Annotated in this window: 148 protein-coding genes and 1 tRNA gene (2 of these 149 running past the window's edge); 66 read left to right on the top strand and 83 right to left on the bottom strand. The window is 64.7% G+C overall.

Annotated elements, in window-relative coordinates:
* From fba to Pla123a_RS06115, 7 genes are all read right to left on the bottom strand, one after another.
* Positions 1 to 579 carry the 5' portion of a class II fructose-bisphosphate aldolase gene (gene fba, locus Pla123a_RS06145; protein WP_146584917.1) on the bottom strand. The gene continues 459 nt to the left of window position 1, outside the view, so the window shows 579 of its 1,038 coding nt (coding positions 1-579); its start codon is at positions 577 to 579; the stop codon falls past the left edge of the window.
* A gap of 219 nt (positions 580 to 798) precedes the next feature.
* Positions 799 to 1,758: a M28 family peptidase gene (locus tag Pla123a_RS06140; protein WP_146584915.1), complete on the bottom strand. Its 960-nt coding sequence runs from the start codon at positions 1,756 to 1,758 to the stop codon at positions 799 to 801.
* 62 nt (positions 1,759 to 1,820) lie between these two features.
* Positions 1,821 to 3,002, bottom strand: coding sequence for a TlpA family protein disulfide reductase (locus Pla123a_RS06135; RefSeq protein ID WP_146584913.1), 1,182 nt, complete (start codon positions 3,000 to 3,002; stop codon positions 1,821 to 1,823).
* A 279-nt stretch (positions 3,003 to 3,281) separates the two neighbouring features.
* A complete protein-coding gene (locus Pla123a_RS06130) occupies positions 3,282 to 4,229 on the bottom strand; it encodes a S66 peptidase family protein (RefSeq protein ID WP_146584911.1) in 948 nt (315 codons plus the stop codon).
* A gap of 12 nt (positions 4,230 to 4,241) precedes the next feature.
* The gene (locus Pla123a_RS06125; RefSeq protein WP_146584909.1) at positions 4,242 to 4,811 is read right to left on the bottom strand and encodes a spore maturation protein; all 570 of its coding nucleotides are present in this window, start codon (positions 4,809 to 4,811) and stop codon (positions 4,242 to 4,244) included.
* Positions 4,808 to 5,581, bottom strand: coding sequence for a nucleoside recognition domain-containing protein (locus Pla123a_RS06120; protein ID WP_146584908.1), 774 nt, complete (start codon positions 5,579 to 5,581; stop codon positions 4,808 to 4,810). The genes Pla123a_RS06125 and Pla123a_RS06120 overlap by 4 nt, the downstream gene beginning before the upstream one ends.
* A 52-nt stretch (positions 5,582 to 5,633) precedes the next feature.
* A complete protein-coding gene (locus Pla123a_RS06115) occupies positions 5,634 to 7,223 on the bottom strand; it encodes a M14 family zinc carboxypeptidase (protein ID WP_197527728.1) in 1,590 nt (529 codons plus the stop codon).
* A gap of 319 nt (positions 7,224 to 7,542) precedes the next feature.
* Here Pla123a_RS06115 and Pla123a_RS06110 point away from each other — a divergent pair, with 319 nt between their 5' ends.
* Positions 7,543 to 8,619 (top strand): anhydro-N-acetylmuramic acid kinase, encoded by a 1,077-nt coding sequence (locus Pla123a_RS06110; protein WP_197527727.1) that lies wholly within the window; start codon positions 7,543 to 7,545, stop codon positions 8,617 to 8,619.
* A gap of 247 nt (positions 8,620 to 8,866) precedes the next feature.
* On the opposite strand, the gene murQ is transcribed toward Pla123a_RS06110, so the two are convergent.
* Positions 8,867 to 9,841 carry an N-acetylmuramic acid 6-phosphate etherase gene (gene murQ, locus Pla123a_RS06105; protein ID WP_146584902.1) on the bottom strand — a complete coding sequence of 325 codons (975 nt, stop codon included), beginning with the start codon at positions 9,839 to 9,841 and terminating at the stop codon, positions 8,867 to 8,869.
* A 578-nt stretch (positions 9,842 to 10,419) separates the two neighbouring features.
* Here murQ and Pla123a_RS06100 point away from each other — a divergent pair.
* The 8 genes from Pla123a_RS06100 to Pla123a_RS06065 all read left to right on the top strand — a co-directional run bounded on the left by Pla123a_RS06100 (position 10,420) and on the right by Pla123a_RS06065 (position 24,045).
* The gene (locus tag Pla123a_RS06100) at positions 10,420 to 13,815 is read left to right on the top strand and encodes a golvesin C-terminal-like domain-containing protein (protein WP_146584900.1); all 3,396 of its coding nucleotides are present in this window, start codon (positions 10,420 to 10,422) and stop codon (positions 13,813 to 13,815) included.
* 465 nt (positions 13,816 to 14,280) lie between these two features.
* Positions 14,281 to 15,384: a DUF1559 family PulG-like putative transporter gene (locus tag Pla123a_RS06095; RefSeq protein ID WP_197527726.1), complete on the top strand. Its 1,104-nt coding sequence runs from the start codon at positions 14,281 to 14,283 to the stop codon at positions 15,382 to 15,384.
* Between the two features lie 202 nt (positions 15,385 to 15,586).
* Positions 15,587 to 16,744 carry a dockerin type I domain-containing protein gene (locus Pla123a_RS06090; protein ID WP_146584896.1) on the top strand — a complete coding sequence of 386 codons (1,158 nt, stop codon included), beginning with the start codon at positions 15,587 to 15,589 and terminating at the stop codon, positions 16,742 to 16,744.
* Entirely contained in the window at positions 16,741 to 18,360 is a 1,620-nt protein-coding gene (locus Pla123a_RS06085; protein WP_146584893.1) for a SpoIID/LytB domain-containing protein, read from the top strand. The genes Pla123a_RS06090 and Pla123a_RS06085 overlap by 4 nt, the downstream gene beginning before the upstream one ends.
* A 138-nt stretch (positions 18,361 to 18,498) precedes the next feature.
* Complete coding sequence (locus tag Pla123a_RS06080; protein ID WP_146584891.1) at positions 18,499 to 19,266, top strand: PEP-CTERM sorting domain-containing protein; 768 nt, start codon at positions 18,499 to 18,501, stop codon at positions 19,264 to 19,266.
* Between the two features lie 340 nt (positions 19,267 to 19,606).
* A complete protein-coding gene (locus tag Pla123a_RS06075; protein ID WP_197527725.1) occupies positions 19,607 to 21,058 on the top strand; it encodes a glycoside hydrolase family 10 protein in 1,452 nt (483 codons plus the stop codon).
* A gap of 38 nt (positions 21,059 to 21,096) precedes the next feature.
* A complete protein-coding gene (locus Pla123a_RS06070; RefSeq protein ID WP_197527724.1) occupies positions 21,097 to 22,431 on the top strand; it encodes a hypothetical protein in 1,335 nt (444 codons plus the stop codon).
* 63 nt (positions 22,432 to 22,494) lie between these two features.
* On the top strand, positions 22,495 to 24,045 hold the full coding sequence (locus tag Pla123a_RS06065) for a glycoside hydrolase family 3 N-terminal domain-containing protein (RefSeq protein WP_146584887.1): 1,551 nt from the start codon (positions 22,495 to 22,497) through the stop codon (positions 24,043 to 24,045).
* A gap of 22 nt (positions 24,046 to 24,067) precedes the next feature.
* Here the strand turns inward: Pla123a_RS06065 and Pla123a_RS06060 are convergent, their stop codons facing one another.
* From Pla123a_RS06060 to Pla123a_RS06040, 5 genes are all read right to left on the bottom strand, one after another.
* Entirely contained in the window at positions 24,068 to 26,071 is a 2,004-nt protein-coding gene (locus Pla123a_RS06060) for a serine hydrolase (RefSeq protein ID WP_146584885.1), read from the bottom strand.
* Between the two features lie 55 nt (positions 26,072 to 26,126).
* Positions 26,127 to 27,188, bottom strand: coding sequence for a dipeptide epimerase (locus Pla123a_RS06055; protein WP_146584883.1), 1,062 nt, complete (start codon positions 27,186 to 27,188; stop codon positions 26,127 to 26,129).
* Positions 27,185 to 28,234 (bottom strand): DUF1611 domain-containing protein, encoded by a 1,050-nt coding sequence (locus Pla123a_RS06050; RefSeq protein ID WP_231956340.1) that lies wholly within the window; start codon positions 28,232 to 28,234, stop codon positions 27,185 to 27,187. Before Pla123a_RS06050 ends, Pla123a_RS06055 begins: the two co-directional genes overlap by 4 nt.
* 171 nt (positions 28,235 to 28,405) lie before the next feature.
* Positions 28,406 to 29,653, bottom strand: coding sequence for an AraC family transcriptional regulator (locus tag Pla123a_RS06045; protein WP_146584879.1), 1,248 nt, complete (start codon positions 29,651 to 29,653; stop codon positions 28,406 to 28,408).
* 207 nt (positions 29,654 to 29,860) lie between these two features.
* A complete protein-coding gene (locus tag Pla123a_RS06040; protein WP_197527723.1) occupies positions 29,861 to 30,787 on the bottom strand; it encodes a BadF/BadG/BcrA/BcrD ATPase family protein in 927 nt (308 codons plus the stop codon).
* A 214-nt stretch (positions 30,788 to 31,001) separates the two neighbouring features.
* Between Pla123a_RS06040 and Pla123a_RS06035 the strand changes: the two genes are divergently transcribed.
* The 11 genes from Pla123a_RS06035 (at position 31,002) to Pla123a_RS05985 (ending at position 47,494) form a co-directional block, all read left to right on the top strand.
* Positions 31,002 to 32,474: a sodium:solute symporter family transporter gene (locus Pla123a_RS06035; RefSeq protein WP_197527722.1), complete on the top strand. Its 1,473-nt coding sequence runs from the start codon at positions 31,002 to 31,004 to the stop codon at positions 32,472 to 32,474.
* Between the two features lie 8 nt (positions 32,475 to 32,482).
* A complete protein-coding gene (gene ggt, locus Pla123a_RS06030; RefSeq protein WP_197527721.1) occupies positions 32,483 to 34,213 on the top strand; it encodes a gamma-glutamyltransferase in 1,731 nt (576 codons plus the stop codon).
* Positions 34,214 to 34,221: 8 nt separating this feature from the next.
* Positions 34,222 to 36,612 (top strand): golvesin C-terminal-like domain-containing protein, encoded by a 2,391-nt coding sequence (locus Pla123a_RS06025; RefSeq protein WP_146584872.1) that lies wholly within the window; start codon positions 34,222 to 34,224, stop codon positions 36,610 to 36,612.
* Between the two features lie 22 nt (positions 36,613 to 36,634).
* Positions 36,635 to 37,855, top strand: coding sequence for a dipeptidase (locus Pla123a_RS06020; protein WP_197527720.1), 1,221 nt, complete (start codon positions 36,635 to 36,637; stop codon positions 37,853 to 37,855).
* 28 nt (positions 37,856 to 37,883) lie between these two features.
* Positions 37,884 to 38,915, top strand: coding sequence for a S66 peptidase family protein (locus Pla123a_RS06015; RefSeq protein ID WP_146584870.1), 1,032 nt, complete (start codon positions 37,884 to 37,886; stop codon positions 38,913 to 38,915).
* A 36-nt stretch (positions 38,916 to 38,951) separates the two neighbouring features.
* Positions 38,952 to 39,788, top strand: a complete 837-nt coding sequence (gene dapF, locus Pla123a_RS06010; RefSeq protein WP_146584868.1) for a diaminopimelate epimerase — start codon at positions 38,952 to 38,954, stop codon at positions 39,786 to 39,788.
* 214 nt (positions 39,789 to 40,002) lie between these two features.
* Complete coding sequence (locus tag Pla123a_RS06005; protein WP_146584866.1) at positions 40,003 to 41,382, top strand: efflux RND transporter periplasmic adaptor subunit; 1,380 nt, start codon at positions 40,003 to 40,005, stop codon at positions 41,380 to 41,382.
* Positions 41,379 to 44,555, top strand: coding sequence for an efflux RND transporter permease subunit (locus Pla123a_RS06000; protein ID WP_146584864.1), 3,177 nt, complete (start codon positions 41,379 to 41,381; stop codon positions 44,553 to 44,555). The genes Pla123a_RS06005 and Pla123a_RS06000 overlap by 4 nt, the downstream gene beginning before the upstream one ends.
* Positions 44,556 to 44,592: 37 nt before the next feature.
* On the top strand, positions 44,593 to 45,951 hold the full coding sequence (locus tag Pla123a_RS05995; protein ID WP_146584862.1) for a DUF4832 domain-containing protein: 1,359 nt from the start codon (positions 44,593 to 44,595) through the stop codon (positions 45,949 to 45,951).
* Between the two features lie 67 nt (positions 45,952 to 46,018).
* Positions 46,019 to 46,092: transfer RNA gene (locus Pla123a_RS05990), tRNA-Ile, on the top strand.
* Between the two features lie 181 nt (positions 46,093 to 46,273).
* Entirely contained in the window at positions 46,274 to 47,494 is a 1,221-nt protein-coding gene (locus tag Pla123a_RS05985; protein ID WP_197527719.1) for a site-specific integrase, read from the top strand.
* Positions 47,495 to 47,528: 34 nt separating this feature from the next.
* Here Pla123a_RS05985 and Pla123a_RS05980 read toward each other — a convergent pair whose 3' ends face one another.
* The 23 genes from Pla123a_RS05980 to repC form a co-directional block, all read right to left on the bottom strand.
* Positions 47,529 to 48,749 (bottom strand): glycosyltransferase family 4 protein, encoded by a 1,221-nt coding sequence (locus tag Pla123a_RS05980; RefSeq protein ID WP_146584858.1) that lies wholly within the window; start codon positions 48,747 to 48,749, stop codon positions 47,529 to 47,531.
* 35 nt (positions 48,750 to 48,784) lie between these two features.
* Entirely contained in the window at positions 48,785 to 50,290 is a 1,506-nt protein-coding gene (locus tag Pla123a_RS05975) for a glycosyltransferase family 4 protein (protein WP_146584856.1), read from the bottom strand.
* 258 nt (positions 50,291 to 50,548) lie between these two features.
* A complete protein-coding gene (locus Pla123a_RS05970; RefSeq protein ID WP_231956339.1) occupies positions 50,549 to 51,097 on the bottom strand; it encodes a WcaF family extracellular polysaccharide biosynthesis acetyltransferase in 549 nt (182 codons plus the stop codon).
* A 178-nt stretch (positions 51,098 to 51,275) separates the two neighbouring features.
* Positions 51,276 to 52,328: a glycosyltransferase gene (locus Pla123a_RS05965; protein ID WP_146584854.1), complete on the bottom strand. Its 1,053-nt coding sequence runs from the start codon at positions 52,326 to 52,328 to the stop codon at positions 51,276 to 51,278.
* A gap of 139 nt (positions 52,329 to 52,467) precedes the next feature.
* Positions 52,468 to 54,378 (bottom strand): acyltransferase family protein, encoded by a 1,911-nt coding sequence (locus Pla123a_RS05960; protein ID WP_146584852.1) that lies wholly within the window; start codon positions 54,376 to 54,378, stop codon positions 52,468 to 52,470.
* 211 nt (positions 54,379 to 54,589) lie between these two features.
* Positions 54,590 to 55,207: a sulfotransferase family protein gene (locus Pla123a_RS05955; protein ID WP_197527718.1), complete on the bottom strand. Its 618-nt coding sequence runs from the start codon at positions 55,205 to 55,207 to the stop codon at positions 54,590 to 54,592.
* A gap of 226 nt (positions 55,208 to 55,433) precedes the next feature.
* Entirely contained in the window at positions 55,434 to 56,258 is an 825-nt protein-coding gene (locus tag Pla123a_RS05950) for a sulfotransferase family protein (RefSeq protein WP_146584850.1), read from the bottom strand.
* A gap of 202 nt (positions 56,259 to 56,460) precedes the next feature.
* On the bottom strand, positions 56,461 to 57,105 hold the full coding sequence (locus Pla123a_RS05945; RefSeq protein WP_146584848.1) for an acyltransferase: 645 nt from the start codon (positions 57,103 to 57,105) through the stop codon (positions 56,461 to 56,463).
* Positions 57,095 to 58,432: a lipopolysaccharide biosynthesis protein gene (locus tag Pla123a_RS05940; RefSeq protein ID WP_261342750.1), complete on the bottom strand. Its 1,338-nt coding sequence runs from the start codon at positions 58,430 to 58,432 to the stop codon at positions 57,095 to 57,097. Before Pla123a_RS05940 ends, Pla123a_RS05945 begins: the two co-directional genes overlap by 11 nt.
* 246 nt (positions 58,433 to 58,678) lie before the next feature.
* On the bottom strand, positions 58,679 to 59,809 hold the full coding sequence (locus tag Pla123a_RS05935; RefSeq protein WP_146584844.1) for a glycosyltransferase family 1 protein: 1,131 nt from the start codon (positions 59,807 to 59,809) through the stop codon (positions 58,679 to 58,681).
* A gap of 68 nt (positions 59,810 to 59,877) precedes the next feature.
* Positions 59,878 to 60,885 (bottom strand): acyltransferase family protein, encoded by a 1,008-nt coding sequence (locus Pla123a_RS05930; RefSeq protein ID WP_391541966.1) that lies wholly within the window; start codon positions 60,883 to 60,885, stop codon positions 59,878 to 59,880.
* Positions 60,882 to 62,297 (bottom strand): hypothetical protein, encoded by a 1,416-nt coding sequence (locus Pla123a_RS05925; protein WP_146584840.1) that lies wholly within the window; start codon positions 62,295 to 62,297, stop codon positions 60,882 to 60,884. The genes Pla123a_RS05930 and Pla123a_RS05925 overlap by 4 nt, the downstream gene beginning before the upstream one ends.
* A complete protein-coding gene (locus tag Pla123a_RS05920; RefSeq protein WP_197527717.1) occupies positions 62,294 to 63,289 on the bottom strand; it encodes a glycosyltransferase family 4 protein in 996 nt (331 codons plus the stop codon). Before Pla123a_RS05920 ends, Pla123a_RS05925 begins: the two co-directional genes overlap by 4 nt.
* A 22-nt stretch (positions 63,290 to 63,311) precedes the next feature.
* Positions 63,312 to 64,040: a CgeB family protein gene (locus tag Pla123a_RS05915; protein ID WP_197527716.1), complete on the bottom strand. Its 729-nt coding sequence runs from the start codon at positions 64,038 to 64,040 to the stop codon at positions 63,312 to 63,314.
* Positions 64,041 to 64,399: 359 nt separating this feature from the next.
* Entirely contained in the window at positions 64,400 to 65,200 is an 801-nt protein-coding gene (locus Pla123a_RS05910; RefSeq protein ID WP_197527715.1) for a glycosyltransferase family 4 protein, read from the bottom strand.
* Between the two features lie 353 nt (positions 65,201 to 65,553).
* Positions 65,554 to 66,459 carry a glycosyltransferase gene (locus Pla123a_RS05905; protein WP_197527714.1) on the bottom strand — a complete coding sequence of 302 codons (906 nt, stop codon included), beginning with the start codon at positions 66,457 to 66,459 and terminating at the stop codon, positions 65,554 to 65,556.
* A 358-nt stretch (positions 66,460 to 66,817) separates the two neighbouring features.
* Positions 66,818 to 67,636 (bottom strand): FkbM family methyltransferase, encoded by an 819-nt coding sequence (locus Pla123a_RS05900; RefSeq protein ID WP_146584830.1) that lies wholly within the window; start codon positions 67,634 to 67,636, stop codon positions 66,818 to 66,820.
* A complete protein-coding gene (locus Pla123a_RS05895; RefSeq protein WP_261342749.1) occupies positions 67,633 to 68,919 on the bottom strand; it encodes a glycosyltransferase family 4 protein in 1,287 nt (428 codons plus the stop codon). The genes Pla123a_RS05900 and Pla123a_RS05895 overlap by 4 nt, the downstream gene beginning before the upstream one ends.
* A gap of 193 nt (positions 68,920 to 69,112) precedes the next feature.
* Positions 69,113 to 70,135, bottom strand: a complete 1,023-nt coding sequence (gmd, locus tag Pla123a_RS05890) for a GDP-mannose 4,6-dehydratase (protein WP_146584826.1) — start codon at positions 70,133 to 70,135, stop codon at positions 69,113 to 69,115.
* A gap of 51 nt (positions 70,136 to 70,186) precedes the next feature.
* Entirely contained in the window at positions 70,187 to 71,137 is a 951-nt protein-coding gene (locus Pla123a_RS05885) for a GDP-L-fucose synthase family protein (RefSeq protein ID WP_261342748.1), read from the bottom strand.
* A 53-nt stretch (positions 71,138 to 71,190) separates the two neighbouring features.
* The gene (locus Pla123a_RS05880) at positions 71,191 to 71,760 is read right to left on the bottom strand and encodes a UpxY family transcription antiterminator (RefSeq protein WP_146584825.1); all 570 of its coding nucleotides are present in this window, start codon (positions 71,758 to 71,760) and stop codon (positions 71,191 to 71,193) included.
* Between the two features lie 252 nt (positions 71,761 to 72,012).
* Positions 72,013 to 72,264 carry a hypothetical protein gene (locus Pla123a_RS05875; RefSeq protein WP_146584822.1) on the bottom strand — a complete coding sequence of 84 codons (252 nt, stop codon included), beginning with the start codon at positions 72,262 to 72,264 and terminating at the stop codon, positions 72,013 to 72,015.
* Positions 72,265 to 72,508: 244 nt separating this feature from the next.
* The gene (gene repC, locus Pla123a_RS25245; RefSeq protein WP_391541961.1) at positions 72,509 to 72,799 is read right to left on the bottom strand and encodes a replication initiation protein RepC; all 291 of its coding nucleotides are present in this window, start codon (positions 72,797 to 72,799) and stop codon (positions 72,509 to 72,511) included.
* A gap of 343 nt (positions 72,800 to 73,142) precedes the next feature.
* On the opposite strand from repC, the gene Pla123a_RS24485 reads away from it, so the two are divergent.
* Complete coding sequence (locus Pla123a_RS24485) at positions 73,143 to 73,472, top strand: zincin-like metallopeptidase domain-containing protein (protein WP_197527757.1); 330 nt, start codon at positions 73,143 to 73,145, stop codon at positions 73,470 to 73,472.
* Between the two features lie 68 nt (positions 73,473 to 73,540).
* Positions 73,541 to 75,181: an exosortase U gene (xrtU, locus tag Pla123a_RS05860; RefSeq protein ID WP_146584818.1), complete on the top strand. Its 1,641-nt coding sequence runs from the start codon at positions 73,541 to 73,543 to the stop codon at positions 75,179 to 75,181.
* 399 nt (positions 75,182 to 75,580) lie between these two features.
* Here xrtU and Pla123a_RS05855 read toward each other — a convergent pair whose 3' ends face one another.
* The 8 genes from Pla123a_RS05855 to Pla123a_RS05820 form a co-directional block, all read right to left on the bottom strand.
* Positions 75,581 to 76,978, bottom strand: a complete 1,398-nt coding sequence (locus Pla123a_RS05855; protein ID WP_197527713.1) for a Gfo/Idh/MocA family protein — start codon at positions 76,976 to 76,978, stop codon at positions 75,581 to 75,583.
* Between the two features lie 179 nt (positions 76,979 to 77,157).
* Positions 77,158 to 78,825, bottom strand: a complete 1,668-nt coding sequence (locus tag Pla123a_RS05850; RefSeq protein ID WP_197527712.1) for an FAD-dependent oxidoreductase — start codon at positions 78,823 to 78,825, stop codon at positions 77,158 to 77,160.
* A gap of 53 nt (positions 78,826 to 78,878) precedes the next feature.
* Entirely contained in the window at positions 78,879 to 79,322 is a 444-nt protein-coding gene (locus Pla123a_RS05845; RefSeq protein WP_197527711.1) for a hypothetical protein, read from the bottom strand.
* A gap of 25 nt (positions 79,323 to 79,347) precedes the next feature.
* A complete protein-coding gene (locus tag Pla123a_RS05840; RefSeq protein ID WP_146584813.1) occupies positions 79,348 to 79,911 on the bottom strand; it encodes a hypothetical protein in 564 nt (187 codons plus the stop codon).
* Entirely contained in the window at positions 79,901 to 80,962 is a 1,062-nt protein-coding gene (locus Pla123a_RS05835) for a DUF1559 domain-containing protein (RefSeq protein ID WP_146585209.1), read from the bottom strand. The genes Pla123a_RS05840 and Pla123a_RS05835 overlap by 11 nt, the downstream gene beginning before the upstream one ends.
* A 17-nt stretch (positions 80,963 to 80,979) precedes the next feature.
* Positions 80,980 to 82,401, bottom strand: coding sequence for a hypothetical protein (locus Pla123a_RS05830; RefSeq protein ID WP_146584811.1), 1,422 nt, complete (start codon positions 82,399 to 82,401; stop codon positions 80,980 to 80,982).
* A gap of 68 nt (positions 82,402 to 82,469) precedes the next feature.
* Complete coding sequence (locus Pla123a_RS05825) at positions 82,470 to 83,576, bottom strand: hypothetical protein (RefSeq protein ID WP_146584809.1); 1,107 nt, start codon at positions 83,574 to 83,576, stop codon at positions 82,470 to 82,472.
* Positions 83,577 to 83,748: 172 nt separating this feature from the next.
* Positions 83,749 to 84,906 (bottom strand): substrate-binding domain-containing protein, encoded by a 1,158-nt coding sequence (locus Pla123a_RS05820; protein WP_146584807.1) that lies wholly within the window; start codon positions 84,904 to 84,906, stop codon positions 83,749 to 83,751.
* Between the two features lie 175 nt (positions 84,907 to 85,081).
* Between Pla123a_RS05820 and Pla123a_RS05815 the strand changes: the two genes are divergently transcribed.
* Positions 85,082 to 86,173 carry an anhydro-N-acetylmuramic acid kinase gene (locus Pla123a_RS05815; protein WP_146584805.1) on the top strand — a complete coding sequence of 364 codons (1,092 nt, stop codon included), beginning with the start codon at positions 85,082 to 85,084 and terminating at the stop codon, positions 86,171 to 86,173.
* Here the strand turns inward: Pla123a_RS05815 and Pla123a_RS05810 are convergent.
* The 5 genes from Pla123a_RS05810 to Pla123a_RS05790 all read right to left on the bottom strand — a co-directional run bounded on the left by Pla123a_RS05810 (position 86,170) and on the right by Pla123a_RS05790 (position 91,552).
* Positions 86,170 to 88,104, bottom strand: a complete 1,935-nt coding sequence (locus Pla123a_RS05810; protein ID WP_146584803.1) for a sodium:solute symporter family transporter — start codon at positions 88,102 to 88,104, stop codon at positions 86,170 to 86,172. The genes Pla123a_RS05815 and Pla123a_RS05810 overlap by 4 nt on opposite strands.
* 67 nt (positions 88,105 to 88,171) lie before the next feature.
* A complete protein-coding gene (locus Pla123a_RS05805; RefSeq protein WP_146584801.1) occupies positions 88,172 to 89,233 on the bottom strand; it encodes a Gfo/Idh/MocA family protein in 1,062 nt (353 codons plus the stop codon).
* A 204-nt stretch (positions 89,234 to 89,437) separates the two neighbouring features.
* Positions 89,438 to 90,277 carry a Gfo/Idh/MocA family protein gene (locus tag Pla123a_RS05800; protein ID WP_146584799.1) on the bottom strand — a complete coding sequence of 280 codons (840 nt, stop codon included), beginning with the start codon at positions 90,275 to 90,277 and terminating at the stop codon, positions 89,438 to 89,440.
* A 595-nt stretch (positions 90,278 to 90,872) separates the two neighbouring features.
* On the bottom strand, positions 90,873 to 91,310 hold the full coding sequence (locus tag Pla123a_RS05795; RefSeq protein WP_146584797.1) for a type II toxin-antitoxin system VapC family toxin: 438 nt from the start codon (positions 91,308 to 91,310) through the stop codon (positions 90,873 to 90,875).
* A complete protein-coding gene (locus tag Pla123a_RS05790; protein ID WP_146584795.1) occupies positions 91,307 to 91,552 on the bottom strand; it encodes a type II toxin-antitoxin system prevent-host-death family antitoxin in 246 nt (81 codons plus the stop codon). Before Pla123a_RS05790 ends, Pla123a_RS05795 begins: the two co-directional genes overlap by 4 nt.
* Before the next feature lie 516 nt (positions 91,553 to 92,068).
* On the opposite strand from Pla123a_RS05790, the gene Pla123a_RS05785 reads away from it, so the two are divergent.
* Both Pla123a_RS05785 and Pla123a_RS05780 read left to right on the top strand, forming a co-directional pair.
* The gene (locus tag Pla123a_RS05785; RefSeq protein WP_146584793.1) at positions 92,069 to 93,385 is read left to right on the top strand and encodes a PQQ-dependent sugar dehydrogenase; all 1,317 of its coding nucleotides are present in this window, start codon (positions 92,069 to 92,071) and stop codon (positions 93,383 to 93,385) included.
* Positions 93,386 to 94,103: 718 nt separating this feature from the next.
* Entirely contained in the window at positions 94,104 to 104,579 is a 10,476-nt protein-coding gene (locus Pla123a_RS05780; protein WP_146584791.1) for an FG-GAP-like repeat-containing protein, read from the top strand.
* A gap of 190 nt (positions 104,580 to 104,769) precedes the next feature.
* On the opposite strand, the gene Pla123a_RS24480 is transcribed toward Pla123a_RS05780, so the two are convergent.
* On the bottom strand, positions 104,770 to 104,919 hold the full coding sequence (locus tag Pla123a_RS24480; RefSeq protein ID WP_197527710.1) for a hypothetical protein: 150 nt from the start codon (positions 104,917 to 104,919) through the stop codon (positions 104,770 to 104,772).
* Positions 104,920 to 105,075: 156 nt separating this feature from the next.
* Positions 105,076 to 105,732 carry a sulfatase/phosphatase domain-containing protein gene (locus Pla123a_RS05775; protein ID WP_146584789.1) on the bottom strand — a complete coding sequence of 219 codons (657 nt, stop codon included), beginning with the start codon at positions 105,730 to 105,732 and terminating at the stop codon, positions 105,076 to 105,078.
* A gap of 437 nt (positions 105,733 to 106,169) precedes the next feature.
* Between Pla123a_RS05775 and Pla123a_RS05770 the strand changes: the two genes are divergently transcribed.
* Entirely contained in the window at positions 106,170 to 109,274 is a 3,105-nt protein-coding gene (locus tag Pla123a_RS05770; RefSeq protein WP_146584787.1) for a PA14 domain-containing protein, read from the top strand.
* Between the two features lie 137 nt (positions 109,275 to 109,411).
* On the opposite strand, the gene Pla123a_RS05765 is transcribed toward Pla123a_RS05770, so the two are convergent.
* From Pla123a_RS05765 to Pla123a_RS05720, 10 genes are all read right to left on the bottom strand, one after another.
* The gene (locus Pla123a_RS05765) at positions 109,412 to 110,416 is read right to left on the bottom strand and encodes an NAD(P)/FAD-dependent oxidoreductase (protein WP_146584785.1); all 1,005 of its coding nucleotides are present in this window, start codon (positions 110,414 to 110,416) and stop codon (positions 109,412 to 109,414) included.
* Positions 110,417 to 110,509: 93 nt separating this feature from the next.
* Complete coding sequence (locus Pla123a_RS05760) at positions 110,510 to 111,691, bottom strand: lipocalin-like domain-containing protein (RefSeq protein ID WP_146584783.1); 1,182 nt, start codon at positions 111,689 to 111,691, stop codon at positions 110,510 to 110,512.
* 4 nt (positions 111,692 to 111,695) lie between these two features.
* The gene (locus tag Pla123a_RS05755; RefSeq protein ID WP_146584781.1) at positions 111,696 to 114,338 is read right to left on the bottom strand and encodes an FtsX-like permease family protein; all 2,643 of its coding nucleotides are present in this window, start codon (positions 114,336 to 114,338) and stop codon (positions 111,696 to 111,698) included.
* Positions 114,316 to 115,014: an ABC transporter ATP-binding protein gene (locus Pla123a_RS05750; protein ID WP_146584779.1), complete on the bottom strand. Its 699-nt coding sequence runs from the start codon at positions 115,012 to 115,014 to the stop codon at positions 114,316 to 114,318. The genes Pla123a_RS05755 and Pla123a_RS05750 overlap by 23 nt, the downstream gene beginning before the upstream one ends.
* A 785-nt stretch (positions 115,015 to 115,799) precedes the next feature.
* A complete protein-coding gene (locus tag Pla123a_RS05745; RefSeq protein ID WP_197527709.1) occupies positions 115,800 to 116,831 on the bottom strand; it encodes a DUF1559 domain-containing protein in 1,032 nt (343 codons plus the stop codon).
* 148 nt (positions 116,832 to 116,979) lie between these two features.
* Positions 116,980 to 117,930 (bottom strand): hypothetical protein, encoded by a 951-nt coding sequence (locus Pla123a_RS05740; protein ID WP_146584776.1) that lies wholly within the window; start codon positions 117,928 to 117,930, stop codon positions 116,980 to 116,982.
* 764 nt (positions 117,931 to 118,694) lie between these two features.
* Positions 118,695 to 120,980 carry a GH92 family glycosyl hydrolase gene (locus Pla123a_RS05735; protein ID WP_146584774.1) on the bottom strand — a complete coding sequence of 762 codons (2,286 nt, stop codon included), beginning with the start codon at positions 120,978 to 120,980 and terminating at the stop codon, positions 118,695 to 118,697.
* A 176-nt stretch (positions 120,981 to 121,156) separates the two neighbouring features.
* Positions 121,157 to 123,784, bottom strand: a complete 2,628-nt coding sequence (locus tag Pla123a_RS24930) for a sulfatase-like hydrolase/transferase (RefSeq protein ID WP_231956338.1) — start codon at positions 123,782 to 123,784, stop codon at positions 121,157 to 121,159.
* A gap of 144 nt (positions 123,785 to 123,928) precedes the next feature.
* Complete coding sequence (locus tag Pla123a_RS05725; RefSeq protein ID WP_146584772.1) at positions 123,929 to 124,366, bottom strand: hypothetical protein; 438 nt, start codon at positions 124,364 to 124,366, stop codon at positions 123,929 to 123,931.
* 98 nt (positions 124,367 to 124,464) lie between these two features.
* Complete coding sequence (locus tag Pla123a_RS05720; RefSeq protein ID WP_197527708.1) at positions 124,465 to 125,430, bottom strand: DUF1559 family PulG-like putative transporter; 966 nt, start codon at positions 125,428 to 125,430, stop codon at positions 124,465 to 124,467.
* 845 nt (positions 125,431 to 126,275) lie between these two features.
* On the opposite strand from Pla123a_RS05720, the gene Pla123a_RS05715 reads away from it, so the two are divergent.
* Positions 126,276 to 127,382 (top strand): LacI family DNA-binding transcriptional regulator, encoded by a 1,107-nt coding sequence (locus Pla123a_RS05715; RefSeq protein WP_197527707.1) that lies wholly within the window; start codon positions 126,276 to 126,278, stop codon positions 127,380 to 127,382.
* A 7-nt stretch (positions 127,383 to 127,389) separates the two neighbouring features.
* Here the strand turns inward: Pla123a_RS05715 and Pla123a_RS05710 are convergent, their stop codons facing one another.
* On the bottom strand, positions 127,390 to 129,384 hold the full coding sequence (locus Pla123a_RS05710; RefSeq protein WP_146584766.1) for a sodium:solute symporter family transporter: 1,995 nt from the start codon (positions 129,382 to 129,384) through the stop codon (positions 127,390 to 127,392).
* 423 nt (positions 129,385 to 129,807) lie between these two features.
* On the opposite strand from Pla123a_RS05710, the gene Pla123a_RS05705 reads away from it, so the two are divergent.
* From Pla123a_RS05705 to Pla123a_RS05660, 10 genes are all read left to right on the top strand, one after another.
* The gene (locus tag Pla123a_RS05705; RefSeq protein ID WP_146584764.1) at positions 129,808 to 130,746 is read left to right on the top strand and encodes a hypothetical protein; all 939 of its coding nucleotides are present in this window, start codon (positions 129,808 to 129,810) and stop codon (positions 130,744 to 130,746) included.
* Positions 130,747 to 130,880: 134 nt separating this feature from the next.
* The gene (locus tag Pla123a_RS05700; protein ID WP_146584762.1) at positions 130,881 to 134,528 is read left to right on the top strand and encodes a hypothetical protein; all 3,648 of its coding nucleotides are present in this window, start codon (positions 130,881 to 130,883) and stop codon (positions 134,526 to 134,528) included.
* A gap of 260 nt (positions 134,529 to 134,788) precedes the next feature.
* Positions 134,789 to 135,163 carry a DUF2294 domain-containing protein gene (locus Pla123a_RS05695; protein WP_146584760.1) on the top strand — a complete coding sequence of 125 codons (375 nt, stop codon included), beginning with the start codon at positions 134,789 to 134,791 and terminating at the stop codon, positions 135,161 to 135,163.
* A 447-nt stretch (positions 135,164 to 135,610) separates the two neighbouring features.
* Complete coding sequence (locus tag Pla123a_RS05690) at positions 135,611 to 137,188, top strand: proton-conducting transporter transmembrane domain-containing protein (protein ID WP_197527706.1); 1,578 nt, start codon at positions 135,611 to 135,613, stop codon at positions 137,186 to 137,188.
* A 68-nt stretch (positions 137,189 to 137,256) separates the two neighbouring features.
* Entirely contained in the window at positions 137,257 to 139,821 is a 2,565-nt protein-coding gene (locus Pla123a_RS05685; RefSeq protein ID WP_197527705.1) for a YbcC family protein, read from the top strand.
* Between the two features lie 55 nt (positions 139,822 to 139,876).
* Positions 139,877 to 140,431: a carbonic anhydrase gene (locus Pla123a_RS05680; RefSeq protein WP_146584754.1), complete on the top strand. Its 555-nt coding sequence runs from the start codon at positions 139,877 to 139,879 to the stop codon at positions 140,429 to 140,431.
* A 94-nt stretch (positions 140,432 to 140,525) separates the two neighbouring features.
* Complete coding sequence (gene cysD / locus Pla123a_RS05675) at positions 140,526 to 141,485, top strand: sulfate adenylyltransferase subunit CysD (RefSeq protein WP_146584752.1); 960 nt, start codon at positions 140,526 to 140,528, stop codon at positions 141,483 to 141,485.
* Between the two features lie 51 nt (positions 141,486 to 141,536).
* Positions 141,537 to 143,489: a sulfate adenylyltransferase subunit CysN gene (gene cysN / locus Pla123a_RS05670; protein ID WP_146584750.1), complete on the top strand. Its 1,953-nt coding sequence runs from the start codon at positions 141,537 to 141,539 to the stop codon at positions 143,487 to 143,489.
* 102 nt (positions 143,490 to 143,591) lie between these two features.
* Positions 143,592 to 145,772, top strand: coding sequence for a serine/threonine protein kinase (locus Pla123a_RS05665; RefSeq protein WP_146584748.1), 2,181 nt, complete (start codon positions 143,592 to 143,594; stop codon positions 145,770 to 145,772).
* Between the two features lie 461 nt (positions 145,773 to 146,233).
* On the top strand, positions 146,234 to 146,950 hold the full coding sequence (locus Pla123a_RS05660) for a hypothetical protein (protein WP_146584746.1): 717 nt from the start codon (positions 146,234 to 146,236) through the stop codon (positions 146,948 to 146,950).
* 347 nt (positions 146,951 to 147,297) lie between these two features.
* On the opposite strand, the gene Pla123a_RS05655 is transcribed toward Pla123a_RS05660, so the two are convergent.
* From Pla123a_RS05655 to Pla123a_RS05625, 7 genes are all read right to left on the bottom strand, one after another.
* Positions 147,298 to 149,382: a glycoside hydrolase family 172 protein gene (locus Pla123a_RS05655; RefSeq protein ID WP_146584744.1), complete on the bottom strand. Its 2,085-nt coding sequence runs from the start codon at positions 149,380 to 149,382 to the stop codon at positions 147,298 to 147,300.
* Positions 149,379 to 150,362, bottom strand: coding sequence for a family 43 glycosylhydrolase (locus Pla123a_RS05650; protein ID WP_146584742.1), 984 nt, complete (start codon positions 150,360 to 150,362; stop codon positions 149,379 to 149,381). The genes Pla123a_RS05655 and Pla123a_RS05650 overlap by 4 nt, the downstream gene beginning before the upstream one ends.
* Before the next feature lie 42 nt (positions 150,363 to 150,404).
* Positions 150,405 to 151,658: an ADP-ribosylglycohydrolase family protein gene (locus Pla123a_RS05645; protein ID WP_197527704.1), complete on the bottom strand. Its 1,254-nt coding sequence runs from the start codon at positions 151,656 to 151,658 to the stop codon at positions 150,405 to 150,407.
* Between the two features lie 233 nt (positions 151,659 to 151,891).
* On the bottom strand, positions 151,892 to 153,091 hold the full coding sequence (locus tag Pla123a_RS05640; protein ID WP_146584738.1) for a hypothetical protein: 1,200 nt from the start codon (positions 153,089 to 153,091) through the stop codon (positions 151,892 to 151,894).
* A 43-nt stretch (positions 153,092 to 153,134) separates the two neighbouring features.
* Entirely contained in the window at positions 153,135 to 154,205 is a 1,071-nt protein-coding gene (locus Pla123a_RS05635; protein WP_197527703.1) for a DUF1559 domain-containing protein, read from the bottom strand.
* 121 nt (positions 154,206 to 154,326) lie between these two features.
* The gene (locus tag Pla123a_RS05630; RefSeq protein ID WP_231956349.1) at positions 154,327 to 155,223 is read right to left on the bottom strand and encodes a PEP-CTERM sorting domain-containing protein; all 897 of its coding nucleotides are present in this window, start codon (positions 155,221 to 155,223) and stop codon (positions 154,327 to 154,329) included.
* A 449-nt stretch (positions 155,224 to 155,672) separates the two neighbouring features.
* Positions 155,673 to 156,875, bottom strand: coding sequence for an AraC family transcriptional regulator (locus tag Pla123a_RS05625; protein WP_391541944.1), 1,203 nt, complete (start codon positions 156,873 to 156,875; stop codon positions 155,673 to 155,675).
* Between the two features lie 132 nt (positions 156,876 to 157,007).
* Between Pla123a_RS05625 and Pla123a_RS05620 the strand changes: the two genes are divergently transcribed.
* From Pla123a_RS05620 to Pla123a_RS05585, 8 genes are all read left to right on the top strand, one after another.
* On the top strand, positions 157,008 to 158,561 hold the full coding sequence (locus Pla123a_RS05620; RefSeq protein WP_146584731.1) for a sugar ABC transporter ATP-binding protein: 1,554 nt from the start codon (positions 157,008 to 157,010) through the stop codon (positions 158,559 to 158,561).
* Positions 158,554 to 159,567, top strand: a complete 1,014-nt coding sequence (locus Pla123a_RS05615) for an ABC transporter permease (RefSeq protein ID WP_146584729.1) — start codon at positions 158,554 to 158,556, stop codon at positions 159,565 to 159,567. The genes Pla123a_RS05620 and Pla123a_RS05615 overlap by 8 nt, the downstream gene beginning before the upstream one ends.
* Before the next feature lie 61 nt (positions 159,568 to 159,628).
* Positions 159,629 to 160,579, top strand: coding sequence for a substrate-binding domain-containing protein (locus Pla123a_RS05610; protein ID WP_146584727.1), 951 nt, complete (start codon positions 159,629 to 159,631; stop codon positions 160,577 to 160,579).
* Between the two features lie 250 nt (positions 160,580 to 160,829).
* Entirely contained in the window at positions 160,830 to 161,192 is a 363-nt protein-coding gene (locus Pla123a_RS05605) for a MarR family winged helix-turn-helix transcriptional regulator (RefSeq protein WP_146584725.1), read from the top strand.
* A gap of 215 nt (positions 161,193 to 161,407) precedes the next feature.
* A complete protein-coding gene (locus tag Pla123a_RS05600; protein WP_146584723.1) occupies positions 161,408 to 161,695 on the top strand; it encodes a hypothetical protein in 288 nt (95 codons plus the stop codon).
* A gap of 3 nt (positions 161,696 to 161,698) precedes the next feature.
* Complete coding sequence (locus Pla123a_RS05595) at positions 161,699 to 163,363, top strand: non-reducing end alpha-L-arabinofuranosidase family hydrolase (protein WP_146584721.1); 1,665 nt, start codon at positions 161,699 to 161,701, stop codon at positions 163,361 to 163,363.
* A 27-nt stretch (positions 163,364 to 163,390) separates the two neighbouring features.
* Positions 163,391 to 164,665, top strand: a complete 1,275-nt coding sequence (locus Pla123a_RS05590; protein WP_146584719.1) for an endo-1,4-beta-xylanase — start codon at positions 163,391 to 163,393, stop codon at positions 164,663 to 164,665.
* Positions 164,631 to 165,860 (top strand): alpha/beta hydrolase-fold protein, encoded by a 1,230-nt coding sequence (locus Pla123a_RS05585; protein ID WP_146584717.1) that lies wholly within the window; start codon positions 164,631 to 164,633, stop codon positions 165,858 to 165,860. Before Pla123a_RS05590 ends, Pla123a_RS05585 begins: the two co-directional genes overlap by 35 nt.
* A gap of 486 nt (positions 165,861 to 166,346) precedes the next feature.
* On the opposite strand, the gene Pla123a_RS05580 is transcribed toward Pla123a_RS05585, so the two are convergent.
* From Pla123a_RS05580 to Pla123a_RS05570, 3 genes are all read right to left on the bottom strand, one after another.
* Positions 166,347 to 167,420 carry a DUF1559 family PulG-like putative transporter gene (locus tag Pla123a_RS05580; protein WP_146585207.1) on the bottom strand — a complete coding sequence of 358 codons (1,074 nt, stop codon included), beginning with the start codon at positions 167,418 to 167,420 and terminating at the stop codon, positions 166,347 to 166,349.
* Positions 167,421 to 167,545: 125 nt separating this feature from the next.
* Positions 167,546 to 169,258, bottom strand: coding sequence for a LamG domain-containing protein (locus Pla123a_RS05575; protein WP_146584715.1), 1,713 nt, complete (start codon positions 169,256 to 169,258; stop codon positions 167,546 to 167,548).
* Positions 169,259 to 169,308: 50 nt separating this feature from the next.
* The gene (locus tag Pla123a_RS05570; RefSeq protein WP_146584714.1) at positions 169,309 to 169,866 is read right to left on the bottom strand and encodes a sigma-70 family RNA polymerase sigma factor; all 558 of its coding nucleotides are present in this window, start codon (positions 169,864 to 169,866) and stop codon (positions 169,309 to 169,311) included.
* A gap of 435 nt (positions 169,867 to 170,301) precedes the next feature.
* Here Pla123a_RS05570 and Pla123a_RS05565 point away from each other — a divergent pair, with 435 nt between their 5' ends.
* The 5 genes from Pla123a_RS05565 to Pla123a_RS05545 all read left to right on the top strand — a co-directional run bounded on the left by Pla123a_RS05565 (position 170,302) and on the right by Pla123a_RS05545 (position 179,394).
* Positions 170,302 to 171,405, top strand: a complete 1,104-nt coding sequence (locus Pla123a_RS05565; RefSeq protein ID WP_146584712.1) for a DUF1559 family PulG-like putative transporter — start codon at positions 170,302 to 170,304, stop codon at positions 171,403 to 171,405.
* 187 nt (positions 171,406 to 171,592) lie between these two features.
* Positions 171,593 to 173,479, top strand: a complete 1,887-nt coding sequence (locus Pla123a_RS05560) for a hypothetical protein (protein WP_197527701.1) — start codon at positions 171,593 to 171,595, stop codon at positions 173,477 to 173,479.
* A gap of 74 nt (positions 173,480 to 173,553) precedes the next feature.
* Entirely contained in the window at positions 173,554 to 174,216 is a 663-nt protein-coding gene (locus Pla123a_RS05555) for a hypothetical protein (RefSeq protein ID WP_146584708.1), read from the top strand.
* 109 nt (positions 174,217 to 174,325) lie between these two features.
* Positions 174,326 to 175,180, top strand: a complete 855-nt coding sequence (locus Pla123a_RS05550; protein WP_146584706.1) for a hypothetical protein — start codon at positions 174,326 to 174,328, stop codon at positions 175,178 to 175,180.
* Positions 175,181 to 175,314: 134 nt separating this feature from the next.
* Positions 175,315 to 179,394, top strand: coding sequence for an NPCBM/NEW2 domain-containing protein (locus tag Pla123a_RS05545; protein WP_146584704.1), 4,080 nt, complete (start codon positions 175,315 to 175,317; stop codon positions 179,392 to 179,394).
* Positions 179,395 to 179,682: 288 nt separating this feature from the next.
* On the opposite strand, the gene Pla123a_RS05540 is transcribed toward Pla123a_RS05545, so the two are convergent.
* Complete coding sequence (locus Pla123a_RS05540) at positions 179,683 to 181,737, bottom strand: sulfatase-like hydrolase/transferase (RefSeq protein ID WP_231956337.1); 2,055 nt, start codon at positions 181,735 to 181,737, stop codon at positions 179,683 to 179,685.
* A gap of 1,658 nt (positions 181,738 to 183,395) precedes the next feature.
* Between Pla123a_RS05540 and Pla123a_RS05535 the strand changes: the two genes are divergently transcribed.
* The 5 genes from Pla123a_RS05535 (at position 183,396) to Pla123a_RS05515 (ending at position 190,512) form a co-directional block, all read left to right on the top strand.
* Positions 183,396 to 184,970 (top strand): LamG domain-containing protein, encoded by a 1,575-nt coding sequence (locus tag Pla123a_RS05535; RefSeq protein WP_146584701.1) that lies wholly within the window; start codon positions 183,396 to 183,398, stop codon positions 184,968 to 184,970.
* 84 nt (positions 184,971 to 185,054) lie between these two features.
* Complete coding sequence (locus Pla123a_RS05530) at positions 185,055 to 186,839, top strand: LamG-like jellyroll fold domain-containing protein (protein ID WP_146584699.1); 1,785 nt, start codon at positions 185,055 to 185,057, stop codon at positions 186,837 to 186,839.
* Positions 186,840 to 186,914: 75 nt separating this feature from the next.
* Positions 186,915 to 188,726, top strand: coding sequence for a glycerophosphodiester phosphodiesterase family protein (locus tag Pla123a_RS05525; protein WP_146584697.1), 1,812 nt, complete (start codon positions 186,915 to 186,917; stop codon positions 188,724 to 188,726).
* A 68-nt stretch (positions 188,727 to 188,794) separates the two neighbouring features.
* Entirely contained in the window at positions 188,795 to 189,823 is a 1,029-nt protein-coding gene (locus tag Pla123a_RS05520; protein WP_197527756.1) for a DUF1559 family PulG-like putative transporter, read from the top strand.
* 71 nt (positions 189,824 to 189,894) lie between these two features.
* Complete coding sequence (locus Pla123a_RS05515) at positions 189,895 to 190,512, top strand: hypothetical protein (protein ID WP_146584693.1); 618 nt, start codon at positions 189,895 to 189,897, stop codon at positions 190,510 to 190,512.
* A 54-nt stretch (positions 190,513 to 190,566) separates the two neighbouring features.
* Here Pla123a_RS05515 and Pla123a_RS05510 read toward each other — a convergent pair whose 3' ends face one another.
* From Pla123a_RS05510 to Pla123a_RS05495, 4 genes are all read right to left on the bottom strand, one after another.
* Positions 190,567 to 191,145, bottom strand: coding sequence for a hypothetical protein (locus Pla123a_RS05510; RefSeq protein WP_146584691.1), 579 nt, complete (start codon positions 191,143 to 191,145; stop codon positions 190,567 to 190,569).
* Positions 191,132 to 195,172 carry a chemotaxis protein CheB gene (locus tag Pla123a_RS05505; protein WP_146584689.1) on the bottom strand — a complete coding sequence of 1,347 codons (4,041 nt, stop codon included), beginning with the start codon at positions 195,170 to 195,172 and terminating at the stop codon, positions 191,132 to 191,134. Before Pla123a_RS05505 ends, Pla123a_RS05510 begins: the two co-directional genes overlap by 14 nt.
* A gap of 346 nt (positions 195,173 to 195,518) precedes the next feature.
* Positions 195,519 to 198,701, bottom strand: coding sequence for an efflux RND transporter permease subunit (locus Pla123a_RS05500; protein WP_146584687.1), 3,183 nt, complete (start codon positions 198,699 to 198,701; stop codon positions 195,519 to 195,521).
* Between the two features lie 6 nt (positions 198,702 to 198,707).
* On the bottom strand, positions 198,708 to 199,895 hold the full coding sequence (locus Pla123a_RS05495; protein WP_197527699.1) for an efflux RND transporter periplasmic adaptor subunit: 1,188 nt from the start codon (positions 199,893 to 199,895) through the stop codon (positions 198,708 to 198,710).
* A gap of 476 nt (positions 199,896 to 200,371) precedes the next feature.
* Between Pla123a_RS05495 and Pla123a_RS05490 the strand changes: the two genes are divergently transcribed.
* The gene (locus tag Pla123a_RS05490) at positions 200,372 to 201,979 is read left to right on the top strand and encodes an efflux transporter outer membrane subunit (RefSeq protein ID WP_197527698.1); all 1,608 of its coding nucleotides are present in this window, start codon (positions 200,372 to 200,374) and stop codon (positions 201,977 to 201,979) included.
* Positions 201,980 to 201,984: 5 nt separating this feature from the next.
* Here Pla123a_RS05490 and Pla123a_RS05485 read toward each other — a convergent pair whose 3' ends face one another.
* From Pla123a_RS05485 to Pla123a_RS05470, 4 genes are all read right to left on the bottom strand, one after another.
* Positions 201,985 to 204,897: a hypothetical protein gene (locus tag Pla123a_RS05485; RefSeq protein ID WP_146584681.1), complete on the bottom strand. Its 2,913-nt coding sequence runs from the start codon at positions 204,895 to 204,897 to the stop codon at positions 201,985 to 201,987.
* Positions 204,882 to 206,435, bottom strand: a complete 1,554-nt coding sequence (locus Pla123a_RS05480; protein ID WP_146584679.1) for a M14-type cytosolic carboxypeptidase — start codon at positions 206,433 to 206,435, stop codon at positions 204,882 to 204,884. Before Pla123a_RS05480 ends, Pla123a_RS05485 begins: the two co-directional genes overlap by 16 nt.
* Positions 206,436 to 206,442: 7 nt before the next feature.
* Positions 206,443 to 208,155 carry a gamma-glutamyltransferase family protein gene (locus tag Pla123a_RS05475; protein ID WP_197527697.1) on the bottom strand — a complete coding sequence of 571 codons (1,713 nt, stop codon included), beginning with the start codon at positions 208,153 to 208,155 and terminating at the stop codon, positions 206,443 to 206,445.
* Positions 208,156 to 208,236: 81 nt separating this feature from the next.
* Positions 208,237 to 209,052, bottom strand: coding sequence for a hypothetical protein (locus Pla123a_RS05470; RefSeq protein WP_197527696.1), 816 nt, complete (start codon positions 209,050 to 209,052; stop codon positions 208,237 to 208,239).
* 338 nt (positions 209,053 to 209,390) lie between these two features.
* Between Pla123a_RS05470 and Pla123a_RS05465 the strand changes: the two genes are divergently transcribed.
* Together Pla123a_RS05465 and Pla123a_RS05460 are read left to right on the top strand one after the other, a co-directional pair.
* Positions 209,391 to 210,422: a DUF1559 domain-containing protein gene (locus Pla123a_RS05465; protein WP_146584673.1), complete on the top strand. Its 1,032-nt coding sequence runs from the start codon at positions 209,391 to 209,393 to the stop codon at positions 210,420 to 210,422.
* A 2-nt stretch (positions 210,423 to 210,424) separates the two neighbouring features.
* Positions 210,425 to 210,865 (top strand): hypothetical protein, encoded by a 441-nt coding sequence (locus tag Pla123a_RS05460; protein ID WP_146584671.1) that lies wholly within the window; start codon positions 210,425 to 210,427, stop codon positions 210,863 to 210,865.
* Here the strand turns inward: Pla123a_RS05460 and Pla123a_RS05455 are convergent.
* The gene (locus tag Pla123a_RS05455; protein ID WP_146584669.1) at positions 210,862 to 214,386 is read right to left on the bottom strand and encodes a lamin tail domain-containing protein; all 3,525 of its coding nucleotides are present in this window, start codon (positions 214,384 to 214,386) and stop codon (positions 210,862 to 210,864) included. The genes Pla123a_RS05460 and Pla123a_RS05455 overlap by 4 nt on opposite strands.
* Before the next feature lie 290 nt (positions 214,387 to 214,676).
* On the opposite strand from Pla123a_RS05455, the gene Pla123a_RS05450 reads away from it, so the two are divergent.
* From Pla123a_RS05450 to Pla123a_RS05440, 3 genes are all read left to right on the top strand, one after another.
* Positions 214,677 to 218,999, top strand: coding sequence for a CotH kinase family protein (locus Pla123a_RS05450; protein ID WP_146584667.1), 4,323 nt, complete (start codon positions 214,677 to 214,679; stop codon positions 218,997 to 218,999).
* 43 nt (positions 219,000 to 219,042) lie between these two features.
* Complete coding sequence (locus Pla123a_RS05445; RefSeq protein ID WP_146584665.1) at positions 219,043 to 219,996, top strand: DUF1559 family PulG-like putative transporter; 954 nt, start codon at positions 219,043 to 219,045, stop codon at positions 219,994 to 219,996.
* Positions 219,997 to 220,114: 118 nt separating this feature from the next.
* Positions 220,115 to 221,314 carry an SGNH/GDSL hydrolase family protein gene (locus Pla123a_RS05440; RefSeq protein ID WP_146584663.1) on the top strand — a complete coding sequence of 400 codons (1,200 nt, stop codon included), beginning with the start codon at positions 220,115 to 220,117 and terminating at the stop codon, positions 221,312 to 221,314.
* Positions 221,315 to 221,440: 126 nt separating this feature from the next.
* Here the strand turns inward: Pla123a_RS05440 and Pla123a_RS05435 are convergent, their stop codons facing one another.
* A complete protein-coding gene (locus tag Pla123a_RS05435; protein WP_146584661.1) occupies positions 221,441 to 224,305 on the bottom strand; it encodes a hypothetical protein in 2,865 nt (954 codons plus the stop codon).
* 226 nt (positions 224,306 to 224,531) lie between these two features.
* On the opposite strand from Pla123a_RS05435, the gene Pla123a_RS05430 reads away from it, so the two are divergent.
* From Pla123a_RS05430 to Pla123a_RS05410, 5 genes are all read left to right on the top strand, one after another.
* Positions 224,532 to 226,118, top strand: a complete 1,587-nt coding sequence (locus Pla123a_RS05430) for a sigma 54-interacting transcriptional regulator (RefSeq protein ID WP_146584659.1) — start codon at positions 224,532 to 224,534, stop codon at positions 226,116 to 226,118.
* A gap of 93 nt (positions 226,119 to 226,211) precedes the next feature.
* On the top strand, positions 226,212 to 228,035 hold the full coding sequence (locus Pla123a_RS05425) for a hypothetical protein (RefSeq protein ID WP_146584657.1): 1,824 nt from the start codon (positions 226,212 to 226,214) through the stop codon (positions 228,033 to 228,035).
* A gap of 30 nt (positions 228,036 to 228,065) precedes the next feature.
* Positions 228,066 to 229,736, top strand: coding sequence for a TIGR03790 family protein (locus Pla123a_RS05420; protein WP_146584655.1), 1,671 nt, complete (start codon positions 228,066 to 228,068; stop codon positions 229,734 to 229,736).
* Between the two features lie 137 nt (positions 229,737 to 229,873).
* Entirely contained in the window at positions 229,874 to 230,410 is a 537-nt protein-coding gene (locus Pla123a_RS05415) for a hypothetical protein (protein ID WP_146584653.1), read from the top strand.
* Between the two features lie 230 nt (positions 230,411 to 230,640).
* A protein-coding gene (locus Pla123a_RS05410) for a PSD1 and planctomycete cytochrome C domain-containing protein (protein ID WP_146584651.1) crosses the window boundary here: on the top strand, positions 230,641 to 230,686 show its beginning. 2,534 nt of this gene lie beyond the right edge of the window; only the first 46 of its 2,580 coding nucleotides appear in the window; the start codon lies at positions 230,641 to 230,643; its stop codon lies beyond the right edge, outside the window.

Raw genomic sequence — 230,686 nt, 5'->3', positions numbered from 1 at the left:
GGCGACCGCCAGCGCGTCGACGCCGGTGGCCTCGACGAACTGAGCGGCCTCGTCCGGGTCGGTCAGCAGCTGGTCGTGGGACAGCTCGCCGGTGGCGCCGTGGCCGTCTTCCTGCTCGCCGCCGCCCGACTCGAGCGAGCCGAGGCAGCCAAGCTCGCCCTCAACCGACACGCCCTGCTTGTGGGCGGCCTCGGTGACGGCCTTGGTGACCTTCACGTTGTACTCGAAGTCGGCCGGGGTGCAGCCGTCTTCCATCAGCGAGCCGTCCATCATCACGCTGGTGAAGCCGTTGTCGATGGCGCTCTGGCAGGTCTCGGGGCTGTTGCCGTGGTCCTGGTGCATGCAGACCGGGATGTGCGGGTAGAGCTCGGCGGCGGCCAGCATCAGGTGCCGCAGGTAGGCGTCCTGCGAGTACTTCCGGGCGCCGCGGGACGCCTGGATGATGACGGGCGAGTTGGTCTCGTCCGCCGCTTCCATGATGGCCTGGATCTGCTCCATGTTGTTCACGTTGAGAGCGGCCAGGCCGTACTCGTTCTCGGCGGCGTGGTCGAGCAGGAGACGCAGGGGCACCAGTGGCATTTGACTAACTCCAGATTCTAAAGGCGGCGGGAGCCGCAAGTGGTAGGGGGGTACTCGTGCAGGTTGTGAGGCCACAGTTTACCCCCGGACCGCCGACTAGGGAACGCCCCACGCGAGGGGGCCGGCCGCCCTCCGACGCCCGGTTCGCCGCTGAAATACGGGACCTGAGCGTCCTGTTTGCTCGCGCCAGGCGGGTCCAGTCGCCCGCGCTACGCCGCCTCAATCGCCCGCGGCGGCCTGGGCCTGCTCGGCCTTGATCCACTCCAGCACCACCCAGCCGACCTTGGCCAGCGACTCGCTGCTGCAGTTGCGCGGCACGTCCGACTCCGTGTGCCAATGGGGGTAGTCGAAGTCGATGATGTCGCAGGCCGGGATCTTGCCGATCTTGTGCAGCGGCACGTGGTCGTCGTTGGCTTGGTGCTTCGTGCGGGGATGAAACTCGTCAATGCCGAGCCGGTCGGCGGTCTTCCAGAGGCTCTGCACCAGCGGGCGGGTGTCTTTCCAACGCCAGCTGTTGATCTCGTAGTACAGGTCCAGATCCGCATCCGCGATCATGTCGACCAGCACGGCGTACTTGTACTTGCCGCCGGGGTGCTTGCCCTTCTTGTACTGCATCGCGAACCACGTGCTGCCGAGGAAGTAGGGGTCGCGGCGGTCGTTGTAGACCAGCTCCTCGCCGTCGAACAGCACAAGGTCGATCCCCAGCGGGCCGGCGAGCGCCTCCTGGTGGTGGGCCAGCTCCATCAACAGCGCCGTGCCGCTGGCGCCGTCGTTGGCGCCGATGAACCGACCCGCGCGGGCCGCAGTGGGGTTGGGGTCGCGGTCGGGCAGGGGTCGGGTGTCGTAGTGCGCGCAGACGATCAGCCGCTCTTCTGCTGCGGGGTTGAAGCGGGCGATGATGTTGGTGATCAGCACCTTGGGCCCGCCCAACGGGTTGGGCGCCGTGCACCGCTGGTCGACGACGTCGTCGGCGAGCGGGGCGAAGTGCTGGCGGAGCAGGTCTTGCTGCTGCCGCATGGCGCCGCTGCCGCTGGGGCGTGGGCCGAGCTCGCAGAGCTGCTCGAGGTAGCCGAACGCGCGGTCGGCGTCGATCGGGTTGGGCCCCTCGGCCCGGGAGTTCGGGGCGAGCAGCGTGGCGCAGGCAATCGCCAACAGGGCAGGGCGGCAGAGCGTGTTCATACCGTCATTCTACGCGCGCCGGCAGATTCGTGCCCAGGGCAACCGCGTCGGGCGCCGCCCCGTTACTGCTGGGCAACCGACTTGGTGACGTCGCCGCCGTCCTCGGCCACCGGGTCCGCTAGCAGCTTGTCGAGCAGGGTTTCGAGCTGGTCGCCCTTGGCGTTGAGGTGGACGACCTTGCCCTCCTGGTCGACAAGGATCGCCTGCGGCAGGCGGCGGATGCCGTAGCGGACCGCCATCGGGTGGTTCCAGCCCGAGTTCTCGGGCGAGTCGCCGCAGAGGGTCTTCCACGGGGTCTGCTGCTGCTTGATGAACTGGGCGACCGCCTCGGGCGACTCGTCGAGCGACACGCCCACCACGTCGAAGCCGAGCGGGTGGTACTTCTCGTAGCACCGCCGCAGGTTGGGCAGCTCGGCCATGCAGGGTCCGCACCAGGTGGCCCAGTAGTCGACCAGCACTACCTTGCCGCGGTAGGCGGCCCAGTCGAGCTCGCTGCCGTCGACAGTGTGGCCGGTCAGCTGCATCTTGTTGCCGGGCAGCTTGAGCCGCCGGCTGAGGCCCTCGACCTTCGGCGCGAGCTCCTTGATCGCCGCGTCCGACGCGTCGTCGAAGGTCGGGATCATGCAGTCGAGCAGCTCAATCGCCAGCGGCTCGTCGCCGCTGTTGCCCGCCACGTTCGCGACGTTCGACGCCAGGCGGACGTTCTCGAGCGAATCGGGCGCCTGCTCGAGCAGCGCCTGGGCCTCGCTGGCGACCGAGCGTTTCTCGCTGGCCGGCAGCTCACGCCAGTTGTTGAGCTTCTCGTACGCCGAGAGCCGGCGGGCGGTGTCGGCGATGACCTGGTTGTCGTGCCCGCACATCTGGCCCAACAGGCAGTCGGAATCCTCGCGGCACTTCCGCTCGCCGAGCTGGCCCAGCACGCCGAGGTAGTGCCGCTTCGCCTGCAGCGCCGTGGCGATGTGCGACTCGCTGCGGCCGACCTTCAGCAGCCGGGTGGCGGCGCGCACCTTCGCCCACGACGACCGCTTGTGGAACTGGAACTGCTGCTCGCGGGACGCGTTGCGGGCGGGGGGCGCGGGCTCGGCTTCAATGAACCGCATCAGCTCCGCGGGCGAGGCGTTCTCCGGCGCCTCGTCGGTGACCGCAGCAGCCTGGTCGGTGACCGCAGCCGCCTGGTCGGCCAGCGCCGCACTGAGACCAATCACGCTGAAACCAATACTCGCAAGCAACGACAAACGACTCATTCAAACGTCCTAGAGATCGGGAATCGTGATTCGAGGGCCCGGCGGGCGGGCGGCGGAAGATAATCGCTTCGCGACCGGAAGCGTCTCTTGCTCAGCAGAGCATCGCGGGCAGGGCCAGGCGGCGGGGGCAGGTACGCGTTGCAGAGACCGTAGGTGATGAATCCAGGACTACTGATTATGCCTACGGCGCGGGTAATTGCAATTCTCCGGGCCGCGCAGAACAGCAGACGACCGAAAGAAAACCCGCGGATACTGCAGGCGGAAACTAGCTGTTGGACGCTAGCAGTGTCCGCCCCGCAGCACCGTCAGCCGCTGGCTATCGGCGTCCAGCCGCACCCGCCCCGCGTGTGGGAGCGTCAGGTTGGGGACCGTGTGGCCGGTGGGGAATCCAGCCAGAACCGGCACGCCAAGGCCGCCAAAGTACTGCTCGAGCAGCTCGTCTGCCGACGGCGACGTCCCATCAGCGGGGCCGCCGCAGTTGGTGAACTGCCCCAGCAGCACCCCTGCCAGCGAGTCGAGCCCGCCAGTCAGCCGGAGCTGGGCCAGCATCCGATCGAGCCGGTACGGCTGCTCGTCGAGGTCCTCGAGCAGCAGGACTCGGCCCGACAGCTCGGGCTCGTAGGGCGTGCCGATCAGTCCGGCGAGCACGGCCAGGTTGCCGCCGACCAGCTCGCCCTCCGCGACGCCGCCGACAACGGTCCGCAGCTCTGCCCCGGCAGCGGCGGTCGGCAGCAGGTAGTCGCCCTCGCCGGCGACCGCCTGCCAGAACGCCTCGACCGACGGCGGGTCGAGCTTGCCGCCGCCGCACAGCCCGTCGATGGCGTTCGGCGCGTGGTAGCTCACCAGCCGGGCGTGCCGGTCGAGGGCGGCGTGCAGCGCGGTGAGGTCGCTGTACCCGACCAGCGGCTTGGGGTTCGCGCGGATCACGTCGAAGTCCAGCCGGTCGAGCAGCCGCGCCACGCCGTAGCCGCCCCGCGCGGCGAACACGGCCGAGACGTCGTTGTCGGTGAACGCCTGCATGACCTCCGCGGCGCGGACCTCGTCGGTCCCCGAGAGGTAGCCGACCGGCGCGCTGAGCGGGCGGTACACTTTCACGCGGTAGCCGCCCTGCTCGAGGTCCGCGACGCCGGCCGCCACCTGCTCGGCGGTGGGCGAGCTGGCGGGGGCAATCATTGCGATGCCAGCGCCGGGGGCGATCGGCGGGGGGACGATTCTCGACAGCGTCACGGTGCGGACTCCCTAAAACAACACAAAGCCGAGGATGACCGCGGCGGTCAGCCCCACGAAGTCGGCGATCAGGCAGGCCGGCAGCGTGTGCCGCGTGCGGCGCACCTGGACCGCGCCGAAGTAGACCGCGATGACGTAGAAGGTGGTCTCGGTGCTGCCCATCATCAGGCTGGCGGTCAGTCCGAGCCGGCTGTCGGGGCCGTGCTGCTCGTCGTCAAAGATCTCCACCAGCAGACCCCGCGACGCGCCGCCGCTGAGCGGCTTGGAGAACGCCAGCGGCAGCAGCTCGAGCGAGTCGACCACCTCGGTGCTCTCGACCCCCGCGAAGCGTAGCCCAGCGGCGAGGACGTACTTGGCGTCGTCGAACAGGCCGCTCGCCAGGAACACCTTGATCACGACCAGGATGGCCACCAGGTACGGCATGATCATCACGGCCACGCCAAACCCTTCCTTGGCGCCAACCAGGAACGACTCGTACATCGCCACGCCGCGGATCTTCGCCCACACGACGATCAGCAGCATCGCCAGCGGGATGGTCCACTGGCTGACGACCTCGGCAAACTCAATGATGTGTTCCATCATACCGAATCCTCCTCAACGCCCGACGCGCCGTCGGCCCCGGCGACGAGCGGCGGCGGGTTGTCGGAGAACGCCGGCAGCTTCGACAGCCAACGCACCGCGATCACCGCGGCGATCGTGCTGGCGATGGTCGCCAGCAGGATGCCCGCGACCGGCGCCGCGGGGTCGCCGCCGGCCGCCGACCGCAGCGCGATGACCGAGATCGGCACGAGGGTCACGCTGCTGGTGTTGATCGCCAGGAAGGTCGCCATGCTGTTGGTGGCGGTCTCCTTCTCGGAGTTGAGCTCCTGCAGCTCCTTCATCGCCTTGAGGCCGAACGGCGTTGCGGCGTTGTCCAGGCCGAGCATATTGGCCGAGATGTTCATCAGCATCGCGCCCTGCGCCGGGTGCCCGTCGGGCACGTCGGGGAACAGCCACCGCATCAGCGGCCGCAGCAGCCGGGCGAGCGCGTCAACCATGCCGGCGTCCTTGGCGACCTGCAGGATGCCGAGCCAGAGGATCATCACACCGATCAGGTTCAAGCAGATCGTTACCGACACCTCGGCCGCTTCGATGGCGGCGGTGGTGAGGTTCTGGCCCGCCTGCTTGAACGGGTTGGCCACGACGACCGGCTCGCCGGGCGAATCGGCATCGACCTTGGCATCGGCTTTGGCATCGGCGTCAGATTCGACGGCGGCGGGCACGGCGGGTGGGAAGTAGGACTCCACGACGCCCTTGCCGAAACCATAGACGATCCCGATGAAGAGCAGCCAGAACCAGATTCGGTTGAGCATGACGCTGTCGGTGAGGGTGGGTGGTAGTTGATGCGGTGCGGAAGGGGACCTGTTAGCCCCGGTTGAGCCCGCAGCGACGCTTGAGCCAGTGGCCCGCAGCCGGCTCGACAATGCGGCCCTCCTGCAGCACGGTCGTGCCGCCGATCAGGACGCGCGAGATCGAATCGAGGGGGCCGCCGTGCGCTGCCGGCGCCGCCAGGACCAGATCGGCCAGCGAACCGCGGGCGATCTCTAGCGCCGACGCGTCGACACACTGCCCGAGCAGGTTGGCGCCCTGCCGCCAGTCGCCGATGGTCGCGGCCGCTAGCACGCCCGAGGCAGCCGGCCCCGCCGCGACGCCGAGCACGCAATCGGGCGCGTCGTGCAGCGCGCCCGCCGCCTCGGGCCGAAGCAGGAACCCGACATTGATCAGCGGGCGCGGCCCATCGACAATTTTGCCGAGCAGGGCCAGCTGCTCGCTCGTGCCGTCGACGCCCACTAGCAGCGTCGTGACGCCTACGCGGGCGGCTTGCTCGAGCAGCTCTGGCGCAACGCCCTGCTCTGTGAGCGGCGTATCGACCAGGGCCACGCGTCCCGGCAGGCAGAGCTGCCCGGTGGCGTCGATCCACGCGTCGCGGGGGTGGACGCTCAGGTCGCCGATGTCGTCGATGCGGGCCTCGCCCAGACGGGTCGGCATGGCGGAGTTCGCCCGGTTGTTGATCCCCAGGTCGAGCAGCGAGCCGCTCCCCCCGGTGTGCTGGATCACCCGGGCCCGATGGATCAGCAGGTCGAACGACTCGTGCCCGCTGGCGCGTTGCAGGTGGTCGTACTCGTCGGGCGGCGTGCCGCGGTAGGCTTCGGTCGCGATCGCCTCGAGGCCGGTGAAGAAGGCCTCGAAGTTGGCGTTCTCAAGCGCGGCGAGGTCGCCGCCGGGCCAGCCGCCCGCCTCGAGGAGGACGGTCGCCACGCCCTGCGACTGGACCCACTCGCCGAACGCCCGGGGCATGTACGACGCCCCGTAGCGGGTGACCCGCCCGTCGCACAGCGGCTTGACGTGCTGGGTGATCGAGGCCGCCACCCGCCGGGCGGCGACCACCGAAGGTGTCTGCGAGTTGCTCTCGTCCGGCGGCGGCACGAGCAGCGAGACCGACACCGGCCCCTCGCCGGAGCGGAGCCAGCGGCGGTGGTCCTGGTTGTGGAGGTTGAAGCCGAAGTCGGGCCGCAGCTCCAGCACGGCCTGACGCAGCACGCGGCCCTCGGGGGTGTCGGGGGCGCGGGCGTCGCGGTTGATGTCGACGCCCTGCGCGTTGATGCGGGTTCGGCGGGCGGCCCCGTCGGGGTTGAGCAGCGGGATCAGCATCAGCGTCGCTCCGCTCAGCACCGCAGCCGCCCGGGGCGACTCGGGGTCGTCCATCAACACGCGGAGGGTGTTGAGCACGGCGGTGGTGTAGGTCTGCTCGTCGCCGTGCATCTGGGCCCAGGCGAGCACCCGACGCGGGCCCGCGCCGAGCTTGATCATCTCGATGGGGCGGCCCTCGTAGGACGAGCCAATCACACTGCGTTCTGCCGAGCCGGGATGCTCATCGAAGAGGCTGTCGATATAGTGAGTGACAGACTCGTGGGTCCAGCCATCAAGCGGGCAAGTGGCGGCTGCCTTAGGCATGCGATTCGGTCTCGTGGGTTCGCTAGGTGCGTGGGTAACGGAGTTCGATGCGGTCGGGGGCTTGGCACATGCTAACAGCGCCGTGCGTCCGTCGTGTCGAGCGAGGGCGGCGATTGCACAGTTGTTCAGCGGTGTCTTGACGACCAGTCGCGTCCTGCGCTTTGCCGCCGCGGCCGCCGGGTGGCGGTCGAAGCGAAACACGTCGCCTGCACTTACCCAGGTCGGGGGCGCTAGGATACAACATCGGTGACGGCGTCGCCGGTTCGCGCCGCGCGGCGTTGGCGCCCCGGGCAGCAACACGACTTCGGAGAATTTTACTGTGGCGACCGCACTCGTGGATTCGATTGGCCTGATGAGCGGCACCTCGGGAGACGGGGTCGACGCCGCCCTGATCCGCACCGACGGCGAGAGCCAGATCGACTTCTGCGGTGGCCTGACCATCAACTACGAGCCGGAGCTGCGGGCCCGGCTGCTCGACGCCTCGCAGCACGACGTCCCGCTGATCGAGGTGCTGAGGCTCGAGCGGGAGCTCACCCTGCTGCACGCCGAGGCGGTCAACCAATTGCTGGCCCAGAACAAGAAGAGCAAGAACAAGCCGACCATTGTCGGGTTCCACGGCCACACGGTGCGGCACGTCCCGCGAGAGCACCTGACCATGCAGATCGGCAACCCCTGGTTGCTGACCGAGATGATCGGCCTGCCGGTGGTGTCCGATTTCCGCCGCCACGACGTCGCGAAGCAGGGCGAGGGGGCGCCGCTGGTGTCGATGTTCCACCGTGCCCTGTTCCAGGGCTGCGAACGCCCGGTCGGCGTGCTCAACCTGGGTGGCGTTGCGAACCTGACCTGGCTCGGCCCCGAGGACCAGATCATCGCCGGCGACACCGGCCCCGGCTGCGGGCTGCTCGACGAGTGGGCCCAGGAGATGGCGGGGCTGTCGCACGACGCCGACGGCCAGCTCGCCCTCAAGGGGTCGGTCGACCAGGCGATCGTGGACGCGGCGCTGGCCGAGCCGTTCTTCAACAAGCAGCTCCCCAAGTCGGCCGACCGTTACGACTTCGACCACATCGACGTCTCGATGCTGACGGTCGAGGACGGCGCCGCCACGCTGTGCGCGGTCACGGTCCAGGCGATCAGCCAGGCCGCCAGCCGGCTGCCGTCGCGTCCCGGAACGCTGTGGGTGACCGGAGGCGGCGTCCACCACCCGGTGATCATCTCGATGCTCAAGGAGTGCTTCGACGAGGTCCGCTCGGTGCAGGAACGCGGCCTCAGCCCCGACACGCTCGAGGCCGAGTGCTTCGCGTGGCTGGCGGTGCGGCACCAGCGGGGACTGCCGCTCACCATCCCCGAGACTACCGGCTGCTCCGAGCCGACCACCGGCGGCTTCACGGCCTTCTAGCACGCCGCCGAGCGGGACGCCGACAACCGGTGCCAACACCCTTACTCTGCGGCGATTGGGGCCCTCTGAGCAGCGGTGATCGAAGCCGCCCTGAGGCGCAATGCGGTCTGGCGTCGGGCCCTCCGCAGGCATCGGGCCCTCTGCAGTCCTGGCGATGGCCCCGTCGAGCATGGTTGGGACGGGCTCTCGAGTGGCGTCACCGCCGCGAAACGAAGCGACGCCGCAGACAACTTCGGCGGGTCTGCCGTCAATGAGAAGCGGCTCCGTTGCCGGCGCCATTGTTCGCCGCGTCCGTCTTCGGCGCCGCCGGAGCGATCGGCGTGCCGCCGTCGATGCTCTCGATCGAGCGGGCGATGTGCCCGCCGTTAGCGGCCAGCAGCTTGCGGGCGTCGTCCGGCCCTACATTGGCGTGCCACGCTACGATGGCGGTCTTGACCTCCCACTCGCAGGCCTCGAGCTGCTTGAGGCAGGCGTCGCTCTCCAGGCCGGTGATCTCGCGCACGATCCGCGTGGCGCGGGCGGTCAGCTTGGTGTTGGTGGCCTGCAGGTCGACCATTAGGTTGCCGTAGGTCTTGCCGAGCATGATCATGGCGCCGGTGCTGAGCGTGTTGAGCACCAGCTTGGTGGCGGTGCCGGCCTTGAGCCGGGTCGAACCGCTCACGACCTCCGGTCCGACAACCGGCGTGATGGCGAGGTCGGCCTCGCTGGCGATCTCGGCCCCGGCGTTGCAGCTCAGCGCGACGGTATAAGCGCCGCACGACCGCGCGTAGCGGAGCCCGCCCATCACGTAGGGGGTGCGGCCGCTGGTGGCGATGCCAACACAGACGTCGAGCGGGCCGACGTCGATCCGACGCATGTCCTGCTCGGCGAGGTTCGGGTCGTCCTCGGCGCCCTCGACCGCCTTGAGCAGCGCGCCGTGTCCGCCGGCGATGATGCCGACCACCTGGCCGGGATCGGAGCGGAACGTGGGCGGGCACTCCGCGGCGTCGAGTACGCCCAGCCGACCCGAGGTGCCGGCGCCGAAGTAGATCAACCGACCTCCCTGGCCGAGTCGGGCGGCGGTGACCTCGATCGCGCGGGCCAGCGGCTCTTCTTCCCGCGCCACCGCTTCGGCGACCTTCGCGTCCTCGCTGTTCATCAGCCGCACGAGCTCAAGCGAAGACAGAGAGTCCAGCTTTTCCGAAGCCGGGTTGCGGGACTCGGTGATTAGTTTTTCGAGCATGCTTGATCAGCTGGCGGTTCTAAAAAGCGACGAGTGGGGGGGGTCGCGGCGGGCGGGAGCAGCGCTCTACGTCGGTACCAACGATCCTATATGGAGACTACGAGGGCTCCCAGATCAGATGCGCGAATGTGAGATAGAACTGCGCTGCCCTTTGTTGGCTGCGCATGCTGGCGGGGAATAACATCCGGATAAGCGGCAGGATTTCTCCTCCACACCCAAACCGCCCGATTAGGCTGAATTGCATCGCGCTGGGCGGTTTGAAAGTAGTTGTGTCAGGGAAGGTCGGGCTAGCTCAACTTGCCATCACGGCGGCAGGTTCAAGCGACCTGAAACCGCGATAGGCCGCCGCGGATCGGCCGCCCCAGTTCGGCCGTCACGGGGTGGCTGCTGCTGGGTGGCTGCTATTGGGTGGCTGCTATTGGGACGGCGAGAAGTCGACGGCCATCGGCGTGACAGCCCGCTTGACTCGAGCTTAGTCACCGCGGGCATCCGCACGCCACCCCCCGGGCGGGTAACCTAGAGCGCCCGGCGGCTGGCGGACGCGCCACTACGCTTGCTTGGAACAGAAAAACATACCCATGAAAATTCGAGATCACCGCGGCGGGCGTCCGACCCAACGGGGCGGGCGGGAGCTGCGGATCGAGCCGCTCGAGGCGCGGCTGCCCCTGTCGGCGGCCGGGCTCGTCGAGGTCGGGACGCAGCCGTCCGGCTCGCTCGACGGCAAAATCGTCTACCTCCACGGCGGCCACGGGTACACGGCCGACAACCTGGGCAACGGCTCCTGGACCTCGCAGCGTCCGCTGCTGCTCGGCATGGTCGAGGACTTTGGCAACCAGGACCAGATGTCGATGCTGGCGGACTACCTGTTCGACGCCGGCGCGACCGTGGCCGCGCTGCGGCCGATCGGCCACCAGTCGAACGAGGTCGTGCTCGACAACGACGACGTCAGCGTCACCTACACCGGCGCGTGGTCAGACAGCTCGGCCTCGGTCTACTTCGGCGACGCCGGCGACGTGCCGTACCGGTACGCGTCGACCTCCGCGACCGAAACCGCGACCGCGCGCTACCAGCCCAACATCCCCGAGCCGGGCTTCTACCCGGTGTACTCGTGGACCCGCTACGGTTCCGACCGCGCCGCGGACCAGCTGTACAAGGTCAAGCACAGCGGCGGCGTCACCGAGGTGACCGTCAACCACCGCCAGGTCGGCAACGGCACGGTCTACCTGGGGACCTACTACTTCGAGGCCGGGACCGACGGCTACGTCGAGATCAGCAACGAGTCGAGTGAGTTGGATCGCGTGGTGATCGCGGACATGATCCGCTTCGGCAACGGCGTGGGCGACATCGACCGCGGCGGCGGCGTGTCGGGATTCGACCGCGAGGACGAGGCCGCCCTGTACTGGATCCAGTGGCACGTCGACCACTCGCAGGGGGTCTCCGATTCGACCTACCGTAGTTCTTCAGAAGACCGCAGCGCGACGGTCAGCGCTTCGCCACGCTACGCGGCGTACATGAACCGCTCGCAGGACGGCGTGCTGTCGGACCGGCTGTTCGTCAGTTTCCACTCCAACGCCGGTGGCGGCCGCGGCGTGGTCGGGCTGCACAACACCAGCAGCGGCGGCGACACCCCGAACCAGCTCTTCCTCGCCCAGGCTCTGGCCACACAGGTCAACAACGACCTGGTGGCGCAGGACGCCGGCTTCGAGCACGCGTGGGCCAACCGCACCAGCCTGACCTACCAAGCTTCATTCAACTACGGCGAGATCAACAACACCTACATCAACGACGAGTTCGACGCCACCATCGTCGAGACCGCGTTCCACGACAACCAGCTCGACGCCGAGCTGATGCGGGACCCCAAGGTGCGTGACGCCATCGCCCGGGCGACCTACCAGGGGATCGTCGACTACTTCAACTCGGTCGATTCCGGCGCCACCCCCAACCAGGACGCCCCGTCCCAGCCAGAGCAGGTCTGGGTCGAGACCCAGGCCTCCGGCGAGGTCGTGGTCCACTGGTCGGCGGGCGCCGCCAACAGCTACGCCGGCGACGCCGCGGCGGGCTTCACGGTGTACGCCTCGGCCAACGGGTACGGTTTTGACGGGGGACGCTACGTCGCCGGCGCCGGCGCTACCTCGCTCGTCATCGCCGGGCTCGACCCCTCCCAGACGTACTACTTTAAGGTCGCGGCCAACAACGCGGCGGGGCAGTCGCCCGGCAGCGAGGTGGTCGCCGCAACCCCCGTGGCGAGCCAGCCGCGGGTGCTGATTGTCAACGGGTTCGACCGCCTGGACCGCTCGCAGAACCCGACCCAGCAGTACGTCTCGGGCGGCTCGCTCGAGCGGGTCCGTCCGAGGCAGAGCAACTCGTTCGACTACGCCGTGCAGATGGCCTCGGCCATCCAGGCCGCCGCGCCCGGCACGTCTGTCGACACCGCCGCCAACGAGCTGGTGGCCAACGGGACGGTCGACCTTGCCGACTACGACTCGGTCTTCTGGATCCTGGGCGAGGAATCGTCGGCCGACCACACGTTCGACGCCAGCGAGCAGAGCGCGGTCGCCGCCTACCTGTCGGGGGGCGGCAAGCTGTTTGTGTCGGGCTCGGAGATCGGCTGGGACCTCGACGCCCTCAACAACGGGCGGGACTTCTACAACCAGACGCTGATGGCCGACTACGTGTCGGACGACGCCGGGACGTACTCGGCGGCGGGAGCAAGCGGATCGATCTTCGACGGCCTGAGCCTGTCGTTCGACGACGGCGACCAGTTCTACGACGTCAACTCGCCCGACGTGCTTACCCCGACCGGCGGCGCGTCGGCCGCGCTCAACTACGCCAATGGCGCCGGCGCGGCGGGCCTGCAGTACTCCGACGGCGATCAGCGGCTCGTCATGCTCGCCTTCCCGTTCGAGACCATCACCCATGCGTCCGATCGCGCCGACGTGATGCAACGGGTCTTCGAGTTCTTCAACGGCGACTTCGTGCCAAACGTCGTGATCGAGCAGATCCTCGACAACGACGCCGCGGCGCCCTACTTCACCACCACCGGCACGTGGGTGGACAACGCTACCGGCGGCTACGCGGGCGGCGGGTACCAGACCAACACGGTTGGTGGGCAGGGCCAGGCAAACTGGAACACCACGCTGCCGATCGCCGGAACCGCCGAGGTCTACGTCCAGTTCCCGGCCGGGCCAGACCGCAGCGGCGCCGCCCGATTCCAAGTGACCGCAGGTGGACAGACCGTCAACAAGTTCGTCAACCAGGCGGGCAACGACCTAGAGTGGGTGCTGCTCACCACGCTCGAGGTCGCACCGGGCGACCTCACCGTCACGCTCAACGCGTCTACCAGCGCTGGGTCGACCGGTTCGCTACTCGTCGCCGACGCGGTCCGCGTCGTGCTGACCGGCAAGGGCATTGAGTCGGGCGACTTCAACCACGACGGGCTGGTCGACGCGGCCGACTACACGGTGTACCGCTCGCTGAAGGGGCAGAGCGTGCCACAGGGCTACGGCGCCGACGGCAACTTTGATGGCCAAGTTGACGCCGCCGACGGGCAGCTCTGGCGGGATCAGTACGGGACCATTTCCCTAGCCGCCGCGACGCCCATCACGGCGCCACTCTCGACGCCGCTTGCGGCCTCGGCTGCCGAGCCTGCCATTGAAACCGCGGTCGAGCCTGCCGCGATGACCGACCTGCTGGTAATGGCGGCGCCGAGCCCCGGCAGCGTGGTGAGTATTGAGCGCCCGCGCCACTCACCGACCGACAACAGCACGACCCCGGCAGACGTGGACCAGCGGACGCAGGCGCTCGCGCTGTACTTCGACCGCATCGGCCGGGGCGGCGATTCCTCACGGCAATCGATCGATCGGGTGGCCCACGGAGCGTCTGTCAGCACAACGGACGGGGCCTTCGCCCAGCCTGAATGGCAGTCGGAAGACGGGTCCGAGTGGCGTCCTGGCGTGTCCCAGCGACGCCGCTAGCGCGGTCGACCGCGCGGCCTGCCTGCGGCACTACGCACCACGGCGTACCGCAGCAGGGGCGACAAACTATTCGACGGATTCTGCTCGGCCTGCGACGCTAGAAGTTGGGCGTTGCAGCGTCCCCTGCGAGCAGCTCTCTCGGCCGCAGTTCAGCCGCTGCAGGCCTGCGCAAAGATGACATTTAACTCCGCAGTTTTGATGCCGCCCGTCGGTACTCTAGAGAGATGTGAACCGCCTCTCCCCCTGCACTGGTTCTCTGTGCAGGGAGTAGCTGCGCGGGCTCGCAGAGACGGCGTGGATTGGCCTGGCCGGGTTCCGCCGCCGTGGAGACGAGGCCTTGACCACAGGCGGTCAGAGTCATCGGAGATGGGATTGTTGTTCCTGGGGCGTGGCCCCGGACTGATTCGGAACAAAGATATTCACGCGGACCCAACCCGGCCGCGGACGAGAGCCAAAAGGATCGCTATGACGTTGTCTGCTCAACGCCCCCAACGCTACCCGAGTCGCGGCTTCACTCTTGTGGAACTGCTGGTAGTGATCGCCATTATCGGGGTGTTGATCGCCCTGCTGCTGCCGGCGGTTCAGGCGGCCCGCGAAGCGGCCCGCCGCGCCCAGTGCAAGAATCAACTCAAGCAGCTCGGCCTGGCGGCCCTGCTGCACGAAGACACCCACGGATACTTCCCCAGCGGCGGTTGGGGCCAGTGGTACGTCGGCGATGTGAACCGCGGATTCGGCAAGAAGCAGCCCGGCAGTTGGTGCTTCAGCCTTTTGTCGTACTTGGAGGAGAGCAACCTGCAGAACCTGCTGCAGGGCCTTGGCTCGGACACCGCGGCCTACGAGCAGGCGTCGAAGATTATGAACTCCACGCCGATCGACGTGTTTAGCTGCCCCTCGCGGCGGCCGGCGATCGGCTACCCGGTCGACTGGGGATCGATCAAGGAGCAGGTCTGGGTCAAGGACTTAGTCGCGGTGCCTAAGTCAGACTACGCCGCGAACAGTGGCGACTCACGGCACTTCGCCTCAACCAGCATTGGGGCGACGTTCTGGCAGCCAAACAACTACGCCCAGGCAGATTCCGGCTCGACGAGCTGGACGAAGACCAACGACCCAACCAAGGGCGACTACTTCCAGACCGGCGTTATCCACTACCGCAGCGAGATCAAGCCTGCCAAGATTGTCGATGGCCTCAGCAAGACCTACTTGTTCGGCGAGAAGTTCATGTCGCCGATCATCTACGACGGCGTCAAGAACGCCACGGATTCCTATCAGCGGTACAGCGACAACCAGTCGGCGTTCGTCGGCTTCGAGTGGGACAACCACCGTGTTGCCTGGGCGCCCGACGCCTACCGCCCGAGTAATCCCGAGGAGTACCAGCCTCGTCAGGACACGGACGTCGACGGGTGGGGCAACGTGTTCGCGTTTGGGAGCGCCCACTCGGGCGGCCTGAACATGACCTTCTGCGATGGCTCGGTGCACACCATCAACTACGACATCGAGAAGGAAGCCCACCGCGCCCAGGCGGTCCGCGCCGATGATTTAACCCGCATCGTTAAACGGGGCCGCGGCTAGACTGCCGGCTCCAACCCTTGCGACGCGTCGAACCGAGACGAGCCACGTGCCGAGTCACCGACGAGCGCGAAACACGTGCGCTAAAGCCAGTGGTAATTCCTTGCGTTTCCAATCAGCTTAGAGAGTGCGGTGTGGCGGCCCCTCGGTCCCCCTGTCGCACGCATCCCCGACACCGGTTGACACCTTCCCGACGGAGTTCACCATGACCGCCCGCTACCTAACCTCCTTAGCCCTGACCCTTTGCATCACGGGGACGCTGCTCGCGGACACCGTGATCGTCAACGAGAATTTCGAGTCTTACGCCACCGACGCCGACCTCTATGCGGTGTGGGCGTCCAGCAACACCTCGGACGACGGAATCCTCGACGACGGCACGATCAACCCGAATGCCTACCCGGGCGATGGTCTTGGCGGCACGAAGGGCGTCGACCACCTGGGCGGATCGGTGAACCAGTACACGATGCCGCTGGGCACCAGCGGCGCCGCCGGCAACGCCGTCGTCCCGACCGAGTCGCAGAGCTTAGTCTTGTCGGGCGACATCTTCGACACCGAAGCCGCGGGCAACAAGCGGATGTCGATCGGCCTGCGGTACAGCGATGTTATCGGCACCGAGAATATCATCGAGCTCGGCTTCTGGAACTCGTTCAGCCTGACCGACGGCACCGTCGTCGACAACCCGAGCTACGGCGCCCGCATGGTGCTGTTCCCGGGCGGCGCGACCGGCTACACCGGCGGCTGGGTGCCCATCGAGCTCGACCCGTCGCTCGACGTCATCCCCGACGAAGAACTCGAGGGCGACGGCATCGTTGGCCCCGGCGACATCGGCGAGGCCTGGCACCGCTACTCGGCCATCATCACGCCGTCCGACATCACCATCACGATGGACCTGTACCGCGACGGCATCAACAACGCCACCGAGTCGGCCGGCGTCGACTACTCGCAGACGTTCGACATCGTGACTACCGCCAACGGCTACAACAACCTGCGGATCGGCGGCCCGTCCGGCGTGACCTCCGCCGGCGGCGGCGTGGTGTTTGACAATATCAGCCTCACCCTGGTCGACGTGGAGACGGGCGGCGGACTCACCGGCGACTACAACGGGGATGGCCTTGTCGACGCCGCCGACTACACCGTCTGGCGTGACACGTTCAACCAGAACGTTACGCCCGGCGAGGGCGCCGACGGCAACGGCGACGGCACCATCAACACCGGTGATTACAATGTCTGGGTCAGCAACTACGGGTCGGACGGCTCTACCATTACGGCCGCGACGGCTGCCCCCGAGCCGACTGCACTCGGTTTGATCGCTGGCGTGCTCGCCACTGTCCTGACCGGCGCCCGCCGGAGCCGCGTGGCATGAGCTTGTCTGCGGCAGTTAGGCAACTAGCACGCGTCGCCGCCGTCATGGCGGCGACGCTTTTTTCTGCGGTCGCGGTCGCCCAGTTCACCGCGTTGCCCAACATCAACGTCATCGGCTCGGGCAGTGTGCCGACCGACACGGATTACGTCCCTAACTGCGTGCTCTGTGAGAACGGCGGCGCCAGTTACGAGGCGCTCAAGGCCCAGGCGGTGGCCGCCCGGACTTACGCCTACTACAAGATGGACCGCTCCGGATCCATCGCCGACGGCACGGTCGACCAGGTCTACAGCTGCTCGGGGTCGCCCCAGGCGATCCACTACGCCGCCGCCCGTGACACCGAGGGCGAGATCCTCTCCATCGAGAACTTCGGCGGCGGCGACGTCCTGATCGCGGCCTTCTACGTGGCGGGCGCTATTCCCACCGGTCCGTTCGATCCCGCCAACCCGAGCGCCGTACCGAACGCGGGCGACTCCGACCCGACCAATACCCAGAAGTGGGTCACCTACCCGTACGAGAACGGCCTGTCGGGCGGGACGAACACCGGCACCCCGCTCGGCTTTCAGGGAACGCGGACCAACCCCAACTGGCCCAACCGCGGCGCCAAGAGCCAGAACGGCGCCGACTTCTTGTCGGACAACAGTGTGTCGTATGTCGACATCCTGAAGTACTACTACGGCGCCGACATCCAGCTCCGCACGGCGAGCACAGCCGGCACGTCGGTGACCTACGGCCGGAAGGTGCTGACCAGCTTCGATAACTACGCCGACCGCTCGCGACGCACCTACCAGGGGCACGAGGGCTACTTCAACCGCGACCCGACCTACTCCGGCAGCACGACCGCCAATATCGCCGGCAGCACGGCCGAGCGGTCGGCCGACACGGCCCACGAGGGGACCCACTCGCAGTTGATCGACATCACCTACGACGAGTCTTCCGGCGAGGAGTTCCTGCTGCGGCACGTCTCCGCGGCCCGGTTCAGCGACTTCGGCGGCTCGCAGAACGTGGCCGCCGGCGTGGCCAACCTGAGGTTCGAGGCCGACGGCGCGGTCGGCTTCTGGCTCAAGACCGACGACCCGGGCCTGACGGTCTCGATCGCGTTGGACGATCCCGACACGGGCGAGCGGGGCGTGTTCAAGGAAGTGATTGCCGACAACCAGTGGCGTCAGTACCGTTGGTTCATCGATCGGGACGAAGACTGGGACGCCTGGTCCGGCGGCAACGGCGTCGTGGACGGCGATTTGGTCACGGTCGACTCGATCCAGATCAAGGGCTCGTCGGACGCCCAGGTCTACCTCGACACGGTGTTCTGGGATCCTTCTGCCGAGTTCGAGCCGCGGTTCTCGGGCGACTACAACCGCGACGGCGTGGTCGACGCCGCCGACTACACGACCTGGCGCAGCCTCAACGGCGCGGTCGGCGGCAGGATCGCCGCCGACGGCAACGATGACGGCGTGGTCGACGAACTCGACCTTGCGATTTGGCGCAACAACTACGACAGCGGCGCGGCTGTGTCGCCTCAGTCGGACTCAGCCCCAGAACCGAGCAGCTTGGCGGGCCTCCTTGGGGTTGCGTTGTGCCGCTGGATTGGGCGGCGAGCGAGATGCGTGAAGTCCTGACAGTTGTGCGCAAAGACGAGACGTGATTCGTGCCGTCTTGTTTACATTGGGAGTTAGCACCATAGGACCCGCACCGGAGCGGCGAGAGGCCACCTAGCAACGTTTACCTAGACGCAGATTCAACTGGAGATTGAGCTCATGAAGAAAATCCTCTGCATGGCAGCGATGTTGCTGCCGGCCTGCTACGCCAACGGCGCCGTCATCGTGGACGAGGACTTCGATTCCTACGCCGACACAACCGCCCTCGGCGGTGTCTGGTCGCTCGGGGACGGCACGCTCGACACCGTGCTGGGCAACCCCTCACAGTCGCTCTACCATCCGGGAACGGGCGCCTCGTTCAGCGGCGCCAACACCAACTCTCTCAGCTTCGCCGAGATCGCCCCAGGGCCCGGCGAGAAGCTCGTGTTCTCCGCCGACATCTACGACGACGGCGCCTCCGCTAACAAGCGGACCTCCGCCGGCCTGCGTGAAGCAGCGGGCGCCAACATCATCGAAATGGGCATGTACAACTCGCCCAACCATTACGCCTACCGCGCGATCCTCTTTGGCCCGGGCGACCCGAGCTGGGTGGCCTTCAGCGGCCTGGTTGACGACGGCGGCGCGGCGATCGAGAACGAGCCTGTCGAGGGCTGGCACCGCTTTACCGCCGAAGTGACTGCCACGAACATTGACTTCATGCTCGACCTCAACTCCGACGGCACGATCAACGCGACCGCGTCCGTGCCCATTGCCCCGAACGACCTCGGCTTCGACATCATCCGCCTCGGCGGCCCGTCCGATTTGGGCTCGGCCGGCGGCGGCGCAAACTTTGACAACATCTCGCTGGAGCTGGTCCCTGAGCCCGCTTCGCTCGCGATGGGTCTGTTGTCGGTCATCGGTCTGGTGGGCGTACGCCGCCGCCGTTAAGGAGCGAATTCTAGCCGTGGCAGAGGTGGCTAGTCTTACCACAGGTGGAACAGTGGGAAGAGCCGGGCCCACGAGCGACTCCGTCCGGGGACCGGGCGGATAGAAAGTTGGGCATCGACACAGCGTCTTGGCAGGAAGCCAAGACGCTTTTTTTGCGCCCCAACGCACTCCTCACATCGACCAGCAGCGGGCGCACGGTCGGCCAAGGCCGCTGCGCATCGGCGAGGCGAAATTACGCATTCCCCCCGCCCGCTCGAAGCCCGCAGCGGGTATTGTAGAGGCTATGGAACGCTACCAATCGTACGCAAGACCGCTTCGTTTCTTCGCCGCCTGCCTACTCATGTGCGGCGCAACTCGTGCGGGCGCCGACGGCCCGCCGGAACTGCAGAGCGAGTTCCGCGCCGCATGGATCGCCACGGTCGCCAACATCGACTGGCCCAGCAAGCCCGGCCTGTCGACCGAGGATCAGCAGCGGGAGCTGCTCGGCCTGCTCGACAAGGCGGTTGAGCTGAACCTGAACGCCATCGTGCTGCAGGTCCGCCCGGCGTGCGACGCGTTTTATTCGTCGGAACTGGAGCCGTGGTCGCCCTACCTGACGGGCGTCATGGGCCAGGCGACGAGCCCCGGCTACGACCCGCTCGAGTTCGCCGTCCGCGAGGCGCACCGCCGTGGGCTGCAGCTGCACGCCTGGTTCAACCCGTACCGGGCGTCGCACCCGAGCTACAAGGGAGAGCTCTCTGCAGACCACATCAGCCGCCGCCTGCCGGGCTCGGTCGTCGAGTACGGCGCCTACCAGTGGCTCGACCCGAGCGACGACGACGCGTCGCGGCATTCGCTCGACGTGATCATGGACGTCGTCCGCCGCTACGACATCGATGGCGTGCACTTCGACGACTACTTCTACCCCTACCCGATCACCGCCAAGGCCGACGATGGCCAAGACGCCGAGGTCCCGTTCCCCGACGACCGCAGCTGGGAAAAATACGTCGCCTCGACTCCCAGTGGCGACCGCCTGAGCCGTGACGACTGGCGGCGGCAGAGCATTAACCAGTTTGTCGAGCGGGTCTATCAAGCGATCAAGGCCGAGAAGCCCCACGTGTTGTTCGGCATCAGCCCGTTTGGTATCTGGCGGCCCGGCCACCCAGAGTCGGTGGTTGGGTTCGACGCGTACGAGAAGCTGTACGCCGACTCGAAGCTGTGGCTCGAGGAGGGCTGGGTCGACTACTTCACCCCGCAGCTCTACTGGCCGGTGCGTTCTAGCGGCCAGAGCTACCCAATCCTGCTCGAGTGGTGGACCCGGCAAAACCCCCACGGCCGCCCGATCTGGCCCGGCCTGTTCACCTCGAAGGTCCGTTCCAAACCGGAAGGCGACGGCTGGTCCGCCGCGGAGATCGTGCAGCAGGTGCGGCTGACCCAGGCGTTCGCGCACGCGGGCGGCAACGTGCATTTCAGCATGAAGGCGCTCGCCAAGAACTACGACGGCGTCGCGGACGCGTTGGCCGACGGCCCCTACGCCGAGCCGGCGCTGCCGCCGGTGTGCGGTTGGCTGACCGAGTCCGCCCCCCCAGCTAGGCCAATCGTCCGCCGCGAGGAGGGCCGGCTGGTGATCAACTCGACAAACGTCGATGATGTTTGGCTGTACGCGGTGCAAACCCACACCACGGAGGGCTGGACCACGCGACTGCTGCCGGGCGCGGCCGACAAAGCCGACGAGTCGGCCGGCGAGGCCTTCGTGACCGCGATCGACCGGTACGGACGCCGCAGCGAGCCGGCTCGCGTGGCGGCGCCCTGAACGAGCAGCCGAACCAGCAGCCGAATCACAGGAACCTGATGGCGGACCCGACGACAACCGACGCCGAGGAATTGGCTCCTCTGCCCCCTGCCGCGGACGAGACGCCGCGCGGGGCATCGCCGCCCGAGGGCGCCGGCCGCGCGTGGTGGTGGATCCCAACGCTCTACTTCGCCGAGGGCGTGCCGAACGAGGTCGTGATGACCCTGGCCGGATCGATGTACGTGCTGCTCGGGATCGGCAACAGCGAGATGGCGTTCTACACCAGCATGCTGTACCTGCCGTGGGTGCTCAAGCCGCTTTGGAGCCCGCTAGTCGACGTGCTCGGCACGCAGCGCCGCTGGATCATCGGGACCCAGGTCGCGCTGGCCGCCGGCTTCCTGGGGGTCGCCCTCGTTCTGCCGACCGCCGGGTTCTTCTTTGCCTCGCTCTGCTTCTTGTGGATTCTGGCGATTGGCTCCGCGACACACGACATCGCCGCCGACGGCTACTACATGTCGGCGCTGCCCGAGAAGAGCCAGGCGTGGTTCGTAGGCATCCGCAGCACGTTCTACCGCGGCGCCAAGTTCTTCGTCTCGGCGGTGCTGCTGGCGACCGCCGGCATCCTGAGCGACCGCCTGCCCGCGGCGCAGGCTTGGGCGTGGACCTTCGGCCTCGCCGCGGCAGTGTATGTAGTGCTGGCGGCGTACCACGCGTGGAGTCTCCCTCCACAGGTCAAGACCCGCGACGACGGCGCCGGCGTTGCGAATCTATTGGACGAACTCGTCAGCACGGTGGTCTCGTTCTTCGAGAAGCCGGGCATGGTGATTGCCATCGGCTTCCTGCTGCTCTACAGGTTCTCCGAGGCGCAGCTGGGACGGATCGCCCAGCCGTTTATGTTCGACGAGCGGGCCGCTGGCGGGCTGCATTTGAGTGAGGAGAGCGTCGCCGTGATCTACGGCACGTTCGGCCTCGCCTGCCTGACGCTGGGCGGGATCCTCGGCGGCTTTGCGATTGCCAAGCACGGACTCAAGCGTTGGTTCCTGCCGATGGCACTGGCGATCAACGCGCCGAACCTGCTGTACCTGGTGCTGGCGACCACGCAGCCGGAGAGCATGTGGCTGGTCGGCCTGGCGGTTTCGGTCGAGCAGTTCGGCTACGGCTTTGGCTTCGCCGCCTACCTGATGTACATGCTGAAGATTGCAAAAGGGCCTCACCAGACCGCCCACTACGCGCTCTGCACCGGCTTCATGGCGCTCGGCATCATGCTGCCCGGCATGATCTCCGGCCAGGTGCAGGAACAGAGCGGGTACGTCGGCTTCTTCTGGTGGATCCTCATCGCGACCGTGCCGAGCTTTGTGATGACCGAGCTCGCCCGCCGTACACTCGACGACTAGCCCCAACTCGGCGGCCCTCGCCTGGGCGCCGAACACCCCCACTCAGCCCACCGAGCAACCGCCGTGACTACCACCGTCGAGCAGCTATCGCTCGAAGAGAAAATCGCCCAGCTGGTCTTTGTCCGCATGGGCTCCAACCTGCCGCCCATCGTCACTGCTTCGGACGACGAAGAGCGCGTCGCCGCGCTGCTCGAAGATTGCCCGGTCGGCGGACTGCTGCTGTTCAACGGCGTCTGGCCCGAGGTCCGGGCGTCGCTCGGACGGCTGCAGGCAAAGGTGAAGACGCCGCTGTTGGTCTCGGCAGACCTCGAGCGTGGCGCCGGGCAGCAACTGGCGGGGCTGACCGTGTTCCCGCACGCCAGGGCGTTCGCGGAGCTCGGCGAGCAGACGCAGGCCGACCTGCGGCGGGCGATCGAGATCACCGCCGAGGAGGCGCTGCAGGCCGGCGTGCAGATCCTGTTCGCCCCGGTCGCCGACGCCAACACGAACCCAAAGAACCCAATCATCGCCACCCGCGCGTACGGCGAGGAACCCGCCGCGGTCGCCGAGTTGGTCGCAACCGTGGTCGACGCGATGAACTCGGCCGGCGCGCTCGCCGCCGCCAAGCACTTCCCCGGCCACGGCGACACCAGCCAGGACTCGCACGCCGAGCTCCCCTCGGTCGACCATCCGGCGGAGGTGCTCCACCGGCAGGAGCTCGTGCCGTTCCGTGCGGCGATTGCCGCGGGCGTGCCGCTGATCATGTCGGCCCACGTCTGCTACCCGGCGCTCGACCCCTCGGGCGAGCCGGCTACGTTCTCCAAGGCGATCCTGACGGACCTTCTCCGCGGCGAGCTCGGTTTCGAGGGCGCGGTCTGCTCCGACAGCCTACTGATGGCCGGCGCGACCGGTCGGTACGAGAGCGAGGCCGAGATGGCCGCCGCCGCCCTGACGGCCGGCGTCGACCTGCTGCTCGACCTGGCCCACCCGGTCGCGACCGTCCGCGAGATGTCCGCCATGGTCGAACGAGGCGACCTGCCGCTCGAACGCGTCGACGAGGCGCTCGGACGCGTGATGCGGCTTAAGGAACGGGTCGCCGGCGTGACGCCGTTCTCTCCCGAGATCGGCGCCGAGCAGCGTGACGCCAACCGCGTGTTTGCCGCCGCGGCCGCCGAGGGCGCCATCCGCATCTTCGGTGATGGCCCGCCGCCAACGCTCGACCCTAAGAAGTCGACGACCGTGGTGCTGACCAAGCCGTTCAACCTGCCGACCGACCCGGCCAAGCAGCCCTTGGCGGACGCCATCGGTCAGCTCTTGCCCGGCGCCCAATACTTCGAGTTCGGCCCGGAGATCGACCAGGTAGCGGCCGACGCCGCGGTGGCCGCTGCGGCCGACAGCGATCAGGTGCTGCTAGCAGTTATTGCCAAACCGGCCGCGTGGCACGCCTTCGGCATGACCGACGATCAACGTCGGCTCGCCGAGCGGCTGGCGGCGGACACCAAGACGATTGTCGCGTCGCTCGGCGTGCCGACAATCCTCGCCGACTTCCCGGCCGACCGCCCGAAGCTCTGCACCTTCAGCGACGTGCCGGCGTCGCAGCAGGCGCTGGCGAGGAAGTTGTGCGGCGGCGCCTAGCGCCGCGGGACCGCTTGTCGGGCTACTCAGCCAGCAGTTGGGCCCACGCCCAGCGGTACAGGTTGCGAGCATCGACGTACCGCGCGTCGCCCGATGTCGAGCCGAGCACCACGACGATCAGGTCCGAGTCGCCCCGCTTGCCCGCCGAAACCAGGCACGCGCCGGCCGGTCCGGTGGTGCCGGTCTTCACGCCGTAGAAGCCCTCGATGCCGAGCAGCTGGTCGGTGTTCTTCCACACCACGTTGCGTTGATAACCGTCGACCGAGTCGACCGTGATCGCGTACAGTGGGGTCTTCACCACTTCGCGGAACTTTGGCAGGGCGAGCGCCGCGCGGGCCAGCTTGACCATATCCGCGGCGGTGGTGTGGTGCCCGTCGGCGGTCAGCCCGTGGGGGTTCCGGTAGCCTGTCCCCGACATGCCAAGATCGGCGGCCGCCTGATTCATCGCCGCGATGAAGGCGTCGTACGGCGCCGTCCCCTCGTCTTCGGCCAGCCGCTTGCCGAAGTGCTCGGCCAGGGCGACCGACATGTCGTTGCCCGAAGGGAGCATCAGGCCGTACAGGGCGTCGCCGACCTTGACCCGCTCACCGGCGTTGAGGTCGGAGGTCGAGCCGGAAGTATTGTCGGCCCGTTCGGAGAAGGTCAGCACCTCTTCAAGCACAGCCGGGTCCTCTTCGGCCAGCTGGCAAACCAGGTAGGCGGTCATAATCTTGGTGACGCTGGCCGGGTCGCGCTGCAGCGAGTCGTTGTAGCCCCACAGCACCTCGCCGATCTTGGCGTCGGCGATCGCGTACGCCTTGCAGGTCACCACCGGGGGGCCGGTTAGCTTGTCTGCCGCACGCTTCTTGCGGACCTTCGACATCACCACCGCCGGGTCGGGGGTCGGCTGGTCCTCGGTCAGCAGCGGTCCGAGCGCCCGCCAAGTGTCGGGTCCGACCTCGCCGGTCGCCTCGACGCCTGCCTGTTTCTGGAACTTGATCACCGCGCGTTCGGTGTTGGGGCCGAAGTCGCCGTCGACCCCTAGATCGGGCGACGGCTTCAGGCGCGCGTTGAGCATCCGCTGCAGCGACTCGACCAGCTCGCCGTCGGCGCCGACCTTGAGCACCCGGGCGACCACCGCGGTCGCGGCGTCCTCGTCGAGGCCCCAGTGCGCGTAGATCGCCTTGCCGAATTCGGCGGCCAGCAGCTCGGCCTCGTTCTCGTCGCCCCAGCTGTGGTCCTCGTTGTCGCCGGTGAGGATACAGAAGGCGATGGGCCCCTTGGGCGACTCGATGATGCCGGCGTCGCACCGCACGGCCGAGACCGAGCCGGTTTTGTGCGCGACCCGGGTTTCCTCGGGCAGGTAGCGGGGGACCTTGCTCCGCGACTCGCATGCCAGCAGGTGCTCGTAGATCGACTTGCTCGCCTGTTTGCTGATCAGCTCACCACGTTCAATCTGCTCGAGCAGCTTGAGCATCTCGCTGGCCGAGGTGCTGCCGAGGCCGAACTCCCTACTCCGCTCAGGGGCGATCGACGTGTCGCGGCGGAACACCTTTGCGTGCAGCCGGGTGTTGTTCAGGCCGAGCTGGTCCATGTACTCGTTGGTGGCCGGCAGCCCGATTTGATCGATTACGAGGTTGGTCGCGGTGTTGTCCGAGAACGCGATCATCAGCCGGATCGCGTCGTGCAGCGGCATCTTGAGCCCGGCCGAGAAGTTGGCCGTCAGCACGCCCGAGCCGGGGACCTTGTCCTCCTCCTTGAGCGTGACCATCGCGTCGAGGTCGACCTTTCCCTCTGCCGCGGCGTGGTAGGCGGTCGCCAGGATCGGCAGCTTGATCAGGCTCGCGGTAGGCATCGGTCGGTCTGCCTGGAAGCTGAACTCCTCGCCCGAGGGGAGGTGCTTGGCCGCTGCGGAGACCGTGCCCCGGTGGCTCTCGAGGAGGTCCACCAGAGACGAATTAAAGTCGGCCGCGGCCGCTTGCCCGCGGCTGAGCAAGAGCATGGCCGCCGCCACGGGGAGGATTGCTGCGCGGAGGGATGCCTTCATCAATCGAACCTTCTTCAGGGGATGGGCTTCAGTGCATGGGCGCCCGCTCGGCGGGCTATTGCAGAGGGCCGTCGAGCAGCTCCGTGCCCAACCCGGGCAGGGAGGGAAGCTCACAACGCCCCTTCTCGAGCCGCGCGCCGGTCGCGATGTCCTTGGCGATCAGCACGGCGCCGTCCATGTCGACGTAGTCCAAGAGCGGCAGCAGTTGGGCGATCGCCGAGATGCCGACCGACGACTCGGTCATGCAGCCGACCATGGTCTTCATGCCGAGCCCGCGCGCCTCGGCCAGCATCCGCCGGGCCGGCGCCAGGCCGCCGCACTTCACGAGTTTCACGTTCACGCCGTGGAACAACCCGGCGCACCGCGCGACGTCCGCCTCGCAGACGCAGCTCTCGTCGGCGATGACCGGCAGGGCGGACTCGGCGTACACCTTCTTCATGCCCTCGCGGTTGTCGGCCGGCAGCGGTTGTTCGATGAACTCGACCCCCAGCTCCTTAAGCTCGCCCGACAGCTCGACCGTCTTCTCCGGCGTCCAGCCGCAGTTCGCGTCGACGCGGAAGCGGGCGTCGGTGTGGCGGCGGAGCTCGCGGATGATCTCGATGTCCTCGGGCGTGCCGAGCTTGATTTTGTAGACCGGCCAGCCGGGCTCCTCGGCGAGCTTCTCGACCATCACGGGGATGGTGTCGATGCCGATAGTGAAGTTCGAGTTGGGCCCCTGGGACTGGTCGAGCCCCCACAGTTCGCCGACCGGCTTGCCGGCGATCTTGCCCCACAGGTCGTGCAGGGCGCAGTCGAGCGCGCACAATGCGAACGACGAGCCGCGGACGCCGCCGTCGGCGCTGCCGTCGAAGCCGATCTCGGCGCCGACGCGGCGGAGCAGCTCGGCAGGGTCCTCGGGCGTCCAGTCGTCGAGCAGCGGCTGGGCCTTGGCGACCATCGCCGTGATGTTCTCGATAGTCGCTTCGTAGTAGTCGTTCTCGGTCGCCTCGCCGTAGCCGTAACGGCCTTCGTGTTCGGCCTGCACGATCATGGTCGGCTGCACCGAGACCGCGCTGCGCGAGATGCGGAAGACGTGCTTCAGCGGGAGGTCGAATCCGCGGGTGAGCAGTTTGGTCATCGCGACTTCACCTCGGCACGGAGTTTCTCGATCGCGTCGACCAGTTCGTCGACGCCGTGGCGGAGCGGGTCGGCGATTGGCAGGCCGAGTTCGCCCCGCATCCGCTCCCGCTCAACGGCCGCTTCCTCTTCACTTACGCGGCGGCTGTTCATCGCGATGCCGATTACCTTGGAGGGCATCCGCAGACCGGCGAGCATCTCGTGGGCCTCGATCAGTTTGGGCAGCGGCTGCAGCGGGACATGCTCGACGCCGTGCACGTTCTCGCGGCCGACTTCGTAGACCATGATCATCCCATGCGGGGTCGAGCCGTGGAGCAAACCCGCGGAGACGCACGAATACGCAGGGTGAGAGATCGTCGCCTGGCCTTCCACGATCAGCACCTCGTGGTGCTGGTTGGCGAGGATCTGCTTCTCGACCGCGCCGTTCACAAAGTCCGACACCACACAGTCAACCGGGCAGCCGTCGCCCTCGATCATGATGCCGGTCTGGCCAGTCGCGATGAACTTGGCGTCGACGTCGCGGGCGGTGAGGCCCTTGATAAGCTCGAGCGCCGTGAGCATCTTGCCGATCGAGCAGTCCTGCCCAACGGTCAGGATCCGCAGGCAGTCGTCACGGAGGTCCTTGGCCTTGGCGAGGTCGCGTTCGTTGTTGCGACGCACGTCGTAAATTACAGAGCCTGACTTCTCGGCGGCTGCGGCGATCTCTGGGTCGTTCGAAAGGAAGTCGTGCAAACCAGAGACCAGCTTCATGCCGCGACCGGCGGCCTCGATCAGGATCGCCCGCCAGTCCTCCGGAACACGGCCACCCGGGGGGGCGATACCGATCGTGAGGGTGGTGGCGTCTGGCACATCGCTCAGCGCGGCGACAATCGGCGTGTCGCCGCCGACGCCGAACGCCTGGTCGGTGGTTTGACCAGCCCGCGAGCGGTCGAGCACCGCGACCACATTCTCGCCGCGGTAGCGGAGGATGCTCGTCGCGGTCTTGGCGGCAAGGAGCGACGCCGCGCCGTCCGTCAGCAGGACGATGGATTCTTCTGAGGTGGCCAAGAGAATTTAGCAAGCCAAAGGGGGAGGGGAGGGCGCCGTGGCGCCGGAAAAGCCCCGCCGCGGCCTAATATGAGCCGCGCGAGACCCATGCGAATCGTAATCTGCGCCCCGGGAGGACTAAAGCCCCGCGAGCGCAGCAATGTAACGATAAAGCGCACCCGGGGCAGGGCGTCAATAACCGGGGTCGCGGTCCTTCTGGCCGGCCAGCAATTCACGCCGGTAGGCCAGCGGGGTCGTGTTCACTTCCTTCTTGAACGCCACGCCAAACCGGGTGGCATTGGCGAAACCGCACGCGTGGGCGACCTCGCTGATCGACAGCTCCCGCTTCGCCAGCAGCTCCCGCCCCCGCTCCAGTTGCACCCGCCGAATCTCCTTGGCGGGCGAGCGGCCCAGGTAGTTGCGGAACTGGATCTCCAGGCCCCGACGCGAGATCGGGATCTCCCGAAGGATATCAACCACCGCAATCCCGCGGTGGGCGTGCGCCCGGATGAACCGCAGCGCGTCGACAATCATCGGGTCGTCGATGGCCAACAGGTCGGTTGACTGCCGCGCGGCTATGCCGTGCGGGGAAATACGCTTGGCCGATTCGGGCGGCTGGCCGCCCGAGATCAGTGAATCGAGCATCTCGGCGGCGGTGAAGCCGATCTTCTCACTCGCGACCTTCACATGCGAGAGCGGCGGGGTCGAGACCTCGCAGAACACGTCGTTGGGGTCGCCCGCCAGGATCGCGATGTCGTCCGGCACGCGGAACGCGTTCAGGTGGCAGATCTCGGCGAGCTGACGGCCGTGGGCGGCGTCGATCGCCAGGATGGCGATCGGCTGTGGCAGCGAGGCCAGCCACCGCGAGACGCGACGCTGCTGCTCTACCCAGCCAATCTTGCGGCCAGGGCGGTAGCCCGGCTTGTACTCGCGGCAGACGTAACCGTGCTCCTCGACCGCTTTGACGAACGCCTGGCCGCGCTTCTTGGAGTACTGCGTGCTCGGCGGGGCAAAGTAGCCGAACTGCTGGAACCCTCGGTCGAGCAGGTGCGTGAGCGACTGCTCCGCCAGCGCTGCCTCGTCCGTGATCACCATCGGGAACTCGGCCAGGTCCTCGTAGATGTCATCGACATTGACCACCGGCGCGCCGCTGGCGCGAACCTGGTCGATCTGCTGGCGACTGCTGAGCCGGGCAATAATGCCGTGCCCCGTCCACCCATCTGGCAGTGCCGAGCGGTGCTCGTGGTCGCGGGGGTCGAGCAGCAGGTGCCAGCCGCCATGGCGCTCGGCGTAGTCGGCGATGCCGCGAATCACTGCGCAGCCCGACGAGGTATCGGTCTCGATCAGCACGGCGACGCGCTGCATGTTCCTGAACATCGTCGGCGATCGCGACGGTTCGCCGTTGGACTCGGAGGCGTTCTGGCTCTTAGCAGAATCCATAAGACTTTTAGTCCATTGGTGTTACGACCAACGAAGACATCCAGCTGTCAATGCATCCTAACTCAAACGACGGCACAAATCCATGCGCGAAACGATGCTCAACATCTCCAGTTGCCCTTTTCTGGGCGCCGAGAACCGAGCCTCGACGTGCGCCGATGCGCAGCAAACCGAAGACAATCGTCGCTGAGTCTCGCGTTCTAGCGCAGATTAGCACACGGACGCGTGCGCTGCGGCGACACAGCCAATCGCGGGATCGCGCACAACAATTATACGGGCGGGCGTCAGTCCGTCGCTCGCCAGGCAATCACAGAGGGCATTGCGGAAGAATTGGCTGCCGGCCAGCACTCCGCCTCCGAGGCTCAGCGTGTACCCCCCAGCGGCGAACTTGGCTCCGTTGACCGCTCGGCCGACCACTTTGCTCAGCGATGTGGCCTCTTCGCAGAGCAAGGCCGAGGCGTCAGCGTCTTGCGGGGCCAGGCCAATCACCCCCCGTGCGATGCTCGCAATCCGCGACCGCTGGTCGGCAGCCTGGTAAACCGCTGCCAAGAGCCCGGCCCGGCTGTCGGCGTCGAGCGTGCTGCAGCAGGCCACCGCGACGGCAGACCGCGGCCGGTCGGCCTCAATCTCGCCGAGCGTCTGCTGCAACGCACGACGGCCAATCGCATAGCCGCTGCCTTCATCGCCCAGCAGGTAGCCCCAGCCACCGACCCGCAAGACGTCGTGGTCGCCGGCTCGGCTGAACGCCACCGAGCCGGTCCCCGAGATGACTCCCACCACTGGCGGCTTGGCCAGAGAAAAGAACGGCTCGTAGTCGGGGACAACCCTGCAGATCTTGGCAATCCCTGCAGCTGCGAGTGTTTTCTGCAGGGCGAGCCGGAGCGTGTCATCGGCGGCCCCCGCCGCGGCAACCACGGCAACCTCGACCTGCCGGTTGAGTCCGTCCACCGCAGCGCGCATCGCCTCGACGATCGAACGAGCGGCGTTTGGCAGACCATGGCTCATTGGGTTGCCAGGCCCCGCTTCGCCGACTCCTAGGATGCAGTACCGATCGCCCGGGCCTGCGGTCGCGAGCAGCGCCCGTGACTTGGTCCCCCCCGCATCGACTCCCAACAGCAGCGGTGATTGGTCGTTCACTTTGGTGGGCGCCGATGGGGTCACGTGGGGCACGGACGGGGGTGCGCAAATGTAAGAGAATGATGCGCGTCGTCCGTACGGTGGATTGTTCAAAATACCAAGATTATATTCCGCAGTAAGGCGGGGCTCGGAGTCGGCCGTGCTACGCCGCTGCCGTGCTCGCTCTTGCCGCCTGCCCCTCCCCGAGATGTCGGCCCTGCCGGGTCGTAGCCGTTTGCCTTCCTCGACAATCCCGCTGATCGACTGGGTGATCATCGTGTGCTACCTCATAGGCAGCACGGCGATTGGCCTGTTTGCGTCGCGGGCGCCGAAGACTGCCGAGGGGTTTCTCGTCGGCGGTCGTCAGCTCACCTGGTGGATGCTGCTGTTTTCAATCGTCGCCACCGAGACCAGCACCGTCACCTTCCTGAGCCTGCCCGGCACGTCGTTCGTGGAGGGGGGCAACCTGACCTTCTTGCAGCTCACCCTCGGCTACATTGCTGGCCGCCTGATTCTGACTTGGCTGGTGATGCCGATCTTCTTCTCGGGCGCGTACCTCACGGCGTACGAGATCCTGCAGAACTCGTTCGGCCCCAACGTGAGGAGCGTGGTGTCGGTGCTGTTCCTGGTGATGCGCAACCTGGCCGACGGGCTGCGGCTGCTGCTGACGGGTTGGCTGATCAACGCGGCGACCGGCTTCGACTTCACTACCTGCGTCGTGGCGATGGCGGTCTGCACGGCCATCTACTCCGGCGTGGGGGGCGTAGCGTCGGTCGTGCTGAACGACTGCCTGCAGTTCGCGATGTACATGATCGGCGCCGCGGTGGTGATGGTGCTGCTGGTCCGCGACGCGCCCGGCGGTTCGGAGGCCATGTGGCAGTTCGCCGAAGAGACCGGCCGCCTGCGGCTGCTGGACTTCGACACCTCGCTGTTCACGAAGTCAATCACCTTCTGGTCCGGCCTGATCGGCGGCGCCACGCTGACGATGGCGTCGCACGGCGCCGACCACATGATGATCCAGCGTTACTTGTGCTCTAGGTCACGCCGTGAGGCGAGCTGGGCGGTCGGCCTCAGCGGGCCCGTCGTGGCGTTGCAGTTCCTGCTGTTCCTGGCGATCGGCATCGCGCTGGCCTACTGGCACTCGCAAGGCGCCCTCGGGTACGAGATCGCGAAGGGGGATCAGGCGCTGATCGGCTTCGTGGTGCACCGGCTCGGGATCGGCCTCCGCGGGCTGGTGATCGCGTCGGTGCTGGCGGCCTCGATGTCGACGCTGTCGAGTTCGCTGAGCGCCTCGGCCGGCGTGCTGGTGAACGACCTGGGCAAACGCCTGATCCCCGACATGAGTGACGCCGGCCTGCTGCTGGGCGCAAAGGTCGCTACGTTCGCCTTCGCCGCGGTGCAGACGGTGGTCGCCGTCGGAGCCTACTATGCCCTGAGCCCCGACAGCACGGTAATCAGCGCAGTGCTCGGGATCGCCGGCTTCTCGACCGGGCTCGTGCTGGGCATCTACTTGCTTGGCGCCGCCCTGGGCCGCGCCAGCGAGACCGCCGGCTTGATTGGCATCGCGTGCGGGCTGGCGGCCTGCTGCTACGCGAAGTTTGCCGCCGACGTGAGCTGGCCATGGTTCTCGCTGATTGGAGCCACGACAACCTTCTTCACCGGCTACCTGATCTCCCTGGCCGTGCCGCCGAGGACGCAGACCGCTTGAGCAACATGATGCCCCCCAGACTTCAACACACAGCAATCGCGGTCGCCCTGCTCTGCCTTCCGGGTCGCCTGACTGCCGCGGACGACAGCCGCTGGGTCGCGGTCGCGACGGTCAACCCGCTGGCTACCGACGCCGCCGAACAGATCTACCGCGACGGCGGCAACGCGGTCGACGCTGCCATCACTGCAGCGTTGACGCTCGGTGTGGTTGACGGTCACAACTCAGGAATCGGCGGCGGTTGCCTAATCCTGGTCCGCTCACCCGACGGCGAGTTCCTCGCAATCGACGGCCGCGAGACGGCCCCCGCCACCGCCACCCGCGACATGTACCTCCGCGATGGCCAAGCGCGGCCCGACCTAAGTCAGACGGGGCCGCTCGCCTCGGGCACACCCGGCGCGGTGGCCGCCTACGCGCTGCTATCGGAGCGCCTGGGCGCCCTGGACCTCGCCGACCTGCTCGCCCCCGGCGCGAAGTTGGCCGAAGAGGGCTTCGCTGTCTCGCCCAGCCTTGCGTCCGCGTTGCAAGAAACGGAGCGGACCCTGCGCCGCTTCCCGGCGTCCGCCCGGGAACTGTTAGGGGAAGACAACCAGCCCGCGACCGCCGGTGAGACGGTCACGCGCCGCGACCTAGCCCGGACCTACCGCGGCATCGCGTCCGAGGGCGCCGCGTGGTTCTACGAGGGGCCCTTCGCCGAGGCGACCGACAAGTGGATGCGGGAGAACGGCGGCATCATGACCGCCGCCGACCTGGCCGCCTACCGCCCGCAGCTCCGCATGCCGATCCACAGCAGGTACCGCGGGCGCGAGGTCGTCGGCTTCCCGCCGCCGAGCTCCGGCGGTGTGCACGTCGCGCAGATGCTGAACATGCTCGAGGGGTTCGACCTCGGCCAGATGTTCGCCGACGACCCAGCGCTGGCCAAGCACCTCGTGGGCGAGGTGATGAAGCTGGCGTTTGCGGACCGCGCGTACTGGCTTGGCGATTCTGACTTCGTCGACGTGCCGCGGCGGCTCGCGTCGGTCGGATACGCCAAGCAGCTAGCCGAGGGAATCTCACTCGAACACGCCACGGACGTCCCTACGCACGGCGAGCCGCCCCAGTGGCGACAGGACCTGTTCGGCCGCCATACCACGCACATCGCCGCCGCCGACTCGGACGGCTACTGGGTCGCGATCACCGCGACCGTTAACACCACGTTCGGCTCGAAGGTCGTGATCCCGGGGACCGGGGTCGTGATGAACAACGAGATGGACGACTTCGCCATCCACCCCGGCACCCCGAATGCCTTTGGGTTGATCGGAGCCGAAAACAACTCGGTCTTCGCCGGCAAGCGACCGCTCTCCTCGATGAGCCCCACGATCGTGCTGGACGAGAACGGCGAGCCGCTGCTGACGGTCGGCGCGGCCGGCGGGCCGAAGATCATCACGCAGGTGCTGTGGGCGATCATTAATACCATCGACCGCGGCATGACGCCCCAGCAAGCGATCGCCGCCCCGCGGGTGCACCACCAGTGGCGTCCGAACACGCTGAGCTACGAGGACACCACGCCCGCCGCCGAGGTCGACCGCTTCCGAAAGCTTGGGCACGATGTGGCCGAGCTGCCGTCGGCCGGCCGCGCCCAGATGATTGCCCGCGACCCCGAGCACGGCTTTACCGCGGTCTTCGATCCACGCATCCAGGGCAAGGCGACCGTCGAGCGTCTGGCCCCCTCCCGAGTCCCCGCCCTGTCGTCGCAACCATGAAACAAATTATGCGTACCCCAATGCTCACCCTGGCGGCCCTCGCCGCGACCGCGTGCGCCGCATTCGCCGCGGATCCCAACATCGAGCTAGGTCCCGTGGATGTCGGCGGCCGACCCACCGGAGCCCTCTCTGGCAAGATCGTGTACGTGCACGGCGGCCACGGCTACACCGCCAACAACAAGTCGGACGGCGCGTGGTCTACGCAGCGGCCGCTGCTGCTGGGTATGGTTGAGGACCTGGGCAACAAGGACCAGATGGACTTCTTCGTCGACCACATCTTCCGCGCCGGCGCGACGGTGGTGCCGCTCCGCCCGGTCGGCGCTCAGGCCAACGAGGTGGTGATGGACAACACCGACCCGGGCGTCACGTTCCACGGCGACTGGAAACCTGGGCAGAGCGGCGTCTACTTCGGCGCCAAGGACGCCGAGCCGTACCGGTTCGCCACTACCACAGCGGCCGAGACCGCCACCGCCGTCTACCGCCCCGACCTTCCTGCTGCGGGCGTCTGGCCGGTCTACACCTGGGTGACCTCGGGCGACAACCGCGCGGTCGACCAGACCTACGCGGTCCACCACGCCGGCGGCACGACCACCGTGACGATCAACCACCGCCGCGTCGGGCACGGCCCGGTCTACCTGGGGTCGTACTACTTTGAGAAGGGCAACGCCGGCTCGGTGACCATCAGCAACGCGTCGAGCGAGCCGGGTTCGGTTGTTGTGGCCGACATGATCCGCTTCGGCAACGGCCGCGGCGACATCGACCGCGGCGGCGGGGTCTCTGGTCAGCCCCGCGAGGACGAGGCCGCCCTTTACTGGGTAATGTGGCACGCCGGCCACGCGCAGGGCATCCCGATCGACAGCTACCGCCGCACCGACGACGACCGGCTGGGGACCATCTCGCTCACCCCCCGCTTCGCGAAGTACATGAACAACGAGGCCCACGGCCCTGCCGAGGACCGCGTGTTCGTCAGCTTCCACTCTAACGCCGGCTCCGGCAAGAACCGCGGGGTGCTCGGGCTCCGCAACGGCAACAACTACGCCACCTCCGAGACGCCCCACCAGCGGCTGCTGGCCGAGACCCTCGCCCGTCAGATCAACGACGACCTGATCGCCCAGCCGGGCCGCTTCGAGCACGACTGGTTCGACCGCGGCAAGGTCGTGACGCTCGACCGGGCCGACATCGAATTCGGCGAGCTGAACAACAAGTACATCGACGACGAGTTCGACGCCACCATCATCGAGACCGGCTTCCACGACAACGAGCCCGACTCGCAGATGCTCCGCGACCCCAGGGTCCGCGACGCCATCGCTAAGGCGTCGTGCCAGGGGCTCATCAAGTACTTCCACGAGATCGACAACGGCGCCACGCCGCTGACCTCTCCGCCGGAAACGCCGCTCGAGCTCTCGGTCCACACATCGCAGAACGGCGTCGCCACGCTCACGTGGCAGCCGCCCGCGTCGGGCGAGGTGGCGGGCGACCCGCCCAGCGGCTACGTCGTGTACACCTCAGAGAACGGGCGCGGGTTCGACGGCGGCCGCCGCGTTCTCGGCGCGAAGACCACGGCGTTCAGCGTCGCGGGCCTAGAACCGGCGAAGGCCTACGCCTTCCGCGTGGCCGCGTACAACGCCGGCGGCGAGTCGGCGCCCACCGAGGCCCTGCCCTGCGTAGCGACGAACGGCGGCAAACGCGTCCTCGTGGTCGACGGGTTCGACCGCTGGGACCGCTACCTCAACGACACGCAGCCCCACTACGAAGGGGGCCACGCCGACCGCGTCCGAACGCGGGTCGACAACCCGCGCCTCGGCGCCGCGACCACCGCTGCCGCCGTCGCCGAGGCGAACAGCCGACTCGGCGTCGACGGCGCGTCGAACGAGGCGGTCGCCGCCGGCGCGGTTGACCTCTCACGGTACGACGCGGTCTTCTGGGTTCTCGGCGAAGAGTCGTCGCGCGACCGTACCTTCGACGCCGACGAGCAGGCCGCGACCCGCGCTTACGTCGAGTCGGGCGGGGCGATGTTTGTCTCGGGCGCCGACCTGGCATGGGACCTCGACCACCTGAACCACGGCCGCGATTTCTGCCACGAGGTGCTCGGTGTAGAGTACGTCGCCGACTCGCCGAGCGGCGCGGACGCGTCCGGGATCGAGGGGTCGGCTCTGGCCGGCGTCCAGTTCCCGCTCGTCCAGCGTGGCGAAGCGAAGCCGACCAGCGACGTGATCCGGCCGCACGGCGGCAGCCAGCCGGCGCTGACCTTCGGCGGCGATCAGACCGCCGCGGTGCAGCGGACCGACGGCAAGCAGCGTGTGATCGCGATGACCACGCCGCTCGAATCGATCGACGACCAACAGACCCGCAAGAGCGTCGTGGCGGCGGCGCTCCGCTACTTCCAACTAGCCGAATAACCCTTCCGTGAGACGAACGATCATGAAGCTCACTTCCGCCTTCCTCCCGCTGCTCTGCCTGGCAATGGCCGCCCCCACCCCCCTGAACGCCAAGGACCGCGGGCCGATCGTTCTGACCGACCAGGCGCGTCAGATCCACGCCAAGACGCCAGTGGCCGACGGGCACAACGACCTGCCGTGGGAGATCCGCACCAAGGGCGACTCCAACCTCGACCGACTCGACATCGGCCAGCTGCAACCCTCACTCCAAACCGACATCCCGCGGATGAAGGAGGGTGGGGTCGGGATCCAGTTCTGGTCGGTCTGGGTGCCGGTCAGCACCGCCCGGCGGGGCACGGCCCTGCTGACCACGCTCGAGCAGATTGACCTGGTCAAGCAGATGGTGCGGCGGTACCCCCAGGACCTGCGGCTCGCCCTGACGACCGACGACATCAACCAGTGCCTGACCGACGGCAAGATCGCCTCGCTGATCGGGGTCGAGGGGGGCCACTGCATCGAGGGGTCGCTCGCCACGCTCCACCAGCTCTACGAGCGCGGCGCCCGCTACATGACGCTGACCCACTCGGACTCGCTCGACTGGGCCGACTCCGCCACCGACGACAGCCGCGCCGGCGGCCTGTCCGAGTTTGGCAAGGAGGTGATCCGCGAGATGAACCGGCTCGGAATGATGGTCGACATCTCGCACGTCTCTGCCGAGACCATGCACCAGACGCTCGACACGACCGCTGCGCCGGTGATCTTCTCGCACTCGTCCTGCCGGGCGGTCGCCAACCACCCGCGAAACGTCCCCGACGACGTGCTCGAGCGGATGCCGAAGAACGGCGGGGTCGTGATGATCAACTTCTTCTCCGGCTTCGTCGTCCCCGAGGCGAGCGACGTCTACACCAAGAAGTTCAACCTCCGCAAGAAGCTCGAGCAGGAACTCAACGACGACGACGAGGCGATCAAACGCCGCCTGGAGGAGCTGACCGGCGACAAGCCGATGCCCACCGGCACCATCCACGACGTCCTCGACCACATCGACCACGCGGTCAAGGTCGCGGGCATCGATCACGTCGGCATCGGCTCCGACTACGACGGCGTCAGTGTGCTGCCGAAGCAGCTCGAGGACGTCAGCTGCTACCCCTACCTCACCCAGGGCATGCTCGACCGGGGCTACACCGAAGAGCAGATCGCCAAGGTCCTCAGCGGCAACATCCTCCGCGTCATGAAGGCCGTCGAAGAAAAAGCCGCGGACAACTAAGCCGGACTGCAAAATCGAGCCCACACCTATGATCGCTTACCTCTGCCGCCTCGCCCCCGCGCTGGCACTAATGCTCGCCGCGTGCCACGTGAACGCCGAGCCCCCTACCCGCCCCCGCGCGCTGCGACCTGGCGACACCATCATGCTGGTCGCTCCGGCCGGCGAGTTGAACAAGAAGCGTGTGATGCTCGCGGTCGAGCGGCTCCAGGAACGGGGCTTCAAGGTCGTCGTCCCCGACACCCTCTTCCGCCAGCGCGGCTACCTCGCCGGCACGGATGAAGAACGTGCGGAGGAGCTGATGCGGGCGTTCCGCGATCCGGAGGTCGACGCGGTCTTCCCCGGCACCGGCGGCTACGGCGTCACTCGGATGCTGCCGCTGCTCGACTGGGAAGAGATCGCCAGACACCCGAAGATCGTGATCGGCTTCAGCGACATCACCGCCCTGCACCTAGCGATTGCCGCCAAGTGCAACCTGGTGACATTCCACTCGCCGAACCCGCAGTACGGACTGGGCTCGGACGATGACCTCACGCCGTACTCCGCCAAGTACTTCTGGCGCAACATCCTGGCGTCGGAGAACACGGGCCCGCAGGGGTTCCGGTACGAGCAGCCCGCGAGCGTCGGCCCGCTGAAGCGAATCGCCGGCGGAAGAGTCGAGGCGACTGCGACCGGCGGCAACCTGTCGCTGCTGGCGGCGACCATCGGCACTCCGTACGAGGTCATCACCGACGGCCGCATCCTGTTTGTCGAAGATGTGCGCGAGGCCCCCTACCGCATCGACCGGATGCTGAGTCAACTCAAGCTGGCCGGCAAGCTCGATAAGCTGGCGGGCGTGGTGCTGGGGCAGTTCCGAGACTGCGACGAGAAGGACGACGAGGGGAGTCTGTCGCTCGCACAAGTTTTCGACGACTACTTCGCCGACGCTCCGTACCCGGTGGTCTCGAACTTCGCCGCGGGCCATGTCTCGCAGAACGGGACCGTGCCGTTCGGTGTCCCCTGCCGACTCGACGCCGAAGCACTGACGTTCGAGGTGCTCGAGAACCCCGTTTCGGTCGAGTAGCCCTCGCCTCCACTCTCCTGCAAGCGGTTTGAGCAGATGCGATTCACCAAGATGCACGGCGCCGGCAACGACTACGTTTATGTCAACGGCTTCGAGGAGTCGCTGCCCGAGGACCTGCCGGGACTGGCGCGTCGGATCGCGGACCGGCGGTTCGGCGTCGGCGGGGACGGGCTGATCCTCATCCTGCCCTCGGACGTGGGCGACGTGCGGATGCGGATGTTCAACTCGAACGGCGGCGAGGCCGAGATGTGCGGCAACGGCATCCGCTGCGTCGCCAAGTACACCTACGACCACGGCGTGTGCCGCAACCCGGAGCTCAAGGTCGAGACCCTCGCCGGCGTGCTCACCGCGTATCTTACGGTGTCCGATGGATTGGTTGAGCAGGTACGGGTCAACATGGGGCCGCCGCGGCTCGCTCCTGCACAGCTCCCCACCACCCTGGCGGGGGAGCCGCTTGCCGACATCCCGCTGACGGTTGACGGTCGCGAGGTGCGAGTGACGTGCGTCTCAATGGGCAACCCGCACTGCGTCGTGTTTGTCGATCAGGCTACTGATGACTGGGTGCTGGGGCTCGGCCCCAAGCTCGAAACCCACGAGGTCTTCCCCCAAGCGACCAATGTCGAGTTTGTCGAGGTGCTCTCCCCCACCGAGGTCCGGCAGCGGACCTGGGAACGCGGCTCGGGCGAGACCTGGGCATGCGGCACCGGCGCCTCGGCGGTCTGCGTGGCCGGCGTGCTGACCGGCCGCACCGAACGCAAGATCCTCAACCACCTGCTCGGCGGGGACCTGCTCTTGGAGTGGGACGGCCAGACCGACCGGGTCTGGATGACCGGCCCGGCGGTTGAGGTCTTTTCTGGCGAGTGGCCCTGCTAGCCGCGGCGGCGGCGCCAGCGGTGCGCGAACCCACCAGGGGCCCTGCGTGTCCAACTGGCGATATCATTCGCGCGCTAATCTCTCAGACGCTAACGAAGTCGGACTTCCGCAACGCGTTTGTCCGACCTGTGCAGCCGCCCTATAGTGAACCATCCCCTCCCGCGGCGCGTCCTCCCCCTGCCCGCTGGCGCCCCCCCCCCTCCACGCGAATCTGATGAAGCCCACGCAGTTGTTGCCGCTGGCCCTCGCCTGCCTGATTGGCTGCGGCGCCCCGAAACAATCCGGCCCCGCTGGCGCGCCCCCTCCGCCGCAAGTGAAGGTCGCCAGGCCGGTGGTGATGGAGCTGGTCGATTGGGACCCGTACATCGGCCGCCTGGAAGCGGTCGAGTCGGTAGATGTCCGGGCGAATGTCAGCGGCTACCTGATGGAACACTACTTCGAGGAGGGGCAGATCGTCCGCAAGGGCGAACCGCTGTTCCTAATCGACCCGCGCCCGTTCGAGGCTCAGCTCGCCGAGGCCGAGGCCGGCCTCAACCAAGCCCAGGCCGACCACGCCGAGGCCCAGGCCTTTGTCCTTCAGAGCGAGGCCGAGCGCGGCCAGGTCCAGGCGCGTCTCGACCTGGCGAACTCGCGGCTCAAACGCGCCAAGCCGTTGGCGCCAACCGGCGCCATCACCGGCGACGAGCTCGACATCATGGAGAGCGAACGCCAGCAGGCCGAGGCCGACCTCAACGCGGCCGACGCGATCATCGAATCGTCCAAGGCTCGGGTAGTGGCCGCCAAGGCCGCGGTCACCTCTGCCGAAGCGGCCGTCCGGACCGCCTGGCTGAATGTCTCTTACACGCAGATCGACGCGCCGATCGGGGGGCGGATCAGCCGCCGCTACGCCACAACCGGCAACCTGATCACCGGCGGCATCCCCGGCTCAACGCTGCTCACGACCATCGTCTCTCTCGACCCGATCCACTGCTACTTCGACGCCAACGAACGGGCGTTGCTCAAGTACACGCGGCTCGCAAAGAGCGGGCAGCGCGGCAGCTCGCGGGACGTGAAGAACCCGGTCTTCTTGTCGCTCGTTGACGAGTCGGGGTTTCCTCACAAGGGTCACATGGACTTTGTGGACAACCGCGTCGACGAGTCGACCGGCACGATGCGGGGCAGGGCGATCTTCCCCAACCCCGACCAGTTGCTGTCGCCCGGCATGTTCGCCAAGATCCGTATCCCGGGGAGCGGCCAGTACGAAGCCCTGCTGATCCCCGACTCCGCGGTCGGGTTCGACCAGTCGGAACAATTTGTGTACGTCGTCGGCGAGGGCAGCAAGGCGGAACGCCGCCTGGTCGAGCTTGGACCGATGTCGCACGGCCTGCGGGTCGTGCGTCAAGGAATCGAACACGGCGATGAGGTTGTCGTTGGGGGCCTGCAGATGGTCCGCGCCGGCGCGCCGCTCTCGCCAGACATCACCGAGGTCACCGCCAGCAGCGGCGACGGCCTGCCCACGACCTATCAGCCGGTGCCGAAACAGGAGTGGCTGACCGCCCAGCCGGCTTCGCTGCCAACCGCCAGGACGGCCAGCACCGAGGGGACGGCAGGTTGAGATTCGCCCACTTCTTCATCGACAGGCCGATCTTCGCGACCGTGCTGTCGACGGTTGTCGTCCTGTTGGGGGCGATCAGCTACACCCAGCTGCCGGTTTCTCAGTACCCTGACATCGCGCTGCCGACGGTCGTGGTCCGCGCCAGCTACCCCGGCGCGACCCCCGAGATCATCGCCGCGACCGTCGCGACGCCGCTCGAGCAGGAGATCAACGGCGTCGAGGGGATGCTGTACATGGAGTCTCAGTCGACCCCAGACGGCTCGCTGCAGATCACGGTCACGTTCGAACTCGGCGCCGACCCCGACGACGCCCAGGTGCTGGTGCAGAACCGCGTCGCGGTGGCCGAGCCCCGGCTCCCGGCCGAGACCCGCCAACTCGGCGTCACGACCCGCAAGAGCTCGCCCGAGCTGCTGCTGGTCGTGCACATGATCTCGCCCGACGACAGCCGGGATCAGCTCTACATCAGCAACTACGCCTACTTGCACGTCCGAGACGCGCTCGCCCGGCTGCCCGGCGTCGGCGACCTGACCGTGTTCGGCGGGGCCCAGTACAGCATGCGGGTGTGGCTCGACATCGAGCAGATCGCTGCGCGGGAGATGACGGCCGGCGAGGTGATCGCTGCGCTCCGCGAGCAGAACGTGCAGGTCTCGGCCGGCTCGCTGGGCCAGCCGCCGGTTGAGGAGCAAGCGGCGTTCCAGCTCGCCATCTCCAGCAAGGGCCGGCTCCGCACCGCCGACGAGTTCGGTGAGATCGTCGTCAAGGCGGGCGACGACGGCCGTCTCACGCGGCTGCAGGACGTCGCGGACATCGAGCTCGGAGCCGAGAGCTACGACGTCAACAGCTACCTCGACAGCCAGAACGCCGTGGCGATCCTGGTTTTCGCCCGCGCCGGCGCCAACGGCGTCGCGACCGCCCACGAGGTGAAGCGGGTGATGGGAGAGGTCAGCAAGGACTTTCCGCCCGGCATCGACTACCGCATCGTCTACAACCCAATGGACTTCGTCGAAGACTCGATCAACGAGGTCTTTAGCACGCTGATCATCGCCACCCTGCTGGTGGTGCTGACCGTGTTCATCTTCCTGCAGCGCTGGCAGGCGACCCTGATCCCGATTATGGCGATCCCGATCTCGCTGATCGGGGCGTTCGCCATGATGCGGGCGTTTGGTTTCAGCCTGAACAACTTGTCGCTATTCGGGCTGGTTCTCGCGATCGGCGTCGTGGTGGACGACGCGATTGTCGTCGTCGAGAACGTGGAGCGGCTGATCGCCAAGGGGCTCGCCCCCAAAGACGCCACCAAGCAAGCGATGACCGAGGTCGGGTCGGCCCTGATCGCCACCACGCTCGTGCTGATCTCGGTGTTCGTGCCGACTAGTTTCCTGCCCGGCATCAGCGGCGAGTTCTACCGCCAGTTCGCGCTGACGATCGCCGGCGCCACCACGATTTCGACGTTCGTTTCGCTGACGCTGACGCCGGCCATGTGCGGGCTGCTGCTCCGCCCGCTGGACGCCAAGCCAGGCCTCTTCACCCGCTTCTTCAACCTGCTGTTCGGCTGGTTCTTCCGTCCGTTCAACAAGGTATTCGCCTGGTCTGAAAACCTGTACGCCGGGTTTGTGCGGCGGACCATGCGGGTCACCCTGCTGGCCGTCGTAATCTACGCGGCCGTGCTGGGCGGCGGCTTCTACGCGAGCCAGGCCATCCCCCCCGGCTTTATCCCCGACCAGGACCAGGGCTACTTTATTGTGGTGGCCCAGCTGCCCGACAGCGCTTCGCTCGGCCGGACCGACGAGGTTGTGCGGCAGATCAGCAAGCTCTCGATGGAGACGCCCGGCGTCCGCAACGCGGTCGCCTTCGCCGGCTTCTCGGGCGCCACCCGCACCAACAACTCGAATGCGGCGGCCGTGTTCACCGCGTTGGACGACGCGTCCGACCGCGCCGCCCAGGGGCTGACATCCGACGTCGTGCTGGCCGATTTGCGGAAGCGTATCAGCACAATCAAGGACGCCGGCATCTTTGTGCTGCCGCCCCCACCGGTGCGTGGCATCGGCAACGCCGGCGGCTTCAAGGCGCAGGTGCAGGACCGCTCCGGCGCCGGCTTCGCCGCGCTCCGCGACGCGGCCAACGCCATGCTGGCCGCCGCGAACCAAGAGCCCGGGCTCGTGCAGGTGTTCAGCACCTTCAGGGCCGACGCCCCGCAGCTGTTCGTCGACATCGACCGCCAGAAAGCCGAGATGCTGGACGTGCCCGTGGGCGCCGTTTTCGAGGCCCTGCAGGTGTACCTCGGCTCGGTCTACGTGAACGACTTCAACCTGCTCGGCCGCACCTACCGCGTCACCGCACAGGCCGACCACCGCTTCCGCGACGACATCAACGACGTCTACCGACTCCGCACCCGCAGCACCGACGGCGCGCTGGTGCCGGTTGGCACGGTCGCCGAGGTGCAGCGCCGCACCGCCCCCGACCGCGTCGTCCGCTACAACCTGTTCCCCGCCGCGGACATCAACGGCAGCACGCTGCCCGGCGTCAGCACCGGCGCGGCGATGCAGGCGGTTGACCGGATCGCTGAGGAGAATCTGCCGCCGGGCTTCGGCCTGGAATGGACCGACCTGGCCTACCAGGAACGCAAGGCCGGCGACATGGCGATGTACATTTTTCCGGCGTGCGTGCTGTTCGTGTTCCTGACGCTCGCCGCTCAGTATGAGAGCTGGCTGCTGCCGCTCGCGATCATCCTGATCGTGCCGCTCTGCTTGCTGTTTGGGCTGTTTGGCATTTGGCTCCGCGGCATGGACAACAACATCCTCACGCAGATCGGGCTGGTGGTGCTGGTCGCCCTGGCCTGCAAGAACGCAATCCTGATCGTCGAGTTCGCCAAGACGCTGGAGGACGAGGGCCATTCGCGCGTCGACGCCGCGGTCGAGGCGTGCCGCCTGCGGCTGCGGGCAATCCTGATGACGGCCCTCTCGTTCGTGCTCGGCGTGGTGCCGCTGCTGATCGCGACCGGAGCCGGATCCGAGATGCGACGCGTGCTCGGCACCACGGTGTTCAGCGGCATGCTCGGCGTCACCGTGGTCGGCCTTCTGCTGACGCCTGTTTTCTACGTGCTGCTGCGGGCTATGGTATCCTGGCGGACGCCCGCCGAAGCCGCCCCGAAGGGGAAGTCGGCTGTGGACAACTAGCCATTAACTAGCCGCCAACTCTGCCGAGATCTGTCGCATGCCCCTCCGCCTTAGCTCGTGGGTCCTGGCAGCGGCAGCAGGGGCATCGCTCGCCTTCGGTTCGATGCCCGCGGCTGGCGGAGCGGAACTTCAGGAAGTGCGCTTCGAGCCAAGCTCTGCCGAGCTCCTCAACCCCGAACGCGGCTTCTGCATCCAGCTCGACACTCGCAAACGCCTTCAGCCGATCGAACCCGCACAGTTCCAGCGAGCGCGGTCAACCGGCGTGACGCTTGTCAATCGGATTTTCTACCTGAAAGACTTCCGCGATCGATGGCTCACCGATCGGGCGCTCGCAACCATCGAGCAAGACTTCGCCGCTGCTCGCGAACACGGCGTCAAGCTCGTACCGCGCTTCGCGTACAGCTCGCGGATCGGCGAGGCCGACGCGTCCGAGGACGTGGTGCTGCGTCACATTCGGCAGCTCAAGCCGCTGCTCACGAAAAACTCGGATGTCATCCTGACCCTGCAGGCGGGCTTCATTGGCGCCTGGGGCGAGTGGCACGCGTCCACCAACGGTCTTGACTCGGCAGGACCGATGCGTCGTGTAGCAATGGGGCTGCTCGACGCGCTGCCGCCCGATCGCTGCATCCAGGTGCGTACGCCGAAGGCCAAGCAGCAGGTCGTGCAACGTCCGCGGCCGCTCAACGCGGACCGGGCATTCGACGGCTCGCCGGCGGCACGAATCGGCCACCACAACGACTGCTTCGTCGCCGACGAGACAGACGTCGGCACCTACCGCGACGATCAGGCCGCAGAGGACCGCGAGTTCGTCGCGACCGAGACTTGCTTCCTGCCAATGGGCGGCGAAACCTGCCGCAACAGCGAATACGCCGGCGGCGCCCGGGCGCTCCGCGAACTGAGCGCGATGCATTGGACCTACCTTAACCGCTCGTACCACCGCGGCGTGCTGCGGCGTTGGCAGGAGCAGGGCGCCCTCACCGAGGTGCGTGACCGGCTTGGCTACCGGCTTTCGATCACTTCGGTTCAGTTGTCAAAGTCGGTCGCGGCAGGCGGCCAACTGCGCGGCAAGATCGTCCTGATAAACCTCGGCTGGGCGGCGCCGGTCAACCCGCGGCCGCTCGAACTCATCCTGGCGAACGCCGACACCGAGCAGCGTTTCACCCTCCCGACCGAAGTCCGCACTTGGCTGCCAGGTGAGCCCATCGTGGTCGAGTTTGATCTATCGCTGGACAGCCAACTCGAAACAGGCGCCTACCACGCACTGCTATCGCTGCCCGACCCGGCGCCCAAGCTGCGCGACGACCCGAGGTACGCTATTCGACTCGCTAACGACGACCTGTGGGAACCAGAAACTGGCCGGCACTTGCTGCCCGTCACGGTGGGCATCGGCCGCTGACTACCGCCGCCAGCGCGCCGGTTGGCTCGCCGCCCCGCAGAGCGTAAACTAGCGAAGCTGCGATTTCGGCCCGGTAGCTCAGTCGGTTAGAGCAGGGGACTCATAATCCCTTGGTCGGGGGTTCGAGTCCCTCCCGGGCTAATGACTTACGTCGACGCCGACTCCCCAAATGGCAGGGAACTGGCACGGAACTCGCCCCTCCTCCGACCAAAAGTGTTTCACTCTTTGGTCGGGGGCGGGTATCTTCGAGGTGACGCGGCCCCGCGGCCCGTCCCTCCGGCTCGCTCGTGTGGATGAGCAACCCCAGCCGGAGGAGAACAAGATGGCGCGTCCCCCCAAGCCGTGGTACCGCAAGGAGCGCCGCGCGTGGTTCGTCACGCTCGACGGCGTCCAGCACAACCTGGGCCCCGACCAGGCCCTCGCCCTGTCGCGTTTCGCCAAGCTGCTCGCGCAGTTCGCGGGCGATCGCTGCCAGCTGCCCGATACGTTTGCCGAGCTGGCCGACGCGTTCCTCGAGTGGACGCAGCGGAACCGCTCCGAGGCGACCTACCTGTGGTACCTCAAGGCGCTGCAGTCGTTCGTCCGCCGCTACCCCGACGTGAAGCCGGAGCAGCTGCGTCCGTTCCACGTCGAGACCTGGGCCGCCGAGCACGGCGGCGCCACCAACACCCGCCGCAACCGCATGCGGGCGGTCAAGCGCTGCCTGCGGTGGGCCCACCGCCAGGGCTACATCGACCGCGACCCGGTCGTGGCGCTCGAGGTCCCCAACGGCCCGCCCCGCGACGTGTACGTGTCGCCCGAGGAGTTCGCCGAACTGCTCTCGCACGTGAAGTGCCCCGAGTTTGCCGACCTATTGACCGTCGTGTACGAGGTTGGCTGCCGCCCCCAGGAGATCCTCCGATTGGAGCCCCGCCACGTCGACCTCAAGCACTCGCGGTGGGTGATCCCCGCCTCAGAAGCCAAGGGCAAGCGGGCGCCACGGGTGGTCTACCTGACGGAGAAGGCGCAGGCAATCACCGAGCGATACCTCGCTAGGTACCCGGGCGGCAAGCTGTTCTGCAACTCGCAGGGCCTGCCGTGGGACCCCTACTCCACCGCCTGCCACGCCCGGCGGGTGCAGCTGCGGATGGGGCGGGCCCGCATGAAGGCCCGAGGCATCACCGTTCCCGATCACGAGGTGGTCGAGCTGGCCGTGCAGCTGGCCGACGACAAGCGGCGCAAGGAGGACGAGCGGCTGACGAACGCCGGCAAACGCCCCAAGCGGCGCCCGCGGCTCAACACGCCCAAGACTGACACGTACTGGACGCGGGTCGCCAGGCAACGGCTGGTCGACAAGCGGGCGTCGGAGCTCGCCGAGCGACGGTCGCTCTACTCGCTGCGCCACTCCTGGGCCACCAACGCCCTGCAGAGCGGCGTCGACCCGCTCACCGCGGCGGTGCTGATGGGCCACCGCGACCCGTCGATGCTGGCGCGGGTCTACCAGCACCTGTCGCACAACCCGGAGCACCTGCTGAAGCAGATGAAGAAGGCGCGGGGGGAGTGATTGCCGGCCATCCGAGACGGTTGGCTACCGAGGCTCACGGCTCGAGGAGCCTGGTGAGCTCGGCGTCCCACTTGTCGATCATCTTCTGGCGGCTGAAGTGCGCGTGGTAGACGGCGTGGCAGTGCTGGCGGAGAGCCACGAGCCGCTCGGGGTCCTGCGCGAGTCGACGCAGCTCGTCGGCGACCTCACCGACCGTGTCCGGCGTCACCACCCAGCCGACGTTGTGCTGGCGGATCCACTGCGCGATGGCAGACTGCTCCGAGCCGGCGAACAAGACTCCCCTTCCTGCTGCCAACGCCCCGAAGAATTTCGAGGGCACGACGGTCCCGGTCCACTCGGGCGTGAGGCTGACCAGATGCAAGTCGCACGAGGTGAGCCGCTTCTCGAGCTCGGCTTCGGGGGCGAAGCCAGTGAAGGAGACGTTCTCGTCGTCGGGACCAACGGCGGCCTTGAGCTCGTCCGCGCGGTGGCCCCGCCCCGCGAAGCAGAACCGCACGCCATCGCCCCGCAGCTCACGGGCCAGGTCCAAGAACTCCGCGTAGCTGTGGGCACGTCCGAAGCTGCCCGAGTAGAGCAACGCCAGCTTGGCATCGCCAAACAGGTCGGAGCGTACGCCCGAGTCGGGCTCAGGCGGCTCGGGCGGTTCGACCAGCGCCCAGGGAGTGATTGTTTCTGCCGCAGCGGTGCCTGCGTTGGGCGCTAGGCGGTCTCGCATGCAGGGGCCAAGGTCGGCAATCAAGTCGCAGCGGCGGTAGCCGAGCCGGGAGACCCAGGAGAAGAGCCGCTCCGTCAGGCTGCCGGCTTTCATCTTCTCATCGGCGACGGCCGCCTCGGGGTAGAGGTCGAAGCACCAGTGGGCCACCCGGGAGTGGCGGCGGAACAGCTTCCACGGGACGGCGGCGCTGACTCCCATCACCGGGTCGGTGCCGACTAGCATGACCTCGTGTTGGTGGCGGCGGGTGAACGCGGCTCGCAGGCCCCAGCTGCCGACCATCCACACCGCGTTGAGCATGCGGCCGAGGCCCGACGACTGGACCCAGGCCGGGCGCCAGACGCGAGTGACCCGGACGCCGTCGAGGGCTTCCGAGTGCGGGAGCGAGGCGTTGCCGCCTGAGTGCAGGCGGTTGGAGGGCCAGGCCTCGACCTGCCAGCCGCGCTTGGCGAGCTCGGCGCCGAGCTCGCTGTAGAGCACGGAGCTGACGACGTCGTCGGGGGCGAAAAAGTGGTAAAGCAGGACCAGTCGCTTTGCTGACAATCGACTACCGCCCGTCCATCGAGGTCCGCATGCCGCTACGTCGCAGTGACCAGTTCAGGATTTGCGGAAACCGGCTGCGGGGCGACCGGGTCGGTTTCGATCAGGCTGGCGAGCTGCTGCTCGACCGGCTCGAGGAAGTCGAGCACGTCCCGCATCGAGTCTAGGCCACCTGCCGTTGGTGAGCCCTTGAGAGAGAGCTTGCCGACGGCGGCGCCGCGGTAGGTAAGCGGGACGACGATGGCCCACTCGTTGTCGGTGCGGACGGCTTGGCTGTCTTCCCAGGCGGCGTAGAAGTGTTCGTGGAGCCGCGGGATGTTGATCGTCAGCCGCAGGCAGCGGACGTCGTGGTTGGGGGCCTGCTCGCACATGCCCTGCCAGAGGTCCCGCCAGGCGCGGCTGCCCTGGAGCTGGATCGAGTGGTGGGTCTTGTCGTCAGCGGTGGGCGTTGCGGGGGCCTTGCGGAGCGACCGGACCCGCTTGGCGAGCTGGTGCAGGACGAGGCTGACCTCGGTGTGGCCAAACACCCGCAGCGACGCCAGCGCGACGAAGACCGCCAGCACGCTGAGGATGGCGAAGGCCTCGTTGTTGGTGTAGTAGCTCAAGAGGGCGCCGGTGCAGGTGACGGTAGTCAACAGGGCGGCCACGGCGGCGGCCTGGCCGGCCGAGAGGCCCCGGAGCAGCAGCGAGTGGTGGAAGTGCCCGCGGTCGGCGGCGAACACGCTCTGGCCGGTCAGCACGCGGCGGAGCAGGGCGGCGGCGGCGTCGAAGATCGGGATCGCACACAACGCGACCGGCACCGCGATGGCCACCGCGGCTTGTTCCTTGACCGAGCAGCTGATCGACACGTACGAGACCACCAGGCCGATGAGCATGCTGCCGGTGTCGCCGAGGTAGATTTTGGCCGGGGGGAAGTTGTATCGCAGGAAGCCGATCAAACCGCCCGCCACCGCGAAGCTGAGCGCCGCGCCGGCCACGTGGCCCTGGCCGAGGGAGATCAGGCCCATTGTCAGGCAGACCACCGCGCCGATGCTGGACGCAAAGGCGTCGGAGCCGTCGATCAGGTTGAACGCGTTGATGGCGCCCAGGCAGAAGAAGATCGCGAACGGGATGGCCAGGTCGCCGAGGTGGATCTGCATCCCAGCCAGGCTAATCATTTCAAAGTGGGCGCCGCCGACGGCCAGCAGGGTGGCGGCCAGGAACTGCCCGATCAGCTTGTAGATGCCGGTCAGGCCGACAAAGTCGTCGACCACGCCGACCACCAGCAGCACGGCCGCGGCGGGCAGCAGGCCGGAGAAGAAGCCGCCCCAGGAGGGGTCGCTCGCCAGGCCGCCCAGGAGGGCCGCCAGCGAAATCGTGGTCACCACCGTGCAGGCGACCGCCAGGCCGCCGCCGAGGGGGACCGATTCGGTCTGCAGCTTGCGGTCGCCGTCGGGCCGGTCGATCAGCGACAGCCGGCCGAACGCCGTGGCGATAATCTTGGTCAGCACCATCGCCAGCAGGACGGACGCGCCGAACAGGAGGGTCGTGGTGAGCGGGGTCACAGGGCGGGCTCCAGACGCAGGGGGGGCGCCTGAGTGGTCGAACCGCGGCGGTCGGGCTGCAGGGCAGCCGCCGGCCGTCAACTCAACGCAGTGGGGAGGGATCGGGGCAAAAGCAAGGTGTCTGGCTCTTCGCGTTGCGGCGTCACGCGGACGTCCGCAGCCCCTATTAAAACCTACCCGTCCGGGGCGTCAAGCTGAAATCCCGGAAACCGACCCGCTGCGGCCTCTGCTCGCGCCTGCCTGCCGGCACACTGCGGGCTACTCGGCGGGATTTCCCCGTACGGAAGCCCGCGGCGGCACGTCTTGGCAAACGACGCTGCCCCCGCAAACCAGGGCGCCTTCCCCTACCGTGACGCCGGGCAGCACAAGGCTGCCGGCCGCCACCCAGGCGTGCGACTCGACCACGATCGGCTTGAGCACCAGGTCGAACGACTCGCGGCGGAAGTCGTGCGACGCCGCGCACAGGAACGCCCGCTGAGACAAGCAAACGTTCGAGCCGATCGTGACCGGCGCCAGGTTGTGGATCCAAACCTCCTCACCAATCCAGACGTGATCCCCGATGGCGAGCCGCCAAGGGTGGGTCACATTTACGGCCGCGCGGATCACCACGCCGCGGCCGATGGCGGCGCCGAACCGCCGCAGCAGCCAGACCCGCCAGGCCGAGGGGAAAGGGAGCCGCGGGAAGAAGAAGCAGAACTTGCAGAGCACCCACGCGGCCTCGACCAGGGCCGACGCGCCGCGGTCGAAGTTGGCTCGGTAGCCGGTAAGCTGAATGAGGGGCCGATTATTCGCTGGCGGCTGGGACATCGTCATACTTCTCCGAGACCAAGAGCATGTTGGAATCTTGCCTGCCTTTGCGATACCACGACTGACCAAAGCGAAGGGTACGGCGATCAGACCGCTATCTGAAACTGCAATCAACGCGGGAGGCATCAGCTAGTGCGAAAAAGAAACTGGCAAGAGGCGCCGTTCGCAATTGCATCGATCAGTCCTTCACCACGCATTCGGGCGGGGAGCCACCGCGGACCATCCACTTGTACACATCAACCATCTGCCTAGCAATCTCCGGCCAAGAAAACCGTTGCGCAACGACGGTCTGGCCTCGTCTTCCCATCGCTTGCAGCTCGTCCGGGTGGGTGGCTAAAGCGTCGCGGAGAGTCTCACGAAGCGGCCCCGGTTCCATTGGAATCCACCAGCCGCAGCGTTCGCTCTCTAAGCACTCCCACGGTGCGCCGTGCGTTGTAATGACCGGTAGGCCTGCCATCAACGCCTCGGCAACGACGACGCCAAAGTTCTCGCTGTAGGTTGGGAGAACAAACAAGCTGGCGTTCCGGTACAGTGACCACTTTTCCGAGCCGTCAATCGGACCGACATATCGAACTCGAGGCGGAAGGTTGAGCCGACGCATGATCCCTTGTTCGTCCTGGCCTGCGATGACAAGTTCCCAGTCGTCGGGCGCAACCGCCACCCAAGCTTCTAGCAGCTCGCGTACACCTTTCTTTACGTGGATCCTCGACAGAAACAGCGCGTAGCGGCGGTCCGACGCCTGGACGCTCGATTCTTCTTCCGGCGGTAGGTCAACGCCGTTGGGAATCATCGCGATCGGCTGAACCAGACCCAATTGCCTCAGTTCGCGTAGTTCAAGTTCGCTCGTCGCGTGAAGTACGTCCGCTGCAGCCAGATCTCTTGCTGCATATGCTTGCCACGCAATAGCCTTTCGGATCCGATGATGGTTGCGGGCCCATGGGCTCAGCATGCCGCGAGGAGCCACGATTCTTGGTAGGCTAAGTTGGCGACTCATTAACGCTGAGAGGTGATTGATGCGGGCCCACTGCCCGTGGTCGTGGAGCAGTGTCGGCGCGGCAGACGGGCTTTTGACCGCTTCACTGAACTGGCGCCAGTCCGCAAAAACTGCAGTCGTGATGTCTTCGTCAAGCGACTGAGTCGATGTTGCAAGTGAAGGAACCGTTCGTGCAGGACCTCCGTAGGACGCAGCCAGGCTCTTTACCGTGTGGAGGACGCTCAGCTGTGGATTCATTTGAGCCTGGGCCGACTGACTGGCAATGCCAATGGGCCGTACGTCGGAGTGTGAACGCGGGAGCCTTGCGTATAGCACATGCGGATCTGGCCTTGACTGCCGTCGCTTTTACCGACCGCCTGCAAATCCTCTGTCCGCACTACTCTAGCGAACGTACGATTGCGCGTCGCAAGCGGTCCTTGGAAAGCTGGGCGCCGTACTCTGTCAAGTGATCATCATCTAGGTAGACGACCTCGCGGCCGTCGAGCACTATCGCCTTCAAATCCTGCAAGTATAGGTCGGTCAGAGAAACTACATGCACCGATGGAAAACGCAAGCTGAGCACGTCCATCAATCGCCTTCCTTCCTCCAGCTTGTCAATGTTCGTGGCAGGCAGGAAGAAACGCGAGCCTTCCTGCGGCGTGACATTCAAGTAAGCAAGCGACTGCAAAACGGACCTGTCTTCTGCAATGTCTAATTCCGGCGGCTGCTCTAAAAGAAGCGCTCTGTCGCAGTTCTCTGTAACAAGCTCGATCAGCGGCATGACCTGCGTCTCGTCGACTTTTGACCATCGGCACGCAATGATTGCTAGTCGGGGCTTTGCGGAAGCGAGCATCTCTTCGCGTGCCCGGTCATACGCAGCCTTTTCGTCGGCGTCTAGGTGCTTTGCTAGTGCGTCTGGCGGTCCGAGATAGGGCTTCACTCCATTCATCGACCAGAAAGCTGCAGCTAGGCCTAGCGAGTCCGTTACTTCGTTGATCGTATGTGACCACATCGTCCCGTGTGAGTCACCAATAACTACCACGCTAGGTCGGTTGCCCAGATCGGAACGCGAGACGATGCCTGTCGAGCGGTATGCGGTGGGCGAGTGCTCTTTCTCCGGAACCGTCACACCCAGCATCGTTGGGCTTTGGGATGAGTCCGGCGAATGCGGTCGAAGGTCATAGAAATCGCCATACCACACAGGGGGCGCGAATTCCTCTGTGTCATACAGCTCAGGCAGCTTGGATACGCCAATGCAAAGACAGAATGCCAGAGTCGCGATGGCGAGAACCGGGAGGGCAGCGCCTGATCTTCTTCGTACTGGCTGCTCGACTAAGTGGTAGGAGCCGAGTCCGACGATATACGTGAGGGCGATGACTGCTACATCGCTAAGCTCGACTCTAAAATAGTTTCGGTAGACGATGATCGGCCAGTGCCACAAGTAGAGGGAGTACGAGATGCGGCCGATGTGAACCAGAATCGGGTGGGCGAGCAGTTTCGACGTCAGGGCCGAGGTTCCTGCGCCGATCAGGGCGCAGGAGCCGGTTACCGCCGCAATTGTACCCGCGCCGATCCGCTCACTCAGCGCCATTGACATCGCAAGCAGCACAAGCCCAGCAGTGCCAGCGAATTGAGGGGCGAACCGGAACGCCGGGCCGCGAGTTCGCAATGATTCAAAGACGGCGAGGCAAGCTCCGGCAAGCAACTCCCACGATCTCGGTGGCAGTAGGTAGAAGGTGGCCCAGGGATGCGTTCTTTGCCCCCACACAAACAGTCCTAAGCTAGCCGCCATCGAGATCGCCAGGAATGCGAGGATGGTAGACCGGCGTTGGCAAAGTCTAACGAGAAGCAGGAGAAGCATCGGGTGAACTAAGTAGAACTGCTCTTCTACCGATAGTGACCACGTATGCAAGAGCGGCGACTCTTCTGCGGCTTGCCCCCAGTAATTGCCGGCGTTACGCCAGTAGTAGACGTTGGCGACGGATGCGACCGCGGCCGCTGACTGGAGCCCGAGCGATCGGCGATCGGGTCTATAGGCGACTGTAGCCGCCACGGCCAGATTGAGTATCACAACCGCCAGCAGGGCGGGTAGGATTCGTCGTATCCGACGAGAGTAAAACTCTTTGAAGGTAAATGAGCCGCTAAGCTGTTGCTCCAGCACCAGCGAGGAGATCAGATAGCCGGAGATCACAAAGAAGACGTCGACACCGAGGAACCCCCCTGCGCAGTAGCTCGCCGACAAGTGAAAGAAAATCACTGGAAGGACGGCGACAGCCCGCAGACCGTCGATGTCAGGCCGGTATTTCATTGAGTGGGGTGCACTTTACACGAGCGTTGGCGGGACGCTGCGGGTGTCATCGCCCTTCAGCAGATGGTAAGAAAGCAAGCAGCCCTCGCAGAACCACCTGAAATCGTCGACACTTGCAACCGCGGATCGAGATAACAACGAAGTCAGTAGACTTCGTTAGAGCTTCCAAGGACCGCCTGAGGCAATCGGCATGGCCAGCTAGAAATGTCGTTCATGATGGGCGACTCCAAACCCCGTTCAGTAGAGTTTTGAATTTTCTTGCGGGCGAAAGCAGAGTCGCACTCAAGCCCTCTCTATCGCGGGCCTTATTGGCATGCGGAAATGCTTTTCTTGGAATTCTCGCCCCTAAGAACGGGCATAGTTTCTCCCAGCCATCCCCTTCGGCGAGATCTAGGACAAGAAGGTCATGCGGGCGGTCCTTGAAGTACTCGATGACTTCGTCATTGTGGTCTTGAAAACGTTTGGTATACACGGGCTCGTTACCCTCGGGGCACCCAACGCCATAAATCCATTGCCTCATTGGCGTCACATCTCGGCCAAAGTGCTTGACTTGACTCCTTATCCAGGCTTCTGGGCGTCTAATTGTTAGGATGAATTTGCTGGCGGGAAACCTCATATCGAGATCCTTGTAGATGATTGGCCAAGGATTGTCTTGAAATGCATCAAACTGCTCTACCAAGTCGTAGCACATCGCGTGAACGTTCTCCGCAATCCTTGGATCGTGAACCCCATTTGGGCCTGTCACACGATAGCCAAGACGCCCCAATGCTACGCCAAGACTAGAAGTGCCCGTCTTATGGAATCCAATACAGAATACTTTAGGATGCATTTGCACTTACCTATTATCGACTAATAGCGAGAAACCTGAATGCTGTCTGCGGATCTGAGTTAACAGCAATGCCGGCCGTGAAACGGTGATTATTCAATTCAAGTGTTTGATTCAGCCAACGGTCGAGAGGACAACTTATGGTTGAACTCGATTGCGGCTGCCTTCGCGAATGTCTGATCCCAGGTTAACTGCCCTAGGCGGGAGAGTTTGGAGTCACAGGAGGTGGTTAGACCGCCCAATCGGAGAAGTCTCGGCCTAGCAACTTGCGCAGCTTGTTCACGTCGGGTTCAAAGATCGACGACAATCGATCCTTCTCGCCTTCCGTGAGAGGTGTTGGTCTTGAGTTGGGCATAAGCGTTCTGCGAACACGATCGGAACTGAAAACACTTGCTGTCAACTTGGGGGCTATGCGATTCGCCACACGATAGGCGATATTCTCGCGAATGAACCGCGGAGCGACCTTCTCCGCAAACGAGTTCGACTGGAAGTCGAACACCCCAGGGTTGTCCAACTCCGAAGCTCCAAGGAAACGGAAAATCGCGTTCATGGTGTCAAGGCGTCGATCTTTAAGGTCGGCAAGATCGACAACCATCACCTGCTCAAGTGAAAAGTAGTTAAGATAGTGCGATAGCTGGTAGTAGTAGAGCCCGGTCTTGACGTAGTGGTTATTTTCTTTAGCCCAGGCAATGTCGCGACGGGTCTCACCATAGAGTGTTTCCAGCTTATGAGACTGATAGCGGGCGATTGGGTCTCTGACTAAATAGATCAGTTTGCAATTAGGTAGAACAGACGCTACTCGCTCTGCGGCTCCTGCGTATAACGGAGAGTGAGCCTTTGTATAGTTTTGCGACGATTCACCGCGAAATTGCTTGCTGGCGTCAAAGTGGGAACAGTACCACTCCATCGAGTTGCTTGAACAGCGACCGACGAAAAAATCCAGCTCCTTCGGCTGGGACATGCTGAAGCTTGGATGTCGACTCAGGTAGTCGTGAAGGCTGGTGGTGCCGCATTTCATGGCTCCAATCGTGATGAAAGTGGGAAGTGCTGGCATCGTGATGGTTGATTCGGTGTCGGTGGAGCTGTGGCCGGACTGGGGACCTGATCTTATTGGCGTACCGGATCGTCCGGCTTCGCAGTAGTGTATGTCGCAGGCTTCTAGTCGAATGAGTGGGCAGTTGCAGCGGCGTTGTGCTCACATCTTACTTCATGCGAATTGACTGAGTCTGCTTCGGCAATAGTCGTGGCAATGCAAGTTAAACGCGAAGAGTGTTCTTGCGATACGCTGAAAAGTCGCGGGCCGCAATGAAGCCGTGGTATTCATCGCGGTGCCGATAACGGACACACTCTTCGGCGCTCAGGGACTTTATAGGGACTGCCGGATTGCCGGCCAGTACACAGAAGCCTTGCGGGTAAGACTTCGTTACGATCGCGCCGGCGCCGACGATAGTGAAATCGCCGAGTTCGACTCCCGGTAGCACGACACTGCCGGCACCAAGCCAGCAATATGCTCCAATTCTCACCTCCTGCGGCTCATGTTGCCGCAGATCAGAAAGGCTGTGATTTGCGCTAATGATTGATACGTTCGGGCCCACCCGCGTATAGTCTCCAACCGTCACCTTTCCGATGCCTTGGATGTAGCAGCCAGGCATGATTCCCGGCGACGTGTCAATTCCTATCAGAATATTCTTCCATTCCGTCACTTTGCTGGATGTGTGAATGGGCCAATATGGACCAATATTCACGCCCAGCAGTTCTTGGCGAAACCAATCTCTGAACGTGTTGGGGCTAAGCGCGTCTCGCGTGTTGCGCACGAAATGAAAATAGGGAAGGCGAATAAATAGAGCTTCCATCGTCTTGAATGGGAGCTGAGCGGTACGGCGCGCGAGCTTAAGAAACATTGGCTGGGACGCATGCTTTCCAGGAGATGCGTAGGTGAACAAGGTAGATCAACGACATTGTGGCGGAGTACGCTGCGACTATTTGGCGCGCATGTCCCGCCGTCGACGCTATGGGGAGAACTCCGACGGCAAGAGCACAGACGCTTAGAGCGGAAAGCGTGAATGCCAGTTTCTGCTTTCCAGAAAACTGTAGAGTCGCATTAAGGGGCGCCGTAGTCATCCGAAGAAACAGCATCGGTGCAAGTATTCGGGCGATCACGCCAGCTTCACGCCATTCGGCTCCAAGAACTACCGAGAATAGATCGGGTCCTATTAGCGCCAGAGTGGCGGTTGAGGGGGCTGCGAACACCGCAAGTAGTCGCAGCGATTTCTTGAACTCATCGCGACAATCGAGTTTCGATCGGTACGCTTGCGAACCTTGCTCGCGATATAATTGTCCGATAGCCGAGCCGAGCACTGTTAGCGGAAGCCCAACCAGCATGCGGGCGCGATTAAAGAGGCCGAGGTCATCGACTGCGCCAGCCAGCCCCAGAGCGTAGATTGGGATTTGTTGATTCAGTTGTGCAATGAACTGCGATGGCAGCGTGAATAGAGGGAAATGCGAATGCCGCTTAGCCAATGCAAGCCAGCTCTTAATTGATCCTAGGGCAAGCCTGTCGGACCGGATAATGGAACATGAACCAATGACACCGATCAACTGCCCACAGAAGTAGGCAGCGAATAATCCATGCGGCCCCCAACGTAGTATTCCCAGTGCGATCGAGAAGAGCACAGTAGACGCTTTTATAAGCAAAGGCATCGTTGCAAGGTATCGGTAGTTTCCACGTCGGTTGCAATGGGCTCCTACAGACTTGGTTACAGAAGCGGCGAGCATTGAGGCGGGAAGCAACCAAATCCACGTTCTCGCCGCAGCTAGACTGCTATGGCTGGGGAGGCTCACGTAAAGCAAAGCGGCCACTGCGACCGTAAGTGCGGCTACAGGTAAGCTTATAGCTATATTTGCGTATACTAAGTGTTCCGCGCGCTTATCGTTGCGTTCGGCAAGGATAGCCTCGTGATACTGCAGGGACGCGGCCGTAGCAAGCACTGCAGAGATGCTCGTGTACAGGCCGAACGCACCATAATCTGCGGGCGCGTACAGCCTGCTGAGTGCCGGCGCTGCTGCGATTGGTAACGCCATGGCAAGCGTTTGCCCGCCCGCTAGCCCACCGATTACTCGTGCGGACCTATTACTGAGGTATCGCTGAATTTGAATCGGAGTTACCTGATGGGAGCAGTTGTGAACTGAGTGGAGTAAGTCACAGGTGGGCCTCAGGGGCGATAGCAAGAAGGCAAGAACTCGAAGCGGAATCGGATCGTTTCCAGGGGCGGCTGGTAGATCCCAGGTCTGAGGATTTGCCTTCCACGACGTATTGTTTAGTGGCTGCCGATATAAGACGGTGAATACTGTCCGAAAAGCGTGGTAGCGGGGGTGCCAGCCGTAAGCGCCGGGTCAGTTCTTCCGTTTCATGCCGAGAAGTTTTCGGGCACTGGCTCAGTAGACGTTGTTACCTCACCGCGATTAGCCATACGTCTAACGAGTGGCCCCTTCGCTAAGGGGCGCATCGCTTGCTATCTTCTCAAGAGCAGCCTCGATCTTCGTAAGCTGCGCGCGATACGTGTGGTCCAACGCATACGCCTTCCGGCGGCGGGCGAGTTTGAGCGAGTTAGCAGAGTCCAGTTCCTCGACGGTTTGTGCGAACAGAAGCGGCAATTCGGTGTCATCCCCGCTGCGTGGCGCTCTAAGTAGGTCAAGTCGGCCTTCGTATGCTTCAATGGTGCTCGACACGATCACCTTGCCAGTGCAGAGGTACTCCAAGATCTTATGAGCATTCGAGCGGTCGAAGAGGTGCTCGTTTCGTCCGTAGATCAGCAGGAAGACGTCGATCGGCCGGATTTGACTTGCTAGCGCTGCCTTGTCGACGCAACCGTGCGGGAAGACATTCGGCCGATCCGCCAGCGTTTTCTGGAACTCTCCGTTCAGCGACGAGGGGCCCCAGAAGTGAAACTCGACCTGGGGATGACTCTCCACAATGGAAGAAAACATCCCGTAGTCAAAAACTTTGGGTCGATCGAGGTTGCCGAAAAACCCGGCTCGCACCGGGGAGCCGGCAGTTGCCGCCGAGGGAGGACGCCTGGCCTCAGCCTCGAACTCGCGGCACAGACCGTGACCAACCAGTAGCTTTCGCCCTTCGAAGGCGGGAGAGTCGAATTGCTCTAGGATGCTAGGGGTTACACTCACCACCAAGTCTGCGCTTAGGCCGCAGCGGACTTGCTGGTCCGAGCTAAGCGGATCGACCGGCATGAAGAGCGTGTGCGCCGCCTTGAAGACGCTTAGGTCGGGGAATGTATTTGGGTCGAATGCCCAAAGAAGATCGAGCGACGAATCAATTTCCTGTCGAATCCTCCGCGCTTCGTGTTGAATGAGTCTCCGATATATCGGCATTGCTTTGTACCGAAGCGCGATTGGCGTACGTCGATTCCAGTCAATCACGGTGAGCCGTCCCGGGCCGTAATCAGCAAGCACGCGGCAGCGGACGCCACCCGCCAGCTTTTCGTCGCATGGCGGATTCAGAAAGTGAACGCTATGGCCAGCTTGCACAAGCTCTTCAGCGTAGTGGTGTTTCGAGACCTTGATGTGCCCCCACTCCTGCGGAGAGGTCATCAAGATTCGTCGTTTGGCGTCGAAGTAGGGCAGGAGAGTGCCTCTCAGAGCTTATAGGTGGGTAAGAGTCAACACTTGCTAGGCGTGAGATACGCGGAGCGATCCGCTAGAAGAACGGCTCGAGAGATCCGCGTTGCCGCAAGCAACTCGTGAATCAGGCAGCAAACGAGCACCGTCGCCATTGCCAATGCAAGGCGATTCACTTCCCAATACGCCGCAATCGTAAGCTGTACAAACTGGTGCGTGTACATGATGAGCATGGACCTCCGGCCAACAGCCGCTAGCGGACCGGCCAGGGCCGTTCGAGCGATAGGACCGCAGAGGATGAATACACAGAGCGCCGCGATTGCCCCGGCGATTAGGCTCGATCCGACGGGCCCAAACGATGCATACTTCATGTCAAGCGTCTCGAGATAGCCTGCCTGTGCAGCCCAGATTGCCCCCGCGCCGGTAAGCACAATTGCGGACTTGAGCGGCGAACTCGCCTTGTCTAGCCAGCCTCTTGAGGTGTCCCCGAGGAGGATGAATGCAAACGCGATCGGAGCTACATTGGCGGCCCAGGGCAGCCAGAATTCCGGTAGAGCACTCGCAATCACGATGCTTGTTGGGATTGTCGCCAGGCAGACTACGAGTCGCATGCGAGACGTGCCAGCGAGGAGATAGCCGCGGAACAAGACTTTTGCGAGAACAAGGCATGTTGGAAACCAGTACGCGGCCCCAGCAGATACAAGAAGTTCTCCGCCGCAGACTAGAATTGCGGCCTCTACCAGCGGCTGCCGTGATAGTTCGCCCCTGCTTGCCAGCCAGACGACAAGCAGCAGAAGGTATGCGCAGTACGTTACTGTCTGCGCGAGGCTGCTCATCAGGAATGACTTGCCGTCGACCAACTTGTGCTTGGAAGTAGTCAGCCCGCTCAGGAAGAAGAAGAGCGGCATGTGGAATAAATATATACCGCGGTAGTAGGGGGTCCCGATGTGACCTAGAACGACAAGTGAGATGCCAATGCCTCTCGCTACATCGACATCGAGTCGCCGAGGTTGAATTGGATTCTGCGGTGGTTCGTGGGCGCAATTCACGAACGGTCTAGGTTTCGGCTGTTAGCGTGGGAGCCGCCTCGGAACGCATAAGCAAGTCCGGCCGCAATTGCCGCGTGAAAGAGGAATCCCTTTGTGACGAAATTCGAGACGGTAACGAAATCACCCTCCGCTTTTAATGCAAATAGGAAGGTGTTTGGAAGCATCGCAACTGCTAATGGGATTCGTTCGGATAGCTTGGCGTAAGACGAAATGAGCCAGGCGATAGCCAGGCCATACGCCATAAGGTAGATCGGAGCACCAATCGCTCCGAAGTTGGCGTACGCCTCCCCCTGGGTGCCTATCCCCATCGAGGTGCCTCTGGAGAGGTCCAGGTGTGTAAATCTCTCGAAGTTTTCCCGGCCACCGGCTCCGGCCTTGTTAGACGCCAGTATCCGTGGAAGAAGGCTGGATCGTAGGCCTCTGGTGATCGTTTGACCTTCAGCGAAAGGTTCAGCGGCAGGTACGACTTGTATTATTCGGCTGGTAATCCAACCTTGGTTGAGCCGTAGAACCATACCGCCGAACACCTCTGAGATTGGCATGCGGCCCGTGCACAGTGCGATCATGCGCTCACTCGCTATGTCGAAATACAGCCCATGGCTTGCGTTCTCAGATCCCTTCCATACCCGCGTACGGTATTCATGTTTGGCGCTCTGAATTGCCATGATGGCCACCACGAGAGCGACCGCAATTGCGGCTCTCGTCCACGCGGTTGGTTGAAGCAGGAACGCTAGGAGCCCGCCTGCAATAGCCCCCCAGAGTAAAATGTCGTGAAATAAGCTGGAGGCGGCAGACTCGAGAAAAGCATATCCAAGAACTGCGCCGGTCCACACGAGTCGATCGCTTCGACCGGACAGCAGGAACAGAACAACCGCAGTGTATTTGAGGTTAGCAAACAGGTAGCCTACAAACCCTAAAGCGGCAGGCGAGATTGCCGACGCAGTTGATCCGAGCAGAGAAACGGCAAACAGAATGATCGGTAGATCTGGTCGACGAAGGAGCACTTGTCGCAGCTGACGGGCCGCGAGGATTTGGGACCAGCGCTCTTTCTTGGTGTGGAAGAACAGAATCCCTACCGCAAATCCAATGAGGCAACTGACAGCAATCGGCATATAGGCTGCCTCGGGCACGTACATGCCGTACCGATCGTGTTCATACGCACCGCGATATGCTAGGTGAGGCGTAATAACGCACTGAATTGTTGCTATTAATACTGCGGTCCAGCGAAGGTCAAAGAGCCGGTCTTGCGCGAAGACTAAGCGATAGGTGGCCACTCCGGCGAGTCCGTAGCCGAGCGATGCCCAGCCGGCGGCTAGCAGTAATGATATTGCCGTAGCTGCTAGGGCGATCTGCAGCGAAGTCTTGCCGTAAGTGGAGAAGCCAACCTCCGGCTCTTGTGCAGCGTTTGTCATTGCGAGCCAAGGCCCTGGAAGAGCCGCAGGTACTTATCGGCTATTTGCCCTCGCGAGAAACGTTCTGCGTTAGCCGCCCCTTTCGCAATCAGTGACTCACGATAGGTCTCATCCTTCCATACACGCTCGATTCCTGCCCGGATCGATGCGGGGTCACGCGGATCCACCAAGCAAGCTCCTTCACCCGCTACTTCTGGCATAGAGCTGCAATTTGATGTGAGAACGGGTCGGAGCGTGCGTTGCGCCTCGACTATTGGCATGCCGAACCCTTCCTCGAGCGACACGAAAGCGAGTAGGTCGCAATCTTGGTAGACCTCCAACATTTCAGTTTCGCTGAGGCTCTCCTTGAAAACGGTAGGGATATCACTCTCGGCAACGCACCTCCTAAGTTTTTCCGAAACGGGCCCGACGATCGTGAGCTCGCAATTGAGTCCATTCAGCGCTTGGAGCAGCAAGGGTATATTCTTGTTGGGTTTGGTGCCAACCTGAAGAATGCGGAGCGTCTCCTTGGGGGCAGGCTTGGGGAAAGGCTTGAAGCTGTCTGAGACACTATTCGGGATGACATGCACCTTTTGTGGGCAAAGCTTAGGGCACGTCTGAAGCAGCAATCTCTTGGTTTCTTCGCTTACCACCGTTATTGCGTCGGCACGGGCACATGGTGCATTGATCCAGATCGTCTTGAGAAGGAATCGCCTCCAACCTCGTTCGCGATTGATGAACTCCAGGTCGTGGATCGTGAGAGAAACGGGGGCCCTAGCAAGAATCGCCGCATAGTAGATATCACCCGTAATATGTAGAATCCTGTCCCTAGTCCTTGAAAGCCGTGCGGCGTGCAGGAGGATCCGTAGGCGATTGAGGAAGCCAGTGCTGTACGCTGGAGCAACCACTCTTTGGTTGTCTAGCCCTAGTCTAGAAAGATCTTCCTGGACTCGGGCAAAGCAAGACTCGATGCTGAATTGCGATTCGAATGCCTTGCGGTAGAGAAAGTCCACCGACAGGCCCCCTGTGCTCACGCTAGATAAGTCCTAAGTGGCTCAGCGCTGGCTTGAGCCTTTCGAAGTAGGAATACCCAGAGTTAAGGCAGCGCTCGCGACCGTTTCTGGCGATTCGATCGCGGGCCTCAGGGTTATTCGAGTAAAATCGCACTTTGTCTATCATCTCCTCGTCTGATGAAAAGAAGTCGGCTTCTCGACCCTCTTCAAAGAACGATTTATGCTCGTCGGTGCGCTCAGCCAGGAGCATGCTTCCGCAAGCTGGGATTTCGAAAGTACGCGTCGTGTGTTGGTCTGGATACAGAGTTGTTCGTAGCAAGCCCAGGCTGATCCTTGATCGCGACAGGCACTCGGCGTAGGTATCTCCGTAGATTTCATGCGAAGTAATGATGTCTGCGAGGTGCGCGTTGATTTGGATCGTTGTTGCTCGCCCGTTGTTTAGACGCCGAAGCCTAGCTTCGCGTCGCAAGCTCCATCGACCATCTACAACATGATCCCAGCCGTAGCCCCAGATGTGGGCAGTCGATCCCTGCTCAACAATCTGAGTCATAAAGTGTTCGCGCCGCGGCTCCCACGAGCCAATGAATCCGACATCTACCCGCGAAGCTTCTGGCACCTGGCGTGGGGTGTGAATCTGATCGCAGAACCCTAGCGGCATGTAGAGGACCTGCTTGCCAAGCTTTGCATACTCGTCGAGTTCATAGCTCTTAGGAGTGATGAACAGATCAAAGTACTGCATGCTGCTGGACATCATGCGGGTTTGCTTCCACGGTTGGGCGAAATAGGGATCTGGAGTGTAGTACACCAAGGTTGCGCCCAAATCCTTCAGTCTGCGAGCTGTGCTCGGCCGAATGAGCTCCTGTTTGTCAAACCATATCACGCTCGGACGGAGCTCCTGCGCTGCGTCGCACACAGCTCGATTCAGCTGCCGTATCACGGGGCCTACTTCCAGGGACGACGATATGCGACGCTCAAGCCAGTTCTGTCGATTCAAGAGCTCCCGAGCGTTAACGCCGAGTACGTTTATGTTGTGCCTTTCGAGCGCACGCATCCGCATCAGCGACGTCTGGCCAGGCTCAAGGTGGCCAATGTAAAGGAGCTTGGGTACGCTCATGGATCTCCCGCCAGCACGTGCTTGTCAGAAGGTAAGCCGGGGAGGTGCAGTGAGGCAATTGCGGCTACCATCTTCGAACCAAACGAATCCCAGGAAAGCCGGCTGGTCATGTCAGAGCGAACAGCCTTGCGCATGCACAAATAGCCCGGCTCGTCATCCAGCATACGTTCCATCTGGGACGCAACTTGCTCGACTTCGATGGGAGCGTCTACAAGCATGCCCGTTCGCCCGTCATGGACCAACTCTGGGATGCCAAATCTGTTAGTGGCGATCGATGGGCATCCGAAATAGCCGGCTTCGACGAGAACGGCTCCCATCGTGTCCATCGTAGTGGGGTGAACCAGTGCGCGAGCACTTCCGAGAAGGCGCTTGAACTCAGCGAGTTCGTTAGGCATCGTTTTTCTTAGCATCCCGCAGTACTTGATTCCGGGCAGCGCGAGAATTTCTGGGGGGGGCGGAGCACCGACAACTAGCAGTTGAGCCTTGGGGTAGCGTCTCCGTACGGATTGCAGCGCTCTCGACGCGATCTCCCCCCCCTTCTTCCCGAAGTTAAGGGATATGAATAAGAAGTCTTGCCCAGCTGCGTAGCGATCTCGTGATGGGATGCCTACGTTGCCACCGAGCCAAAGGACATGTGTCTTCGATTTCTCTAGCCCATACTCCTCGATCGCAATGTTCTGGGCCCACTCGCTACCGAAGAACAAGACTGATGCTTTCCGAAGCCACCTTCGTTCCAGGTCAGCAATCCTTGAGAGATCTTGCGGCGAGAACTGGGCCGCATTCGAGTACAACTCCATGTACATCCCAAAAGTCGCATCTAAATATGCCCCGTATGGCATTGGAGATTGGCATTTAAGCCATGGCGTCGCTGCGTGAAAAAAGTCAAAGCTCGCTTCTGGTGCGCGAGTTGACTGCCATTGGCTGCAAATTCTACGTAGCCGAGTATTTCCATAAAATGCAAATCGGCCACGCCCGCCACATAGCCGACTTGCTTTTGACGCGAGCTTCTGGAGAGCTGGTATTTTTGGCTGAACAGGGCCTACATAACGCACCGGATAGAATCTCTGCAGCTGGCTGTAGATATTTGCGCTGATTCCACTCCAACCCCCGGAAGTGATGCTGATCGACTGATCGGTTACGAAGTTAATCATCAACTACCGTGAATTTCAAAAAAACTCAGCACACTGGAGAATTCACATTCTTGATTCAGTTCAGTCATTATCAGTTCCCGGCCAGATCGTCCCTCCGTCTCTACCTTGATGGGTGAGTTGAAGTAGGCATGCACCGCCGCAGCTATGGCATCTTCGTCATCGGGCGAAACGCAAGTGCCGACGCCCCGGTTGTGGACAACCTCCGGAGTGCCACGCCCGTTGTCCGCGATCTGGGGGACTCCAGCAGCCATGAGTTGGTACTTCTTGTTTGAGGCCCCAGCGCTAAACTTCCAGTTGTCATTCAGGGGACGAAGCATAGCGAACCCTAAATGGTGTCGCGCGACCGTGCGAATCAGGTCTTGCATGTGGACCCAACCTTCGAACACTAGTCTGTCTAGCACGCCACGCTCGGCAGCGATACGCCGGAGCTCTTCGTCGAAGGTCGGGTTTTTCCGACCGTAGAGGTGTAGTCGTACTTTGGCCGGCCACCGGTCCATGGAGCTTACGATCCGATCAAGATTCTGCGCATGGCTACGCGACCCGAAGTAGACAGCACTGAATTCCTCCGTGCGTATCGGGGGAGAACGCAGTGCTGCGGAAGCAAGCGGCAGATTCCGAATTGTCTTCAGCGCTGCAATGCATGGCTCAACCGCCAGCATTAGATCCGCTCGGCCCGAATCCGCAACGGTCACTAAGTCCGCGTGGCGAAGCGCGGCGATCGCTTGACGCTCATGCCGACGACCATTGCCAAAGAGGATCTCGTGAAAGTGGTAGATGGTTGCCTTGGGCCGGCCAAACGCAAGTCGACTGACCCGAATGCCTATTGGCTCGTAGGCAACTTCGATCGGCAGTTGCGACTTGCCTAGCAGCCTAAGTTGGCTGACTCGCATCGCCATCAGCGTCATAGCGACAGCGCGTCGGGATCTGCTGCTGCTTTGAGTGGCGAAGCTTTCTACCGTCACGCCTGGGTGTTCGAACCTGACGCTCGGTGCTCCCTTGCGCGGAGAAGTGAGGAGGGTGACATCGACACCGACATTGGCGAGTACAGTCGCGTGCGCAACTACGGGCGGAAAGTCGTCAACAGGCTGAGGTGAGATTAGTATAGCTGCGCGACGGGTAGCATGTCCATTGGGGCAGGCCTGTGTCCGGGTGGCAAATGGCATTTCGTTTACGGGCTGGTCGGCGTCAATTCTTGCTATTGAACGCCCGTCAGATCTTGGTGTCGTGGCGATGCGCAATATTGCATTTATTGACGCAGCCACTCTATATGCTGGGAGCAATGTCGGTGCCATTACTCTCGCGAGTTGCAATGTAGTTGCAGTGACTCGCACCCTTCTCAGACGCTATTGGGGCTATCTGAAATCCGAAGGACCTCAAGGTTTCTCGAGGACCTTCGTCCGCGTCTTCGCGTTGTTCGAACACAACTGTGTGTACGCTACCGGAATCAATCGCGTTGCGGAGTCCGCTCAGAACCGACGTCTCTGCGCCTTCAGCGTCGATCTTGATGACCGTGGGTGACGGTACTCCAAGGTGAGCTATGCAGTCGTCACCTCCCAGTACCGGTACCAGCACCTGTGTGCGAGTAGTCGAATCTGCATTCGACTCTAGCCCCGTCATTCCTGGGTTGACTGGATTCGGATCATTTAGTCGAAGCAAGCCGTGGCTATGCCACAAGCCGGACTGAACGATTTCTATCGCGACATTGTTCAGATGCGCATTGTCTCGAAGGCGGCTAACGATGTCAGTGTTCGGGTCGAATGCGACAACACGTACCTTCGGCATCTGGATGGCTATGTATAACGAGTGGAGTCCAATGTTCGCGCCGACATCCCAGAAGACATCTCGGTCGCCCAGCCTGCCCACAAGAGCCTCCGTAACCTCAAACTCATAGTCGCCATGTCGTAGCACTTCGGAGTCGATGTAGTGCCTCGGAGTCAAGTTGAGTTTTAGTTGGTGTGGAGTCGTAAACTGTACGAGTGGTTCAGCAGCGATGTAGGATTTGATTAGCCGCATCGCCCTAGCGGTGCCGCGGATCCGATGCCTATGCGAGGACGTAATCGCCCACCAGAAGAGCTTCTTCACAGAACGTGCTTTCGGTAGTTGTTGGGGGAGTGCCTGTGACGTAAGCGGTCCATGTATAGCGCATCGAATGACTCTAGCATCTGATTAATCGATAACGATTCTTCGACATGCTTGCGGCCGCTACTACCAAATCGTTCCAACGCCGCTCGGTTTTCGTGGAAGTAGCAGAGCGCGTTCTTGATGCTATCGATATTGCCCGGTTCGCAGAGGATACCCGTTCTGCCATCTTCTACTACCTCTTTCACCCCTCCAACGTTAGACGCTACGACGGGGCGACCCGTAGCCTGGGCTTCGACGAATACCACTCCCTGTGTTTCGACTTGACCGGTGGGTTCGCACACTCCCGTTAGCGCGAACAGATGGCATTTAGACATTTCGCTCCGGACACGATCGTGTGGCTGCGAGCCCAGCAGCGCGACGGAATCTCCATGCCCTCTCGCTTGAATTAAACACTCAAGTTCGGCTGCCAATGGGCCATCACCCACGATATCCAGCCGCAATGGGACTCCAATATCGAGAAGATCGCAGATAGCCTCGATCAGAAATCTGTGCCCCTTCATTTCAGCTAGCCTTCCGACCGAGAGGATTCTCAGGGGATTGGCGTCTAGCGGCGGGCCAGAACGAATTGAGAAGCGATCGAGGTCGACGCCCATTGGGACTCGCACAATCGAGTAGCGGTCAGCGCCAAGCTGGGCGAGTCGGTTGGATAAGAAGCGAGAGTTAGCTGTGTGGGTTGCAGGCGAAGCAAAGAGCTTCTGATAGATCCCCGTTCCGCGTTTATGGGGTATCACGTCTGAGTCGTAGCCGTGCCAAGTTACAAGCAAGTTCTCTGCGGAAAGCCCAGCTGAAACTAGCGGACCGGCTACTGCACCGAAGTGGCAATGAACAACTTGTGGATTAAGAGACTCAAGATATTTCATCGTACGAGTCGCAGCGGCCAACTCGAAGAGCGTCCATGAAGTCTTGCGACGCTCCATGCGGAACTTTTGCACGATGGATCGCGGTTGTGACGCGATCATAAGAGCCTTGGAATACTGCTTTTGCGGGTATTCCCCTAGATGGTGTAATGAAACTCCTGCTTCAGCAATAGAGCCTAGCTCAGCTTCGGAAAACCCTGAACCAGGACCTTGGCTAACCGAATGGACGTTCCATCCGCGTTTCGCCATTCCTAATGCATGGTCGAGAACAAAGGTCTCTGACCGTACGGGAAAGTGCCAGCTTACGATGGCTATGCTCTTGCTTTGGCTATAGCCTCCGTTCGGTTTGACTTGAGCACCTACCACGTGCCTCAATCGCGTTGCCGTTCTCTCGGGCTATGGGGGGACTTTGTGGGCATTTGGATGAGTTTCAGGAGAATCCCGCACGATTGATTGACAGCAATATCACGACTCGTGCCCTGGTTCGACTGCGTTTCTAAGCATCGCGATGAATCTCAACAGCCGTGCAGTCCGGCGATACCGCACAGAAGATTGATCACTACTTCTTCAGGTCCGCTTCCACCATCATGTGCACCAGCTCCGTAAAGCTGACCTTCGGCTCCCAGCCGAGCTCGGTGCGGGCGCGGGTGGAGTCGCCGAGCAGCAGGTCGACCTCGGCGGGGCGGTAGTAGCGGGGGTCGACCTGGATCAGCGTGCGGCCGTCGGGGCCGAGGCCTTTTTCGGCGTCGCCCTGACCCTCCCAGGTGAGCGGCAGGTCGGCGTGGGTGAAGGCGATCTCGCAGAACTCGCGGACGGAGTGGGTCTCGTTGGTGGAGAGGACGTAGTCGTCGGGCGTGTCGGTCTGCAGCATCCGCCACATGCCCTCGACGTAGTCGCCGGCGAAGCCCCAGTCGCGCTTGGCGTCGAGGTTGCCGAGGTACAGGCAGTCCTGCTCGCCGCGGACGATGGCGCCGACCGCGCGGGTGATCTTGCGGGTGACGAAGGTCTCGCCGCGGCGGGGGGACTCGTGGTTGAACAGGATGCCGTTGACGGCGAACATGCCGTACGACTCGCGGTAGTTCTTGGTGACCCAGAACGCGTACGCCTTGGCGGCCGCGTAGGGGCTGCGGGGGTAGAAGGGGGTGGTCTCCTTCTGCGGGGTCTCGACGACCTTGCCGTACAGCTCCGAGGAGGACGCCTGGTAGAACCTGGCGTCGAGCTCGAGCTCGCGCATCGCTTCCAAGAGGCGGATGGCGCCGAGGCCGGTGACGTCGCCGGTGTACTCGGGCACCTCGAACGAGACCTTCACGTGCGACTGCGCGCCGAGGTTGTAGATCTCGTCGGGGCGGATCATCTTGAGGTGCCGGTTGAGGCTCGACGCGTCGGCCAGGTCGGCGTAGACCAGCCGCATCTTGGGGTTGTTGTCGTGCGGGTCCTGGTACAGGTGGTCGATGCGGTCGGTGTTGATGCTCGACGACCGGCGGACCGTGCCCCAGACTTCATAGCCCTTGGACAGCAGCAGCTCGGCGAGGTAAGAGCCGTCCTGGCCGGTGATTCCTGTGATGAGGGCTTTCTTGGACATCTCTCTAGTGGTCTCGAAGGTAAGGAAGTCGTGGGCGGTAGCCAGAGGCGACTACTGCGCCCGGAGGGATTGCTGGTTGGCGAGGAAGTCCTGGTAGGTCGAGCGGAGGCCTTCCTCGAGGCTGATCTTGGCCTGCCAGCCGGTCGACTGGATCAATGACGAGTCGGTCAGCTTGCGCGGCGTGCCGTCGGGGCGGGAGGTGTCGAACGATATCTTCCCTTCGTAGCCGACGACCTTGGCGATGAGCTGGGCGAGCTCGCCGATCGGGATGTCCTTGCCGGTGCCGGCGTTGACCCAGTTGGGCGGGCCGTCGATCTGCAGCAGGTGCACGAGCGCGGCGGCCAGGTCGTCGACGTGGAGGAACTCGCGGCGTGGCGTGCCGGTGCCCCAGACGACGACCTCTTCGAGGCCCTCTTCCTTCGCCTCGTGGAACCGCCGCAGCAGGCCCGGCAGCACGTGGCTGTTCTCCGGGTGGTAGTTGTCGCCCGGCCCGTAGAGGTTGGTCGGCATCGCCGAGTGGTACATCGCGCCGTACTCTTGGCGGTAGTACTGGCAGAGCTTCAGGCCGGTGATCTTGGCGAGGGCGTAGGCCTCGTTGGTGATCTCGAGCGGCGAGGTGAGCAGCGAATCCTCGGGGATCGGCTGCGGCGCCAGCTTGGGGTAGATGCAGGTGCTGCCGAGGAACAACAGCCGACCGACGCCGGCCTCGTAGGCGCTTTGGATCGTGTTCAGCGCGATCCGGGTGTTGTCGAGCATGAACTCGACGGGGTAGGTGTTGTTGGCGACGATGCCGCCGACCCTAGCCGCGGCGATGATCGCCTGGTCGGGCTTCTCGTAGGCGTAGAAGTCGGCGACCGCCTGCTGGTTGGTGAGGTCGAGCTCGTCGCGGTTGCGGAGGACGAGCTCGTAGCTTGGGTCGTTCTCAAGGGCGCGGACCAGCGCCTTGCCGACCATGCCACGGTGGCCGGCGATGTAGAGTCGAGTTGGTTTGGAGTTACTCAAGGTTCTTGGCTTCGAGGCTGTTCGCGTCGGGGCGATTCGATTCGATGCGGTTGCTAGTGGGCGGCGAGCAGGTCGCCGTGCACCTCGACCAGGACCCCGCCGCCGAGCGTCGACACCCCAACCCACACCTTGTGGGGCCGCGAGGCGTCTTCGACGATCCCTTCCCAGTCCTTCATGCCGCCGCCTGTGATCCGGACCCGCTGGCCCTTCACCAAGTGGTTGTAGAGCTCGACCTCTTTGGGCTGCGTGCGGAGGCACGCCTCGAGCGACTCGAGCTCTCGGCTGAGCACCTGCTGCTCGGCCTCATTCACTTGCAGGAAGTGCAGGATGCGGTTGGTTTTGACGGCCGCCAGGCGTTCCTGCTCCTCGGCCGCGAAGAACAGGTAGGACGGGAACAGCGGGTTGAGCGCCGTGCGGCGGCGGCCGCCCGAGGTGGACACCCGCTCGACCATTGGCAGGAAGTACGAGACCCCCAGGCTGATCAGGTCCCGGGCGAGCGACTTCTCCTGCCGCGGCTTGCAGTACGCCACGTGCCACGGCGTCTGCCAGTCGTCGGCCGCCAGGCAGTCGCTGCCGGTGGTCGCCGAGTAGCTAATCGGTGGGTCTTGGGACTTGGTGAGCAAGGCGGGAGGGGGGTGCTCAGGGAGGGAAAAGCGGCTGGTAAGTGGACTCCGTCCACGTCAGCGCACCGATCTCGGTGTGCATCCGGGCAAGCCACTCTCAGAAATCAAGTGTAGTCGGGCCTACCCCCCCCACAAGCGGATGGCCGTGGAAGGCGGCTATTTTGCCGCTAGGGCGGCTCTTTTATATCGGTTGTGCGGTGAGGTCGGAGGCGGGAGGGCAAGCCGGGCAGACCTAGCGGCCGGCCGTCCCGGTTAGGCAGACTGCTCCGGCGCGGCAGCCTTCCGGCGGCCCTGGCCTGAGTGCCGCTTGTGGGCGTGCCCCGATTGGCTGGGGAGCAAGGACTCGGCTTTCCGCCAACGCCGGATCCCCCAGCTCGGGACGAAGAAGCACTCGTAGCACTCATGGCAGCGGACCCGCGCGAGCATCACCAACCGATAGATCGCCTTGTCTTCGGCGCGACTCAGGTAGACCTCTTTCGAACCACAGTGGGGGCACTTTGGCATGGCGGCGACGGGGGGGAAGGTGGGTGGATAGCTAGGGCTGAAGGTAGGAGCCGCCTGGCCCGCACTAGGACGGTTTACCGACCTACCCCAGATTGTCGCACTCTGTCTGCCCGACGCAAGGGATGAGACGAAATATCCCCAACCCTTGATCCGCAGGTAGGTTGCGAACATTCGCCGAGTGGTCGCCTGGCGTCCACACGGCTGCCCGGGCACAACTCCAACTCCCCCAACCAGAGCTGCCCTGTCACTGCCCAAACCGCAGGCCCCCTCGCCTCGCCCGCTCGACCAGCTCCCGAGAATAGGCATTGGGGTACCTCACCTCCCCTGCCCGCCTACACGTGGCCTGGTCCGTCAGCATCAGGCAGAGCGAAGCCTGCTCGCGGCCGAGCACCTGACAGGCGTTCGCCCACTCTCGCCTGCTTAGCCGCAATTCACGACCGCGCCGGTAGGCGGCTTCAATGATCTCGGGCCAGCCAACCCGTCGCCCTGCGAGCGGCAGGTGCGACCGGAAGCCGTCGGTAGCAAGTCTCCGCATTGCTTGGAGAGTGGCGCGCCGCTGGCCCTCCGATCGCCCCGTCGTTGTCCGCCCTGCCCGGAGGACTCCTGGCGGCTGGGTCAACTCGACGGCGTCGTCCCTCTCTGTTTTTTTAATTCGATTGGGGTGGTCTCTGTGGGCGAACTTTTCGCGGTCCCTGGGCGGCGCATCTTGCACGCTCTCCGAATTGGTCTCAGCGACGCAGGCCGAGACGGCCTCTTCCTCGACTAGCCTAAGTCTTTCCAGCAGCTGAAGGTGGCGATCAAGCAGAGTGCGAAGATCGTTGAGGCCGTAGCTCACCCGAATGCGGACGGCGACCTCTTGATACTCGCATTGCAGCGCGCTGAGTTGCGTTCCGCTGAAACGATCGATCGGTGACTGCCTGAGCCCGTACGGGTCGCCCGACTACTCAAGGGAGGAGCTGGTAGCGGAACTCGGCGCCGCGTTCCTGGCGGCCCACGCCGGCATCAGCCCGCAGACGATCGAGCAGTCGGCGGCGTACCTCGACGGCTGGCGGAAGCAGCTCGCGGGCGACAAGAAGCTGATTGTTCAGGCTGCCGGAGCCGCTCAGCGGGCGGCCGACTACATCCGCAGCGAACCGGATAGCAGGATTTGGCCGGCTCAGGACGACGCCAATCCCCCGCATAACTGTCATAACCTCGACCTGCCTTAGCCCACGTTCGACCCTTAACTTATACTGGAGCGGCCCGCCTCATACCTCCTCCGAGAATTTCACCGACCGTGCTAGCCGCCCTGCTGACAATCGTCCTCGGCCTTGCCTACGGGCCGCTGCTGCTCGAGTTCGCCGGAAATCTTTGGGCGCGACCGTACTACCAGCACTTCCCGTTCGTGCTGGTCGCTGCGGGCCTGCTGATCGGCCGCGCACTGCGCACCACGCCCACGTCATCCTCACCTCCCAGCAGGCTGTGGGTCTGGCTCGGGGTCGCTGCCGGCTGGGGGTTGCTGGTGTACAGCTACTACCTCCATTCTCCCTGGCTTGCGGCGGTATCTTTCTTGCTTACTGCCGGCGGCCTGCTCGCGGCCTATTGCCGCGCCAGCGGCCGAGGTATGCCGATTGGCGCCTGGCTGCTCTTGTTCCTGGTGATCCCACCGCCGGCCAACCTCGACCGCAACCTGCTGACCTACCTGCAGCGGCTCAGCAGCACCCAGGCGTCCCACGCGCTGGACCTGCTGGGCGTCAACCACCTGATGCAGGGCAACGCGCTGCTGGTGGCCGACAAGCAGCTGTTTGTTGATGAGGCGTGCAGCGGCATTGTGTCGGTCGTCTCGATCGTCACCTGCGCAGCCCTGTACGGGGTGCTTAGGTCCCGATCGCTCCTGCACGTGCTGCTGCTGGCGATGGGGGGCGTCCTGTGGGCGACGCTGCTCAACGTGATCCGGATCACTCTGATCGCGTCGGTCGAGGTGTGGTTCGGCTGGGACTGGACCGTCGACCCGTCCCACACCCTGCTAGGGCTCGCCGTCTTCACCGTGGCCCTGCTGCTGCTGGTCGCCACGGACTGGCTGCTGCGGTTCCTGCTCGGCGACATCGAGTGGGAAGGCGCGCCTGAGAGCGAGGCCGTGGAGGGGCTCGGTTTGGTGCCGCTCGGCTGGAACGCGTTGGTGGCTTGGCCGCACTTAGCCCGGGATCCGGACGAAGGTTCCCCCGGCCCGACGCCTGCCGTCGGCTACGCCGGACTTCAACGGCGGGCGTTTACAGCCGCGGGGTTGCTGCTCGCGGTTGCGCCCCTTCAGCTGCTGCTTGGGGCGCCGGACAGCGGCAACGACCGCGTTCTGCCCCCATTTGATCTTGAGCCGGCGCTGGCGGCCTTGGTGGCCGATGGCGTCTTGCCCCCGCAGTTGAGTGGACTAGAACTGCAATCCGTCGAGCACATTTCCCGGCCAAGACTCGACCTCTTCGGCCAGAACTCGGTGGTCTTCCTCTATCGGTCCGACAAGGGTGATCGGTACCTTGTCTCGTGCGACTTCCCCTACAATGAAGCCTGGCACGAGTTGGCGATTTGCTATCAGGGGATCGGGTGGGAGCTCGACCGCCGCACCACCGGCGATGACGAACAAACGGGCCTTCACTATGCGTCGCTGGAACTCACGCAACCCGGCAATGAGGCCGCGTATGCAGTATTCACGGCGTGGGGAGAGGACGGCGAGTGGGTGGAGCCGCGTCGCCGGGGGCTCACGAGTCGTCTTTGGCGTGACCCCGACGCCCAAACAGAATCGAGCAAGAAGCAGCAGCACTATTTCCAGGCCCAGGTGCTCTGCCAGTCCTCCACCGGTCTGCCCAAAGACGCCGCTGAGACGGCCCGCCAGCTGCTCGTCGAAGCGGCGCCGCGGTTCATGGCCGTGCTTGGCCATTCGCGATAGGGCATTCGGCTGCTCGGTTCGCTGCGTCAGCGATGGAAATCCATGATTGTTGACCTGCGGCGTAGCGAATGCAGTTCCGTGCAGCGCCTTTCGAGATCCCCCGCTGTGCCAAAATCTTGCGAGTGATCGGGAGGGCTCCCTCGCCCGCCGCCTCCCTGAGTTCATTGCAAAATCCCCAACGTCCCCTTCCGCCTCGCCTGTCGCGTCGGCCCTCACCCGCTGGCGGGGCCGGGGCGGAGGGGGCGTGCTCCCCCTTATTGTCCTGCTTCGAACCGAGGCGGCAGCCTCGCGCCGCCGGCATAGACCGGTTTCTGCGTCGAGCCGGTCGCGCCCACCGGCGTCGGCCCAACTCGCTCCCGGAGCGGCAGGAGGGCCCCTCACCACAGACGCCAACACGGGTCAAACGTCGATCTCATACCCTGGCCGGGACGGGCGGGCCAGAAAGCTGTCGGCGAGGGCGTCGTCGACGAACCGCTGTTTTGATGGGTCGAAGGTCACGTTCCGGCCGAGCCTGAGCGCCACGTTGATCGCATGGCAGACGTTTAGGTTATGCCGGTTCCTGTCGACACTCGAGATGGGAGTCGCCCGGGTCTGCAGGCACGAGACAAAGTTCTTGACGTGCTTCTCGACGACAAACTCGTGCCCCTGGTCGGTCAGCTGAGCCCCACCGTCCTGGAGGCCGGGGTACATCGCCTTCAGTTCGTCGGTCGGCAGGCCGGCCTCGGCGATTTCCTCTACGGGCTTGCCAACGAGCTTCCCACGGTTCACCAGGTAGCGGCCCTGCTCGCCCTCGAACAGGATCGCGTTGTCGACCCCGACCGCTTCGGAGGTGTCGACAACGTCGAGCTCGACGCCATTTCCGAATCGCACCCGGGCGTGAAACTCGGTCGCGACGTTGAACCGGTCGTCCTCCGTAGGATAGCCATCCCGCAGCGCAACCGGGTGAACCACCCTCAATGGCGTCACCTCGTAGGGTGCGTCCGACGCGATCGAATCTCCCAACGCCCACAAGGCGATGTCGACGTGGTGGGCTCCCCAGTCGGTGATCTTTCCGCCGCCGTACTCGTACCACCAGCGGAAGTGGACGTGCCCGCGGCTGTAGGGGTACTGCGACCCGTAGCCCGATTCGGGGAGCGTCGGGCTCGCCCGGTACGCTACGGCGGGGGTCGGGCCAAGCCACCGGTCCCAGTCCATGCCTGCCGGAGGCTCTCGGGGGGGCAGGGGGTCGCACACGGGGCTGTCGCCGATAGCGCAGGTCACCCGCCGAGGCTTGCCGATGCGACCGTCACGCAGCAACGCTGCGGCCAGCTGGAACTGACGCGCAGAGCGCTGGTGCGCGCCGACCTGCACGACCCGGCCGGTTGCCCGGACCGCCGCGGCGATCTGGCGTCCCTCGTCGATGGTCAGGGTGAGCGGCTTCTCACAGTAGACGTCCTTGCCGGCGTGCATCGCTTCGATGGCGATCTTCACGTGCCAGTGGTCTGGCGTCGCGATCACGACCGCGTCGACGTCGTCGCGTTCGAGGATCCGGCGGTAGTCGTCGCACGGCGTCGGCGCCCGGGCGGACTTGCTTTCGGAGAGGGAATCGATCCGCTGAACACCGAGCGCCAGCTGGCCCGGGTCGACGTCGCACAGGGCTGCAATATCCGCGTGCGGGAAGAACGCGCCCGACAAGGTCTGGAATCGGATGCCGGTTCCGATCATGCCGACCACCGGTCGCTCGATCGGCGCCTGTCGCTCGGCGGCAGCGCTCCGCAGGCCCAGGGCAGACGCGGCAACGACAGAGCCGTACTTCAAGACGTCTCGTCGGGTGGGACGGGGTTGACTGGGGTAGCTCATATCTCGTTCTTCACAAGGCGTCAGGGCTGGAACAGGGGCGTGACGCGGCGGTCGAAGCACGGCCTCTGGAAAGGAATTAGACCCGCACAAAACCCAAGCGGCGGCGGCGGAACCGGGCCCTTCGGGAAGGTCGGTCGTCAGTCGATCGTCCAGTCCGTCGGGGTGTGACGGGACACGATCTCTTGCAGGACGCCTATCTGCTGGAGCCCGTCGGGAGTGGACAGTCCGCTCTTCGCCAGGAAGGCGGCGGCGGCGCCCGCCGCGCACCCGGACGACCACTCCGAGGGGTGGAGCCTTACGGCCGAGTTCGCCAGGAAAGTCTGGGCCATCGTTTTGCCGGCGACCAGCAGGTTATCGAAGTCGCGGTTTGTCAGGCTGCGGTAGGGGATGTAGTAGGGCAGGGGAGAGCGGTCCGACGCGTGGGCCAGCTCGCTGTACTCACACCCTGCCAACGGGTGGATATCCGCGGCGTACGCGCCCAGCGCGACGCGGTCGCCGAACCTCCGCCCCGTCTGCGACGGCGGCGCACCGCTGATGTCCTCGAAGGAGAGCAGGAAGTCACCCAGGCCGATCGAACGCCGCGTGTCTCGGATGTAGGGCGTCTTCGACAGCCCGTGCCCGGTCCCCAAGGCCTCTGCCGCAATTGTGAAGCAGTCCGGGTCAAACTCGCTTGGCGCCGCCCGGCGGAACCAGTCGTGCCACGCAAACGCCTGGCGCTCAGCGGCCGCGAGGACCGCAACATCGACTCCGCCTCGCCAGTTGCTCACCTGGCGGGCCGTGAGCTTCTTGTCGAGGAACAGATAGCCGTAGGGGTAGTCGTTCCCGGACTCGTCGGTCGCCGGATGGTAACCCCAGTTTTGGAGCGAGAGGTCGCCTGGCGAGGGGGCGTCGTGGTCTGCGAGCAACCGGCGGTAGGTCCAGACCTTCTCCCACGCGTCGGGTCGGTCCCGATAGCTCCCGAATCCAAGGTTCGGCGCTCGGGCGTAGGCGGGGTGGTCTGCTTGGGGGCTCTCGTTGAATCGCATCACGAAGCCGTAGGTGATGGCCTGGCCGCAAACCCCGCCGCTCGAATTCGGCGAGTCGGCGTTATCGGCCCCGATCAGGTAGCTAGCCCCGGAGAGGGCCAGGAGTTCGCCCCACTCCGTGGCGTCGATGAAGATCGTCCCGCGGTCGGCTTGGGAATCGAATGTGAGAACACGTTTCTCGAAGCGGTCGGACGGCTTGGCGGAGTACCACTCCGCCAAGTCTTCGGAGAGCCGTCGGTCGTAGCCACCGGACGGGGTCCCCGGCCTCGGGGTCCTCTGAATGGCGGTGAGCCTCGTGATCTTGCGACTGGCGTCATCGGTCGCGACCGCTTTCACTACCGTGTCGCGAAAGACCGTCAACCGGTCCCGCAGACGGTGTTCGCGGGGGACAAAGGCGGAATCGAGAATCACCCGCGGGAGGAAACAGTAGCGGCTCACCCAGCCCCGGCCGGGGTTGCCGATCTCGGCGAGGGCGTCTCGCAGGAAGGGCGTCATGTTGCGGGGGTCCCGGGCGATCCCCGCGACGTCCACAGCAACCTGCTTCGTCTCTGGGTCAACCACGCGGTGCCACGCCTCATCGACGGCCGGCACGCCGGAAGAGGTGAACTGCCCTCCGATCCAGTCGGTGGGCTCGATCAGCGCGACCTTGGCCCCCTCTTCAGCCGCGGTGAACGCCGCGGCGAGCGCAGCGGCCGACCCGCCGCAGATCACAACGTCGTACTGACCGGCGTCGATCGTCTCGGTCGCCGCCGGCCCGCACAAGGCCAAGGGGATCGCCACCGCCCACGCAAATCGCCACAGACAGCCAGGCCCTCTGGGTTGCGAGACCCGATTCATCGGCCCCCCGCCTTCCCCGACTCGAGGGCGATCTCGTGCCCCGAAAGCCCGTCCGCTGGCACCTCGGCTGTGAGACCGCTAGCGCCGAGCGACGTGTACTTCTCTGGGATCAACAATCGCCCGAGGGAATCCCCCGCGGGTCCGGCGGCCGCGGCTACCGCAGGGTCTTGGGAGGAGTAGCAGACCACGCGGACGCGGTGCTTCCCAACGATCGCGCCGTCGTCGTCTCCGAACGTCGAGAGAGAGAAGGTTCCGTCTTCCTGGATCTTGCCAGTAGCCGGCTGCCCGCCGCTGACGGCTTGGAACATCACGCTGCCGAACCTCAACGGCTCCCCGTCTAGGGTGACCTTCCCGCTCACCGGCGCGACGCTGGGGTGGGAGGAGCAGCCGAGCTGGGTCAGCAGCACCGCCCCGAGGAGGGCGAAATAGGGCGGGCTCATTTGACGCAGATGAAACAACTCCGTTCTACTCCTCAGCGGCTGGTTCGAGGACGTCGGAGCCCGGCGCCTCAGGACTATCGATACTATCGGTCGCGTCTGGGTCGGAGTTGGGGTCGGATCCCGAGCCCTCGCCGTCCTCGCTTTGCGTTTTCTCGTCGTCTATAAGCTGGATGATGAACGGCGCGTTGCCGGCGGCCAGCACCGAGACCTCGAGCCCGCTGGTCGAGAAGTTAGCGTAGCGTTCGGGCACCAAGAGCTCTCCCAGCGAATCGCCGCCCGCTTCCGATGATGGTTGCCCAGTTTGCGTCGAGTAGCTGGTGACGCGAACTCGATGCAGCCCCACGGCCGCGCCGTCGTCGCTGCTGTAGGTGCCCAGCGTGAAGGTCCCGTCGCCGGACAGGTGACCCACCGCGGGCTGGCCGCCGCTGATGGGCTGAAACACGATCTGACCAACCGCCAGCGGGCTCCCGTCTAGCAGCACCTTCCCGCTGACCGGGACCGTCTCCGGCCGACCGCCGGCCCCGCCGCAGCCGACCAAGGCGGCGCACAGCAGAACGAGTGGCGGCAGCCGCCTAGCACTAGATGCCATTGATAATCTCGCCGCCGTTCACCGTTCCGAGCCCTAAGTACGTGAGAAAATCGATGCTCTCGGCAACCGGCCGGACGCTCCCGTCACAGTAGACGAACTGCACGACGCCGGTGTGCAGGCTGCTGAAGGGCCGCTGGACAAACGGCGCCGAAAACTTGTCGAGCTTCGAGTTGGGCTGGTTGAGCAGCACCTTCAGGTGGTAGGGCGCGTTCTGAAAGCCGCCCAGGTACCAGGGGCGGTTGAAGTAGGGCCTTTCGACGCAGGAAGAGTAGGTCTCGCAGGGCGTGTCGACGAACTCCCCAATCATGAATGAATTCGAGGTCCCGTCGGTGATCTGCCTCAGCTTCCGAGGCTCTTCCTTGCCGAAGAACCGGTTCGGCACGGGCTCGATCACGTCGAACGTGAAGGCGCCATTGCGATAAACGGGACCGTAGGGGGTTTGAACGCGGAGCTTGGCGATCTCCTCTGGCGAGTAGCTCCCCCCGCCGCTGAGGCTGGCGATGGTGGCGGCGTCGGCCCCGGAGCAGCCGGAGTAGGTAACCAGCGCCCCGTGCTGGTAGGCGTAGGCAGTCGACGATCCGATCCCGCTGCCGTCCTCCGAGGTGGAGCGCACCGGAGGCACGTCCCAACTTGGGCAGAGGTAGGTCGACACAATGGTTGTCTGCGCCGGGTCATTGTACGGGCTGCTGCTGCGTTCGTACTCAAAGTCAATCTGGTCGTACGCGGCCTGCTCTTCGATGAAGGGCAGGATCCGGGAAAAGATGCTCTTCTTGGTGAAGTTCCACTTGGCTTGCCGCCTTTGCTCATCGAACTCCCACCCGGCGAATCCCGGAGGGAGCGCGTCGCCGTAGGTCGATGCGTAGTTCATGCAGCCGATGCCGAGCTGGCGGAGGTTGTTGCTGCACGAATTGCGCCGCGCCGCTTCTCTCGCGGACTGCACGGCCGGGAGCAGCAGCGCGATCAGCACTCCGATAATGGCGATCACGACCAGCAACTCGACTAACGTGAAGCCGGCCGAGCCTCGGCGAGCACGCTCAGATCTTGAGCTCATGGATTCATCCGGTGCTTTTAGGTCGCACAGTCGCGTCGGCGACCGCACAAAATAAGCGAGGCGAGCGTCCCGGCAATCGCGAGACCGGTCGGCTCTGGGGCGGCAGCCCCATTTAGGCTGCCCGCTGCCGCCGCCCCGTAGTTCGCCTGCCAAAAGGCGTAGTCTTCTGCGTCGACCAGCCCAGGGGTGGTCGCGTCCGGACTCTCGCCAGGCAGAGTGACACTCACGCCCTCACTATCCCGCCAAACGGTGTAGTCGGCTGCGTCCACGACGCCGTCGTCGTTGTAATCGCCGACCAGTACTTCGCCGCCGCTGCCCACACCGAAGATAAACACATTCCGGTTCACAAAGTCCACCACAGCAAGCGTCTTGCTGATGGGGTCGTAGTCAAAATCGTAGATCCCAGCGCCATCCGCGATGTCGGCGCCGGTCAGCCCGCCCAGCAGGTTAAACGTCGCGGTCTTGGCCACGCCGTCCGTGTCGACGACTTTAACGACGTCGACGAACGGCTGGTCCGTGCTCGCAACCACGCTGTCGTTGTAGATGAGCAGGTCGCCTTCCGCCGTGCCCTCCAGGAACTCGATCTTCTGACCAAGCTTGAAGGCGCCGGCGTCGGTGGGGTCGTCAACGATCGTGCGACGGTTGGTGGTCGCGTTGTCGCCCGACCGGTCCGCCGCGTCGATGTCGTTGTTGCGACGGACGTAGATGTCGCCGGTGGCGGGGTCGAAGGCGAAGTCGCGTGCGAAGTTGGACCCCGGCGGGCTGTCCGGCAACCACTGAAAGCCAAGCGGCTCCGAGCCGAGCAGGTACTCGCTGGCACCGGTGGCCGGGTCTTGCAGCGCACGGCGGCCGCTGGCGAACTGGGTCCACGCGACGCCAGGGGTCGCGTCCGCACCATTGAAGCCAGGGTCAAAGCCGACACCCGACCCACCGCGGCCTGTAATGCCGGCGTCGCTCAGGTCCCACAGCAGGGAGTTGCTGCTTGTGTCGAAGAGCTGGATCGCGTCACCCGATGCGGCGCCATCGTCGTACGCGGCCGCCAAGCCGCTGCCCGAGAGCTCCAAGCCCGTGTAGCCCCGCCCCAGCGGTTGAAAGATCTCGCCAAACTTGGGGCCGAAATCAGCGTCAGAGAGCACGTTGATCCCGGTGCGTGTCGGGTTCAGAACCTCGATCAAACCAATCGGCAGCAGCGACGACCCGAAGTTGTCGTGGCCGCCCAGGTACAACTTGCTCCCATTCCAGGCGACCGCCAGGGGATTCGTGCCGATGAACTTGGGGTTGTCGTCGACGCTGGTGTCGTCAGGGTCCAGGTCCGAGCTGAAAGCAAAGCTCACGTCGAACCTGGCGATCTCGTTGAATTCGATCGCCGCGGCCTGGCCGACTAGCACAACCGCCAGGGCCACAGCGGAGACGCTCGTTGCGCAGTGAGAGAGTCGCATAGTTTACCTGTAAATTTGCAGCAGAGAACCGAGGTGTCGCCAACCGAATTTGACGCGAAGCGCGTCGCTCAATGCCTTCCTCGGAAGCGGCATGCCGGTCCAACCAGCAAGCCCGAGACGAGCACGAGGCACGCCGCCGGCTCGGGAACCACGCCGAAAACATGGACGTTCCGATTGGCAAAGTCGGCGATCGCGAGCGTCCTGGTGGCGGGGTCGTAGTCGAAGTCGTAGTAGCCGTTTCCGTCCGCGGGCGTCCCGCCGCCGATGAAGGAGAACGTCGCGGCTTCGGGCGTCCCGCTGGTGTCGATCAGCTTGACGGCCGAAGCAAACGGCTGGCCCGAAACCGTGGCCGGGCGGTCGTTGTAGATCAGCAGGTCGCCGTCGGGCGTGCCGGCGAGGAAACTGATCATGTGACCGGCGACAAAGTCCGCGCCGGTGTCAACGGGTACAAGCTCCGACGTTGCGGTGACCGAGTTTCCGCCGGTCCTCGTGCTCATGATGACGCCGTTGGAGCGACGGGCGTAGATGTCCCCGGTTGCGGGGTCGAAGTCCATGTCGCGCCAGAACGAGCCAGAGCCGGTGTTGATGATCATGCCATCGGCGGTGTTGTAGAGGTCGGCCCCCGTAGCCGTGTCTTGCAGCGCTCGTCGCCCACTGCCGAAGGTGGTCCAGGCGACGCCCTGGTCGGCCCCGCCGAAGCCGGGGTCGAAGGCGACGCCGCTGCCGCCGCGGGCGTTCTTGGCCCACGTCTGCGTGCGAGACGACGCGTCCAGGGCCTGGATGCCGTTGGGGTCGGCGGCGCCGTCGTCGTAGGCGGCCACGAGAACGGAGCCTTGCAGGTCGAGGCCCGAGTAGCCCCGGAGATTGGGAGTCGCGAGATCGGCGAACGCCTCGCTCAATGAAGCTGCGTTGACGCCCGTCGCACCCGCGTTGGTGATCTCTGCGATCGCCGTGTTCGCTTGAGCACCAGACGAATTGAAACCGGCGATGAAGAGCTGCCGGCCGTTCCACGCGACCGCCGATGGGTTGTTGCCGATGTACGAGGCAGAACTCGCGTCCGCGGACGCCGAAACGTCAAACCGAGCAATTTCCACGAAGGTCGCGGCGCACACGGCGCCAGGAAGCGTCAGGACGCAAGCGAGAACGGCGCTTGCGGCGGGGAGTTTGTGGTTCATGAGACGTCTAGCCAGAGGGTGCAGGTGGGGCGAGGATTCCAAGCGGGCGCATCAAGCAGGCCTTATCTCTGTGATCACCGTGCGGACGCGGCGACTGGGAGTTAGCGTACCGAGGCTCGGATCAGTGGTCAAAATTATCTGCGATATTTTTTCCACCGTTTGCGACACCGCCTTACCCATGCGGCTGTGCGTGCCGCCGGAATTGCAGCGGGGTCGCGCCGTACTTGCTGCGGAACGCGGTTCCGAATTGCGTCGCGCCGGCATACCCAGCCGCTTCCGCCACTTGGTCGATAGACAGCTCGGTCTCGATCAGCAGCTGCCGGCCGCGCTCGAGTCGCAGTCGGCGGAGCTCTTCAGCGGGAAGACGTCCAAGCTTCTTCTTGAACGAGCGTTCGAGCTGGCGTCGAGTCACCGGCGTCGCTTCGAGCACCTCGGCCACCCCGATCCCGCGGCAGGCGTGCTGCTGCATAAAGCGGAGCGCGCGGACGACCATGGGGTCGTCAATGGCGAGGACATCGCTAGACTGGCGGCTGTGAACCCGGAGCGGCTCGACTAAGACGGCCGCCGCCGTGGGGGCCTCTCCACGGAGTCTCGCGGCAAGCCGCCTTGCCGCCTCAAAGCCAATCCGGTGGCTGGCAACCTCGATGCTCGACAAGGGCGGGGAGCAAACCTCACACAACAGGTCGTCCGAGTCACCCGCGAGGACGGCGACGTCATCAGGAATCGCCAGGCCGGCCAGCACGCCAACTTCAACCAACGACTTCCCCTGGACCGCGTCAGATGTCAGCACCGCGACCGGCGTCTCGAGCTGCGACAGCCAACGGGTGACGCGTCGGCGATACTCCTCGGGGCTGATCTGCCGGCCTACCCGGTAGCCCGGCCGGTACTGGGCGCAGGCCAGCCCCTGCTGCTCCAGCAAGGAAGCAAACACCTTCCCGCGATAGTTCGAGTAGTCGCGACTAGGCGGCGCGAAATACGCGAAGCTCTCGAACCCCTTGCTGCGGAAGTGCTCGATCGCGGAATGCGCCCATGCGTGGAAATCCGTGACCACCGAATCGGTTTCTTCCGCGCCCACGTAGGAGTCGCCCACGTCAACAACCGGCACGCCGCTGGTGACCAACCGTTGGAACTGCAGCGGCGTCGAAATCCTGGCGATCAGCCCGTCGGCCCGCCAGGCGGGAGGGATAGTGCGATTGGCCGGGTTGTGGTGCGGATCGATCAGCAGGTTCCACGGTCCGAACTTGTCGGCAAAGCTGGCGACGCCGCGCAGCAGGTTCCTGCCCCAGGCCGAGTCGAATTCGACAAGCACGCCAACCTCGGGTATCGCCATCGAAGCACCTCTGGCTGGGGGAACGGTCGGTCAGGCGCCGTCCACGGCTTTCCGTCGAAGTTGGGCTCGAGTCGGCAGCGGCGCCCTCTCAGAAGGCGTCTGGTCTAGAATAGGCAGGCAGGGCCGACGGAGGAAGCGCTTCGGGAGCCGGCCCACCACCCTAACTATTGAAGCGATGGACCAACCTCACCGCTACGCCATTGGCATGCTGACCACCGTCACCGGCGACGCGGTCGAGGCCGCGCTCATCCACAGCGACGGCCGCGACGACATCCGTCCCATTGGGGGTGTGAACCTGCCGTGCCCGCAGACCCTGCAGTGGGGGCTGCTTGAGGCGACGCAAAATGACCTGCCGATCACCGAGCTAGCGCGGCTCGAAAAGGAACTGACGCACCACTTCGCTCGGGCGGCCGGCGCGCTGCGGCGCCGGCACCCCAAGGAGTTCGAGCAGGTCGCCGCGGTCGGGATCGATGGGCACACGGTTCGCCGGATGCCCGAAGAAGGGATCTGGCTTCAGATCGGCAATCCTTGGCTGCTCTCGGAGTTGATTGGGCTGCCGGTGGTCTCCGACTTCCGCCGGCATGACATCGCGATCGGCGGCCAGGGCGCGCCGCTCGAGTCGATGTACCACTGGGCCCTGATGTCCGAGGAGCCGCGCCCCGCTCTGATGCTCAACCTAGGGGCTGTGTGCAGCCTGACTTGGCTGAGCCCCGCCAATGAGATCATCGCTGGCGACGTGGGACCGGGGCTGGAACTGCTTGACGAATGGGTCCAGGAAGTCGCCGAAGCCACCGACGACGACGAGGGCCAGGTGTCACTGCGGGGAGTGGTGCACGAGAGGGCGGTGGAGTACGCGCTCGCAAGTCCGTTTTTCAAACGCCCGCTGCCGCGTTCGCCAACTCGTTCGGATTTTGAACGAATCGACGTCTCGGGACTAGAGCCCGAGGACGGCGCGGCCACCATTTGCGCGATCATTGCCGAAGCCATTTCTCTCGCCGTGCGGCAGCTGCCCGAGGTCCCCGAGTCGACCTGGGTGACCGGTCGCGGCAGCCGCCACCCGCTGCTGCTAAAGAGGCTCCGCGCCGCCATCGGCGAGCTGCGCAACGTTGGCGAACGAGGACTCAATCCCGACACCCTGGAGGCGGAGTGCTTCGGCTGGCTCGCGATTCGCTACCAGCGCGGGCTGCCCGTTACAACGCCAGAAACCACCGGCTGCCGCGTCGCCAATTGCGCCGGTGTGTCGACGGCGCGGGGGCCGTGGTCCTAAGCGTCCGGCGCCCGCCTGGGCTCCGGTTGGTCCGCTCCGAGCAGGCGCATCTGCCGGTCAAACAACCTTGCGAACCACACGCCCGTCGCGACGGCGGTTCCGAGGTAGACGGCGCCCTCAGCCCAGCGTCCGACGAACCAGACCGATGCCCCGAGCACGCCGGCGACCAGCGTCGAGGCCCCAACGACCGCCGCCAGCAGGCCACGGAGCAGGAGATTCCGGGGGGGCGGCACAAACGAGTCGTCCTCCTGCAGGCAGCGCTCGCGCACGGGGCCCCAGAGGCCCATCGGCCTCGCCCGCCGATAGAAGCGAACCAGCACCGGCATTGGCTCGGGGCTCGTCGCGAGCGTCGCCAGGATCCACGCGACGCATGTCAACGCCATGCCCAGGGCCGCCTGCAGCATGTCCATTCCCTGAGCTGCCGACTCACTCGCCGACCGAGCCGCCCCCCAGGAAGGGAACAGGCTGAGCAGGCCCGGGATCCTCCGCCCAAGGGCCGTGAATCCGCCCAGCGTCAGGAAGATACAGGGGCCCCCGATCATCGCCGTCAGCCAGCTCCAGAAGTTCACGCGCCACCACCACCACTGGCCCCAGTAGATACTGGCCGTCGCGCCGTACATGCCCGCCAGCACGATCGCGATCCCGATCAACGAATCCGCGTGATAGGCCACCATGATCCCCGCCGCGAGCACCGCCAGCATCAGGAAGCGGCCTACCCACACGGCAGAACGAGACCCCGGTGCGAGTAACCTGGAGTCGGGTGACAGCTGCCGAGCGACATCGTTGACCAGCGTCTGCGAGCCGTAGCTCAGGTGGCTGGAGATCGTGGACATGACGCTCGCGAGGAGCGCCGAGAGGGCGATGCCGAAGAAACCCGACGGCAGGTACTCGCTCAGCAGCATCGAGTAGGCCTCCTCGCGACGCCCAGGGTCGGCGTCGTAGAGCCAGGGATGCTTGACCAGCAGCCCCAGGGTAGGGAGCGTTAGCAGCAGCAGCATGGCAAAGAGCCCCGCCGCCCCCCAGACGTTCATCTTCGCCGCGTCGCGGTCGCTCCGGCAAGAGAAGAGCCGCTGCCCCTCGAGGTCGACCGCGCCGCCCCGCCCGACGGTTGGAACGAGCAGCCACGCCAAGACAACCGCGGGACCGAGCACCCGGTGCCCCCAGGTCGGCCAAGTTGAAAGGATCTCTGCGGAGCTGCCCGGGCGGGCGTTCTCGACAGCAGCGGCCAGGCCAGCAGGACCACCGTGCTCCCAGAGCACCGAAACGACGAGCATGCCGCTCGCGAGCAAGATTACAAGCGACTGCATGACGTCGGTCAGCACCACCCCTGCGAACCCTCCGATCCAGACGTACGCCACAAGCACCGGCAACACGATCGCCAGCGTTGTGGTCTTGTCCTCGATGCCGAACGCCGGTCCAAATACCTTGTGGACGCCGAGCAGGCCCGCCCCGATCCACGGGGCCATGTTCACTGCGATCGCAAACAAGGACGAGTAGACGCGCATGAATCGCGTGCGACTCCCCGAGAAACGGAGCGCGTAGAACTCCGGTCCTGTGCGGATCTGGAGCTGGCGCCAGCGAACCGCGAACACCAGGGCGGCGATCATCCAGGCTAGCGCGAACCGCGGAAGGTAGAAGAAGGCAATCGGCAGGCCCACGACGACCGCGAAACCGCAGTACGTCGGTCCGACGTCGGCGTTCAAGGCGGTCGCGGCGAATGACACGCCGTTCATCCATCCCGGCACCCGGCGCCCGGCGAGGAAATAGGCGTCCTCGCTATCGGTCCCGGCCGCGAGGTCTCGTCCTGAGGCAGACGTGCGGCGCAGCCCACGGCTTGCGAGCAGGCCGATCGCGAGCGTCGCAACGAGGTAGATCACGACCAGCGCCCGGTCGATAGTCGTGGCGGCTCCAAGGACCTGACAGGCGTGCATGCTGGCTGGGCATTGAGGGCAACGAAGGCCCGGTGCTTACCGATGGGTGATCGCCGCGGCGTAGGCCCTAGGCGTAGGCGACCTGCCCCGTCTCGCTGGAGCGGTAAATAAGGTCCACGATCGCCTGCACGTTCCTCGCCTGCCAGGGCGTGGCCCCGACGCCGTAGTGGCGTGTCGCAACCGCCCGCGCGAAATCGTGCAGCTGCAGGACCAGCCGGTCCTCGTCGGGCAGGTCGACGCTGGCCTCGTGCAGGCGCCCGTCAGCGTCGGTCCGCACGTTGAGGTGGTCGCCAAACAGCTCGAACGAGAGGCCGCCGCGGTCTCCCAGCAGGGCGAACATGGAATCGGGGGCGCTCGCCTGAGGCAGGTTGCACGCCCACGCCACCTGCAGGTCGAGCGTCGCTCCGTTCTCGAACGTAATCAGCGCGGTGGCGTGGTCGTCGACGTCGAACACGCCCTGGTAGTTGGGCGGCCCCGCCCACATTGACTCGTAGACGTAGTCCTCCATCCTCACGCCAAACACCGAGTACGCCTTGCCGCTGACCGTCGCGGTCCTGGGCTGCCCCATCAGGTGCGTCGCCAGGTCGATCAGGTGCACCCCGACGTCGATCAGAACGCCGCCGCCGGACAGCGACTTGGTTGTGAACCACTTGCCCAGGCCGGGGATCCCGCGCCGCAGGTGCAGGTGGGCCTTGGCGTGGTACAACTCGCCCAGCTCCCCCGAAGTCGCGTGGGCCATGGCGGCCTTGCCGACTGACGTGAAGCGGTGGGCGTACCCCACCTGCAAGATGCGACCTAGGTCTTCCGCCAAACTGACAAGTTCGTCACAGTCGCCGGCGGTGAGCCCCATCGGCTTCTCGAGCAAGACGTCCTTGCCAGACCGCATCGCGTCAATCGCCAATGGTCTGTGGAGGCTGTTCGGGACCGCGATCACCACCGCCTGAATGGAGGGATCGTCCCAAATCCTCGCACACCCGCGGGCGGCGTAGGCCCCGTGCTGCGCAGCGAGGCGGTTGGCCTGCTCAAGGTCTTGGTCTACAACCCCTGCCACCTGGAAGCCCGCGGACTCGGCCGCCTCGGCGTGCTTCTCGCCGATCGCGCCGGCTCCGATGATCCCAAATCGCATCATGGTTTGATTCTTGTCTCGAACGGTCTATCGGATGACGCACTCCCCGGCCGGCGGCGCCTGGTCAGTGTCTTGCGTGCGGCAACCCGGACGACGCCCAAGCGGCGCGCCGAACGGGGTCCGCGCGTCGCCCCTCGACCCGGAGTATGACCGGCGGCAAAACGAACAACAATAGCGCGGCCGGCCGGCCCCCAGGCATCGGTTCCGTCAGAGGCCAACCCACTTTGTGCCGGCCTCCGGCCTCTTCGCGGCGTCAAGGATGCGCATCACCGACAGCGTCTGTTCTCGAGGAACCAGCGGTTGGCCCGCGTCAAAGAAGTCGAGAATGCCCCGCGCCGCGTCTACGAACAGGCGAGAGTCGTCAACCCGCAGCAGCCGCTTGTCCTCTGCGCTTTCGACGAGTGCTTCGAAGGGTAGATGCTCGCGAGCGTTGAAATGGATCGTCGCCGCGACTCCATCCGGGAAATCGAGTAGGATCGTCATCAACGGGTCAGAGGTGGAGGTCACCAGCCGGCTTGGCGCGACGGCCAGGCAGCTAATGACAAGCTCGACCGGATGCACGCCGTACTCGTCGAAGGTGTCGCCGCCCGCCCACACGGTGATGGAACGAATGGGGGCCCGCAGCTGACGGCAGTAGGCTTGAATATTCGTTGACCGCAACGCCGAGGTGGTCTGGACTGGCGTCGCGAAACGGTCGGCGAGGTCAAAAACCGAACACGCCTGCCCGTAGTCGACCGCGAAGGTCTTGTCGACAAAGGTTGGCTTGGCGTAGGGAAGCACCTGCTCGCACAAGGGCAGATGCGTCTGCGGCGAAGAAGGCGCTAGGATAGCGAACGCGTCAACGTGGGAAGCAAGGTCGTCGATGCTGTCGACGAGCGGCACGCGGTGCTCGTCCGCGAACCGCCTGCTTTCGCCGTTCTGCAAAGCGAAGGCGCCGGTCACCTCCCAGCCACGGTCCGCCAACTCGCTGCGGAAGGCGGCGAGGTAGGTCTTCGCGTGGAAATTGTCGAGACAGTCGTCAACGAGACCGATCCTGCCCGTTGGCATTGGCTCCTCCGCGGTATTCAATGATCGTCGCCGTCCGAGTCGGTCCTTGCCCGACGCGGCGCCCTGGGATGTTTAGCAGCTCCCGTTTGTGCCGGCAAGGAGCCGCCAACCAGACGATGCATTCCCGCGAGAATCTTGCGAAGTCTCGCGGGCGTTCCAACTCACGACGCCGAAGCGCTATACGCGGCTAACAGTGCGTCGGTCACATCCGCTCCACCGACGCGGCCAAATCGAACTCGGGAAAACGTAAGGCCCGCAAGACGACCAACGAGACGCTCCGCACCAGCGACGGTGTGCGGCTGGTCATCAGTTCGCGGCGATGACCTGCCCCCTTCAAACGAGTCCACAGGTGGAGCGATAATCGCTCTGCGTGGACGTCATGTGAAGGAGGTTCAAGATGCCACGATGGAAGAAGCATTCTGCGGAGGAGATTATCGGCAACGGGCAGCATTCGCCGCGCGGTGATCAATAGGAATAGACCGCGGTAGAACGGAAGCCCGAGGCATCCCCACGGGCCGGACATCGCTTTCGTCTTTTCCGGCGCGCGTCCCGTCCCCTGGAGATGGCCGTGGGGCTATCCTGGGCGTCACTTCGTTCAACGGGGCTTTGCCGACAGGTCTTCCCAGGGATTAATGAGCATCACTCCGGTCGACACGAAGTCGGTGATGTTGCGGGTCACCAGGTGCAGCCCATGCCGCAGGGCGGTGGCTGCGAGGAGGCCGTCGACGGCTGGAATCTGCCTACCCTTTGCTGCCGAGCTGGCGGTGATCTCGCCCCAGATCACGGCGGTCTCAAGATCGACCGGCAAGATACGGTCCTCGGCGGAGTTCACGACCTGGTCGAACCACACCCCCAGTGATTTTTTTTTGGCGCTCGGCGCCAGCTTGTTGATCCCCTTCCTCAATCCCCCGAGGGTCAGCACGCTCAAGAAGATGGCTTCCGGCGGGAGGGCTTCCAGCCGCTCACGAACCCGTGGGTTGCCTTGCGGCCGCTGGATTTCTGAGAGGACGCAGGTGTCGAGCAGGGTTCTCACAGCTCCAACTCCCGGCCGAGGCTAGGATCACGCTCCAGGTCGAGGCCTTCCAGGCTGGGGCCGCTCAGGATCAATTCCTTCAGGCTTGCAACGTCTCCGGTTAGACGCCGGTACTCTTCGCCGCCAAGAACGACGTACTGGCGGTTCCGCCGTGTGATGAATTGCGCCTGCTGTTCTGCTCGATTGAGCACCTCGCTGAGCTTGCTCTTCGCATCGGCAATATTCCATTCGGCGTGGGGCATAGCGACCTCCCTTTGACTAGTTAAACTAGTTCAATTCTTGCACCGTTTTCGCGATCAGTGAAGAAAACTCGTCTTGCAGGCGTTTTCGGTCCTCAGCCTCTCGGCTTGGTCGAAACGCGGCGTGGCGACTTGTGACGTGCAGCAACGTGGTGCGGCTTGCTGATTCTTTAGGAGAGCTACACCGACGACGCCGGGGCAGCGGCCAGCCCCCAATTGCGCCCCACCAACCTCTTGGTGGCTCCATCAAAAAGGGTCCTGCGAGCGTCGAGTACAGGTAGCCCACGGGAGGGCAGGGGACACCCAATGCATCCCGAGGCGAACTCGGCCGATCCACCCCAGGTTGATGCCCAGCAGCAACGGCGAGCGGGCAAGCCACTGCTGCAACGAGGCCAACCCACAGAGCGTCACCGAGCTGTCTGTTGGCACGCAGGTTGCTAAAATCGCGGGTGAGGTCGGCCTCCGTGAGGCGACCCTGCGTTGTCAGCCGCGACTTCCGAAGAAGAGAGATTGATAACCATGCGAATAGGACGTCAAAAGGTCGTAGTTCTCGCTGCCTGCCTGCTGCTCGGCTCGAGCAGGTCGGTCGACGCCGAGGTTGCCGAGTCGCTCTCTGACGCCCAGAAAGCCAAGCTGGCCGCCCAACCCCCAGTCACCGTGTCGACAGCGGTAGGCGAATTGACCCTGCCGCCCCCCTACGCGTCGGAACCGACCACCAAGCGTAGTCAGGTTGTGCCGTGGCCCGAGGGAGCGGCGCCGCGGGCGCCCGATGGCTTCACGGTGACCAGGTTCGCAGAGGACCTCGACCACCCACGCCGGGTCTACATCGCCCCGACCGGCGAAGGCTATTTCGTCGCCCTTAGCGACGACGCCCGCAACAGCCCCAACCGCATCGTGCTGCTCCGCGACGCCAATGGCGATGGCTCGGTTGATAAGAGGTTCGAGTTCGCCAGCAAAGCAAACGGGCTCAACCAGCCCTACGGCATGGCGGTCGTCGACGGTTACTTCTACGTCGGGAATGTCGACTCGGTGATGCGATGGCCCTACCGCGACGGGATGACGCGGCTCGAGGGCGAAGGCGAGCGGATTGCTGAGCTCCCCGCTGGTGGCTACAACCACCACTGGACCCGCAACCTACTGGCGACGAACGATGGCGGGCGTCTGCTCGTGACGGTCGGGTCATCGAGCAACGTCGGCGAGCACGGCATGGAGGAGGAGGAGCGACGCGCGTGCATCCTGGCAATGAACCCCGACGGGTCCGGCGAAGAGCTCTACGCGTCGGGGTTGAGGAACCCAGTCGGCATGGACTACAACCCCGTGACGGGGGAGCTGTGGACCGCGGTCAATGAACGCGACGAGATCGGCGACAACCTCGTCCCCGACTACCTCACAAGTGTACGCCGGGGAGGGTGGTACGGCTGGCCCTACTCGTACTACGGGGACCTGCCCGACCCCCGGTGGGGTGAAGACCCTCACGAGGAATTGGCGAGCCAAGCGATCGTCCCGGACGTGCCGGTCGGTTCGCACACCGCGTCCTTGGGCCTCGCGTTCTACACCGGCGACAAGTTCCCCGAGCGCTACCACCAAGGGGCGTTTGTCGGTCAGCATGGGTCATGGAACCGCGCCAAATTCGCCGGCTACAAGGTGGTGTTCGTGCCGTTCGACGAGGCCGGCCGACCCCAGCCGCCCGAGGACTTCCTCGCGGGCTTCATTGCCGACGGGGACGCGAGCCAGGTTTACGGCCGGCCCGTCAGTGTCGAGGTGACCACGCAGGGCGACTTGCTGGTCAGCGACGACGACGGCGGCGTGATCTGGCGGGTGTCCTACAATAAATAGCCTCCTCGGCCCTCCAGGGACTCGCTCGGGACTAACCCGACAAGACCGCGGCGTGGCTTCCGTAGCAATCATGCTTGCCGCACTGGCGCAGCAGACGCCGCGGGCAGAGGACCCGTGGTCCTCGTTGCGCGACTTCAGCTTTCGAACTAGCCACTACTGAGCCGTTATCCCCGGACCAGAAATTCGGTCTGTGCAGGTCTGGACTGCGTCCCTGTGGTTGAGCCAGCGGCTCTCGCAATCGTAGGATCGCCCGCGGGTCGAGGCAGCAGCGTCGGCGGTGACCGAATCTCGATACCTGCCGACCTCAAACCCGCAGGCGCCTGGGTTGATCTAATACCAGTTGCTGGGGTGGCTGGTCTGAGCCCAATCGACCGCGCCGACGGCGATCTCGAACGTGGTCCCGCCGAGTTCCTGAGGGAAAAAAGCCCTCAGACTAGCAAGGGCGGCCTGCAGGGCGGACTCGTATTCCGACGGGTAGGCCCGGCCGGAATAAGAGAGGGAGTAATCGCGTAACGTAGCGTCAATTCACGTACCACCAGCAGGTTTGGTCGCACCACGACCAAGCAGCCACGCGTTCACTTCCGACCGCTGGCGTCAGGGCAAAAACCCACCTCAGAAGTGCCTAATTTGCGTCAATCCGTGTATACTAGGGGCTTCTCCCGGATCCCACTGCCCGAGCTCAAAAGGGGCAGTCGACAAAGCTTCAGGCGGCACAGGAATGGCTTGGAATCGTGCGTTTGGCAACGAGTGCCGCGGCAAGGCTCAGCCGCCCAGAAGAAACCGTCGCGGCGACCGCCTCGCCCGGCTGAGCGGTGGCCGGTCGCTCGTGTTCGAACTGCTCGAGGGGCGCCGCCTGCTGGCGGCCGACTTCGGCGATGCGCCGGAGCCCTACCCAACGCTGCTGGCGGATGACGGCCCGCGACACGAAGCGGTCGGCCCGCAGCTTGGTGCGACACGCACAGCCGAAATGAATGGGCTACCCTCCGCAGCTGCCGACGCCGACTCCGGCGACGACGGAGTTACGTTCGGAGAGATCCGAGTTGGCCAAGCCAACGCGACGGTGGCCGTGAACGTCCAGAACGCTCCAGCCGGCGCGCGGCTCGACGCATGGATCGACTTCAACGGCGACGGTTCGTGGGACGGAGCGACCGATCAAATCATTCGCAACGCCCCAGTCTCAGACGGCGAAAACAGCTTTCGATTCGAGGTCCCATCTTGGGCCCAGGCCGGCCACACCTCGGCGAGGTTCAGGATTAGCACAATCGGTGGACTGAGCCCATTCGGTCCAGCGCTTGACGGAGAGGTAGAAGACTACATCGTTGAGGTCTCGTCACCATCCAAGTCGGCGGGCGAATACGCGGCTCCGACCTACATTGCGCATACCTCGGTCCCCCTTACGAAGCTCGTGACTCTCGACCTTGATCGAGATGGAGATCTTGACATCGTCTCATTGTCGTTTGGCGGCGACGCAATCGTATGGCTAGAGAACGGTGGCGAGTTAGATTTCAGCGAACACCTTGTCCCCAACACGCTTGACGCCCCCACCTCGATTGCCGTGGCAGACCTTGACGCTGACGGAGATCTAGACCTTGCGGCAGCCTCTAACTACAACGACAAGGTTGCGTGGTACGAGAACGACGGCTCACAATCATTCACAGAACACATTGTTTCCTACAATGCGAACACGGCGTCAGATGTCTCTTTCGTAGATCTGGACGGGGACGGCGACCTCGACCTTCTCGGCACAACACGCCTCGAACACACCGTTTCGTGGTATGAGAATGATGGACTCGAGCACTTCACCGAACACCAGATTGCATCGGACCTCTACAACGCGATCGGTGCTGAGGCCGTCGACTTGGATGGCGACGGGGATCTCGACATCCTTGTGGAACGAAGCGGCGGTTTCTTCTACAACATCGACTGGCTGCAAAACGACGGTTCTGGGAACTTCACCAAGAGGCGAGTACCAACATCGTTCGGCAACCCAAATCAACCTGTGGTGATTGATGTCGACGGCGATGGGATGTTTGATTTGACGGCGGTTTCTGGGCTGACAGGCGCGGTCGGATGGTACCAGAATCTAGGAAACGGCGGGTTTCGTGAACACTTAATCCTAGGGACAGAAACTGGCACCGTCGGCGGCAAGCAAATCCTCGCAGGTGACTGGGACGGCGACGGCGACACTGACATAGCGACTTCCTCGGGGGCCGCACCTCGCGTTCTTGTCCAGTACAAGAATGATGGGGCAGAGCAATTCTCGGCCAGCGATCCATCATACGCTGCGGGCGGTGGGGCCATGACCATCGGGGACATAGACCAGGACGGCGACCTCGATCTACTGCAGGCATTTAATTCTCCGTACAAATTGGCGTGGTACGAGAACGTCGTCAATGCCAGCGTGACGGTGCTCAACGGGGTCGCCTCGGAAGTCTCCCCCGACTCGCCGCTGAGGTTTCGGCTTGAACTCTCCCACCCAAGCGTGAACCCGACAGTGGTCGGCTTCTCGGTCGGCGGCTCTGCGGCGCATGGCCTTGACTACGTCGTCGGCGGCCCTGTAGCGCTCCAGGGCGGCCTTGGACAGGCAGAGTTCCCGCCCGGGGAAACCGTTATTGAACTATCATTTACGCCCCTGGATGACTCGCTTTTCGAGGGAGCAGAGTCGGTAGTCGTGCAACTACTCCCAGGAGCGGGCTACGCGGTTGGAGACGACTTCGAGGCGTCAGGATCCATCCTGAGTGACGAATTTGGGGGCGACTTCGGTGATGCCCCCGCGCCCTATCCAACACTGTCCGCCAGCGATGGCGCTCTGCACAGCGAGTCGTCCGCGAACACGCCCATGCTCGGAGCGTCGCTGTCATTGGAACCAGACGGGCTCCTCTCTGCTGACGCCAGCGCCGACGACGACAACGGCGTCACAATCGCGGAGGTAAGAGTGGGGCAGTCCGCCGCTACTGCTGTTGTCGAAGTAAGCGGCGCACCAGGCCGACTCGACGCGTGGATCGACTTCGACCGGGACGGCTCCTGGGATGGGCCCGGGGAACAGATTGCCGCCGGTCTGCCGCTGGAAGTCGGGTTGACTCCTGTGTTCTTCGCCGTTCCGGCCACCGCAGCTCCCGGAGTCACCTATGCCCGATTTCGGATCAGCAGCCACGGTGGGCTCGCTGTATCTGGCGTCGCCGGTGATGGCGAGGTCGAAGACTATGAGCTCTTGATTACGCCTCCTGTTCAGGCAAACGGGAGTTTGCAGTACGGCGGCGAGCTCGACCCAACCGTCATGTACGCCGACTCTATTACCACTGCCGACCTGGACCGCGATGGGGACGTCGACATCATCGCCTCGCTGGGGGATGGCGGCCTGGTGTGGCGGGAGAATCTTAGCGGCGGTATTTTCGCGAACCACCTAATCGACAGTGAGAGGGTAATTGGGTACGCCCTTTCCACTGCGGATCTAGACCTTGATGGCGACTTAGACCTGCTTGTTGGCTCTGCAGTAGCAGACAGCGTGTTGTGGTACGAGAACGTCGGCCAGCTAGCATTCGTCCGGCGCAATGCGTTTCCGTCGCTGAGAGACCCCAGAATGGTTGCAGCGTCGGATGTGGATCGGGACGGCGACATTGACGTTCTTGGGGTTTCCTCGGGTTCCGACAGGACGATCGCTTGGTACCTCAACGACGGTCGACAAGTTTTTACCGAGCAGATCGTGTCTGCTGGCCTTTACCAGCCCTGGGACTCAGTCGCACGAGACATCGACGGCGATGGAGACCTTGATGTGCTGGTCGCTTCCGTTAACGGCGACGTCCTATGGTTCGAGAACGCTGGCGATGGGAACCATATCGAGCAGCTTGCAGTCGGCGGCCTAGGCTATTCCACCGCTGTATCAGCTGGCGATTTTGACGCCGACGGCGACACCGATATCGTCGCCTGGTCTGAAGACGACGAGAGGCTCGTGTGGCTAGAGAACGACGGAGGCGAGGTCTTCACCCAGCACGAAATCAATGCGTTCCCGAGCTCCCCGCACGCGGTTCATTCCATCGAGGTGGTCGACCTCGACGGCGACTCTGATCTTGATCTCGCGGTCAACATCTCTAGCACCGGGGGTTTCGCCTGGTACGAAAATGATGGCTCGGGGAGCTTTGTCGAGCACGCGATGTCGCCCGCAAACGGGGCCCAGCTACCAGTCGCCGCGGACCTCGACAACGACGGCGACCTCGAACTCTTGACGGGAAGAATTGGTGCCGAAGGCGTCGAGTGGACAGAACTGGCCCATTCGGTTGAACTGGCGATCAACCAGGGTTTGATCGGGGAAGCTGACGGGCGGCCGCTCTCCATCACCCTCACTACCCAAGAGGCCGTTAACACTTCTGTCGAGGTCGCATTCAGCCTCAGTGGCGCCGCAGACTATCGCTCTGACTACGATCTCGTTGGAGCTACCTCCTATGATGGCGACACTGGCGTGATCACAATACCACGCGGTGAGAGGATGGCGAGACTTGAACTAGTCGCACTCAATGACTTCCATATTGAAACCTCGGAGGCCTTGCTTCTTGAGCTTCGGGACGGCGCCAACTACGTGCTATCTGGCCAAACCAGCGCGACGATTGTGATTTCTAGCGATGACTTGTATTCCGATTTCGGCGACGCCCCCTCCCCCTTCGCGACGCTCCTGTCCGAAGACGGGGCCCGTCACTCCCCGACCGCCGACCCGGCCAATGCCCCCCTATTGGGCGAGCTCCTCGGCAGCGAGCCAGACGGTACGCCGGACGCCGAGGCGAATGCCCACGGCAGCGACGACGGCGTCGTGTTTGGCGAGCTTCGGCCCGGTCAGCAGGACGCCACGATCACCGTCACCGTTAGCGGCGCCGGCGGCCTTCTTGACGCCTGGATCGACTTCAATGCCGATGGCTCCTGGGGAGGGGTGGGCGAGAAGATCTTCAATTCCGTTAGCGTCGACGTCGGCCAGAACGAGCTTAGCTTTGATGTGCCAAGCCACGTTGGAGCCGGACCGGTTTACGCCCGCTTCCGCCTGAGTTCGACCGGGAGCCCCACGCCCTACGGCGTGGCGGTCGATGGGGAGGTCGAAGATTATATCGTAGCGATCGCGTCTCCGGCCGCGACCGGGGGCGATTTCCTGCGGCGCCTGCTGATTTCTGAAACCGATTTCAATCCGGAGAGCCTTGAGGCGGCCGACATCGACGGCGACGGCGACATGGATCTGCTCGCAGAGTTGTCTGAACCGTCTCAGGTTGCTTGGCTGGAGAACGACGGAAACGAGAACTTCGAAATCCGAGAGATCGCTGGCGCCACGGGGCGCGTGTTGAGCAGCGGGGACTTCGACGCAGACGGCGATGTCGACTTTGTTACTGGGGGGGAACAGTGGGTAAAGTGGTTCGAGAACGATGGTGCGGGCAACTTTAGCTCCTACCTGATTGCCGCCAACTGGGGCCTCCCCAGCTCTGCCGCTATCGCCGACATGGACGGTGACGGCTCGCTCGATATCGTTGTCTTGAGCCACGAAGACAGGCGACTCTCTTGGTTCCGCCGCACGGCCCCCAGCTACTTTGAAGAGCGAGCGATCAACGGCGAGCTGGGCTACGCGGACAATCTGAGCCTGGCGGACATCGACCGAGACGGCGACATTGATGTTGTCACCGCGAGAAGTGTCCGCAGCAGCATTGCCGCTGTTACTTGGTTCGAGAATCACGGTGAAGGCGACTTCGATCCGCATGTCATCGACGCGCGAGGGGGGATACGCGCTACGAACCCGGTCGACATTGATCTGGACGGCGACCTGGACATCGCATTCTCCGCCCGCGGCTTGCGTGTCGCCTGGTACGAAAACGACGGCAGCCAGAATTTCACGCTCATTACCCGGGCGTCGGGACACAGCTACGAGTACAAAGACTCCGAGGTGGGCGACTTCGATGGAGATGGAGACCTCGATTTCGTTGTGCTCGATGGCGTCAGCTACAGCGTTTCGTACTTCTACGCGAACGATGGGGACGGCCAGTTCACGCTCGCGTCGCAAACCGACCCCTTCGTGCTGCACACCCCGCTGCTCAGCGTCGACCTGGATGGCGACGGAGACCTCGACCAGGTGGCGCTCTCCGCCGGGTCGGACATGATCAACTGGCTCGAGAACGTGGTCACAGCTGAGATATCCCTTCAGAACGCACAATCGTTGTCCAGCGAGGGGGACGTTCTCGACCTTGTCGTCGAGCTTGACCACGCCCGGCTGGTCCCAACTGAGCTTGCCCTGCTTGTCGGGGGCGGAGCAGAGTATCTCGATGACTACGAGTTGTTGGGGGCGACGCTCCGAGAGCCCGGCGTCCTCCTGCTGACGATCCCCGCGGGACAACGGTCTGCCACCTACTCGCTCTCGGTTATCGACGACCTCGTGGTCGAGAGCGACGAGACGCTAGTTGCTACGCTCGCCCCCGGCCGGGGGTACCGGGCCGGCGAAGCAGCGGACTTTGAATTCACCATCACCAGCGACGACACGCTGGCCGACTTCGGCGACGCTCCCGCGCCGTACCCAACGCTGCTCGCGCAAAATGGCGCCCTGCACGCCCCCTCCCCAGTCGGCATCCAGGGCCCAAGGCTCGGCGCAAGCTCGAGCCTGGAAACAAACGGCTCACCGAGCGCCGCGGCGAATGGCGACGATGACGATGGAGTCTCCTTCGTAGGGCTTTTCCCGGGCAGCGTTAAGGGCATAGTTGCTATCGCCGTTCAGGACGCTCCTGGCCGTGTCGACGCCTGGATCGACTTCAACGGGGACGGCTCATGGGACAGTCCTGGCGAGCACATCCTGTCCGACGCGCCGGTTGTGGTCGGCGACAACACGCTGATTATCAAAGTCCCGGCCTGGGCCAACCCGGGCGTGGCGTACGGCAGGTTCCGCCTGAGCACCGCGGGAGGTCTGGGCTACGCCGGGCCGGCCGCCGACGGCGAGGTCGAGGACTACGCGATCACCATTGAGGCGCCTCCGGCTACGACTAGCGAATTCGCGAAGGCCGGAGCGATTACTACCCTAAATGGGCAGTACAGGTCTTACCAACGACTGGAAGCAATCGACCTGGACGGCGACGGGGACCTCGACTTGCTTCCCCGCTTGCCCTCCTCAGGAGAACATTGGGCCGAGAACACCGGCGATGAGAGCTACGTGCTTCGAGAGCTGGGCCGGCGGGTTGACGGGGTCTCACCAGCTGACATCGACCAGGACGGCGCCCCGGACCTGCTCGTCTGGGTCAACGGCTACTCGCAGGGCGGTTTTGGCCTGCTTGAGAACGACGGGATTGGCGGGTTCACCTACCGCACCATCGACGAGTCGTTCCAGGATGTCATGGACGCTGTGGCCGCTGACATCAACGCCGACGGGACGCCCGACCTTGTTGTCGCCAGGAAGAACGGAGAAGTCCTGTGGCTCGAGGCCGCTGCCGGCGGCTACGAGCTCCACCTGATTGGTGATTATGCGACGAGCTCCTTCGACGCCGGCCCCGTTGACCTCGAGGTTGCCGACGTCAACGCCGATGGCTACGTCGACATCGTGGTCACCGGTGACCTGCACGGCCTGAATCCAATTTGGCTGCAGAATGATGGCCATGGCAAGTTCAAGCAGAACTACCTGTCTCTCGCCAGCAATCACAACTACGCCACAACAGTTGACATTGACGACGACGGCGACCTGGATGTCATCACGATCGGACGGTCCGTCCGATGGCATGTCAACGACGGCGGCGAGTTTGGCTACTACGAGACTCTGTCGTCCTCTCGATACTGGCAACGCCCCCTCATCGGCGACTTCGACGGCGACGGTCGGATGGAAATCGCCGTTGGCAACGACGACGAAGCAGTGGTGCTGGAGTATGACGGCGCCTCGGGTCTTTCCGAAACTCATCTAGATATCAAGTCGAGCACACTGGCGGTTGGCGACATCGATGGCAACGGAACGCTCGACCTCCTCGCCTGGGAATCCTCGGGGGAAGTCACTCGCTGGTCGCAGCCCCTCAAGATTTCGCTGAGCTCCGGCCCGTCTGCGGTCGTGGAAGACTCGACTTTGGGGATCGTGATCCGCGTTGAGGTGGGCAGCGCCAGCCACCGCGGCATCAACGTCGAGCTCGCCCTGTCGGGAACAGCGACCCTTGGCGAGGATTACCTGATCGAAGGGGCAAGTGTGAGCAGCCCCGCCGTTATCGCCACTGAGATTCCAGCTGGTTCACCGTTTGTTGAGATCGTCATCCGCCCAATCGAGGACAGTGTCGTCGAGTTGGCAGAATCGATTATTGTCGACCTGCTGGGGCAGCCGGGCAGGGCCGCGGGGGTCATTCTTTGCGACCCCGATATCGCCGACTACGGCGACGCCCCCTTCCCCTACCCGGTGAACGCCGCCAGCGGAGGCGCCGCCCACTGGGCGACCGGCCCCTACCTCGGCGCCACCCGCACGACCGAGGGCGCGGGGTTCAACTCCGCCGACGCGGCGGGCGACGCCGGTGACGACGGCGTCGTGTTCGCCGCGACCTACCCGGGCAACGCTTCGTCCGAGGTGACCGTCGAGCTCAGCGACGCACCTGACGGCGCCCTGCTCGACGCCTGGATCGACTTCGACGGCGACGGCACCTGGAACGGGCCGGGCGAGCACGTGTTCGCCGGCCAGCCAATTTCCGAGGGTGAGAATCTGCTCTTGTTCACCACGCCCGGCTGGGCGTTGCCAGGGCAGTCCGCCGCCCGGTTCCGCGTCAGCACCACGGGCGGACTCGGCATTGTCGGCGCCGCCGATGACGGCGAGGTAGAAGACTACCTGTTGACCATCGCCCCGGCGCAACGCAAGGTCCCAACCTTCGCCACGGGCGCCATCGGCGCCCCCGAGTCGGACGCCACCTACCCGAATGTCGTGGATTTCGATCGAGACGGCGACCTCGACGTCGTCTATGTGCTGAACCGGCAGACCATCGTTTGGCAGGAAAACCTAGGCGATACCCGCTTCGCAGAGCACACTGTCGGCGACCTCGCCTCGCTGACGATCCTGCAGCCTGAGGTCGTCGACCTCAATGGCGATGGCCTCCTAGATGTGCTCGGGGTGGCCAGAGTCAGCGGCGCCCCCGATACGCTAGGGGTTTTTCTGCAGCAGGCGGACGGCTTCTTGGCAATTGAAGGCCCTGCTGGCATGGACTCGGTCTCGACGTACGCCGTAGGAGATATCGACTCCGACGGCGACATCGACCTACTCTTCGGCGGCCTAACCTATGGATCGAATGACGGATCACCGACACTCGAGAACTTCGCGTGGCTAGAGAATGACGGCACGGCGGCCTTCACGCGACGCGTTATCCCCTTCGGTCGACCCTCGCCCTACCCTGCTAGTAACGCGAACCTAGCCGACTTAAACGGAGATGGGCATCTGGACTTCGTCGTCGCGAGCGCCGCCGGCGTTCGAATCGTGACATTTGAGAACAACGGCAGCCAGGAATTCACCGCCCGCTTGACCGATCCTCGCCCAACGCAGAGTTTTTCTCGCTACGGGACCCTTACGACAGGCGACTTTGACCTCGATGGCGACACCGACCTGATCGCGACGTCTGGGATCTACTCCTCACCCGGGTCTTGGTACGAGAATGATGGAACCGGCCGGTTTACCGAGCTCCCCAGCACCTTTTGGGCCTACAACGCGTCGAGTGTGACGACCGCCGACGTTGACGGCGACGGCGACCTCGACGCGGTGTACAGCGGGGCGCCCTTCCTGACGTGGCAAGAGAACCGGCTCCGCGGCGACTACAACGACGACCAAGTCGTGAATGAGGCCGACTACGAAGTGTGGCGTTCGACGTACGGAGAAGTCGGCGTCGCCCCGCGTGCCGACGGGAACGCCGATGGCAGGGTCGACGCCGTCGACTACGCCATCTGGCGGGACGCGCGAGTCGCCCAGCCGGAGCGAGTGTTTCTGACGCAGATAGCGGGTGCGTACGGCTGGTTCGGTGCGGAGATAGGCGACCTCGACGGCGACGGTGATCTGGACATCGTCACAGGCGGCTACGAGGGCCTCACTTGGTTTGTCAACGTCCCCTCCGTTCATGTCACCACAAGCGGAACCGATCTGCTGGAAGGTGGAGAGCCGCTCGAGGTGACCTTCACTCGCACCGAGCAGCTCGATCAGGACTTTACGCTGGAGCTGCTCCCAAGCGGAACGGCGGGGTTCAACGTCGACTACACCGTCAACGGTCTCAGCGCCCGCCAGGTCGTTATCCCCGCTGGCAGCAACTCGACTACGATCGCCCTGAACGCCGTCGATGACGGGCTTTCGGAACTAGACGAACCATTCTCGATCGGGTTTCGGGGAGGCCCCAAGTACGCGGTCACCGGCACAAGCAGGCTTAGTGGCGCGGTTCAAAGCGACGAGCCTGGCGGCGACTTCGGCGACGCGCCGGCGCCCTACGCTACGCTCCTGGCCGACGACGGCGCCCGGCACTCTCGCCTGACCGACGTCGACCCGCGTCTGGGAGCGACGCGTGCCGATTCGTCCGACGCCGCGCCTTCGGACACTGCCGTAGGCGACCTCGACGACGACGGAGTGCTGCTCACCACTGTGCAGGCCGGGCAGGAAGGCGCCTCGGCCACGGTTGAGGTCCAGGGAGCCGCAGGACTGCTCGACGCCTGGATCGACTTCAACGGCAACGGCAGCTGGGACGACGACGGAGAACAGGTGTTTGCCAGCGTCCCCGCCGGGCTCGGCATCAACGAGCTCGCTTTCGACGTCCCGGCGGACGCCCAGCTGGGAACGACCTACGCTCGGTTCCGCATCAGCACCCATGGCCAGCTCGGCCCCGAGGGCCTGGCCGCGGACGGCGAAGTCGAGGACTACCCGCTGATGATTGACCCCGCGCCGGTCGAGGCCCCGTTGGCGTCGTCGGAGGCAGCCTGGACCGAAGCCGCTATCAATGCGCTCGCGTTTGCCGCTATCGACACTGGACCACCGATCGTGAAGCCTGCTAGTCGGCCGACTCCAACCACATCGATCGGCCCGGTGACGGATGATCTGCTGGAACTGCTTGCGATTGAGCAGGCGCGGCGCCCGCTCGCTACTGCCTACCGAGCCGACTACGACCAGGCTATCGGCTCCGATGCCGACGAGCCGGCGGCTTCAGACGGATCAACAGCAACGCTGACAGAACAGGTGCTTAGTTCTCCTAGCCGCGGCTAGCCCGTCCACTTGGCAATGCGTTAGCCCGCGGCGATCAGCCACTGACTACGGTTGCACACTGGCCGCGACGCGCTCCGTCGATCGGTCCGACCACGCCGACCGTTTCGCGGCAAAGGTGCGTCGCGATGTTGTGGACGCGGAGCCTTTTCTCCAATTACTCTGCGGATCCTCCGCTGGCGTCAGTTGCCACCTAGTCATCTTGCGGCATCCGGGCGGCAAGTCGCAGGCCACTGTCCCGGCTGCAGCCGAGGATGCGGCACGCCCGCGAGACGCTGCCCTGCGGATTCGCCTGCTCCCGCAGACCGACGCGGTTCCTAGCAATCTTCTGATGGGTGCTCATCGCCACGACTCGTTGAGCAACACGCGGCCCGACGGCCATGCCTCGAACACCCGTGTGTCAGATCAATTCTTGTCTACTGTAGGCTCAACTCTCGTTTCAGCTCGCGCACGGCCGCCCCGTTTGCCGCGCTAGCTCTGTCACCAGCCGCTAGCGACGCTACCGGATCCCCCCGGCTGGAACTCGTTCTCCACCGCCGCCTTCCGCGTGCCAGCGTTCGAGGCCCGTGTCGCCGGTCGGTACAATCCATCGATCAAGCTTCGTCCGCAAACGGCTGCGAGTTGCCTGACGAATAGGGGACGCAGCCAGGTTGTTGACCTCGTGCGGGTCTGCATAAAGATCGTACAGGTCCTCTGCCGGCGCCGTTGCTTTGAGGATGAGCTCTGGAGACGGCGTGAGCTGCCCGGCCGCCGCCAGCATGCGGATCTCCGGCAGCATCGGGCGGTTCTTCTCGTAGTACTTCCCCTCCCAGTAGCCAAGCTCTGGAGCGAAGTTCCGGATGTACTTGAACTTTTGGGTGCGAACACAACGCATTGGGTTGTGAACCTCGTTGATGCTGTCGCGAGCGGCAAAGACGCAGTCTCGCTGCTCGTAAGCGGCGCCCCACAGAGGGCGCCCATCGAAAGTATCGGGGCACTTGACGACGGCGGCGTCAACAATCGTCGCCGTCACGTCCAGCATGCTCACCAAGTCGTTGCGGACCCCGCCTGCCGCCACGCGGCTGGGCCACTTCACGATCAGGGGCACGCGAATACCGGGCAGGTACTGCGCCCAATCCAGTCGACAGGTCTCGTTGTCGGGGACGTACAGGGGCAAACCGACTCGGTCGGTCTCAACCGGGATCTTCGACCGCTCCCGAAGTTTCGTCCATGCAAATTTGGAGTCGGGGATGGGTAAGCGAAAGATCGAGCCCGCGACGCCGCGTGGCGGACCATCACCGCTGCTCCGCAGAGCGAGCGTGGGGGAGTCACTCCAGTAACTGGGCGTCCCGCTTGGCTGCGTCCGCCATGGCGTGAGGGGGAGATCTCCCTTTCTGGCCTCGATCTGAGCCGAGGGCCGCGGACGACCGCACGCAGACGCGCGTTCTGCGTCGGTATAATACGGGTTCGCCCCAGGGGTTAAGCCGTCGATTGCTGCAGGCGGCCCCACGGGAATTGCCTGGGACCTCCGCTGCCGAAGGGGCAAACGCGGTCGCGGACGGCGTACCGGGCGCCTACGCCGGCCCCACGGAACATGACGCGGTTAGTGAGAGCATGCGGAACGATCGACAGGCGCCAAGTCAGCGTGGAAACCCAACGCGACGCAGATGGTTCGAAACGCTCGAGCAGCGGACGCTCCTCTCCGCGGGGGGGCTCGCAGCACAGTACTTCCACAACGAAGGCTTCACCGGCCTCGCCTACGAGAGCGTCGAGGCCGTCGACTTCGATTGGGGAACCGGTTCTCCGGCGCCGGGCGTCGCCCCCAGCACCTTCAGCGTCCGCTGGACCGGTCAGGTCCGGGCCGCCTACTCAGAGGACTACACCTTCTACGCGACCAGTGATCAGGGCGTCCGCTTGTGGGTCGACGGTCGGCTGCTGATCGATCATTGGGACCCGCACAACACCACGGTCGACTCGGCGACGGTCTCGCTGGTCTCCGGGCGACGCTACGACATCCGCGTCGACTACTACGAGCAGTACGGCTCGGCCGAGGTCCAGCTCGAGTGGTCGAGTTCCAGCCTGCCGCGCGAGGTGGTCCCTGCCTCGCAGCTGTACACGAGCCCGGCGGGGCTCTTTGGCAGCTACGCCGACGGCGCCGGCGGAGCGGCCAGCCGGTACGACGCCAACATTGACTTCGACTGGGGCGCCGCGTCTGCCCACCCCGCGGTGGCGGCCGACGGCTTCCAGGTGGAGTGGACGGGGCAGGTCCGCCCCGACCACAGTGGGGCCTACACGTTCTCTGTGACCAGCGACGAGGGCGTCCGGCTGTGGGTGGACGGAGAGCTCGTGGTCGACGACTGGCAGCCGCACACGACCCGCACGGCGACCGGCGTCAAGCAGCTCGAAGCCGGCAAGTGGTACGATGTCCGCATTACTTACTACGACCAATCGGGCGCCGCCGGCGTATCGCTATCGTGGTCGGGCGAGGGGCAGACCGGTAACCAGACGCAGGTCATCCGTACCGAGAACCTGCGGGCCGCGAAGCCGACGGAGCTTACCTTTCAGAATCCGCTCGGCCCCGGCCAGGACCCGTACGTTACCCAGTGGAACAACAGCTACCTGCACGTCCGATCGGCAGGCCGGTCGGTGCTGATCGACCAGGCCGACGCCCTGGTCGACATTCATCCCAGCAACGCAGCCAGCTCGACCGTCGTCGCGTGGACCGCGCCGCTGGGGACAAGCTACTCTCAGCAGGTGTGGGCGCCCGAGATTTTTCATCACAACGGCAAGTGGTACCTCTACTTCACGGCGTCCGATGGCGACAACGCCAACCACCGCATGTACGTGCTCGAGCGTGACGACCCCGACCCGATGGGGCCTTATGTGTTCCGGGGCCAGATCGCAGCGGCGACCGACCGGTGGGCGATCGACGGCACGGTGCTAGACTGGCAGGGGCAGCTGTACTTCATCTGGTCGGGTTGGCCGGGGGCGACCAATGGCCAGCAGAACCTCTACATCGCCGAGATGTCCGACCCGCTCACCATCAGCGGGGACCGCCACCTGATCAGCACGCCAGACTACGCGTGGGAGAGGCAAGGGCTAGCGATCAACGAGGGCCCCCAGATCCTGGCGCACCAGGGCGAGCTGCACATCATCTACTCGGGCAGCGGCTACTGGCGGCACGAGTACGCGCTAGGGCGGCTGACGTACGACGGCGTCGGCTCGCTGCTCGAGCGGTCGTCGTGGCAGAAGTCCCCGTCGCCGGTGTTCAGTCAGGCGGGCGCCATCGTCGGCACGGGGCACGCCTCGTTCACCACGTCGCTCGACGGGTCGGAGCACTGGATGGTGTACCACGCCCACCACGACCCGGCGAACTTCCAGGAGGACCGCGACATCTTACTGCAGGAGTTCGCCTTTGACGCGGCGGGGAACCCCGATTTTGGCGAGCCGGTCCCCACGTCCACGCCCCAGTCGGTCCCCGGTGGCCTACCAGACCCCGAGCGGCCGCTGCTCGTCGGCGACTTCGACGGCAGCGGGCTGGTCGACCGGTCCGACTACGCCGTCTGGCGCGGGAGCTACGGCTTGGTCGTCGCCCCCGGCGTGGGCGCCGACGCCAACCGCAACGGCGTCATCGACGCCGGCGACTACGCCCTCTGGCGTGACAACCGCGGGGCGGTCCCCCCAGGGCAAGACCCGACTCTCGCGTACTGGCGTCACGAGGAGGGGCCCGCCGGCCAACCGGTCATTGCGGGGGAAGTCTCGGTGGTCGACTCCTCGGGGTCCGGCAACCCGATGCAGACCATCGAGGCGTCGTCCACGGCCGCCAGCTACTCGACCGACGTATCGCCGCTGGCGCTCAGGAGCGGGCTTCCCAACACGCTCTCCCTGGACTTTGGGCCGGGCGGCGACGGCCCGGGACGGAACGACGGGAACGTCAGCTCCGGCAGCCCGATCAACACGCACACGTTCGAGGCGCTGACCGTCGAGTTCGCGTTCCGGCTAAAGGCGCTCGGCGGCTTTCAAACGCTTGTCGGCAAGGACGGCGCGCCGGTCAGCAGCCCCGTCGCCCCATTGCAGGTCAAGGTCCGGGGGGACAACTTCCCGGGCGGCGAGCCCAACCAGCTGTTCGTGGAATGGATCGATGGCGACGGCGACTCCGCCCAGCTGCTCATCGCGGGTGAGACCGGCGACTACACCATCGTCGACGCAATGTACGGCGCCGACTTCCGTGGGCCCTCGGGCGAGGTGCTCTACAGCACCAACTCGGCCTTCTCGGTCGGCCGCGGCGCCTACAACGGCAACGCCGCCGACTGGGTCAACGCCCTTATCGACGAGGTTCGTATTAGCGACGAAGCCCTCGACCTGTCTCAGCTGCTCTTTGTTCCGAGCGTCGTTCCGGCAGCGGCCCTCGCGGCGCCGGCGCCCCCCGTAGCCGCCTCCGACAACCGGCAAGACCTCACTGTCTGGATGCCCAGCGAGACGTTAGCCATCGCGCCGGCGTCAGAGGCCATGGCATCGCATCCCCCCATCCCTCAAGGGCGCCCCACCAACCTCTTGCTGGCTCCCTCAGCAAGAGTCCAGCGAGCGTCGGAAACGGATAATCCACAGGAGGGCAGGGGACACTGGTCGCCTGAGGAGGCGGACTCGGCCAAGCCACCCGAGGATGGCCTCGCAAGACGAGTGCGCGACGCGGCCTTTGCTTCCGTGCTTGCTTGGTGAGTGGGGTTTCCAAGAGCCGGCGGGCGAATTCTTGATCGTGCCCTCAAGCTGTCCAACCGCTCTAGGCGCCTCAGCAGCTGCCAGCCCCACCGGCTTCTCCGGCGACCTTAATCCGGACGACTTCCGTTGGCTCTCAACTAGTCATCTTGCAGCAGCCGGTCCGCAAGTCGCACGCCGCTCAGGTAGGCTCCTTCTACCTGGGGGCCTCCGCACCAGTCGCCGCACGCCGCGCTCCGGGACGGAACGTCGAGCAAGAATGGCTCGCTCAACGGCTCGGGGGGCAGGGCGAACCGCCAACGGTGCGCGGCGAACCAGATGGCGGGACGCCGCGACGCTCTGGTCGCCTCCCAGAAGGCGCTGGTGAGGGCGTCGAGGACCGCATCCCGGTCGTCTTCGAGGTGCTGCTGGGACCACTCGGGGGAAGCGTGCAGCACCCAGGTGTCCCGGTCCGGCGCCCGGCCGGGCTTGCTGCTGTCGCGGGCCAGCCACGAGAGCGGCGAATCCTCGACAAACGCGCCGTCGCAAGCGAGCCCGAGCGGCTCACGGAACGCCAGCATCACGGCCCAGCAAGCGGTCATGCGGACGCTGTTCGCGAGCTCTTGCAGCGGGGGCGCCGCGTGGAGCAACTCGGCCGACTGCGGCGCCGGGGCGGACGCCACCAAGAAGTCGAAGCTCCCGAGGTCGCGACCTTGCTCGTCAGCCAGCCGCCAGCCACGTTCGGTCCGCCGCGGGTCGACGACCTTGCAACTCGAACGGACATCCAGCCCGTCTGCCAGCTGCGCGGCGATCGCGTTCATGCCAGGAACCCCCACAAACCGATGGTGGGGCTTGTCACTGGCGGTGAATTGGCCCGCTCGCAGCACGCCGATCCGCCCCCGCCACTCCGACGCCACGCCGAGCTCGAACCATTGCCCGACCTGCGCCTGGAAGCGGGGGTCCCTGACAGTGAAGTACTGGGCGCCGTGGTCGGACGCGAAGCCGCCCGCCGTACTCTTGATCGACATCCTGCCGGCGACCCGTCGCCCCTTGTCAAACAGCGTGACCCTCACGCCCGCTTTGCGCAGGACTCGAGCCGCCGCGAGTCCCGAGATCCCGGCGCCCACGATGGCGACGTTCGATTGGCGGTCGACTAAGGGCGGCATCGTTACTACCTTCTGGCGGGGCGCTCTTCTGGTGCGCGGAAGAGCCTAGCGTGATTGGTGTGCGTGGGGCCGGCCGGTCGGGGTTCCGGTCCATCACCGACCAAGCAGCGAGCCAAGTTCGGTTTCAGTGTACCCGGTAAGCTCGAGGTAGCCGCGTCCCGCGATCGGCCTTGCCCCGCGTGATCCGCTGACCTCCATAGCGCCTTCCCAGTAGGCGATGCCGGTAGTAGCTTCGGTGGCCATCTCTTGCTCTTTGAACGCCGGGGTGACCTGCAGCTTGAGGCCGAGCGAGTCGACCTCGACTTGCCAGGACAGCGGGTAGCGGGCGCCGGTGGCCTCTGAACGCCAGGTCTTGCCCGGCGTGAGGCGGAAGTCGGTGGAGCGCAGCTCTGTCGAAGCGCCGTCGGCACCCACGAAGGAACCCGAGGAGTACGGGTCGAACGAGCCGTCGGACCGACGCATCTGGTACAGCATCAGCTCCGAGTTGTCGTCAAGCTGCAGCGACAGCCAGTCCCAACCGCGTTGGCCCGGTTCCAGAAAGCTGGTGCTGAACTCGTGGTCCATCCAGCTGTCGCCGGTAACGGAGAAGGTCTCACCGTGGACCGTGAGGGTTCCCGCGGTCGGCATCCGCGGCATCGAGTAGTAGTGCGACGCGTTGCCCTCGGCCGCGCCCTTCTGGCTCAGGCCGCCGGCGCCTTGCAGCACGACCCCCTTGCCCGGTTCGAGGGCGAGGTCGATGGCGAAGTCGTCTGCCTGAGCGGTCAGACGGTGCGTGTCCCCCTCGGCCTCGACCCGCCAATCGCCGTTCCAAACCTGCGGCCGTCCGGTCGCGGCGCCCGCCGCGTCGATGCCGGCCCGCCGCGTCCGCTGCGCGAAGGAGTGCTTCTCGGCGCGGATGTCGGAAACGGCGAAGTGCGCCGTGTAGAGGTCGCGGACGACCCACCGTGATGGGTTCTCTGGCTCGCGGAGCATGCCGGTCCGGAAGAACGTGAGTTGGTAGCCGAACCGACGGCCGGTGGGCGTCGTGAGGTTGCCGGTGAAGTACCACCACTCGATGCGGTAGTCGCTGTGGGCGCCGTGGTCGGCGGGGAAGTTGAACTCGCGCGGCTGGAGGGCCTTGGCCCAGGCCGCATCGGCTTGGCCCTCGGCCGGGGTGGCCGTCGACTCGTCCAGCAGCGACTTTGTGGAGGGGGCAATGTCCGCCCGGTCGTTGGAGCAACCAACGAGCGCGGCAATCGACAGCGCGACGCCCAAAACCAACGTGACGTTCGCCATCCGATCAATTCTCCCGGGTTGTCGCCAGTGGGTTCATCGCGGCGGCCCTGACCGCGGGGAACCAACCGAAAGCGGCCGCCGCCGCGACCACCAACAAGCTGGACCCAGCCAGGAACGCCCACGGCAGCCGGAACTGGATGGTCCAGCCGAACGCCTGCACGTTGATGACCAGGATCAACACCGCCGAGAGCAGCACGCCCAACACAACCCCGGTGACCTGGCTGGCGAGGCCGACAAGGACTGCTTCGCAGAGCACCACGCGGCGGATCTGCTGCCGCGTCGCGCCGACGAGGCAGAGCAGACCCAGCTCCCGCTTCCGGTCGAGGATCAGGGTGGCGAGGGTCGACGCGACGCCCACGCCGGCCACAATCACTGCGATCAGCTGCAGCGCGTAGGTGATCGTGAAGGTGCTGTCGAAGATCCGCATCGCCTCGGTGCGTATCTCCTGGCTGGTGACGCAGTAGACCTGTTCGTCGTCGCCGAGGCGGTCGTTGATGCGTCGCCGAACGGCCGCGGGGTCGGCCCCCGGCTTCAGCAGGATCGAGAGGCTCTGGGGACGGGGAGAGGGGTCGCTCTGCGGAAAGAACGCCGCGTAGGTCGCTTCGTCCAGCAAGACGGTTCCCTGATTGCTGGAGTAGTCGTAGTAGACCCCGGCGATCGTGACCTGCTGGCGACCGTTGTCGGTAGGCAGGCTGAGCGTGTCGCCCCGTCCAAGCCCGCGCTGCAGGGCCAGGGGTTCGGAGACCAACGCCTGACCCGGCTCGAAGCCCCCCGCTTCGATCGCCGCCAGGGGCGGTTGTTTGAAGAGCCTGCGTGACTCGCGGAGCGTCCGGTCGAGTCGCGTCGACGCGATTCTCAGCACGCGGTCCCCGTCGGGGATCTGCCGCGACAGCGCGCCGACCGTGTCGGCCACGTCGGGGTCCGTCTGGATCACGTTGATCGCGTGGTCCGAGAGCCGGGCTTCGGACACGCTCGAGGACTGCATCACCGGCTTCACCGCCAGGTCGGCCGAGAACGCCGAGTCCAACCACACGGTCACCGTCTCACGGAACGAGCCCACCATAATCGCGATGGCGACCATCATCGACAGCGCCGCGGCGAGCGCGGCTACCGAGATCGAGACGCGGGGCAGGGCGCTGACGACGTTCGCCCCGGCCAGACGCATCTCCACCCGGGCGGGCATCCCGCCCACGGCGCCCAGGCGACTGGCGAACCGGCACAGCAGCGACAGCAGCACCGGGCTGAGGAAGACGCCCGACAAGAGGATCAGCAACGCGGCGCCAAACCCGGCCACCGGGCGGCCGCCGATCGGCCCGACCAGGGTGAGGGCCCAGCCCAGCAACAGGCAGGCGACTAACCCGACGTGTTTCTGCCGCAGCCGGGGCTTCGTGAACTGCTGCCCGTTGCCCCGCACCGCCTCGACGGGCGAGACCCGCGCCGCGTCGCGGGCCGGGATAGCCGCCGCCAGCAGGGAGAGCGGGCCCACCACACCGGCCGCGAACAAGACGTCGCCCAGGGTCAGACGCAGCTGGCTGGCGGAAGACTCGGCCACGCCCGCGATATAGAACGTCTCGACCGTCTGAGCGGCACCGGCAACGGCATACGACGCCAGCGCGCGACCTAGGGGAAGCCCAATCGTGGTCCCGAGCGTCGCCAGGAGGAACGCTTCGCCGAGAAACAGCCCCATGACCGTTCGCTGCGAGGCTCCGGTCGCCCTCAAGACGCCAATCTCATCACGCCGAGCCGCTACCGAGATCGCCACGGTGTTGTAGATTAGCAGCAGCCCCACCACGAGCGCAACGCCACTCAAGGCCTCCAGGTTGAACTGGAAGGCCGCGATCATAGTGTTGGTTCGACCGAAGGAGGCGTCCGGCTCCTCGACGACCAGTGCTTCCGGCAAGCGCTCGCGGAGGCGCTCCAGTGCCGCCTGTGGGTCGGCGCCCTCCGGGAGCCGGACATCCACGTAGTCGAGCCTCCCCAGGCGGTCCGCGGCAAGCTGCGCCGCGGCGATGTCCATCAGCGCAAAGTTGCCGTCGAGCGTCAGGGCGGGGCCCCTGTTCAGCAGCACGCCGCGGATGCGGTACTCGAACTGCTCGGAGTCGAACGTCAGGCGGATCGGGTCGCCAACCCGCAGGCCGTGCCGCCTGAGAAACTTCTCGGTGAGGATGATCGAGCGAGGGTCGTTGAGCAGGCCGAGCGTCTCGCGAGCGGAGCGGGTGTCGCCGGCGGCGGTCCGGAGCACGTCGTAGTCGCGCAGGTCGAAGTCGTCCAGGATGTCGACCCCGAGGACCTGCAGCAGCTCACCACTCGGGAACGGGTTCGTCTGGCTCGGTTCGGCGCTGGCGCCGACGACCATCGCCATCGTTGAGATCGCGGGGCTGAAGGTCGCACCGGGCAGCAGCCCGTCGAGTTCGCCGAAGAGCCGCTCGTCGAACCTGCCGGCGACGCCCCGCACGCGGAGCGAGGCCTCGCCCCCGACCGCGTCGATCGCCGCCCGGAAGGTCTCTGTCACGCTGCTGTTCGCCAGGCGCACCGCGAGCATCACGGCGACGCCGATCGCGATCGCCGCGACGGCGGCGACGCACCGCGCGCCGTTGTGCGCCAGCGACCGCAGGATGAACTGCCTAAAGATTCGCAGAGAGAGCATCGGCTTCCTGGGCGGATTCGAGGCGGCCGTCCCGCATCGTGAGGCGACGCCCAGCGTAGCGAGCGGCTTCGTGCGAGTGGGTCGCCATCAGGATCGTGATCCCCAGCGAACCATTCAGTTCCGCGAGCAGGTCCAGGATCCGAACCCCGTTCTCCGAGTCCAGACTGCCGGTCGGCTCGTCGGCGATCAACAGATCCGGTTCGATCGCCACCGCCCGAGCAATGGCGACCCGCTGCATCTCGCCTCCTGACAGCTGGGACGGGAAGCTCTTGCCCTTGGCAGGGAGATCGACTTTCTCGAGGGCCGCCTGCGCCCGGCTGCTGGCCTCGCGGTCGGCAACCCGGTCCAGGGTCAGCGGCAGCGCCACGTTCTCGACGGCGGTCAGCGTGGGCAGGAGGTTGAACGACTGGAAGACAAACCCGACCTGCCGGCGGCGTACGTCGGTCAGCTGCTGGTCGGAGAGCGCATCGAGCGGCCGCCCGGCCAGCCGCACCGTTCCCGAGGTCACGCGGTCCATCGCCCCGGCGATGTGCAGCAGCGTCGACTTGCCGCAGCCGGAGGGGCCCATCAACGCGGTGAAGGACCCCGACTCTACGGACAGGCAAACGCCACGCAGTGCCTCGTAGGCCGCGTCGCCTTCGCCGTAGGTCTTGTGAACCGCCTCAATCTCAAGCATGCGGTTTGCCGGCAGTGTCGGGCAGATGGGGGCAAATCGTGGAAACCAACTACTGTAGGCGCAGATCTCCTAGAGCCAAGTAGATTGCTGGCGACAAGCTCAGCCAGCACGCCTCGACGAGAGCTTGCCTTGCGTGACCGAATCCATGCATACGCCAGGCTTTCCACGCCGTGAACGCGGGTTGAGGCACTACCTCTGTGGGGCAGAGTGACCAGACCGCCCGCGACAGGAAGGAGCGGCTGCGGCCTAGAGAGGAAGGCCAAACCTCCCACAGCGGCCCGCTGCTCGGCGCCCCTCCTCATCCCCGGCTTCCCTACCGCTGAAGAAGCTTCATCTTCGTCGGAGCCGGCCGTCGGTCGCTCACCCGCCTCCGGCGCCGACGCCAGACGGAGCGGCTCGACTTTGCTGGTGAGGTCTGAGGGGGCGTTGGTCTCCGGCGGGCCGCGCGATGTACGCCCTGGCGGCGGGCGTTCGGCCACGCCGTCGTGGTGCGGCGACGGCGCACAATCCCTCGGGGGTCTTGCCGCGTTCTCTGCAGGGATCCCTCCCTCAGAGCCCGTGCCGATTAGCAGAGCCGCAGAGGAGCCGCGTACCTGCCTGAAGACGCCCTCGTCGACGAGAACTAACTGATGGTTTTGCCGTTGCGCGCACGGCGCCGCCCCCTCCCTACCTGTTCGTACTGGGCGATCACAGCTTCAGGGAGCACCCGCCTAGCGCCCCGGCGGCGTGGCTCTCGTTGACAAGAATAGCCCGCCCCACGAGACCCCAGCGGCGACGGTTGTCTTTCAGAAGGGCGCCGTCACCACTCCATCCGCCCGGGAGCCCAACGCGTTGAAAACCACGATGTCGATATCGTAGTTAAGCGGCTGCACATGCCCGTCAGCGAAACAGGCGTTGAATGCCCCTGTGTGTGCGGAACCGAAGTGGTAGCCATAACCGCGGAGATCGACAGGCGTGGGGTTTTCAATGGGTTCTGGGACGTCGGGGCCCGGCTTGTAGCCGGTGTACCGCACGGTGTCGAAGTCCCAGCCGTCGGTCCACCCGATGTCGTCATAGGGCGCTCCCACCTCGTAACGGTCGGTGTGCAACCGCTTCTCACCGAGCACAACGGTCTTCGACAGCCCGTCGGTGATGTGCTTCGCCTTGCACGGAGGCGACATGCCGGTCCTCGTTATTACCCCTTCGTACTTCACTGGGTACCTCTGCCCGCGGTGCAGGATCTTGGACTTGGCGGCCGCATTGACGTTTCCCTGTGTGAGGCCTTGCCAGAACCAAGGGTCGTGACTCAGCCGCGAAAGGTCGAGGATGTTGGCGGGCGTTGCGGCGGCGTAGTCGGCCAGGGCGCAGCCCCCTCCGCACCCGTTGACGGGCGCCCCCGAGTTCGATTGCTCGTACACCACCGTCGAGCCACGGCGGGACGGGCAGTTATAGAGGGAGACCGGCGTAGCGCGAACCGTCCGGTCCAGCTGCTGGTCGCCTTCTCCATAGCCCTTCGACACGTTCTGGAGGTTGGTGTTCTCGACATACGGAAGAATTTGGACCATCCAGCCGTAACCGTTTCCGAACCTGACGTCTGTGTCGCCTTCGTCGTGCCAGGGTTCCGTCCCCCCGGTTGGGAACTCGCCAACGGTGCTCTCGTAGTTCAGCGTCGCGAGCCCCATCTGCTTCAATTGGTTGACGCAGGTCGAGCGTCGGGCCGCCTCGCGAGCGGCCTGCACTGCTGGCAGCAATAGGGCAACGAGAACTCCAATGATCGCAATCACGACGAGGAGTTCGACGAGTGTAAATCCGGTCTTCCGCGGGGAACGGTAGATCACAGTGCACCCACACTCCGTAGGAGGTCTTTGAAGGCAATACCTCACCGAGCGCCGAGCAGCGGGATCCGCTGTGCGCAAACCGGTACAGGCATCCCTCGCTGAGGGACGTTAATGAGAGAATCTGGCGCAGTTGAACTGCTCTTCGCGCCTAGCGTCTCCGGAGAGTCGGCCCCGCAAGAACGCCGAGCATCCCGATCAGGATCAGGGAAGTCGGCTCGGGAGCCGCGGAAATGCTCGCCGAGGGCAAGCCGGCTGTAACGACGGTCAGCACCGACGCCACCGCACCGTAGTTCGCTTCCCAAAGGTCGTAGTGGAGGTCGCCCACCACTCCGAGCCCACCGTCGTTAGGCAAACCAGCAACGCTGCCGATGTTGTCACGGTAGACGGTGTAGTCTGCCGCGTCGACCAGGCCGTCACCGTTGAAATCGCCGTCGGGCAGAGCGCCGGCTTCGGTCTCGATGGTCACTGCCCCCGGGGTCCCGTTGCCGTGGAGCAAGCCTGCGTCGCGGTAAGACCCCAGGGCGTCGACAAAATCTCCCGGCAGCGTCACCCGGCCCGTCCCGTGGATGTCGATCTTCGAGCCGGGCTGAATCGATTTTGTCTCTCCATCCGTGGTGAAGATGTTGTTGAGGTTCATCTCGCCGCCGCTGAGAACGTTAACCGTCGCGGTGCCGCCAACGGTGTTGAAGTCGGCGCTCCCCAGGCCCAGGATGCCCCCCGTCTGGTTCAGCGTCCCGCTGATGCTGACCTCGGCGATCCCGGTGCTGCCCCACCAAAGGTGGCTGGCCACATTAAAGACGCCTCCCGATTCGATGGTCAGGAATCCAAGCACGTCCCCGACAACCGGGCCTCTCGCGACCCAAGAAATACGTCCGACATTCACAACGCCGCCGCTGCTGACGATCATCGTGCCATCGGTGAAGCCATTGTTCCCCACGACGACGTCCTGGGTGGTTGTCAGAACGCCCCCGTCCTGCACTTCGACGACGCCTGCTTCGTCGACACCGATCAAGAGTCGGTTGAAGGTTTCGGCCTCGAAGTCGAGAGTCACCGTGCTGCCACCCCAGTTGACTCGGGCTTCGTCTGTGCCCGTAGGCACGCGAGTTCCGGGCAGAGCGGGGTTGAACCCCCAGCCTGCGATGGTCCCGTCAGAGATATCGCCCCAAGATCCCCCGGTTCGGTACCTCAGCACGTCTTGAGCGTAGGAGCTGCTCGCTGCTGTAAGAAAGAGAGCCGTCAGCAAGCAGAATCGCGTAGTACGGACAGTGGTCATCGGTGAGAATCCTTTGTACAAAGAGGCGAAGCCGACGCGGCCGTTCGCGACGCGTGGAGGAGGAAAAACTGGATGAGCTGTGATTGCGGCGTTTTCAGAGGCTGCAAGAAGCGTTACTGGGCCCAGTCTCGCGGAATCGCAGGGGCGTCATTTCGACGAGGTCGTAGTAAGACGAGTTTCGCTACGGGTAACTTGCCAGTGCCCCGGGCCGCGTCGGCGACAAACCGTGCCTAGATGAGCCACAATTGAGTATACCAGGTTTGGTATACTCGTCAATTGAATTCAGAAAAACACGACCAATTCTGCCAGCTATCGAGAACCCCTTGCCTCCACCAACGGCCCAACGACGCAGGGCAGTGGATCGGCACGGGCGTTCAAAGCGGCGCCGTGCCCACCATTCACTCGCTTTCACGTGGGAGGATCCGAGACGCTATTCGGCCAGCTTGCTGCCACACGCACCGCGTCGCCGTGGAGGCCAAGGAAGAGTGCCTCCAAGCGGCTCAACGCGCTCCAGACCAAACTCCCAACTGCGGCAGGTCTAGCCTCGCCGCTTACTCGTCAGTTCCGGAGCGAGGATTGTGATGTGAATCTCAGTTGCGTCTGTCAGGCCTGTGAGCACGCGCCATCGCTGCGTGCCAGAGCGTTCGATTCGGCTCTGGGCCCATTTCCAACACAAGTTCTCCACCTGAGACGATTTCCCGATGCGAAAGGAACGGACCTTCAAGCGGCTTGCCGTTCAGGACGGCGGATTGGAGGTACACGTTGCTGGGCGTGTTGTTGTTCGCGACAACTCGAAAACTCTCGCCCCCGTCTAGCTCGATTGTCACACGATCAGCGATGGGGCTCCCCAAGACGTACTGCCCGCCGACCGGGTCGACCGGGTAGAACCCCATGGCCGAGAAGACGTACCACGCCGACATCTGGCCGCAGTCCTCGTTCCCGCAGAGGCCGTCGGGTTGGTCTGAATACATTCGATCCATGATCTGACGAACGCGTTCCGCTGTCTTCCACTGCTGGCCGGCGTATGGATAGAGGTAGGCGATGTGGTGACTAGGCTCGTTGCCGTGAACGTATTGGCCGATGAACCCCGACATATCGAGCGAGGCCTCGGCGTTCTTTGTTGGCGCCTGCTCGAAGAGCTCGTCGAGACGCGTCGCGAAGCGTTCCGCGCCGCCCAACAACTCAATGAGCGCCTCGGGGTCGTGCGGCACGAGCCACAGGTACTGCCAGGCGTTCCCTTCACAGTAGTCGTCTGCGCGGTGCTTCGAGAAGAAGGGGTCGAAAGGGGCGTTCCACGATCCGTCGGATCGTTTCCCGCGCATGAACCCTGTTTCTTCGTCAAAGTATTTCCGGAAGTGCTGCGACCGCTCGAGGAAGTAGTCGTAGTCTTCTTGTTGGCCAAGGCGCCTCGCTAGCTGGGCGATCGCCCAATCGTCGATGGCGTACTCCATGGCGAGAGCCACCGACTCGCGCATGGCGTCGGCCGGGATGTAGCCCCGTTCCTTGATGAACTTCAGCCCGCGCTCGTCGCGCATGGCGGTCGCCTTGACTGCGGCGAACGCTTCTTCGGCGTCGATGCCTTCAAAGCCCTTGAGGATCGCGTCAACAATGACCGGCACGGCGTGGTAGCCGACCATGGTGTCGGTCTCATTCCCGAGCAGGTGCCAAACCGGAAGTTTCCCCTGCTGGCGGTTGATGGCCAGCATGGAGTTTACCATTTGGGGCACCCGCTGAGGCTGGGTCAGCGTCAGCAGCGGGTGGGCTGCCCGGTAAGTGTCCCACAGCGAGAAAATCGAGTAGTTCTCGTGGCCGGCTTCGCGTCGAACCTCTTTATCGGCGCCGAGGTAGTCGCCGCTGGCGTCGTTGTACAGAACAGGCGCGATCATCGTGTGGTAGAGAGCCGTGTAGAATGTCCGCACCTGCGATTGGTCCGACGAATCGAACCGGACTCGACTCAGGGCGTTCTCCCAAGCAGAATCGGCGGCCGCCGCAGCGGCGTCGAAATCCCACCCCGGCGCTTCGGCGCGGATGTTCGCCATCGCCCCCTCCTCGCTGACGGGCGAGACGCCCACCTTCAACAGGATGGTCCTAACCCCCTCAGCGAAAGTCATCACCGCTACATCGGGGTTGTTCTTAGCGCCGCCATCCGACTCGCTGATCCTTTCACCCTTGCCGAACAATTCGACCGACGCGATTGGCTCTGACGCCTGCAACGCAAAAAACACCCGTTGGTCTTTCGCCCACCCGGTGGAGAATCGGCGCCCCTCGACTTTGTCGGCGTCTATCACTCTCATACCCGTGTCGACCGCTCGGCCGTTCCCGTTCTCAAACTCAAGGTCCAGAGCGATGCGTGGGATCACGCCCGCCGGGAAAGTGTAGCGGTGCCAGCCAACCCGCTCCGTCGCTGTGAGTTCGGCCCTGATACCGTCGTCCAGCAGCGTGACCGCGTAGTAGCCCGCCTTGGCAGTTTCCTGATCGTGCGAGTAGCGTGACGCGTAGCCGGGTTCCGGCGCCTCGTGGCTGCCGCGCTCAACGCTGACCTCCCCGACAAAGGGGGCGATGACGATGTCCCCTAAATCGGGAATGCCCGTCCCGCTGAGGTGTAAGTGCGAGAAACCCACCGCGACGTCGTCGGAGAAGTGGTAGCCGGAGCACCAGTCCCACCCTTGGTGAAAGTTCGTCAGACCGAGTTGCACCGCGCCGAACGGCACACTGGCGCCTACGAAAACGTGGCCATGGGCGTCAGAACCGACCAGCGGATCGACGAAGGGGGTCAGCCTGCTGGGCGGTTGCTCTTCCGCAAAGCTACACGGAATCGCGATCAAAGCGAGGGCGGCTGAAAGCAGCAGCAGGCAGACGGGAGTTCTGTTCTTCATGAGTATTGGTCCGATGATGTCTCACTCTCAATTTGGAGGCTGAAATGCAGGGCGGCCAGCCCAAACCCAACCCGCCTGGATTGGATCTCAGCGGAGTTTCGTCCTAGATCGTGTCGTCCTGGTAGGGAGCCGCCGCCACTAAGCGGCGAACTGGTCGCTGTCGGTTCTGGCGAAACTCATCGCTCCCTCACAGGCAGCCTTGCCGACGCCGGCTGCTCGTCGCGGAACATGCGGCCTGCCTCACCGGTAAGCCACAGGTAGTGGTCGGTGGGCAGCCCCTCGTAGGTCAGGAAGTCAACTCCCTCGCCCACGGGCGGGTTGTTCGTGCACTTGAAGATTGCTGTCCCCTCATCGACTTCATCAAACATGGCGACATACGCCATCGACGCGCCGGCTTTCTTCGCCGCGACGAACTGCGACCAGAGGAAACGTCCTCCCTCGCGCGGTATCTCCGCGAGCTTTGCTCCCGTCAGATTGTGCCAACTAAACCCGGGGAAAACGACGGGTAAATAGTCGACTTCGTGCTTCTCGCACCACTCGACATCCGGCTGCCACCAATTCCTCGCGTGCTCGCGCACGCCGTTGCGATCGCGGTATCGGCCTGGGGTCCACGGACTCACGACATCCGCCATCAGGATGATCTCGTGCAGCGCGGCGTCTTTGACGGAGTCGCGAGACAACGTTCTCCAGCCTGTCGGCACACCGAGCATGACGGCGCAGCCGCTTTGCTTGAGACGCGAGACGAGCGTCCGGCATTCTTCCAGTGAATAGTCTCGTGGCTTGCCGCCGTCGTGGAAACCAATGCCCCACACAGCTACAAGTGGCTTGCCGTTGTGAGACAGGTACTGCGAATCGGAGGTCAACCGCTCTTCTTCCGAGAGTCGCTCCCAGTCCCGGTAGACGCGCTGGGTCTCCCCGGCTCGCAAACCCGAAAGGTCGTACATGACTGCGTAGACCCGGCCGGTTGCGAGAGCCGCGCCGCGGACGCTCCTCAGTGCGGAGTTCTTGTTTTCAAGCACGGGGCCTTCGTTCAGGCCGTTCGCGAATCGTTGCAGGAAGACGCCATCGATCCCATGCTCTTGCATCCAACCGAAGTGGCGGAGGACCGTCTTGGGATGGACGCTGCTGTACACTTCGGCCGGCGTCCCGTCGGCCAGCGTGAACCCGGTCGCGAATCGCTCATCGGCGTCTAGTTCGCTCACGTCCGGCCACAGATCGACCGTTGCATTGCCAGGCCCGAACCGGTCTCCTGCGCGACGAGCCCAGTGCTTCCACCCAAGAGCGCTTCCATCGTCGGGAGTATTGAACCACGCCTGGTAGCCGCACATCACCTTCCTATCGAGTCCGCTGGCGTCGACCGCACCAGGGATCAGCGAGGTGCGCGGCGTCGGCTGAGCCCTGGTGAGGTTGAGGGCCTCGACCGCTCTCTCGACGACGCCGGGCCGTTCCGCGTACAGGTTTCGCTCTTCACGCAGATCGGCATCGAGATCGTACAACTGCCCGGATGGCCCATCGCTATCTTGGGCAATCCGTTTCGGCTTCGAGAATCCTCCGGACCCAAGGCCTGTGATGAGCTTCCACTTGCCGCCCCGGATCGCGAACATCTCTGGAGCGCTCCCTGCTTGGGTAACCACCGGTGGTCGTATGGGCCGCTCGTCTGGATGAAACCCCAGGAGCACCGGCAAGAGGTTGTAGCTGTCCACAGCGATTTGGTCGTCGAGTTTTTCTCCGACGATGCTCGCGAACGTCGCCAGCAGGTCCGTGAAGCAGACGGTCTGCTCTGTCGAGGAGCCGGGCTCGACGACTCGCGGCCATGACACGATGAACGGCATCCGGTGGCCGGCCTCCCAGGCGTCGCCCTTCATGCCCCGGAGTCCGCCGGCCGAATCATGGCCAAACCGCTGCACATCCTTTTCGGACCAGCACGGGCCGTTGTCTGATGCGAATACAATCAGGGTGTCGTCCCAGATCCCTGAGTCCTTCAACTCAGACGTAACGCGCCCGATTTCGGAATCGACCATCTCGGCGAAATCGCCGTAGAGGCCCGCGTCGCTCTGCCCCCGATGCTCTGCCGACGGGAGCCACGGAGTGTGGGGCGCGGGGTACGCCAGGTAGAGGAGCAGCGGCCCTTGCCTGCCGCTCTTGCCGTGTTCACGAATGACCGCAATGGCCTCGTCGGTGAATCTTGGGAGCGTCTGGTCTAGCTGCATGCCTGGCGCGATTTTTCCGCCAAGTCGCCTACGGCCTTGGATCGGTGACCAGTCCGGGGAGAACTCATCCTCGACCGAGTCGGTCGGAACTTCGACCGCCCGGTCGCCGCGGATGTAGAAGTAGGGGGGAATGTCGGTCGACGCGCGCATGCCGAAGAACGTCTCAAAGCCGTGGTCTACCGGACCTCCGTGGAGCGGCTGATCGTAGCCCCGCTCCTTGAACCCAAGGTGCCATTTGCCGACTATGGCGGTGTGATACCCAGCACGTTTCGCGAGGGTCGCGAGCGTTTCTTGTCCGTCTTCGATCACTGGCTCCGTTGGCCAGCGTGTCACGTCGGTGCGGAATGGGTAGCGGCCCGTTAGCAACCCATACCGAGAGAGGTGACACAGCGGACCCGGGGCGTGAGCGTCGAGGAATTTCATGCCCGCCACGGCAAGCCCATCGATATTTGGGGTAGAGATGCGTGACTCAGGATTAAAGCAGCCAGGGTCGCCGTAGCCCATGTCGTCGACCAGGATGATGACGACGTTTGGGTGCGTTTGCCGCGGCTGCTGGCCCGCGGTTGCGGCGATCCCTGAAGCGAGCGCCGCCAACAGAGCTACCGCCGCAACCGCGGCCCGACAGGTCCACGCAGGGGCCGGACCGCAGGCGGGCCTTCTCACACCACCGCTCTGTTGACTGATTCTAGTTTGGAGCGGCATCTGTTTCCGCCATTCAAGGTTGGTCTAGCGTCACAGCTAGCGCGGAGACTCCAGGACAAAGTCGGCGTCCTTTGTCCCGCCAGGCGGAACCTCCACCGCCAGCGGCGTCTCCTTGTAGTAGGTGTATTTCCACGGGATTGACTCGGGGACGTCAATGATTTCGCGATCCATCGTGTTGGGGTCTAGGTGCGCCTGCTTCGTGCTTACGATTACCCGGTGCCGACCGACAACGGCCCCGCTCCGGGCATCCTCGTCTTGCGTCTTCAGCGCGTATCGTCCGTCTGAGTCGGTGACCCCGTGAGAATAGGGGCCCGATTCGCCTTCCTCATTCATGCCGACCGGCATGAAAACGACCTTCGCATCGCTGACAGGCTCGCCATCGAGAAGCACGCGGCCCTCGACGTCGGCGAAATCGAACTTCGACGGGCTGCAGCCCGAGCCCAGCAGCAATAGAACGCCCAACGCAGCGGGCATGAAGTGGCCGCTGGCGATCGGGTCGCGACGCGTAGCGCCACCTAGCTCCCGTTGGTTGATACGAACGCGGGCCCGAGCGGGGCTTCTTCGGAGACGCGTCATTGAAGCCCGTCCTCGCCGGCAATGGTTGCGAATGCTTCGTAGATTTCTCCGTTGAGATCCGTCGTGACGTACGCGACCGAGCCATCAATGCGCAGCCAATTGCCCCCGCTCCCGGCATGGGTCGATCCAAACGCCCGGCTGCAAGCCCACTTCGGAACGGTAGCAAGCTTCTCGAGGCAGCTGTCGAGGTCCGTCGTCCTCAGAAGGGGGTCGGCAAAGGCCTCACCGCGTGCGTACCATCGCTGTGACAGCGCCCAGTAAGCAGGCCTCGGCGGGTTGGCGCCGGTAGCATGAAACTCGCCCACCATGAAGGTCTTGCTCGTTCCGTCAGTTACGTGCCGCATCTCCGACGGGGCGAGGCCCGGCGCCCCGGTGTTGTGGAACAGCCCACGTCTGCTCCAAACCTCTTTCATTTTGTCGGGCATCGGGTTGCCAGAACCGTCGTACGGGCTTGTCCAGTTGATCCAGCCTCCCTGCTGAGTAATAACGCCGGCGACCGCCTTGTAGGAACCAGCGGCGATGGCGCCGCCCCATTCGTTCGCGAACGTGTCGGTGGGACACAGCATGATGCCCAACGGGGCGTCGCGGACCTTTTGGTTGATCTGCCCGTCTCCGTCCGGGTCGCCTTCCTCCAGGTTGTGCTCGTCGTGGTCGTACAAGTCGTAGAGGGCTTGCTGCTCGAGGTAGGGCAGCGACTCAATCGCCCAGTTCTCGCCGCTGCAATCGTGCTTGGAGGACTCGGAACGAGGGCAGTCGAACGGATGCTGGTCCGGATTGCGGAATCCCCACAGCCCGTAGGTCACCGAACCGGGGGGGAATGCACGGTTGGAGGTCTCGTAGCTAAGGATCGCCAGCCCGAACTGCTTCATTTGATTGATGCACTGGGCGCGTCGCGCCGATTCCCGCGCGGCCTGGACCGCGGGGAGCAGCAACGCCACCAGCACCCCGATTATGGCTATCACCACAAGTAGCTCAACGAGGGTAAACCCGCGGCGAAACGCGGCTCGCCTCCGAGTGGCGACTCTCATCTGGGCATCCCAATTCTCGTCAAGCATCGGAGTGGGTCTCCTTCGTAAGAGCGAGTTCCCCGCAAGCCCCGCTCGAATCATCGACGCAGGCGCAAGGCGGCGTGGGCAAGGCTTGAAATGACGGCCTTAGAAGTGGTTGGCTACGAAATGCAGGGGCAAAATCGCCGTGGGACGATCTTGCCCCTGTCCTGCGAGTTCGCCTTTGGCCGACTGCCCCTTGGGCCGCTGGACGAGCTCCATCGAATGGGTTGGTTGCCGGGTCGCCGCCAGCGTTGCCTGAGGGCTAAGGCCCGAATGACGACGCATTGAGAGTGGAGAGCAAATCTTGATCGAAAGACCGAAGCTAGTGGTCGAAAGACAGTGAAAAGCAGGTCTGCAGGTCGTGAGTATGAGAACGCGTGCGACCCACCGCCAGACGCAACTATACCAAAAATGGTACACAACGCAACCATCCTGCGATCAGAAAGAAAGGAATTTCTTTCGGAAGCGGGGCCAGGAAGGAAGGCTCGGTGTTGCGTTCGACGACCCACTTGCCCAACGGGGTCCGCGGGCTCGGCAAGACTCCATTGACTTCAATGAGTACACTGCCGAAAAAAAGAGAGGGCTAGGGAAGCCGGGGCGCCGAAGTCGGGCCGACCCGTCGTTGCGCCAAAGCTGCCATGGGTACGCTTCGCGGTCGGGCCGCACGGGCGCATCTTCTGTCGAATTGTTTGTCCACCTAGAGCGCCCCCGATGTCAGTCGGGCTGATGCTGCGGACGCTGAATGAGAAATGCGGTCGATGGCGAAGTCAAAACTTACTCACGTAACCGAGCTGCTAGAGCGACGCATCGCGAACGGAGACTATTCCCGAGGGGGCCTGCCGGCCGAGCGCGACCTAGCCGATGAATGCGGCGTGAGCCGCGTCACGCTGCGTAAGGCGCTCGGAGAACTCGAGAGGCGGGGGCTGGTCGATCGGCCTCCCAACTGCCGCCCGCGGTTGAAGCGCGTCGCCCAGGAGCGCCCCTCCGTCGAGATCGCGTTCTTGACGCCATCGCTAGCGCCCGATTCGTTCTCACCCGACCTTCAGCAGTGGCTTTCGGTATCGGAGCACGTGGCTCGAACGCACAAGGCTCGAGTGCGAGTGCAAAACTACCTCCACTGGGATGATCCCATCATTACCGAGTCGCTTCGGGAGTACGACGGGGTCTTCCTGGTCACGAGCTCGGAGCCGATTCCCGAATGGACCTCGAACCTCTTCGCCAACGCCGATGGACTGGTGTCGCTGTCAGAGGATCTGACCGACCTGGGCGTGCCTTCGGTCGTGCTGTTCCCGCCCCGCGAGACGTTTGTTCTCCTGGACCACCTGGCCGAGTTGGGGCACAGCCGCATCGACTGCTTGAATGTCCAGGGCCACAACGCGATTACCGAGAAGCGGATTGACGCCTGGCGCGAGTGGCTCAGCGAACGTGGACTGCCCGACGGAGTACTCCACGATCAGCCTTGCTCAGCAGAAGAGAACATTTTCCACTGGGCGATGTCGGCGGCTGATGCTTGGCTCGCGTCGAACCGTGGCCGGGCGACGGCCGTCTACTGCGTTACGCTGCCGGCGGCTCTCGGCGTGGTGCGTGGAGCCAGGGCGCGCGGCATCGAAATCGGAACCGACCTGTCCGTGTGCACCATCGACAACGAGGGACTCGGCAGGTACCTGAGTCCCTCGATCACCTCGTTTGAACGCCCCAACGCCGCCGAGTTCATCAGCAACTGCCTCGACTGGATCGAAAAGGGGGGCGCGAAGAGTCAGTGGAAGCACCCGTTGCTCTACGAGCCAACCAACCTGCCGCTGCTCGAGGGAGAATCGTCCGGCCCTCCTGTCGCCAGAGCTAAAGGCCGCCAGGCGTCTCGGTAGTGCAGCCTCAATCCGGTTCGCTACGCTGGATCTGACCTACAAGTTCTGCTTCCGCGTTGAGCCCAGAGAAGTAGATCGCCCACAGGAGGGCGATGGCGACGGCCGCGGCGGCTCCACAGGCGGCGGCCGCGGACCAGTCGCCGATCAACATGAGCATCGGGCTCAGGAAGATCATGATTTGGTAGACCAGCGCAAACGGCAGGGCGCACAACTCGCGGGTGTGATGCCGCGATAGCTCCCGTTGTTGCTCGGTAGTCAGCGATTCGCGTTCGACGCCCCAAGCCCCGAAGGGCAGCGTCTTTCGGTAGAACCGCAGCAATACCGACGCGTCGGTCATCGGTGACGCCAGCGTTCCTACGATCGAAGCGGCCATTCCCGCCGTCAGCACGATGGACAGAAGCACCCACTCCTCGTTCAGCGAGGCGAAGCCTTGCGGCAGACCCGGGACCGCAATCCGATGGGCCGCCGCCGCGGCGATTCCCCCCGCCAATCCGGCAGCAAAGCCAACACCATTGAATCGGCGCCAGTACAACGGCAGCATCTGAGCGGCAATCAGCCCACTCCCCAGTCCCATCGTCAGCCACGACCAGATTTCGTTCACGGTCCGCGAAGAGAAGGCGAGCAAGTAGCCTAGGCCGACGACGGCCAGGACGACAGCCCAGGTCGCGGCAATCTGCTCCGTGGCCCCGGCCCTAGGCCGAAACCACACGAGGTAGATGTCATTCGCAAACAACCCAGCAGCCTGGTTGAGCCAACCGCTCAAGCCCGCGGTGGCCGCCGCCAGCAATGAGACGAGAATGAGCCCCCGCAGGCCGGTTGGGACCGCCCGTTCCAGCACAACGGGTATGAGCCTCTCTGGGTCCAGCAAACCCTGTTCGGTCACTTCGGCCAGACGCTGCGGCCAATTCTCTCCGAGCGTTCTAAGCAACGACGCCTGAAGCTCGCGTGGCTGCGCGTCTGGGGCGCTGCCGATGCTCGCGACGACGCGTGCCCACTCATCATCAGGGTAGTGCGTCCGCACGGATTGCGCGGCCAACTTGTAGTCTACTCCGCGCTGCTGGTCGCCGTGGGCGATAACGATCGCGAGGACCGCGAACGCCATCATGGTTGGCCACCGCAGCGAGATCAGCGAAACCCAGAGCAGCAGCAGCTTCGGGCATTCCGCGTCCCGCTTCGCGGCGAAGCACTTTGGGTCGTCGCCCGCCCCCATTCCGAAGAGCACGTTCCGCACGAGGTAGACAGTTGCAAGAAACAATAGCGGCTCGTAAGAGGCGTACAGCGGCGGCAGGGACAAGGAGTCGCCCGGCGCGAGTTGCCCCCAACCGGGGTTCCCAGTCACTTCGATTGCGATCTCGCGAAGCTCAGTGAGGGGAGGAACCGCTAGGACCGCGAGACTGATCACCGAGACCGTCGAGATCAACACGCAGACGAACTGGATTCCCTGGATAGCGACAAGGCCGTAGAACCCCGAAAAGACGCTGTACGCTGCGACGAGCGAGACAACCGCTAAACCGATCTGCGACGGCGCGAGAGGCACGATTGAGGACAGGAACACGGCGAGCGCCTTCGTCGCGTAGGCAACCAGGCCGATAAACAAGGCGATCCCAGCCAGGGCCCGAGCCGATTGGGCGAGCCTGCCGGCGGGTCCATCACCGAACCGGAACCGCATCCACTCGGCGCCGGTTCGGCACTCAGAGCGGCGTCGCCACTTGCCCGTCCACAGCATGACGACGGACAAGATCAGCACGGCGCCGCCGCGAAACTCGATGAAGAGCCCCGCCGGCCCCATCAGGTAAAGGAATGAGACAATGATGACCGACCCGGCGAGGTCCCAGAAGTCCATCACGCCCGAGACGCCCAACAGCCACCACGGCGTCGCTCGCCCCGCAAGCAAGTAGTGGTCAAGTCCCGCCGAGGCGCGACGCCGCAGCCACAGGCCAACGGTTAGCAGAATCAGCAGGTAGGCGGCCAGTATGGCGTAGTCGAACGAACTGAGCGGCATTGAGGTCGATGGGGAGGACAGGGCAAGAGGAGCTGGCGGCCAAGGCCAAGCAGGTCGCTAGGGCATGCCTGCAACCTACCCACACCCGATCATAGCTGACGTCCAGGAATCGGGTGACTTGCAATTCACCATCGACCGGAAGCCTCTGCCGCCTTGGCTAAGTGATCGAATCGACACTGCGTGAATAGGTCCGCAGTCCGGTTCCACACGACGCACTGCTTGACAAGCATACCATTTTTGGTACACTCGAATTACTCTTGTCATTAAGCTCTCTACTCAACGCCCACTCGTGGCCGGTCAGGGTTCGCCAGCGGCTTTCGGGTAAGTGGCGTTTCGGCGCCGCCACCAAGGAAGAATTCGAATCAACACAGCTCTGAGTCTTCACCGATTTCTTTTCCGTCTCTTTTCAGGGGAACTTCGCTAATGCACTGGCTCAAAACCACTCGCCGTCTGGCCTCGATTCTTGTCATTGTCGCCGTGGGCGCGGCAGACCAAGCGACCGCCGCTGTGTTCCGTTACCGTCAGAGCGGTGACTGGAGCGCCGTAACCGATGGCTCCTCGCCGGGTTGGGGTCTGAATCCCAACAACGACGGCGTCACCCCCGGGCCCGGACTGCCCGGAGCGGGCGACGACGCCCGCATCAATTTTGGGAACAACACCGTGTCCGTCACCACGGCCGTCCCTGCCGTCAACCGTGTCCAGATAGGCGTCGATGAAAGCGGCGTCGTCGAGGTCAACTCGGGCGGTGTGCTCACAACCGTCACGGACCTGCTGGCTGGCAACAACAACTCGAACGCAACGGGATCGTTGGTCGTTATGAATGGCGGCGCCGTCGAAGTCGGCCGCATTCTGTGGGCCGCCAATGGAAGCTCAAACGGCACGATCGACGTCGAGGCAGGCGGCACGATCACCGCCGACAGCCACTTCTGGTGGGGTGTTACGGGGACAGCAACAATCAGTATCAGCGGAACAATCTCTCAAACCGGGGGCATCCTCGGCCTGGGCACCGACAACGCGTCGACGCCCACCGGCGGCGCCGCCACCGTCGACATTCTTGATGGCGGATTGCTGTCGCTGTTCAACATCTCGAGCGCCGCCGGGCTGCCGTCTATCCAGGACGGCTCGTCCATCAATATCGAAGGGTCCGGCGAACTCACCCTGCCGGGCGACTTTGTCGGCGTCCTGACCGACTACGCCAACGCTAATAAAATCGGCGCCAAGGGAGTGCTCGGCATGTCGAACCTGGCTATCGACTTGACCCGCAACCCCGGGTTCACCACGGCGTACGCCATCCCCGAACCGACCGGGCTGCTGCTAGCCAGTTTTGCCGCTTCGGTCGCCTTGGGAATTCGTCGCATTTAATCCCTCGGCTGATTAGCGAGCGATCGCATTCACCTGAAGAGAAGCTGCCACAGGCCTTAGCGACCTGTGGCAGCTTCTTCTATTCAACGGCCAAGCAGCGGCCTGTGGTCGGATTGACACAGAAGAAGAGCCCGATGTCCCTCAGCAGCTCGGTATTGAAACGAATTGCGCAAGTTTATCGCCCCGCGTCCAGCGTTCGCCGAACGCAATCGCACCGCCAGAGCCGTGTTGAACAGCTCGAGGGCCGGTTGCTGCTGGCGTCGCTGACGTTCAACACGCCCTCCTCAAACGCCGGCGACGGGACTTGGAGCCTGCAAGCCCGCGCTGGCGAAGCAGTCGCTGTGGGTCCGGCCTACCTCTACTACAACCTGAACCCCTACGCCGCGTTTGCTGGCTACACCCAAGGAGACCCCCTCTACGTCAAGGTGGACTACTTCGACGAGGGGACCGGCACGCTGCGGGTGCAGTACGACAGCACCCGCGAGAATTTCGACCCAACTGACTTCCACACGCGGTCGACAAGAATCGACACCCAAGAGTTCGTCAGCTCGCACCACTACCTCGACAGCACGCAGTTCGCGAACGGGACTAACGGTAGCGACTTCCGAGTGGTGGCTTTTGGAACGCCGGTCTTGTCGGTCGAGATCTCCGACACGCCGTTTCCCGATAGCGGCTTGGAGTGGGCGTGGTCGCCGCCGTGGGAACGGCCCTACTCGGGGCCAAGCCGGCCGGTAGACGCCGCCACGCTTGAGGGGAAGGTGCTGGCGGGCTACCAAGGGTGGTTCAACACCCCCAACGATCCAGCCGACGAGGGGTACGTCCACTGGGGCGGACCCGGCGATTGGTCCGTGGAACAGTGGCCCGACCCCAACGACTACGACGCCAGCGAGCTGTTCCCCGTCCCCGGCGTACAAACTGCCCGGGGCGAGCAGGCCTACTTGTTCTCCTCGGCGAACGCATCGGTTGTCGACCGCCACTTCCAATGGATGCGGGAGCACGACATCGATGGCGCCTTTGTTCAGCGTTTTCGCGATTCCTTCATGCGGAGGATCTTCGGCGGCGATTACGCGGGCGAGCCTCAGTGGCCGGTGGTGAACGCCCGAGACGCCGCGCACAAGGCCGGTCGCACCTGGGCAATCGAGTACGACATCCAGAACGGCGGCTCGACCAGCCAACGCGATCAGGTCATCCAGGAAGTCAAGGACGACTGGGAGTACCTGACCGACGTCAACGGGCTCGACATGCTCAACGACTCGCACTACCAGCGCGAGGACGGCAAGCCGGTCGTGGCCATTTTTGGCCTCTACGTTGGTCCCACCAACGGTTACTCGACGGCGCAGCAGCAAGACCTGATCGACTACTTCCAGTCGCGGGGCGTCTATGTCATCGGGGCGGGCCGACACACCGAGTCGTCTCTCCAGGTCGGCAACGCCGGACTCCACGACGCCTACATCCCCTGGCAGGGCTACTGGAAGGGGGGCGACTCCTACGCGCCTGACGAAGGGATTCTCAGCGGCGTCACGACGCACGTGCCGCACGTCTTCCCAGGGTTCTCGTGGACGCACCTGCAGAACAGCAGCGCCGCGACGTCGAGGGATCGGGAAGACGGAGACTTCTACTGGCGGATGCTCAACGACGCGGTCAACGAGACCGACGCTCCCTGGCTATTCATCGGGATGTTCGACGAGTACGACGAGGGCACCAATCTAATCCCCGCGACCGACGACCCGCCGGTTCCCGACACCGATTCGCAAGGAAATCCCCTGACTTACCAAGTCAGCGACCCGCGGCCGAACGACTGGTGGATGGCGCTCACGGGGGCGGCAAAGCAGGCCCTGCAGGGCAAGGCGGCGATCGGCAATGCAACGCCAACCGAACACGCCCTTCAGAATCGCTCGAACACCGGAGGCGAGGCCCGTTGGGAGCCTCAAAGACCCGATCGTCTAGCAAACGTGCAGACGCCAGAGAGCACTGCTGAGATCGTTGACGTGCCGGTGCGAGGGACGGTGTCGCCCGCAATCCGTTCGAACGACTCTTTCCTCTACTTCGGGGTTGACGACAGCTTTCTGATCGACGAAGTCGATGGCAGGGACATCACCATCGAGGTCGAGTACCTCGATCTGGTGACCGGGCAGTTTAGCTTAGAGTACGATGGCGTCGGCAGCCCTCACACCGCCGCCGCGGACGCCGTCATGACCGGCAGCGGCAACTGGCGGACCCACCGCTTCGAGCTCATCGACGCCCGGTTCGCCAATCGCCAGGAGGGGGACGCCGACTTCCGAGTCACGGCCCTCGATGGGAACCTGCTGATCCGTCGCATCAGCGTTTTGAAGGAGAACGCCCTGACGGTCGATGCTTCCCTCGGCTCGGTCAACAGCGAGCGGGGATTACGTCAAATAGAGCTAGCGGGCGATGGCCAGACGGCCGCCACCAGTAGTGGCGGGCGGTCCGCTCGCGCGGTATCCGGAACGCCGGAGTCGCTCTACATGTATTTTAACGTTGATCCAACCTACGCGAACGATGTGCATGCCGGCCTGAACGCGGTCGTTGAGGTGGTTTATCAGGACGTAGGCGGCAGCCAGCTGAACCTCCAGTACGACTCAACCAGCAGTACTTACAAGAACGCCACACCGGTCGCGATCGACGACAGTGGCGAGTGGCGCACGGCTCGCTTCTACCTCGACGACGCGTTTTTCGGCGACCGCCAGAATGGCGACGCCGACTTCCGCCTGACCGGAGCAAACGTTCCCATCGACCGCGTCCGAGTCCTGCAGTCCTTTGGGGACATGATTGAGCCGGAACTCACGGCAGGTTCGCCCATGGTGAACACCCCCGGCAGCAGTATCGCCGTGTCTTGGACCATGACCGACGATTGGCGAACGGGCCTGTCTGATCAGTGGACCCCTCAGGAAGACAACTGGGTCCGTATCGAGGTCAGCGGCGATCAGGGCGTGACCTGGCAGGATCTGGGCACAGAGTTCGAAGCCGCCAATGGCGCCGCAGGCGACTACGACGTCGCTGGCAACTATGTTTGGTCCCACACGGCAGAGCTAGCCACCGGTCACCTGCCATCGGGCGTGTACCGGCTCCGGCTCACGCCGACCGACGGGAGAGGAAACCAGGGGGAATCCTTGGAGACCGGCAGTCTTGTCATCTTTGCCCCTCCGGAGTTGCCAGGCGATTACAACGTGAACGGCGTGGTCGACGCGGCCGACTACACTATTTGGCGGGATTCAATCGACGCCTCGGTCGCCCCCTTCACGTCCGCCGACGGCAGCGGCAATGGGCTCGTTGATAACGCCGACCAGACCGTTTGGAGCGCCAACTACGGGAACGCCTCCCCTCAGCCGGTCGCCGCGGCGCTGCCCTTGTTGGATCTTGCCGACGACTCCGACGCGACGTGCTCGCCCCGGTGGTTCGCAATCGAGGAGCTGATGAACGAAGAGGCTCCGCCGGCAGAGTCCGGGTCAACGGAGGGGTTGGCGGTGCTGCTGGTCGACGCCGCCCTGGCCGACCAGACCGGGGGTCGCGAAGACGACGTCCGGTTCAGCGACCGACCAGCCGAAGCGGCCATCGACGAGCCTTCCCTGCTGCTGCACTACGGATATCGAACGCCCTCACTCGACCAAAGCACTGCCGAGGTCGCGGCCGGTGACACCGAGGATGTGGCGAGCGACCCGGGAGCACCGGCGCAGAACAGTTCGCTGTCAGATTCGGCTCTGGGAAGCGGACTTGGTAGAGGGGTGCGCGTGCAATCGGCGAGCCAAGCCAACGCAAGGTAACTCCCTCCTCTTCTGATTCTTGGTGGTCGGTCCCACTACGAGGACCGCTCGGGCCCACCGGCAGCGTCGTGGAAAGGCCGGTGGCGGGAGCCCCACGCCAACCCTCGTGCGGCCCTCCCAAGTTCGCCGCCGCCAAGCGAGTGGGAACGTCAAGACAGCCAGACGCTGGAGCAAGAAGTCAGCGCTGGGCTTGCCGAACCGCGGTCGAGCCGGTAGACCAGAAGGGTCGGTCCGCCACGCCATTGCACGAGGTCGCTGCGGTGAAGAGCAAGAGAGAGATCGAACGGGAAATCAGCCAAGCGATTATCCGTTTTGAGAAGGAGTTCATGGGGCGCGGGCCGCTGGAGACGCGGTCGTACATCGTCGACGACTTGGTGCTCGTGCGGCTGAAAAATGTTCTCACCCCCGCCGAGATGAAGCTGTCGGAGTCCGAAGATCGTGAACGATCACGGTACCTGATCAAACAGCTTAGGCAGCAGTTGATCGAGCAGGGGCGCCCGCTCCTTGACGCGGTGATCAAGGACATCCTGGGGGTGGATGTCGTCAGCCTGCACACCGACATTAGCTCCCGGACTGGCGAGCGGGTCATTGTGTTTACGCTCGAAAGGGCGCCCGATTTGGCGAGCAGCTCCTAAGATTTTGAGAGTTTTTTCCGCTTCCACTTGACGCGGGCTAACGCCGCTTCTAATCTTTAACCGATGACTTGAGCAGCCGCGTTGAACTCCGCTTTCGGATGTCAATCGGTACGATTCATTCAGGTTCGAGTTGCACGGGACGGAAATGCCCGTGCAAAAAGGCCGGACGGTTGCGTGACGCAGCCTGCCGGCCTTTTTTTATGTCTGGCGGGAGAGTTTGCTCCCGGCACGTGTTGTCGCATGGGTGAAAAAGAGCGGGCCAAGCCACGCCCGCGCCACGCATCGCCGAAAACCGAAACACATCAACTGAGCTAAGCCGCGGCGGTCAGCATGGCCGCACGGACGTGCCGGGTTGTGAGCTCATCGCTTGCTCACCCCGGCTTTTTTTATGCCCAACGAGCAAGTCGGATGGCGGCCCGGTCGCCGTCGACTAGGAGTAGCCTCGCCATGAACACGATTGTTGCACTGCTGATCGCCCCCGTCCTGGGGCTACTCACCACCGCGTTTCTCCCGTCGAGCGTTGCGAACGCCAACGTCGGTCGGCTGCGTGTGGCCACGACCACTTTGGTGGCCGCCCAGCTGCTGCTCGCTTGCATTCTGGCGTTAGCCTACCTGGCCTCGGCCGGAGCGCCGCTTGCCTTTTCAGTGTTTGAGGACCTGCACGACGCGCCACTCGGCTTTAGCGTGTACTACGACGGGGCCTCGGCGTTGATGCTGACGCTGGTCAGCTTCGTCGGTCTGGTCGTAAGCCGGTTCTCGGTTCGGTACCTCGACGGCGAGGCCCTGCAGGGCCGCTACTTTCGCTGGCTGGGTTTCACGATCGGGGCCGTGTCCCTGATGGTGATCGCCGGCAACCTCCTGCTGTTCTTCGCTGCTTGGGTGATGACGAGTTTCGGCCTGCACCAGCTCCTCTTGCACTACCGGCGCCGGGAGTCTGCCCACCGTGCGGCGTGGACCAAGTTCGCCATTAGCCGGCTCGGGGACGTCTTCCTGGTGTCCGCGCTGGTCTTGACCTTCCGCTCGTTCGGGACGCTAGAGCTGTCCGCCCTGTTTGACAGCGTCGGCCAGGCCGGCGCGACGCAGTCCGCTGCCGTCCAGGCGGCAATTGGCTGGTTGCTGATGCTCGGGGCCGCAACGAAGTCGGCGCAGTTCCCGTTCCACACTTGGCTTCCCGACACCATGGAGACCCCGACGCCGGTCTCGGCGTTGATGCACGCGGGGATCGTGAACGCGGGCGGCTACCTGATGATTCGAATGAGCCCCTTGGTCGCTTCGGCCCCGGCCGCGCTGACAACTCTGGCCCTGGTGGGCGGATTCACGGCTTGCTTCGCCGGCGTGGTGATGATGACCCAGCCCAGCGTGAAGCGGGCGCTGGCCTACTCGACGATCGCTCAGATGGGGTTCATGATGCTGCAGTGCGGCCTGGGGGCCTACTCCGCAGCCATGCTGCACATCATTGCCCATTCGCTCTACAAGGCGCACGCCTTTCTCAGCAGCGGAAGCGTCGTCGCTGATTCTTTGGCCACCGGGGGCGCCAGGTCGCTGACGCCGGGCATCGCGAGGAGCGCCGCCTGCTTTGTCGCCGCGGGGGCCGCGGTCGCTGTGGCCTACCTGACCGTGGCGGAGACGGCTGGGGTGCACGCGTCCAGCAAGCCCGGTGGGCTGGTGCTGGCTTTCCTGCTGTGCCTCGCCCTCACGACATGGGGGTGGCGGGTGCTGGCGTGCGGCGGAGCGAGGGCGGCCACCGGCGGGCTCGCGGCCCTCTCGCTGCTTTGCCTGACCTACATCGGCGGTTACCTAGTGGTCCAGCATTTCATCGCTCGGTCCTCGGTCGCCCCGCTGATTCAACCAGGCATGGCGGCAGCGCCCCTCGCTATCGCCGGTGCGTTCGTCGCACTGCTGGCGTTGCACGTCGCGGTCGTCGCGAGGTTTCGTCCCCAATGGCTAGAAGCCGCCCGGGTTCACGCCGCCAACGGGTTCTATGTCGACGCCTTGTTTCAACGCGTTTTCGCCGCCGCTCGGTAGGGGGACTTGCGAAGCGACCGAAACAGACGCCACCAATAAACACTCTCGCTAGAAACGGATTACACGCCATGACCACCCTTAGCTCCCAGCCCCAACCGGCGCTCGGCCCCCGGGACCAGAGCCCGCCGAAACAGCCCTCGACCGCCGTCTACGAGGCGCTGACGGCAGTCCAGAACCGCATCGCCCCGGTATGGCCGCTGAAAGACTACGTCGCGGTGAACCCCTACCTGGGCTACGCGACGCAGGACTTTCTGGGGGCGCGCCACACGCTGCGGTCGGTGTCCGACGTCGAGCTGCTGATGTCCGGCGACTACTACCGCCAGCAGTTCGACGGCGGCTCGTTCTCGAAGGAGGACATCGAAGCGGCGGTCGACGAACTGGTCGCCGCTGGCGTGACGGGGTCCGAACGGATCGACGTCAACCAGGTCTTGGCGTTCCTAGCAGGACCCCAGGGGGCTGTTCCCACCGCTGACGCTGACTTCACGAAGTCGGGCGAACCCAACCGAGCGGTCAGGACGCTTGCTGAGACGTACGACTCCCACACGGGGTCGAACTGGTCGCGGCGGGTGTGCGAAGCGGTCTCCCAGCAGTGCGCCTCGCACTACGATCAGGGCCAGGCAGTCTGGCAGAGCGGGTGGCGGGAGCTGCCTCTGTACCAGGCTTGGCGGGCCGCGGCTCAGCACAACCGGACCTTCGAGATACTCGGCGTCCGAGGGTTTCGCCGCTTTGTATCAAAGCTTCCCAACCAGCCGCAGGACGCCGTGGCGGCGTTGCTGTCGCGTCTCGGCGTCCCAGAACAGTTGTGGACGGACTTCCTCCTGTGCGAGGCGCTCGCGACCCCTGGCTGGACCGCCTGGACAAGGCGCCAGGACCGCCAGCTTGAGCAGCAGGGCAGGGTAGACACCGACCTGGTCGGGTTGCTAGCGATGCGATTGGCCCACGAGGTCGCTCTGGCCGAGCACTTCGACTTCCGAGTCGACTGGGATTCTGTCGTGAGTCGTCACAATAAGCTTCGCGCTGAAGCCGGGCAGCCGTCGGGCGAGGCCCTTCTTCGCTACGCCCTGCTGAGAGCATGCGAGATAGCGTTCCGCAAGCAGATTGTCGGCGGCCTCCAGAGCCGGCCCGAGGCTGCGCCACGGGTTCACGACGCACCGGCTCTGGCCCAGATGGTATTCTGCATCGACGTCCGCTCGGAGCGAGTCCGTCGACGCCTGGAGGCCGCGTCCAGCGGCGTCGAGACGTACGGGTTTGCTGGGTTCTTCGGGTTGCCCATCGAATTTTTGGAACTTGGCGAACAGGAAGGCTCCCCGCAGGTCCCCGTGTTGATCTCACCGAAATTCCGGGTCTACGAAGAGCTTGAGACGCACGACCAAGCGCTCATCGCGAAGACCCACCAGCGGCGTGCGCTCGTGCGTCTTATGAGAAAGACCTGGAAGGGCTTTCAGGCGTCGGCGATTAGCGCCTTTGCGTTCGTTGAGACGGCCGGAATGCTGTACGGCCTCAAGCTAATCGCGCGGACGCTGCGGCTTAACCGGGGTCGGCCCGGCCGCTTTGACGGCGTGCGTCGGGCCGAGCGTGATCAGCTCGCCCCTTCGCTCGCCGGACTCCCACAGCAGGGCGTCGGCCCGGGTGAGCAGGTAGACATGGCGGAATCGATCCTGCGCGGCATTGGGATTGTCGACAACTTCGCTCGCCTGGTCGCGTTCTGCGGTCACGGCAGCCAGACCGAAAACAACCCCTTGAAGGCAGGGCTCGACTGCGGCGCGTGCGGCGGCCACTCCGGGGAATCCAACGCCAGGCTCGCCGCGAAGCTGCTGAACCAGCCGCACGTCCGCCTTGGGCTGGCCGAACGAGGCATCGCGGTCCCGGCCGACACTCGGTTTGTCGCCGCGCTGCACAACACGACCACCGACAAGCTGCAGTTCTTCGACCTCCACCAGCTGCCTCCCTCCCACGAGGACGACCTGCAGCAACTTCAGCGGCACGCAGACCTTGCGTCCCAGCAGACCGCTGTTGAGCGACTGGCGACGCTTCCGGGGAGGGGGGTCGAAGACTTGGTGCGGCGGAGTCTTGACTGGTCGGAGGTTCGCCCCGAGTGGGGACTGGCTGGCAACGCCGCGTTCATCGCCGCTCCTCGCGACCTGACGAAGCGGGCATCACTCGACGGACGCGTGTTCCTGCACAGCTACGACTGGAGCCGAGACGAGGGCTTCGCCGTCCTGGAGCAAATCATGACGGCGCCGCTGGTGGTGGCCAACTGGATCAATATGCAGTACTACGCCTCGACGGTTGACCCCGTGCACTTCGGCAGCGGCAACAAGACGGTGCACAACGTGGTGGGCCAGTTCGGGGTCCTCTCCGGAAACGGCGGCGACCTGATGACCGGGCTGCCCTGGCAGTCGGTTCACGACGGCGCCCACTACCAGCACCACCCCTTGCGGCTGCTGGGGATGATCGCTGCGCCGCGGGCCGCGATTGAGGGAGTCCTAGCGAAGCACCGCGAGGTCTCTGACCTGGTTTCCAACGGGTGGATGCAACTGGTCGCTATCGAGGACGGCGTCTACTTCCGCTACTCCGAACGCCAGCAGTGGGAACCGCTCTCGACGCCGGCCGGCCTTGAACCGGTGGCCTGAGAGCGTCCCCGCCGCGAACCGAAACCCTATTCACCATCGTTAAGGAGAGATTGCCATGAGCGTTACCACCCTACCGATCCCGCAGAACCCGCATGCTGCGGCTCTTGAGGCCGCGATCGCCGAATCCGCCCGCCCGATCGAGTGCCTGGTCGTCGCGCACAACGACCCCAAGATGCTCTCGGACCTCACCGCGGCGCTCGATGGCGAAGCGGCCGTGGTCCTGGAAGCCTCCCAGGACGTGTGGGACTTCGACGGGGAACACCTCCCGACGGCGATTGCCTGGGCGGTCGAACAGACGGGCCTCCACCAGGTGGTGCTCGTGGGGCACACCCTGGCCGGTGGTCGGCAGAGCAGGGCGTCGCTCGCCGCGGCGGCGTCGAGAGACAGCTATCAGACTCTGTTGAGTGGCGTGCAACAAAGCAACACCAGGATCCTCGCCGCCCAAGAACGGTTCGCCTTGCAGGTCCAGCAGTTGCTGCAGGTCCCCCAGGTGGCGAACCGCTGTTCGTCAAGGGAGTTGAGCGTCCACGGACTGCTGTACCGAGCCGAGAGCGGTGTGTTCCTCGCGTACGACGCGGGTCGGGACACGTTTCGTCCGCTCCTGGGCTAGCGCCCGGCCCGCCGCCGCTGCGCCCGTTCGCGCGGTGCGAGAACCTGCACGCCGCCAACCGATCGCCATCGACTGCCCCACGGAGAAGCGTCCCATGTCTGAAGCCGCCGCCCCGGCACAAGCCCTGCACCGACAGACTAGCCAGCACCACGAGAGGTCTGCGCACCTGGCGATGCTCGAGGCCGAGAGCATCTATATTCTCCGTGAGGTGATCGCCGAACTAGACAACCCGGTGCTGCTCTACTCCATCGGCAAGGACTCGTCGGTGATTCTGCACCTTGCGCTCAAGGCGTTCTACCCCGGCAAGCCTCCCTTCCCCTTGCTGCACATCGACTCGACGTGGGAGTTCCGGGAAATGATTGAGTTCCGCGAGCGGCACGCACGCCGTGAACTCGGGCTGGACGTCATCGCGTATGTGAACGAGGAGGGCGTTCGCGCGGGGATCAACCCGTTCGACCACGGCAGCAGCGTCTACACCGATGTCATGCGGACCCAACCACTGAGAGAGGCCCTCACGAAACACGGCTTCGACGCGGCGATCGGCGGGGGGCGCCGGGACGAGGAGCGTTCCCGAGCCAAGGAGCGTGTCTTCTCGTTTCGCGACCACCAGCACCGATGGGACCCCCGCAACCAACGCGCCGAGCTGTGGGGCCTCTACAACACGTGGAAGAAGTCGGACGAGTGCCTCCGGGTGTTCCCGCTCTCTAATTGGACCGAGCTGGACATCTGGCAGTACATCCTGCAGGAGCAGATCCCTATCGTGCCGCTCTACTTCGCCGAGCCTCGGCCAACGGTCGAACGCGACGGCGACCTGATTGTGGTCGACGACCAGCGGATGCGGCTGCGGGACGGCGAGACGCCGGAGATGAAGACCGTTCGATTCCGCACGCTCGGCTGCTACCCGGTCACCGGGGCGATCGAGTCGACCGCGACCACCGTGGAAGCGATCGTCCACGAGATGCTGACGACGCGGCTCTCCGAGCGTCAGGGCCGCGCCATCGACCGGGACGAAGCGGCGGCGATGGAACGTAAGAAGCGGCAGGGGTACTTCTAAACGACCAGCCGCGTCGGTTGTTTTCTCGCACTCAGACCCTAGGTACATCCCATGATTGAAGCAAGCACGCCGGTCCCTGCCGACGACATTGGAAAGCGGTTCCTCGCCGACCACTCCGACAAAGAGCTTCTGAGGTTCATCACCTGCGGCAGCGTCGACGACGGGAAGAGCACACTTATCGGCAGGTTGCTGCTAGAAGCCGGGGCGGTCTACGACGACCAGATCGCCGCGTTGCAGCGCGAGAGCCGCAAGCACGGCACGACCGGCCAGGAGCTTGACTGCGCTCTGCTGCTCGACGGCCTCGAGGACGAGCGGCAGCAGGGCATCACGATCGATGTCGCCTACCGCTACTTCGCTACGTCCAAACGCAAGTTCATCATCGCCGACACGCCGGGGCACGAGCAGTTCACCCGCAACATGGCGACCGGCGCTTCGACCGCCAACCTGGCGCTCATCCTTGTCGACGCCAGCAAAGGGCTGCTGACCCAAACCAGGCGCCACGCGTTCATCGTTTCGCTTCTCGGCATCCGGCACGTTGTGCTGGCGGTGAACAAGATGGACCTGGTCAACTACGATCAGTCGGTGTTCGAGAGCATCTGCGACGAGTTCCGTGAGTTTGCCAGCAAGCTCGAGATCCCCGACATCAGGTTTGTGCCGCTGTCGGCCCTGTGTGGCGACAACGTCGCCGTCCCGAGTTCGAACATGCTCTGGCACGAGGACGCATCGCTCCTGCAGCTGCTAGAAACGGTTTACGTTGGAGCCGACGCGAACCTCCGCGAGCTGCGGTTTCCGGTGCAGTGGGTCAACCGACCGACCCCTGACTTCCGCGGCTTCTCTGGCACGGTCGCGTCGGGCACGCTGAGGGTAGACGACGAGGTGGTGGTTTTGCCGTCCAACAAGGAGGCACGCGTCAAGCGGATTGTCACTCGGGATGGCGACCTGCCCGCGGCCGCCGCCCCGCAGGCAGTGACCGTCACGCTCGACGACGAGATCGATGTGTCTCGCGGCGACATGCTCGCTCGTCCGGGCACCCCCCCCAGCGTCAGCCGCGAGGCGGACGCGATGATCGTGTGGATGGCTGAGCAGCCGATGACGCCGGGCAGACAGTACTGGGTCAAGCACACGACAAAACGCACGTCCGGCGAACTGAGCTTGCGGTACGCGATCGATGTGAACACGCTGCATCGGTCTCCGGCCGTCAACCTGGGCTTGAATGAAATCGGGCGTTGCCGGGTGGTGCTACGCGATCCGATAGCATTCGATTCGTATCGGCGGAATCGCGAGACCGGTTCCTTCATCCTGGTCGACCGTATCTCACACGAGACCGTCGCCGCCGGGATGTTGCTCGATTCAGACCCCCGCGCGGGTAGCGAAGACCACTGGGACGAGCAGCCGGCGAGCGCTCGGCTCGAGCGAGCGACCAGCCTCATCTCCGACCAAGAGCGGGCGGCGCGCTACCAACACCCGCCCTACACCGTGCTGATCACCGGACTCAGCGGGTCCGGCAAGACAACGCTCGCCCTGGAGCTTGAGAAGCTGCTGTTCAACTCCGGCAAGAAGTGCGTCCTGCTAGACGGTCAGAATATGCGATTCGGCATTAGTCGGGACCTCGGGTTCTCTGCCGAAGAGCGGTCGGAGAACCTGCGACGTGCGGCCGAGATTGCCAAGCTGCTGAACGACGCTGGCGTCATCTGCATCGCCGCTTTCGTCGCCCCGCAGGACGAGGTTCGCAAGCGCACGCGAGACTTGGTGGGACCGCATCGGTTCTGCCACGTCCACCTCACCGCTCCGCTGGAGGTGTGCCAACAACGCGACAGCACGGGACGTTACCTGGCCGCCGAACGCGGGGAGATCGCCGACTTCCCCGGCGTGAATGCCCCCTACGAACCGCCCGAACACCCCGACCTCCTGTTCTCCACGGATTCGGGCGCCGGGCCAAGAGAAATCGCCGCCAGCATTGTCGAGCGCCTCGCGAGCCACGGACCCCAGCTCGACCCGGGATAGGACGATGAAGTAAGATCAAGGAGGCCCAAGCCTCGGTAGCCATCCGGCGATTCGAGAGATGGACGGGGTGACGGGCTTCTGTGTTAGAATCGGACATCGGCCATGGGCAACGCCTTATCTGGCATTGGTTCGCAGTTCACGTCCGGGACCTTCCGACCATCATCTGGGTGGGTGCTGCCTCTCGCGCTGGCGTTCTTGGTTCTAGCTGGCGGCGCCGCCGCATTCCGTGAGGTCGGTCGGCTGGGCACGAGACTGGTCGACTCGAAGCTGACCGCCATCCTCGACGCGTCCGTCAAGGGGCTCACCATGTGGGTCGACGAGCAGCAGCGGATCGCTAGTTTCTTAGCCCAGGAGCCCGCCGTGGCGGCGGCCGTATCGGAGCTTGTTCAACTCGGCGAGCGTGGCGCGACCGGGGGAGAGCTGGTCGAGGCGGCGTCGCAGAGCGGCCTGGCCGAGCTGCTTGCCGAAGCGGCTTCGGGGTTTGAATACGTCGACTACGCGGTCGTGGATCTGAAGGCGAGAGTTCTCCTCGACGGTTTCCCCGGCCTCGTAGGCACAGACGCGTCGCCGCTTTGGAATGAGTACCTCCCCAAGATCGTCAGCGGCGAGCCTGTCGTAGCGCGCCCCCATCGGCCGACGCTATCGGAGGACGCCACGGAACTCGAGAGGCCGCCGATGATGTTCGTAGCGGCGCCGGTGCATGGCGAGGCTGGCGAAGTAGTCGCCGCCCTGGCGTTTGGAATCGCGCCGCAGAAGCAGTTCACCCAGATGCTGTCGGTCGCCCGGTCTGGAAAAACCGGCGAGACCTTTGCGTACGATGCGGCTGGCTGGATGATCTCTGAGAGCCGCTTCGACGACGAGCTCAGGTCGAGTGGCGTCCTTCAAGACGCCCCCTGTTCGACGGCTGTGCTCAACGTCCGCGTGGCCGACCGCGTGCTGCTCCCCGGGCGGCGAGACGCAGAGGCGTCAACCCCCGACGCCAGCCAAGGCGCGGGGGTTGCAGCCCACACGCTGATGTCGGGACGGAACGACAAGGACGCCCTGGCCAGGAACCTACAAGGCTACGAGGACTACCGTGGAGAGCTGGTGGTTGGCGTGGGGCGTTGGATCCCCGAACTCTCGTTCGGCGTCGTCACCAAGATGGACTACGCCGAGGCGTACGCCCCTGGCCTGCTCCTACGGAACCTGCTCGCCGCCTTGTTCGGATTGGGGGTGGTTGCGGCAGGCGGCAACCTGCTGTACGCGAGGGTTATGGGGAAGCTCCGGGCGCGTGTCCGACGGGCAGAGCGAGAAATCAAACGGCTGGGTCAGTACACGCTCGAAGAGAAGATTGGCCAAGGGGGCATGGGGGTCATCTACCGGGCCTCGCACGCGTTGCTGCGCCGTCCCACGGCGGTGAAACTCCTCCCCCAAGACCGGAGCAGCGCAGCGGCAATCGCAAACTTTGAGAAGGAGGTGCAACTGACATCTCAGCTGACCCACCCCAACACGATTGCCATCTACGACTTCGGACACACCCCAGACAACGTCTTCTATTACGCGATGGAATTCCTAGAGGGGCTCGACCTCGCCCGGATTGTCAAGGCCGACGGTCCGCTGCCTGCCGGACGGGCGATTGCGATCCTGCGGCAGGTATGCGGGTCGCTGCAGGAAGCGCATTCGGCCGGCCTGATCCATCGGGACATCAAGCCAGCCAACGTGATGCTCTGCAAGCGGGGTGGGAGGTACGATTTTGCCAAACTGCTTGACTTCGGGTTGGTCAAGGACGCCACAGATGCTCACCTCGCCGACGGCCCGGACGGTCTCGCCGGCACGCCCTTATATATGTCGCCAGAGGCAATCGAGCACCCGGCCGCTATAGACTCGAGGAGCGACATCTACTCGATCGGAGCCCTGGCGTACTACCTGGTCACCGGGACGCCTGTCTTCCAGGGCTCCAACGTCGCCGCCATCTGCGTGCAGCAACTGTCGGAGCCGCCCGAGCCCCTCTCCGCCCGGGCAGGCGCCGCAGTCGACGAAGACCTGGCCACGATCGTCCTGCAGTGCCTGGAAAAGGATCCCGCGCAGCGGCCTCAGACGGTCGCCAAGTTGGAGGCAATGCTGGCGAATTGCGTTGCGGCAGGCTCTTGGACCCAGGAAGACGCGAAGACTTGGTGGGAGACGCGTAACCTTAGCCACGCATTGACCTGTGGCGCACTGACGGAGCCGCTGCGCAACAAGCCAAAGCTAGCCAGCCAGCCGGGCGATGCCGCATCGGATCGGTCGGCTAAGAGTCTTGATTGACGCCTCCAATCGATCCGCTCTGCCTGCGACACGAGGACGATCCTGCGCGCTACTTCAGGTTGGAATGCGTACAAATCGCACACAACTTCCGGTTGTAGCTCTGCATCGGTTTGGCGAAGCGATCTTGGCAGGCGAGCAGGAGACAGCGTTGGGCGACTGGCGGCGCCTTGCCTAGAATCTGCCGGATCTGACAGCCCACAGCTCGGCGCCCGCACCACCGTATCCTCGCCGCCCTCATACTTGCAGAGACCCAAACCGTGGCTGGAGGCCAAACCGCACGCCCCGAGAGAACGCTTGCCTTGCGATTTGGCGGCAACGCCTCAGAAGGTTTGCTGACCACGACGGCCGTGGTGTTCGCAGCCGGGTTCGTCTTGCACTGCCTTGTTTGGGCTGTTCTTGGGGGCAGCTGGCAGGGTGAGGTGTCTTGGCGGAAGCCGATTCTGTTCTGTTTGGCGTCTGGGGTGACCTGCGTTTCCCTCGCATGGGTGCTTGGCCAGCTCCGTCCTTCCCGACACGACCTGCTGGTCACGCGTCTCTTCGCGGTTTCGATCGTGACCGAAGTCGCGTTAATCTGCCTGCAGCAGTGGCGTGGCGTTCCCTCCCACTTCAACCGCTCGACCCCGCAGGACGCGGCGATCCTGTTTGCCATCAAGACGACGGCTTTGGCTCTGAGCGTCTACATCTGGTGGCTGACCTGGCGATGCTTGCGGGCCCGCTTCGCGAGACCCGACCTTGGCGTCGCGATCCGCTTCGGGATGGGTCTCCTCGCACTCTCTTGCCTGCTTGGGTTCTGGATCGAATGGGTCGGGGAGAGCCAGGTTCAGCTCGGCCGGCCCCCGTACACCTACGGCGAGGCGGGCGTCCTCAAGTTCGCCCACGGCATGCCGATGCACGCGATCCAGTTTCTGCCGTTGCTCGCCTCGGTGTTGGGTTGGCTTGGATTGCCCGCCAGGAGTCGCCATGGATGCGTCTGGCTTGCCGCCCTGGGACTGGTCGGCCATTCGGCGTTCGCCCTGTGGCAGACTCTCCGCGGTCGATCCCGTCTTGACGTCGACTGGTTCTCCGGTTCGCTCCTACTGCTCTCGACGCTTGCGCTCACTTGGCCGCTGGTTTTCGCCGTGTGGCGACGAACCCGTGCGTCCGCCGGGTCCCAGCCCACCGCAAACTCGAGAGGATGAGCACACCTCTGATCGGCCGTGCGACCAGACGTGGCGCACCAGGGTGAGAAGCTTGGCGGATCTCTGCTGGCGGACGCCGTCGCACGGGTCGCACACACAAAGGTTGCGACTCACGCGATTGTCGTCGATGCGGAGGACGCGGCTGAGCTTGTGGATTTGCTTCTCGATCTCGCTCAGCTTGCTGTGGGTCGCTGACAGGTCGATCTGCTCCGCCACGCTCACGTCTCGGCGTGCGAAGGGCGCACTAGCGAGGGGGGATCGATTCCACTCAGCAAGAAGGGGGCTCAATGGCAGGCGCTCTTCAGCTGAGAACCATAACGGGTCACGGCACCGATGCCGTCGTCCGCTCAGCGCGGCTGCAACCACAGGAAGTCAATTCCTACAAACGGTTCGACACCGCGGCCGTTCCCCTCGTATCGCAACACCAGTTCATGGTCACCCTGGCTTAGCGAGACCTCGTCGCTCGCGGAGGCTCGCAGCATCGTGCGGCGCGAGGCGGCGGTTCGCAACGCTTCCTGCGGGTCGCCAAAACCAAACGGTTCGTCATCGAGCTTCGCGCTCACCATCCCTGCACGCGCATCAACCGCCAGCCCGACCCGCACCTCGTAGGCCGCTGCTTCTTGGACGGGAAAGGTGAGGCGGAGCGTGTCGCCGACGGCGGTGGGCCTCCACGTCAGGAGCCGGCCCGCCGACCACAGCCCACCACGCTCACTAGCGAGCTGAGCCGCCTTGTCCGAGATCAGCTGCTCGGGCTCAAAAAACGTCGCGTCCTCGGAACCGAACTCCGCCAGCGGCGTCCAGGGAGCAGGCAAGCGGGGAGGGCGGACGTCCTCGGACGTGATCGGCCGGTGGTCGTCGATCATCCCTGGGCGACCGTAGTGGTAGGCCTGGCAGGCGTAGCTGAGCCCTTCCACACTGTGGTTCGAGAGCAACTCCATCGTGAACGCCAGCCGGTCGTTGAATGGCTGGTCGTCAAGGAAATGGAACCGGTAGTTCGTGACGAAGCCCCGGTTCGCCGGCCCGTCGTTGCGGGGCTGGCCGGCAAACGGGAACGAGAAGATATCGTCGGCGCTCCAGGCGTAGTTGTAGTAGTCCTCCGATCCCGTGCCAAACCAGCTGGGCGACTCGTCACCGTCGACGTAGACCTTTTCATCACCCTCGCCCCACCACGTCCCGCTGGGGTGGACCCCCCGGGCCGTGTTCATCAGCAGCGACGCGGTACCGACGTAGCGGCCCCTGCCCATCGCCATGAGGAAGGGCACATCGAAGGGGGGCGGCGTCGCGATGTCGTGCAGCACTCGCCAGCGAGCGTAGAAGTGCATCGAGCGATCGTCGTCCCAACGGCGCGTTCTTGTGCGGGCATTGCCAAGGATGCGCACCGGCTGATCCCCGCGGTTGTGAAACTCGATGCGGGCCGACTCTTTGAACGGCGCGACGTAGCGGCAGGTCATCCGGCCGTCGTCTCGGACCGTGAACGGCAGCGAAACAAACGGGTTGATGCCGGGCGCGGCGGCGAAGAAATCGCCAACGGGAGACTGGACCTGGGCGTTGGTCCATCCGTCGAACGAGACCAGCATCACCGTCTGACGCAGGGCGTCGACTTCGTTGTCGGCTTGGACGCTGAGGGTCAGCCTCTCCAGGGCCGCGGGCCCCTCCACCAAGAGCGCTTGGCGGCGCTCCCCCGGCTCGAGCCTGACGTCGATTTCGTGCGTGCCGCTTCCCTCCAAGCGGTGGTTCTCGTCGGGATCCTTCAGCACGGCCGCAACCTGCTCGATGCGTTGCTTGCTCTCGCTCAGGTCTGTCGGACGAAACGGTTCGACAACCACTTCCTCACTCAGGTACTTGCGTATCTGAACGTAATAGAAGTGCACACGGTTGCGGTCGCCGATCCAGACGATCCGGCACCGGCGGCCGAACGGCAGGGGGCAGTACGCGGCGTCGCGCTGATAGAACGCCCCCTGGAGGGTTGCGGCCGCAATGCCACTCTGGCCGGCAAACGAATCGTACGGGCGATGCAGGAACTGCTCGGCCGGCCCCTCGAAGATCGGCTCGTCGGCTCCGTCGATCTCGACGCGTATCCGCCCGTTGATGTCGGCTGTCCAGGTGCGGACGATGGCCCCCGGGCCTTCGACGTCGGCGATGAGGTACTCTCCGACGCCGTCCTCTCCCGGCGCTTTGAGCACCTTCTCGAAGGGGGGGATGGGGGCGCCGCCGAAGCCGTCGGAGTTGGCGAACCAGTCGGGGCCGCCGGGCGTGCGGCTGCGGCGGTCCGTGGACGTAAACTGGAGCGTTTTGTACGGGTGGGTGGGCGTCTCGCAGAGGCGATCGAAATCAATCATCTCCTCGATCAGCCCGATGGTGGTCACCGGCTCATCGCCGCACGCGAGCGTTGGGGACACGGCGGCGAGCAGAAGAAGAAGTCGTGGGATCATTGTGTCGCGTCCAAGGTTCTTGCTACCGGGAGGTTCGTCTCCGGGTCCCTTTGGCCATCGAGCCACCTGAGCGGCGCCAGGTACACCCCGCCCTTTCCCCAGCCACAGCGGCTGACAAACCAATCGCCCCGTCCGTTCCGGACGACCTCCGCCGCGTGCGCCGGCAGGTGACCGACACGGTCCTCGATCTCCCACGAGTAGGGGGTGTCGCTCACAAACACGTCGGTTCCGTCGTAACCCCCTCGGGGCCCGATGAACAGGAAGTACTTGTCTCCCCTCCTGACGACAAACGGCGATTCGCACGGCCCGCCAAAGGTGCCAGAGGTGGGGTCGGTAAAAGCGATCTCTCGCTCGCTCCAGTTCACGAGGTCGTCGCTTACGACGTAGGCGACGAGGTGGTTGCCACCCGCGGGCGCGCTGTTGGCCGTGTAGTACATGACCCACTTCTCTCCCACCCTCATCAGAAACGGATCCCGGGCGTCGTAGCCGTCGACAACCATCGGGTTGTTCGTGTGGCGTTTCCAGCCCCCCAGGTCGGGGGAGGTCGCGAGATGGATTTTGTAGCGGGTGTGGTCGGCGTCCCCAGCGCAGTAGTACATGTAGTAGAGGGAATCGTGCTCCACGACGTGGGGCGCCCACAAGTGCTGCTCGCTCCAGGGTTCCTCCGGGGCTACTGTAAGGGCGAAGGGACGTTTGTCCCAGGGACGCTGCAGCAGTCGGCCGGCCGTCGCGTGCGCCAGGTTGTCCTCGTCGGCAGGGTTCAGCGGCTCCTCGTGGGTGATCCCGAAGAGGTGCCAGCGCCCGTCTTTCGCTTGGATAAAGCAGTGGTCGTTGATGTACCAGTCGGTATCTTCACCCACACTTGGGTCATAGATCTTGACAAACTCGCCGCACTCGACGAGCGTCGTGACCGGCTGGCAGCAAGCGTGGTTGGCGAGGGCGAGGACCAGCGCGGCGGAGGAGGCTAGAAAGCTCGGCATCGGTTGTTCCCGGGAAATTCGTTCTCTGACTTAGCGGCCCGATCAATCGGTGGCAGTGATCTGAGCCCTCTCGACGTCGGTGAATCGGCTCGGACCGATCGGCTCCGGGGCGGAGCTCGCGACCAGCCGACTGGGGCGCGGCTCCACGACAGGAATGACGAACGTCATGTCCCCCTCGCCAGCGGCTTCGACGCGGCCGCCGCTCACCTCGACCGCCTCGACCGCCAGCTCATGGGAGACCCTGATGAGATCCGTGAAGGTGTACTCCGTGTGGCTGAACCGCGTCCCCGTGTCGAGCGCCGACGTGTACTCTTTAGGCAGCTTCGTGTAGCCGAGGGTGGTGAACAGGATCCCCGCCGCGTTGGAGGGGTTGCAGTCGGAATCCTGCCCACACCGCATTGCTATGACGATGGTAGAGCTGGGATCGCTGTCGCCGTAGAGCAGACCAATCAGGATGTAGGCGCCGTTGAGCTTGGCGTCGATCGAGAAGTGCCCCTCTCCCCCGGGGCCGCTGCAGAGGTGGTGCGAGTGGGCCGGCGACTTGTGGTATTTCTCTTCGCAGAGCGCCCAGGTGGCTTCCCAATTGTCGGGGTTCTCGTCGTGCCAGGCGAGGACGTCGCGGACCATGCCGGCGTAGGGACTGGCCTGCGGGATGCTGCGAAGACCGGCCCTGATGATCCGCCGCACGTCGGTCTCGAAGAATGCCTCGGCGTACATCGCGCCGACAAACTGGCCGCCGTAGATGCCGTCGCCGTAGTTCATGAGGGCGCCAAACTTCTCGCCTAAATCGATCGCGACCTGCGGCATGCCCGGGGCAATCAGGCCGCTGAAATCGGCCTCGATTTGGTAGTCGATATCGTCGGCGTGGGCGTTGTAGAGTGGGTGCCCAGAACCCGGCGGGGCGATCCCACTCCGGAGGTTGGCCCGCCCCGCCTCGTTGGCGTGCCACAGGGGGAATCGGCTGTTGGCGAAATCGATTCCTGCCCGACGCACCGAGCAACCGAGCCCGTGGAGTTCGAGCGTGCGGAGGAAGGTCATTTCAACATAGAGATCGTCTTGCTCGAATTGATTGATGGTTTCCGCTCGCCATTCGGGCGTCTGATCAGCCGGGATAATCTGACCCAGGCTGCGGAATTCTGTCGGAAACCCCCAGCCGACACCGGCCATCTGCCCGATCCAGCCCGCCTTCATTTTGTCGACATACTCGCTTGCCACGATCCGGCGGACTTCCTCGGCGCCCGTAGACGGCGCTCCCCCGCCGGCGACGAGCCATGCACCAACCAGCAGCTGGGCCATCAGGAGGCGCGAACGGAAAGTGGCTGCTAGTGGCGTCATTAATATGGACTCAACAGTTCCAGGGTGGAGGCCGCGTCGGGGATGCGGCGCCACCGCTCAGCGGCCGCTGGACAGAGATCGAAAGCGGGGGGAAGCGGTCAATCCACCCCGGCGATGGTCGATTCTCAACCGGCAAGGGTTCGCGTAGCAAGTATTTAATGTGAGGTTTCCCCACCAGGGCAAATCAACGCGAACTACCCTCGTCGCTCTCGCGGCGCGGCGCCCCCCAGCAATGTCAATGCGACCAGCGCTCCGGCGGTGGGTTCCGGGGCAGGGGTGGGGGCGGATAAGGCGATCGCGTTGCCGAAGTTCGACGCCCAGATGTTGTAGTCGACGCCGGCAACTTTGCCGTCGCGGTTACCGTCGCCCTGCGTTCCGGGGACGACCCCTGTTAGGCCTTCGTTGTCGCGCCAGATCGTGTAGTCGGCCGCGTCGACCACGCCGTTGCCGTTGTAGTCTCCGGCCAACACCGGCGGCGCCTGCAAGACGTCAAACGTAACGCCGGCGACCCCAGCGTTGCCGAACGAAACCCCGGCGTCCTTTGACTTGACCCCCACAGCGAACAGGTCGCCCGCTTCGGCGCCGCTAATATCGAAGAAGTGCATGTCGACAAACCGGTTGGAATCGGTAGAGAGCGTGCTCGACGAGTGGAGGATGGATCCGCCCCCCAAGGAGGAGACCTGCATCAGGAACACCTCGTCGGGAACAAAGCTTGAATTGTCGGTCCCGTCGACCATCACCCCCAGCCGGAAGTGGCTCGGAGCGTCGTCCCCAACTGAGAATCCCCACCTTCCTGCAGGCGGGCCATCCGGGTTGGCAGGGTCGTTGCCGAACTGGTCCCAGCCGTCCAGGATGCCAAGCTTGACGTAGGGAGCCTGACCGAACGACTGGGGGGACTGGCCCTCGCCCCAGGACCAGTCTCGGATGCCTTGGGTCAGCTCTGGGTCGTCAATAAGGGCGTAGCCGTACCCCCCGACAACACGGCTGGCGAGCACCTGGGAGCCCGCCACCCAGCTGGGCAGGTCGGTCTGGTTCGCGAAGAGCAGTTCGAAGTTTGGGTCGCCCGGCGCCGAGCTGATGCCCGGGATAACATTGGCATTCGGGTAGTCGCGGCGGGTGGCAAACACCACGTACCCGTCTCGACCGTAGTAACGCTCGCCGTCTTCGTCGACCGCGGCGAACTGATTGCCGGCTCCCGAGGTCCGCCACGGCACGACCACGTAGGGGCGGTTGGGGTCGCCCGCCGGGCCCGCGCCGGGGAAGAAGGTGCCGCCGATGTCGTAGTCGGTGCCGGCGTACTGCAGGTCGGCGGCCTGCCCGACGCCCGCGCTAGCCGCGGCCACTGCGATCGTTAGCAATAAGTTCCGGGTCGTGTGCATCTGATTGATCTTCATCGCTGTAGGCGCCTTGATTTTGGGAGAGCAGCTCTGCCGAGCGTTAGAAAGCGTCGCCCGACTCGCCGTTTGCTCGGGTTGCGATAGCGTGCCAGGCCTCGATCTCTACCGACTCGACGACGAACTCTGCGTGCCCGTCACAGAAGGCCGTCATCACACCACCGGGGTGCTGGCTGCGGGCGGTCTGCGACATCGGCCCCCGGGGAAGGGTCCGGCAACGCGCCGAGTCACAGGGCGCGGACGGGTTGAGCACCCCGCTGGGATCGTCCGAGCCTGGCCCATTAGCGTCGGCGCACCACTCGAGCTGGTCGACCCCTTCTTTGAGCGTGCTGGTCGTCGGGTCGTCGACCGACGCGTTCGGTGCGAACTGGTGGGAGTACAAGCAGCTCGCCAAGTAGAGCAGCCCGCGGGCGTCCTCGCCCGGGTACTGGCGAACCTCACCGAGCATCACGGTCTTGCTCGTCCCGTCGGTGATCTTCCGCAGCTCCACGCCCTTGTTCTGTCTGCCGTACGCCTTCTCGAAGGGCCCCCGCTTGTCGACGCCGCTGATTCTCAAGTCGTTCTTGCGGAAGATCTCCCAAGTGATTTCCGGCAACGCCTGGTACCAGTTCCAAGTTCCGACGTTCGCCAAATAGCTGCCGTGCGCAAAGCAGGCGGCGCGGCCGGTATGGATCCCGAGCGGCTGATCGGAGGGGCACAGGAAGATCGGGATCTGCGTGTAGGTCCAAGGCGATTCGTTCGGGCAGGTATCGCCCGCTCGATTGAAGTCTTCGTAGACGGTCTTTTCGAAGTCGATCTGACCGAAAACCGCCGCCTCCTCCAGGTAGGGCAAGATGTAGGAAGCCCACGTGTGGTTCAGATCGCCGGACGGGACGGTAGTGAAGCCGGCCGGGAGCCGGCCGACGGCGCTCTCGTGGTTGAGGACGCCCAGCGAAACCTGCTTCATCTGGTTGAGGCAAGAGCTGCGCCGCGCCGCCTCGCGAGCCGCCTGGACCGCCGGCAGCAGGAGGGCCACGAGGACGCCGATGATGGCAATCACCACCAGCAGCTCCACCAGAGTAAAGCCGCCGTCTTGAAAAGCCCGTTGCCTACTCAGGGCTGCTGGTTTTCGCATTGCTGTGCCTGTTCTCTTTCCGTGAGCCAATACCTCGACGAACGTGCGGAGCGGGCGTTCCGGCCGCTCCGCACCTGGCTCGATCATCGGGGCGCCAATCCCCCTCGCTCGGTGCGGCCGCTTACGCCCTCCGCCGACGCAGCACGGCGAGCCCGGCCGCTGCCGCCGACAACGCCAAGCTAGCGGGCTCTGGCACATAGTCGAACGAGAAGCCGGAGACGCCCGCCGAGCCACCGCCCGGGTTGTAGGCCAGGAAGACGAACTCGTCCCCGGCCTGCGCGCCGGTGACGTCGAAGAGGTGCATGTCGACGAACCGGTTCTTCGCGACCGTGCCGGTCGTGGCTGTCGCCGTCCCATTGACCTGCTGCATGATCACTTCGCTAGGCGCCCAGTTGGTGGAGTCGAGACCGTCGGTCATCACGCCGACCCGAAAACTAGCAGGGGCGTTGGCGCCCACGGTGAAGCTCCACCGCTCGGCCGGCGCTACGGTCGGGTCTGCGCCGGTTGAGGTGCTGTTGCCGTCCAGGACTCCGAGCTTCACATAGGGGGGCTGGAACGTCGAGGCGGGTGTCTGCGACAGGCCCCAGCTGTAGGCCCGCACGCCATTGGTGAGCTGGGGGTCATCGATCAGGGCGTAGGCCCAGCCGCCTGCCTTGCGGCTGGCGTGTATCTGCGAGCCAGAAACCCAGCTCGGCAGGTCGACAAGGTTGGGGAACACGGAGTTGTCCGTCGGGTTGACGAACGCGTTGCCGCCCTGCAGGTTTGCGTTCGGGTAGTCGAAACGGGTGCCAAACATAGCGTAGCCCGCGCTCCCGTAGACGTTGTCTCCGTCGACGTCGAGCGGCTTGGCGACGTCATTTGCCCGCCAGCCGGCGACGACGTATGCGTTCACGTCAGCCGGCCCGCCCCCGGGGAAGAGGGGGACGATGTCAAAATGGGTGCCCGTGTAACCGAGGTTCGCCGCTTGGGCGCCGACGGCTAGCGTTGCAGTAACAACCCAAGCCATCGCGAGATGCATCAATTTCACGAGTCTCTCCTTCAGAATGAGGCGAATCAAAAGAGCACAAAAGAGCCGTAAGCAAGTTGTTCGAAGTCGATTGGGGTCGCAGCAGCCCCCGGAGCCGACGCTCCACAGCCAGGCCGGCGAATCTTCAGCGATCCGAAAAGGTCGTCAACAGGAACGGACCCGTTCCTACTACTGCGTGAACAGGAGCTTCCTACTGCCCTACCGCGTCTCGTTGGCACTGACGCGGCACCGCCAAGGCTACAGTGGCCCGTCCAAGCAGATCTCGGCCCGCATAAGCGGCGTACCGATCACCGTGCGGCGTCACGCCGGATTGCATCTTCGCGAACGGGACCAGCCAGTTGAAAAGCACGCCTGGTGTCGTCTTGAGCGCCGACTGGATGCTGTTCCCTATTACTACTTTCATTGAGGACGGCAGTACTCGCGATACGCAAATGCGGAAATCATGTGTCGCTATGCGACAAGCCATTGCGTCTTCGCACTGAATCGCGAAACTCCGAGGGGGTAAGCGACACTTCCTGACGAAAAACCACTGCCAGGCGTCTTGCGCCCGAGAATCCGGCTTGCTTGGCAATCGCCGGCATCTGCAGATCTGTCTCGGTGAGAAGCCGCTTGGCCAATTCGATCCGCGTTCGCCTGATTTCCTCGAGCACGGTCCGTCCTAGTCGTTCACGAAACCTCCGCTCCAGCATCCTCCTCGACACCGCCGTGTGCTCATGCACAGCCTCGACATCGATATCCAAATGCGCATGGCTGCGGATGAAACCGAGGGCTGCACGCAGCTCCGGGTCCTCGATTGCCAGGGTGTCCGTCGAGAACCGCTCCGCCACCCTCACGGGCGGCAAGTACGCCCGCCGCTCGGGCGCCGGCTTCCCGGACATCATGCGGTCCAGCCGCTCGGCCGCCTCGTAGCCAATCCGCTGCGAGGGGAGGACAATGCTCGAGAGCGGCGGGACGGCGAGGTTGCACTCCAACTCGTCATTGTCCACCCCCAAGAGCGCGACTTGCCCCGGAACGTCGAGTCCCATCTGGCGGCAGGCCTCGGCCAGTTCCCGCGCTGGCACGTCGTTGCTCGCGAGGATCGCCACCGGCTTCTTCAACCTCTCAAGCCACTCCCGCACGCGTTCGTCGACGCTCACCCAACTCACTTCCTCCGAAGGCCGTGGCAGGTACTCGGCGTAGCAAGCGGTCGCCTCGCATCCCCGCTCGGCGAGCGCGTCTCGGAAGCCTGTCTCACGCTCGCGCGAGAAGCCGGCGGTGGAGCTGCCAAAGAATCCGAAGTTCTGAAAGCCGCGATCCAGAAAGTAACCCGCCGCCATTCTTCCCACGGCGAAATGATCGGCGTCGACCAAGGGGTAGGGCAGGTCGAGCAGAGTGCTGGTTGTGTTGACGATCGGCACGTCCAGCTCTCCCAACGCCTCCGCGACCCGCCGCTCGAAGAGGTGGGCGATAATTCCATCGGGACGCCACTCGCTAAGCGGCTTCAGCACGTGCGCCGCGAACGGGCCGTCGCGTATCACCCAGTCCGTCTTGGCGTGCGCGTACGCTTGGATTCCGCGCAGCACCTCGCGGTTGTAGGCCAGGTCCTGGCCCATCAGGAGTGCGACGCGTCGGTGAGTGGGCGGACCCGCATTCACGGGGGCCATGGACGGAGTCTCCAGGTTGGAAAAGGGCAGCGTTGCGGCGTTGCGCTTAGCAGAGCATGCCGTGGGGGAGAACCGCGCGTCAAGTGACAGGTACGCGAACACGACCATCACGCCCAGACGCCGAGACCGACAATGCGAACCCCGCTGCCGACCGAACCGCCCCTGCTCGAGATGATCGGCATCTCCAAACGCTTCGGACCCGTCGAGGTGCTCCGGGGCGTCGACTTCACGCTCAATGCCGGGGAAGTGCACGTGCTCGCCGGTGAGAACGGCGCCGGCAAGAGCACGCTGATCAAGATCCTCGCTGGCGTGCACGACGACTACCGGGGATCTGTTCGCGTGGAGGGGAGAGATGTAAGGTTTCGGACGCCTCGGGAGGCGGTCGACGGCGGCGTGGCAGTAATCCACCAAGAGCTGTCGCTGATCGGGCCAATGACGATCGCGGACAATCTGTTCTTGGGCCGCGCCAAGACTTTCGGGGGGTTCGTACGAAGCCGGCTGCAATCGGAAAGGTCGCGCGAGTGGCTCGAGCGGCTGAGCATCGAGGCCAGTCCGGGCGACCGAGTCGAGGACCTCGCGATCTCAACGCAGCAACGGCTTGAGATCGCCAAGGCGTTGTCGCTCAACGCCAAGATCCTGGTGATGGACGAGCCCACGAGCTCGCTAAACTCCCAGGAGGTTGAGAAGCTGTTTGAGCTAATTGCCGAGCTAAGATCTCGCGGGGTGGGGATTGTCTATATTAGCCACAAGATGGACGAGATTACGCGGATCGCCGACCGGGTGACGGTGCTGCGGGACGGACGCCTAGTCGCGTCGGCGCCGGCAGCCGAAGCCCCCGCGACGCAGCTGATCTATTGGATGGTCGGACGCGACGTGGAGCAGCAGGACCGCCCGCCCCGACAGGCCGCCTCGGACGTCCGGCTGGAAGCCCGCGGCTTCAGCCTGCCTGGCCCTGCGGGGGCGCCCGGCCCGGTAGATTCGGTTTCGTTCTCGGTCCGACGCGGCGAGGTGGTCGGCGTCGGCGGGCTCCAGGGGTCGGGCGCAAGCGAGCTGCTGCTTGGGCTCTTCGGTGCCGCACCCCGAATCGAGGGCGGGGTGTGGATTGACGGCGCGCCCGTGCGGATCCGCAACCCGCGTCAGGCAATCCGCCAAGGCGTCGCCCTGCTGACCGCGGACCGAAAGAGCAACGGGCTGGTGCTTTCGATGTCGATAACGAAGAATACAACCCTGGCGAGCCTGGGAGCGTTCTCATCGAACGGCTGGCTGCGACCCGAACGCGAGCGTCGGGCCGCTGCCTGTCACGCGGAGGCTCTTCACCTCAATGCGGAGCGGCTCGAGATGGAGGTCGGCGCGCTCTCGGGCGGCAACCAACAGAAGGTGGCGCTCGCCAAGTGGCTCGAGACCCGACCGCGGGTGCTGCTGCTGGACGAGCCGACGCGCGGCGTCGACGTTGGGGCCAAGCGAGAGATCTACGACCTCATAGATCAGTGGGCCGCGGGCGGCATGGCGATCGTGTTGATCTCCACCGAAATGCCAGAGCTCCTATCGCTGAGCGACCGCATTGTCGTGCTCCACCGAGGGCGCGTCACCGCGACACTCGACCGAGGCGTCGCGACTGCCGAGACGGTGCTCGCGGCCGCAATGGGATCCCACCAAGAGAATCCAGCTCCCCTGATTGATGACTGAACACTCTCCCCCCACCGCAGCGCGCAGCGTCCTCCTCTGGCTGCAATCACCGGCGGTCCGAGCCCTTGCTGCGCTGGCTCTGGTGCTCTTGGTTGGCGTCGTCTTCAACGCCGACGGAGCGTTCTTCAAGGCGGGCATGCACCGTGACGCACTCCGTCAGATGTCGGTTTACGGGATCCTGGCCTGTGGCATGACGCTGGTAATCACTACCGGCGGCATCGACCTCGCCGTGGGCAGCGTGCTTGCCCTCTCTTCGGTGTGCTGCGCAATGATGGCGATTCACTGGGGCTGGTCGCCCTGGGCCGTCATCCCGCTGAGCATTGCGGTCGGCGCCGCGTGCGGGTGCGTATCGGGATTGATGACAGCCTGGCTGCGGGTGCAGCCGTTCATTGCCACGCTCGCCATGATGGTGTTTGCTCGAGGGTTGGCGAAGCACGTCTCGGGGGGGATGAAGGTCTCGACCGCGGCGCCGCAACCGGATGGTTCCTACCTGTACCTCGACGTTCCCCCGTTGTTCCGCGCGATTGACGCCCGGCTGCTGGGCGGCAACGTATCAACCGTCACGCTCGTGTTTCTCGCCTGCGCGGCCGTGGCGTGGGTGGTCCTCTCGTGGCGTCGGTTGGGGCGTGAGCTCTACGCCATCGGCGGCAACGAAGAGGCCGCGCGCATGTCTGGCGTGCCGGTTGTCCGGTCCACGATCTGGGCCTACCTGCTGTCGGGGGCGTTGGCCGGGGTGGCCGGGGTCTGCCAGGCGAGCCAGGAACAGCAGGGCGACCCCGAGGCCGGCGCCGGCTACGAGCTCACCGCGATCGCGATGGTAGTGATCGGGGGCACCAGCCTGATGGGGGGCCGCGGCGGCATGGGCCTCACGCTGCTGGGTGTGCTTACCATCGGTTACCTCGACAAGATACTCAGCATCAACGCCATCCCTTCGGCGATGCGGCTGATGCTTACCGGCGTGATCATCATCGCCGCGGTCCTGACTCAGAAGCGTGGCCGCTACTAGCAAGCTCTACGCCCGTCCAAACCTTTCTCCCTTGTCTCCCATTCAACTCCCAGGCGATAGCATGTGCCGCCCGCTTCTTCTTTGTGTCTTTGTCCTGCCGGCCGCGCTGATCGGCTGCTCCAGCGACTCCTCCACACCAGCGGACGAGGGCGGATCGCCGGGCGCCGCTGCCTGGACGATTGGCGTGAGCCAGTGCAACCTCGGAGAGCCGTGGCGCGTGCAGATGGACGCCGACCTCAAGCGGGCCGCTGAGTCTCACCCCGAGGTCCAGTTGCAGTTCAACAACGCCGAGAACGACACCCTGAAGCAGCGGGCGCAGATCGAAGAATTCGTCAGCGCCGGGGTCGACCTGCTGATCGTGAGCCCCAAGGAGGCTCAGCCGCTGACCGAGCCGATCGCCAAGGCCTACGACGCCGGGATACCGGTAATCGTGCTGGACCGTCGCGTGCTCCGCGATGCGTACACGTGCTTCATCGGCGCCGACAACCGAGAGATCGGTCGAGCGGCCGGTCGTTGGATCGCCGAGCACGCCAAGCCCGACGCAAAGATCGTGGAGCTCCAGGGGCTGATGACCAGCGTGCCGGCCCAGGATCGCCACTCCGGCTTTCTCGATGGCCTGGGCGAGGCGGGCCAGGTCATCTTCGCCGCCGACATGCAGTGGCTTGAGCCGCAGGCACGCAAGGAGATGGACTCGGCGTTGGCGAGGTTCGACGAGATCGATGTCGTGTACGCCCACAATGACCCGGGCGCCCACGGCGCCTACCTGGCGGCGAAGGCGGCGGGGCGCGATGAGGAAATGCTGTTTGTTGGCATCGACGCGCTGCCCCACGAAGGGGTCGCCTATGTCAAACAAGGGATCCTCGATGCGACCTTCGAGTACCCGACCGGCGGGCGGAAGGCGATCGAGACCGCCATCAGCATCCTCAACGGCGAGGAAGTTCCCAAGAATATCGTGCTGGAGTACGCCACGATTGAGCAGCCTAGCCAACGCGCTGCGCCGGCCGGGCTCTGAACGAGCGTGCGGCGCCTCCACGCCGATGCTTCGCGCTGCGGGGTATGAGACGAGCGTGAACACAATCGCTTTCGATTCTCGGGCGGCGGGCTTCCTGGCCGTCGGCCCCGCGAAAACAATTGACTGCCGGGGCCAAGCGGGCTTTAATACGCACGCGTGCCTAGGGGTCCTGCGTTGACGACGACGGTGCACGCCACTGCGCTAAGCCTACCGGCCGCCTACATATCCATGCACCGTCGGACCTAGTCATTTGCTGCAAGAGTTCGGCTTCGCGCCATTCCAAGTCGTGCTGCTCTCCGTGCTGTGCGACCGAGAAGAGATCACTCAATGGGAGGTGGCTCAGCGGGCATCGTCCGACGCCAACACGGTGAAGGCGACGCTGCTGCTGCTCGAACGCGACGGGCTGCTGGTCAGGGAGTCGCACAAGGAAGACCGTCGGGGGTGGGTAGTCGCGATCACGGTCCAAGGGCGGCGTACTCAGGAAGAATTCTCCAGCGTGTTCAAGCCGCTGCAGGATGTGCTGCTCTCATCCCTCGGCGTCGGGAGGGCGGAGGTACTCCTCGCGGATCTCCATAGTCTTAACGAAGACATGGGGCGATGGGAGGGCAGGTAGCTTTCGGTGGCTCTCCGCTCGAATCCGGCCGCTGCGAAGCTAGCGTTGGGGGGTACGCGAGTGCGTGGGTAGGACCGGGATGCTCGGAGTGACGGGACAACCCGATGCGTGTCGCTGGATTTTGGATCGTCACACCCACTTGGAGAGACGGCGCTGTTGTGCAAGCGTATCCAGCCATTGAACCACTCCTTCTCTAGCTCTCAAGGCGCGAATCCATGCCACAATCTCTCGCCCGAAATGCCTGCCTGGCGTTATCTGTCCTCATGGCGTGCTGCTGGGACGTGTCGGGACAACCAAACTCGACAGCGGCGACCAACGGCGCCGTCGACGCGGCCAACCCGCCGTTCGCCCTGCCGATGAACTGGACGGCAAGCGGCCCACTCGTGCTGCCGGTGTCGGACGCTTCGCACCAGATTGTGTCCATCAAGGATCCGACGATCGTCAATTACGACGGTCTGTGGCACGTCTACGCGACCGCGTACTCAACCTCGGCCAAGACGTGAAGCATGGTGTACCTCAACTTCAAGGACTGGGCCGACGCCCCCCAAGCGCCGCTGACCTACATCGACGTCAATCCAGCCCTGCGTGGCTACCACTGCGCCCCCCACCTTTTCTACTTCTCGCCCCACAAGAAATGGTACCTGGTCTTCCAATCGCCGCAGCCTCAGTACTGCACGACTGACGGTCCTTCCAAGCCTGAGACGTGGACCGCGCCACAGAACTTCTTTCAGCAACTGCCCGAAAGCGCGCCGCGGCTGCCAATTGACTACCACATCATCTGCGACGAGACGCACGCCTACCTCTTCTTTACCGGCGACGACGGCCGCTTCTACCGAAGCCGGACCAAGATCGAGGACTTCCCGCACGGTATGAGCGACCCAGAGGTAGCGATCCACGAAGACCGGGAAGACCTGTTCGAAGGGAGCATGACGTACAAGATCCGTGGCGCCGACGCCTACCTCACGATCATTGAGGCCATGAGTCCCGCCCGTCACTACCGCGCTTGGACCGCCGAGGACTTGAACGGAGAATGGACTCCCCTCGAGGGCGCCGACACTTGGGAGTCCCCCTTTGCAGGCGTCAACAACGTCACGTTCGCAGACGGGGTCGAGCCCTGGACGCGGGACATTAGTCACGGGGAACTGCTGCGAGACAACTTCGACCAGACCCCAACGATCGACCCCCAGAATCTGCGGTTCTTGTTCCAGGGGCGTGCCGCGGACAGCGGCGGCCCCTACCACCTGCTGCCGTACCGGCTGGGGCTGCTGACGCAGCAGGCCCGGGCCCCTGGCGGAACTCCCCAGGCGGAGGTCGAAGCACCGCCGCGGCGGCGGGCTGCGGGTGAGGAGCGCGGCCGATTCGGCGGCGCCATCGACTTGGCCCCCGACGACAAGCCGGTGTTTGACGAACCGCCCAGGGATTTCATGGTCGCGCGAGACGACATCCCGCACGGAAAACTCGAGATGATCGAGTACGACTCGGAGGCGGTGGGCGCCAAGCGCAAGATGAACGTCTACACGCCGCCCGGATACTCGGCCGACCAGCGTTACCCGGTGCTCTATTTGCTGCACGGGATAGGCGGGGACGAGACCGAGTGGCAGCGGTTCGCGCAACCCAACGTGATCCTGGACAACCTGATTGCGAACGGCAAGGCCGAGCCGATGCTGGTGGTCATGCCCAACGGTCGCGCCCAGAAGAACGACCGGGCGGAAGGAAATGTGTTTGCTTCGGCTCCGGCGTTTGCAAAGTTTGAGGCCGACCTGCTGGGCGACGTGATTCCCACGATCGAGTCGCGGTATTCGGTGGTTAGCGATCGGGAGCAACGCGCCCTGGCAGGCCTCTCGATGGGCGGCGGACAGTCACTCAACTTCGGGCTGGGCAACCTCGAAACGTTCGCGTGGGTAGGCGGGTTCTCCTCGGCCCCGAACACCAAGCCGCCGGCCGAGCTCGTACCCGACCCCGCGGCGGCCCGGGAGAAACTCGAGCTGCTGTGGCTGAGCTGTGGCGCCAAGGACGGGCTGATCCGCGTCAGCCGAGCTGTACACCGCCGCCTGAACGAGCAGAACGTGCCGCACATCTGGCACGTCGACTCGCACGGCCACGACCCGCAGCACTGGAGCAAGAGCCTCTACTGGTTTTCGCAGCAGATCTTCCGGCCCGCGGGCGAGTAGCGTCGCCACCGATACGAGGGAGCACCTATGTTCGAGCCTTGGTCATCGTCAGCCTCTCAACCCAACCGACGCCTCGCCGTCGCGGCGGTGCTCGTCCTTGCGTTGCTGTCGAGCTGCCCAGCCGCCGCGCAAGCAAGCCAACCGCCAGTGTTGAAGGACGCGTTTGCAGGCTGCTTTTCGATCGGAGCGGCCGTGAATCGTCAGATCGTGGGGGGCTCGACAGGCCGCCTGGGGTTTGGCCGTCGTTCTGCGGAACAGATCGAGCGCGACCGCATCCTGGTTACCACGCAATTCAACAGCATTGCACCAGAGAACGATCTTAAGTGGGCTTTGATCCACCCCCAGGCGGGCCCCGACGGCTACCAATGGGGGCCCGCGGACGCGTTCGTGGAATTTGGCGAACGCCATGGCATGTACCTCGTGGGGCACACGCTTGTCTGGCACAGCCAAACCCCGCTCTGGGTCTTCCAGGGCGACGGTCCCTTGATCAACAACTCGCAGGCGGCCGAGCAAACCGAAGCCGGCGAAGAGTCGAGCGAGCCGCGGGGGAGGCGTTTCCGGCGCCCCGGGTTGGAAGGGCCTCGCGCGACTCGGGAGCAGCTCTTAGCGCGGATGCGGGACCACATCCACACGGTCGTGAGCCGCTACCGGGGCAGGATCAAAGCCTGGGATGTGGTGAACGAGGCCCTCTCGGATCGAGGTGAAGAGGTTCTGCGTGAGTCGCTGTGGCGAGAGATCATCGGCCCCGACTACATCGCCAAGGCGTTCGAGTACGCGCACGAGGCGGACCCCGACGCGGTGCTTCGGTACAACGACTATGGACTCGAGGACCCAGCTAAACGACGCAAACTCATCAAGCTTGTTAGGTCGCTGAAAGCCGAGGGCGCGCCGGTGATGGCGATCGGAACCCAAGCCCACCTCAATGTGTCCTCCGCCAGTTTTGAGAACATGGATCGGACGCTGACTGAGTTGGAGACCCTCGGCCTGCCCATCCATGTGACCGAGTTGGACATCAACAGCGCAAGGCGGGGTCAGCGGAACACGGGAGCCGACATCAGCGGCAACGTTGCGGCCACCGAGGGCGGTCTCGTGGACGAGGCGGATAGACGACTGGCGGAGGCATACGAGGACGTGTTCCGAGCCTTCCTCAAGCACCGCGAGAAGTTAGACGTGGTGACGTTTTGGGGCGCCAACGACGCCAATTCCTGGCGGTCCCGGGGCAGGCCCTTGCTCTTCGACGGGGCTAGTCGGCCCAAGCCCGCGTTTGATGCGGTTCTTCGGACCACCACGCGCGCTGATTAACATTCCGAAACAGACCACAGGGATAGCGTCAATGAACAGCGTCCATAGAGGCCTCGTAACGTTGCTCTTCGCCGCGGTTGTCACGTCGGGCGAACGCGTCAGCGCACAGGCCGACCAACCGGTCGACGATTGGGAGCCGGCGTCCACCAACCAGCCCGGGAGCGATTTTCCGAAGGTGAATTCCGAAGGCCGCGTGATGTTCCGCATCAAGGCGCCGTTGGCCAAGAGCGTATCCTGCAGCTTCCGCGACGGCGGCGAATTCAAGCAGGATGAAGAGGGCGTCTGGACGGGGTACACGCGGCCGCTGGACGAAGGCTTTCACTACTACACGATCAATATCGACGGCGCCGAGGTCCCCGATCCGGGCAGCAAGTACTTCTTCGGCGCCATGCGGTGGGGGAGCGGCGTCGAGGTCCCGGCGCACGACCAAGATTCTTATGCCGTGGAGCGGGTTCCCCACGGACAGCTTCGGGAGGTGCTGTTTTACTCGGACAGCACGAAAGCGACCCGCCGCGCCTTTGTCTACACGCCACCCGAGTACGAAGAGCATCCTGAGAAGCGCTACCCCGTCCTCTACCTGCAGCACGGCTGGGGCGAGAACGAGTACGGCTGGGGAGCCCAGGGGCACGCCAATCTGATCATGGACAACCTCATCGCTGAAGGGAAGGCCAACCCCTTCATCATTGTGATGACCTACGGGATGACCAACGAGGTTCGGTTTGGTGGGTTGAGCCGTTTCAGCATCGAGCCGTTTGAAACCGTGCTTGTCGACGAGTTGGTCCCCTACATCGACGCGACTTTCCGCTCGCTGACCGATCAGCCGAATCGGGCGATGGCCGGCCTCTCAATGGGGGGAATGGAAACCCGCTTGATCACGCTTCGCAATCTGGACAAGTTTTCCCATATCGGCCTCTTCAGTGGCGGATCGATTTCGATCGACGACGTCGAGAACACGGAGGGCTTCCAAGCAAGCGTCAAACTCGTGTTCGTGAGCTACGGCGGTCGGGAACTCGATCGGGGAGGCGCCAGGCGCGGCGGCGATCCCGGAAAGGACGTCGAAGCACTCCAACAAGCCGGAGTGAACGCCGTCTTCTACGCCTCTCCGGACACGGCTCACGAGTGGCAGTCTTGGCGACGAAGCCTACGGGAGTTTGCGCCGCTTCTCTTCCGCCACCAGGACGCCCCACGAGAGTAGTGCGGCGCCAGCCCCGCACACCCCGGGCATGAAGTGTGGACGGGATGGACCGGCTCTCCGAGCACCGGCGTGCCAGCCTCAGGAAGCGACCGAGGCGGCCGGAGCCGGACTTGATCTCCTGGCGCCCTACTTGCCGACCTCAATTCGATTGAGCCGGCGACCAGTTGGTGAGACGACGAACAGGGCGACGAGAAAGAGTGCCGTCAAGAAAAGCCAGTCGCTCGTGGGGCGGGAAGGAAGAAACGGCACGGCCACCGCAAGTTCTTATCGTTTGAAGGGCTAGATTCGCGACTCGTTCCTAGAGTGCGTTGCCGCCTCTCCGCACACGACCATTGCTTCGGACGAGAACTTGGAAGCGGCTCAAGAGGTGATGGACTCACTGTTGACCTCGTGCAAGCTCGACAAGTAGGAGGAGTCGTACCCCAACGCCTTGAGGACTTGGCCGCCTTCGAGCAGGCGCCCGTGCCCGTGCCCCATGAGGGCAGCCTACCTGTCGTACCGGTTACCGGCGTCGCGGTGCACGCGCCAGTCGATGTCGTAGGTCATCTCACGGACGCTGCCGTCGCAGAAGGCGGCGTTCCAGATGCCGTCGTGGGACGAGCCGAACCGGCCCCACTCTTCGGGCAAATCACTCTGGTAGTCCGGCAGCGGCAGGCACTCAACGATCTCGCCGTCGACGAACCTGCCGGTCTTGCGGAAGTTGTCGTTGTTGAAGCCGGTGCACCAGGTCTCGTTGTCGCCCGTGTGGCGCCCGCTCGTGGCGTGCTCCGTAGGGATGTGCCGCTCGCCGATCAGGTACGTGCGGCCCAGGCCGGCGGTCACTTGCCTGATCGAGACCGTGCTGCGTTCGTAGGAGATCCCGGTCATCACCATCTCGTTGGAGAGCGCCCGGTCGAACGGCAGCTGGTCGATACCCCAGAACCCGCCGGACGTCCAGGTGCGGGCCTCCTCGTAGCTGCGGGGTCCGCTGCCGAGCGCAATCACCGGCCACTGGTTGTAGACGTGGCCCGAGTTAATGGCGTAGTCGCTGCGGCCGGCCACGGCGGGCGTGATCGAGTTGAAGAAACCGCTCGCACCGGCGTCGCTGGCGACCAGCGGGTAGGGCTGGTTCGCCCTGCGACTAGGGCAGTTGATCATCGGCAGCGGGGTCTGAATGATCTTCGAAGCGCCGAGACGCTGCTCGCGGGTGATCTGGTCCGGCTGCCCGTCAGACGCCGCGTCGTAGAGCTGGTACTCCTCGTAGTAGGGCAGCGTGTTGTAGATCCAGCCGCCAGGCTGGTTGCGGTGGAATCCGCGGTCGGCGTCGCCGGTCCAGTACCAGCCCCAGCCGCCGGTCGGAAAGAAGCCCTGCACGTCGTGGTGCCCGTGGCACGCGAGAGCGAGTTGCTTCAGGTGGTTCTTGCACTCCAGCCGGCGGGCCGACTCGCGGGCGGACTGCACCGCGGGCAAGAGCATCCCGATCAGCACGCCGACAATCGCGACCACAATCAGCAGCTCAATCAGCGTGAAGCCGATGCGCCGTACGCGCGTGGCGACGCGTCTGTGCGGTGTGAGGGCCATGATTGATCGACCGATTTAACGAGAAGAGAAGAGAGTCAGCCAGCCATTTAATTTTTGCTTGCGGCGTTGTCGCACGCAAGAACGTCTTGGGCATCGACTCCCAGAGACCCCATTTGGGGGGGCATCTATTCGTCCGCTTCCGGGTAACGCTTTCCAAAATAGTCCCACATGGCTGGCATCTGGTCACCGCTCAGCGCCGTGTCATAAACCGCAACCTCGTACATGTACCCGAAGAAATACGCCTCGAACTGCAAGTTCATGTGGCTCCCCAGGACCCGCCGCCCCGACTCGTGGACCGCTAGCGGCGCCTCGGCGCTCCCTTGGCTCTCGCCGTTGACCCACAGCTCCGCCCGGTTGGTGCCGGAGTCGTAGACGTAGCCGATCACCGTCACCTGCTGGGCGTCGACGGGCTTGCTCCGCACGGCGCCAACGTTCGCGCTGCCCGGGCCTGGCCAGACCCAGCCGCGGGCGGTGAGGTCGGGCATCAGCGACAACTCGAGCGACGGCTTGTCACCGTACTTGTAGAGCATCTGCCCGTGGTGGTCGTTGGCGTAGCTCATAGGCGCCGGGACGCACGCGACGAAGACGGTCTGCTGGTCGGCCGGCTCCATTGGGCTGGTCGCGAGGCTCGTGGACCAGCCGTTAAACCGAATGGCGGGGCGGCCCGCGCCATCGCGGACCCACGCGGGACGCCGGCCCTCCTCGAATTGCCAGGCGTCGTCCGAGAAATCGTTCTCGCCGATAAGCAGGTCGCGCCAGTTGGACACCCGGTCACCCACGGCGGGCGAGCCACACCGGTCGGCCGCGTACCACATCGACAGCCCATCGGTGAGCGGGATCGGCGGGAGCTCGTCCTCGCGGTACAGCGGCGTGATCCGCCGCACGAAGTCACGTTCGCGGGCCGCGAAGCGGACCGGCGCCGCGCCGGTGGAGTCGAACCGCATCGCCTCGTTCTGCTTGGCGTGCAGCAGCACGTCGGTCGAATCGCCACGCCGGTTGCGGGCGACGACGTCCCCATCGAACACGTGCAGCTCTGAGTTGCCGGACTGCTCGACGACCACTCCAAACTGGGTCCCGATGTCAACCAGCTCGGAGGTCGGTGTGAGCACGGTGTAGCCCCGCGCTCCCCGCGGCGCGGCGGCCGCCAACCTCCCCTGCGTCAGCGACGACTCAAGAGCCGAAGTCGCCTCGAACAGGGCAGGGCCCTCGACGGTCACTTTTGCGCCGGTTGTGAGCAGTAGCTCGATCACGCCCGATTTGATGTCGATCACCTTGCCTTGCTCGACCCGGTCGCCGAACGCGAGACCGTCGTCCTTGTTGGTCCAGACCACGCCGTTCAGGCCGGCCACCCGGCCGACCATCTCGCGACCGTCGGGGAGCTGGAACTTCTTTGGCGGGTCGGGGGCGATCGCCACGCCCGGCAGGGGCTCACCCGGCGCCACGACCGCGGTCGAGTAGAGCTGGTTTACCCGGCCGCGCAGTGAGAGGTTGTTCACCATCAGCGCCGCCAGCAGGCTCGCCGCCAAGGCGGCCACCAACATGCCGTTCTGGTTGATCAGCGTCGCCAGCCCTCGCCCGGCAGGACGGGGCGGGTCCGCCTGAAGGGCCCCGCTCTTGGGGGGCAAGGCTTTTGCGATCGCCGCGGCCTGTGTGCTTTCGGTAATCCAGTCCCGGAGAAGCGAGTCGTGCGCCAGGAAGCGGCAGGCCCGCGAACGCAGCTCGGCCGACTCGGTCAGCGCGCGGTTCAGGCGGTCCAGCTCGTCGCGCGTTGCCTCGCGGTTGGCAACCCGCAGCAGCTGCTCTTCCAGGTCGAATTCTTCGGGTAGGTGATTGCTCATGTTCGCACGCTAGGTGGCCATCCGTCCGAGGCCATTTATCGGTTCCGCCACTAGGATACGTCCGAACGCAGCCGCAGCTCGATGCACCTCTCGAGCGACTTACGCACCCGCAAAAGGGCCGACTTGATCGCATCCTCTGTCTTGCCAACTCGGTCCGCAATCTGGGTAATCGAGGAGCTCGTGTCGTACCTGAGTTGCAGCATCTCTTGCGACCTAGCACTCAGACCCTGCAGGCAGTGCCGCAGCGCCTCCTGCCGATCGTCCAGATCGGGCAACTCTTTGGCCGCCGTCTGCAGCATCATGCCGGAAAGCTCCTCTGAAAACACGTGCCGGTCTCGCGACCGGTCGCGGAAGAACGACTGCAACTCGAATCTAGCCAGGGTGATCGCCCAGGCGATAAAGTCGGTGCCGGGCTGGTAGCGGTGCGCGCTACGCCACAGCACTAGGTTGGTCTTCTGCAGCACGTCTGCCGCGTCGTCGTAGTTGCCGAGGGCGGCCAGCAGGTACGCCCGGAGGTTCCCTTGGGACTGGGTCAGGTCCTTGATGAACTGGTCAACATCAAGGCCCTCCCCGCCAGCGGCCTCACCGGCGTCTTGTGGATCGTCCATACTCGGTGTTGATCGTCTCTGCTGTGCCGGGCTCAGCTGCCGCCAGACCTACCCAGGCCTGCCGCTGATTGCAACGCGCAGGCTCTTGGCTACTTCTTCAAGAGTCCAGATGCGCGAAAACGGTGTCGAAGATTCTGCTGGCGTCGACGCTAAACCTCAAAAATCCTCGGTGCTGGACCACAGGCTGGCAGATTTGACGAAAAAGTCAAGAAAACACCGACACCCAGCCGCCGGTCGTGGACTTACCCAGCAGAGCCGGGAGCGGTTTGCTCCCGAGCCGCCGCTCCCGAGCCACCATGTCCGGCTGCGGTCGGCAGGCGGTTTTGCGACCTTTTCCCGCTGCGTCATTCAGCGCAGGCCCACGGCCCCAGCGCGTCGCCCGGAACTCCGGGCATGTGTTGTCACTGCTTTCTTTTCCAGTAGGAGTCGACCGCTATGCACGCCGTTCATCGCCAAGGGACTGAGCGAAGCCGACGTCGGGCAGCAAGCACGCCCGGGCGGCAAGCGTTCACGCTGGTCGAGCTGCTGGTGGTGATCGCGATCATTGGGGTGTTGATCGCCCTGCTGCTGCCGGCGGTGCAGGCGGCCCGCGAGGCGGCCCGGCGGAGCCAGTGCGCCAGCCAGCTCAAGCAAATGGCGCTGGGGTGCATCAACCACCACGACGTGCACAAACATTTCCCAACGGGGGGGTGGGGGTGGGGCTACGTCGGCGACCCCGATCGCGGCTTCGGCGTCAACCAACCCGGTGGTTGGATCTTCAACGTGCTCCCCTACATCGAGGAGCAGGCGTTGCACGACCTGAGCGGCAATGGCGAAGCAACCGACGCAAGCGGCAGGCGGCCCGACCGCGCGCAGCTCGAGGGGGCGCTCAAGGTAGCCCAGGCGACCGTGGATATCGCGAATTGCCCGTCGAGGCGTCAGCCGTTGCTCTACCCTCGTTCTGGAGGGGCAATCTCCAACGGCCTCACGCCAACCGAGACGATCAAGATGGACTACGCCGCGAACGCCGGGCATTGTGTCTCGGAATGGGACGTGGCGACTCTCTATAAGGGACCCGCAAGCTATGACGCCGCTACCGTCGAGAGCTGGACTAGGGACGCGCGGGCTCTTCTCAAGCAGAGGGTCGCAGATGGCGGGCGCAAGTACTCTGGGGTGTCGTTCGGCATCAGCGAGGTATCGCTGCGTCATGTAACCGACGGCTCTTCTAACACCTATCTGGTCGGCGAGAAGATGGTGCCCAACGACCGGTACGAAACCGGGACCCACGCGGGCGACAATGAAACCTGGTGCACCGGCTTCAACAACGACAATTTTAGGGCTACTGCCCGCAACAATGGGACCGAGGCGTTGCTGCCGGCGCCCGACTCCGACGTCGACATTGCCTACTCGCCGGACCGGTTCGGCTCGGCCCACTCAGGCGTCTGGCTGGTTGCGTTCTGCGACGGCAGCGTGCACAACATGACTTACGACATTGCTTGGGAGACCCACCGGGACCTTGGGAATCGGGCCGACGGAAACGTCACCAAGAAGGATCTCTAGCATCGGCCCTCGAATCGAGGCGCCGGGGCCGCGTTCGCGGCTTCCATAGCGACCAGGCCGGAACCCAACCTACTTCTCATTGCGATCGTCCCACGACAAGCGAATCGACAACTAAAGAACCTGCCTCTACGGCCATTCACTCATCGCGGAGCTGACAATGCTGCTCACACCACAGGGAAATCGTTCCTTGTCGCGTCTCTTCATGGTCCTTGCGTTGATGCTTGGGACTAGCGAGGCGTATTCGTTCGACGTCTTCTGGACGGGGACCACGGGCTCGTGGATCACCAGCAGCAGCTGGGACAGCCTCGCGGTTCCGGACGCATTCTTTGAGGATGTCGCGATCATCAACAACGGCGGCACCGCGACGCTGAATACCACGGCGATCGACGCCGCCGGCATCGCCCTCGGGTACGTGGAAAACGGGTCGGGCACGGTGGTGATCCAAAACGGCGGTTCCCTCACCCTGGTCGAGACCGCCGGCGCCGCGGTCGACGTGGCCCCCAACGGTGCGGCCAACATCGGCTTCGAAGGGGGAACTGGCAACGAAGGCGATTCTGGGCTGATTGAGGTGCAGGGGGGAGGAAGTCTTACGGTGGTCACCTACGACATCAACCAGAACGGCGTGCTGCGGATTGGGACCGGCGCCGGATCGGCGACGGTCGCTACCTCGACCGGCAGCCTGTTCAGCAACGGCACCGTGGAAGTGATTGGCCCCGGGCACAATATCTCGATAGCAAACAACCTCGTCTTCGAGGCGAAGGGGGAAGGCAGCAGCCGGTTTGTTCCCCGCATCACCAATGCCTCCACCCACAGCGTGATCACCGTTGGTGGCGCCGCCACGCTGGCCGGTACCCTCGCTCCGGTATTCGACGGCTACACCCCCCAGATTGGCGACAGCTGGGACCTGATTGACGCCCCAACGGTCGGTGGCGCCTTTAACGTCGACAGCTCCTCGGTCGGCACACTGCCGGCTGGCACCGCAATTGTGACCCGCCAGAGGAGCGGCGGGAGCGGCTCGATCTTGGAGATGGTCTACAAGGCGGTGCCGACGATGCGGGTCAACACCGACACCGGCGTCGTGACGCTCACCAGCGAGAGTGGCAACGCTGTCAACCTGATTGGCTACTCGGTCGTCTCGGACGGTGGGCAGCTAACGCCGGGCGCCTGGAACAGCCTCGCTGATCAGGGGCAGGGGGCGTGGGAAGAGGCCGGGACGCCGACCGTCAACGCGGTTAACGAGTTGATCCCGCAGGGTAGTTTTGCACTAGGCGGCACGACCTACAACCTCGGCGCGATCTACAACCCGCCGACCGAGTTTGGCGTCGCGGCCAGCATCGAGTTCGAGTACGCCGAGGACGGCGACGAGCGTTCCTCCTTCGGCGTCGTCGAGCTCTCGGGCGCCTTCGCGGACAACAACCTCGTTCTTACCGTCGACCCCACGACCGGCGAGGGGCAGCTCCGCAACAGCTCGCCGTTCATCATCCAGGTGCAGGGCTACTCGGTGCTGTCCGGCTCGGGTTCGCTCGACGACGCGAACTGGACCAGCCTGGAGAGCGGCTCTGCCGCGGGCTGGGACGACGCCGCATCGGATGAGTTCTCGCTCAACGAGCTGGTCCCCACCGGCGATGCCCTCATTGGCGCCGGGCAGTCCTACTCGCTGGGGGACATGTTCCTGGTGGGCGGGGACGAGGACCTCACTCTAGAGTTCGTGCTCTCGGTCGACGGCGTCGCCGAGGTGCGGCAGGGCCTGGTGCAGTACGGAGCGATCCCCGCCGGCGTGCCGGGCGACTACAACAACAACGGCATCGTGGACGCCGCCGACTACACAATCTGGCGAGACAATGTCGGACCCGGCAGCCTCCCGAACGAGGGTGGCATCAGCCCAGGAACGGTCGACAACGCCGACTACGCCTTCTGGGCGTCGCGGTACGGTTCGACCTCGGGCGTCGGAGCAGGCGCCGGGGCAGCGCCTGCTTCCGTCCCCGAGCCGGGCGCCTTGGCGGCAGTCTTGTGGGGCCTGCTGGCCGCGTGCGGACTCGTGGCCCGGCGTCGGCCGGCGTTCTGCCGCGTCTGACATCCAGCCTGCTGAGATCGACACAGAAATACCGGCTATTCTGCAATCTAGATTCACATTCAGGGAGAAAGCTCATGATTTGCAACAGGTTCACGCTCGCGGCAGTGTCCGCCCTGCTCGTCAGCGCCGCGTCGCTCAATGCCCAAACCGTTTTGATCGGCCCCAACACGAACAACGGCAGCTTCGAGTACGCCGGCGGCGTGCTCAACACCGACAAGATCCAGGTCTGGGACGGCGCCCCCGATGTCGATAATTGGTCGGTCTGGGCCGGGGTCTCGACCGCGGACAACGACAGCGGCGTGGAGAACACCGGCAACGCTTCGGACGGCACGATGGTAGCCTTCATGCAGTCCGGAAATGCGATGCACAACCTGACTTCGTGGATCGCCGCTGAGGGTGACCGCTTCAACTTCAGCTGGGACCACGTGCTGCGGGAAGACCGCGACCACACCGTCGGGCTCGTGTATGACGATGGCGGCACGATCACCTCGATCGTCGACTCCGAGATTGGGTCGACCGGCGTCATCGAGACGATCTCCTCGTCTTACGTGATCCCCGCCGGCAGCCCGGCGATCGGCAAGGCGATCGGGCTCGGCGTGGTGTCGCCCGGCGGGTACCCCGAGATCGACAACTTCCGGCTTACCGAGGGCGTCCCCGAGCCGTGCTCGGCCCTGCTGGGCTTGGCGGCAATCGGGCTGCTCTCGGCCCGCCGCGGCGGTCGGCGGCGCGACTCTTAGCTAACCAACCCTGTGAACGAACACCAACCGCGGCGGACCGGCGAGTCCAACCTGCCATCGCCTAGGTGACACTCTCTCTAGCGTACAGCCCTATTCCGAGGAGGTATAAATGTCCTGCACCAAAGTTTTCCTGTGGGCAGTCGCGGCGACGTTTGTTGCTAGCGCCGCGACGGCAGATATCCTGATCGACCCCGACGTCAACAACGGCAGCTTCGAGTACGCCGGCGGCGTGCTCAACACGACCAAGATCCAAGTTTGGGACGGCACCCCCGATATCGACAATTGGTCGGTCTGGACCGAGATGTCGACCGCCGAGGACGACAGCGGCGTCCAGAACACGGGCAACGCGTCGGACGGCACGATGATCGCGTTCATGCAGGGCGGCAACGCCATGTACAACATGACGTCGTGGGTGCCCTCCGCGGGCGATGAGTTTTACTTCAGCTGGGACCACGTGCTCCGCGGCGACCGTGCGCACACCGTCAGCCTCGTCTACGATGCCGGCGGCGTGATCACCTCGCTCACCGCCTCGGAGACCCCGTCGACCGGCGTGGTCGAGACGATCGCTAACACCTACATCGTCCCCTCGGGCAGCCCGCTGATCGGCAACACCGTGGGCCTCGGCGTCGTCTCGCCCGGCGCGTACCCAGAGATCGACAACTTCATCCTGACCGTCAACGAGGTCGCGCCCGTCGATGGCGACGTCGACGGCGATCGCGATGTCGACCTCGACGACTACATAATCATCCGCGACAACTTCCGGCTGTCGCCCGCCACCAAGGGGCAGGGCGACCTGACCGGCGCGGACGTGGTGGACTTCCAGGACTTCCTGTTCTGGAAGTCGAACGCCCCGCAGAGCGCGCTCGATGGCCTCGCCGCGTTGGGCGGCCCGGTGCCCGAGCCCGCCTCGGCCCTGCTCTGCCTGGCCTCGGCGGCCCTGTTGCCGCGGCGTCGCCGCGCCTAGCGGAGCGGGCTGTCATCCTCGGACAAGCGTTTGCGAACGCCCTCAGGCGCTGAGGGCGTTCGTGGCGTTTGCGCCTTGTCGCTCAGCCTCCCTCACCTACCCACCGGGTCTCTCCCCCGCCCAGGAGCGTTACGATGCGACGTCGACGCGTCTCAATGGCTGCCCAACGACCACTCCGTTTCGAGTCCCTCGAGGACCGCCGCCTGCTCGCGGTCGTGCCGGCTGGCTTCACCGAGTCCGTGGTCGCGTCGGGGCTGACCAGCCCGATCACGATGGACATCGAGGACAGCGGGCGGATCTGGCTGGCTTACCAGGACGGCCGGATCGAGGTGATCGAGAACGACCAACTGCTGCCGACGCCCGCCGTCCAGCTCGACGCCGACGGCTCGGGCGAGCGCGGGCTGCAGGGGATCGAGCTTGACCCCGAATTTGAGAGCAACGGCTACCTCTACGTCTACTACACGGCGGCCTCGCCGGAGAGCCACAACCGGCTCAGCCGCCTGACGGTCGACCCGCTCACCGAGAACACGATCGTGCCGGGCAGCGAGTTGGTGCTGCTCGACCTGCCGTACTTCTCGACGTTCCCGCAGAACCAGGACCCCATCTGGCACATGGGCGGGGCGATCCACTTCTTGCAGGACGGCACGATCGCGGTGCAGGTGGGCGACCACCTCAACAACAGCCTGGTGCAGGACCTCGACGAGCCGCTCGGCAAGGTGCTCCGGGTCAACCCCGACGGGACCCCCGCGGCCGACAACCCGCACTACGACCTGGGCGACGGGATCAGCTGGCAGGACTTCGTCTGGGCCGCCGGTCTCCGCAACCCGTTCAGCGGCGACGTCGACCCGGCAACCGGCCGCTACTTCATCAACGACGTCGGCCAGGGCTCGTGGGAAGAGATCAACGACGCCACGGCCGGGGGCGAGAACTTTGGCTGGCCGACCACCGAGGGCGCCTTCAACCAAGCGCAGTACCCAGACTTCACCCAGCCGTTCCACGCCTACAGCCACGCGGAGGACGTCGCGATCACCGGCGGCGCTTTCAACAGCCCGGCGGTCTCGCAGTTCCCGGCCGAGTACCAGGGCAAGTACTTCTACTCGCAGTTCGGCGCCGGTCGGATCATGGTGATCGACCCCAACAACGCAGCGGACAACGAGGCGTTCCTCACGGGCACGGCGTTCCCGATGAACATCGAGTTCGCCGCCGACGGCTCGATGTACTACATCGCCCGCGGCGCCGGGGCGGGGGGGGCGCCGGGCATCGGGACCGGGCAGGTGCTCAAAGTTCAGTACGCGGCCGACATCCCGCCGCAGATCATCCAGCAGCCAGCCGACCGTTTCCGCTCGGTTGGCTACAGTGCGACGTTCACCGCCAGCGCGGCCGGCTCGTCGCCGCTCAGCTACCAGTGGGAGCGGGATTCGGGCACGGGGTTCACGCCGATTCCAGGCGCCACCGAAGCGTTTTTCACTCTTGAATCGGTTGGGGTCGAGGACAGCGGCTCGTTGTTCCGCGTGGTCGTGTCCAACGGGTTCGGGACGGCCACCAGCGACGCCGCGACGCTCGAAGTCACCACCGACACCCCACCCACGCCGACGGTCACGCTGCCGCTGGAGGGCGACCTGTACCGCGCCGGCGATTTGATCACCTTCACCGGCTCCGCGACAGACGCCGAAGACGGCGTGCTCGCGCCCTCGCAGCTCACCTGGCAGGTCGACTTCCACCACGACGAGCACCTGCACCCATTCCTGCCGGCCACGACTGGTCTGACCGGGGCCCAGTTCACCGTGCCGGTCAACAGCGAAACCGCCGCCAACGTCTGGTTCCGGATCCACCTGACCGCGACCGACTCGGCGGGGCTCACCACCGAGACCTACCGGGACATCCACCCGGTGACGAGCGTCTTCACGCCGACTTCGAATGTGGACGGCGTGGCAATCGAGGTCGACGGCCAACCCAAAGAGACCCCCACCAGCATCACCGGTGTGGTGAACGTGAACCGGGCCCTCAACGCCCCCGCCGTAGCCGACGCCGGAGGTCTGCCCGCCTACTTCGCGCAGTGGCTCGACGGCGAGGCCAGCCGCGACCGCGTCATCGCGACCCCCGAGCAGGACTCCGCGTTCGTCGCGCTCTACCAGACCTACGACCTCGGCGCGCCGACCTACGCCAGCGACCTGACGCCCTCGGCGCCGCCGGTTAACGGCTGGGGGCCGATCGAGCTCGACAGCAGCAACGGCGAGGACGCCGCGGGCGACGGCGGGCCCATCACCCTCAACGACCAGGTTTACGCCAAGGGCCTGGGTGTGCACGCCTACTCCGAGATCACCTACGACCTCAACGGCGGGTACCATCGGTTCGTCTCGGACATCGGCCTGGACGACGAGAACGCGCCGGCCGGCAGCGTCGAATTCCGAGTGCTGGCCGATGGTCAGGAAGTGTTCGCCAGCGGGGTGATGAACAACCAGTCCCCGACCCAGACCGTCGACCTCGACGTCACCGGCGTGACGCAGATCACGCTGGTCGTGGACGACGGCGGCAACGGCGTCGGCAACGACCACGCCGATTGGGCCGACGCCCGGTTCTACAGCATCGAAGCAACGCCGGTCGTGAACCTCAACTTCCAGCCCGCCGGCGCCGAGGTCCCCGCAGGCGACCTGGCGGACACCGGGGCCGTGTTCGGCGACCGGGGCAACGGCTGGACCTACGGCTGGCAGACCGACCACACCGACCTCAGCCGGGACCGCGACGTCAACGCCGACCAGCGGCTCGACACGTTGGTGCATTTCCACGCCGGCCAGGACTGGGAGATCGCGCTACCCAACGGGCAGTACCTGGTTACCGCGTCGGTCGGCGACGCGGGGTTCCCCAGCACGCACACGCTGAACGTTGAGGGCCTCAACTTTTGGACTGCCGAGGCGCTCGCGGCAGACGAGTTCGCCGTCCAGACGCGGCTGGTCACCGTCAGCGACGGCCGCCTGACGCTCGATCAGGGCGACGCCGCCGACAAGGCCACGCGGATCAACTACCTCGAGATCGCCGCGGTCGACGTGGGCGCGACCCTGCTGCCGTTCGCCGCGGCCGACGTCGACCTCAACGGCCGGCTCGACCTCGACGACGTGGCCGCGTTCGGCGCCGGATGGGGCGCCGACGGCACGTCCGCCAGCCTCGAAGACCGCCTGCGTCTGGGCGACCTTGACTTCGACGGCGACACCGACCAAGACGACTGGGAAGTCTTCTACAGCCGCTGGATCGCAGAAAGCAACGCCCCGCTCAGCTTCGACGCGGTGATCAATCCAACGGCCGGCGACTTCGACCGCACCGGCTCGGTCACGCAGACCGACTACCAGGTCTGGCGGAACGCCTACGGCGCCACCGGACTACGCGCGGCCGACGCCAATGGCGATGGCGCTGTCAACGCGGCCGACTACACATTGTGGCGGGGCAACTTCGGCGTCACCACGTCGACGCCCGACCCGCTCGATGCGTTGGTGCTGTACATCGACCCCCTTACCGGCCAGGGTACTCTCCGCAACGAGACCGACGCGGCCATCTCGCTGATCGGCTACTCGGTGCTGTCGGACGCCGCGGCGTTGCTGACAGCCGACGGCGACTGGCAGAGCCTGCAGGACGCCGGCCTGACTGGCTGGGAGGAGGCTCAGCCGACGGCGTCCGCCCTTTCGGAGCTGAATCCTAGCGGGTCGCTGACGCTGGCGGCCGGCGACGCCCTCGACCTCGGCGGCCTGTACGACGCCAGCGCCTCGATAACCCCCGTGCAGCTCGAGTACGCCGTGAGTACGAGCGGCCTGGTGCAGTTCGGCTCAGTCGTTTTTGCGGAGCCGACTGCGCTGCCGATGGCGGCAGTCGCAAAGAGCGGTGCGATTGCCGCTGCGGAACCTGCTCTCGGCGTCACGCCAGCCCCGAAGTTGACATCGATCGAATCCTTGGTGGCTCCGCCTTCCATAGAAACCGGCTCCTTCGGCAACTCGGCTGCCCGCCGACCCGTGACGCCGCCCGCCGCACGCGTCAACACCGACCCCCAGCTGCTGATCGCTCAACAGCTCCATTCTCAGGCCGCTTCGCACGCGCCAGAACGCGACGCCGCGTTCGAGGCTTTCTCCACCAAGCAGGACGACGCAGACTTTCTAAATTCGGACACGACTCTCCCCGAACTAGGACCCAGCAGGGTTGCGCCGGGCATCCGGCGCGGCAGAGTGTAGCTTAGCTGCTAGAACTGCTCGTGGGGGCTGGTCACCATCAGCAACGTCATCAAGCTAGAACTAGCGGTCAGTATTCTCTTCATTGCTCAAAGTTCGCTCCGCAGCGGGGTAAAGTGGCCGAATCGACTCGTGGGGAGCTCTAGACGAGGTCGGCCGGGTTGGCGGTGGGGGCTTAGAGACGTAGTGCACCGGGGCTGGCCGGTCGCCCAGTTTTCTCACTGGCTTGCCTTACCAATTAGTTGAGGTGCGCTGGCCCATGTGGCCGCGGCCAACTGCTATCCCACGAATTCAACCGCGTTTCTGTGGTTTCTCCGCTGCGTTGTCGTCGCTAAACAATGCCTCGGCTGGTACTTTCTGGCGGGGCATGCGGTCGCTGCTCCACTCGAAGTCCAGCGCACGGTCCCCTGCGGGTCCGCTCCGATAATAGAGCCGCATGGGGTGCTTTCCGGCTTGCAGGCGTATGGCCCCGCTCGCCTCGGCTCCGGGCTGGTAACCGAAGTCGGCGTCCACGACAACCGCTTCGTGAATCCGGAGCAAGGCGCCGCCATCCGTCGTCAGGTGGAAGATGTACTCACCATCGACGGGAGCATCGATGAAGCCCTGGAACAGAGCGCCGGTTGCCGCTTCGCCAAGCACCTCCGCAAGATTCGGCCGCCGAGTGCGGCCGCTAACCGATGGTTGCAGCTCTTCAAGTCTCGCCACCCACGGGAAGCTCTCCTGATAGCCCCGCCATTGAAGTCCGGGTTCGACGCAGGCCGGATGAACGGGCGGCACGAGTTCGTTGTCGTAAGGCCGTCGTGCAGACGTGTTCGGGCGGCGAACGCGCAGCACCCGGTCACTGATCTGCCGCTGTACCGCCTCGAACTCGGGTTGGTCCGCGAGGTTTTTGGTTTGCTGCGGGTCGGTCACGACATCGTAAATCTCGAAGGGGTCGGCGTGGCTCTCAATGTTGTAGCGGACACCCATCAAGTCCCCCACGCGGATGGCCTGCATCTGCCGGCGCCTTCGTCCTTGGTGCTCGGGGGTGAACTCATCGTAGCCAGGCGTTTTGCCGCCTTGGGCGTACTCGATGTAGGTAAGCGGCGGTGGCTGGTTCCCGGCGCCACGGAGCGTTGGAGTCAGCGACACGCCATCGCTGCGTGCGGGGGTGGGGACTCCGGCGATGTCCGCGAAGGTGGGCATCCAGTCCCAGAACGCGCAGGGTTGGTCGCTCACCCGCCCTGCCGGGACGCCGGCCGGCCAGTGAACCAAGGCGCCAACACGAATGCCACCCTCCCAGAGGTCGCGTTTGATGCCGTCGTGCGGCCCGTAGCTGTCGAAGAACGTGGGCTTGTACGGCTCTTCTAAGTAGGACTCTTTGCTCGGCCCGTTGTCCGAGGTGAACACGACAAGCGTATTGTGCTCGAGTTCGAGGTCCCTCAGAAACTGCATCAGGTCGCCGACGCAGTCGTCGATCCGCCTCACGTCCGTCGCGTACCGCTGGTAGACATCGGGCCAGGGCTGCTCAGGGGTCGAGGCGTCGTTGTCGTGGTCCCAGGTTGCTGAGACATAGTCTGGGTGGCAGTAGGTATCGGGCTCGCCGCCTGCCGTATTGATCATCTGCCCTGGCTCGCCCAGCCACTGCACGCCGCCGGTCCGCCCTCCTCCAGGCGGAAACGGACCGGGCGGGAGTTGCAAGATCGCGTGCGGCGTGTCGAAAGCCAAATACAGGAAGAAGGGCTGGTCCGAGTTGGAGTCGCAGTGGTCACCGATCCACTTCTTGGTGCGGGCCGTGAAGAGGTCGGTTGTGTAGCACCCGTCGAATTCTGCCGAGACTTCCTGGGTCCCATCGTACAACGGCTTGCCGTCTTCTTTGGGGTAGTGTTTGTGTCCGTGCCCGTGGCCGATATACCCGAAGTAGTATTCGAATCCTCGGTTCATCGGATGCCCCGGCCAGCCATTGGTCGCTGCCTTGGACCGTTTGCCCTGCAGCCCCCACTTGCCGATGCAAGCGGTGGCGTAGCCGGCTTGCTTCAGCACGCTGGCCACTGTGTGGTTGTCCTCAAGGGCTTTGTCGAATTGATTGTCTCGCACATTGGCATGGCCTTGGTGCACGCCCAGCAGGAAGGAAGCCCGCGAGGGAGCGCACACCGGGGCGGAACAGTAGTGCTGCCGGAGCTGCAGCCCACCCCGCGCCAACGCGTCGAAATGCGGCGTCCGATGCCACGGAGCGGCCGCGTCGCCTGCCTCGCTACGCGCGTTCTGCCAGAAAACTCCCACGTCACCGATGCCGAGGTCGTCAGCCAAGACGAAGAGGATGTTGGGTCGGCTTGGCGGTTCGGCAAACGCAACTCCAGAGAGCACGCAAGCTTGGGCAAGCGACAGGACCGCGAGCATCCCGAAGAGTTTTGCGGATCGGAAACCAATGAGAGGGCTTATCGAGTACATGACTCACCTATTCGCTTATGGCTTGAACTGACCCGATTATAGGCGACTCGGGCGGTCGACGGCCGACGGCGACGTCAAGAGACGATTAGCCCGCTGCTGGGACGTTGAGGGTGAGCAGGTGATTGCCTTCTAAATAGTCCACTTGCAATGCAAGACGTTGGTCAGCGGGAGCGACCGTTGTTCAAGGTTGCTCGTACCTGTGCCCTGCTTGCAGGAAACTGCGTCGGACGCTCTGGCACCAACTATCCGATCGCAACAACATTGAGACCAGCCGCGATGGAAGTTGAGATCCGTGCCGATTTTTAACCTCTCCAAGCGGCACTGACCTGGCACGGACGGGCTGGAAAGATTCAAAAAACCCGGTAAAACTCGGCACAGAATGACGAGCGGCCGATTTCTGGCTCGTTCCGTAACCTGTTGTTCTGCCAACGACTTACGCGTCGACGAACCTGCCAAAGAGGCCGGCTGATAAGCCGTCGGTCGGGGGATTCGATTCCCTCCGGGCCTGTTCGGTCTTTCCGCTGCCGCCTCTTAAGGGCAGCGATCCCGGCCTTTCTCGCTCGGGCAACGCACGGCTCGTAATCACGTCCCCACGGCACGCGGGGCAGAAGTTCCTGCCGATCGGCGTGCGGCCTGGCACTTTCGTGACGCCCAGTGCAATCCCACTGCGGGGCGGTAGCTTAGGCGTAGTTCCGCCAAGCTGCGCTACCGCAGCTAGTCCAATACTAGGCGGTGCAACGGGTCTCGAGGGAACGCATGCTATTGATTCCTCGCTAGCGTCACTCCGGCGCGCTTCCAGACTGGCGTCGACCGAGCCCGTTGTACTGCCATGTGCCGCAGACCGGTTCGGTGTTCGACAGCCTGCCTCCGTCGAAGGGGGCCTGATAGCCGTGCGCCGACTGTGGTCCTAAAGCGACCACGTGACGATGCGCCTGCCCTTCTTCGTATTCGCACCCCCGACACCCACTCTGTTTTGCGTAGGGTTTTCGCGTTTGCACGACGCTGTCAATTGCTGCCCAACTGACCTTAATGAGAAATTCACTTCTTCCTCATGGGTTCAACGCAATCACTCGCAAGACTACTGGGCTCATTGGTTCGGCCCACCTCGAACACACTCACCCGAATTCCGCTAGATGTCTGCTTTACATCGCCATCGGATACCGCTATTTTTCGTTACAGCGCAGGCTGCCACCGGCGGTTGTTGTTCGCTGGCCGCCGCGTCGCGTTTTCTTCAATGCGACCCTACTCTTCAATGTGTTACTCCAGCTTGCGCCGGTTGCACTGCATTCGGCGGAGCGTTGAGGCTTTTCAGTTTCCAAGCGGCAGTCGTCGCCGCACCTACGCATCACTTCGGTTGGCTTGATCTATCCGCCAACGGCGGGGGCGTTCCGACTGCGGGAGGGTTTCGCCACGCGGCACGACGCGTCCGGAAAGGGGCGTGTGCGGGCGTAAGTGAACTGCTTGCTGACAAGAGTGGCGGCCAGCATCGTGCGGAGACCGGCGGCAGATTCTGGGAAAAGCAGCTTCTCTTGTCCATCTAACTTGATCGTTATTCCGCGCCGGGGAGGCGTCTCATGCAGCGAAGAACTCTGACGAACACCTTTGTAGCTCTATCAATCACCGCTCTATCTGTCCTCGGCGCCCACGCGTTCGCGGATGGCGTGCCGCTGCACGACGGGCTGCTCAGTTACTGGCCGCTCGACGAGGGCGCGGGCATCGTTGCTGGCGACGCGTCGCCCGGTGGATCTATCATCGACAACGGCGAACTACGCGACGGCCCGACCTGGCTGAGTGGCAAGTTCGGCGCGGGCCTGGGTTTCGCCGGCGCTGAGAACGTGTTGATCCCCAACAGCGCCGACATGGATATCAACAGCAACGCGGTTTCCCTCTCGACCTGGGTGAAGCTCGACAAGATGCCGTCCGATATTGCGGGCTCGTTCGCAGGGATCTACGACTCGCAACCAGACAACTACGTCCTGTATCTCGACAAGAACAGCAACGAACTGCGGTTCAAGGTCACCGACGCCAACGGCGCTTCGACTAGCGCGCACCCTGGAGTACCGGCGTCGATGCTGGACACGACCAGCTGGCACCACGTCATGGGCGTCTACGACGGCAGCGTCGGTTCGGTAAAAATCTACTGGGACGGTGCTCAGGTGGACCTGGCGTCGCTCCCTACCACTGTAGGAACGGTTCGCCCGGGGCAGGTTGCCGGCCTGGGGGCCCAGACCACCACCGACGCGCCGCACACTGCCAGCAACTTCTACGAAGGCGGGATCGCCGACTTGGCCATCTGGAACCGGCCACTGGGCGTCGCCGAGGCAGAGTACCTGTTCAATAGCGGGGCCGGCAGCACCGTGGGCGGAGCCAACCCCTCCATCGCGGCCGTGGCGCCGCTTTCCCCGACCGCGCCGACGGCCCAGCCAGTGATCCACTACACCTTCGATGGCGACCTCACGAACCAGGGCTCCGGCGGCTCGGCCCTCGACGGCGTGTTCCACGACGGACCCGCAATGGCCGGACCCCAGTACACCGGGGCCGGATCGAGTCAGGGCCTCAACTTTTCGTCAAACCCCGAGGCGACCAACTCCGTCGACAACGAGGGGGCGGACGCGGGCCAGTACCTGTCGGTCGACTACACGCTACCCGAGCAGGGGTCGATTGCGTTGCAGTTCTCGTCGGAAGCGTCGTTCAACTTCCAATCGCTGTGGGGCAACTCCGTCCACGCGAACGCGTGGGAGGCCTGGGTCTACGGGAATGAGCGGCTATCGGCCCGTGCCAACAACGCCTCGAATGCGGCCAACCTCGACTACTTGCTGACGCTGGTAGGCGGCGTCGGGGAGGAACACGACATCGTGTTCACCTGGGAGCGGGACGGCGACCAGCTGGAAAGCAAACTGTACATCGACGGCGAGCTGAGAGAAATCGCCGCCGAGAGCTGGCTCGACCCGGGCGGCGTGTTCTACCTGGGCGGCGGGCCGGGCAACCACCTGAGCCGCGGGGTCTTCGGCGACTTGCGTATCTACGACGTCGCGCTCGCCGCCGGCGAGGTCTTGTACCTGTCGCGCGTCCCAGAGCCGAACGCCCTTGCGATTGGGCTCCTCTGGCTGACCGCGATGGGAAGCCGGCGCCGGCGAGCGACCGCCTAGTCATCTCCAGCAAACGGCGGTTGCCACAGCCGCCGACAAGATCCTAAGAACTCAACAGCACTGGCACTGCAGGGGGTACCTCTGATGTTTTATAAGACCTCGACCGCTCTAGCGACGTGCGTCGGCTTGCTGCTGACTGCCGCGTCTGCTCCGACCTCAGCCACACAGCTGCAGGACGGTCTCATCACCTACTGGCCGCTCAACGAAGGGTCGGGGACGACTGCCGGTGACGCAGCGCCCGGAGGTGGCGTGACGGACAACGGTGAACTCCGCAACTCACCGACATGGTCCTCCGGCAAGTTCGGCGGCGGCCTGCAGTTCAACGGCGTCGACCAGGATGTGCTGATCCCCAACAGCACCGACATGGACGTCAATACTTCCGGACTTACACTCTCGGTCTGGGTGAAGCTCGACCAGGTGCCGGACGACATTGTCACCAGCTTCTCTGGTATTTATGACTCGGCGCCCGACAACTACGTGATGTACCTCGACCGTGGCAACAACGAGCTGCGTTTCAAGGCGACCACCGCGGGCGGCGGAGCGGAACGCCCCGGCATCCCGGCCAAGATGCTCGACACAACTGAGTGGCACCACGTCATGGGCGTGTTTGACGGGGTAGAGGCCTCCAACAGCATCTATTTCGACGGTCAGTTGGTGGACCGGCACTCGGCTGTCTCGCTGCTGGACGTGGTTCGGTCCGGCCAGATCGCAAGCATCGGCGGCCAGCCGGCTGTCGACGCGCCCTTCGCCCCAACCTCGCTGTTTCAGGGGCAGGTGTCGGACGTTGCGGTCTGGAACCGGTCGCTCGGCGTGGCCGAGGCGCAATACTTGTACAACGGCGGCGTCGGCAACGCGGTGGGCGCGGCGAACCCCGACATCAGCCCCGCGGCCGGTGTTTCCCCTGTGCAGCCAACCGCCCAGCCGGTGATCTACTACAACTTCAATGGGAATCTGGACAACCACGGGACAGGCGGCGCCGCCCTGAACGCCACCCTGCAGGACGCCGCCGGCAGGAACGACTCGCTCTACTCGTCGACAACCTTTGGCCAAGGTGTGGACCTGAGCGAGAACCCTGTGGCGACCCCGGTCTCAGAAACGGAGCCTGGTGACTACTTGTCGGTCGAGTACACCCTTTCCGACTCTGGCACGATCGCCATGCAGGCGTCGATCACCGAGCTCTACAACTTCCAGACGCTGTGGGCCAACTCGTCGCATCCCAACGACTGGGAAGCCTGGATTTACGAGAACGGCCGGTTCGCCGCCCGCGCCGACCGCAGCTCGTCACAGCTCAATCACGACGTCTTCCTATTCGACGATCCCCTCGCGTTGCACCACTACGCCTACGCTTGGGAGCGTGACGGCGATCGCATGGACGCCGCCCTCTACATCGACGGCGTCTTCCAGGGCCAGGTGAACCTTCCCTGGCGCGACCCGGGCACAGAGTTCTATATCGGGGGTGGCCCCGGCAACCACCTGTCGAAGGCAGTCTTCGACGAGGTCCGCATCTACAACACGGCCCTTTCGGAGGCCGAGCTGCTCTACCTCTCGATGAACGCTCCGGAAACGACCATCCTCACCGGGGACTACAACCTGGACGGCGTGGTCGACGCGGCCGACTACACCGTGTGGCGTGACGCCGATGGGACGTCGGTCGTGGCCGGTTCGGGCGCCGATGGAAACGGCGACGGCGTGGTCGACTCAGGCGACTACCTGGTCTGGAAAACGCACTACGGCGAGTCGTCTGGGTCCGCCCCTGGGTCTGCAGCAATTGCGCCAGAGCCCGCTGCTCTGGGCCTGCTATTAGCGGCTTCGATTGGGGTCCTGAGCCGACGCGGCTGCTCGCCACGCCGCGCCCTCGGCGGCAGGTAGGCAGCCGATTTGACGAACTGCTGGTTGCAATCGCGGGACTCTCTCCTGGGTCGCAACAGCTCGCAGGAGTTGTGGATGAGCTACTCTGGTTGGCGCCCCGTGCCTGGCCTCGTGTTGACAACGATCGTCCTGATCGGACTTGCGGGGCGGGCCGTGGCGGTGGCGGTTCCGCTGCACGACGGGCTCGCGGCCTACTGGGCCCTCGACGAGGGCCTGGGAAGCGTCGCCCACGACTGGGCGCCAGGGGACGCGGTTTCCGATGATGGCTCACTGCGGAACAGCCCCGCCTGGATTGACGGGATCTTTGGCGCAGGGCTCGCATTTAACGGCCAAGATCAGGACGTGCTGATCCCCAGCAGCGCCGACCTAGACATCGGCGGCGCCGCAGCGGTCACGCTGTCGGCCTGGGTGAAGCTGAATGAGCTGCCGTCGGAAATCCCCGGATCCTTCTCTGGCATCTTCGACTCGGCCACCGACAACTACATCCTTTACCTCGACAAAGGCAACAACGAGCTGCGTTTTAAGGTCACCACCACCACCGGGGGCGCGGCCCGGCCCGGCGTGCCCGCCTCGATGCTGAATAAGTCGGAGTGGAACCACTTGATGGGCGTCTACGGGGGGGATGGCCACGCCAGCATCTACTTCAACGGTGAGCTAGCGGGCGACATCGCCGCGTCGGGGCTCTTGGCGGATGTTAAGCCGGGGCAGGTCGCTGGTATCGGGTCCCAGGTGAGCAGCAACGCGCCGTATGCGTCCAGCAGCCACTTCAACGGCGGCATTGCGGACGTTGCGGTGTGGGGCCGAGCGCTGGGTCTCGCCGAGGCTCAGTATCTGTACAACGAGGGCGTTGGCAACGCGGTGGGTGCGGCGAACCCGTCTATTGAACCCGTCGCTCCCCCACGCCCCGACAACCCCTCAATCCTGATCGAGGCCCACCGCGGCTACTCGGCGATCGCTCCCGAGAACACGCTCGCGGCCTTCAAGGCGGCGGCGGGGATCGCCGACTACGTGGAGCTCGACGTACGCGTGACCCAGGACAACCAGCTGGTCGTCATGCATGACGCCACGCTCGACCGCACCACCAACGGAACGGGCGCCGTGGGCGCAAGAAACTACACGGGCTACATCGACGGCCTCGACGCCGGCGGCTGGTTCTCGCCCGACTTTGCCGGAGAGGGCGTGCCCACGCTAGGCGAAGCGGTCGAGACTATCCTCGCACACGACATGCGGCCGCTTATCGAACGCAAGACCGGTGACGCGGCCGACATCGTCCAGGTGCTGGATGGGCTCGGGGTGCTGCAGCAGTCGGTGATCATCTCGTTCGACTGGAACTTCCTCACCGATGTTCGCCAGCTAGACTCAGCGGTCAAGCTGGGGGGCCTCGGAAGCGGCTCGCTTGGTTCCGGCACGGTCGCCAACGCGATCGCGGCCGGATTCGACTTCCTTGACTGGGGCGACAGCGCCGCGATTACCTCCGCGGCGGTCGACATGGTGCACGCGGCGGGCCTCGAACTCCACGTCTGGACCGTCGACAACCTGACCCGCATGCAGCAGCTTATCGATCTTGGCGTCGACGGCATAACGACCAACACTCCGGAGTCGCTGCGGTCGATCGTCCCCTTCGCCGGTGACTTCAACAACGACGGCGTCGTGGACGCCGCCGACTACACTGCCTGGCGCGACGCCGACAGCGACGCCGACGACTACAAAGCGTGGGTGGAGAACTACGGGAGAGGATCCGTCGGCGGATCGCCGGAGAGCCCCGCCCCGCCATCGTCCGCACCCGCGCCGTCTTCGGTGTGGTCTCTGACCAGCCTAGCGGTGCTGTGGGTGTCAAACCGCCGACGCTGGCGGCTCCTACGCGTCTCAGCAGAAGGGCCCCCATGACTAGTAGCTCGCAGCTCCGCCACGGCGCCGTTGACTGCGCTGCCCCCCGCACGATTCAGGATTCATTAATGCGACTGCAAACTCCCCCAACCGCCCCACCCCGAAAGACAGGACGGCTTGCCGGTTTCACGCTCGTCGAGCTGCTGGTGGTCATCGCCATCATCGGGGTGTTGGTCGCCCTGCTGCTTCCCGCGGTGCAGGCCGCCCGCGAAGCGGCGCGGCGGACCCAATGCACCAATCAACTCAAGCAGATCAGCCTCGCTTGGCAGTACCACCACGACGCGATGAAGCACTTCCCGACCGGTGGTTGGGGGTGGGGCTGGCAGGGCGACCCCGATCTCGGCTACGGAGTCGATCAGCCGGGGGGTTGGGTCTACAACCTGCTCCCGTACATGGAGCTCGGCAACCTCCGTGAGATCGGCTCCGGCCTGCCCGCAGCGGACAAGCGACTCGCGCTAGCCCAGCTGTCGCAGACGCAGCCGCCCGGGTTCATCTGCCCGTCGAAGCGTCCGTCGCAACCAACTGCGCCCAAGAACCACTGGTCGCCAAAGAACTGTGCGTTCAAGGTGGGGGACCTGGCCGGCAAGAGCGACTACGCCGCGTGCAGCGGTGACCCGGCCGTGCCCGAAGCGCCCACCAAGGCCGAGGGCCCCGCCAACCTAACGGTCGCCGACAGCCCGCTGTGGAAGTGGGGCGGGCCGCACAACGGCGTGTGCTACCTCCGCAGCAAGGTCAAGTACAAGGACATCACCGACGGGACCTCAAACACCTTCTTGGTCGGTGAGAAATACCAGCGACCCGAGAGCTACGACGGGTCATTCGCCAGCGGCAGCGCCACCTACGACTTCGGCGACAACGAGTCGATGTTTTCCGGATACAACCGCGACCAACACCGCTCAACCAACCCGCAACTGCCCCCCCATCAAGACCGCCCCGGCATCCTGGACGACTACGCCTTCGGCAGCGCCCACTCCGGCGCCTTCGGGATGGCGATGTGCGACGGCTCCGTCAAGCGGGTCAACTACGATATCGACATCACTGCGTACCGTTGGCTCGGCGTCGTCGACGACGGGACCGTCGTCCAGGAACGCCCCTAGGAATCGGGGCGCGTTGCTCGCCTTGTGCATCCCACTTATCTCTCACCCGACGCCGATGAAGGCTCACTCGAATGTTAGTACGCTCCCGGATCGGTGACGCCCTGCTGCTTAGTCTCGCGGTCGCACTGGGGTGCTCCGGCGCCCAGTCACGACTGTCGCAGCCCGGAGTCAAACGCGACGCCGCGAAGAGTGCTGTCGACAAATACGACACCGACGGTGACGGCTCCCTCGGCGCCGCCGAGATCGCCGCATCGCCGGCTTTGCAGGCCTCGCTCAAGCGGACCGACAAGGACGGCGACGGCCGGATCACGCCCGAGGAACTCGACGCCCGGTTCGCCGTCTGGCGCAACTCGGGGGTCGCGCTGACCCGTCTTGCGATCACCGTCCGCCAGAGCGGGCGGCCCGTTGCGGGCGCGAGTGTAAAGCTGGTCCCGGAGGAATTCCAGGGGCAGGCAATCAAGTCAGCTTCTGGAACCACTGACTCCGAAGGCGTAGCCCACATGAAGATCTCTGACCACCCCGATGAGGCCGGCGTCCACCTCGGATTCTACCGCATTGAGGTTTCGAAGACCGATCAGGCCGGCCAGGAGACCCTTCCTGCGAGCAACAACACGGACACCAAGCTCGGCGTCGAGATCAGCCCGGACGACCCCAGCTCAAGCCGTCTCAACCTGCAGCTGCTCGACTAGAGCCAGCGTTCTGTGGCCAGCGCTCTGGCCAGGCAGGTCGGGCCAGGCGCCCAATTAGTCGGTGGGCGTTCCCATCGCGACCAGGTCCTTGCGGCACGGGGGACAGACGGTCCATGCGATTTGCACCCGGCCCTGCTGGTCCATCACGGCGTCGCACTCAACCGCTGTGGACGCGTCGGTCCAGTCTCCGCATTGGAGCTCGTAGAGATTGCACAGGCTGCAGCGTTTGAGCACCGAGAGCCCGACGTCGTAGGCGTGGGCGACGAGCGGCTTCTCCTGCTTGATGACCGACAGCGTGCGGCTGGTGAGCTGCAGTCGCCCACGTCCGAGGTGCGCGACCGTCATCTCCATCCGACGCTGAAAGTTGGGCGAGTCGCAGCGGCAGTCGAACCTGACCGGCCGGCCGGTGTCGCGGACCCGCCCGAAGATGTCGCGGTAGAGCTCAACCAGCGTCTGCCCGCGGACAAAGTCCCACAGCGTCTTGCCGACCACCGAGTCGGGTTTCAGCCGGTCGCCCTCGCCGTTGCTCGCGGCGAATTCCCCCCAGGCGTCGCCAACGCCGAGGATTTTGTCTTCGCTGTCCACCGAGTAAGAAACGACTCGCGATGATGCCGCGTTGTTAGTGCTCGCCATTGCTGATAGCCTCCGCGACTGTGCGGACAAGCTGCACGCGGTCAATTGGTTTAGAGATGAAGCCGGTGCAGCCGGCTTCGAAGCACTTCTGGCGATCGCTGGCCATCGCGTTCGCTGTCAGCGCTAGGATTGGGCCGGAGTATTGACGGCTACGCAGCTGACGGGCTACGGCGTAGCCGTCCATCTCAGGCATTTGAATGTCGGTGATGACACAGGCGTAGGGCTCGCTCGCCTGATCGGCCTCGGCGACCGACTTCAGCCCCGATGCGCCGTCGCCAACCACCTGCACCTGGGCGCCGACATCAGCCAGCACCTGCTCCGCCAGGAACCGCATGTCGCGGCGGTCGTCGATCACCAAAACCCTTGCGCCATCGAGCCGCGGCAGCTCCTCGATCAAATCAGGCTGATTGCCGGTGCCCCTGGCGACCGGGAGGAGTTTCCGCCACGGCAGCCTCACCTGGAAGACTGAGCCCAGATCAACTTGGCTGCGAACCAGCATCCGGCCCCCCATCTGCTGGACAAGCTGCTTAGTGATCGCGAGACCGAGACCCGACCCTTCCTGGGCCCTGGCGTTGGATGAGTCGACCTGGGTGAAGGGCTCGAACAGCCGCTTTAGGTCGCCGCGGGAGATCCCGCATCCCGAGTCGGCGATGGTGACCCACAGCTCGTTCCGCCGACGCGACCGCCGCGCCGAGAGCACAACTCTACCACCCTCGCTGAATTTGATCGCGTTGGTTAGCAGGTTCAAGACGATCTGTTTGAGCCTCCGCGAGTCGGTGAGCATCCCCGCCTCGAGGTTGTCGCAAAGCTTGGCCTGCAGCGAGACCCGGTTCTGCGCGGCGCGGGGCTGCAGCGTGTTGCAGGAGTCGGACAGCAAGGTCCGCACGTTGACGATGTCGCTCGACAGCTCGACCCGCCGCATCTCGATCTGCGAGAGGTCGAGCAGATCGTTGATGAGGCTGAGCAGGTGCTCGCCGTTGCTGCGGATGATCTCAATGCAGTTGACGTTGTCCGGCTCCTTGAGCTGGCGTTTTAGCAGCTCCGCAAAACCGAGTATCGCGGACATCGGGCTGCGGATCTCGTGGCTCATCTTGGCGAGGAACTCGCTCTTCGCCTCGTTGGCGAGCTTGGCGGCCTCCATCGCCGACTCGAGCTCCCGCTCGGCCTGCTTCAGCGATGAGATATCCGAAGCCGACACGTAGAAGCCGGTGACCTCTCCCGCCGCATTGCGTTCGGGACGGTAGTCGACGATCGCGGAGATCTGCTTATCGGCATTGCCGAAGACGGTCTCGAAGTGTTGGGCCTCTCCCGCCAGGGCCCGCTCAATACGGGGTTCGCTGCGGGCGTAGGCGTTGGGGCTCAGCACTTCGCGGACCGGCATGCCGATCATCTCTTCCGTCGGGATCCCGAACAGCTCTGAGTAGGCGTTGTTGGCGTACTCGTAGCAGCGCTTCCGGTTGACGAACGAAACGAACACCGGCACGGCGTCGATCGTTTTCTGCAGCCGCCGCTGCGCCTTGTCCGCCCGCTCGCGAGCGGCAACGAGGGTCTCGATGTTAGTGAGCGTCAGCGTTACGCCGGTCACCTCGCTCGAGACCTCGTACGGAAGGATCCGCAGGAAGTAGGTGGCGCCGCTAAGCGCCGTGACCTCGCGTTCAAACGATTTGCCGGTCTGCAGGACGTCGCGAAGCCGGCCGTCGAGCCCCCGCATGTCGAGGCTGTGCGAGAAAACCGAGATAGGACGTCCGACGTCCTGGTCCTCGAGGTTGAACAGGCCGCTGATACCGGGAGTGAAACGGCGGATCGCCAGCTGAGGATCGAGGAAGATGGTGCCGACGTCGGTGCTCGCGAGCAGATGATTCATGTCATCGTTCAGCTCCCTCAGCTCGGCGTTCTTGTTCTGGTACTCGACGTTGACAGTGTGAAGCTCTTCGTTGACCGAATTGAGCTCTTCGTTGGAGCTCTGCAGCTCTTCGTTGCTAGAAACCAGTTCCTCGTTGGTCGCCTGCAGCTCCTCGTTGCTGGTCTCAAGCTCCTCGATGGTCGCCTGCAGGTTCTCCTGGGTCGCCGCAAGGTCGTCCTCCAGCTCGCGGATGCGTTTCGAGAGTTCGCCGTCCTCGTTGTTGATCTCGAGCAGGACGCCATCCTGCTCGCTGGGGGGATCTGCGTCGCCCTCCTCGGCCGTGTGCGGAGTAAAACATACCGCCACGTACCGCTCGCCCGCCGGCATCCGAACCGCGTTCATCGTGATGCAGACGAGTTCTCCGCCCTCCCCACCCGAGTCGATGCGCGTGGCCGGCAGCCGTACAACCTCCTCGCCACCGACGAGCACCCGCCGCATGCCGATCGACAGCGTTCCCTGAAGCGACTCGGGGCACATGTCCAGCAGGTCCGTGCTCATGCGTCGACGGCGCAGAGTCAGGAACCTCTCCGCGCCCCCATACAGCTCGACGACGCGGCGGTCCTGGTCGATTAGCAGCGTCGGGGGGAGCAGCTGATCGAGGAGGGCGTCGTAGGTGTCCTGCTTCGCGGTGGCGGCGGCGGTCTTGCCGACGCCCGGTATCGAGGCCGCCGCGCCGGTCCGGCGAGGTGAGAGCGTCACGGGTAGCGCGGCGTCGCGTGGCAGTCGGGCGCTGCCCACCTTGCGGTAGAAGCGGTACTTGTCGTGGACGGTGCGGAACTCGTTCGCCAGGTCGCCGACGGTCTCGCTGGGGCCAAGGAACAAGACGCCCGCCTGCTTGAGTCCGAAGTGGAACAGGGTCAACGCGCGATTCTGCGCGGCGTGGTCGAAGTAGATCAGCAGGTTGCGGCACGACACCATGTCGAGGGACGTGAACGGTGGGTCTTGCAGCAGGTTGTGCGGGGCGCACAGCACCAACTGCCGGATGTGCTTACGGATGCGGTACTGGTCCTCGTGCAGCTCGAAGTGGTGCGCCAGCCGCTCCGCCGAGACGTTCTCGATCGCCGCCTCTCGGTAGGTCGCGAGGCTGCCGAGGCGTAGCGATCCGGGGTGGATGTCACTCGCAAAAATCTTGATGCTGACGGGCCGCGGGCGGACCTTGTTGAGCTCGTGCAAGATCATCGCGATTGTGTACGCCTCCTCACCGGTGGCGCACCCGGGGACCCACACCCGCAGACCGGCGTCGGGGTCGGCGTCGTGGAGCAGGGCCGGCGCGACTTCTTTCTCGAAGAAGTCGAAGCAGGCGGGGTCGCGGAAGAACTTCGTGACCCCGATCAGCATGTCCTGGTAGAGCTGATCGATCTGCCCGGGGTCCGACTTGAGCAGCTCAACGTACGACTCCAGCGAGCTCACGTTGCTCAGCGACATCCGCCGGTCGATGCGTCGCGTCACGGTGGCCGGCTTGTACTGCGAGAAGTCGACCTGCAGGCGCTCGCGCATCAGACGCAGGATGGTGTCGACGCTCGCCTCGTCGGGCTGCTCCGCGTGCGACAAGCCGATGATTTGGCGGACAATTATCCGCGGCATGTTCTCTGCCGGCAGGACGTGGTCGACGCAGCCGGTCGACTGGGCGCTACGCGGCATCCCGGAGAACTTGGCGGTGGCCTCCGACTCACAGAGCACGAGGCCGCCGGCGTTGCGGATCGCCTGGACTCCCTTTGATCCGTCGCTGCCGGTGCCGGACAAGACGACGCCGACCGATCGGTCGCCAAACTCCTTGGCTATCGATGCGAACAGCCGATCAATCGTCAGGTGCGGCATCTCCATCGCGTCCTGATCGCTAAGCCGCAGCTTGCCATCGGCGACGATGAGATCCTGCTTGGGCGGGATGACGTAAACGTGGTCCGGCTCGAGCGGCTGTCCGTGCTCGGCGATTGCCACCTCCATCCCGGTGTGCCGGCCCAACAGCCGGTCCATCATCGTCTCGTAATTGGGCGAGAGGTGCTGGACCACGACGTACGCCGCGCCGGTGCGTTGGTCGAGCCGGTCGAACAGCTTCTCTAACGATTGCAATCCGCCAGCCGACGCCCCGATGCCAACCACGTACTCCGGCCTCTTGTCGTTCATAACGCCTTTCGAGATCTCTGTCGCAGCGGGTCGGCTCCGGCCTGCGTCGGTCGAAGGCCTTTTTGCTGAACTCGTACGCCGACAGAGAATGCGGTCGGTCACGCCCAGTGTTGAGGGCCCTAATCGGCGAGTCAGTGAGCTGATTCTCTTCTGACCCCGACAGGTTTGTCTAGCGTGTCAGCATCGCGATTCCCGAACCTGGTCGAAGAGAAGCCAACCTGAACAGCAGGCGGTCAAAGCTCGTCCACTAGCGGAGTGAAAGAGGGGCGGGGTGAGTCTTATCAGTCGCGATCGGAGGGTGCGCGACGCGGCGGACGAAGAGCATATGCCGCTCGGTCGACCGTGACTAATGGCCACTCGACAGCTCGCGGTCTGCGAGATTGCTGTCTGAAGCGAACGGTCGCACGTACCACCGCTTCGCAGCTGCCAGCTTCAGTAGGCAGTCCTCGGTCAGCAGCAGCGTGCACGGGATCAGCAAGAGCGACACGAGCGTTGCGAAAACCACGCCGAACGCTAGCGACACCGCCATCGGAATCAGAAACTGAGCCTGCACCGAGTCGTCGAGCATCAGCGGCACCAGGCCGACAAACGTCGTGACGGAGGTCAGCATGATCGGCCGGAACCGCCGTGCTCCGGCCTGCAGGGCCGCCTGCCGCAGGCTCTCCCCCTGGGCAAGCCGTTGGTTCACGTAGTCGACCATCACCAGCGTGTCGTTCACCGAGACGCCCGCCAGCGCCAGCATGCCGAACACCGACAGGTAGGACGGCGTGATGCCGAGCGCTATATGGCCGAGCAACGCCCCAATGATCGCGAACGGCACGGCGATCATTACGATCAGCGGCTGCCCTAGCGACTTGAGAGCGATCGCGAGCAGCCCGTAAAGCACGAACGCGAGCACCAGCGCCCCCAGGATGGTCTGCCGCCGGGCCGCAGACGCCTCGGCGACGTAACCGACGTACTGGAAGGTGTAGCCGTACGGGTAGCAGAGCTTCTCGATCTGCGGATTGATCTCGGCGGCGATCCCCAGCACGTCCACCGCCTCGCCCGCCGGCTGGGCCCCAATCCGCAGGATCTCGGCGCCCCCCTTGCGCTGCACCGACGACGGCGCCTTTGTGAACGAGACCTCCGCCACAGTCGATAGCGGTACGCTCGCCCCGCGCGGCGTGCGCACCCGCAGCTCGTCGAGCGTGTGCAGCGACTCGCGTTGTCGCCGAGGCAGCCGCACCATGACCCGGATATCGTCAACGCCGCGTTGCACGCGTTGCGCCTCCTCGCCGAAGAACGCTTGGCGGATCTGTTCGGCCAGCAGCTGCTGCGTGAGCCCAAGCTCCGCCCCCATCGGCTTCATGGTCAGCTCGAGCTCGTCCTGCCCCATGTTGATGTTCGCCCAGGTCGAGCTAAAGCCCTCGTACTGCTGCAGGATCTTGCGGATCTCGCGGGCGACGTTGGCCTTCTCGTCGGACATCGGCCCGCGGAGCTCGATGTTCAGGTTTTCGCTGTCGAAGTCCCGGTCGTTGCGGATGCTGGGGTCGGAGCGGACGCGGAACTCGGTCGCTTCAGGGATCGGCCCGACCAGCTCGGTCCAGCGGTTGACCAGCTCACTGTTCGTGGGTCCCGGAGTGGTGCGGGCCGACGGGGGCAGCACCTCGAATGCGATCGCGCCCCTCGACTTGTCGAAGTCGCGGTGGATCCTGGCGGCGCCGACCAGCTTCGAGATGTTCTGCACCATCGACTCGCCGGTCCCGGGGTCGACGTACTCCCTACTAAGCTCCAGCAGAGCGCGCTCGACTCGTCCGATGTACTGGTTGGTCACCTCTATTGGGGTGTCGTCGGGCATGTCGAGCGAGGCAGAGATCCGGCCCCGATCGACGCTCGGGAACGAGATAAACTCCATCCGCCCCCCCACGCAGTACCCGGTCATCAGCAACGCTGCCGCCACGAACGCCGCCGCCACCGACGCCCGGTGACGCACGGCTGTTTCAAGGATTGGCTGGTAGCAACGCTCGATGAACACTTCCAGCCCCCGGGCGACGCCCGACTGGAACCGCGTGATAAAGTTGTCCCTTGGCACGGGACGCAGGTGCTTGAGGTGGGCCGGCAGGATCAGCTTCGACTCGATCAGCGAGAACATCAGCACCGGGCCGACGATCGGCGGCACTTGGCTGGCAAAGTCGCCCCACGAGCCCTCGAAGAACATCAGTGGCACGAACGCCACGATGGTGGTCAGCGCTCCGAAAGTAACCGGCGTGGCGACCTCCTCGGTGCCGGTGATCGCCGCCTCGAGCGGGGGCACACCGTTGCTCATCTTCAGGTAGACGTTCTCGCCGGTCACGATGGCGTCGTCGACAACGATGCCGACGACGATAATGAACCCGAACAGGCTCATGACGTTCGCGGTGACTCCAAACCAAGGCATCAGCAGCACACCGCCGGCGAAGCCGACCGGGATGCCGATGACAATCCAGAACGCGAGCGCCGGACGGAGGAACAGCCCCAGGAGCAGCATGACCAGCACGCTCCCCTGCAGGAGCGACTGGATCAGCGTGTTGAGCCGCCCGCGGATCGACACCGACTCGTCGTCCCACACGTACAGGTTGATGCCTTCGGGAAACCTCGACCGGGCAGAGCGGACGTACTCGTTGACCTTGTTCGAAATATCAATCGCGTTTTCCTTGCCGGTCCGCATCACTTCGACATAGAGCGCAGGCTGCCCATTGAACTCGACGATCTTCTCGCCCTCTTCGAAACCGTCAACGACGGTCGCGACCTCTCCGAGCAGCACGTCCGAGCCATTAGCCGACCGGATCGGCACCTTGCTAAATTCTTGCTCGGAGTACGCCTGCCCGCGGGTGCGAACGATGAATGTGCCGCTGGCGCTGTCGATCGAACCGGCCGGCAGGTCGATCGAGAACTCACGAATCGCGTCGGCCAGATCTTGGAAGCTGAGGCCGTAGGAGAGCAGCCTCTCGGTGTCGGCCTCGACCGAGATCTCGTACCGGCGGTCTCCCTGCAAGTTGGCGCGGCTGACCCCGGGGAGGGCAAGCAGGTCCTCCTGCACCCGGCGGGCAACCTCGCGCAGCTCGCGCGGGCCCAGCTCACCGGTGACCGCCACCGTCAGCACCTCCCACCAGTTGGACGAGTCCGGGATGAACACCCGGGGGCGTTCGGTCTCGTCGGGAAAGGTGGTGATGGTGTCGATCCGAGCAGTGACGTCGTCCATCAGCGCCCGCAGGTCGGCGCCCGGCTCGGCGTTGAGGAAGAACCAGGCCCTGCCATTCGAGCCATCAGCGTTCATCTCGCGGATTCCATCGACGCCTTCTAGGGCCTCCTCAATCGGGATGAGGATCGCCCGCTCGATGTCCTTGGCGGTCCCGCCGCGGTAGTTCATCTCGATGATGACCGACTCGAAGTTCCGCTCCGGCGAGACCTCCAGTGGGATTTCAAATGCGGCGGTGTACACGCCAGCGACCAAGATGGCGAGCATCAAGAAGTTGGCCGCGATGCCGTTATTTGTGAACCAGCGGATCATCTTGCTTTAGTTGGTCGACCGCTCTTCTTTGGCCGGCGAGCAAGACTCGGCCACCGCCATCGGCGACGCCTGGTCCTCGATCACCTCGACGACCGTCCCTTCCGGCGTGTAAATCATGGGAGTGGTGGCCAACCAGGTGCCGTCGGGGATCGCCGACGCCGTCACCACAACGTGCTGGGCGTCGGACCACACGGGCTCGATCGTCATCGGCAGCAGCGTCTGCCCGTCTTGCTTGACCAGCACAATCTTGTCGAGTTGCCGCACGGCCGCACGCGGCAGCGCTACTACGTCCCGCAGCACGACCCCGTCGATCGACGCGACCACCGGCTGACCAATCCGCAGCGGCGGCAGGCCCGACTCCAGGCCGAACGGGTCGTCGACCCGCGCTATCGCGAACATGTCCCGCGAGTCCGCGTCCAGAACCCCCTCGGTACGCACGATCCGGGCCGGCCAGGTTGTCTCGACAGACCGGCTGATGGCGTCCCGCAGCACCACCCTCACCGCGGGGTCACCCTCGACCTCAGGAAGCTCGAGAAACCGCCGCTGCTGGGCGGAGATCGGCAGGCGCACCTCGGCGAAGTCGATTGCGAAGATCTCGCCGAGCGGGGTGTTGGCGTTGGCCATCTGCCCCAGTCCGATGTTCTTGGTTCGCACACGCCCGTCGAACGGCGCGGCCACCTTGGTTCGTTTCAGATCGAGCTCCGTCCGCTCGAGCTCCGCCTGCGCGAGCTCGACGTCGGCCTCGGCCTGCTCGCGGGTGGCGGAGGCGACGTCCACCTCGGCGCCCGACACGGCGTTGCGTTCTATCAGTCGCAGCTTCCGCTTCTCGTCGAGTTTGGCGAGATCCAGCGCGGACTTGGCCGCCTGGAGCCGACTCTTGGCGATGGCCCGCGCCGAGGCGTAGTTCCGGGGATCGATCTCCACCAAGATATCGCCCTCTGAGAAGTAGGCGCCCACCTCGAATTTGGGGCTCACTCGCGTAACCGCCCCGGCGACCTCTGCAGCCAGCACCACCTGGTTGTGCGACTGCACGACCGCGTTGGTTTCGACCGCGATCGGGTAGCTGGTAGGCTCCACCGACGCCACGCGGGTGCGGAGGGTCCGCTTCTCCTCGGCCTCGGGCTGCTCTTTGACCGTTTCAACCGATAGCCGCACATACCCAAACCAGCCGCCCGCCAGGATGGCGAGCGGCAACAGACTACGCAGGAGGACCCCGGCCAGGCGCCCTGATTTTTCACTAGAAGTTGGCATTCTTGCTCTTCGGACCGCATTAACTCCAGCACGCCCGTCGTGTCAGACCTGCCATTGTAGCCAGTATCCCAACCCCAAAGCCGCCCGGCGGCCTCGGAAATCCGGGCGAAAAGCTGCACTTTTCTTCGACGTTTTCCCGCAGCTAGGCCCGCCGACCCAAGAGCCCGGGGCCAGAACCCAGGGCTCCAACCGAAAGCTGTAGCGATTTTGACGGTGGAACGGGCCGCCGACCCGCCGAGGACCAGAAGCCGCCCAGGTCCGGTCGCACTGGTTGCACCGCTAACGCCGATGCTACGGGAGATGCCGAGCGCTACGCGAGAACGGCCTCGCCACCGCTTGCCGGATTTATAGACCAAGGGCGCCCGTTGAACAGCCGAGAGAAAACCCGACCCACTCCCCTCGTCAGGCAGTGCTCGATTGTGCTCCGCCTGGCGGCCTGCGTCTCGCTGGCGGGCTGCACCAGCCCACGACAGTACTGGGCCAACCACTGCAAGGTTGGACCGGAGTACTGCACGCCTTGTGTGGAGGTCGCCCCCGACTGGATCGACGCCGACGACAAGCGGGTGCTCCACGACCCGGCCGAGCTCGCCGCCTGGTGGACCACGTTCAACGACCCGGTGCTCAACAATCTGATCGCCGAGGCCTACAGCCAGAATCTTACGCTCCGCGAGGCGGGCGCCCGCGTGCTGGAGGCCCGCCGCCTGCGGGCGATCGCGGTCGGCCAATACTTCCCGCAGCAGCAGTCGCTGTCGGGCAGCTACTCGTACAACAAGTCGACCGGCACGGGCCCGGGCAGCCGGTTCAGCAACTGGAGCGACTCGTTCAGTCTCGCCTGGGAGCTCGACTTCTGGGGCCGCTACCGCCGCGCCATCACCGCCGCCGACGCCGACCTGGACGCGTCAATCTACGACTACGGCGATGTTGCGGTGACGCTGATCGCCGACGTCGCGGCAACCTACGTCGACATCCGCACCACCCAGGCCCGACTGGAGCTGGTCCGACGCAACGTGGACAACCAGCAGCGGACCTACGACATAGTCGAGGCGCGCTTCGAAGAACAAGACGTCAGCCAGATTGACGTGCAGCAGGCCAAGAGCAGCGTCGCGCAGACCCAGTCGTTCGTGCCGCAGCTCGAGTCGGCTCTGCGGCTATCGCAGAATCAGCTCTGCGTGCTGCTAGGCGTGCCGCCCGAGGACCTCACCGAGCTACTGGGCAAGGGCGAGATCCCCGACGTGCCCCAACAGATCGCCGTCGGCATCCCCGCGCAGACCCTGCTCCGCCGCCCCGATGTCCGCCGCGCCGAACGGCAGCTTGCCGCCCAGAGCGAGCTGATCGGTATCGCCGAGTCCGACCTCTACCCGCACATCACACTATCCGGCAACGCGGGAGTGAGCTCCCGGCGGATCGACCAGCTGTTCACCGAGGGCGCGTTCTTCGCGTCGATCGGCCCGTCGTTCCGGTGGGACCTGCTGAACTACGGCCGGATCGTCAACAACGTTGGCGTACAGGAGGCCCGGTTCCTCCAGCTGCTGGCGGCGTACCGCCAATCGGTGCTCCTGGCGAACCTCGAGGCCGAGAACGCCATCAACCTGTTCCTCCGTTCGCAGGAGCGGCTCGACTTCCAGCTTCAAGCCGCCAAGGCCGCCGACGAGACCAACCAGCTGATTCTCTTCTCGCTCGAGGAGGGGCAGGTCGACTACAACCGCGTGTTCAACGTTCAAAACTTCAAGACTCAACAGGAGGAGTCGGCGGCGGTGGCCAAGGGGCAAGTCGCGCAGAACCTGATCGAGATCTACCGGTCGCTCGGCGGCGGCTGGCCGATGCGGCCATCCTCCGCGGTCACGACAACCGGCTCTCTTGACGCCGACGACACGGGAGAGCAAGACTCGGACGCCGAGCCGCTGCCCGTTCCCGACAACAACCCGCTCGATGCCGACGCGTCCGAACTCGAGCTGCCCGACTCGGTTGATATTCGCCTGCTGCCGCGGGACGCAGACGCTCCGCTCGTCTACCCTAGCGAGCTCTGACCGACTCAGCGTCGAGCGACGCGCCTTTGGCGGGCGAGGACGCCGCCCGCCAGCCCGGCGAGGACCAGGCACCCCGGCTCCGGCGCCTGCTCGGCGACCGACGCCGAGGACGCCGCGGCGCCGTAGTTGTTCTTCCAGACGAGGTAGTCGCCTGGGCCGATGCCGCCCCCGTCGCCGTTGTTGCCGATGGCCGACTCGTCCGGGTCGCCCTCGTTGTCGCGCCACAGCGTGTAGTCGGCCGCGTCAACAACGCCGTCGTTGTTGAAATCCCCCTGCAGTCCGCCGCCGGTGACAAACTCTAGCAGGCCCGTCTGCAGCGCGCCTGTGTCGGCGCGGCGGTAGGTGAACTCCAGGCCGGTCGACACGCCGGGCGCAATCGGACGGCCGAGCGACAGCATCTCGCTGGGCGACAGTTCAGAGCTGCCGAACAGGAACGACTCGGCCAGCACGCCAGGACCGGCCCCGCCCGCCTCGTCCCAGGTCTCGCCAATGCCATTTCCAACAATCGAGTCGGCGTCGTCGCCGTCGACGGAGTCGACGCCCTGGTCGCTCAGGCTCGACCACTTGGCGTCGGCGGACAGCAGGGCGTCGGTGTCGCTGCTGACCCGATAGGAATCGAACGCGTACGCCGCGGTTGAATTGTTGACGATCCACATCTGACCGGTGGTGGTGTTGACCCGCAGCGTCAGCGGGTCGAGGACGTCGACAATCGGCGACTCGTCGGTGACGTAGATCCGGTCGAGGTCGAAGAACTCGCCGGTCCCGCCCATGCTGTTGTTAACCGCGAACCGGACACTGTTGGCGTCGCGGGTGGCGGAGGTTGTGCCGGCGCCGTAGCTCTCGAACGAGCCGGCGCCGTCCTTGCCGAAAATCTCGTAGGCATTGGCCGTTGCGTCGTATTCCAGGACCATCGTGAACGGCGTCGACCGCGACAGTCCCAGCGTCGTGCCCGACACGGTGCTGCCGCCGCCGAGCGCCTGCCCCTGCAGCACAATACTGCCGTCAGCCTTGCGCTCGATCTCCATCTCGGCAGTGATGGTGCTGCCGGAGTTGTCGTCGTTGTCGAGGAAGTCGAAGCGGAACTCTTCAAGTTCGCCAGAGTCGAACTCCGTCGGTCCGACAATCGATGAGAAGTGCCAGCCGGAGATCTCGGCCACGAGCCAAACTTTGCCCGACGTGACATTCGAAATGTCCAGGTAGTTACTAGCCAGCGAGTCGTTCAACTTGGTGACCCGCAGCTTGTTGTCGAGGACCGCTGTGGGCGTCAGGTCGGTCGTGTTTTCGGTCCAGGTGTTGTCCGGGTTGATCAGGTTGGTCGCCTCATTGAGGGCCGTGCCGTCGACCTCGTTGAAGGTGAAGTCTTCGAGGATCCCGGCCTGGACACCGCGGCCGGCGAGGGCGAGCGTCAGCAGCACCAGCAGCGACGCCGTTCGGCGTCTCAGGGCGAGTGGCGTTAACGCCCCGATTGCGAGCAGCGTGGCGGCTGGTTCCGGGACGCCGGCGATCATCGCGGCGAATGCGCCGGAGCCGTTGGCGGTGTCGTAGGCGGACTTGAAGGCGCCGATGTCCAGGATGCTGTTGACGCCGTCGGCGTCGAGGTCGCCCCGACGGTACGCCTCGACCTGCGACAGGCTGGTCAGGTCGGTCTCGTTGAACATGATCAGGGTGCTCCAGTCGGCGGCGGTTACCTGCCCATCAAAGTTGAGGTCTCCCAGAGCAAATCGGCTGCCGCCATTGCCCATGAACATGACGTCCGCCGTGCGGCTGACGCCGCCTGCGAAGGTGAGGGTCACCGCGATGTCTTCGATCGGCGACTGCAGCCATACGCTGTCGCCGGTTTGGTTGAGCACGACGCTCTGGCCGGCTGCGAGGGCTCCTCCGCTGGCCGTGTTGGCCGACTCGGAAAGGACGTAGGCGGTGGTCGTGTCGACACTCCAGGTCCCGTCGATGTCGACACTGCCATTGCCGGCGCTGTCGTAATTGCCGGCGACCGCCTTCCAGCCGCTCGCGTCGAGCGCACCGGCAGCCGACTCAATCGAGTACGACAGCAGCGTCGGCAACGCCTGGCCGGTGCTGTTAACCAGCGTCATCGCGCCGGTGGCGCGGTTGATGCTGACCGTCAGCAGATCGGTTAGCGGGTTGGTGGTCGCCAACGCGAGGCGGTCAATATTGAACTCCTCCTCGATGATGTCCGAGGGCCCGATACCTACCAGGTTCCCGTTCGCGAAAAAGTTATTTGCAGCCAGTCGGACGGAATTGGCCGCCCGCGAAGGCGACATCGATCCAATCCCCAGCACCTGGGACGGATTTGAGCCGTCCTTGTAATAGACCTTGTAGGTCGACGAGTCGAGGTCCACCGCGAGCACCGCAGTGAACGGCGACATCTGATCCGTGGCGAGTGGGGCCGTGTTGCTAACCGCGGTCGCCCCAGGGCCGAGGGCCCGGCCTGCCAGCTCGATGCCGCCGGACGCCTCGCGGCGGATGATCATCTCGGCGGTGATCGTGCTGCCGCCCGTCCCGGAATCGTCATTGAGGAAACCGAATCGGACCTCTTCCTCTGCCTCTTCTGGCGAATCTTCGCGGAACGCCCACTCCGACATCCGCGCCACGAGGAAGACCGAGCCGCTGGTCACGTTGTCGATCTGCAGGTGGTTGGTCGCCAGGCCACCCTGCTCCTTCAAAATCTGGTAAGAACCCGAAATGACGCGCGACGGCGTCATGTCCGAGAAGCCGTTGGTCTCAGAGCTGACCCAGCTGTTGCCCGGGTTGGCCGTGTTCGCCGCGGCAGTCAACTCAGTCAAGTTGGGGTCGTTGAATTCGAACGCCTCGAGGTCGACAGCGTCCGCCGGCGGGGACAGCGCCACCAGCATCAGCAGACCGGCAGTGGTGAAGGTAGTGAACGTCAAGTTGCGGTGCATAGGATTCGGCTCCGGTCGAAGATCGGCACTCGGGTGGTGGCAAGGAGGCTCACGGACAGGACAAACGACACGCCGGCTGACGGCTCGGGCGCCGCGATGAGTTTGGCCAGGGATCCCAGCCCGTGCGCGCTTTCGTAGGCGTTCTTGAATAGCGAAAAGTCTTGGATGCTGTTAAGGCCGTCGCCGTCGAGGTCGCCGTGCAGGTAGGCGTCGATCGGCGAGAGGCTGCTGAGGTCGGTCTCGGCGGCGGCGATCAGCAGCGCCCAGTCGGCCCGGCTCAGTTCGCCATCGAGATTCAGGTCGGCGAACACGACCAACGACTCGGCCAGGGCGTGTCCCCAACTCTCGCCGATCGCGAGGTAGCGGTCGATGTTCTCGCCCGCCAGGAACTCGGTCTCAAAGGTGATGGAGAACGCGGCGCCGAGTTCGTCGCGGCCGAACTTGGGCAGCGTGTCGTCGGACAATACGGCGTTGCGGGTCTCGACCGTGGGCTCGTGCTGGAGGAAGCTCTGCCACAGCGGGTCCGACTGCATATCGGGGTGGACGAACGCGTAGTGGCCGGCCTTGCCATTCACCGTGGAATGGAAGTCGATCAGGTAATCAGCCGACTCCGCGGTGTCTGCCAGCATTGCGCTACCGATGGTCTGTAGCTCTGGGATTCCCCCGTAGGAGGGCGAGTCCCAGTAGCGGTTAGGGTCCTGCGACTCGTTTGCGACCGTGCTCCGATTGTATCCGGCCAGGCGCCCGTCGGGATTAGCCAGCGGGTAGACGGCGAAATCGGCGGCTTTTCGCAGCAGCGCGGCCTCCAGCGAATCGCCGATCAAGAAGTCGACCAGGCCCTCGAGCACGAAGTTGCCGAGCGTCTCGTTTGCGTGAACGCCGCTCGCTAGCACGACAGTAGCGCGGTCTGCCGCCCCAGACGGGTCGTGCACGCGGTAGCCGTACAGGTCGCTCGGCGCGATGGCGCGGCCAAGGTCATCTACACCGCCGGGCGATTGCCCCACCGTTAGCAGACCCACGGACGACGGCAGGTCGGTCACCCACGGCGAACTGGCCAGGCTGAGCGAGTGCGACGCGGCGCGCCCGGCAGGGTAGGGCAGGCCGTACGCGACATACACCCCGTCCTGGGCGAACGGAGTGGAGTTCCAGAAGCGGAACGTCCCGCTGGCGGCGTTGCGAACGTTGTTGTCGAAGAAGAACCAGTCCTGTTGGTCGTAACTGTAGACCATCGCGTGGCCATTGAGGCTGCTGGCGCCGGTTTCAAAGTTGTCGCCGATCGAGAACACCGGCGACGTCGACTGCACGCCGTCGGCCCGGAAATAGAGCCACTTCCAGTCGCCGGTGTTGTAGTTGTCCCGCCCAACGAGTGTGACGTCCCCACCGATGACCGCGGAGGCCGCAATGTCGAGCGACGCGCTGTCAAAATCGGCCGAGAGCGACAACGCCAGACAGGCACGCGAGGCCGCCAGCAGCAAGGCGGCGACGCCTGCTGCAGAGCCACGCCGCACGGCGCCGCGGGTTGCGATTCGTTCCGCCATCGTTTGCCTACTGTCCCATCGCGTCGTTCGTGCGCCGCGGATCGGCGACCGCCGCCAGCGTCCCGTCCGGCAGGTACTCGACGCCGTTCCCGCCGCCGAAGTAGCTGCCGTCGCATCGCCACTCCGCGGACCGCCAGCCACGCGCGGCAAGCCGCTCCCGCAGGTCCTCGGGCGCGCCCTCCTCGAGGTCAATTTGGTTGTGCGGCTGGCCCGGCTCAACCGGCCGCCGAAGGTGGTAACGCCAGTCGATCAAGGCTTCGGACAGGCTGTGGCCCTTGCGCAGCGTGTCGAGCAAGATCAGCGCGGTCGTCGACGCAATCCGCTGCCCGCCCGGGATGCCAAACGCGAGCCGGACCTCGTTGTCGCGCATGACGATCACCGGCGCGATGGTGCTGCGAGGCCGCTTGCCTGGCGCGATCGCGTTGACCGAATCCAGGTTGCGGGTGTTGAAGTTGCACATGCTGTTGTTGAGGAGCACGCCGGTGTCTGCCGCCACGACGCTCGCGCCGAAATGGTAGCTGAGCGACTGGGTGACGCACGCCACGTTGCCCTCGGAGTCGGCGACCACGAGGTGCGAGGTGCTGGCGTCCGCCGTGTCGTCCAGGGTGCCCTCGAGATCGTCGCCCGCGGACTGCCCAACCCGGCTCGCGGCGGCGCCGACCGCGAGGGCCTCGTTGCGGATCGCCTCGATCCCTTCTGTCGACAACAACTGGCGGGCCGCATCGAGCGACTTTACGTGGTCCGCGATGCCGCGGTCGACCAGCGGGTAGAGCTGGTTCAGCACCCGGCTGAGCTGCTCGATCGACTCCAGGTCGCGGAGGTCGCGGCCGGCCCAATCGACCTGCTCGAGCGCACCGAGCGCGGCCAGCACGGTGATCCCGCCCGTAGTCGGAGGCGGCGGGGTGGCGATCTCGTAGTCGCCAAAACGCCGCTCCAACGGCTCGATGACGCGCGGCCGGTACTGCTCGAAGTCCGCCAGCGTCAGCGCCGAGCCGTTCGACCGGGCGACCTTCACAATCCGCTGGGCGACATCGCCCCGGTAGAAGGCGTCGGCCCCGTGAGCCGCAACCTCGCGGAGCGTCTGGGCCAGCTTGGGGAATCGCAGCTTCTTGCCCAGCGCCGGAAGCTGTTTCTCGCACAAATACATCTGCGCGGCCGCAGGGTTGAGGCTCAACCGCTCGGTCTTGTGCTCAAAGAGTGGCTGCATCTCCGGTTCGAAGTTGACCCCGGCCTCAGCAAGCTCAGCCGCGGGCGTCACGACCGCCTCCCAGGAAAGTTCGCCCCAACGACGGTGGGCCAGCTCGAGCCCGGCCGGCAGCCCCGGCACGCAAACCGACGCGTAGCCGTGGCGTCGCTGCGATCTGGGGAGGTTGATGAAGGTTTCGGTGTCGAGCTTCTGCGGCGCGGCGTTGAGCGCCTCGACACAGTAAATCTTTCCGGTGTCGCCCTCGCGGTAGAGCATAACCAGCTTGCCCCCCAGGCCCGACCCCCAGGGCGCCGCCACCCCCATCGCCATCGAGGTGGTGACCGCGGCGTCGATGACATTGCCGCCGCTCTGCAGCACCTTTAATCCGGCGAACGACGCCGCCGGGTGGCCACTGGTGACCGCAAAACGCTTTGCGACTACAAGTTCCCTGCCGACCGCGCAGGGGCTTGGACCTGCGCTCAGCAAGAGCGTCAGCGCAACGAAGGTCAATCGTAACGGGAGGCGTGAGTGCATGGGGCGGGACCTCGTGATGCGCGGCCGGCGGCGGCCTCGGGGCCACCGCCGGCGCATCGCAGCATTGCTCATCGCAGCAGACTAGCCGCGCCGGCGACGGGTGGCGGCCAAGGTCATCACCAACGCCAGGCACGCGGCCGAGGGCTCGGGGATGTTCTCGATGCTTGGGATCAGCCCCGGGTACGGGTTGGCGTCGTAGAGGGCAATTCGGTCGATGAGGACCGCGTCGTCCGAGAAGTCGTTGTTGAGCGTCAGGCGCAGCGAGCCGAGTCCGCGGTCGGGGTCAAGCTCGCCGCCAGTAAGGGTCGTGAAAGAGGCCCCGCCGTCAAGCGAGTAGTGCACCTGCATCAGGTCCGCGTCCAGGTTCGCCGCCACAATGGCGATGATCGAGCCCGAGAGTGGCAGGGCGGTTTCGCCGATGTCAACCGCGCCGGTCCCTACGGCGTTGCCGAAGATGACCGCGTCGGTCGCGCTGTTGCGTGTGATCTCAATTTCTCCGGTGACAAAGGTCGAGCGGGGGTCGAATTGGATCAGGCTAATCCGGATTTCTTCGTCTTCTCCCGTGGTGTAGGTGGCCTCGTCGAAGGCGTAGGAGAAATCGATCAGGCCGTAGTACGAGCCCGTTAGCGAATCGGCGGTGTCGACGTAGGTCGTGCCGAAGTCGAAGTTGGCCTTGAGCGAGGCGTCGAGCTGCCCGGCGCCGTTGGTCTTCACGTCGACTAGATCGGCGTCGACGTCAAACAGGTTGCCGGTGCCGGCGTTGTTGGCCGCGGCCTCGATCGCGGTGCCCCCTGGGTCGTCGAAGAGGAACTCCTCGAGCACCACCGCCTGGGCGGCCGGTAGTGCGATGGTCGCGGCAGCCGCGAGTAGAAGGGGAATCAAAGCGTGCCGTCTCATTAGACAAATCTCCCAAGATCGAAGTGGCTCAGCGTGCATAAACCGAGACAGGCATAAAAAAAGGAACGCCCCAGCCACCCCCCCCCAATGGGGAGTATGTTCCGGCCTGCGTTCCATTCCTGAGCCTGCCAACGCAGACTACGCTCGCTGCTACTGCATCAGCAGCAGCTCGCCCGATTATTACTGCTGCGGAGATGAGGAAGCAATACAATTCGCCTGGTATTTTTGACAATGCTATTTAAATCGCTGCCAGACAGTGGATAGAATCCTCATGGCACGTAGCGCCCCTCACGACCTCAGCCACCGGCTGCGTCTGCAAGACGCGAGTGGGGAATCCTTTGCTACAGGCGATGGGAGAACCCTGGATGTCGCTACCTCTTGAGCAAGCGGCTGCTGCGCAGTCGCCACGCCGGACCGCATTTACCCTGGTCGAGCTGCTGGTCGTGATTGCGATCATCGGTGTCTTAATCGCTCTGCTTCTGCCCGCAGTGCAGGCCGCACGCGAAGCGGCCCGGCGTTCGAGCTGCCAAAACAACCTCCGCCAGATCGGCTTGTCGGTCGCCAACTACGAGTCGTCGCAGAAGCGGCTGCCGATTGGCGCGGTGCAGCGGTTTGACGTCTCGGCCGACCCGACCCTTTATAGCTGGGTGACGCAGGTCCTGCAGTATGTCGAGGAAGCGGCCGCGTACGGCCAGGCCGATTGGACTGTGCCGCTTGCCGAGCGTGAGCGCAACGACAACAAAGCTCACCATATCAAATTTGAGACCTTCAGCTGCCCTTCACTGGAGCCTGTGGACATCATCAATGACTTCTACGGCGCTCGTGGTTCCTACGGGGTGAACGCAGGCATTGGCCAGGTGTACATGCACAACCCCGACCCGAAGCAGCGCACTGCGGGCGTCTCGCCAACGCCGCAGAAGTGGCCTTTCCCGCCCTACGCGAGCAGCACCTCGTCGCTTGGCGCCATCGGAACCTTCATGGTGAACCACGGACGCAAGATGGGCGAGATTACCGACGGCACCAGCAAGACCGCCATGGCCGCGGAAATCATCAATGTGCCAGGAGAAGACACCCGGGGAGCTTTGCACTATGGCGCCGCGGTGATGTACATGCACAACGCGCCCCCTAACGACTTGGCTTCGTTCGACTTCACGAGATATTGCGTCACCGTTCCAGAGCAAGCGCCGTGCCGCCCTACAACAAGCCAGTGGCGCGGCGGCTGGCACCAGGTTGCCCGCAGCAATCACGTTGGGGGCGTGAACGCGATCTACGCCGACACCAGCCTACACTTCGTTTCTGACGATATCGATTTAGCGGTCTGGCAGGCGATCGCGACTGTCAATGGCGAAGAAGTGTACGAGGCGCCCTAGCCATGGCCGCGACAACCAAGACACGATATCGACTGGTGCTGGCTTGGCTGCCAATGCTCCTTGCTGGCTGCGCCGAGCCACCGACCGCAATCCCCTCTGGCGCCGTGACCGCCAATGGTCAGCCGGTAGAGCTCGGCACCATTATGTTCGCCCCCACGGAATCCGGAACCACACCGGAGGGAGTCAAGCGGAAGCCGGTCTCGGCCGGCATCGATCAGGGCCGCTACAGCGTCACCGTCACGCAGAAGATGCCACCCGGTGACTACAAGGTGATTGTCATCGGCCAGCGAAGAACGGGCCGTAAGCTTTCGCCCGAGCCGGGCGCACCCGCCACTGAAGACGAGCTGGTCGACTTCCTCCCGCCGAAGTTCAACACGCAGACTCAGCTTGTTGAGACCATCGGGGAAGGCGAGTCGACAGTCGACTTCAACCTCGAGTTCTAGCGCCGCCCCGATAGCAGCGTGCGAACACCGAGCCAGGGCCGCAGCGGCTTGGCAGCCGGCAGGGTGTCTTCACCGCTGTCGTCCGTAGTCTGGGTACGTGGCGGTTCGGCGATCGGACGATGCGGCGGTAGCCGCCGCGGGCGCGTTGCCAGCAGCAAGTCGTCCTGAGCAGGAGAAGCGGACGTCGCCTGCTGGGCCGCGTTGACGTCGTAGCCGCGAACCAGCCGCGGCTCTTCTCCGAGTGCTGCGAAGTACGCCGCAGGCGCCTCGGCGGCCTCAACCGCGGCAGGCCCTGGCGAGGCAGCCGCAGGGGCGACGGTCCCGTAGAGCGTGGTCGAGTCTCCCTGGTGGTCGCGCCACACGGCGTAGTCGGCCGCGTTCACGAGGCCGTCCCGGTTGCCGTCGGCGCCGTCGCCCGGGGTAGTTGCGAGTGCGCCGTAGGCCGCCCGCCAGGCGTCACGGTCGGCGTCGTCAACGACGCCGCTCCGGTCGTAGTCGCCCGGCAGCGGCAGACCGTCAGTCCCCGGCGAACCATAGAAGTACAGGCTCGCCCGCCAGTTGGCCGGGTCGCTCGCATCGCCGAGCGGGTCGATGATCTCGAGTGACGGGCCGAGGCCATCGGGCGTGGCCGGCCAGGGAGGATCATCGCTGTAGGTGAAGCTGTGGATCACTTGGCCCGCAGGCCCGAGCAGCGTCACGGACTCGCCCCCGTTGCTGAGGTTGCGGTCGGAATAGCCGCTGGACGCGACAAAGATCTCGGCGCCGTAGAATGACTGGAACTCTGCTACGTTTCGGGCCACGACGATCCGCTCGCCCGCGTCCACGGTCAAGCCGGCTTCAAAGTCGTACGGCAGGCTGGCGAAGCCGGTAATCTGCACGCCGTCGAGGCTGACGGCCGCGTCGCCGGTGTTGAGTATCTCTAGGTACTCGAGGTCCTCGTCGTCGAGAACGACGGGAAAGTCGGCGGGGTGGTACTGGAGCTCGGTGATACGGAGGGCGCCAATATCGCCGGCCGCCTCCGGCGAGAACTCGGCCTGGTTGAGCGCCGACCACTCACCGAACTGCTGCGCCCGGGCATTGACCGTGACGCCGGCGTTGATCGCGATCGGCTGGCCGCTGTAGAGCATCGCCGCGCCGCTGAGGGCGCCGCCGGGCCGGCGGGGATCGCTGCCGTCGAGGGTGTAGTAGACGGCGCCGCCTGCCGACTGCATCGTCAGCTCAAAGCCCCCCGGCACGACGCCGCCGTGCTGGCTGAATTCCGGCGCATCAACATTGGGGTAGAATCCGAAGTCGCGCAGCTCCTGCATCACATAGGACGAACGCTGCGGCAGGTAGGTGTTCAGGAGCCAGTCGCGTTCGACCTGCCAGTCGGCGGGTGTCAGCGGGAACGACGCGTGCAGATCGCCCCAGCGGGCCGACTCGGCGACAAGGATCTCTTGAACCTGATTGGTGATCGCCTGGTAGCGATCGATCAGGCTGCCGGGCGTCAGCAGGCCGTCGTTGAAGAAATAGCGGTGGACGCGGTCGGCGAACTGCAGTTGGTACTCGGGGTTCCACTGCAGGTACTGGTGGGGCTGCCCGACGTTGAACGCGCCGCCGAAGTCCTGATCGAATGTCCGGGTGTCGAGCGGCGACCACTTCCGTGTGTTGCCCATGACGCCGTCGAAGTCCCAGAGGAAGAATTGGAACCCCTCGGTAGTGAGCGGCGACCGATCGCGGCCGGCCCAGAAGTTGTGGTGGGGCCAGTCGTCGTTGCCGGCCCAGACGTTGATCAGCAGGTAGTCGACGTAGTTCTCGACGTCCAGCAGCGGCGCGGCGCCGGCGTTCGGCGTGCCGTCGGGGTTCCTGCCCTGCAACTGCAGGTACGACGCCAGTGAACCGCCCGCCTGGTACGCGAGGTTCAGCATGTCGAACCACGCGGTCGAGTCGCCGCTGTTGAACTCGTCGTCGTGCAGGGCGTCCCAGGCGTCGGGGTGGACGCCGAGGTAGCTCTCGGCGAACTCTGCGTCGGGCCGTTCCTGCACCGAGTACACGCCCCAGTACATGCCGTTGATGTACAGGTGGGTGTAGGCGTCGTGCGGGCTGGCGTGGCCCATCGCCAGCTGCAGGCTGTGGCCGAACTGGTCGCGCGCGTACTGCAGGGTCTGCTGCCCCGCGTTCCAAGAGTAGCCGTCGTTGGCGGTGGCCTTCAGCACGAGTGTGTTGAACTGGTCGACGGCGCCGTCGCCGTAGAGCGGGAAGTTTAACTCGCTCGGTCCGTACTGGTCCTTGAACACCAGGCGGAACGAGTGCTTGCGGGTGAAGAACTGTGAGCGGAACGCGCCGCCCTGCATCTGGATGCCGGCGTCGACCTGCAGCCGCGTCGCGCCGTCGGGCGTGATCCACTCGACCGAGGTCGCCCTTTCCGGTTCTGGGTTGCGTCCCTGACGCGGGTCGATGTAGATGCCGTCGACGTCCGAGTCGTCCTGCAAGAACAAGTCGTCCCGGTCCATGACGATCGAGATCGTCGGCGCCGAGAGCAACGCTTCTCGCAAATCGGCCGCGTAGGCGCCACCGAACAAGTCGCCGCCAAGCGGCTGCCCATCGGCGCCGAAGTAGCCGACCACTTCCGGGTCGAAGCCGTAGTCGGCGAGGAAGTCCCCGTTGGCGGCCTCCCACACGCCCGGGTAGCCGGCGTCGAGGGCCGCCTGACGCGACTGGCCGACAATATTGTCGAGGAACAAGTAGGTCTGGGTGTCGACGTTGGTCGGCAGGTAGCCGGCCTTGCTGGCGGCCGCCCGGAGCACGGTGGTGCGATCGACCTGCACCGCGGCGGTGTACAGCTCGCCGTTGGTGGGGCTGGGCGCCGAGCCGTCGGTTGTGAAATAGATCTCTGCGTCGGGCGTGTCGGAGGTGATCACGACCTCGAACGGCGCGTCGTGGAATCCGCGGTCAACGCTGAACCGGGTGTCCGCCACCACACCGAGCAAGCCAGCGCCGTTGGCGGCGCCCGGCGTGGGGGTGTCGAAGTACCGCAGCTGAGTGTCGGACGCCACGCCGTAGGAGACGTCCGGGTACTGTTGGGGAAACTCCGGGAAGATCTGGTCGACTACCGCGGTCGCGTGCGTTCCCGGGTCCTGGTAAGCCAGCGTGAGGGCCTCCCCCTCGGAGTCGAGCTTGAAGCTAGTGTGGGAATAGCCGGCGCCGTCGACTTTGTCGATCACCGGGGCGCCCAGGTAGTCGACCGGCGCCGAGGCGAACACCACCAGGTAGCCACCGCTGGGGAGCGTCGTGGCGGGGAGCCTCCACCTGGTTGGGTCGCCGGCGTTGTCGGACAGGAAGTAGTCGCCGAGGTTAACCGCCACACTGTCGGCGTTGTGGATCTCGATCCAGTCGTCGTACGCTCCATCGCCGCTGGCGAGCGTCGTGACGTTGGTCGCCATGAGCTCGCTGATGACCAGGTTGGCCGCCGCCAGCACCCGACGGGGCTCGAGCGTTTCGAAACCGAGCCGGCACGCACCGCTGCTGCACATCCGACGCATCAATGAACTCCACCCCGTCTAGGAACCGAAGCGCCGCTGAGATTCCAGCAGAAACGCGAATGCAATACCGCCGCTGAAGGCGACCTTCTGATTGTAGTACAAGTCGCCGAAGGGGTGTCGGCCCTGCGGCTCCGTCTCAAAACAAGGCGGCGGCGGCGACAACCGCCCCGACCGGCCCCGTAGAATAAGAGTCTGCCTGTAGGCCTGTGCTTGTCGCTCCCCTAATTCCGCTCTGCTTTGCGCCGGCTGTTCGCGCCGGCGCCGCCTCCTGCCCCTACGCACGACATCTTATGCCCCGTCGCTCCCGCTTGTCTCGCCGTTTGTTTTTAGCCCAGCCAAAAAAGCCAACCACCGCTAAGGGGCGTCCGCTCCAGTACGAGACGCTTGAAGACCGCTTGGCCCTGGCGGTAGTGATCAGCGAGTTCCTCGCCGAGAACGACGCCGGCGTCCGCGACACGGCCGGCCACCGCCACGACTGGATTGAGCTCACCAACACCGGCGCCGTGGCCGCGGACATCTCTGGATGGAGCCTGACCGACGACGCCCTGGACATGGCCAAGTGGCAGATCCCCGCCACGCCCGAAACCACCAACCTCGCGCCGGGCGCAAGCCTGCTGGTGTTTGCCTCGGGCAGCGGAGCCGAGGTCGGCGTCATCGGCGGCGAGCTGCACAGCAACTTCCAGCTGTCGCTCGAGCCGGGCTACCTCGCCCTGGTGCAGGACGACGGTGTCACGGTCGCCTCTGAATTCAACCTCTACCCACAACAGTTCCGCGATGTCTCGTACGGGCAGGGCGTTGGCGTTGGTTCGACGGTCACCGAAACGCTCCTGACGGCCGGCACATCGGCCGTCGGAGACGGCTCGCCCGCTAAGTTCCGCCCGTTCACCGGCCCCAACGCCAGCGTTGACGACCACTGGACCGAGGTCGGCTATGTCGCTACCGCAGGGGACGGTTGGGTCAACGCCACTGACGGACTCGGCTTTGGTTACGGCAGCCCCTGGCAGGATAGCACGGTATCGTTGGCCGGCCAGATTTCTGGCTACGTCCGCATGCCGTTCCAGGTGACCAACAAGGCCGAACTTGCCGAGCTGAACCTCGAATTGCGCGTCGACAACGGCTACATCCTGTTCCTCAACGGCCGCGAAGTGCAGCGTGAACGGCTGCAGATGGACCTGAAGATCGGCAACGACTGGGAGCTAAACTCCCGCCAAAACGTCAGCAACTCAACTCTCACCGGCTCGCCCACGGTGATTGACCTGACCGAGTGGCTCGACACGATCGAAGAGGGCGACAATGTCCTCGCGATCTACGCCGCCAACCACTCCAGCGACTCATCGGACCTGCTGGTGCACGCGGAGCTCACCGCGCAGCGGGCGTCGGGTCCGCTCGCGGAGACCTTCATGGTCACGCCGACGCCGGGCGGCGGCAACGGGGCCGGGTACCTGGGCGTGATCGCCGACACGGTCTTCTCGCACGACCGCGGCTTCTACGACGCGCCGTTCCCGCTCACCATCACGACCGCCGAGCCGGGCACGACCATCCGCTACACCACCGACGGCACCCGGCCGACGCTCGCCAACGGCCTGACCTACGTCGACGGCAGCCCGATCATCGTCGACCCCGCGGCGCTCAGCCACGCCGACGCCGGCGTCGTGACGGTCCGCGCGGCGGCGTTCAAGGCGGGTTACTTCTCGACCAACGTCGACACCCAGACATATGTGTTCCTCGACAGCGTGCTGACCCAGGACGCCACCGGGCTGCCGGCCTACAGCCCGTGGGGCTACGCGGGTCCCGACTGGGCCATGAACCCCGCGATCGTCAGCGGCGTGGGCGCCGAGAAGTTGAAGTCCGACCTGCAGTCGATCCCGACGATGTCGCTGGTGATGGACTGGGAAGAGTTCTTCGGTAACGGCGGCTCGGGCGACGACGACGGCATCTACACCCAGGACACTAGCTGGCGGGACAAGAGCGACGAGCGCTTCGCCTCGCTCGAATACTTCAATGGCTTCGAGGGCGAAGACTTCCAGATCGACTCGGTGGTGGAGATCCAGGGGCACTCCAGCACAAGCCGCTGGCGGAGCGACAAGCTCTCGCTGCAGGTCAAGTTCAAACAGCCTTACGACACACGGCTCAACTCGGACTCGCTGTTCGCCGGCACCGCCGACGGCGATAACGCGGCCAACGGCTTCGACACGCTGGTGCTCGACTCGCAGTACAACTACTCGTTCACGGTCAACAACACATCGACCCAGGGGCCGTACGCCACCTACGTGCACGACCAGGTGGTGGCCGATATGGTCAACCTGGCCGGCGGCGAGGCGGCTCACGGACGCTGGGTGCACCTGTACATCAACGGCCTGTACTGGGGCATCTACAACGCGCACGAGCGGCCCGACGACTCGTTTGCCGAGGAGTACTACGGCGGCGACAAGGACGACTACCTGGTGGTCAAGGGCTTCGACGGAATCGGCATGACCCACGGAGGCGCCCACGACAAGTACCTGCAGGTAGACGGCGGGCTCACTGCCGAGGCGGCCTACGTCGACCTGCTCGACCAGGTGAACGGCAACCTCGCCTCGCTGAGCGCGTACCAGCAGGTAGAGCAGATCCTCGATATCGACTCGTTCATCGACTACATGGTGGTGCTGTACTACGCCGGCAACTACGACTGGGGTGAGAACAACTGGTTCGCCTCGCTCGACAGCGCCGACCCCGACGGTCAGTGGCACTTCCACGAGTGGGACCAGGAGCACGCCTTCCCGAACGACCAGAACGCCCCCGCCGGCGACGGCCGCAACCAGGACTACGACCACACCGCTTTGGTCGCCAACGACTTTGGCGAGCACGAGTTCGGCCCGACCGGCATCCACCACAAGCTGATGCAGAGCGCGGAGTACCGGCTGAGGTTCTCAGACCGTGTCGAGGAGCTGCTCCGCAACGACGGTCTGCTGACCCCCGTCAACGCCCAGGCCGTGTGGCAGGCCCGTGTTGACGAGATCGCCGGCGCCATCAACGCCGAAGCGGCCCGCTGGGGCGACAACCGATCGCCCGCCAAGGATGGCGGCACGTGGGCCACGAACGTGCAGTACACTACTGACAACTTCTTCTTCGCCAACGGCCCGTACCAGAGCCGGACCGACATTATCCTCGGCATCTTCAACAACACCATCGCCCCCGGCGGCAGCGGCCAGGTCGGCAAGACCGACTGGCTTGTGAACCTCAACGCCCCGGTGCTCAGCCAGTACGGCGGCGAGATCGCTGCGTCCTACCTGCTCACGCTCGCCAACCCCAACGCAGGCGGGACGATCTACTACACGATCGACGGCTCCGACCCGCGGACCGCCGGCGGCGGGGTAAGCCCTTCCGCCGTTGCGTACACCAGCGGCGCGATCAGCCTGACCGAGGCGACCCGCGTCCGCACCCGGGTGCTCGATGCCGGGCAGTCGGGCACGGCCGACGACTGGAGCGCCGAGGTCGACAAGACCTTCACGCTCGACGAGCCGCTTTCGCTGCGGGTCGTCGAAGTGATGTACAACCCAGCTGCCTCGGGGGACCTCGAGTACCTGGAGCTGGTGAACACGGGCAGCCAGCCGATCGAACTGGGCGGCGTTCAGCTCGCCGACTTCTCGACCGGCGGCTACACGTTTGTGGCCCAGACCCTGGCGCCGGGCGAGCGGATCGTCGTTCCGCAGGATGTGTCGGCCTTCCAGGCGGCGTACCCTGCGGTCACGAACGTGACCGCGACCGCTTTCTCTGGCAGCCTGAGCAACAGCGGCGAGACCGTCACGCTGCTCGACTCGTTCGGCGTGGTGCTGCAGTCGTTCACCTACAGCGACCTCGCGCCGTGGCCGGCCGACGCGGACGGGGCGGGGCGTTCGCTGGAGTACGCCGGGCCGTTTGACGCGGACTCCGCGGACCCAATGCAGACCGCTGGCGACCCGTACGACGACGCCTCCAATTGGCTGGCGAGCCTTACCGACGGCGGCTCGCCCGGCGTGGGCCGTTCCCTGCCCGGCGACTACGACAGCAACGGCCTGGTCGAGCGGGCCGACTACGATGTTTGGCGCGCGACCTACGGGTCGACCACCGACCTTCGCGCCGATGGCAACGGCGACTCGGTGGTGAACTCGGCCGACTACGCGTACTGGCGAGATCAGTATGAAGCAGCCCAGGCGGCGGCCCTGCCTCGCGCCGCGGCGACCGAATCAGAAGCCCACGGATCGGCTTTCACCCTCGTGGCGGCGCCCGCTTCCGCGCAGCCCGCTATAGCGGTCGGAACCGGTCAAATTACTGCCCCGGCGAGCGAATCGGCCCTTGCAACACCGCAGCCGGCCGCAGGTTTCGCTTCTTTTTTGATCCCCCCCCACAACCAACACGAAGCGACCAGACCCGACCGGAATTCACCGCACTCGGCCGAACTTGGCGAACATCTCACTGGGATCGACGAACTGCTGATGCTATTATCGATAGATCAGGCCCGCCGCTTCTGGGGCCACAGCGACTTGGCTAACGCCCCCACGACTGCCTGGCCGGGGGCCGCAGACGCCGCATTCTCCCAGATCGCCGAGGCCGAAGAACCGCTCGGCCGAGCGTACCGTCCCCGTTGGCGGTAGCGGCCGGCGCGGCCCTCCTTTAGAGCGGACAGGCACGACCGGGATGAAGAAGCAGGCACATCGCAAATTACATCAAGGCGCCAGCGGCTTCACGCTGGTCGAGTTACTGGTCGTCATCGCCATCATTGGCGTGTTGATTGCGTTGCTGCTGCCGGCAGTTCAGGCCGCGCGGGAGAGCGCCCGCAGGTCCGCCTGCCAGAACAACCTTCGGCAGGTCGGCCTGGCGATTGCGGGGTATGAAACGTCGCACCGCAAGTTCCCGCCCGGCAAGCGTTGGTCCGCGCGGCGTACCGACCCGGCGACCTTCGACTACGCGTGGTCGAGCATCATCCTGGCCTACCTGGAAGAGTCCGCGCTGAGCGTGAAGCTGAACTTCAAGCAGCCCCTGACCTCGCCGTCCAACAACGAGGCGGCGAGCACGATCGTGCCGGCGTACCTCTGCCCGAGCACCGCGATCATCGAAGAGCACCGCTCTGCCGAAGGCCGGCTGTTCAACCTTGGGGGGCAACCCGGAGAGGGGCTCGCCTGCATCGATTACCTCGGCGTGTCCGGCCCCGACAAGGACAAGAACAACCCCGAAACCGGCGTCGACTACGGCCCGCAACGGGGCGTGCTGCTGGGCACCAAGGGCCTTCCGGATGGCGACACGCTGACCGAGCCGCCAGGCGTCACCGCCGCCCGCATCACCGACGGCCTGTCCAAGACCATCGACGTGGTCGAGTGCTCCGGCCGCGGAGTCGACCTGAAGAAGTCGGGCGAGGTCAAGAGCCTCAACGGCGCCTGGGCCTCCGGCAGCAACATCAGCCACATCAAGAAGGGCGTGAATGAGGAGGCCCCGCCGGTAGCGTGGGAAGACGAGCGCGTCTACTCGCAGCACACCAACGGCGCCCAGAGCCTGCACTGCGACGGCTCGGTACGGTTTCTTTCGATCAACACCGATGAGGCCCTGCTGGGGGCGCTCTGCTCGCGCGACGGCGGCGAGCTTATCGACGAGTAGCGTCTCGAGCGGCGGCCCGCTGAGGCCGCGCATTTCGTATGGCGTCGGTGATCGTGGGTGGGTAGGTTGAGGCGGCTCGAAACCGCGACAACCGACCCCCCTCCCCCGGCCACAACTCGTGCTAGCCCTCCCGCCTATCTCTGCCCGCGCGGCCAGGCCGCTGCGCGTTGCGGTGCTGCTAGTGCTGCTAGCGGGCCCGCTGTCGGCCGGCCCATATAGCGAGATGTTCGTATTCGGCGACAGCCTGTCGGACGTCGGCAACACACACTACTGGACCACCGTGCACTGGACCGGCTGGGCCGCTCCCGACACGCCCGGAACCGCCTACTGGCAGGGCCGGTTCTCCAACGGCCCGGTGTTCACCGAGTGGCTGTCGGAAGGGCTGGGGTTCGGCCAGCTGACGACCAGCACCGCCGGAGGGAACAACTTTGCCTACGGCGGCGCCTACACCTCCGACGCACCGGCGCTGCAGCAGCTCTATGTCAACGACCTCGACACTCAGATCGACGACTTTACGAACGAACGCGACCCGGCCCCGGGTGCGATCGCGAGCCTGTTGATCGGCGCCAACAATTTCTTGCTCGGCGGGCAAACGAATGTGCTCGCCCCCGCCGCCACGGTGGGCGCCGCGTTGAATGACCTGGCGGCCGCCGGGATCAACAATTTCCTGGTGCTCAACCTGCCGTGGCTCGGCCTAACGCCCGCCCACAACGGTTCGTCCGCCGAGGCCGAGGCGTGGAATCAACGCTCACGAGACTACAACGCTGCACTCTCATCTCAGTACGACGCGTTCGAGGCGTCGCACCCCGACGCGACGCTCTTCCGGCTCGACCTGGCGGGCCTGCTGGGCAACCTGATCGAAAACCACAACGATTTTGGCCTTACCAACGCCACCAACTCGGCGGCGCCGGGACTCGAGGCGGGCGCCTCGAACTACGACATCAGCCAGATCGTGCCCAACCCCGACGAGTACGTCTTCTGGGACGGCGTGCACCCAACGGCCGCTGTGCATCGGCTGCTCGGCTACGCCGCGGTCCGCGCGGTCCTCCCGGAGGGCGACTACAACTACGACGGGCAGACAACCCTCGACGACCTCGACGCGTGGCGCCTCGGCTACGCGGACCCCACAGGCCTATACGCCGACGGGAACGGCGACGGCCGCGTCGACGCCGCCGACTACACGCTGTGGCGCAGCGCGTTCGACGGCATCCCGGCCGTTATGGGCGGCGTGGTCCCAGAACCGGCCGCGGCGCTGCTGGCCGGCTTGGCGTTGATTGCCCGACGGCGTCCACGCTGTGTTGCAGGACAGCAAGTCTAGCGCTGGTACTTATCTTCCCGCAGCGCAACAAGAATGGCGCCCGCCCGTTGGGTTGCGGGAGACCTGCAACACCAACGGACGGAACGCCGCCCAACTCGAGTCTTTTAGCAACGGCGCCCGCGTGCGTTACCGCCACGAAAGCACGCGGAACAAGCCGTCGCCGTTGCGGATCCGGTCCGGGACGCTCAGCAGCCGGTCGCGGTAAACGCTCAGCAGGACCGCGACGCCGAAGAACGCCCCGCCGCCGACCATCATGTAGACCGACACGCTCTGCAGCCGGTCCGGCACATCGATCAGCATCACCAGGCTCGCGACGTAGATGGTCATCGTCGCGGCCCCGACCAGCGTGGTCGATCGCACTCTACACAGCACCCCGGCGCCGAGCAGCCCCAGGCCAACCGCCAGCACGCCCACGTCGTGCATCAACAGCCATGCCCAATGGGCGGTGTCAGAGTCGAAGCGGTTCGACAGCAGCCCTAAGCAGAGCGGAACAGCCGCCAGCAGGCTGCCGGCGCCCAAGTTAAACGTCACCAGGTTGCTCCGTCGCTGGCCCTCGCGACGCCAACCCATGTGCCCGGCGATCAGCAGCAGCCCACCAGTTGCGACCAGCAACAGCTCCACCCGCTGACCGAACGACAGCGCCGACAGAGCATTCACGACAAGCACGCCAACCCCGGCTTGGCACCCAGCCAAGGCGAGCAGCCCGCGCCGTGCGCCCTCCGACCGGGTCAGCGCCGCAGCAGCTAGCCCCACCAGCGTTTGCCCAAGCATCAGCCCGACAAGCTCCCACACCTCCTCGCCGGCGGCCAAGCGGTTGAACGCCAGCAGCAACCCGGCCAACCCGCCAAGCCCCGTTAGCAGCAGACCCACCTGGCCAACCCCTTGGTGCGGGACCAGGGCGCCAGACTCGATCCGCTGCGAACGGAGGCGATCCACCATCAGACAGACCACGCCAACCACACTGCCCGCGAGCATCGGGGAGTACGTCTCTAGGCCAACCAGCTGCAACCACTGCCAACCGGCCGCCCACGCCGACAGCGCGGCGAGGACCTGCCCAGTGGCGTGGCGGTTGGCGCCGCTCGAAACCGCGAACAGCACCGCGGCCTCGGCGAAGAAGGCCCCGAGCCACAGCCGCGCCGCAAACACCGAGGCCACCGGCGCCGCCCCCATCGTCGCGGGGACTGAAATCAGCAGCAGCGTCGCGCCCGCTACTTCCGCAGCGTTGAGCAGGCCGCCCCGCAGCTCCGCGTCGGCCACTCGCCCGACAGCGAAGTAGGCCACAAGCGTCACCGCTGCCATGGCCGCCAGCACTACCGGCAGCGAAGACACACCAGCGACCCCCAGAGCCCCTGCGCCCGCCAGCGTCGCGGCGACCGCCGCGAGCTGAAGCCCAAACGCCGCGCCGGTCCGCCGGCCGCGGAGCAGATGGACTCGCTGGGTGTAGGCCCCGGCGACCGCGACTAGCGCCATCGAAATCACGTACATCCAATCCGCATCAAACACCGGCAGCCAGTCCGGCTGGAAGGCCAGCCTGGCATACTGCACGGCGCCGAGCACCAACGCAATCACAGAGAAAAGGTATGCCATCCCGCCGGCGGCGTTGACCACCTGATCGGTCGCCCGATCGGCGGTCCCCTGGCCACGACCGTCACGCAGCCGCAGCGCCACCGCGGCGCCCGCGCTCGCGGCCACCGCGGTGGAAGCCAGCACAACGACCAGCAGCTGCTCGGTGAGCGGCTTGGCCAGCACGTCCAGCGCGATGACCTCGCACCACAGCAGCATCCCGATCCCAGAGTACGCGTACCGGGCGCCGCCCTTGTTGCTGAACAGCGAGTAAAAATAGGTGTAGGCGCCCACCGCCGCCAGCGCCAGGGCCATTAGCTTGGCGTTTGCGATCGACCCCACAAGCGGCGCGGCCTCGAACAAGCCAAGGTCGGCAAACACCGGGTCGTAGAACCGCCCCACGACCCGGCCGACGAGCAGCACAACCAGCCCAACGCCCATGACCAGATGGCCTGAGTTGAAGAACGCGGTGCCGAATCGCTCTCGGCTAAACGGCCCGTCGCCCGGGGCGAACAACCGCTCGACGTGCACACAGACAACGCCGATCACCACCAACAATGCCGAAGGCGCGATGACCTCCCACAACCGATCGACGTGCTGGTCCGCCAGGAACAGCAGGCCGGTCATCGTGACCCCGCCCACCAACGCGTACACGAAAGTGGGGTCCTTAAGCAGCCTGGCGACGCCGGCGTACAGCGCGCAGATTGCTAACGCGGGCGCCCACAAGTGGCCGCCATCCTTGAGCGTGATCAAACCCTGGGCATCGTACAACCAGAGGTTGAGCGGCATCACCAGACACGCTAGAAGCGTCACTGCCCGGCCCGCGGTCTGGTAGGGGGTCCGCAGCACGACCGCCGCTCCGGCGGCGAGCGCCGCGATGTTGACGCCGCCCAAGAGCGACGCGACCACCAACCGGTTCTCGAACACGCCGACCGACCACAGCCAGGCAACCAGGCCGAGCACCAGCAAGCCGCCGCCGCAGCCCATCAACGCGTGCAGGCTGCGCGGGTCGAGCAGCATCTCGAACCAGCCGCGGGTTGGCTCCTGGTCAGCGTTGGCATTCGGCTCACCGGTGGTTTGACGCTGGCTGCGGATTGCGACCGTACGGGCGTCGACTTCCTTCTGCATCTGCTGGGCCGCCCCTTCGGACAGGTGCTGGGCTCCTTTACGCCGCTGGATTTCACGGCGGAGGAACGAAAGCCGCCGAAGCTCGGCCTGGACGTCGACCCCGAGATTGGCGTCGGGCTCGACGGTGTCGAACAGATGGCTGCCGTCGGTTTCGGGTGTCAGCTGAGAGCGCCACTGGCAGTAGTGCTCCCGGATATTGGCCATTTGCTGGGCCGAGAGCAGGTGTCTGGCGCGCCAGGCGGTGAACTGCTCCTCGGCAAAATCGATAGCCGACAACACGTCGGCGGAGGTCGCACTCATGATGGTCTCCCCGTGCAGATGAATTGGGCTCTGCCTGCGAGTTGGGTTGCAGGCCGCCGGAAAACCACGAACGGTTGGCTCACCCGGCGATGCAGACTGCTAAAGCAATGGTTGCGCCAACCTAAAGAAAATGCCACAAGGCACTGATATCAAAAGAGTTACTACAAACCCAAAGGCACTCAACTGGAATGCAGCAAGCACTAGGCGTACAACAGATGGCATTCGCATGGCACACAATGTCACCCAGCTTCCCCGCCACATGCCGCTCATCACTCCCCATGAAGCCGAACTCCTGAGGCCCCTCTCTCGGCTGGCCTACTGCAACCCTTTCCTTCCCGAGCGGCTGGAGCTCGAGCAGGCGGCGCTGGGTGGCGAGTACGAGCCCGAGGAGCATGTCGCTTGGAGCCGAACGGCGGCGTCGCACTACGAACGCCCCAACGTGGTGAGGCTCACAGCGCTGGCCGACCGCCTCGCCACAAAACTGCGGGCAAAGCTCGCAACCGGCGTCACGGCGACCGCCGAAGAGCTCCGGCTTTACGACGACTTGGTGGTCTACGTACTGTACTACCGCTGGATTGCGACGCTGTCGCCAGCCGGGGTGTCGGGGCACAAGGCGGCGGTCGGCCCTGCTTGGGAGTCGTTCCGGCACGCCCACCAACACTTCCACGAAGTCGCCGGCCTGCCGACAGGCGACGACGCCGCGGCCCACCTGTTTGCCTGCCTGCACCAGGTGCGGCGGGCGTTCCGCGGCATCTTCGACTGCATCCTGGGCGACTCGCTCCCCGCCGCGCGGCTCCGGGCACAGGTCTGGCAGTCGATCTTCACGCACGACATGCGCCGCTACCGCCGATCGCTCTACAGCCAGATGGGCGACTTCTCAACACTGATCACCGGGCCGTCGGGAACCGGTAAGGAGCTGGTCGCCCGCGCGATCGCGTTGTCGCAGTTCATCGCCGTGGACCCACAGACCGGTCGGCTCTGCTCGAAGCCCGACCTGGGCTTCGTCGCGATCAACTTGTCGGCGTTGTCGCCAACGCTGGTCGAGTCGGAGCTGTTTGGCCACTGCCGCGGCGCGTACACCGGCGCCGTAGGTGATCGGACCGGCTGGCTGGAAACGTGCCCCGAGCACGGCGCGGTATTCCTCGACGAGATCGGCGAGCTCGATCCGGCGATCCAGGTGAAGCTGCTTCGGGTGGTGCAGAGCCGCTCGTTCTGCCGACTGGGCGAGACCACCGAACGCCCGTTCAAGGGCAAGGTCATCGCCGCCACAAACCGCGATCTCGCCGCCGAGATGCAGGCGGGGCGGTTCCGCGAGGACCTGTACTACCGGCTCTGCTCCGATCGGATCGAGACCCCCTCGCTCCGCGAGCAGGTGGACGACCGCCCCGAGGCGCTCGGCGGCCTGATCCTACTGCTTTGCGAGCGGGTGGCCGGCGACGAGGCGCCCGGCCTGGCGGTCGAGGTCCAGCGCTGGATAGAGCAGCGGCTCCCCACCGACTACCCGTGGCAGGGCAACATCCGCGAGCTGGAGCAGTGCGTCCGGAATGTGCTCGTCCGCCAGGAGTACGCTCCTCGGACCGTCGACCAGCCCTCTGCCCAGCGGTTGCCCGGCTGGCTGGCGGGGGCCGATGAGCACAAGCTCTCGGCCGACGATCTGCTGCGACGCTTCTGCACCTCGGTCTACGCCCGACTGGACAACTACGAGCACGCCGCAAAGCAGCTAGGACTCGATCGACGCACGGTCCGCAGCAAGATCGACAGCAGCCTGCTCGCGGAGCTGCGGCATAAGGAAGAACCGTTAAAACCGAGCTAACCCGGCAATCGCCCAACTTGGCGGCTACGCTGTGGCCAGATCGCATGCGGAAGACCATAATAGGCGCATCAGCCCCCTCCTCAGCTTCCCGCCATGGACCGCCCCCCTCTCCCCATCCGCTTGATCGAATCGCTGCGCGAATTCGGCGCCCGCATCATCGACGTGCGGGAGTGGTGCGCCGAGCGTTGGGACCTGTGGTTTGGCCGGTCGGTCGACTTTGTGCTCGACGCCTTCGACAGTTTCGAGTCACTGGAGTCCGCCACCATCCGGATTGTCGGCGTGCTGCTGTGGCCCTTCGCCGCGATTGCCCGGCTGCTGCGGGTGCCTGCCCTGTTCCGGTGGGTGATTGAGCTGCCGGGCAACACCGCCTGGTGGCTGTACCAGGCCATGGCCTGGTCCGCCGAGCGGCTGCACCTGGGCGGCGCCTTCGCTCGTTTCAGCGACTTCGTCTACTGGCTGTTCACACCGGTGCGGGCCTTCGGGTTCTTCCTCTACGCATGGTGCGTCACCCGCAAGCCGCGCGACTTGGCGCTCGCCACCCCGGCCATCCTGATGCTGCTGCCGTTCGTGTATGTCGCGATTGCGGGCGCATCGCGGAGCAGCGGCGTGGTCGCCGGTCGCTACCGCGACGCGGTCAAGGAGTACGAGCTGGCCGGCGATCAAGAGACCGCCGATCTCATGCGCCGCAAGCTGGAGCAGCTCGGCGTGAGCACGAGCCGCTCTGATTTCATCGACGCGTTGAATCTGGCGGACCGAGGCGACCTCGACGAGGCACGCGCGAAGATGGAACAGCTGGCGCCACTGGACAACCCGGACGACGCGCCTGGCTACGCTCCTGCGCACCGCTGGTGGGTGCAGCACCTCCTGGCAGACAAAACACAAGACGGCGACATGCCCCTCGACCGCGGGGCACGCCTCGCCCTGGCGGCGCAGCACCTCGAACGCATCCGAGCCGCCGAGGGCGACAGCGAGCCGCTTGCCGCCACCCAGGCGTACCTGCTGGCCGAACAGGGGGACATTAAACAGGCATTGGCAGCCATCACGCCCTACGCGGAGGAATCGCTCAAGGCCTCGTCGATGCGGCTTCGCCTGCTTGTCATGGACAAGCAACAGGCCGCGGCGGTCGGACAGGCGCAGGCCTTCCTCGCCCGCTTCGACGCCAGCCCACCTGATCCGGTCAGCGCTGACGACCATCGCAGCCGAGCGCTCGCGGGCCGGCTGCTCGGCCGGCGTCTGACGGTCGAGGAGTCGCTTGTCGAGCTCACGCGGCTCGATCCCGATGCTGCCGACGCCCGACAACAGCTGGCGGTGATCAGCCTGCAGCTCGCCCAGCAATCGCTCACCTCGCAGTCACTGGACGGCGGCCTACTTGCCGAACGCGTCATCCGGGCAGAACGAATGGGCGCCTCCGCCGACGCGGTCGGCCAGACACTGCAGGCAATCGTGATCCAACGCCGCGGCTCGGAAGCGTGCCGCGCCGCCTGGAACCAGATGCTCGCCTCGCCCGACAGCACGGTCACCCTGCTGGAGATCGCCGGCTCCCTCGCGGCGTCGACGGGCGAGATCACGCAAGCTCGCAAGGCGTTCTGGCAGGTCACCGAGTCGGGCGACGCACCGGCCGTTGTGTGGAACAACCTCGCTTGGACGCTTCTGCAGGAGCCGCTGCCGCAACCGACCGAGGCGCTCAAAGCGGTCAACAAGGCCCTGGCGAAACACCCGCAAGACCCCCACTTCCGCGAGACCCGCGGCCAGGCGCTGCTGCGTCTCAAGCAGTGGCGAGACGCCATCGCCGACCTCGAGTTTGCCCTCAACGCGATGCCAGATTCGCGCGACGCCCACTCCGGACTCGCGACCGCCTACGAGGCGATTGGCGACCTGCAACTCGCCGACGTCCACCGCCGCTTGCTCGGCGAGTAACCCCCACCCCAGACCCCGCAACGCCCCGCTATGCGCACAACACGATTTTCCGCACTCCTGCTTGCATGCATCGCTGCGCTGCTTGCGGTGGCGACACCCACCCTTGCCGCCCTGCAGCCGGACGAGATCGCCCTAGTAGTGGCACGCGGCAACCGCGAGTCACTCGGCCTGGCCAAGTACTACTGCCGCCAGCGCGGCGTGCCGATCATCAACATCTGCGAAGTCGACGTGCCGTCCACCGAGGAGATGGAGCGGGAGCACTGGCGGTGGGCAGTGCGGCCGGAGATCCAGAGGTGGGTTCAGGAGAACGACCCTGAAGGCAAACTCCGTTGCCTGGTCACTACCTGGGGAGTGCCGCTCAAGATCAAGCCCGCAGGACCAGACGAGAGGACCGCCCGGTACCTCGCCTACCTTAAGGGCGAACGCGACCTCCGCATGAAGCAGCTCGAGCAGGTTTCCGCCGCTCTCGACAAACTCGGCTTGGACCCCGAACAGGACGGTGACAACCTCCAGCTCCCCGATCTTGGCGGAAAGAGCGACCTCAAGATTGAGCAACGGCTTGAGACATCGCTCCAGGCCGCCCAGACGCGGCTGGCGGGGCAGACAAGTGAAGCCGCCCGAGCCGACAAGGCAAAGCTGCAGCAGCTCGCTACGGTGACCGCCGGCGCCAATGTGCTGCTGCAGGGCTTGGGCCAGCAGCTCCAACAATTCGCCTCGCGCGAACAGACTCCTCCGGCCGAGACGCTGCAGCAGTACCAGCTGCTGCGGGGCCGCGCGTCGGCGTTCTCGGAACTCAAGCTCATGCTCGAGCTTCGCGCCCCAAGCTACGAGCGGGACGAAATCGCCCTGACCGCCATCCAGCAAACCGGCGGCATGCTGGCGGCCGTGAAGTGGCTCGACGAGCAGATCGCAACCGCACAGAAGAACGAATCCGGCTCGTCCTTCGACAGCGAGCTAAGCCTGGTGATGTGGCCCGAGGATTACGAGCTGCTGCGGTGGCAGCCCAACTACCTGCGGACCGCGTACCAGGGATCGCAGCTCGGCAAGACGTTCCGGACGCTGATGGTGTCGCGGCTCGATGGGCCATCGATCAAGACTGCAAAGCGGCTAATCGACGACGCGATCGCGGTCGAGAAGCAGGGCGGCCTCAAGGGCAAGGTCTACTTCGACGCCCGCGGGCTCGCCGAGCTCGAGGGCGAGCCGCTGCTGCCCGGCAGCTACCCCGACTTCGACCGCTCGCTTTTAGTCACGGCCGAGTCGATGAAGCAGATGAAGGGCCCCGATGGCGAGCCGCAATACGACGTCGTGCTCAACACCTCGCCCGAGTTGTTTCAACCGGGCGAGTGCCCCGACGCCGCGCTTTATTGCGGCTGGTACAGCCTCGCGAACTACGTCGATGCGTTTGAATGGCGGCAGGGCGCAATCGCGTACCACCTCGCGTCCTCCGAGGCCCGCACATTGCGTGAAGAAGGGGCAAGAGTGTGGTGTAAAAGCTTGCTGGAAGATGGGGTTTGCGCCACGGTGGGTCCCGTGTACGAACCCTATTTGCTCGCCTTCCCACGCCCGAACGACTTCTTCGCGCTGCTGACCAAAACCGACCTAACGCTGGTCGAGGTCTATTACCAGTCGAAGCCGTTTAATAGCTGGATGATGGTGCTGGTGGGGGACCCGTTGTATCAGGCGATACCACCCGCGAACTGAAACACTCCAATGAAGGTCAAGGGCCTTGCAGCAATGCTTCTCTGCGGCGTAGTGCCGCAGCTCGCTCATGCAGATCTCGTTCTCAACTTATCGGGCGTGCCGGTAGTTAAGTTATTACATGGGAAGCGACTGGGGAGGTGGAAGTCTCCGACGCTGTAGTAGGTATTTCCAACTTCCGCGGCGCCGCTCCAACTTCTGACACATCGGTTGTCGCATGGAGTACTCTCTACGACAACGATATTGGAAATGCGATCGTCAACGGTGTTTCCAACGATCCAAACCTTCTCCTTGGAGGAGCAGGAGTATCGTATCGACTAAACTCAGTGGAATTCGCAACTTTCGATGCAATCGACTTTGTCTCATCGAACGTTGACGGCAACGACGACATCGAACTAGATCCAGATGGGACAATTGCCTACCCAACTTTGGTTCCGGGCGATTTCCTATCTTGGCTTGGTGCAGGGACCCTGACTCTTAGCAAGAATGTAGAAGGATTCCTGATCCCAGGGACCTACTCGTCACCAATCGCGGGTGGCAATTACGTGGTCAATATCTCGATCGCCGCCGTCCCTGAACCAACCGCCTTCCCGTTCGGCAGGTTCGTCGCCGGCAGTGTTGGCATGGTGGTCGCCCGGCGGCGGCCAGCTCGCAAGCCACTAGCCGACGCCGCGTGAGCGATCATCGCCCGATACGAACCAAGTCCCCCAAGGCCGCCCATCTTCTCGATGGGCGGCCTTTTTTTCTGCCGGAGTAGGCTTCCGCCAGCTGCTGCCCCCACAGACGGTCAACGGGTGTGCGCAAAGCAGAGATCAATTCGAGTCGCATTTTGGGCGGGTGATTCTTTACAATTGGGGGGCGACCTGTTGCAGACCCGCCCTACCGCCCCCCCTCGCGACGCCGTTCGATGAATCGCTCGCTCACCTGCCTGACCGCGACGCTGTTTGCCGCCG

The sequence above is a fragment of the Posidoniimonas polymericola genome, assembly GCF_007859935.1.
Classification (GTDB): domain Bacteria; phylum Planctomycetota; class Planctomycetia; order Pirellulales; family Lacipirellulaceae; genus Posidoniimonas; species Posidoniimonas polymericola.
This window is presented reverse-complemented; position numbering and strand designations above follow the sequence as displayed.

Bases quoted from the DNA above. Each gene is read 5' to 3' on its own strand.
- Pla123a_RS05800 (WP_146584799.1), bottom strand. From the start codon at position 90,277: ATGCCAACGGGCAGGATCGGTCTCGTTGACGACTGTCTCGACAATTTC.
- Pla123a_RS05910 (WP_197527715.1), bottom strand. From the start codon at position 65,200: ATGGAGTTGTACTCGAATGCGGCCCAGTTCTCGCCGCAAGATCTCTCA.
- Pla123a_RS05680 (WP_146584754.1), top strand. From the start codon at position 139,877: ATGAGCGTTACCACCCTACCGATCCCGCAGAACCCGCATGCTGCGGCT.
- Pla123a_RS05480 (WP_146584679.1), bottom strand. From the start codon at position 206,435: ATGGCGGAACGAATCGCAACCCGCGGCGCCGTGCGGCGTGGCTCTGCA.
- Pla123a_RS06125 (WP_146584909.1), bottom strand. From the start codon at position 4,811: ATGATGGAACACATCATTGAGTTTGCCGAGGTCGTCAGCCAGTGGACC.
- Pla123a_RS05505 (WP_146584689.1), bottom strand. From the start codon at position 195,172: ATGAACGACAAGAGGCCGGAGTACGTGGTTGGCATCGGGGCGTCGGCT.
- cysD (WP_146584752.1), top strand. From the start codon at position 140,526: ATGTCTGAAGCCGCCGCCCCGGCACAAGCCCTGCACCGACAGACTAGC.
- Pla123a_RS05905 (WP_197527714.1), bottom strand. From the start codon at position 66,459: ATGACGCTGATGGCGATGCGAGTCAGCCAACTTAGGCTGCTAGGCAAG.
- Pla123a_RS06115 (WP_197527728.1), bottom strand. From the start codon at position 7,223: ATGCCTAAGGCAGCCGCCACTTGCCCGCTTGATGGCTGGACCCACGAG.
- Pla123a_RS05530 (WP_146584699.1), top strand. From the start codon at position 185,055: ATGTTTTATAAGACCTCGACCGCTCTAGCGACGTGCGTCGGCTTGCTG.
- Pla123a_RS05770 (WP_146584787.1), top strand. From the start codon at position 106,170: ATGCGGAACGATCGACAGGCGCCAAGTCAGCGTGGAAACCCAACGCGA.
- Pla123a_RS06005 (WP_146584866.1), top strand. From the start codon at position 40,003: ATGAAGCCCACGCAGTTGTTGCCGCTGGCCCTCGCCTGCCTGATTGGC.
- Pla123a_RS06015 (WP_146584870.1), top strand. From the start codon at position 37,884: ATGATCGCTTACCTCTGCCGCCTCGCCCCCGCGCTGGCACTAATGCTC.
- Pla123a_RS05840 (WP_146584813.1), bottom strand. From the start codon at position 79,911: ATGGCATCTAGTGCTAGGCGGCTGCCGCCACTCGTTCTGCTGTGCGCC.
- Pla123a_RS06095 (WP_197527726.1), top strand. From the start codon at position 14,281: ATGACGTTGTCTGCTCAACGCCCCCAACGCTACCCGAGTCGCGGCTTC.
- Pla123a_RS05460 (WP_146584671.1), top strand. From the start codon at position 210,425: ATGGCCGCGACAACCAAGACACGATATCGACTGGTGCTGGCTTGGCTG.
- Pla123a_RS05790 (WP_146584795.1), bottom strand. From the start codon at position 91,552: ATGCCCCACGCCGAATGGAATATTGCCGATGCGAAGAGCAAGCTCAGC.
- Pla123a_RS05925 (WP_146584840.1), bottom strand. From the start codon at position 62,297: ATGACAAACGCTGCACAAGAGCCGGAGGTTGGCTTCTCCACTTACGGC.
- Pla123a_RS05710 (WP_146584766.1), bottom strand. From the start codon at position 129,384: ATGCCGCTCAGTTCGTTCGACTACGCCATACTGGCCGCCTACCTGCTG.
- Pla123a_RS05810 (WP_146584803.1), bottom strand. From the start codon at position 88,104: ATGCACGCCTGTCAGGTCCTTGGAGCCGCCACGACTATCGACCGGGCG.
- Pla123a_RS06080 (WP_146584891.1), top strand. From the start codon at position 18,499: ATGAAGAAAATCCTCTGCATGGCAGCGATGTTGCTGCCGGCCTGCTAC.
- Pla123a_RS06070 (WP_197527724.1), top strand. From the start codon at position 21,097: ATGGCGGACCCGACGACAACCGACGCCGAGGAATTGGCTCCTCTGCCC.
- Pla123a_RS05630 (WP_231956349.1), bottom strand. From the start codon at position 155,223: ATGCATCTCGCGATGGCTTGGGTTGTTACTGCAACGCTAGCCGTCGGC.
- dapF (WP_146584868.1), top strand. From the start codon at position 38,952: ATGCGATTCACCAAGATGCACGGCGCCGGCAACGACTACGTTTATGTC.
- Pla123a_RS05935 (WP_146584844.1), bottom strand. From the start codon at position 59,809: ATGACCTCTCCGCAGGAGTGGGGGCACATCAAGGTCTCGAAACACCAC.
- Pla123a_RS05515 (WP_146584693.1), top strand. From the start codon at position 189,895: ATGTTAGTACGCTCCCGGATCGGTGACGCCCTGCTGCTTAGTCTCGCG.
- Pla123a_RS05600 (WP_146584723.1), top strand. From the start codon at position 161,408: ATGCCACAATCTCTCGCCCGAAATGCCTGCCTGGCGTTATCTGTCCTC.
- Pla123a_RS05510 (WP_146584691.1), bottom strand. From the start codon at position 191,145: ATGGCGAGCACTAACAACGCGGCATCATCGCGAGTCGTTTCTTACTCG.
- Pla123a_RS06055 (WP_146584883.1), bottom strand. From the start codon at position 27,188: ATGACCAAACTGCTCACCCGCGGATTCGACCTCCCGCTGAAGCACGTC.
- Pla123a_RS05780 (WP_146584791.1), top strand. From the start codon at position 94,104: ATGGCTTGGAATCGTGCGTTTGGCAACGAGTGCCGCGGCAAGGCTCAG.
- Pla123a_RS05425 (WP_146584657.1), top strand. From the start codon at position 226,212: ATGGACCGCCCCCCTCTCCCCATCCGCTTGATCGAATCGCTGCGCGAA.
- Pla123a_RS05475 (WP_197527697.1), bottom strand. From the start codon at position 208,155: ATGCACTCACGCCTCCCGTTACGATTGACCTTCGTTGCGCTGACGCTC.
- ggt (WP_197527721.1), top strand. From the start codon at position 32,483: ATGCCCCCCAGACTTCAACACACAGCAATCGCGGTCGCCCTGCTCTGC.
- Pla123a_RS05960 (WP_146584852.1), bottom strand. From the start codon at position 54,378: ATGAAATACCGGCCTGACATCGACGGTCTGCGGGCTGTCGCCGTCCTT.
- Pla123a_RS05755 (WP_146584781.1), bottom strand. From the start codon at position 114,338: ATGCTCTCTCTGCGAATCTTTAGGCAGTTCATCCTGCGGTCGCTGGCG.
- Pla123a_RS06025 (WP_146584872.1), top strand. From the start codon at position 34,222: ATGCGTACCCCAATGCTCACCCTGGCGGCCCTCGCCGCGACCGCGTGC.
- Pla123a_RS05705 (WP_146584764.1), top strand. From the start codon at position 129,808: ATGCACTGGCTCAAAACCACTCGCCGTCTGGCCTCGATTCTTGTCATT.
- Pla123a_RS05450 (WP_146584667.1), top strand. From the start codon at position 214,677: ATGCCCCGTCGCTCCCGCTTGTCTCGCCGTTTGTTTTTAGCCCAGCCA.
- Pla123a_RS05715 (WP_197527707.1), top strand. From the start codon at position 126,276: ATGGCGAAGTCAAAACTTACTCACGTAACCGAGCTGCTAGAGCGACGC.
- Pla123a_RS06135 (WP_146584913.1), bottom strand. From the start codon at position 3,002: ATGAGTCGTTTGTCGTTGCTTGCGAGTATTGGTTTCAGCGTGATTGGT.
- Pla123a_RS05915 (WP_197527716.1), bottom strand. From the start codon at position 64,040: ATGTCCAGCAGCATGCAGTACTTTGATCTGTTCATCACTCCTAAGAGC.
- Pla123a_RS05970 (WP_231956339.1), bottom strand. From the start codon at position 51,097: ATGTCCCAGCCGCCAGCGAATAATCGGCCCCTCATTCAGCTTACCGGC.
- Pla123a_RS05685 (WP_197527705.1), top strand. From the start codon at position 137,257: ATGACCACCCTTAGCTCCCAGCCCCAACCGGCGCTCGGCCCCCGGGAC.
- Pla123a_RS05765 (WP_146584785.1), bottom strand. From the start codon at position 110,416: ATGCCGCCCTTAGTCGACCGCCAATCGAACGTCGCCATCGTGGGCGCC.
- Pla123a_RS05535 (WP_146584701.1), top strand. From the start codon at position 183,396: ATGCAGCGAAGAACTCTGACGAACACCTTTGTAGCTCTATCAATCACC.
- Pla123a_RS05825 (WP_146584809.1), bottom strand. From the start codon at position 83,576: ATGAACCACAAACTCCCCGCCGCAAGCGCCGTTCTCGCTTGCGTCCTG.
- Pla123a_RS05545 (WP_146584704.1), top strand. From the start codon at position 175,315: ATGCGACGTCGACGCGTCTCAATGGCTGCCCAACGACCACTCCGTTTC.
- Pla123a_RS06060 (WP_146584885.1), bottom strand. From the start codon at position 26,071: ATGAAGGCATCCCTCCGCGCAGCAATCCTCCCCGTGGCGGCGGCCATG.
- Pla123a_RS05615 (WP_146584729.1), top strand. From the start codon at position 158,554: ATGACTGAACACTCTCCCCCCACCGCAGCGCGCAGCGTCCTCCTCTGG.
- Pla123a_RS05725 (WP_146584772.1), bottom strand. From the start codon at position 124,366: ATGCCCGCTGCGTTGGGCGTTCTATTGCTGCTGGGCTCGGGCTGCAGC.
- Pla123a_RS05620 (WP_146584731.1), top strand. From the start codon at position 157,008: ATGCGAACCCCGCTGCCGACCGAACCGCCCCTGCTCGAGATGATCGGC.
- Pla123a_RS05610 (WP_146584727.1), top strand. From the start codon at position 159,629: ATGTGCCGCCCGCTTCTTCTTTGTGTCTTTGTCCTGCCGGCCGCGCTG.
- Pla123a_RS05555 (WP_146584708.1), top strand. From the start codon at position 173,554: ATGATTTGCAACAGGTTCACGCTCGCGGCAGTGTCCGCCCTGCTCGTC.
- gmd (WP_146584826.1), bottom strand. From the start codon at position 70,135: ATGTCCAAGAAAGCCCTCATCACAGGAATCACCGGCCAGGACGGCTCT.
- Pla123a_RS05485 (WP_146584681.1), bottom strand. From the start codon at position 204,897: ATGCACCGCAACTTGACGTTCACTACCTTCACCACTGCCGGTCTGCTG.
- Pla123a_RS05625 (WP_391541944.1), bottom strand. From the start codon at position 156,875: ATGGCCCCCGTGAATGCGGGTCCGCCCACTCACCGACGCGTCGCACTC.
- Pla123a_RS06090 (WP_146584896.1), top strand. From the start codon at position 15,587: ATGACCGCCCGCTACCTAACCTCCTTAGCCCTGACCCTTTGCATCACG.
- Pla123a_RS05820 (WP_146584807.1), bottom strand. From the start codon at position 84,906: ATGGCGATACCCGAGGTTGGCGTGCTTGTCGAATTCGACTCGGCCTGG.
- Pla123a_RS05945 (WP_146584848.1), bottom strand. From the start codon at position 57,105: ATGTTTCTTAAGCTCGCGCGCCGTACCGCTCAGCTCCCATTCAAGACG.
- Pla123a_RS05650 (WP_146584742.1), bottom strand. From the start codon at position 150,362: ATGCCGAGCTTTCTAGCCTCCTCCGCCGCGCTGGTCCTCGCCCTCGCC.
- Pla123a_RS05430 (WP_146584659.1), top strand. From the start codon at position 224,532: ATGGCACACAATGTCACCCAGCTTCCCCGCCACATGCCGCTCATCACT.
- Pla123a_RS05645 (WP_197527704.1), bottom strand. From the start codon at position 151,658: ATGGCCCAGCTGCTGGTTGGTGCATGGCTCGTCGCCGGCGGGGGAGCG.
- Pla123a_RS05565 (WP_146584712.1), top strand. From the start codon at position 170,302: ATGCACGCCGTTCATCGCCAAGGGACTGAGCGAAGCCGACGTCGGGCA.
- Pla123a_RS05665 (WP_146584748.1), top strand. From the start codon at position 143,592: ATGGGCAACGCCTTATCTGGCATTGGTTCGCAGTTCACGTCCGGGACC.
- murQ (WP_146584902.1), bottom strand. From the start codon at position 9,841: ATGCTCGAAAAACTAATCACCGAGTCCCGCAACCCGGCTTCGGAAAAG.
- Pla123a_RS05875 (WP_146584822.1), bottom strand. From the start codon at position 72,264: ATGCCAAAGTGCCCCCACTGTGGTTCGAAAGAGGTCTACCTGAGTCGC.
- Pla123a_RS05805 (WP_146584801.1), bottom strand. From the start codon at position 89,233: ATGATGCGATTTGGGATCATCGGAGCCGGCGCGATCGGCGAGAAGCAC.
- Pla123a_RS05525 (WP_146584697.1), top strand. From the start codon at position 186,915: ATGAGCTACTCTGGTTGGCGCCCCGTGCCTGGCCTCGTGTTGACAACG.
- Pla123a_RS05655 (WP_146584744.1), bottom strand. From the start codon at position 149,382: ATGATCCCACGACTTCTTCTTCTGCTCGCCGCCGTGTCCCCAACGCTC.
- Pla123a_RS06075 (WP_197527725.1), top strand. From the start codon at position 19,607: ATGTGCGGCGCAACTCGTGCGGGCGCCGACGGCCCGCCGGAACTGCAG.
- Pla123a_RS05640 (WP_146584738.1), bottom strand. From the start codon at position 153,091: ATGAAGATCAATCAGATGCACACGACCCGGAACTTATTGCTAACGATC.
- Pla123a_RS05955 (WP_197527718.1), bottom strand. From the start codon at position 55,207: ATGCATCCTAAAGTATTCTGTATTGGATTCCATAAGACGGGCACTTCT.
- Pla123a_RS06045 (WP_146584879.1), bottom strand. From the start codon at position 29,653: ATGGATTCTGCTAAGAGCCAGAACGCCTCCGAGTCCAACGGCGAACCG.
- Pla123a_RS05635 (WP_197527703.1), bottom strand. From the start codon at position 154,205: ATGCGAAAACCAGCAGCCCTGAGTAGGCAACGGGCTTTTCAAGACGGC.
- Pla123a_RS24480 (WP_197527710.1), bottom strand. From the start codon at position 104,919: ATGAGCACCCATCAGAAGATTGCTAGGAACCGCGTCGGTCTGCGGGAG.
- Pla123a_RS05750 (WP_146584779.1), bottom strand. From the start codon at position 115,014: ATGCTTGAGATTGAGGCGGTTCACAAGACCTACGGCGAAGGCGACGCG.
- Pla123a_RS06085 (WP_146584893.1), top strand. From the start codon at position 16,741: ATGAGCTTGTCTGCGGCAGTTAGGCAACTAGCACGCGTCGCCGCCGTC.
- Pla123a_RS05690 (WP_197527706.1), top strand. From the start codon at position 135,611: ATGAACACGATTGTTGCACTGCTGATCGCCCCCGTCCTGGGGCTACTC.
- Pla123a_RS05985 (WP_197527719.1), top strand. From the start codon at position 46,274: ATGGCGCGTCCCCCCAAGCCGTGGTACCGCAAGGAGCGCCGCGCGTGG.
- Pla123a_RS05760 (WP_146584783.1), bottom strand. From the start codon at position 111,691: ATGGCGAACGTCACGTTGGTTTTGGGCGTCGCGCTGTCGATTGCCGCG.
- Pla123a_RS05435 (WP_146584661.1), bottom strand. From the start codon at position 224,305: ATGAGTGCGACCTCCGCCGACGTGTTGTCGGCTATCGATTTTGCCGAG.
- Pla123a_RS05420 (WP_146584655.1), top strand. From the start codon at position 228,066: ATGCGCACAACACGATTTTCCGCACTCCTGCTTGCATGCATCGCTGCG.
- Pla123a_RS05580 (WP_146585207.1), bottom strand. From the start codon at position 167,420: ATGGCCCTCACACCGCACAGACGCGTCGCCACGCGCGTACGGCGCATC.
- Pla123a_RS05585 (WP_146584717.1), top strand. From the start codon at position 164,631: ATGCGGTTCTTCGGACCACCACGCGCGCTGATTAACATTCCGAAACAG.
- Pla123a_RS05815 (WP_146584805.1), top strand. From the start codon at position 85,082: ATGGACCAACCTCACCGCTACGCCATTGGCATGCTGACCACCGTCACC.
- repC (WP_391541961.1), bottom strand. From the start codon at position 72,799: ATGCGGAGACTTGCTACCGACGGCTTCCGGTCGCACCTGCCGCTCGCA.
- Pla123a_RS05520 (WP_197527756.1), top strand. From the start codon at position 188,795: ATGCGACTGCAAACTCCCCCAACCGCCCCACCCCGAAAGACAGGACGG.
- cysN (WP_146584750.1), top strand. From the start codon at position 141,537: ATGATTGAAGCAAGCACGCCGGTCCCTGCCGACGACATTGGAAAGCGG.
- Pla123a_RS05445 (WP_146584665.1), top strand. From the start codon at position 219,043: ATGAAGAAGCAGGCACATCGCAAATTACATCAAGGCGCCAGCGGCTTC.
- Pla123a_RS06100 (WP_146584900.1), top strand. From the start codon at position 10,420: ATGAAAATTCGAGATCACCGCGGCGGGCGTCCGACCCAACGGGGCGGG.
- Pla123a_RS05550 (WP_146584706.1), top strand. From the start codon at position 174,326: ATGTCCTGCACCAAAGTTTTCCTGTGGGCAGTCGCGGCGACGTTTGTT.
- Pla123a_RS06020 (WP_197527720.1), top strand. From the start codon at position 36,635: ATGAAGCTCACTTCCGCCTTCCTCCCGCTGCTCTGCCTGGCAATGGCC.
- Pla123a_RS05965 (WP_146584854.1), bottom strand. From the start codon at position 52,328: ATGAATCCACAGCTGAGCGTCCTCCACACGGTAAAGAGCCTGGCTGCG.
- Pla123a_RS05995 (WP_146584862.1), top strand. From the start codon at position 44,593: ATGCCCCTCCGCCTTAGCTCGTGGGTCCTGGCAGCGGCAGCAGGGGCA.
- Pla123a_RS06120 (WP_146584908.1), bottom strand. From the start codon at position 5,581: ATGCTCAACCGAATCTGGTTCTGGCTGCTCTTCATCGGGATCGTCTAT.
- Pla123a_RS05830 (WP_146584811.1), bottom strand. From the start codon at position 82,401: ATGCGACTCTCTCACTGCGCAACGAGCGTCTCCGCTGTGGCCCTGGCG.
- Pla123a_RS05590 (WP_146584719.1), top strand. From the start codon at position 163,391: ATGTTCGAGCCTTGGTCATCGTCAGCCTCTCAACCCAACCGACGCCTC.
- Pla123a_RS05950 (WP_146584850.1), bottom strand. From the start codon at position 56,258: ATGCCAGCACTTCCCACTTTCATCACGATTGGAGCCATGAAATGCGGC.
- Pla123a_RS06140 (WP_146584915.1), bottom strand. From the start codon at position 1,758: ATGAACACGCTCTGCCGCCCTGCCCTGTTGGCGATTGCCTGCGCCACG.
- Pla123a_RS05455 (WP_146584669.1), bottom strand. From the start codon at position 214,386: ATGCGTCGGATGTGCAGCAGCGGTGCGTGCCGGCTCGGTTTCGAAACG.
- Pla123a_RS05785 (WP_146584793.1), top strand. From the start codon at position 92,069: ATGCGAATAGGACGTCAAAAGGTCGTAGTTCTCGCTGCCTGCCTGCTG.
- Pla123a_RS05595 (WP_146584721.1), top strand. From the start codon at position 161,699: ATGGTGTACCTCAACTTCAAGGACTGGGCCGACGCCCCCCAAGCGCCG.
- Pla123a_RS05735 (WP_146584774.1), bottom strand. From the start codon at position 120,980: ATGAAGAACAGAACTCCCGTCTGCCTGCTGCTGCTTTCAGCCGCCCTC.
- Pla123a_RS05835 (WP_146585209.1), bottom strand. From the start codon at position 80,962: ATGAGCTCAAGATCTGAGCGTGCTCGCCGAGGCTCGGCCGGCTTCACG.
- Pla123a_RS05500 (WP_146584687.1), bottom strand. From the start codon at position 198,701: ATGATCCGCTGGTTCACAAATAACGGCATCGCGGCCAACTTCTTGATG.
- Pla123a_RS05470 (WP_197527696.1), bottom strand. From the start codon at position 209,052: ATGAGACGGCACGCTTTGATTCCCCTTCTACTCGCGGCTGCCGCGACC.
- Pla123a_RS05845 (WP_197527711.1), bottom strand. From the start codon at position 79,322: ATGAGCCCGCCCTATTTCGCCCTCCTCGGGGCGGTGCTGCTGACCCAG.
- Pla123a_RS05575 (WP_146584715.1), bottom strand. From the start codon at position 169,258: ATGAGCAATCACCTACCCGAAGAATTCGACCTGGAAGAGCAGCTGCTG.
- Pla123a_RS05570 (WP_146584714.1), bottom strand. From the start codon at position 169,866: ATGGACGATCCACAAGACGCCGGTGAGGCCGCTGGCGGGGAGGGCCTT.
- Pla123a_RS05700 (WP_146584762.1), top strand. From the start codon at position 130,881: ATGTCCCTCAGCAGCTCGGTATTGAAACGAATTGCGCAAGTTTATCGC.